This window comes from Myxosarcina sp. GI1(2024) (assembly GCF_053543375.1).
The window spans coordinates 1214887-1416107 of the sequence record NZ_JBKGTY010000001.1; the positions used below are offsets into that span (position 1 = coordinate 1214887).

Annotated in this window: 180 protein-coding genes, 3 tRNA genes and 13 pseudogenes (1 of these 196 running past the window's edge); 97 read left to right on the forward strand and 99 right to left on the reverse strand. The window is 41.2% G+C overall.

The features are described 5' to 3' along the window. Positions 1-476: the 3' portion of a transposase gene (locus tag ACLFKQ_RS05825; protein WP_448998907.1), read on the forward strand. 82 nt of this gene lie to the left of the window's left edge; 476 of the gene's 558 nt are visible here — the last part of the coding sequence; its start codon lies beyond the left edge, outside the window; it ends in the stop codon at positions 474-476. 132 nt (positions 477-608) lie between these two features. Here the strand turns inward: ACLFKQ_RS05825 and ACLFKQ_RS05830 are convergent, their stop codons facing one another. Beyond that, on the reverse strand, positions 609-1145 hold the full coding sequence (locus tag ACLFKQ_RS05830) for a hypothetical protein (protein WP_448998908.1): 537 nt from the start codon (positions 1143-1145) through the stop codon (positions 609-611). 477 nt (positions 1146-1622) lie between these two features. On the opposite strand from ACLFKQ_RS05830, the gene crtD reads away from it, so the two are divergent. The 4 genes from crtD (at position 1623) to ACLFKQ_RS05850 (ending at position 7481) form a co-directional block, all read left to right on the forward strand. Beyond that, entirely contained in the window at positions 1623-3200 is a 1578-nt protein-coding gene (crtD, locus tag ACLFKQ_RS05835; protein ID WP_448998909.1) for a C-3',4' desaturase CrtD, read from the forward strand. Positions 3201-3371: 171 nt separating this feature from the next. Further along, a complete protein-coding gene (locus ACLFKQ_RS05840; RefSeq protein ID WP_448998910.1) occupies positions 3372-5288 on the forward strand; it encodes an AMP-dependent synthetase/ligase in 1917 nt (638 codons plus the stop codon). Between the two features lie 456 nt (positions 5289-5744). Beyond that, positions 5745-6194, forward strand: a complete 450-nt coding sequence (locus tag ACLFKQ_RS05845) for a YlqD family protein (protein ID WP_448998911.1) — start codon at positions 5745-5747, stop codon at positions 6192-6194. Between the two features lie 279 nt (positions 6195-6473). Next, entirely contained in the window at positions 6474-7481 is a 1008-nt protein-coding gene (locus tag ACLFKQ_RS05850) for a carbohydrate kinase family protein (protein WP_448998912.1), read from the forward strand. 132 nt (positions 7482-7613) lie between these two features. Here ACLFKQ_RS05850 and ACLFKQ_RS05855 read toward each other — a convergent pair whose 3' ends face one another. Further along, positions 7614-8537: a hypothetical protein gene (locus ACLFKQ_RS05855; protein ID WP_448998913.1), complete on the reverse strand. Its 924-nt coding sequence runs from the start codon at positions 8535-8537 to the stop codon at positions 7614-7616. Positions 8538-8580: 43 nt separating this feature from the next. On the opposite strand from ACLFKQ_RS05855, the gene ACLFKQ_RS05860 reads away from it, so the two are divergent. Together ACLFKQ_RS05860 and fba are read left to right on the forward strand one after the other, a co-directional pair. Next, on the forward strand, positions 8581-9273 hold the full coding sequence (locus ACLFKQ_RS05860) for a Crp/Fnr family transcriptional regulator (RefSeq protein ID WP_448998914.1): 693 nt from the start codon (positions 8581-8583) through the stop codon (positions 9271-9273). 410 nt (positions 9274-9683) lie between these two features. Then, complete coding sequence (fba, locus tag ACLFKQ_RS05865) at positions 9684-10763, forward strand: class II fructose-bisphosphate aldolase (protein ID WP_448998915.1); 1080 nt, start codon at positions 9684-9686, stop codon at positions 10761-10763. Between the two features lie 23 nt (positions 10764-10786). Here fba and ACLFKQ_RS05870 read toward each other — a convergent pair whose 3' ends face one another. The 7 genes from ACLFKQ_RS05870 to ACLFKQ_RS05900 all read right to left on the reverse strand — a co-directional run bounded on the left by ACLFKQ_RS05870 (position 10787) and on the right by ACLFKQ_RS05900 (position 15566). Further along, a complete protein-coding gene (locus ACLFKQ_RS05870) occupies positions 10787-11272 on the reverse strand; it encodes a VOC family protein (RefSeq protein ID WP_448998916.1) in 486 nt (161 codons plus the stop codon). A 43-nt stretch (positions 11273-11315) separates the two neighbouring features. Beyond that, on the reverse strand, positions 11316-11579 hold the full coding sequence (locus tag ACLFKQ_RS05875) for a MoaD/ThiS family protein (RefSeq protein WP_448998917.1): 264 nt from the start codon (positions 11577-11579) through the stop codon (positions 11316-11318). Between the two features lie 3 nt (positions 11580-11582). After that, a complete protein-coding gene (era, locus tag ACLFKQ_RS05880; RefSeq protein ID WP_448998918.1) occupies positions 11583-12512 on the reverse strand; it encodes a GTPase Era in 930 nt (309 codons plus the stop codon). Positions 12513-12514: 2 nt separating this feature from the next. After that, the gene (locus ACLFKQ_RS05885; protein ID WP_448998919.1) at positions 12515-13636 is read right to left on the reverse strand and encodes a succinylglutamate desuccinylase/aspartoacylase family protein; all 1122 of its coding nucleotides are present in this window, start codon (positions 13634-13636) and stop codon (positions 12515-12517) included. A gap of 243 nt (positions 13637-13879) precedes the next feature. Beyond that, positions 13880-14680, reverse strand: a complete 801-nt coding sequence (locus ACLFKQ_RS05890; RefSeq protein ID WP_448998920.1) for a carbon dioxide-concentrating mechanism protein — start codon at positions 14678-14680, stop codon at positions 13880-13882. Between the two features lie 247 nt (positions 14681-14927). Next, a complete protein-coding gene (locus tag ACLFKQ_RS05895; RefSeq protein WP_448998921.1) occupies positions 14928-15194 on the reverse strand; it encodes a hypothetical protein in 267 nt (88 codons plus the stop codon). Positions 15195-15215: 21 nt separating this feature from the next. Further along, positions 15216-15566 (reverse strand): hypothetical protein, encoded by a 351-nt coding sequence (locus ACLFKQ_RS05900; protein WP_448998922.1) that lies wholly within the window; start codon positions 15564-15566, stop codon positions 15216-15218. 380 nt (positions 15567-15946) lie between these two features. On the opposite strand from ACLFKQ_RS05900, the gene ribBA reads away from it, so the two are divergent. Beyond that, entirely contained in the window at positions 15947-17617 is a 1671-nt protein-coding gene (ribBA, locus tag ACLFKQ_RS05905; protein WP_448998923.1) for a bifunctional 3,4-dihydroxy-2-butanone-4-phosphate synthase/GTP cyclohydrolase II, read from the forward strand. 47 nt (positions 17618-17664) lie between these two features. Here the strand turns inward: ribBA and ACLFKQ_RS05910 are convergent, their stop codons facing one another. The 3 genes from ACLFKQ_RS05910 to pds form a co-directional block, all read right to left on the reverse strand. Beyond that, entirely contained in the window at positions 17665-18183 is a 519-nt protein-coding gene (locus ACLFKQ_RS05910; protein ID WP_448998924.1) for a DNA topology modulation protein, read from the reverse strand. A 36-nt stretch (positions 18184-18219) separates the two neighbouring features. Next, positions 18220-19143, reverse strand: a complete 924-nt coding sequence (gene crtB, locus ACLFKQ_RS05915) for a 15-cis-phytoene synthase CrtB (RefSeq protein ID WP_448998925.1) — start codon at positions 19141-19143, stop codon at positions 18220-18222. Between the two features lie 105 nt (positions 19144-19248). Beyond that, on the reverse strand, positions 19249-20667 hold the full coding sequence (gene pds / locus ACLFKQ_RS05920) for a 15-cis-phytoene desaturase (RefSeq protein ID WP_448998926.1): 1419 nt from the start codon (positions 20665-20667) through the stop codon (positions 19249-19251). Positions 20668-20949: 282 nt separating this feature from the next. Between pds and ACLFKQ_RS05925 the strand changes: the two genes are divergently transcribed. Next, positions 20950-21159 carry a hypothetical protein gene (locus ACLFKQ_RS05925; protein WP_448998927.1) on the forward strand — a complete coding sequence of 70 codons (210 nt, stop codon included), beginning with the start codon at positions 20950-20952 and terminating at the stop codon, positions 21157-21159. A gap of 48 nt (positions 21160-21207) precedes the next feature. Here the strand turns inward: ACLFKQ_RS05925 and ACLFKQ_RS05930 are convergent, their stop codons facing one another. Together ACLFKQ_RS05930 and ACLFKQ_RS05935 are read right to left on the reverse strand one after the other, a co-directional pair. Further along, the gene (locus tag ACLFKQ_RS05930; protein WP_448998928.1) at positions 21208-22374 is read right to left on the reverse strand and encodes a 5-(carboxyamino)imidazole ribonucleotide synthase; all 1167 of its coding nucleotides are present in this window, start codon (positions 22372-22374) and stop codon (positions 21208-21210) included. A gap of 22 nt (positions 22375-22396) precedes the next feature. Further along, positions 22397-22714, reverse strand: a complete 318-nt coding sequence (locus ACLFKQ_RS05935; RefSeq protein ID WP_448999465.1) for a DUF3067 family protein — start codon at positions 22712-22714, stop codon at positions 22397-22399. Between the two features lie 302 nt (positions 22715-23016). Between ACLFKQ_RS05935 and petC the strand changes: the two genes are divergently transcribed. Then, entirely contained in the window at positions 23017-23559 is a 543-nt protein-coding gene (petC, locus tag ACLFKQ_RS05940; protein ID WP_448998929.1) for a cytochrome b6-f complex iron-sulfur subunit, read from the forward strand. A gap of 69 nt (positions 23560-23628) precedes the next feature. Then, complete coding sequence (gene petA / locus ACLFKQ_RS05945; RefSeq protein WP_448998930.1) at positions 23629-24636, forward strand: cytochrome f; 1008 nt, start codon at positions 23629-23631, stop codon at positions 24634-24636. Positions 24637-24735: 99 nt separating this feature from the next. On the opposite strand, the gene ACLFKQ_RS05950 is transcribed toward petA, so the two are convergent. From ACLFKQ_RS05950 to ACLFKQ_RS05965, 4 genes are all read right to left on the reverse strand, one after another. Beyond that, the gene (locus tag ACLFKQ_RS05950) at positions 24736-25308 is read right to left on the reverse strand and encodes a Uma2 family endonuclease (RefSeq protein WP_448998931.1); all 573 of its coding nucleotides are present in this window, start codon (positions 25306-25308) and stop codon (positions 24736-24738) included. Positions 25309-25335: 27 nt separating this feature from the next. After that, entirely contained in the window at positions 25336-25953 is a 618-nt protein-coding gene (locus ACLFKQ_RS05955; protein WP_448998932.1) for a Hint domain-containing protein, read from the reverse strand. Between the two features lie 109 nt (positions 25954-26062). Beyond that, a complete protein-coding gene (locus ACLFKQ_RS05960; protein ID WP_448998933.1) occupies positions 26063-28261 on the reverse strand; it encodes a phosphoketolase family protein in 2199 nt (732 codons plus the stop codon). Between the two features lie 265 nt (positions 28262-28526). Continuing rightward, positions 28527-28961 carry a peroxiredoxin gene (locus tag ACLFKQ_RS05965; RefSeq protein ID WP_448998934.1) on the reverse strand — a complete coding sequence of 145 codons (435 nt, stop codon included), beginning with the start codon at positions 28959-28961 and terminating at the stop codon, positions 28527-28529. A gap of 135 nt (positions 28962-29096) precedes the next feature. Here ACLFKQ_RS05965 and hisIE point away from each other — a divergent pair, with 135 nt between their 5' ends. Then, a complete protein-coding gene (hisIE, locus tag ACLFKQ_RS05970; RefSeq protein ID WP_448998935.1) occupies positions 29097-29729 on the forward strand; it encodes a bifunctional phosphoribosyl-AMP cyclohydrolase/phosphoribosyl-ATP diphosphatase HisIE in 633 nt (210 codons plus the stop codon). 142 nt (positions 29730-29871) lie between these two features. On the opposite strand, the gene ACLFKQ_RS05975 is transcribed toward hisIE, so the two are convergent. The 3 genes from ACLFKQ_RS05975 to ACLFKQ_RS05985 all read right to left on the reverse strand — a co-directional run bounded on the left by ACLFKQ_RS05975 (position 29872) and on the right by ACLFKQ_RS05985 (position 31598). Then, positions 29872-30672: a TPM domain-containing protein gene (locus ACLFKQ_RS05975; RefSeq protein ID WP_448998936.1), complete on the reverse strand. Its 801-nt coding sequence runs from the start codon at positions 30670-30672 to the stop codon at positions 29872-29874. A gap of 179 nt (positions 30673-30851) precedes the next feature. Beyond that, positions 30852-31226: a DUF948 domain-containing protein gene (locus ACLFKQ_RS05980; RefSeq protein WP_448998937.1), complete on the reverse strand. Its 375-nt coding sequence runs from the start codon at positions 31224-31226 to the stop codon at positions 30852-30854. An 18-nt stretch (positions 31227-31244) separates the two neighbouring features. Further along, on the reverse strand, positions 31245-31598 hold the full coding sequence (locus tag ACLFKQ_RS05985) for a YtxH domain-containing protein (RefSeq protein ID WP_448998938.1): 354 nt from the start codon (positions 31596-31598) through the stop codon (positions 31245-31247). A 104-nt stretch (positions 31599-31702) separates the two neighbouring features. On the opposite strand from ACLFKQ_RS05985, the gene fmt reads away from it, so the two are divergent. Next, complete coding sequence (fmt, locus tag ACLFKQ_RS05990; protein ID WP_448998939.1) at positions 31703-32704, forward strand: methionyl-tRNA formyltransferase; 1002 nt, start codon at positions 31703-31705, stop codon at positions 32702-32704. On the opposite strand, the gene ACLFKQ_RS05995 is transcribed toward fmt, so the two are convergent. The 4 genes from ACLFKQ_RS05995 to ACLFKQ_RS06010 all read right to left on the reverse strand — a co-directional run bounded on the left by ACLFKQ_RS05995 (position 32701) and on the right by ACLFKQ_RS06010 (position 35966). Then, on the reverse strand, positions 32701-33057 hold the full coding sequence (locus ACLFKQ_RS05995) for a DUF6464 family protein (protein ID WP_448998940.1): 357 nt from the start codon (positions 33055-33057) through the stop codon (positions 32701-32703). The two genes, fmt and ACLFKQ_RS05995, sit on opposite strands and share 4 nt — an antisense overlap. 294 nt (positions 33058-33351) lie before the next feature. Continuing rightward, entirely contained in the window at positions 33352-33936 is a 585-nt protein-coding gene (locus ACLFKQ_RS06000) for a PAP/fibrillin family protein (RefSeq protein WP_448998941.1), read from the reverse strand. 401 nt (positions 33937-34337) lie between these two features. Then, positions 34338-35072: a hypothetical protein gene (locus ACLFKQ_RS06005; protein ID WP_448998942.1), complete on the reverse strand. Its 735-nt coding sequence runs from the start codon at positions 35070-35072 to the stop codon at positions 34338-34340. A gap of 120 nt (positions 35073-35192) precedes the next feature. Next, positions 35193-35966, reverse strand: a complete 774-nt coding sequence (locus ACLFKQ_RS06010; RefSeq protein WP_448998943.1) for an RNA polymerase sigma factor SigF — start codon at positions 35964-35966, stop codon at positions 35193-35195. A gap of 345 nt (positions 35967-36311) precedes the next feature. Between ACLFKQ_RS06010 and folP the strand changes: the two genes are divergently transcribed. From folP to ACLFKQ_RS06040, 6 genes are all read left to right on the forward strand, one after another. Further along, complete coding sequence (folP, locus tag ACLFKQ_RS06015) at positions 36312-37145, forward strand: dihydropteroate synthase (protein ID WP_448998944.1); 834 nt, start codon at positions 36312-36314, stop codon at positions 37143-37145. Positions 37146-37286: 141 nt separating this feature from the next. Next, positions 37287-37739: a cupin domain-containing protein gene (locus tag ACLFKQ_RS06020; RefSeq protein ID WP_448998945.1), complete on the forward strand. Its 453-nt coding sequence runs from the start codon at positions 37287-37289 to the stop codon at positions 37737-37739. 234 nt (positions 37740-37973) lie between these two features. Beyond that, entirely contained in the window at positions 37974-39572 is a 1599-nt protein-coding gene (gene gpmI / locus ACLFKQ_RS06025) for a 2,3-bisphosphoglycerate-independent phosphoglycerate mutase (protein ID WP_448998946.1), read from the forward strand. 15 nt (positions 39573-39587) lie between these two features. After that, on the forward strand, positions 39588-39737 hold the full coding sequence (locus ACLFKQ_RS06030; RefSeq protein ID WP_448998947.1) for a hypothetical protein: 150 nt from the start codon (positions 39588-39590) through the stop codon (positions 39735-39737). Positions 39738-39769: 32 nt separating this feature from the next. Then, a complete protein-coding gene (secG, locus tag ACLFKQ_RS06035; protein ID WP_448998948.1) occupies positions 39770-40000 on the forward strand; it encodes a preprotein translocase subunit SecG in 231 nt (76 codons plus the stop codon). A 30-nt stretch (positions 40001-40030) separates the two neighbouring features. Further along, entirely contained in the window at positions 40031-40750 is a 720-nt protein-coding gene (locus tag ACLFKQ_RS06040) for a peptidase (RefSeq protein WP_448998949.1), read from the forward strand. Between the two features lie 66 nt (positions 40751-40816). Here the strand turns inward: ACLFKQ_RS06040 and ACLFKQ_RS06045 are convergent, their stop codons facing one another. After that, a complete protein-coding gene (locus ACLFKQ_RS06045) occupies positions 40817-42442 on the reverse strand; it encodes a DUF6930 domain-containing protein (protein WP_448998950.1) in 1626 nt (541 codons plus the stop codon). A 245-nt stretch (positions 42443-42687) separates the two neighbouring features. After that, positions 42688-44316 carry a citramalate synthase gene (gene cimA / locus ACLFKQ_RS06050; protein WP_448998951.1) on the reverse strand — a complete coding sequence of 543 codons (1629 nt, stop codon included), beginning with the start codon at positions 44314-44316 and terminating at the stop codon, positions 42688-42690. A 204-nt stretch (positions 44317-44520) separates the two neighbouring features. Between cimA and ACLFKQ_RS06055 the strand changes: the two genes are divergently transcribed. The 3 genes and pseudogenes from ACLFKQ_RS06055 (at position 44521) to ACLFKQ_RS06065 (ending at position 46013) form a co-directional block, all read left to right on the forward strand. Then, on the forward strand, positions 44521-44697 hold the full coding sequence (locus ACLFKQ_RS06055) for a hypothetical protein (RefSeq protein WP_448998952.1): 177 nt from the start codon (positions 44521-44523) through the stop codon (positions 44695-44697). A gap of 3 nt (positions 44698-44700) precedes the next feature. Then, positions 44701-45237 (forward strand): annotated as a pseudogene (locus ACLFKQ_RS06060) (hypothetical protein). A gap of 80 nt (positions 45238-45317) precedes the next feature. Beyond that, positions 45318-46013, forward strand: a complete 696-nt coding sequence (locus ACLFKQ_RS06065; protein ID WP_448998953.1) for a hypothetical protein — start codon at positions 45318-45320, stop codon at positions 46011-46013. Between the two features lie 427 nt (positions 46014-46440). Here ACLFKQ_RS06065 and ACLFKQ_RS06070 read toward each other — a convergent pair whose 3' ends face one another. After that, complete coding sequence (locus tag ACLFKQ_RS06070; RefSeq protein WP_448998954.1) at positions 46441-47178, reverse strand: 2-phosphosulfolactate phosphatase family protein; 738 nt, start codon at positions 47176-47178, stop codon at positions 46441-46443. Between the two features lie 103 nt (positions 47179-47281). Between ACLFKQ_RS06070 and ACLFKQ_RS06075 the strand changes: the two genes are divergently transcribed. Both ACLFKQ_RS06075 and ACLFKQ_RS06080 read left to right on the forward strand, forming a co-directional pair. Continuing rightward, entirely contained in the window at positions 47282-48874 is a 1593-nt protein-coding gene (locus ACLFKQ_RS06075) for a DUF1565 domain-containing protein (protein WP_448998955.1), read from the forward strand. Between the two features lie 191 nt (positions 48875-49065). Then, positions 49066-50336 (forward strand): annotated as a pseudogene (locus ACLFKQ_RS06080) (IS701 family transposase). Between the two features lie 108 nt (positions 50337-50444). Here the strand turns inward: ACLFKQ_RS06080 and ACLFKQ_RS06085 are convergent. Both ACLFKQ_RS06085 and sat read right to left on the reverse strand, forming a co-directional pair. After that, positions 50445-52772, reverse strand: a complete 2328-nt coding sequence (locus ACLFKQ_RS06085) for a caspase family protein (RefSeq protein WP_448998956.1) — start codon at positions 52770-52772, stop codon at positions 50445-50447. A 222-nt stretch (positions 52773-52994) separates the two neighbouring features. Beyond that, positions 52995-54161: a sulfate adenylyltransferase gene (gene sat / locus ACLFKQ_RS06090; protein WP_448998957.1), complete on the reverse strand. Its 1167-nt coding sequence runs from the start codon at positions 54159-54161 to the stop codon at positions 52995-52997. A 190-nt stretch (positions 54162-54351) separates the two neighbouring features. On the opposite strand from sat, the gene ACLFKQ_RS06095 reads away from it, so the two are divergent. Continuing rightward, positions 54352-54903 carry a peroxiredoxin gene (locus tag ACLFKQ_RS06095; RefSeq protein WP_448998958.1) on the forward strand — a complete coding sequence of 184 codons (552 nt, stop codon included), beginning with the start codon at positions 54352-54354 and terminating at the stop codon, positions 54901-54903. A gap of 301 nt (positions 54904-55204) precedes the next feature. Here the strand turns inward: ACLFKQ_RS06095 and ACLFKQ_RS06100 are convergent, their stop codons facing one another. Together ACLFKQ_RS06100 and ACLFKQ_RS06105 are read right to left on the reverse strand one after the other, a co-directional pair. Next, entirely contained in the window at positions 55205-55567 is a 363-nt protein-coding gene (locus tag ACLFKQ_RS06100) for a hypothetical protein (protein WP_448998959.1), read from the reverse strand. Between the two features lie 38 nt (positions 55568-55605). Further along, positions 55606-56360 (reverse strand): IS5 family transposase gene (locus ACLFKQ_RS06105; protein ID WP_448998612.1). Its coding sequence is split into 2 segments (ribosomal slippage): positions 55606-56037 and positions 56040-56360, totalling 753 coding nucleotides; the frame shifts between segments, so codons are not numbered across the junction. 265 nt (positions 56361-56625) lie between these two features. Here ACLFKQ_RS06105 and ACLFKQ_RS06110 point away from each other — a divergent pair. From ACLFKQ_RS06110 to ACLFKQ_RS06120, 3 genes are all read left to right on the forward strand, one after another. Next, a complete protein-coding gene (locus ACLFKQ_RS06110; RefSeq protein ID WP_448998960.1) occupies positions 56626-57234 on the forward strand; it encodes a hypothetical protein in 609 nt (202 codons plus the stop codon). A gap of 65 nt (positions 57235-57299) precedes the next feature. Further along, on the forward strand, positions 57300-57614 hold the full coding sequence (locus tag ACLFKQ_RS06115) for a carbon dioxide-concentrating mechanism protein CcmK (RefSeq protein ID WP_448998961.1): 315 nt from the start codon (positions 57300-57302) through the stop codon (positions 57612-57614). A 267-nt stretch (positions 57615-57881) separates the two neighbouring features. Then, a complete protein-coding gene (locus ACLFKQ_RS06120; protein WP_448998962.1) occupies positions 57882-58232 on the forward strand; it encodes a carbon dioxide-concentrating mechanism protein CcmK in 351 nt (116 codons plus the stop codon). An 81-nt stretch (positions 58233-58313) separates the two neighbouring features. On the opposite strand, the gene ACLFKQ_RS06125 is transcribed toward ACLFKQ_RS06120, so the two are convergent. From ACLFKQ_RS06125 to ACLFKQ_RS06135, 3 genes are all read right to left on the reverse strand, one after another. Then, positions 58314-58841 (reverse strand): hypothetical protein, encoded by a 528-nt coding sequence (locus ACLFKQ_RS06125; RefSeq protein ID WP_448999466.1) that lies wholly within the window; start codon positions 58839-58841, stop codon positions 58314-58316. 174 nt (positions 58842-59015) lie between these two features. Next, the gene (locus ACLFKQ_RS06130) at positions 59016-59477 is read right to left on the reverse strand and encodes a hypothetical protein (protein ID WP_448998963.1); all 462 of its coding nucleotides are present in this window, start codon (positions 59475-59477) and stop codon (positions 59016-59018) included. Positions 59478-59570: 93 nt separating this feature from the next. After that, the gene (locus ACLFKQ_RS06135) at positions 59571-61283 is read right to left on the reverse strand and encodes an ABC-F family ATP-binding cassette domain-containing protein (RefSeq protein WP_448998964.1); all 1713 of its coding nucleotides are present in this window, start codon (positions 61281-61283) and stop codon (positions 59571-59573) included. A 263-nt stretch (positions 61284-61546) separates the two neighbouring features. On the opposite strand from ACLFKQ_RS06135, the gene ACLFKQ_RS06140 reads away from it, so the two are divergent. The 3 genes from ACLFKQ_RS06140 to ACLFKQ_RS06150 all read left to right on the forward strand — a co-directional run bounded on the left by ACLFKQ_RS06140 (position 61547) and on the right by ACLFKQ_RS06150 (position 63925). Next, a complete protein-coding gene (locus ACLFKQ_RS06140) occupies positions 61547-61702 on the forward strand; it encodes a hypothetical protein (RefSeq protein ID WP_448998965.1) in 156 nt (51 codons plus the stop codon). Positions 61703-62156: 454 nt separating this feature from the next. Further along, a complete protein-coding gene (locus ACLFKQ_RS06145) occupies positions 62157-63221 on the forward strand; it encodes a TonB family protein (RefSeq protein ID WP_448998966.1) in 1065 nt (354 codons plus the stop codon). A gap of 44 nt (positions 63222-63265) precedes the next feature. Beyond that, positions 63266-63925 (forward strand): MotA/TolQ/ExbB proton channel family protein, encoded by a 660-nt coding sequence (locus tag ACLFKQ_RS06150; RefSeq protein WP_448998967.1) that lies wholly within the window; start codon positions 63266-63268, stop codon positions 63923-63925. 54 nt (positions 63926-63979) lie between these two features. On the opposite strand, the gene ACLFKQ_RS06155 is transcribed toward ACLFKQ_RS06150, so the two are convergent. The 3 genes from ACLFKQ_RS06155 to ACLFKQ_RS06165 form a co-directional block, all read right to left on the reverse strand. After that, the gene (locus tag ACLFKQ_RS06155; protein ID WP_448998968.1) at positions 63980-64987 is read right to left on the reverse strand and encodes an HD-GYP domain-containing protein; all 1008 of its coding nucleotides are present in this window, start codon (positions 64985-64987) and stop codon (positions 63980-63982) included. 352 nt (positions 64988-65339) lie between these two features. Further along, positions 65340-66218: a tRNA (5-methylaminomethyl-2-thiouridine)(34)-methyltransferase MnmD gene (locus ACLFKQ_RS06160; RefSeq protein WP_448998969.1), complete on the reverse strand. Its 879-nt coding sequence runs from the start codon at positions 66216-66218 to the stop codon at positions 65340-65342. A gap of 68 nt (positions 66219-66286) precedes the next feature. Next, a complete protein-coding gene (locus ACLFKQ_RS06165) occupies positions 66287-66988 on the reverse strand; it encodes a molybdenum cofactor guanylyltransferase (protein WP_448998970.1) in 702 nt (233 codons plus the stop codon). A 26-nt stretch (positions 66989-67014) separates the two neighbouring features. Between ACLFKQ_RS06165 and ACLFKQ_RS06170 the strand changes: the two genes are divergently transcribed. From ACLFKQ_RS06170 to recJ, 3 genes are all read left to right on the forward strand, one after another. Continuing rightward, a complete protein-coding gene (locus tag ACLFKQ_RS06170) occupies positions 67015-67383 on the forward strand; it encodes a hypothetical protein (RefSeq protein ID WP_448998971.1) in 369 nt (122 codons plus the stop codon). A gap of 179 nt (positions 67384-67562) precedes the next feature. Continuing rightward, the gene (locus tag ACLFKQ_RS06175; RefSeq protein ID WP_448998972.1) at positions 67563-69053 is read left to right on the forward strand and encodes an LCP family protein; all 1491 of its coding nucleotides are present in this window, start codon (positions 67563-67565) and stop codon (positions 69051-69053) included. A gap of 53 nt (positions 69054-69106) precedes the next feature. Next, positions 69107-71122, forward strand: coding sequence for a single-stranded-DNA-specific exonuclease RecJ (gene recJ / locus ACLFKQ_RS06180; RefSeq protein WP_448998973.1), 2016 nt, complete (start codon positions 69107-69109; stop codon positions 71120-71122). A 236-nt stretch (positions 71123-71358) separates the two neighbouring features. Here recJ and infC read toward each other — a convergent pair whose 3' ends face one another. Beyond that, positions 71359-71889: a translation initiation factor IF-3 gene (gene infC, locus ACLFKQ_RS06185; RefSeq protein ID WP_448998974.1), complete on the reverse strand. Its 531-nt coding sequence runs from the start codon at positions 71887-71889 to the stop codon at positions 71359-71361. A gap of 219 nt (positions 71890-72108) precedes the next feature. Between infC and ACLFKQ_RS06190 the strand changes: the two genes are divergently transcribed. Together ACLFKQ_RS06190 and ilvN are read left to right on the forward strand one after the other, a co-directional pair. Then, positions 72109-73011 (forward strand): alpha/beta fold hydrolase, encoded by a 903-nt coding sequence (locus ACLFKQ_RS06190; RefSeq protein WP_448998975.1) that lies wholly within the window; start codon positions 72109-72111, stop codon positions 73009-73011. A gap of 70 nt (positions 73012-73081) precedes the next feature. Then, positions 73082-73606 carry an acetolactate synthase small subunit gene (gene ilvN / locus ACLFKQ_RS06195; protein WP_448999467.1) on the forward strand — a complete coding sequence of 175 codons (525 nt, stop codon included), beginning with the start codon at positions 73082-73084 and terminating at the stop codon, positions 73604-73606. Between the two features lie 586 nt (positions 73607-74192). On the opposite strand, the gene ACLFKQ_RS06200 is transcribed toward ilvN, so the two are convergent. Continuing rightward, positions 74193-74630: a hypothetical protein gene (locus ACLFKQ_RS06200; protein ID WP_448998976.1), complete on the reverse strand. Its 438-nt coding sequence runs from the start codon at positions 74628-74630 to the stop codon at positions 74193-74195. Between the two features lie 686 nt (positions 74631-75316). Here ACLFKQ_RS06200 and ACLFKQ_RS06205 point away from each other — a divergent pair. The 7 genes and pseudogenes from ACLFKQ_RS06205 to ACLFKQ_RS06235 all read left to right on the forward strand — a co-directional run bounded on the left by ACLFKQ_RS06205 (position 75317) and on the right by ACLFKQ_RS06235 (position 82004). Next, positions 75317-76357: a hypothetical protein gene (locus ACLFKQ_RS06205; protein WP_448998977.1), complete on the forward strand. Its 1041-nt coding sequence runs from the start codon at positions 75317-75319 to the stop codon at positions 76355-76357. 152 nt (positions 76358-76509) lie between these two features. Then, positions 76510-76896, forward strand: a pseudogene (locus ACLFKQ_RS06210) (DUF3179 domain-containing (seleno)protein); the annotation flags it as partial. Next, positions 76877-77032, forward strand: coding sequence for a hypothetical protein (locus tag ACLFKQ_RS06215; protein WP_448998978.1), 156 nt, complete (start codon positions 76877-76879; stop codon positions 77030-77032). The pseudogene ACLFKQ_RS06210 and the gene ACLFKQ_RS06215, both read left to right, overlap by 20 nt. 113 nt (positions 77033-77145) lie before the next feature. Beyond that, positions 77146-78471 (forward strand): ISNCY family transposase, encoded by a 1326-nt coding sequence (locus ACLFKQ_RS06220; protein WP_448998433.1) that lies wholly within the window; start codon positions 77146-77148, stop codon positions 78469-78471. Positions 78472-78717: 246 nt separating this feature from the next. Continuing rightward, the gene (locus ACLFKQ_RS06225) at positions 78718-79929 is read left to right on the forward strand and encodes an IS256 family transposase (protein WP_448998010.1); all 1212 of its coding nucleotides are present in this window, start codon (positions 78718-78720) and stop codon (positions 79927-79929) included. A 49-nt stretch (positions 79930-79978) separates the two neighbouring features. Further along, positions 79979-80413: a hypothetical protein gene (locus tag ACLFKQ_RS06230; protein ID WP_448998979.1), complete on the forward strand. Its 435-nt coding sequence runs from the start codon at positions 79979-79981 to the stop codon at positions 80411-80413. A 250-nt stretch (positions 80414-80663) separates the two neighbouring features. Continuing rightward, the gene (locus tag ACLFKQ_RS06235) at positions 80664-82004 is read left to right on the forward strand and encodes a hypothetical protein (RefSeq protein WP_448998980.1); all 1341 of its coding nucleotides are present in this window, start codon (positions 80664-80666) and stop codon (positions 82002-82004) included. Positions 82005-82118: 114 nt separating this feature from the next. On the opposite strand, the gene ACLFKQ_RS06240 is transcribed toward ACLFKQ_RS06235, so the two are convergent. The 4 genes and pseudogenes from ACLFKQ_RS06240 to ACLFKQ_RS06255 all read right to left on the reverse strand — a co-directional run. After that, positions 82119-84032: a CHASE2 domain-containing protein gene (locus ACLFKQ_RS06240; RefSeq protein ID WP_448998981.1), complete on the reverse strand. Its 1914-nt coding sequence runs from the start codon at positions 84030-84032 to the stop codon at positions 82119-82121. A gap of 66 nt (positions 84033-84098) precedes the next feature. Further along, positions 84099-84773: a response regulator gene (locus ACLFKQ_RS06245; RefSeq protein WP_448998982.1), complete on the reverse strand. Its 675-nt coding sequence runs from the start codon at positions 84771-84773 to the stop codon at positions 84099-84101. Positions 84774-84921: 148 nt separating this feature from the next. Continuing rightward, positions 84922-85416, reverse strand: coding sequence for a hypothetical protein (locus tag ACLFKQ_RS06250; RefSeq protein WP_448998983.1), 495 nt, complete (start codon positions 85414-85416; stop codon positions 84922-84924). A 106-nt stretch (positions 85417-85522) separates the two neighbouring features. Further along, positions 85523-86512: pseudogene (locus tag ACLFKQ_RS06255) on the reverse strand (ISAs1 family transposase); the annotation flags it as partial. An 88-nt stretch (positions 86513-86600) separates the two neighbouring features. On the opposite strand from ACLFKQ_RS06255, the gene ACLFKQ_RS06260 reads away from it, so the two are divergent. Beyond that, complete coding sequence (locus tag ACLFKQ_RS06260) at positions 86601-87101, forward strand: GNAT family N-acetyltransferase (protein ID WP_448998984.1); 501 nt, start codon at positions 86601-86603, stop codon at positions 87099-87101. Between the two features lie 488 nt (positions 87102-87589). Here ACLFKQ_RS06260 and ACLFKQ_RS06265 read toward each other — a convergent pair whose 3' ends face one another. Together ACLFKQ_RS06265 and ACLFKQ_RS06270 are read right to left on the reverse strand one after the other, a co-directional pair. Further along, a complete protein-coding gene (locus ACLFKQ_RS06265) occupies positions 87590-87895 on the reverse strand; it encodes a hypothetical protein (RefSeq protein WP_448998985.1) in 306 nt (101 codons plus the stop codon). Positions 87896-88031: 136 nt separating this feature from the next. Then, complete coding sequence (locus ACLFKQ_RS06270; RefSeq protein WP_448998986.1) at positions 88032-88211, reverse strand: hypothetical protein; 180 nt, start codon at positions 88209-88211, stop codon at positions 88032-88034. 202 nt (positions 88212-88413) lie between these two features. Between ACLFKQ_RS06270 and ACLFKQ_RS06275 the strand changes: the two genes are divergently transcribed. The 15 genes and pseudogenes from ACLFKQ_RS06275 to ACLFKQ_RS06345 form a co-directional block, all read left to right on the forward strand. Then, positions 88414-88487: transfer RNA gene (locus tag ACLFKQ_RS06275), tRNA-Pro, on the forward strand. A gap of 254 nt (positions 88488-88741) precedes the next feature. Continuing rightward, positions 88742-89158 (forward strand): hypothetical protein, encoded by a 417-nt coding sequence (locus tag ACLFKQ_RS06280; RefSeq protein ID WP_448998987.1) that lies wholly within the window; start codon positions 88742-88744, stop codon positions 89156-89158. Positions 89159-89168: 10 nt separating this feature from the next. After that, the gene (locus tag ACLFKQ_RS06285; RefSeq protein WP_448998988.1) at positions 89169-90413 is read left to right on the forward strand and encodes a glutamate-5-semialdehyde dehydrogenase; all 1245 of its coding nucleotides are present in this window, start codon (positions 89169-89171) and stop codon (positions 90411-90413) included. A gap of 97 nt (positions 90414-90510) precedes the next feature. Next, entirely contained in the window at positions 90511-91014 is a 504-nt protein-coding gene (locus ACLFKQ_RS06290; RefSeq protein ID WP_448998989.1) for a DUF427 domain-containing protein, read from the forward strand. Continuing rightward, positions 90989-91327, forward strand: a complete 339-nt coding sequence (locus tag ACLFKQ_RS06295) for a hypothetical protein (RefSeq protein WP_448998990.1) — start codon at positions 90989-90991, stop codon at positions 91325-91327. Before ACLFKQ_RS06290 ends, ACLFKQ_RS06295 begins: the two co-directional genes overlap by 26 nt. A gap of 672 nt (positions 91328-91999) precedes the next feature. Continuing rightward, entirely contained in the window at positions 92000-92518 is a 519-nt protein-coding gene (locus ACLFKQ_RS06300; protein WP_448998991.1) for a phycocyanin subunit beta, read from the forward strand. An 82-nt stretch (positions 92519-92600) separates the two neighbouring features. Then, on the forward strand, positions 92601-93089 hold the full coding sequence (gene cpcA, locus ACLFKQ_RS06305; RefSeq protein ID WP_448998992.1) for a phycocyanin subunit alpha: 489 nt from the start codon (positions 92601-92603) through the stop codon (positions 93087-93089). Between the two features lie 121 nt (positions 93090-93210). Then, positions 93211-94035 carry a phycobilisome rod-core linker polypeptide gene (locus tag ACLFKQ_RS06310; RefSeq protein ID WP_448998993.1) on the forward strand — a complete coding sequence of 275 codons (825 nt, stop codon included), beginning with the start codon at positions 93211-93213 and terminating at the stop codon, positions 94033-94035. A 75-nt stretch (positions 94036-94110) separates the two neighbouring features. Then, positions 94111-94971, forward strand: coding sequence for a phycobilisome rod-core linker polypeptide (locus tag ACLFKQ_RS06315; protein WP_448998994.1), 861 nt, complete (start codon positions 94111-94113; stop codon positions 94969-94971). A 75-nt stretch (positions 94972-95046) separates the two neighbouring features. Next, complete coding sequence (locus tag ACLFKQ_RS06320) at positions 95047-95334, forward strand: phycobilisome linker polypeptide (protein WP_448998995.1); 288 nt, start codon at positions 95047-95049, stop codon at positions 95332-95334. 545 nt (positions 95335-95879) lie between these two features. Then, positions 95880-96017 carry a hypothetical protein gene (locus ACLFKQ_RS06325; protein WP_448998996.1) on the forward strand — a complete coding sequence of 46 codons (138 nt, stop codon included), beginning with the start codon at positions 95880-95882 and terminating at the stop codon, positions 96015-96017. Next, positions 96010-96390, forward strand: a complete 381-nt coding sequence (locus ACLFKQ_RS06330) for a response regulator (protein ID WP_448998997.1) — start codon at positions 96010-96012, stop codon at positions 96388-96390. The genes ACLFKQ_RS06325 and ACLFKQ_RS06330 overlap by 8 nt, the downstream gene beginning before the upstream one ends. 70 nt (positions 96391-96460) lie before the next feature. Beyond that, positions 96461-96787: pseudogene (locus ACLFKQ_RS06335) on the forward strand (response regulator transcription factor); the annotation flags it as partial. A 51-nt stretch (positions 96788-96838) separates the two neighbouring features. After that, positions 96839-97126, forward strand: a pseudogene (locus ACLFKQ_RS06340) (winged helix-turn-helix domain-containing protein); the annotation flags it as partial. A 153-nt stretch (positions 97127-97279) separates the two neighbouring features. Further along, positions 97280-98317: pseudogene (locus ACLFKQ_RS06345) on the forward strand (response regulator); the annotation flags it as partial. Between the two features lie 154 nt (positions 98318-98471). Here the strand turns inward: ACLFKQ_RS06345 and ACLFKQ_RS06350 are convergent. The 5 genes and pseudogenes from ACLFKQ_RS06350 to lgt all read right to left on the reverse strand — a co-directional run bounded on the left by ACLFKQ_RS06350 (position 98472) and on the right by lgt (position 101812). Further along, the gene (locus ACLFKQ_RS06350) at positions 98472-98774 is read right to left on the reverse strand and encodes a VTT domain-containing protein (RefSeq protein ID WP_448998998.1); all 303 of its coding nucleotides are present in this window, start codon (positions 98772-98774) and stop codon (positions 98472-98474) included. Between the two features lie 12 nt (positions 98775-98786). Then, entirely contained in the window at positions 98787-98927 is a 141-nt protein-coding gene (locus ACLFKQ_RS06355) for a hypothetical protein (RefSeq protein ID WP_448998999.1), read from the reverse strand. 628 nt (positions 98928-99555) lie between these two features. Further along, a pseudogene (locus ACLFKQ_RS06360) lies at positions 99556-99878 on the reverse strand (IS1634 family transposase); the annotation flags it as partial. Positions 99879-100059: 181 nt separating this feature from the next. Continuing rightward, on the reverse strand, positions 100060-100845 hold the full coding sequence (cobM, locus tag ACLFKQ_RS06365; RefSeq protein WP_448999000.1) for a precorrin-4 C(11)-methyltransferase: 786 nt from the start codon (positions 100843-100845) through the stop codon (positions 100060-100062). A 112-nt stretch (positions 100846-100957) separates the two neighbouring features. Next, on the reverse strand, positions 100958-101812 hold the full coding sequence (lgt, locus tag ACLFKQ_RS06370) for a prolipoprotein diacylglyceryl transferase (RefSeq protein WP_448999001.1): 855 nt from the start codon (positions 101810-101812) through the stop codon (positions 100958-100960). A gap of 105 nt (positions 101813-101917) precedes the next feature. Here lgt and rlmN point away from each other — a divergent pair, with 105 nt between their 5' ends. Continuing rightward, on the forward strand, positions 101918-102967 hold the full coding sequence (rlmN, locus tag ACLFKQ_RS06375; protein ID WP_448999002.1) for a 23S rRNA (adenine(2503)-C(2))-methyltransferase RlmN: 1050 nt from the start codon (positions 101918-101920) through the stop codon (positions 102965-102967). Here the strand turns inward: rlmN and ACLFKQ_RS06380 are convergent. The 5 genes from ACLFKQ_RS06380 to ACLFKQ_RS06400 all read right to left on the reverse strand — a co-directional run bounded on the left by ACLFKQ_RS06380 (position 102964) and on the right by ACLFKQ_RS06400 (position 108425). Continuing rightward, positions 102964-103149 (reverse strand): hypothetical protein, encoded by a 186-nt coding sequence (locus ACLFKQ_RS06380; RefSeq protein ID WP_448999003.1) that lies wholly within the window; start codon positions 103147-103149, stop codon positions 102964-102966. The two genes, rlmN and ACLFKQ_RS06380, sit on opposite strands and share 4 nt — an antisense overlap. A gap of 348 nt (positions 103150-103497) precedes the next feature. Next, on the reverse strand, positions 103498-105000 hold the full coding sequence (locus ACLFKQ_RS06385; protein WP_448999004.1) for a helicase C-terminal domain-containing protein: 1503 nt from the start codon (positions 104998-105000) through the stop codon (positions 103498-103500). 33 nt (positions 105001-105033) lie between these two features. Next, on the reverse strand, positions 105034-106236 hold the full coding sequence (locus tag ACLFKQ_RS06390) for an HhoA/HhoB/HtrA family serine endopeptidase (protein WP_448999005.1): 1203 nt from the start codon (positions 106234-106236) through the stop codon (positions 105034-105036). A gap of 307 nt (positions 106237-106543) precedes the next feature. Continuing rightward, positions 106544-107608, reverse strand: a complete 1065-nt coding sequence (gene psbA / locus ACLFKQ_RS06395; RefSeq protein ID WP_448999006.1) for a photosystem II q(b) protein — start codon at positions 107606-107608, stop codon at positions 106544-106546. 226 nt (positions 107609-107834) lie between these two features. Beyond that, positions 107835-108425 carry a pseudouridine synthase gene (locus tag ACLFKQ_RS06400; protein WP_448999007.1) on the reverse strand — a complete coding sequence of 197 codons (591 nt, stop codon included), beginning with the start codon at positions 108423-108425 and terminating at the stop codon, positions 107835-107837. A gap of 246 nt (positions 108426-108671) precedes the next feature. Between ACLFKQ_RS06400 and ACLFKQ_RS06405 the strand changes: the two genes are divergently transcribed. The 3 genes and pseudogenes from ACLFKQ_RS06405 to ACLFKQ_RS06415 all read left to right on the forward strand — a co-directional run. Beyond that, positions 108672-110009, forward strand: coding sequence for an ArsR family transcriptional regulator (locus ACLFKQ_RS06405; RefSeq protein ID WP_448999008.1), 1338 nt, complete (start codon positions 108672-108674; stop codon positions 110007-110009). A 6-nt stretch (positions 110010-110015) separates the two neighbouring features. Further along, positions 110016-110879 carry a mechanosensitive ion channel family protein gene (locus ACLFKQ_RS06410; protein WP_448999009.1) on the forward strand — a complete coding sequence of 288 codons (864 nt, stop codon included), beginning with the start codon at positions 110016-110018 and terminating at the stop codon, positions 110877-110879. Between the two features lie 97 nt (positions 110880-110976). Beyond that, positions 110977-111481 (forward strand): annotated as a pseudogene (locus ACLFKQ_RS06415) (cation transporter); the annotation flags it as partial. 4 nt (positions 111482-111485) lie between these two features. Here ACLFKQ_RS06415 and ACLFKQ_RS06420 read toward each other — a convergent pair. The 3 genes from ACLFKQ_RS06420 to ACLFKQ_RS06430 all read right to left on the reverse strand — a co-directional run bounded on the left by ACLFKQ_RS06420 (position 111486) and on the right by ACLFKQ_RS06430 (position 113685). After that, positions 111486-111893, reverse strand: a complete 408-nt coding sequence (locus ACLFKQ_RS06420; protein ID WP_448999468.1) for an MAPEG family protein — start codon at positions 111891-111893, stop codon at positions 111486-111488. A 3-nt stretch (positions 111894-111896) separates the two neighbouring features. Further along, on the reverse strand, positions 111897-112409 hold the full coding sequence (locus ACLFKQ_RS06425) for a DNA recombination-mediator protein A (protein ID WP_448999010.1): 513 nt from the start codon (positions 112407-112409) through the stop codon (positions 111897-111899). A gap of 79 nt (positions 112410-112488) precedes the next feature. Then, on the reverse strand, positions 112489-113685 hold the full coding sequence (locus ACLFKQ_RS06430; protein ID WP_448999011.1) for a DNA double-strand break repair nuclease NurA: 1197 nt from the start codon (positions 113683-113685) through the stop codon (positions 112489-112491). A 200-nt stretch (positions 113686-113885) separates the two neighbouring features. On the opposite strand from ACLFKQ_RS06430, the gene ACLFKQ_RS06435 reads away from it, so the two are divergent. The 6 genes from ACLFKQ_RS06435 to leuS all read left to right on the forward strand — a co-directional run bounded on the left by ACLFKQ_RS06435 (position 113886) and on the right by leuS (position 123810). Further along, complete coding sequence (locus ACLFKQ_RS06435) at positions 113886-115022, forward strand: VWA domain-containing protein (protein ID WP_448999012.1); 1137 nt, start codon at positions 113886-113888, stop codon at positions 115020-115022. A 14-nt stretch (positions 115023-115036) separates the two neighbouring features. Further along, positions 115037-115765 carry a tubulin-like doman-containing protein gene (locus tag ACLFKQ_RS06440; RefSeq protein WP_448999013.1) on the forward strand — a complete coding sequence of 243 codons (729 nt, stop codon included), beginning with the start codon at positions 115037-115039 and terminating at the stop codon, positions 115763-115765. Further along, complete coding sequence (locus ACLFKQ_RS06445; RefSeq protein WP_448999014.1) at positions 115648-118422, forward strand: tubulin-like doman-containing protein; 2775 nt, start codon at positions 115648-115650, stop codon at positions 118420-118422. The genes ACLFKQ_RS06440 and ACLFKQ_RS06445 overlap by 118 nt, the downstream gene beginning before the upstream one ends. An 80-nt stretch (positions 118423-118502) precedes the next feature. Next, complete coding sequence (locus tag ACLFKQ_RS06450) at positions 118503-120404, forward strand: methyl-accepting chemotaxis protein (RefSeq protein WP_448999015.1); 1902 nt, start codon at positions 118503-118505, stop codon at positions 120402-120404. 51 nt (positions 120405-120455) lie between these two features. Then, the gene (locus tag ACLFKQ_RS06455) at positions 120456-121100 is read left to right on the forward strand and encodes a hypothetical protein (protein ID WP_448999016.1); all 645 of its coding nucleotides are present in this window, start codon (positions 120456-120458) and stop codon (positions 121098-121100) included. Between the two features lie 133 nt (positions 121101-121233). Further along, on the forward strand, positions 121234-123810 hold the full coding sequence (leuS, locus tag ACLFKQ_RS06460; protein WP_448999017.1) for a leucine--tRNA ligase: 2577 nt from the start codon (positions 121234-121236) through the stop codon (positions 123808-123810). Positions 123811-124031: 221 nt separating this feature from the next. Here the strand turns inward: leuS and ACLFKQ_RS06465 are convergent, their stop codons facing one another. From ACLFKQ_RS06465 to ACLFKQ_RS06480, 4 genes are all read right to left on the reverse strand, one after another. After that, entirely contained in the window at positions 124032-124535 is a 504-nt protein-coding gene (locus ACLFKQ_RS06465; RefSeq protein ID WP_448999018.1) for a PD-(D/E)XK nuclease superfamily protein, read from the reverse strand. A gap of 68 nt (positions 124536-124603) precedes the next feature. Then, the gene (locus tag ACLFKQ_RS06470) at positions 124604-125458 is read right to left on the reverse strand and encodes a DNA adenine methylase (RefSeq protein WP_448999469.1); all 855 of its coding nucleotides are present in this window, start codon (positions 125456-125458) and stop codon (positions 124604-124606) included. A gap of 94 nt (positions 125459-125552) precedes the next feature. Beyond that, on the reverse strand, positions 125553-126746 hold the full coding sequence (locus ACLFKQ_RS06475; RefSeq protein WP_448999019.1) for a GNAT family N-acetyltransferase: 1194 nt from the start codon (positions 126744-126746) through the stop codon (positions 125553-125555). Between the two features lie 97 nt (positions 126747-126843). Continuing rightward, entirely contained in the window at positions 126844-127119 is a 276-nt protein-coding gene (locus ACLFKQ_RS06480; protein ID WP_448999020.1) for a hypothetical protein, read from the reverse strand. Positions 127120-127524: 405 nt separating this feature from the next. Here ACLFKQ_RS06480 and ACLFKQ_RS06485 point away from each other — a divergent pair, with 405 nt between their 5' ends. The 5 genes from ACLFKQ_RS06485 to opcA all read left to right on the forward strand — a co-directional run bounded on the left by ACLFKQ_RS06485 (position 127525) and on the right by opcA (position 133342). Continuing rightward, complete coding sequence (locus ACLFKQ_RS06485) at positions 127525-127731, forward strand: hypothetical protein (protein ID WP_448999021.1); 207 nt, start codon at positions 127525-127527, stop codon at positions 127729-127731. Between the two features lie 364 nt (positions 127732-128095). Further along, entirely contained in the window at positions 128096-129172 is a 1077-nt protein-coding gene (fbp, locus tag ACLFKQ_RS06490; protein ID WP_448999022.1) for a class 1 fructose-bisphosphatase, read from the forward strand. A 66-nt stretch (positions 129173-129238) separates the two neighbouring features. Next, a complete protein-coding gene (locus ACLFKQ_RS06495) occupies positions 129239-130150 on the forward strand; it encodes a transaldolase family protein (RefSeq protein WP_448999023.1) in 912 nt (303 codons plus the stop codon). A gap of 246 nt (positions 130151-130396) precedes the next feature. After that, positions 130397-131926, forward strand: a complete 1530-nt coding sequence (gene zwf, locus ACLFKQ_RS06500; RefSeq protein ID WP_448999024.1) for a glucose-6-phosphate dehydrogenase — start codon at positions 130397-130399, stop codon at positions 131924-131926. A 63-nt stretch (positions 131927-131989) separates the two neighbouring features. Further along, complete coding sequence (gene opcA, locus ACLFKQ_RS06505; RefSeq protein WP_448999025.1) at positions 131990-133342, forward strand: glucose-6-phosphate dehydrogenase assembly protein OpcA; 1353 nt, start codon at positions 131990-131992, stop codon at positions 133340-133342. Between the two features lie 117 nt (positions 133343-133459). On the opposite strand, the pseudogene ACLFKQ_RS06510 reads toward opcA, so the two are convergent. Both ACLFKQ_RS06510 and ACLFKQ_RS06515 read right to left on the reverse strand, forming a co-directional pair. Continuing rightward, positions 133460-134575 (reverse strand): annotated as a pseudogene (locus tag ACLFKQ_RS06510) (IS630 family transposase). Between the two features lie 201 nt (positions 134576-134776). Then, on the reverse strand, positions 134777-134929 hold the full coding sequence (locus ACLFKQ_RS06515; RefSeq protein WP_448999026.1) for a helix-turn-helix domain-containing protein: 153 nt from the start codon (positions 134927-134929) through the stop codon (positions 134777-134779). A gap of 424 nt (positions 134930-135353) precedes the next feature. Here ACLFKQ_RS06515 and ACLFKQ_RS06520 point away from each other — a divergent pair, with 424 nt between their 5' ends. Continuing rightward, a complete protein-coding gene (locus ACLFKQ_RS06520; protein ID WP_448999027.1) occupies positions 135354-135707 on the forward strand; it encodes a phenylpyruvate tautomerase MIF-related protein in 354 nt (117 codons plus the stop codon). After that, positions 135661-136749: a DUF6282 family protein gene (locus ACLFKQ_RS06525; RefSeq protein WP_448999028.1), complete on the forward strand. Its 1089-nt coding sequence runs from the start codon at positions 135661-135663 to the stop codon at positions 136747-136749. The genes ACLFKQ_RS06520 and ACLFKQ_RS06525 overlap by 47 nt, the downstream gene beginning before the upstream one ends. A gap of 687 nt (positions 136750-137436) precedes the next feature. Here the strand turns inward: ACLFKQ_RS06525 and ACLFKQ_RS06530 are convergent. Further along, a tRNA-Val gene (locus ACLFKQ_RS06530) sits at positions 137437-137508 on the reverse strand. A 967-nt stretch (positions 137509-138475) separates the two neighbouring features. Here ACLFKQ_RS06530 and ACLFKQ_RS06535 point away from each other — a divergent pair. Further along, positions 138476-138733 carry a helix-turn-helix domain-containing protein gene (locus tag ACLFKQ_RS06535; RefSeq protein WP_448999029.1) on the forward strand — a complete coding sequence of 86 codons (258 nt, stop codon included), beginning with the start codon at positions 138476-138478 and terminating at the stop codon, positions 138731-138733. A 107-nt stretch (positions 138734-138840) separates the two neighbouring features. On the opposite strand, the gene ACLFKQ_RS06540 is transcribed toward ACLFKQ_RS06535, so the two are convergent. Both ACLFKQ_RS06540 and ACLFKQ_RS06545 read right to left on the reverse strand, forming a co-directional pair. Beyond that, complete coding sequence (locus ACLFKQ_RS06540; protein ID WP_448999030.1) at positions 138841-139482, reverse strand: lysophospholipid acyltransferase family protein; 642 nt, start codon at positions 139480-139482, stop codon at positions 138841-138843. A gap of 6 nt (positions 139483-139488) precedes the next feature. Further along, on the reverse strand, positions 139489-140304 hold the full coding sequence (locus ACLFKQ_RS06545; protein ID WP_448999031.1) for a tetratricopeptide repeat protein: 816 nt from the start codon (positions 140302-140304) through the stop codon (positions 139489-139491). 230 nt (positions 140305-140534) lie between these two features. Here ACLFKQ_RS06545 and ACLFKQ_RS06550 point away from each other — a divergent pair, with 230 nt between their 5' ends. Continuing rightward, on the forward strand, positions 140535-141326 hold the full coding sequence (locus ACLFKQ_RS06550; RefSeq protein ID WP_448999032.1) for a hypothetical protein: 792 nt from the start codon (positions 140535-140537) through the stop codon (positions 141324-141326). A gap of 8 nt (positions 141327-141334) precedes the next feature. Here ACLFKQ_RS06550 and ACLFKQ_RS06555 read toward each other — a convergent pair whose 3' ends face one another. The 3 genes from ACLFKQ_RS06555 to ACLFKQ_RS06565 form a co-directional block, all read right to left on the reverse strand. After that, positions 141335-142540 (reverse strand): homocysteine biosynthesis protein, encoded by a 1206-nt coding sequence (locus ACLFKQ_RS06555; RefSeq protein ID WP_448999033.1) that lies wholly within the window; start codon positions 142538-142540, stop codon positions 141335-141337. A gap of 49 nt (positions 142541-142589) precedes the next feature. Then, complete coding sequence (locus ACLFKQ_RS06560; RefSeq protein ID WP_448999034.1) at positions 142590-143747, reverse strand: AI-2E family transporter; 1158 nt, start codon at positions 143745-143747, stop codon at positions 142590-142592. Between the two features lie 397 nt (positions 143748-144144). Beyond that, the gene (locus tag ACLFKQ_RS06565) at positions 144145-144705 is read right to left on the reverse strand and encodes a response regulator (protein WP_448999035.1); all 561 of its coding nucleotides are present in this window, start codon (positions 144703-144705) and stop codon (positions 144145-144147) included. 200 nt (positions 144706-144905) lie between these two features. On the opposite strand from ACLFKQ_RS06565, the gene lipA reads away from it, so the two are divergent. Continuing rightward, entirely contained in the window at positions 144906-145820 is a 915-nt protein-coding gene (gene lipA, locus ACLFKQ_RS06570) for a lipoyl synthase (RefSeq protein WP_448999036.1), read from the forward strand. 103 nt (positions 145821-145923) lie between these two features. Here lipA and ACLFKQ_RS06575 read toward each other — a convergent pair whose 3' ends face one another. The 6 genes from ACLFKQ_RS06575 to ACLFKQ_RS06600 all read right to left on the reverse strand — a co-directional run bounded on the left by ACLFKQ_RS06575 (position 145924) and on the right by ACLFKQ_RS06600 (position 151475). Then, entirely contained in the window at positions 145924-146781 is an 858-nt protein-coding gene (locus tag ACLFKQ_RS06575; protein ID WP_448999037.1) for a branched-chain amino acid ABC transporter permease, read from the reverse strand. 89 nt (positions 146782-146870) lie between these two features. Continuing rightward, positions 146871-147296 carry a tellurite resistance TerB family protein gene (locus tag ACLFKQ_RS06580; RefSeq protein WP_448999038.1) on the reverse strand — a complete coding sequence of 142 codons (426 nt, stop codon included), beginning with the start codon at positions 147294-147296 and terminating at the stop codon, positions 146871-146873. A gap of 288 nt (positions 147297-147584) precedes the next feature. Beyond that, entirely contained in the window at positions 147585-148547 is a 963-nt protein-coding gene (locus ACLFKQ_RS06585; RefSeq protein ID WP_448999039.1) for a DUF6208 family protein, read from the reverse strand. Between the two features lie 145 nt (positions 148548-148692). Beyond that, the gene (locus ACLFKQ_RS06590; RefSeq protein WP_448999040.1) at positions 148693-149295 is read right to left on the reverse strand and encodes a CpcT/CpeT family chromophore lyase; all 603 of its coding nucleotides are present in this window, start codon (positions 149293-149295) and stop codon (positions 148693-148695) included. 51 nt (positions 149296-149346) lie between these two features. Further along, positions 149347-150101, reverse strand: a protein-coding gene (locus tag ACLFKQ_RS06595; protein WP_448998612.1) for an IS5 family transposase whose coding sequence is annotated in 2 segments (ribosomal slippage) — positions 149347-149778 and positions 149781-150101 — 753 coding nt in all. Because the reading frame shifts where the segments join, the coding sequence is not laid out codon by codon here. Positions 150102-150248: 147 nt separating this feature from the next. After that, entirely contained in the window at positions 150249-151475 is a 1227-nt protein-coding gene (locus tag ACLFKQ_RS06600; RefSeq protein ID WP_448999041.1) for a glycosyltransferase family 4 protein, read from the reverse strand. Positions 151476-151945: 470 nt separating this feature from the next. Between ACLFKQ_RS06600 and ACLFKQ_RS06605 the strand changes: the two genes are divergently transcribed. Further along, entirely contained in the window at positions 151946-152755 is an 810-nt protein-coding gene (locus ACLFKQ_RS06605) for a hypothetical protein (RefSeq protein ID WP_448999042.1), read from the forward strand. A 102-nt stretch (positions 152756-152857) separates the two neighbouring features. Here the strand turns inward: ACLFKQ_RS06605 and ACLFKQ_RS06610 are convergent, their stop codons facing one another. The 3 genes from ACLFKQ_RS06610 to ACLFKQ_RS06620 are packed head-to-tail and all read right to left on the reverse strand — an operon-like array spanning position 152858 to position 155304. Further along, complete coding sequence (locus ACLFKQ_RS06610) at positions 152858-153640, reverse strand: hypothetical protein (protein WP_448999043.1); 783 nt, start codon at positions 153638-153640, stop codon at positions 152858-152860. Between the two features lie 12 nt (positions 153641-153652). Next, on the reverse strand, positions 153653-154261 hold the full coding sequence (locus ACLFKQ_RS06615) for a hypothetical protein (RefSeq protein WP_448999044.1): 609 nt from the start codon (positions 154259-154261) through the stop codon (positions 153653-153655). 32 nt (positions 154262-154293) lie between these two features. After that, a complete protein-coding gene (locus ACLFKQ_RS06620; protein WP_448999045.1) occupies positions 154294-155304 on the reverse strand; it encodes a hypothetical protein in 1011 nt (336 codons plus the stop codon). Between the two features lie 381 nt (positions 155305-155685). Here ACLFKQ_RS06620 and ACLFKQ_RS06625 point away from each other — a divergent pair. After that, positions 155686-156437, forward strand: a pseudogene (locus tag ACLFKQ_RS06625) (IS1 family transposase). Positions 156438-156550: 113 nt separating this feature from the next. Here the strand turns inward: ACLFKQ_RS06625 and ACLFKQ_RS06630 are convergent. Then, positions 156551-158437, reverse strand: coding sequence for a PP2C family protein-serine/threonine phosphatase (locus ACLFKQ_RS06630; protein WP_448999046.1), 1887 nt, complete (start codon positions 158435-158437; stop codon positions 156551-156553). A gap of 704 nt (positions 158438-159141) precedes the next feature. Continuing rightward, positions 159142-159852 carry a lysophospholipid acyltransferase family protein gene (locus tag ACLFKQ_RS06635; RefSeq protein WP_448999047.1) on the reverse strand — a complete coding sequence of 237 codons (711 nt, stop codon included), beginning with the start codon at positions 159850-159852 and terminating at the stop codon, positions 159142-159144. A gap of 383 nt (positions 159853-160235) precedes the next feature. Between ACLFKQ_RS06635 and ACLFKQ_RS06640 the strand changes: the two genes are divergently transcribed. From ACLFKQ_RS06640 to surE, 3 genes are all read left to right on the forward strand, one after another. Then, positions 160236-160583, forward strand: a complete 348-nt coding sequence (locus ACLFKQ_RS06640) for a CPBP family glutamic-type intramembrane protease (RefSeq protein ID WP_448999048.1) — start codon at positions 160236-160238, stop codon at positions 160581-160583. A 128-nt stretch (positions 160584-160711) separates the two neighbouring features. Continuing rightward, on the forward strand, positions 160712-161500 hold the full coding sequence (locus ACLFKQ_RS06645; protein ID WP_448999049.1) for an ABC transporter ATP-binding protein: 789 nt from the start codon (positions 160712-160714) through the stop codon (positions 161498-161500). Positions 161501-161571: 71 nt separating this feature from the next. Beyond that, a complete protein-coding gene (surE, locus tag ACLFKQ_RS06650; protein ID WP_448999050.1) occupies positions 161572-162255 on the forward strand; it encodes a 5'/3'-nucleotidase SurE in 684 nt (227 codons plus the stop codon). Positions 162256-162259: 4 nt separating this feature from the next. Here the strand turns inward: surE and ACLFKQ_RS06655 are convergent, their stop codons facing one another. The 3 genes and pseudogenes from ACLFKQ_RS06655 to ACLFKQ_RS06665 all read right to left on the reverse strand — a co-directional run. Beyond that, entirely contained in the window at positions 162260-162763 is a 504-nt protein-coding gene (locus ACLFKQ_RS06655; RefSeq protein WP_448999051.1) for an acyl-CoA thioesterase, read from the reverse strand. A gap of 124 nt (positions 162764-162887) precedes the next feature. After that, complete coding sequence (locus ACLFKQ_RS06660) at positions 162888-163130, reverse strand: hypothetical protein (protein ID WP_448999052.1); 243 nt, start codon at positions 163128-163130, stop codon at positions 162888-162890. Positions 163131-163153: 23 nt separating this feature from the next. Further along, positions 163154-163675, reverse strand: a pseudogene (locus ACLFKQ_RS06665) (LmeA family phospholipid-binding protein); the annotation flags it as partial. 391 nt (positions 163676-164066) lie between these two features. On the opposite strand from ACLFKQ_RS06665, the gene ACLFKQ_RS06670 reads away from it, so the two are divergent. Next, a complete protein-coding gene (locus tag ACLFKQ_RS06670) occupies positions 164067-164645 on the forward strand; it encodes a hemerythrin HHE cation-binding protein (RefSeq protein WP_448999053.1) in 579 nt (192 codons plus the stop codon). A gap of 50 nt (positions 164646-164695) precedes the next feature. Here ACLFKQ_RS06670 and ACLFKQ_RS06675 read toward each other — a convergent pair whose 3' ends face one another. Both ACLFKQ_RS06675 and gghA read right to left on the reverse strand, forming a co-directional pair. Then, positions 164696-165223, reverse strand: coding sequence for a gamma-glutamylcyclotransferase (locus ACLFKQ_RS06675; protein ID WP_448999054.1), 528 nt, complete (start codon positions 165221-165223; stop codon positions 164696-164698). A 298-nt stretch (positions 165224-165521) separates the two neighbouring features. Continuing rightward, the gene (gghA, locus tag ACLFKQ_RS06680) at positions 165522-167984 is read right to left on the reverse strand and encodes a glucosylglycerol hydrolase (RefSeq protein WP_448999055.1); all 2463 of its coding nucleotides are present in this window, start codon (positions 167982-167984) and stop codon (positions 165522-165524) included. Between the two features lie 531 nt (positions 167985-168515). Here gghA and ggpS point away from each other — a divergent pair. Beyond that, positions 168516-170039, forward strand: coding sequence for a glucosylglycerol-phosphate synthase (gene ggpS, locus ACLFKQ_RS06685; protein WP_448999056.1), 1524 nt, complete (start codon positions 168516-168518; stop codon positions 170037-170039). A 79-nt stretch (positions 170040-170118) separates the two neighbouring features. Here ggpS and hpf read toward each other — a convergent pair whose 3' ends face one another. Further along, the gene (gene hpf / locus ACLFKQ_RS06690) at positions 170119-170709 is read right to left on the reverse strand and encodes a ribosome hibernation-promoting factor, HPF/YfiA family (protein WP_448999057.1); all 591 of its coding nucleotides are present in this window, start codon (positions 170707-170709) and stop codon (positions 170119-170121) included. A gap of 460 nt (positions 170710-171169) precedes the next feature. Here hpf and lipB point away from each other — a divergent pair, with 460 nt between their 5' ends. Both lipB and ACLFKQ_RS06700 read left to right on the forward strand, forming a co-directional pair. After that, positions 171170-171829 (forward strand): lipoyl(octanoyl) transferase LipB, encoded by a 660-nt coding sequence (gene lipB / locus ACLFKQ_RS06695; RefSeq protein WP_448999058.1) that lies wholly within the window; start codon positions 171170-171172, stop codon positions 171827-171829. Beyond that, positions 171819-172598 carry an HAD family hydrolase gene (locus ACLFKQ_RS06700; protein ID WP_448999059.1) on the forward strand — a complete coding sequence of 260 codons (780 nt, stop codon included), beginning with the start codon at positions 171819-171821 and terminating at the stop codon, positions 172596-172598. The genes lipB and ACLFKQ_RS06700 overlap by 11 nt, the downstream gene beginning before the upstream one ends. Positions 172599-172657: 59 nt before the next feature. On the opposite strand, the gene ACLFKQ_RS06705 is transcribed toward ACLFKQ_RS06700, so the two are convergent. The 7 genes and pseudogenes from ACLFKQ_RS06705 to ACLFKQ_RS06735 all read right to left on the reverse strand — a co-directional run bounded on the left by ACLFKQ_RS06705 (position 172658) and on the right by ACLFKQ_RS06735 (position 180614). After that, positions 172658-174193: a bifunctional pantoate--beta-alanine ligase/(d)CMP kinase gene (locus tag ACLFKQ_RS06705; RefSeq protein ID WP_448999060.1), complete on the reverse strand. Its 1536-nt coding sequence runs from the start codon at positions 174191-174193 to the stop codon at positions 172658-172660. Positions 174194-174272: 79 nt separating this feature from the next. Next, positions 174273-174554, reverse strand: a pseudogene (locus ACLFKQ_RS06710) (septal ring lytic transglycosylase RlpA family protein); the annotation flags it as partial. A 705-nt stretch (positions 174555-175259) separates the two neighbouring features. Next, a tRNA-Arg gene (locus ACLFKQ_RS06715) sits at positions 175260-175332 on the reverse strand. 136 nt (positions 175333-175468) lie between these two features. Further along, positions 175469-176512 (reverse strand): hemolysin family protein, encoded by a 1044-nt coding sequence (locus ACLFKQ_RS06720; protein ID WP_448999061.1) that lies wholly within the window; start codon positions 176510-176512, stop codon positions 175469-175471. 230 nt (positions 176513-176742) lie between these two features. After that, a complete protein-coding gene (locus ACLFKQ_RS06725) occupies positions 176743-179811 on the reverse strand; it encodes a glycerol-3-phosphate acyltransferase (RefSeq protein WP_448999062.1) in 3069 nt (1022 codons plus the stop codon). A 214-nt stretch (positions 179812-180025) separates the two neighbouring features. Next, positions 180026-180424, reverse strand: coding sequence for a hypothetical protein (locus ACLFKQ_RS06730; protein ID WP_448999063.1), 399 nt, complete (start codon positions 180422-180424; stop codon positions 180026-180028). 10 nt (positions 180425-180434) lie between these two features. Then, positions 180435-180614, reverse strand: a complete 180-nt coding sequence (locus tag ACLFKQ_RS06735; RefSeq protein WP_448999064.1) for a DUF2949 domain-containing protein — start codon at positions 180612-180614, stop codon at positions 180435-180437. Positions 180615-181116: 502 nt separating this feature from the next. On the opposite strand from ACLFKQ_RS06735, the gene ACLFKQ_RS06740 reads away from it, so the two are divergent. The 4 genes from ACLFKQ_RS06740 to ttcA all read left to right on the forward strand — a co-directional run bounded on the left by ACLFKQ_RS06740 (position 181117) and on the right by ttcA (position 187882). Then, entirely contained in the window at positions 181117-185100 is a 3984-nt protein-coding gene (locus ACLFKQ_RS06740) for a PAS domain S-box protein (RefSeq protein WP_448999065.1), read from the forward strand. An 83-nt stretch (positions 185101-185183) separates the two neighbouring features. After that, entirely contained in the window at positions 185184-185558 is a 375-nt protein-coding gene (locus ACLFKQ_RS06745; RefSeq protein ID WP_448999066.1) for a response regulator, read from the forward strand. 186 nt (positions 185559-185744) lie between these two features. Continuing rightward, on the forward strand, positions 185745-186929 hold the full coding sequence (locus ACLFKQ_RS06750; RefSeq protein WP_448999067.1) for an NAD(P)H-quinone oxidoreductase subunit H: 1185 nt from the start codon (positions 185745-185747) through the stop codon (positions 186927-186929). Between the two features lie 146 nt (positions 186930-187075). Continuing rightward, on the forward strand, positions 187076-187882 hold the full coding sequence (ttcA, locus tag ACLFKQ_RS06755) for a tRNA 2-thiocytidine(32) synthetase TtcA (protein WP_448999068.1): 807 nt from the start codon (positions 187076-187078) through the stop codon (positions 187880-187882). A 32-nt stretch (positions 187883-187914) separates the two neighbouring features. Here the strand turns inward: ttcA and ACLFKQ_RS06760 are convergent, their stop codons facing one another. Then, positions 187915-188682: an SDR family oxidoreductase gene (locus tag ACLFKQ_RS06760; RefSeq protein WP_448999069.1), complete on the reverse strand. Its 768-nt coding sequence runs from the start codon at positions 188680-188682 to the stop codon at positions 187915-187917. A 510-nt stretch (positions 188683-189192) separates the two neighbouring features. On the opposite strand from ACLFKQ_RS06760, the gene ACLFKQ_RS06765 reads away from it, so the two are divergent. Next, positions 189193-189462, forward strand: coding sequence for a hypothetical protein (locus ACLFKQ_RS06765; RefSeq protein ID WP_448999070.1), 270 nt, complete (start codon positions 189193-189195; stop codon positions 189460-189462). A gap of 165 nt (positions 189463-189627) precedes the next feature. On the opposite strand, the gene ACLFKQ_RS06770 is transcribed toward ACLFKQ_RS06765, so the two are convergent. After that, entirely contained in the window at positions 189628-190485 is an 858-nt protein-coding gene (locus tag ACLFKQ_RS06770) for a prohibitin family protein (protein ID WP_448999071.1), read from the reverse strand. 192 nt (positions 190486-190677) lie between these two features. On the opposite strand from ACLFKQ_RS06770, the gene ACLFKQ_RS06775 reads away from it, so the two are divergent. The 3 genes from ACLFKQ_RS06775 to ACLFKQ_RS06785 all read left to right on the forward strand — a co-directional run bounded on the left by ACLFKQ_RS06775 (position 190678) and on the right by ACLFKQ_RS06785 (position 196101). Further along, a complete protein-coding gene (locus tag ACLFKQ_RS06775; RefSeq protein ID WP_448999072.1) occupies positions 190678-192093 on the forward strand; it encodes an amidase in 1416 nt (471 codons plus the stop codon). A gap of 261 nt (positions 192094-192354) precedes the next feature. After that, entirely contained in the window at positions 192355-194772 is a 2418-nt protein-coding gene (locus ACLFKQ_RS06780; protein WP_448999073.1) for a sucrose synthase, read from the forward strand. A gap of 198 nt (positions 194773-194970) precedes the next feature. Beyond that, entirely contained in the window at positions 194971-196101 is a 1131-nt protein-coding gene (locus ACLFKQ_RS06785) for a geranylgeranyl reductase family protein (RefSeq protein WP_448999074.1), read from the forward strand. A gap of 28 nt (positions 196102-196129) precedes the next feature. Here the strand turns inward: ACLFKQ_RS06785 and ACLFKQ_RS06790 are convergent, their stop codons facing one another. Next, the gene (locus tag ACLFKQ_RS06790) at positions 196130-197008 is read right to left on the reverse strand and encodes a shikimate dehydrogenase (RefSeq protein WP_448999075.1); all 879 of its coding nucleotides are present in this window, start codon (positions 197006-197008) and stop codon (positions 196130-196132) included. A 90-nt stretch (positions 197009-197098) separates the two neighbouring features. Then, positions 197099-198295 carry an RNA-guided endonuclease InsQ/TnpB family protein gene (locus ACLFKQ_RS06795; RefSeq protein WP_448999076.1) on the reverse strand — a complete coding sequence of 399 codons (1197 nt, stop codon included), beginning with the start codon at positions 198293-198295 and terminating at the stop codon, positions 197099-197101. Positions 198296-198567: 272 nt separating this feature from the next. Between ACLFKQ_RS06795 and ACLFKQ_RS06800 the strand changes: the two genes are divergently transcribed. After that, positions 198568-200817 carry a glycoside hydrolase gene (locus ACLFKQ_RS06800; RefSeq protein WP_448999077.1) on the forward strand — a complete coding sequence of 750 codons (2250 nt, stop codon included), beginning with the start codon at positions 198568-198570 and terminating at the stop codon, positions 200815-200817. Positions 200818-201221: the final 404 nt, after the last annotated feature.

Sequence of the window (201221 nt, forward strand, 5' to 3'; positions counted from 1 at the left end):
TTGAGTATCTTGAGGAGCAAATTCAAACTATCAAAAATCTAATTGGGCAACACATTCAAAAACACCCACTTTTGCTAGAGCAAAAAGAATTACTCCTCTCGATTCCTGGAATTGCAGAGATTACTGCTGCTAAACTTTTAGCAGAAATACCCAATCTCAAAAATTATAAAACTGCTCGTCAAGCTGCTGCCTATGCTGGATTAACTACTCAACAAAGAGTTTCTGGAACTTCAGTACAAGGTAAGTCCTGCTTGTCGAAAAAAGGTAATTCCCGAGTAGGTAAAGCTCTTTATATGCCAGCAGTTGTCGCTCAACGGCATAATCCTATTATTCAGCAGTTTCGCGATCGTCTACGTCAAAAAGGAAAACATCCAATGGCTATTTTAGGCGCACTCATGCGTAAATTACTTCATATTGCTTATGGAGTCATTAAAACTGGCAAGCCTTTCGATCCTAATTACTGTCAGATTGCTTGACCTTTAAGACGGTATCTGTACTTAGAACGTAGACTTCAATTAAGTAGCAAGTTCCTACAACTTACCAAAAAAATAGCAGAGCGATCGCCCTGCATTGATTAAATAAATTTAATTCTCTTTAAAATCTAAAACCTATGGTCGATCTTCCATAGCTCCCTGGAAGGCTTTAGAAGTCTCTTCGGGTAATCTTTCGACATTTTTCTTGAGATTAGCTGCTTTATCTTGAGTAGCATTGACTAGCTCATCTTTACGCTCTCCTAGCTTCTGAGGAATTTCCTTTTGAGCTCGTTTAACAGATTTGGTAGCGCCACTACCAATTTCCTCAGCATAATCACCTATATCATCTTGACTTTTTTGAGTTTGGCGTTTAGATTGATTAATCAACTCTTCAGCTCTTTCATTAACGGTTTTACCGCTAGATTTCAACGGTTGGTCGTAGCGACGATCGTCATTGTAATTGTTCATGCCGCCTTTGGCCGATTGGTTAGTATCGAGGGCATCATAACCGCGATCGCTTTGAGCAGTTATTTCTTCGGTGATAGTTTTATCCGAAGCAGTTCTAGGACCTTGATTACAAGCGGTACTAAAAAGTAATAAAGTACTAGCCAAAAAGACAATTAATAGATTGCGGAGTTGCAACGAACGAATTAGATTAATAATTCTTTTCATATTTTCAGTTCCTCTAAACAATGTTAAATTTTGAATTTCTAATTTCCACTTTACATTTCGCCGGAAGACGAGATGTGCAATGATAAACCGAATAGAAACGAGCCGAGTATGGCTGGAAAAAGTTGAATATTACTTGACAGTATTAAATATTCGACCTAATAAAGAAGGTATTTATTTATCTACCAACTCTAACAGTATAAATAAACGATTGATTATTACCTCTATCTAAAGTCAAGTTGTGGAAATGCTTTGAAAAAACACGATTTCCAACTATTAGTAGATAAATCTCTCGCCGGATGCTATTTACGCCTTCAATTCATACTTAAAAGTTAAGTAGTTTTAATTAAAAAGTAAACCATAGTTTAAAAAAAATTGAAATTCACCTAAGATAGTTCTTCGTCATCAGTAACCCCCTCGATCTGTTGCCTAAAAACTTGTCATAATCAATATATTAAGAAATGTAAAAAAGATTAATTCATGGCGATCGCTGCAAATCTAAAACACAAATCTTCTCTAGTTGTTATTGGCGCGGGAATAGGCGGTTTGACGGCTGGAGCTTTACTCGCTAAGGGTGGTTACCAGGTTACAATTTACGATGGAGCCTTCGTTCCTGGGGGCTGCGCCTCTACTTTCAATCGTCGCGGTTTTACTTTTGATGTCGGTGCGACTCAAGTAGCGGGTTTAGAACTAGGCGGTATTCACCATCGTATTTTTCAAGAGTTAGACATCGAACTTCCCCCAGCCAGCTACTGCGATCCTGCTTGTGCGGTATTTTTGCCTGGAGAAAGCCAACCAATCAACGTGTGGCGCGATGCCGCAAAATGGCGAAAAGAGAGAAACAAACAGTTTCCTGGTAGCGAACCGTTTTGGCAATTAATCAGCCGTTTGCTCGAGGCTAGTTGGCAGTTTCAAGCACGAGATCCAGTGTTGCCGCCTCGTAATCTCTGGGATTTGTGGCAGCTAGTTTCAGCAGTCAGATTAAATACTCTGATTACCGTACCTTTTACTCTGATGACCGTAGGAGATGCTCTCAAACTCTACGGCTTAGATGATGATAAACGCCTGAAGACTTTTCTCGATTTGCAACTCAAGCTCTACTCCCAGGTAAATGCCGATGAAACCGCACTGTTATACGCAGCTACGGCTTTAGCAGTGTCTCAATCTCCCCGAGGATTATTTCATCTTCAAGGTAGCATGCAGGTGTTGAGCGATCGCCTGGTAGTAGGTCTAGAAAAATATGGCGGTAAACTATTAATGCGCCACAGTGTCGAACGAATTCACACTCAAGCAGGTAAGGTAACTGGAGTAACGGTACGCAACCAAAAGACGGGCGAAACTCAAACTACACCAGCAGACAAAATTGTTGCTAACGTCACCGTTCAGAATTTAATGGAACTATTAGACACCAATAGTTTCTCTGGTTCGAGATGGAGAAGCCAGTTAGTCGAGAATTACCAACGCCGAGTCGACAAGTCACCGCAACCATCGGGAGCATTTGTAGTTTACCTCGGTGTCAAACGGGAAGCCATTCCCGATAATTGTCCCCCTCACCTCCAGTTTCTTTACGATCGAGAAGGCATTATTGGCGAAAATAATTCACTGTTTGTTTCGGTGAGCAAACCTGGAGACGGACGCGCCCCAGAAGGCTGTGCTACGATTATCGCCTCTACTTTTACCCATATCGATTTGTGGTGGAAGGGAACCGAAGCAGATTATCATCATCTCAAGGAACAGTATACTCAAGAAGCGATCGCCAGATTAGGGACTTATTTCGATCTTACTGACGACAAGATAATTCATGTCGAGGCTGCTACCCCTCGTACGTTTCAGAAATTCACCTTGAGAGCCAAAGGTATAGTGGGCGGTATGGGACAGCGAGTAGCGACTTTTGGACCTTTTGGTTTTGCCAACCGCACCCCGATTAAAAATTTGTGGTTGGTAGGAGACTCTACTCATCCTGGTGAAGGTACGGCAGGAGTAAGTTATTCAGCCTTAACGGTAGTCAGACAAATAACTCAATCGGTCGCTGGATGTAAAATCCAGCGCTGCGATTGAGCGTTGCTCAAGATTAATACGGTAATTAAATTATTCGGCTTTAGGGGATTACGTCTAAAATCAATGCTGCGATCGCCAGGAGCAATTTAAAAACTGTAACTAAAAACAGACAATTCTCTAAATTAAATATTAAAACTAACTTATCAAGCTAATTGTTTACAAGTTATTTTTATGAATCGCAAACTCATTGACTATAGTAAAATTCAGTCTCTATCAGAGATTACGCCAAAAACCGCAGAAAAGTTTGGCGATGTAGTTGCCCTGCACGACCCCCATAGTAAACCAGAAGTTAAAATAACTTACCAGCAATTAAATACTCAAGTCCGAGAACTTGCTGCTGGATTACAGGCATTGGAATTAAAACCCCAGGAGAAGATAGCATTATTTGCCGATAATAGTCCACGTTGGTTTGTTGCCGATCGCGCTACGATGACGGCAGGTGGAGTGAATGTAGTTCGTTCTTCTAGTGCCGACGAGCAAGAGTTAGCCTACATTCTCAAAAATAGCGAGAGCACCAGTTTAATCGTTGAAAATCTCAAAACTTTGGCTAAGTTGCGCTTCCGATTAGACGAGTTACCACTAAAATTTGTAATTTTACTATCTGACGAACATCCCCCCGAAAACGAATCTCTCAAAGTTCTTAACTACCAACAATTAAGCGAGCTGGGCAGAAAACATCAACTGCAACCAGTCGAACAACAGAAAGAAACTCTGGCAACTTTACTCTACACTTCGGGAACTACTGGCAAACCTAAAGGAGTAATGCTGTCTCACGGTAATTTACTGCATCAGATCGTTGCAATTGAAACTATATTTCAACCACAGGTAGGAGATACTTTACTATCGATTCTTCCCAGTTGGCACGCTTACGAACGGGCGGGAGAATACTTTTTCTTATCTCATGGCTGCACGCAGATTTATACTACGATTCGCTACTTTAAAAAGGATTTAACTGAATATAAACCAGTTTACATGGTAGGAGTTCCCCGGCTTTGGGAATCGTTGTATGATGGGATTCAAAAACAACTTAAAGAACAATCCCCAAAACAACAAAAATTAGTTAATTTCTTCCTCAAACAGTCCGAAAGCTATATCATTAACAAACGCATCGCTAACAATACTAGTTTAGAGCATTTTGAAGTTTCTGGTTTGGCAAGAGCCAATGCCAAACTAGAGGCAATGGTACTCGCACCTGTTCACGTCCTAGCAGATCGCTTAGTCTATCGTAAAATTCGCACTGCGGTGGGTAATATCCAAGCGGTTTGTAGTGGAGGTGGCTCTTTAGCCAAATATCTCGACGACTTTTACGAAGCAATTGGGATAGATGTTTTTGTCGGCTATGGTTTGACCGAAACTTCTCCAATTACTAATGCCCGTACTCCTAGTCATAATGTTAGGGGAACCGCAGGTCAACCCCTACTAGAAACCGAAATTAAAATTGTCGATCCCGAAACCCGCCAAACCTTACCCCCAGGTGAAACGGGGTTGGTATTGATTCGCGGTACCCAAGTGATGCAGGGTTACTATAATAACCCAGAAGCTACAGCTAAGGCGATCGACTCAGAAGGCTGGTTTGACAGTGGGGATCTCGGTTGGGTAACGCCAGAAAAAGATCTAGTTCTTACAGGTAGAGCTAAAGATACTATCGTTTTAAGCAATGGAGAAAACATCGAACCCCAACCCATAGAGGATGCTTGCGTTCGCAGTATTTACATCGATCAAATTATGTTAGTCGGACAAGACCAGCGATCGCTCGGTGCCTTAATCGTTCCCAATTTAGATAATCTGCGACAGTGGGCACGAGAACAACAGTTAGAGCTCGATCTACCCGAGGATAACAGTTCTCCAGAAGCAAGCCAATCTAGCAATCTCAAGCATCCTGCCGTAGAAAAACTATATCGTAATGAATTAAATCGGGAGGTTAAAAATCGTCCTGGTTATCGTGCTGAGGATATAATCAAAACTTTTCGTTTAATTCTAGAGCCATTTTCTCAAGAACGAGGCACCATGACCCAAACCTTTAAAATTAAACGTCCTGTAGTCACCGAACGCTATCAAAACTTAATCGACGAAATGTTTGCCGACTGATAACGCCAAGGTAGGAGAGAATGTAGAAAAGGCAAGAAGTTGTTTTAGGCTATAGGATCTAGGTTTTGGGCACTGGGAAAACAGCAAGTAAGTAAATGGACTAAATTAAAGTTAACTGTGAAGGTTAGGAGACAGGAGACAGGAGTAATAAAGGTTTTGGGCGATCTAATAACTCTTGTTATTTTGAATTTAATTCTGTTTACCTACTTAGCGAGTTAAAAATGTTTCTCTTTTTTACCTTTTCTCTCCTGCTATTTCCCCTCAAAAAAAAGGTGACAATCAAGCCAAATTCAGTTAAAAGTAAAAAGATTAAATACTCAGGAAGTAATCGATCTTTAATTAGAAACTACCTGTAATCTTTAAGCAGTGATTTACTAACGCTCAGAGATTACTACGGAAATAGATTCCGCAGTAATCTCTGACTCAACTTGAGAACTAACTAGAAATTTAACGACTATGGATTACGCTACTGCAAGCTTAATGTTAAAACGTCCCGTAACTATTAAAGCGATCGTTACGGCTAGATGGAAAGAAGAAGTGCAACAACAACTGCAAAATCAGTTAACTCAACTAGACAAACAAATGCAGCAGCTCGATATGCAGGGCAATAGAACTATCGAAGAAATTAATAAACAAGCCAAACAACCTGCAACTCCACAAATAAGCAAACAAATAGAAAATATTCAAACTCAAGTCAATCAGAAAAAAAGCGAGATTCTCACTAAGAAAAACCAGATTCTACAGCAATTACAGCAAATACAGCTTTTAGAATTAGACCAAGAAGTAGTTCAGGCTCAGATGGATAGCTTTTTTAGACTAGAAAAAGGAGATAACCTGATTAAGAAGATGAATGTGGAAGTGGTAATTAGAGACGGGGTAGTAGAAGAAATTCGGGGCGAGCTTTAAAACAATAAAAAGCCTGATGAAGTATTTTACTACATTGCTAGTTTGTTCGATCTAGCAGCAATCTGGCGATCGTCTAGGTTACAAGTAACCCGAATGGCAAAGCGATCGAGCTACTTTTTTCTCCAATCTTTGATTGAGAGATTAAATCTTGTAAACTCATGCAGTTTCTCTGAGAAAATAGAAAAATGGTAAATACTAATAAATAGTGTCACTCATTCCCCACCAAGTGAAGATGGGCGGACGAGCGACCAGTAGTCAATCTGTATCGAGGAGACAGGATTGAATAGTAACGAAAACGTCCCTAACGCTACCAGAGTCATTTGTTTGGGAGAAATCTTGTTCGATCGCCTTGCTGATGAATTGGGAAAGCCTTTGGAAGAGGTTAAATCTTGGACGGCATATCCAGGAGGCGCACCGGCTAACGTCGCCTGTGCTTTGGTGAAATTAGGTACTCCTGCGGCTTTTATTGGTTGTGTGGGTAAGGATGCCCCCGGTGACGCACTGGTAAAACTTTTAGAGACAGTGGGAGTAAATACTTTTGGAGTGCAACGTTCTGGACAGGCTCCTACTCGTCAAGTTTATGTCGTGCGCTCCACAACCGGCGATCGCACTTTTGCTGGGTTTGGCGAGCTTCGACCCGATGAATTTGCCGACGCTCACCTCCAAGCCGAAAAATTACCTCCCAAACTATTTCTAGATGCTGAATTTTTAGTTATCGGTACTTTAGAACTAGCATATCCTCAAACTAGAAAAGCAGTATTTCGCGCTTTAGAATTAGCTGAAGAATACCATCTGAAAGTGATTTTGGATGTTAACTGGCGCGGAATGTTTTGGCAAGACGAGTCTGAAGCTTTGCCGCTAATTAACGAACTTTGGGAATATGTGGATTTTCTCAAACTAGCTGAGGAAGAAGCACGTTGGCTGTTCGATACTGCCGATGCAGGAGCAATTTACTATCATCTCGATTCGGTAGAAGGAGTGTTAGTTAGTAATGGGGATGCTGATGTCAGCTATTGTGTGAGCGATAACGAAGGGTCGGTAACTCCGTTTAAAGTCCAAGTTGAAGACACTACAGGTGCGGGAGATGCTTTCTTGGCAGGCTTTATCCATCAATTATGTCAAAGAGGAATTGAAAGCTTGAGCGATCGCGTCACAGTCAAAGAAGTGGTTACTTATGCCTGTGCGGTTGGTGGCTTAACTACGACAAAATCGGGGGCAATCTCTGCCCAACCCACCCCTGCTGAGGTAGACACTTTTCTCCAAAAACATTCTACTAGCACCAGCTAAAGATTCAGAAAGAGAGCCAACGACTTGCCTAGTTTCGTCTTGGCTCTCTTAATCTGGTTCGCTCCTCACACGCCCAAGATATTAAACAAACATAGGCTCTTTGTCAAGCTGTTAAATTTAACTAGACTTGATTTAAAGCTCTGTAAAGGGCACTGAGCCAAGTTTAATTGTGAGTAATTTATGTAAAAAATACTGCACTAAAGCAATCGACCCCAAACGCGCGATCGCACGTTGCGGACAATTCTGCTTGACTGCACCAAAAATTCGACATTGGGCTTCAAAAACTAACATTGCCTTGCTGAGGTTAAAAGCTATTTTTCGCCAATTTTCGGTTTGGCTGTCTAATTTATCGACGACGGTTAATAATTGAAACAACAAGTTAGATTCTGCGGCATGGGTCAAATAAAATCTGCCTGCTGGATCTAACCAGACTATGGGATCGGGTTGGGCTATTGGCCAAATTAAACTAGTAAAAGCGCGATCGCGCAACTCGATTAAATTTTCTCGTTCCGCCAAACGCAACCAGGAACAGCAGCGAGTATGAACGTACTGAGGGAAAAATAAATCGGTCTGAGTTGATGGGTTGTTTTGGGGCAAAGAATCTAAACTTAATAACGGACAAGCGTTCAAATTGGCGATCGTCTCTTCTAACCAGGCAGCTAAAGTAAGCTCTTCCCAGTAAAAATCGATCCATGCTGAAAATATCGTTACTCTAAATTCTAAACCAGTCTCAGTTGGTTCGACACCAACTAAAGGCAATAAAGCCACTAATTCTCGAGCAATAATAGCTGGTGATAAACTAAAGTATTTAGCAAGCACAAAAGCAATAGCACAGCGATATATAATCTTAGAAGATTCAGCAAACAGCAAAACAATTTTACGATCGAGCGCAGCATCGATTAACTCTAAATCGATAGATATATCTTTAGTTTGCCGATATAAATCGATTACTTGTCTTAACTTTTTTGTTAATAAATTTCTGAGGGAATTTTGTTCTAGTTCTTGACGTTTAAGAAATTTAACAGAAAAAGTATTTATCGATACATTGTCGTTCATATAGAATTAATACTTATTTGAGCCACCATTTTGCCTGTTCGATATGCACTTCTTCGATTCACTGTCCGAGGCATCTCCCCGATTTTCAACCTGGCAAAGCATTATTGACTGGGCGCAAACACATTATCGAGATCGTATTTTTAACAAAGACGAACGCATTCCCACTCGCCCCAAACTGCTATATTTAGTGAGTCAAGGAGCAATTCGCTTGATTGGTACGCCCAAACACAAACTAACCAAAGTTGCTACAGAATTAGACGAAGAATTAATCCAAGAAGCATTTCTTGGTTTTATTAATGCCGGTCAACCTTTTGAAATTGTGGCGCAGGCATCAATTAGTCTTCAAGCATACGCTCATATAGATTGTACTAGGGTAATTTGGCTTTATTGGCATGACTTAGAAATTTGGCCTGACTTTCGCCAGGAAGTATACGAAGCATTTCGCTATCAACACCAGCGTAAATTGTTATGGTTGAGTGCCCTAGGTCAAAGAAAAACTATAGACAGGCTAGCGAGTTTTTTAACCCTCTTAGTCGAAGAGTATGGCAGTGCCGAGAGACAAGGTTATTGCCTGCCCTATACTTTAACTCACGCTCAAATTGGTAGTGCCATTGGCTCGACTCGCGTTACCGTAACTCGTTTGATGGGCAAGCTGCGTCGTCAAGGTTCGATCTATATCGACGAGGATAACTGTATCTGCATACCCAATACTCAACTCAGTCGGGACGGTTCCTAATCGCTCGCTCGTCAATTCTAATTGAGCAACGCTCAATCGCAGCGCTGGATTTTACATCCAGCGACCGATTGAGTTAACGGATTTAAAATATATCCAAATCCAGTATTCTAGAGGCGAAAAATAACTCGCCACAATAGCCACCCTGGGAAGAATCTGAGAATTTCTGGTTTTAAAATCTAAAAAATACCTTAAGATTAACAATTAAGAAATATAATTTTCTTAAACTACACCAACAAAATGATGCTTGGTGTGACTAACTAGCTAAAACAATCGCGATCGCGTTTGAATTGGTTAGAGTGAAAATCCTCGTTTAATAAAATTCGAGGTGCGTCAACTAATGGTGCGTTCCTATCCCAAGGAGATAGAGGAACGCCATTTATAAACAAAAAAATATATTTAGGAGGACATCTATGGCACTCGTACCAATGCGTTTGCTTTTAGACCACGCTGCTGAAAACAACTACGGCATCCCTGCATACAATGTTAATAACATGGAGCAAATTATCGCGATTATGCAGGCTGCTGACGAAGCTGATAGCCCAGTAATTTTACAGGCTTCTCGTGGCGCACGTAAATATGCAGGAGAAAACTTTCTTCGTCACTTAATCACCGCTGCAGTAGAAAGCTATCCTCATATTCCTATCGCTATGCACCAAGACCACGGTAACAGTCCTGCTACTTGTTACTCGGCAATGCGCAATGGTTTTACTAGCGTCATGATGGATGGCTCTTTACAAGAAGATGCTAAGACTCCCGCTAGTTTTGAATATAACGTTAACGTTACTGCAGAAGTTGTTAAGGTAGCTCACTCGATTGGTGTAAGTGTAGAAGGGGAACTCGGTTGTTTGGGTTCTCTAGAAACCGGTAAAGGTGACAAAGAAGACGGTCATGGTTTTGAAGGGACTCTTAGCAAAGAGCAACTCTTAACCGACCCCGACGAAGCAGTAGAATTTGTCGAACGTACTCAAGTAGACGCTTTGGCTGTAGCAATTGGTACCAGTCACGGTGCTTATAAGTTTACTCGTAAGCCTACTGGCGAAATTTTGGCTATTGGCAGAATTGAAGAAATTCACAGCCGCCTACCCAACACTCACCTAGTCATGCATGGTTCTTCTTCCGTACCTCAAGAGTGGATTGACATGATCAACCAGTACGGTGGTAATATTCCTGAAACCTACGGCGTACCTATCGAAGAAATTCAAAAAGGGATCGAGAGTGGCGTGCGTAAGGTAAATATCGACACCGATAACCGTTTGGCAATTACTGCCGCTATTCGCGAGGCTGCTGCTAAAGATCCTTCTAACTTTGACCCCCGTCACTTCCTCAAGCCTTCAATTAAGTACATGAAACAAGTGTGCTTAAAACGCTATGACGCTTTCGGAACTGCTGGCAATGCAAGCAAAATCAAACAAACTACTTTGGATGTCTTTGCTACTAAATATGCTTCCGGCGAACTATCTGCTAGTCCTAAAAAGGCTGTTACTGCCTAAATAGCGCGATCGCAGTTTAATTTTTAGCTACCCTGTAGGAAAGTTCCTTTGACTTTTTCTACAGGGTTTACCAATTGAAAAGTTATATGTCCTGAAAGGTTTAGCGATCCAATTTTAGTTTTACGCAGTTGGGTATTTATAGGTAATTTTAGAGGTTTTCTTGAGCTAATTCCTGCGTTTTGCCAGCCCAATGGAAAAGAAGTATTTATAGCACCAGCAATGTAACGGAAAGAAATGCCGAAGTGACATGCTTTGCTTTCCCGCCAGTGAAGACGTTCCCACAATCTTGTAGGACGAACAATTTTAGATTGCACTTCTTCCTGATTATGCAGTCCGAGTAACTCAAGGTAAGCATTATTGAAGAAAAAACACTTACTTGCTGTTCCTTGACCAGAGTGAATAAATGAACCACCCAGTTGTAAACCGAAAGCATTGAGAGCATTAGCATCTGCATCCAGCGAGGACGAACAGATGAAGACATGGTCGAGTTCTAATATCTTTTTCGCCATCTCTACTACAGAATTTAACCTAAATTCAAATTATTTTTAACGTTTAACCGCCACTGACGGGGGGAATTAATACTACCTCGTCTCTGTCTTCAAGCAGTGTATCAGACTCGACAAATTTTAAATTGACACCAAAACGAGTGACATCTCGCCACTGTGCTAGTTCTGGTTTTTGTTCGATTAAAGTTTCCAAAACCGAACCTACAGTAATTGGTTGAGAAAAGTTTAAATTTAGTTCTGGTTTGCCAAAAGCTTCTTGGTAAATGGCAAATAATTTAACCGTAACCGCTATTGATGAGTTGTCAGCCATAAATTATTCTTCTACCTGATAGCCAAATTCCGCCAAGCGCAGACGGGACTGTCGCCATTTTGGTTCTACCTTAACAAATAGCTCTAGATACACGTCGCCCGAAATTAGTTTTTGTATTTGCTGGCGTGCTTCAGAGCCAATAGCTTTGAGCATACTGCCTTTTTTGCCGATGATAATTCCTTTTTGAGAATTACGTTCGACGTTAATTGCCGCATAAACTTTGGTAATTTTAGGCGTTTCTTCCACCTTTTCGATCGCAATTGCTACCGAGTGGGGAATTTCTTGTTTGGTTTGTAATAAAATTTGTTCCCGAATCAATTCTGCCATGATAAAACGTTCTGGTTTATCCGTTACCAAATCGGGAGGATAATAATAAGGACCTGGTTCTAAATATTTAATTAATGAGTTTTGTAAATTTTCCGTTCTCTTACCAGTAAGTGCCGAAAACTTGACTAGTTCCCAGTTGCAATCGCCAATTAATTCGGCATAACTATCGTCGATCGATTCGCGATGGTTGGAGCGTAAATCGATTTTATTCAAGCCTAAGATTACCGGAAGCGAACTATGTTTTAAAATATCGGCGATAAAGCGATCGCCCGTTCCGGCGGCTACCGAACCATCAACTACAAATAAGACTAAATCGACAGATTCGATGGCTATTCTAGCGTTTTTAACTAATACTTTACCTAGTTCGTGGTGTGGCTTATGGATACCTGGTGTATCGACAAAAATTATTTGTGCCGTTTCTGTAGTTAAAATTCCCTGTAAACGATTCCGCGTAGTTTGGGCGACGGGAGAGGTTATGGCAATTTTTTGACCGACCAGATGATTCATTAAGGTAGACTTGCCTACATTTGGTCTGCCGACAATTGCCACAAAACCAGACTTAAAACCCTCGGGTGCAACGGGAATAGCTGTTAGAATTTCGTTCATTATTAATATTCTAAAATATCCAAAACATACTCGCCTTGATTGACACAATGATTGGTAGCAAGATCGAAAACTATTCCGTGAGATTCGGCATGAATATCGATTATTTCCGGTGGTTGCTGTTGTTTGTTGAAGCTTAAAAGCTGATAGAGGCGATCGCCAGAAGCCACCTTAGTACCCAAAGGCAATCTCGACTGAATCATTCCACCAGTAGGAGCATAGTAACTATTAATCTTATCTCTTTTAACTAACTTTATTTCTCTGGAGCGCGGCAATTCGCTTAACTGCAACATATTTTTGAAAGCCAAATAATTAATAATTCCTTTAACTCCTTGAGCGACAGAGTTAGGATTCATTGCCATTCCCGAACCTAGTTCTAAAGTCCAAGATTCAACCTCAAAGCGAATATTTTTACCCAACTTGGCTAATTGTCGTTCTAAAGCCAACCAAGGTTTCAAAAAAGCTTCATCAAAAGCATCGCCATCATATTCATCGAATAAGATAGCGTATTCTAATAATAAATATTTAGCGGCAGCTTCTCTTCCTGAAAAACAAAAAGTAAAGTCGATTCCCTGATTGCTCGAACTATGAAGATCGATAACGTAATTAGCATCTAGGCAAAGAGATTGTAGTTTAGCGCGAAATTGTTTGCTAAGTGACATACTACTGGGTTTTTGTAAGTCAGCTAACTCTTCTTGCCAAGCAGCTAAAATTTTGTGGAGATAGTTTCGCTGAATTTCTTCAGGTTTTTTATCTATTTGAGACTTAGCAAATTGTTCTAAGTCTTGACATTCTTTTTCGTAATCCCAGAAAATACGGTTCCAATTTTTACCATCGTAACTATTAAATCTACCACTAGAAAAAACGTGCGATCGCTGATTGACTCCCAGTGGATTACAGACGGGAACTAACCAGATTTCACCGTTTACTCGTTCTTCATCTAAATCGGATAGAAACTCAATTAGCTGATGAATAACAGCATTACCTACGATTTCCGCGCCGTGAACATTGGCTTGAATATAAGCCTTTTTTCCTGGCTGCTTGCCAATAAATTTATATACTTGTAACTCTAGATTATCGCCAGAAGCAAGTTTACAAAAGTCAATAGTGGAAATATTGGGAGTCATTTAATAGTTAACACTAACGTAAAAGCAAACTCGTCGATCTTACAATATTACGTAAGTCAACCACCTAGTTATAGTCATCATATGCCGGCGTATCTTGGGAGCAATACCAAGTTTTTTTCCTATTACTTATACTGGTAAAAATTTCGATGGTGAGGTAGCCTCTAACTTTGCGCGAGGAGATTTTGTCGTATCTGGTGAAATAAGATTCGCTTTATTTTAGTGCAAACAAGCTCGAAACTATTTCTAAAGTTCTTCTATTTCCATGATTCTTTTTTTGAGAGGAAGTGGTTTGGTATCTGCTTGGGGTAATTCCAGTGGCTGTTTTTCTTTCTCTTTGACTTTGTTGGGTAACAGAACTGGTAGAGGTTCTACTTCATCGATCCAGTAGCTGGCGACGGGGAGAGTATGTTCTAAATCTTCTAACAGTCTGGGAATAACCATTGCCGCATGAAGTTCGCCAATTCTTTCGGCTTCTTGCATTCCCGCATCGACAGCGATCGCTACATTGGCGATCGAACCCCGAATAATCGCCGTACACAAGCCATCACCAATCTTTTCGTAGGAAGCCAACTGAACTTCAGCCGACTTTAACATCGCATCAGCTGCTCCCACCATTGCCGGAAAGCCTCTAGTTTCTATCAAACCTATAGAACGGTTACTGAGGCGACTGTAACCCCGTCTACTTTGAGCGAGTTCGAGCAAATGACTACCGATAGGAAATACGGCTTCTAGATTAGGCATCGGACGTGCTAAGACTAGCTTGGAAACCAACCCACCAAACTTTTCGGCAGTTCTAGCACCTTCTTCTACGGCTAAACGCACATCGGCAATATTGCCCCTAACCACGGCAGTACAATAACCACTGCCAATTTTTTCATAACCAACCATCGTCACTTCTGCTGATTTGAGCATCATATCAGCTGTACCGACGATCGCTGGAAAACTTCTAGTGGATACCAATCCTAAGGCACTATCTTGAAATGGGTGTTCTTGTACAAATTGCCTGCGGGTCTTGTTTTGCCTCCGGTAATCTAGATTAGCCATTCAGTATTTTTTCCTTCTTTAAAAAATGCCCCTCATACTTAGTTTAAGTCAGAACAATAGATTAATGCTTATAGCGAATATAGAATTTAGCAATGGCAACTATAAATAATCTAATCCAAGTAGAGAATTCTATTGTAATCGAAGCCACCAGATTTCGACGGGCTGGTAAATCGTCACCAATTGAATAGTAAGGGACAATTTTTCCTTTTTTGTAGTTATTTGTAGTTACTACTTTAGATTCCTTACTTTATTTAAACAAAATTAACCACAAACTACAGTAAGTCGGACCAACCAAAGTAGGATCGATCGCCAAGCCAATAAATCCAGTATTGCCTAGCATAGAAGCTAAAACGAAGCTGGCTTTGCTGGCTCTAATAGCTTTATGGCGCTCGTTCTCCAAATCATCGATTTCGCTACCAAATGGCGCGATCGCCAGAGGATATTTACACCAAGGAGGCTGCGATAACCTCGACTCAGACGATAACAGCTTTCGTTCGACTGTTAGAGTGGGCAAAACGTGAGATGAGGATTCTTCTCATGGGGTTATGGGACGAGATTGCCTATCCACCTGTTTCCCTCCAGTTTCAGCATCGTAGTCGAGCAATCTCCGATCTTGCCAACGATCTTCGAAATTATTAAAAAAAGTTAGCGAACAGATCGATGCCACTACCATTCTTACTAAAAGTACGATAATTGCGGTCGAAGGAGGAAGTAAAGCCGCTCCTTGAAAATTAGAACGTTGGGCTAAAGCTAGAATTTGCAGGGGAATGCCTATCCAGTACAAAAGTAGTCCTAGCAACTTGGGAGTTTTCAAGGTGATGAAGTTTCCGCGCAATAAGAAAATTCCCAAACTCGTCCAAAAAATACTTTCAGCAATAATTAACATGTATGAAGATCGATTAATCGGTCAGTCAGTTTGCAAAGAGAAATATTAATGGCGAGTGACAATATACCACCTGCTCATATTTAAGTTAGCCATCGCTGGGCATAAGTTTTTTGATTACCCTGTCAACTTAGTACCTTTAGTAACAGCTTAAATTGATATTATTTAATCAAAAATTCAAAAATATTTCTATGAGGCTTGATTCACCCAACCGAGAATCACTTTAATAGAATTGACAACTACAAAATAATTTCAAGGCAACTCACCTATCGAACGTCAGATTTAATAAACTGTATTTATGTCGCCAGCAAAAAAAGCTACAATCAAAATAAAAGAGATAAAGAGATATTTAAGACTGCGTTGCTGTAAATTAAATTTTGGTAGTGAAAACGCCTCAAAACGCCCCCGTTATTTTCGATACAATAGATTCTGCCCTAGCTGATATTAAAGCAGGACGTTCGATAGTAGTAGTAGATGATGAAAACCGTGAAAATGAAGGCGACATTATATGTGCCGCTCAGTTTGCTACTCCTCAAACCATCAATTTCATGGCAGTACAAGCCAGAGGTCTAATTTGCTTGGCAATGACGGGAGAACGATTGGATGCTCTAGATCTGCCGTTAATGGTTAGTAAAAATACCGACAGCAATCAAACTGCCTTTACGGTTAGTATTGACGCTGCTCCCAAGCTGGGAGTGACTACGGGAATTTCTGCCGAAGATCGCGCTCGTACTATTCAAGTAGCGATTAATCCCGCTAGTCGCCCCGAAGATTTAGTGCGTCCGGGGCATATTTTTCCCCTAAGAGCCAGAAGAGGTGGAGTTCTAAAACGAGCGGGACATACGGAAGCGGCCGTGGATTTAGCAAGATTGGCGGGATTGTATCCTGCAGGAGTAATTTGCGAAATTCAAAATCCCGATGGTTCGATGGCGCGATTGACTCAGTTAGTCGAATATGCTCGTCGACACCAACTCAAGCTGATTAGTATTGCCGATTTAATCAGTTATCGCCTCAAAAACGATCGCTTCGTCTATCGAGAAACAGTCTGTAAGTTTCCCAGTCAATTTGGAGATTTTCAAATTTACGCTTACCGCAACACTCTCGACAATACCGAACATTTGGCGATTGTCAAAGGAGATCTTGCAGAACTTGCAGCTAAACCTGCCGTAGTCAGAATGCACTCTGAATGTCTTACGGGGGATGCCCTAGGTTCTCTACGCTGTGATTGCCGGATGCAGCTACAGTCGGCTTTAAAAATGATCGAGACCCATGGTTTGGGAGTTGTAGTTTATTTACGGCAAGAAGGTCGGGGTATTGGCTTGGTGAACAAGCTCAAAGCCTATACCTTGCAAGACATTGGTTTAGATACGGTAGAAGCTAACGAACGTCTGGGGTTTGCTCCAGATTTACGCGATTATGGCATGGGAGCGCAAATACTCAACGATCTCGGAATCAAACAGATTCGCCTGATTACTAACAATCCTCGTAAAATTGCGGGGTTAAAAGGCTACGGTTTGGAAATTGTCGATCGCCTGCCTTTATTGATCGAAGCTACCGATTATAACTCTCAATATTTGGCGACCAAAGCCAAGAAACTCGGTCATTTACTGCTACAAACCTATTTAATTACCATCGCCGTCTCTTGGAAACAAGAGTTAAATTCAGTTACTCTCCGCTATCAAAGACTGGATAAAATTCGCTACTTGGCTCAAACCTACGATTTTTTACTGCAAGAAGAAGCCAGACCAATTTCGATCGCCTTATTCAATCGTTCGTCGTTAATTTTCCATCTGGGATTCGACCAGTCAAACCTCGCTGCTTCAGATTGGTATCGAGACTGCAATCATCCTTATATGTCGGGGATAGCCGAAATATTAGATCTTCTGGCAAGCTGGAACGAAGTAGAAAGTATTGAATTTTTGCTCGCCCCTGGTGACGATCCAATGACGGGGTTGCAGGTAAACTTAGATCGACAAACTTATCCTAGAAGTCAAAAACCATCGGAACTCTGTGGTGAGTTGGCAGGTCAAACTATTTATAGTATTGGGCGGTGATAAAAAGTAGAAAGTAGTATGTAGCAAGTAATTATGGGAACTGGGCGTTAAGGCGATCGCTTTGATACTTGTTCGAGAAAGTCTGAGACGCGATGGGGATTTGGCAAAATTATTACTTGCTTAAAATTTCGATATTTTTCTAGTCTAGCTAAGATTTCGGCTCTCTTTCGAGCGGGAAAATTCCAGACGTACTGCAAAAATTCTAGGTTTAGTCTTTCTTCACAGCCCGCAGCCATATCTTGTCTAACTCGACCTCTGTACTTTAAATATCTAGTAATTACTCTCCACAAACACAACCCACGAGGAAAATCCAGCCAAATAATCGTATCGGCTGCTTTAAGGCGCATCTCTAAAGTGTTACTGTAGTTGCCATCTATAATCCAGCGATCGCCCTGAATCAAATGCTGCTGGATGTTTATCCAATCTGTTCGCTCCGTTTCTACCCATCCTTCCTGCCAGTAATATGAATCTAAATGAATAACTGGTAGGGAAAGTTTTACTCCCAAAATTCTTGCCAGTGTCGATTTACCAGCACCACAAGAACCGAGAATAGTTATACGCTGCATGATTCCAATGACGACAGGGCAATTAGCCAATCACCCTTACAGTACTTGTGCTCTCAACCAGGCAACGGGTAAAGCTAGCGTCTTTTTGTAGTTGGAGACGTAAGCTCTCTGATGGAAAACATCATAGTTATTACCTTCGATCGCATCTAAAATTCCCTGATAGAGCATTAAAGCAGACCAAACCGCCAAACGTGATTCCAAATAGCGAATTCCCGCCTCCGCTTGCTGATAATATTTTCTGGCTCGTGCGATTTGATAACGCATAACTTTTCGCCAGCGCTCGTCAATAACACCCGCCAGCAATTCCTCTTCGCTGTAGTTAAATGCGGCTAAATCTTCTAGAGGTAAATAAATGCGATCGCGTTTGGCATCTTCCCCAACATCGCGCAAGATATTGGTTAGCTGCATGGCTATGCCCAAACTTACCGCTTCTTCTGTAGGAATATAGGGTGATTTGTCTTTTTCCCATGGAACGGAATTAGAGCGATTTTTAATTCCCAACACGGCATTGGACATTAAACCCACCGTACCCGCTACCCGATAGCAGTAAAGCTTTAGTTCTTCAAAGGTCTGATAGCGATTGCGATTGAGATCCATCTGCTGTCCGGCGATCATATCTCGAAACGGTTGAATATCGAGGGGAAAACGTTCGATCGTATCTACTAAGGCAACATCCGTATCGTCAATTGGCTGTCCTGCAAACACCGATTCTAGCTGCCGTTCCCATTCTGCTAGAGTTTCTTTAGTTGTATATCTTGCTTTAACACCATCTACCAGTTCGTCGGTAAGACGACACCAAGCGTAAATTGCCCAAATTGCCCTACTTTTTTCTTTGGGCATCAATAGAGTACCGAGATAAAAAGTCTTGGCATATTCTGCCGTAACTTGGCGGCAGTATTCATAAGACTCGGCAGTTGAGACGAGATTTTTTTTCGGTTGTGATTTTGGTAGTTGCAACATTCACCAGCAAACAGAAATACTGTCTTTTGTTGGAGGGCAAGAAGTAGGATTACATTGTCGAGCATTGTCTAATATGACTGACTGCTTGAGACTAGCGATCGTCAATTAGATTTCTACAGCAGTTTTTTCGGGTTCCCTCGCTAGGATGACTGGATAATCATTAGCGATCGCTTTAGCTGCTAGTTTACCAGACAGAACCGCACCTTCCATACTTCCCAAATATTCTTGCATAGTATAGCTACCAGCGAGATAAAAGTTGTCAATCGGGGTCTTTTGAGTGGGGCGATAAGCCTGTCTACCTGGAATAGCTCGATATACCGAACGTGGAGTTTTTACTACTTTTGATTTCAAGAGTCGAGCGCGGTTTTCCCCTGTGAAATAATCGGGAAAAAGATTTTTGAGTTCTTCTATGGTTGCCGCGATGATTTCTTCATCGGATTTAGCGATCCAATCTTTGGCTGGTGCTAAAACTAACTCCAACATCGATTTATCCGGATCGGCATATCCTTTACAAGTGTTACTCATGTCGGCATAAACGCTGAGTAAGGACGAGCGAGAAAATAATAATTGATCGATATCCGATAGCTTGCGATCGAACCACAGATGTAGATTGATTACTTCTACACCTTCAATGTTTTGCAGTTTATTAAAAAATTCGATTTTTCGCCAAGACTCGGGCAGCATGGTTTTTAGCGGATCGACCGACATTGCCGAAACATAGATATCCGCTGTTAGAGTTTCATCACCAGCACCGTTTTTGCCTCTGAGTTTAAAACCGGTGACTTTCCCCTCTTCATCGGTCAAAATTTCTTTAAGTGGTGCGTTTAAGCGGACTTCTCCACCTCGTTCGACAATATAGTCTACCAGTGGCTGACACAATCGTTCGGTAGGGGAACCGTCTAGAAAAGCGACTTTGGAACCATAACGCTCTTTTAAAAAACGATTGAGTGCAGTAAGGGGAATGGTTGCCGAAACCTCATCGGGGTCGATAAAAGTTAGAGCTTTAGAGGCAGCGATAAAAATATCACTGTTGACGCGATCGCTAACTCCCTGCTTTTTCAGCCATTCTAAAAGGCTATATTTGTCCATACCTTCGACGTATTTTTGTCCCCTGACAATTGCTGGTAGCAACCCAATGGCAAAACGAATCTTTTGCTCCCAAGTCAACATATCGTTATTACGCAGAATGGAAACGATCACGTTAAAGGGGGCGGGAATGTCGGGAACGTCAAAGCGCGAATAAGTTCCTGGTTTTTCTGGCTGGTTGAAGATTAGGGTGTGTTCTTTCCACTGCAGTCGATCTTCAATGCCCAATTCTTTAAACAACTGCAGCATATTTGGGTACGCTCCGAAAAATACGTGCAGTCCCGTTTCATACCAATCTCCATCTTCATCTTGCCAAGCAGCCACCAAGCCACCAAGCACATCTCGACGTTCGAGGACAACTGGTCGATATCCTGCATCTACTAAGTATTTGGCACAAGCTAATCCTGCCAATCCTGCTCCGGCGATCGCAACACGCATCTGAAAATCTCAATCTGGTTTTTACTTAACTCAAATTATTATAGTTTGCATTTCGTTACATTTGCTCATTATTCGAGATTGAGCCGAACTTCAAAGGAATAATTCGGACTTAAAACTTAGATTATTTGCTAAACATACATTCATTTAATATTTTTGACCAGCTGCATTTCGTAGTCAAAAGTAAAGTATCGTTTGTTACAGATTATTGAAATAGTAGTCATTGTTACCAAAAGCCTTGATAAACTTAAATTTTGCTAGGCAATCTTTCGGAGGGTAAAAAACATGAGAACCGACCGCACTCATCACCACTTAGGTGTTAGAGAACGTCACGACAATCCGATTTATACCGTACTTCTCGTTGTTTGTAGCTCATTTGTCATTGGAGCGATACCGATAATTTATGGCTTCAGTCTAAATACCAACAGTCCCGAGAGCAATACTACTACCACAACACAACTTTCTCCCTGGAGTGTTTTAGGAGAGAGAGATTAAGCCGGCGAGCGAGATAGGGAGAGAAACAAGGGAAATTATCTTGACTTCCTACTTGGCTATTTTGGATCGCTCCTCAGCACCTTCGTCCAACTTGGTTTGATACCAAATTGATTCGATTTGTTTGGCGAGCGCTTTAGCATGAGGAAGGGTTTGTCGATCTAGTAATACGGTTGCATGACCTAATTTTCTGCCTGGATAAGAGGTTTTACCGTACCAGTATAGGTGAGCATTGGCAATAGCACCGATTTGCTCTCGCTGCTGCTGATAATCAGAATGAGAATTTTCGTATCCCAGTAAATTGACCATTACCGCACCAGCAGACTTTAGCCGAGGCGAACCCAAAGGTAAATCGGCGATCACCTGAAGCTGCATGGCAAACTGAGAAGTGTAACAAGCATCCAAACTATAGTGTCCTGAATTATGAGTACGCGGTGCAATTTCGTTAACCAACACTCGTTCGTCGCCGGTTAAAAATAATTCGATCCCAAATAACCCGACTACTTGAAGCCGCTCGAGTAGTTTTCGCGCGATCTCCTGACATTTCTCTTGTACTGTTTGAGAAATGTCGGCAGGTACCTTTACCCAATGACAGACGCGATTTTGCTGGTAAGTTTCTACTATGGGATAAATGACAGTTTCTCCAGATGCGCTACGAGCCGCAATTACCGCCAGTTCTTTAGTGAAGGGAACGAACTCCTCCGCCAACATCTGCAATTTGTTTCGTTCGAGGATCTCTGGGAGTGTGGCGCGATCGCGAACGATAAATGTCCCCTGTCCGTCATATCCATGACGACGAGCTTTGAGAACTAAAGGAAGCTCGAAACTCTCAAGCTCTACTGTAGTCGTCACGGGAGCAAACCGAGGTACGTCAAGTCCAATTTGCTCTAGATAGGTACGCTGTTGGTACTTATCTAGTAATGGCGCCAGAGTAGCTAGGTTGGGGCTAAAGCAAACTCCTTGCCGTTCCAAAGTTTTTAAAGCATCGAGATTAATAAATTCATTTTCAAATGTAATAATATCGCAGCGTTTAGCTAGCTCGGCTGTAGCAGCTACATCTTCAATCTCTGCTAGCACTACCCCTGCAGCTCTACTAACCGCAGGATCTTCTTGACTGGGAGTTTGAACGATTAATTCTAGCTCCAAATCTCGAGCGGCTTGTGCCATCATCCAAGCCAACTGCCCGCCACCGATAACACCAATTCGTTTCCCTTTCACGATCGCTCAATCCAAACACAACTCATACATCATCTATAATCCACTCAGAAGTACGTTCTCCCAAGTCTAGAGGAATACTAACAGCTTTTCCCAATCGGGGACGTTCGCGGGTTTGTTTGATGTGGTTTTGGATTTGTTCGTCTCCGCCCCAAGCATTAAGATAGCTAGCGATCGCATTTAAATGTTCTCGATATTCTCGTTCTGACATGGGAAAAGAAGCTTGTTCCAAATATTTCCACATCACTTGAACAAAAATTTTTCCCTTAACTTTTCTTAGCTGAATATCGTAGGAACAACCCCACTTTTCTAATAATAGTTCTCGTAACAGATCGCCTGTTATCATGCTCCTGTCTCTCTGAGGTAAAATCTTAACTCTGATTGTCAATGAGTACTCAATCTCTGTAATAATTTAATACATTGGTTGGTGTTGGGTGGAAAACTTCGTTTTCACCCCGTGCCTAATTGTTAATTTAAAGACAAGAAACTTCATAAAGAGAGGGCGGGTGAGGAAACCTCAGCCTCATGAGCTGTCCCTAATGTCTGGTATCTTGGCATCAACAAACCAGCTAAGAGACCCAAACACAAACTGCTGAATTTGTACTTGTCCTTGTTTTAGTTTACAAAAATTTACATCTTATCATTATGACTCAAATTTCTGGTTCCTCAGATGTTCCCGGTATGGGGCGCAGGCAATTTGTCAATTTGCTGACCTTTGGTTCAATTACAGGTGTAGCCTTAGGAGCGTTATATCCCGTAGTCAAATACTTTATTCCTCCTTCTAGCGGTGGTGCGGGCAGTGGTGTAACTGCCAAAGACGCATTGGGAAATGATGTCATCGTTAGCGAATTTTTAGCCGAACACAACGCAGGCGATCGCACTTTAGCTCAAGGACTCAAAGGCGACCCCACCTATATCGTTGTCAAGGGAGACGATACTATTGCCGACTATGGTATTAACGCTGTTTGTACTCATCTCGGTTGTGTCGTTCCTTGGAATGGTAGCGAAAACAAATTTATCTGCCCCTGTCACGGCTCTCAGTACAATGAGGCTGGCAAAGTTGTCAGAGGACCGGCACCTTTATCTCTAGCTTTAGCTCACGCTGAGGTTACCGAAGATGACAAACTAGTCTTTAGTGAGTGGACGGAAACCGATTTTCGTACTGGTGAAGACCCATGGTGGGCATAAAAGGTAAATTGCTTTTATCTTGAGTGAAACTGCAATCGTACCAGATACCGTAAGTAGAATTTAAAATTTTTGAGATTGTCAAACAACAAAATGACCATAAATAGACCATTGGCATGGTTGCCTACTGCCAAACGAATAATAATTAAAACAGTATTAGTAGCGATCGCCACAGTTGCTATTTTCTTGGCTAGCGATGTGGCTATTTCCCAATCGGCTGCGGCATATCCTTTTTGGGCGCAACAAACCGCACCCGATACTCCGAGAGAAGCAACGGGCAGAATTGTTTGTGCCAACTGCCATTTAGCTGAAAAAGCTGCCGAAGTGGAAATTCCTCAGTCGGTATTACCCGATACGGTATTTGAAGCCGTAGTCAAAATTCCTTACAATCTAGAAAGCCAACAGATATTAGGAGATGGATCTAAAAGCGGTTTAAACGTCGGTGCAGTTCTCATGTTACCGGAAGGATTTAAAATTGCCCCCGACGATCGCATTCCTGAAGAGATGAAGGAAAAAGTTGGCAGTATGTATTTTCAAGAATACAAAGAAGGGGATGACAACGTCATTTTAGTCGGACCCCTACCAGGAGAAGAATACCAAGAAATTACTTTTCCCGTACTCTCTCCCAACCCCAAAACTGACAAAAACATCAACTTTGGCAAATATGCGGTTCACTTGGGAGCAAATCGCGGACGCGGACAACTTTATCCCACGGGAGAGTTGAGCAATAACAATATGTTCAAAGCTTCTGCTGCCGGTACGATTACTGCAATTGCCCCTCAAGATGGCGGCGGTTACGAAGTAACCATCAATACCGGCGAAGACACCGTAGTCGATTCCATTCCTCCAGGTCCCGAACTTATGGTCACTGAAGGTCAACAAGTTGCGGCTGGTGACGCTTTAACCAATAACCCCAACGTCGGCGGTTTTGGACAAAAAGATACTGAGGTAGTCTTACAAAGTCCCGCTCGGATTGCTGGCTTGGTAGTTTTTGTAGCCGGCATTATGATCGCTCAGGTATTGCTGGTAATTAAGAAAAAACAAATTGAAAGAGTTCAAGCTGCGGAAATGAACTTCTAATTGGTTTTGAATCTTTTATTAAAGTTTAAGGACAGGCTAACAACCTGTCCTGTTTATTTGTAGCTCGTCATAATCAATGTCACTCCCATGAACTCGATCTTACAAAATAGGTTGCAAATCGAGGATAAACTCACGTAATATGTTTTCTCCTGATAGACTATTGGGCGCATTTAAAATCTCAACTTGTTTTCCCTGACGATAAATTTCTACTTGGTGTTTTTGAGGATCGATTAGCCAGCCCAATATCATGCCATTATCCAAATATTCGTGCATTTTTGCTTGAGTCTTAGCTAAGTCGTCACTGGGTGAAAGCAGTTCAATCGCAAAATCGGGACATAGAGGCAGAAATTTTTGTTTTTGTTCGTCAGTTAGAACATCCCATTTAGCTAAAGGTATCCAAGAAGCATCGGGAGATCGATTTGCACCGTTGGGTAATTTAAACCCTGTAGAAGAATCAAAAACTTTACCTAAATTAGTCCGATTATTCCAAACCCACAACTGAGCAATAATTTCCGCGTTTTTGTTTACCGTTTCACCGCCTGTTGGGGGCATAATCACTATATCTTCATCAGCATTCCTTTCAATGTGTAAATCGCGGTTATCGATACATAGTTGATAAAACTGTTCGTCGGTTAATTCGAGCGATCGCAAGTCGAGGGTTAAAGTATCCATTGCGTTGTTATTGAGCTAGTAGGTTTGCTATATAACTTGACTAATGTTTACTAAATAGTATTTTTGGGTTAGCGTTAACTTGACATCCCAATACTCACCAAAAGAACGATGATATGGTTTACCACTAAAAATGTATCCTGTGGGAGAAAGCTTAAAATTAATCATTTCTCCGTTAATTTGAACTCTAAAAAAACATTGATATTCTTCTAGTTCAATATCTATAGGTATTATCTGAGATAAACGGCAATCATAAATAATATCAAAATTATTACCAAAGTTACTTTTGAAAATTTCTTTTTGTTTTGTATAAAAATATTCGTTTATATAATCAGTCATTGATGAAAAATTTTTGGTCGTCCAATCACGCTGATATTGAATTAAATAGTAATCAGGAGAATTAATAATTTCGATTTTACCAACAGTTCCTCGCTCTTGATGATGAGTTGAGAAATGATAACTAATAACGCGATCGCCCGAACGTAATTGCTCGATTGGTTTGTCACCTTCTGGAGTTAAAATTAATGTTCCCGCACTAAAACATCCGCCACCGCCTCCACCACGACTATAAGCAGGTTCGATATTAAGAAAGCTAATTAATAAGCATAGGCTGAGAGTAATTGCTAATATCTTAAAAAACAAAGGCAAGATAGATAATACCCGCCTTATTACTAAATATTTTATTATCGCTAGGTCGAGTAGAAGAAGAAAACAGAGGCAAGAAATATAGTCTCACCTCTTATATTTCAGTTCCAATTTAACCGAGCAATTCTTGCGATCGCTTGACAAAATTCTCGGCAGTTAAACCGTTGTAGCTCATAATTTGACCCGCGCTGCTGGCAGTTTCCCCCTGCTTCCAGGCAAAAACATCTCGCTTGCAGTTGCTACGTAAGATAACGGGTTCTAACATGGCACTAGAGCCACCAGTAACTCCAATTAAAGCATCCCCACCAAATATCGTTTCAAATTCGCCATCACTGAGGAAGTTACCGTCTGATTGACTACATTCTTCCCAAGCTACATCCGTAGAACGATATAGGCGACGGGGGCTGATTACTGAAATAATTTTAGAACCGATGCCCTGAGACTCTAATTGTGCTGCGGCTTCAAAAACAGGAATCAAAGTCATATCGCCGACTACGGCAAAGACAACCGTTTTACTGCCCGAAGTTTCCTGTAGGACGACTGCACCTTTATTCAGAGCTTCGCTCGTCTGCTCGAAAGTAGTACGAACGGGCAGAGGAGATTTACTAGCAGTAATCGTAATCCCTTTATTTTTAGTTCCCAAAGCCCATTGATAACAAGCCTGAATACTATTAGCATCGCAAGGGAATAAGGGAAAGATATTACCATTACGCATCATGGCTGCAAAGTAATTTTCAATTTCAGGGCGTTGGTGAGTCCATCCATTACGCCCTTGTTCTAATGCACCTGCGGTAAATAAGGTAATAGTAGAAGGAGTGGCACGGCGTAATTCTGCCATCGCCTGAGTGACTGTCTGCCAAATAGGTAAACCGTTAACGGCAAAAGATTCGTAAGAACACCAGAGAGAACGCGCCCCGAATAGCGCCTGTGCCGCAGCCAAACCCGCACAGGCATCTTCACTGAGAGGTTCATAAACCTGTCCTTGAGGCTGTTGAAAGTAAGTTTCATCGGTAGTCGGGTGGATAATTCTTAAAGCGATGTTGATATTATTTATTCCCGAGGCGGCATTACCGTCAGCATTGGCGACGATAAAGTCAGAGTCTTGCTGTCCTACATGGGCTACGATCGCCCCCATCGCCGTGGTGGCGACTTTTTTCTCTCCTCCTACTTCATATTGTTCTAGCGGTAAGTCTTCCAACTCTGGTAGGGGATGTTCCCGTTCGGTAACTACAGTATCTACTGCCGCACCGCCACTAGCACGCAAATAGTTAGTTCTTACTAATTCCCAGGCAGCAGGAGTTAAAGCTCTTGCTTTCAAAGCATGAACGATATAGTCTTTTTCAACATGATCGCCGGGATACAGGTTATGTGATTGCGCGCCTCGTTTGTGTACTCCCGCGCCTTTTAGCTGCTTGATGATGAGAACGGTTAATTTACCAGCTAATGCTGACTTAGCAGCCTCGTCCGCACCCTCTAATATTGCCTGCGTAAATGCCAAGCGTTGTTCGAAAGAAAATAGGGTACTGTCGACATAATCGCTAACCTGGTTACTGTCGTCGTACTCTTTAGCATCTACCAAGATAATTTCGCTAAAACCATTACCCGCCCAATACTCAATCATCTCATCATTGGTTTTAGTCGATACCATGCTGTGATGTTCTTGAGAATAACCGTTCCACACTAGGATGGGTAAAAAGTTAGTTACTTGGGGATAGGCAGTATTAAAATGACCGAAGCTACTCATCACATAGGGTTCGCCAATACCGCCATCGCCGATGGTAACGGGAAATAATACCCCGGGATGGAGCTTGGCAGCCGCCATAGCAAAATGTTGTCCCTGCCCCAAAGGTCCTGCAGGGTTGAGCAGTCCTGGAATTTGCCCCGATAAGTGTCCTAAAAGCCCACGCATCTCTCGAAAGCGATCGCGCAGCTCTTGAACGGTATTAATGCCCATCGCTTCTAGGGAGGTATCTAAAAAGACATTGCTATAAAAGCCGGGAGCGTGATGTCCTACTTCGGTAATAATATTTTTGTAGCCCAACATTACCAAAGCGGCAATCGTGTCGGCAATACTGGCAAACCCCCCGGGATGACCAGACTGTTTGCTCGCCGTAATCTGAAGAGTTAGATAGCGTAACGCCTCTGCTGCTAGCATAGTTTGATAGACGGCGGCTTTATCTGTGGGTGAAGCGATCGCCTTTTGTCCTTGGCTGATGGCTGGTTCTTTGCCATATTCATCAAAACCAGGTATAGTCTCTCTAAAATGTTGAATCCCCTGACAAAAAGCAGGAACATTAGTTGCAACGGTCATAAATCTAGTTGCCTCATTAAAATAACTGCAAGTGTTAAGTAAATCTTACAGTTTTGCGAGGTCATAAAGCGATCGGGTATTGCTATCAATCCCATTGAAACGACTAATATATAGTAATTTTCAGTTATATGAGCTTCACCATTAAAGCTTTCAAGCAATTAGCTAGCTTTAGGCTTAAAAAAAGTAGCAAGCAGCCAAGAGCGAACCGTTACTCTACTCGCTACTCGCTAAATAAAATAAACTTATGTGAATCGAAAAGCCGCCTTTAGCTCATGCTTGCTAGAATATCTCCCGCATGAGTGCTAGTGTTGACATTACTATCGACATGAACGATTTTGCCTTCACCATCGATAATATAGGTGACACGCTTAGCATATCCACCGCCATCAACATCGTAGGCTTTGATAATCGAGCCATCGCTGTCTGATAATAAGGTAAAGGGCAAACCATATTTTTCCTTAAACATTTTGTGAGATGCTTGGTCATCTCGGCTCACCCCGAGAACTACCATGTCTTTATCTTGATACTGACTGAAGCTATCACGAAAGCTTTGAGCCTGTTTGGTACAACCCGGAGTATCGTCTTTGGGATAAAAGTAAAGCACTACTGTTTTACCTTTAAAATCAGATAGAGAAACGCTGTTGCCTTCCTCGTCGGTAGTGATAAAAGAAGGTGCAGTGGTTCCAACTTCTAAAGCCATAAATCCTATGTCCTATTGAAATTGAGTTTACGCTTTTTAATATAAGTCATTTAGCCCGACAAACAGATCTCTACAACCAAATTCGCTCTGCTTAATGTGAGAAAATAATTTCCAAGTCAACTATTATTTAACACCATGTCATTTCAGTCCAGCATTCCCCTAGAGCTCATACGCTTCGACGCTCGCGGTTTAGTCCCAGCGATCGCCCAAGATTATTTAGACGGTACGGTATTGATGATGGCATGGATGAACCGCGAATCTTTGCAAAAAACTATTGAGACTGGCGAAACTTGGTATTGGAGTCGTTCGCGACAAGAATTATGGCACAAAGGCGCTACTTCGGGACACATTCAAAAAGTGCGCTCGCTGCGCTACGATTGCGACGGTGATACTTTATTGATTACGGTCGAACAAATTGGCGATCTTGCTTGTCACACGGGAGAACGTAGCTGTTTCCATCGGATAGATAGTACTAAAGCCGCGCCTCCTGCCGATACTCTTTCCGAAATCTATCGCACGATAAGCGATCGCGCCGCTAATCCTTTACCAAGTTCTTATACCTGTAAACTATTTGCTGGGGGAGATAATAAAATTCTCAAAAAAATTGGGGAAGAAAGCGCGGAAGTAGTGATGGCTTGTAAAGACGATAAACCAGAGGCGATCGCTTCTGAAGTTGCCGACTTGTTCTATCATGTTCTGGTAGCTTTAGCTTACCATCAAGTAGATCTTCGTGAAGTTTATCGCCAGCTACAGGCGAGAAGAAAGTAGAACGACGAATAAAATAATTTTTAAACCGCGTCCATATAGAGAACTAGAGTTTTAGCCAAATTCCTTTGCCCTTTGCCCCTTGCCCTTTAACCACTCTACATCATTCAATTTTCAAAACTTATCGAACTCAGGTTTTTACTGTCTATGTTTCCTCAGTAGGATTTTGATTGAATGTAGGAGATAGAAAAGCTACTACCGCACCCAGTAAAAAGCCAATAATGTTACGAAACAAAGGTAGTAATTCAGGAGTCCGAGTCACCACCGGACCCATACCAAAAGCAATAAATAAAATTCCCCACAGTGGCGACATAATTAATGCCCATTGCCATGCTATTCCTTGACCTTGCTTACGGGGTATGGCAGCTATACCCAAAATCACACCACCGACAGTAGAACTAATTAGAGTTAAAATCCACTGTTCTCTGGGAAGACCCGGAACCACATTACAGCCTCCCTGTAGCAAACAAACTTTAACCGTTTCCATCGCTTCAACGATCGCGTTATTTTCGCCATATTCTCTGACGTAATACATATTACCGAAGCGAGTTTGTAGCTCGATCCAAAAAGTTCGAGGTAAAAGATTATAGACATCATCGCCAATGCTAAAAGCCAGAAGATTGCCACCTCTACCATCGGCTACTAGCAAGATACTTTTATCGTCTAGTCCCCAAAATTCTTTTACAGCCCGACCCGGAGAACGTTCGTATTGAGTTAAAACTCTCATTTTCCAACCGGTTTCGGCTTCAAATTTATTTAAATTTTCAATTAAAGACTTTTCTTGAAGAGTAGGTATAAAGTTAGCCAAATCTACTACAGGAGTTTCTTCGGCAGGCAGTAGTTCTGGATTATTCACTGCCAGAGCAGGAGAAATAAAACAAGTAGATAAAATTAATATACAAGCTCCCCAAATTGTTAAGAAACGCTGCGTAAAATTGTTTTGCATGGTGTATTAACTAAAAAAACCTCCGTCTGCGATCGCTAGTGTTAAGACTGATTTAATTTTGTTGTAATTATTTACTTTATCTAATTATTCTAAGCTTTACAGAGTACGGAGTGTTACCCGGAAAAATTATTAACTTTGCAGCTGGCTTAGCTCGATCTTTCTTGCCTATTATGACTATTTCAGCGCTCGCGCCAGACCCGCCAAGCGGTTTTTACTCCCGTTACTAAACTGCGAGTATTAGTTTGGGCTTGTCGAACTCCTTTCCTAGCATTTACCAAACTGCGATCGACTTGTTTGACTACTTGGGAAGCACTTTCTACACTTTGATTGATTTCATCGGTCAACTCACCAACTTCTGTTCCTGTCAGACGAATTGCTTCTAGAGTAGGAGGAAATTCCCGATTGAGAGTATCAAAAAGTTTTTCGGCACTACGAGCGGCACGAGCTACTTCTTGCAGCGTGGGAATCGCGACAATTAATACGGCAACGAGGCTAAATCCTACTAAAAATAATGACAGTCCTAACCAAAATATAGGATCGAGCGAATAATTCATGAGGGCGACCGCGCTTTTTTAAGTTCGAGGAGATTGTTCTGGAGGATAAGACCTCTTTTGCGGTAGGTTGGAAGCTTTTTCTCGCTCCATTTCTTGTTGGCTGGCTGCTACTCCTGCTGCGACGGCTTCTCGCAGTTTGATTAGAGTTGCTTGCCAGTTGCGTGTAGTCGATTCTCCCAGACGGTCTGCTTGCAATTGAATAGTGCTAGCCAAATCTTCAGTCAACTCCGGTAGAGCAGCAGCAGATTTTTTTAAGATCTTTCTAGTTTCTTTGCCGGTACGCGGTGCGATTAACAATCCCAGTAGAGCACCGACAGCCCCCCCAATCGCCATTCCACTGACAAATGTATTAGCCCGAACTGATTTTGACATTACTTTAATCTCAATTTATAATCTCAAATTTTTATTCCAGCTTATCAGTTTGACGAAAATTAATTAAATTGGAAACACAATCGCGATGGTTTTTTTATCATAATATGCAAATAGTTTTTTTTGGTACTCCTCAATTTGCCGTCCCGACTCTCAAAAATCTCCTAGGTCATCCAAACTTTGATGTCGTTGGGGTAGTTACGCAACCCGACAAGCGAAGAGGCAGAGGCAACAAGACTCTACCCTCAGCAGTTAAACGATTGGCACTAGAACACGATTTACCAGTTTGGCAACCCCAAAAAATTAAACGAGATCGAGAAACAATAGAACGACTCCGAAGTAGTGCTGCCGATGCTTTTGTAGTTGTTGCTTACGGACAAATTCTCTCTTCCGAAATTCTTCAGATTCCGAAATTGGGCTGTATTAACGTTCACGGCTCTTTACTACCACAATATCGCGGTGCTGCGCCCATTCAATGGAGTATCGTTCGCGGTGAAACTAAAACGGGTATTACTACGATGCTCATGGATCGAGGTATGGACACGGGCGATATGCTACTGAAAAGCGAAACTCCCATCGCACTTTTAGATAATGCCGAGGATTTAGCTGCAACTCTGGCTCGTCAGGGAGCAAATCTATTAATTGAAACTCTATTGAAACTAAAACATCAAGCAATCAAGCCAATTCCTCAAGACGACTCTGCCGCAACTTATGCCCCCTTAATTAGTAAATCGGACTTGGCGGTCGATTGGTCGCTAGAGGCAATTGCAATCCACAATCGAATTAGAGGTTTTTATCCTAGTTGTGTGGCTACCTATGAAGAGCGAAAATTAAAAGTTTTGGCTACGGTACCAGTAACTAAAACTCATTTAGATCTGCTTCCTCCTAAATATGACACTCTAAAACAGCAGTGGTCAGATTTAGACTTACTTCAAGGAAATCCAGGGGAAATCGTCCGCAGTATTAAAAATTTCGGACCGATAGTGCAAACGGGAGCGGGCTTATTATTACTCGAACGAGTACAGCCTACCGGAAAACGTCAGCAGTCTGGTTGGGATTTTGTCAATGGAATGCGTCTATCAATAGGTACTAAACTTGGAAATGGTTAAGTTTCGTAATGATGACAATCTTGACAAGGGCCTTCAGGATTAACGGCACAGCGCATAATTTCCGAACGAGCATTATAACGACAGGTAGCATCTCCTATCACCCAGCGGTCTTCGAGCAAGCTTTGTTCGTCAGTTGGTTTTAATTCTTGAACGTGCACGGAAACATTTTGCAGGCGATAACCACCTATTCTATATTGGTAGTGATGGTGTCGTTCCAAAATAGCATAAGTTTTTCCTGCTAACTCTAGATAATTACCAGGTTGGGGCGTAGAGTCGAGATGTATTTTACCGAGAGAGCGTCGAGAATTGGCAAGAATAATTTCTGTTGGTAATGAATCTGACTGTAATGACATCAACTAAATAGGTAGAATCAATTAGAAAAAAGTAGTTAAAGTAGGAATAAGCAAAGCAATTAAATAGGTAGAATCAATTAGAAAAAAGTAGTTAAAGTAGGAATAAGCAAAGCAATATAGATTAGAAAATAGTTCGCGATCGATCTCTAATTCAGACTCTGCGGGCTTTACATTAAATTTAAATATTTCAGGTATGAGTTACCTACTCGTGCCCGATTTTTATGCCCTAGACGAGACTAACGCTTCTCCTCTGCTAGTTTGGAAAACTTTTGAGATTTTATTTAGGTTGCTAGCTCACTTTTTAGCCAAGACGAATACACTTCCTTGATTTCCCCTACCAACACGCATATCTTCATCTAAATAAGTTATGTCCAGCCATCCTTTTTGTTGGCGACGGTCGAGGCCGAAATCTAAAGGAAAAAACTTTTTACCTGATTCTATTTGCTGAATAAATTTGCTCGGTGAACTATAGGCGAAAAAACGCTGCAAACAGATTATGGAACGCTCGAACATAACATTGACTCGGCGATTGTTAACTGGTTCAAAGGTAGCGACAACACTCACTAAACCTTCCAATAAAGGCAAACCGACAATTTCGGCAATGTTATAAATTTTGGCTTCTGAAGTCCGAATACATTGATAAATTTGCCCCAACTTAAGTAGGGGAAAGCGGTCTAAACCGAGTATACCTTTGCTGGTCGTGTAGAGTAATCGCCAATCGCCTTCTAATAGCTCTTGGGATTTGATTGGTTGAGGATTGGGGTTACAATCTTCTAGCTGTTGAATCGCTGAAAGGACGCGGACGTTATCAACTTCACTGGCTAATAAACCGCGATTTTTTCCAGCAATTGCTTCTAATAATTCTGCTTTCTTACTCATAGGTCTTATTTTGGCTGTAGTAATAAATGACATCAGCCTGTTCGGATAACGGATACAATAGACTTCTTGCATGAATCATCATTAACTACTCAAGCTAGGGGAAAAGGGGAAAGGTCAAAGGAAAAAAGGTTTGATTATTTATTCATGCAAGAGATCTAATCTATTCTATAAAGCCCGAGTGGATTAATTTCCTTTCTATCTATTTCCCATCTCTATAGCTATCATATAAGCTTATCGTACTTAATAAGACTTAATAAAAAAACGCCAGGCGATCGCAATTCCGAGAGTTTCGGTCGGTCACAGATTGCTGGCGCAATTTCCTAATCGAGGTCGCTCTTCAATTTAGCCTTGGGAAAATCGGATTTTTGCTAACGACATGGTATAATAGTTCGCCCGTCAAACTAACTGTTCGGAAGCTTGTTAGAAGCCGATTGCGAAATGAATTCTGTTTCTTCTGAGTCTGCTGATTCTCCAACTTCCCGAGCAACTTCGACGCCAAATTGTTCCAAAATTACTAAAGGAGTGGGAAAATTATTGAAGTCAATGCTTTTAACTAAAATTTGACCGTTAGATATATATTGTCCTACTTCTACGTAGCGACTTGTAGATTCTTCTGGAGCATTGATAATTATTTTATCTTTACCATCGACTTTGACTACTCCTGTGATTACCACTTTTTTTGCTAAAGTTGGTTCCGAAAATTCATCATCTTCTTCTAAAGATGATTCTAACAATTCGTCGTCTGAAGGTTCAAACGTAGGCGTGCTAGTAACCTTTGGAGGCAGTTCTGTGTTAGTTTCGGTTGAGTCATCTTCTTCAATTTCGATTTGTGGTTGGACGTTAATCGCTGAAAAGGGATCTTGTCTTCCCGTGGCAATACTTCTGACTCTAGTATTGGGGTTAGTTACTGGAATTAAACCAACGATTTTTTGATTATCTGATAATTCTGCTGCTTCGCCTTCTAAAACTTGAGTTTCTGGGACGGCAGAATCGGCGGTAGTATTAACTGAGATGCCGTTAGGTTCGATTTTATTTTCAGCTTCATTTCGGAGTCCCATAAAATCGGACAAATACGAGCAACCCCCTGTGGATAAAGATAGAATACTTGCTAATAACAATATTGCAGTTTTATTCATACTAATTATTTTATTAATTAATCTAAGATTTTTATTTAAGTCGAGGGGTTTGCTAATAAATCGCTCTGTGCCATCGATTGTTCTACATTCATTTATTATTTTTTAAACTCGAGAATATTATCATTTTTCTGTCATCATAGATTGTTTGAGTATGTTCAAACCTTTTTTAAGCTGACGAGAAACAGTTACGACACTAATACCTAATAATTTAGCGGTTTCTTTCTGAGTTAAATCTTGTAAAAAGACAAATTCTAAAACATTTCTAGTACGTTCTTCTAATTCGCCTAAGGCTTGTTGCAGGCGTATTCTATCTTCGCAAACTAGTTGAAAACTACGATACTTGGGATCGGCAACTAAATCGCATAAACTAGTTTGATTATCGCGACCGTGGTCAACAGAAACATCTAAGCTGATCGGCTTTCTATTTTGATAAGCTAGTCGAATATCCTGCCATTCTTTAAGAGAGAGTTCTAAGTACTGAGCAATTTCCGAATCTGTAGGTTGGCGATGATAAGTTTCACGAAACTGATTGACAAAAGCCACCGACTGTCTTCTTAATTCTAACCAACGGCGGGGAATACGAAGGGTGCAGCTTTTATCTCTCAAATAGTGTTGAATTTCACCTCTAATATAAGGAATTGCAAAAGAACTAAAAGCATTACCCTTTTCGATACTAAAACGTTCGATTGCTCGGATTAAACCAATCGAACCAACCTGTAACAAGTCTTCGTAGCTTTCATTGCATTGATTCATCCAGTGATGTGCTTCTTTTTTGACCAGACCAAAATTCAATTCCACGATTTGATTGCGAATAGTGGTATTTTGAGAAGTTTGATATTGCTGAAGCAAATATAAACTATCTATTTTGATACTTTTATTTAAACAGGCTGTCATTTTATAAAATTTAGTTTTCCAAATAAAAGATAGGTAATTGGTCTATCTCACTCAGTAAAAAACGATTATTTATGGATCTAAATTCAGCTTATTCTTAGCTTGTTATCTAAACAACAGCATTTATACTATTTTTCTTCTATCAAATTTTGATAAACCCCCAAATTTCACTGATAAGTCAGTAAATATACGTAAAAATTTGAGGTGTTTGCTAGATGGCTACGAAGCGACAGTTACTATGGCGATCGCTTTAATATTTTGCAGGTACAGAGATAGTTAAAACCTATTTGGTTAAAATAAATTAAGTTTGTTTTAGCCGCTATAGATGCAAGAATAAATAATTTCTCAATGTTAAAAATTAGAAACCATTTGTTTGATTGGGGTCGTAAAACTTATTTAATGGGAATTCTCAATGTAACTCCCGATAGCTTTAGCGATGGTGGCATGTTTAATAATCTCGAATCTGCCATACTGCAAGCCAAAAAGGCAATTGCTGCAGGTGCCGATTTGATTGATATTGGGGGAGAATCTACTCGACCTCAGGCTCAGCAAGTATCGTTGGCAACCGAATTAGAGCGAGTTATTCCCATAATTAAAAAGCTGCGTCAAGAAAGCTCGATTCCAATTTCAATTGACACCACTAAAGCCGCAGTAGCCGAAGCGGCGATCGCCGCAGGCGCAGATCTAATTAACGATATCTCTGGCGGTACTTTCGATCGCCAGATACTGCCAACGGCAGGTAAATTAAACGTGCCTATTATCTTAATGCACATTCGTGGCACTCCGAAAACAATGCAAACAATGACCGATTATCAAGATTTGTTAGCAGAGATCGCGGAATTTCTGAAATCACAAGTCGAACTAGCGCTCGACTGTGGTATCGAGCGATCCAACCTGATTATCGATCCCGGAATCGGCTTTGCTAAAAATTATCAACAAAATATTGAAATATTGAAGCGATTAACGGAATTTAGAAGTTTGAAGTTGCCCTTAGCCATTGGAGTATCTCGCAAAAGCTTTATCGGTCATATTCTTGCTAAAGATAATCCCCAAGAGAGAATTTGGGGAACGGCGGCAGCTTGCTGTGCGGCGATCGCTAATGGAGCAGATATTTTGAGAGTTCATGATGTAGCTGAAATGCATGATGTTCGTCTGATGGCAGATGCAATCTGGCGTAAATAATTAAAAATTGAAAGTTTAATTTCGCCCTAGATTAAGTAAAAATAAGTAAAAACATTTTAAATTAAAACTGGCATCGACATTTAAGCTACTATTCAAAATAATATGATGTAATCAGTAAGCAACTGAGGGCAGGGAGCAATAATGAACCAACGTTGTATGATTCCAGTCATCAAAACCGCCAAAGATTATCAAACTTATCGTATTAAACCAGAAGATACTAACCGCGTGGCGATTGTTTTCGATCCCGATAGTGCTAACGATTCTTTGACTGTCTGTGTAGAAATTTTCGATCCAGAGGGGGCAACTCCTCCCCATCGTCATAACTTTGCAGTTGAGATCTTTTTTATCCTTAAAGGAGAAGGCATGGCAATCTGTGATGGCAAAGAAGTTCCACTTCATAGTGGTGATAGTGTATTAATGCCAAAAACGGGAACTCATTATTTGAAGAATACTGGAGCAGAGCGTTTATACGTTCTCAGCATTATGGTACCAAACGAAGAGTTTTCAGAATTGATTCGCAGTGGCATCCCCGCAGAGTTGGATGCAGAAGATCTGCAAATTTTATCGCGTTTAGACTCATTAATTCCCTGCTAAAGTCATAATATTTTGACAAAGCGAACGCACAGGGAAAAAACTTAGGTTTTGCCTAAATTGGACATAAAACATAATTTATTTTGTAGATATCGTACTAAGTTTGTAAATAAAAATTAATAGATATTTGTATTCGTTGACTTAAAAAAGTAAAAATCAAGATAAATACGATCGAACTAAAGCGAATGCAGTGCTATTATCAATGTGCATAGCAGTCATATTTATCGGGTAACAATTATGGTTCAAGCACCTATATCTCCAGTGGTGCTAGCTATCTTGGATGGCTGGGGTCATCGCCAAGCAACAGAAGCTAATGCGATCGCCACTGCAGAAACACCAGTATTTGATAGCCTACTAACAACTTATCCCAATAAGCTAATTAAAACCTCGGGTAAAGATGTGGGTCTGCCAGAGGGACAAATGGGTAACTCGGAAGTAGGACATTTAAATTTGGGTGCAGGAAGAATTGTTCCTCAAGAATTAGTCAGAATATCTGATGCAGTAGAAGACGGTTCGATCTTTCGTAATCCAGTTTTAGTCGATGTGTGCGATAAAGTCAAGGATTCTGGAGGAAAGCTCCACCTCGTCGGTTTGTGTTCGGAAGGAGGAGTACACTCACATTTAAGCCATCTCTTAGGATTGCTAGATCTGGCTAAATTGAACGGCATCTCTCAGGTTTGCATTCATGCAATTACCGATGGTCGAGATACCAATACCACCGAAGGCATTAATGCACTAGGAAAAATTCAGGAATATATAGATAAAACTGGGGTTGGTAGTATTGTTACCGTAAGCGGTCGTTACTTTACTATGGATCGCGATCGCCGTTGGGATCGGGTTCAAAAAGCCTATAATGTTATGACTCAAGACAGTTTAGGCAATGGTCGCTCGGCGATTGAAACTCTCAAAGATTTTTACTCGCAAGACATCACCGATGAATTTATTCCCCCTACTAGAATCGCGCCAGGAGCGGTTAAAGCGGGAGATGGAGTAATTTTCTTCAATTTTCGTCCAGACAGAGCTAGGCAGCTAACCTATGCTTTTGTTCGACCGGATTTTAACGGATTCGAACGTAAGTACATTAATCCCTTACATTTTGTTACTTTTACTCAATACGACTCTACCTTACCGGTAGAATTAGTCTTTAAACCGCAAAATTTAACTAAAATTTTGGGTGAAGTTGTTGCCGATGCAGGATTGCAGCAGTTTCGTACTGCAGAGACTGAAAAATATCCCCACGTAACTTACTTTTTTAATGGGGGAATTGAACAACCTTTTGAAGGAGAAGCTAGAGAACTAGTCCAAAGCCCAATGGTACCAACCTACGATCGCGCTCCGGCGATGTCGGCAGATGAAGTAACTGAGGTAGTGTGTCAAGCAGTAAATAAGGGCATTTACTCTCTCATTGTAGTCAACTACGCCAACCCTGATATGGTCGGACATACGGGAAATATGGAGGCGGCTGTCGAGGCAATCGAAACAGTAGACCGCTGTTTGGGGAGAGTTATTGAAACTGTTAATAAAGCCGGCGGAACCCTGTTAATTACTGCCGACCATGGCAATGCCGAATATATGCGGGATAAGGATGGTAATCCCTGGACGGCACATACGACCAATCCCGTACCTTTGATTTTCATCGAAGGAGAGGGACGCAAAATTCCCGGACACGGTGGTAAGGTCTTCTTAAGGGAAGATGGTCGGTTGGCAGACGTAGCACCAACTATTTTAGAAATATTGCAGCTACCTCAACCTGAAGAAATGACCGGTAAATCCTTAATTCAACCAGCCGAATACGAAGTGAGGAAAAATCGCACTCCAATCCGTATTTCAATCTAATGCCGTTGATGGTTAATGGCGTTGGTTTATCATTTATCCATCGGACTTTGGCAATTAATTGGTTCGTTGTCGATGGGTTCGGGTAACCCAATCGACCATCAACCATCAAAACTCAATACCAAGCCACTGATGTGTGAGATGAAATTAAGACGTACAATAGTATAATTGGCGGTAAATTTCAATTTAAATTTTTAACCATGAAACCATATCAATTAGCTCAAATTATCTGGGCAGCTTCGGCTTTACTATTAATTGTTTTTATTCTGTTACATAGTCCTAAAGGTGACGGACTTGGCGGTATTGGCGGACAAGCACAACTATTTACCAGTAGCAAAAGTGCTGAAAAAAGTTTAAATCGAATTACTTGGGGTTTGAGTATTACTTTTATGGCGTTGACGGTAATTTTAAGTGCGGGTTGGTTGAGATAATTCGAGCGTCAATTGATGAAGAGTTGGCGAATGAAATGGTGGCAACAAACTTTGGTGGGGATCGCTGTTATTTTATTAGTTCATTCGCAGTTTTCGGCTAATCCCCTACCGGATCTTAAGCCCCATCCCTTACCAGGATCTTTAGCCAGTTGGGAAGATAGAGAACGAGCTGGAGATTACTTCGACCGAATTGAGTCTACTCAGATGGGGTACCTAATTTGGTCGGAATTTCCCATTAAGGTATATATAGATCGGTCTTCTTATGCTCAAAATACCGCTAGTCATAATCGTTTCGAGCAATGGTTGGCAACGGTAAGAGAAGCAATCGGCGAATGGAATGTATATTTACCTTTGGTAGAGATAGACAATCCCAGACTCGCAGATATTACCATAGTGCGATTGCTACCCAAGAGAGAAATCAAATTAGATCCTGAAACTGGATTATACGATATTCCCAGAGCGGTCGCAGCTAAAACCGATTATCGCTTTTTGCTTCGAGAAGAGACAGCAACTGTCGCCCACAAAATGACCGTCACCATCAGCCCTAGTTTTCTAGGCGAATCTCTACTCGCTACCGTACGCCACGAGTTGGGTCATGCTTTAGGTATTTGGGGACATAGTTTAGAACTAACCGATGCCCTCTATTACTCGCAAGTCCGCGAGCCCGTGCCCATTTCCTCAAGAGATATCAATACTCTCAGAAAAATTTATCAACAGCCTACTAGACTGGGTTGGAAAAGCGAGAAATAAGCGACTTAGCAAACTTTGAATTAAATTTTCCAGCCAACAATATTACTCTGAACCAGGAGTTTTGTCCTAGAACTCAAAATTAGGCATTAGCTCGAGGGTGCCCATGCCTAAGTCTTCTCCATCTACCGCTTTAGTTTCAAACAGTCCCAGCATATCTTTTAATTGAGGATTACCGCGACTGTTGCCCTTCGCTCCCATAGAAACAATCAATCCACAATAACCTTGAGTTTTTTGACATCCTCGATGCCAGCGGCGCATCGCTTGAAGCTCTTGGGGAACATTCCGGTCATACTCGGCAAAGATATATAGTTCGCCGTCTTGAGTTTGTAAGATACCGAGATCGAAAATATCTCCACTGTAAGGATCTTTTCCCGGATTGAAGCAAATTGCTCGCAACCCTCCTGCGGATTTAATGCGTTCGATGGTAGCTTTAGCTTTGGGACGGGTAGTTTGGATTAAAATTATCGGTAATCCTTCTTCTCTTGGAGGAACTAAATCTAAACACTGACAGTAAGTTCTGGATTCTTGTTTGAGTTGTTCGACGAGTTTCCAAGGAATGCTATCTATGGTTACCAGCGAATCATCGGGAACGAGATTGTCTTGCAGGAGAAGATTGACTTGAGTATCTCGAGCGTCATCTGGAACTCGAACGCTAGTAGCGATCACTAACAGTTCGGCGGTTACTTCGGGTAAAGTAGAAATTGTGGTAGAAATCCTCGGTTTGACCTCGATATTTTTTGAGGGTAGTTCAATTTGATAGGTTTCAGAAATTCTTGCTAAAGGTTTTGGCAGAGGATGGTGGCAGTGGCGATCGCAAAAACAAAGCAGTGTTTCTAAAGCCACGTAGACTATTTTAGCTTCCTCTTCATCCAAAAAAGCTCTTATTCCCTCATAAGGATGCAGACTGCCAAACATGGGGGCGAACTCGCTAGATTCACTCTCGATGTCGGTTTCTACTTCATCGTATTCATCGTAATTAAGAAACCAACAATCTTGCGCTAAAAATGCCTTTTCCAATTGTGTTTCCGATCTCCTCTCACTTAGAACTGCACAGCGAAACTGCTTGAGAGATTCCAAAGAACGATAAAATAGTACTCCATATTCGCTGGACAGCATACCGATGATACACAAATAAATTGTATCGATCCCACAATTTGTAAGTTTTACTTCTAAGATATCGCTATCGGCTAACAATTCCCAGGGCGAGTATTGCCAAACTCGTAGTGCGGCGTTTTCCAACGGGGTTTGATATAAAGGGGGTAGTGCAGGTGGTCGTTGGGTGCCCATGCGCTCGAATCCTTCAAATAGGCGGTCGATTAAAGGTAAACTAGCGGCATATTCAACCTCAATTTCTAGTTCTTGTAATGCACCTCTCAAAAAAAACTGAATTTCGCGATCGCGCACAATAATTTTTTGAGGACGCGCTGGTATTGTAGGATGTTGAGGGGATTCGATCGCTCGCAATAAAGTCCGCACTATGGCTTCTATTCCCATACTAGAAGGCACGACATCCATCGCTCTGACCGAACCTTCCATACCGTCTACCCAAATAATGCATTCTCCGCCAGCTTCAAAGTCTGGTTCTAATTGAGATGCGATATTTTCCAGGGGACGGCGGTCGCCTTCCCAGATGCTGGCAGTTTGAGGAATATTTTTCAGCCTACTTCTAGTTGTTTGAGGAAGAGCAGTCATAGAATTGAGTTTTGTTAATCGGTTTAACTCGTACGTCTCGTTTGCGTCCGATCCTTAAGTCAGAGATTACTGCGGAGACAGGCAAATCCTTCGGACTGGCTGAGTCTACGACTTACTGCGCAAGCGCAACCCGCGTGCAGTGCGGGCGACCGTTGGTCAATTTGAGGAAGCGGTGCGACCCCGAGTAAAGGTTTTCCGCAGTGATAGACAGCCCAAAGCTTTATTGTTAACGGCAGGGCTTGTGTTTACTTCGTCAGTTTGGTTTTCTCAGCGGTTTCTAGAAGTAAACCGTATTCGATGCCTTCAACTACTGCTTGATAGGAAGCATCGAGAATGTTGGTGGATACCCCTACTGTAGTCCAACGCTCGACACCATTACTCGATTCTACTAGTACGCGAGTTTTAGCTTCCGTTCCTGCTCCTCCATCTAAAATTCTTACTTTATAATCAGTCAGTTGAAACTTAGCAATTTGAGGATAAAACTTAACTAAAGCTCTGCGTAAAGCACGGTCTAGTGCCGATACAGGTCCATTGCCCTCCGCTACTTCGAGCAGATTTTTTCCGTCTACTTCCACCTTAATCGTAGCTAATGCATTGCTGCCCGAACGAGCTACTTCTCGCTCGAGATCGCAGTGAACTTGAAATCCCCGCAGTTGAAACATTGGCTGACGCTGATTTAAAGCCGAGCGCATTAATAATTCAAAACTAGCTTCGGCGGCTTCAAATTGATACCCCTCATTTTCTAAAGTTTTCAATTTTTCTAAGATTTTTCTACAGGTAGGGTCTTGTTTATCTAAACTAATACCAAACTTTTCGGCATAATGAAAAACATTGCTCAATCCCGACTGGTCAGAGATCACAATTCGCCGTTGATTGCCAATGACTCGAGGTTCTATATGCTCGTAGGTTAAAGGATTGCGTTGGACTGCCGAAACGTGAATGCCTCCTTTATGAGCAAAAGCCGAACGTCCGACAAACGGGGCATGGTCTTCAGGAGCTAAGTTGACAATTTCACTAATCGCTCTACTAGTTTGAGTTAATTGAGCTAATTGTTCTTCTTGCAAACACTGGTAACCGAGTTTTAGCTGTAGGTTGGGAATTAGAGTACACAAATTGACATTACCACATCTTTCTCCATAGCCGTTAATCGTCCCCTGTACCATAGTCGCTCCTGCCATCACTGCCGCGAGCGCGTTACCTACTGCCGTTCCCGAATCATTATGAGTATGAATGCCCAGCTTACCACTAGAGCGCTCGGAGTTCAACTCTGGCATGACCGTTCCCATTTCAATAACGATCTGAGTGATTTCGTGGGGCAAAGTACCGCCATTGGTATCGCATAGTACTAGCCATTCCGCACCAGCTTCCAGTGCGGCTTTGAGAGTTTTTAGAGCATAATTGGGGTTATGCTTGTAGCCATCGAACCAGTGTTCGGCATCATAAATTACTTTTCTACCGCGAGCGCGTAAATATTCAATCGTATCGCGAATCATCGCCAAATTCTCTTCTAGGCTAGTCTTTAAACCTTCTGTTACGTGCAAATCCCAAGATTTGCCGAAAATAGTCACCCAGCGCGTTCCCGCTGCTAAGATTCCCTGTACCATTCGGTCTTCGGCTGCAGCTTGATGAGGGCGACGGGTAGAACAAAAAGCTACGATTTCTGCCTGCTTTAATGGCTGTTCCTGCAGCTGCCAAAAAAACTGTACGTCTTTGGGATTGGCACCCGGCCATCCTCCTTCTATAAACGGAATCCCCATAGAATCTAATTTACGGGCAATTTTTAGCTTGTCATCTAAAGATAGAGCTATTCCCTCTTTTTGTGAGCCATCTCTTAGAGTGGTATCGTAAAGCCAAATTGTCCGAGCTTGAGTCATGAGTTTAACAATCTTACTACAATTAAGTTAACAAATGTTAATATGTTTGAAAACAAATAGCTACTTTATCCTATATCTTTTTAGAGCGAGTAATGCCTCCTGTAACAGTTCGAGACCAAACTTTTAGCTGGTAATTTGGCGGGGACTTATCTGAGATTCGATCGAACCAAGAGTTAGATTGCCATCAAGGTAGTTCGAATATGTTTGACTAAAGCAGTTTTTTCCCTAACTGATAAAGATAAATTAAAGCGATCGCTCGTTCTTCAGTTTATAAGTAAAAACTGCGGTCTAGCTTACCAGATAAAAATTTTAGGAGATATTGGTGCTACTGAATCTAAAGGCCGTTGGAGAGAGGGATATAGCGTAGTCGCTCGGGCATAATTTATGAATATTTTTAGAATTTCACCAATTATACGAATTACTCTATCCTCTTTATATCTCGGGCTGACCGTTCCTTTACCTTTTTTAGCTAAGTTTACCAATGCTCCCATACCGCCTTGGCTGTTGTAGCTGGGAATTTTGTTAGGGGCAATCTCTCTGAATGCAGCTTTGAGCCAACGGGTAATCCTCGATTCTGAAAAAATACAGGTAACTTATCCGAATTGGGTACCGCAGTTCTTCCGCAAAGGTTGGTCTTTACATTGGAACGAAGTCCGAGGTTTAAAAATGCGCACTACAGGACAGGGAGGATTAGTCTATTACTTTACCACTAAAAGCGCAGACCGTGCCTACTTATTACCGATGCGAGTAGTGGGGTTTGCCCAAATGGTGAAGTTAGTTGAAACTAAAATCGAGATTGATACTACCGATATTCGTCCCCTCGCTCAACCCTGGATATATTCGATCTTATTTATCTGTACTATCTTTCTCTGGCTAATCGATGGTTGGACAATTTGGACGGCAATGCAAGTAGGAAGTTAAGCAATAATGTTTTGTTTTATTATATTGTAAAGATAAATAAATATATCTTTAGTTTAATAAACTTTTTTAATTAGCTGTGTATGGTTTTATTTAACCCAACGGAACCAATTATTCGTCGCAAACAAGAAGCACTAGATTTTCAAGACCTTCAGGGATTGTGGCAGATTAAACTAGCAATCCACAATAAAACTTTATTGTCTAAATTTTATACGAGAATTGACCAGGTCTTTGTTATCTGGGGGTTGATTTCGGCAACTATTTTTTTTACAGCTCAGTTTGCACCGATTAACTGGACAATTCAATCCCTCTTTTGGTCAGTACTGACGATTGTCGGCACGGTTAGTATGACTATACTGACTCATTTTTGGGTCAAAGTCGAACGATTGCGCTGGGTGCTTTATGCTTGGGTAATATTAATGTTAGGTGGAGTTTTTATTACCGATCTGGGTATTTTTCTAGGATTGGGAATAATTTTGATGTATCTCTGCCACATCTGGTTGGGTTTGAGTGCCCTCGGTTATTTAATTACTGGATGGGGTTTGCGGTCGCGTGCGTTAATAATTGCCGGTGGAATTCACTTACTAGGTATGTTAGTCTTACCATACTGTATTGGCTGGCAGTTTTTAGCGACGGGAACCATTACTGCAGTTAGCCTATTAGTATTTGCCGAAACACAGTGGGATATGCGTTCTCCAATTGATAATTACGATTTTTTAACCGAAGCCCAACGAGAATTCAATCGAAAACAATATTTAATTCGTCAAACTGGATGTTAGAGAAAACGAACGATCTCTCGTAAGATTTATTGACGATCTCAAGTGTCAACTCATCTCTCTCGATATTAATTGTTATGGTTCAAAATTTGTTGGTTTGGGGTTAGTAATTAATTAGTGCTGTGTCAACATTATTTTGATGAGTATTTTTCCAAAGTCAAAATAAATTCCTTTGACCTTTCTCCCTTTCCCTTTACCCGCCACTCGGTCGTTGGATGTCAACGGTACACCGAAATTGAATTCCGGTGCCTGCGTTGACTTCGCAAAATCCAGCGCGTGCGAGTGACCATTGGTCAATTTTTAATTGACAAAACATTAGTTAGTTGTCCCTCAAAGTAATTTCTCAATTGACGAAGGATCTGCCCTTGCTAGCGATCGACACCAATTTTCAGATCGTTAATTAGAGCCTGTCGCCTAGGATGTGGCTATCCTAATGATACTTAACTAGAACACCAGGCTCACGTTGAATGGGAAGAACATCCAAAAAATCAGTTCTAGCACAGTATTTTAAATCCTCATCGCCGTCTAAGTGTAATAAACGCTGTCCGTGGCTGCATTGACGAAAAACATTGAGTAGATTATTGCGCCACTGACTGTAAAGCGCGATCGCGCCGATAGTTTCATCATTACCGATCAGATCTATTTGAGGTAGGTCGCTATTTTGCAAAATTAACTGGGCGATCGCGCCAGCGCAAGCAGTATCTTCAACAGAATAAGCACCCTGCCATCCCGATCCTAACAACCACAAAACTTTTGGCTGTTTTTCTAATAAAAAGTTAACTGCCGCTTGGCGATTGACTTGGGCGGCAGTGATTACCGTAGTAGCCGCTTCAACTCTTCTTAAAGCACGAGTACCGTTAGTAGTAGATAAAAATAGGCGTTTGTCTTTTACTACCTCTGATTTACACTCGAGGGGAGAATTACCCAAATCAAAACCATCTACTTTTTTTCCTCCTCGTTCTCCTACTCGCAACAGTTTTTCCGGCTGCCACAAATTTGATTGTTCGGTTAATTCGTCTAGATCGCTAAAAACTCGAACTGCTTCTGCACCAGCGTTTAAAGCAGTGGCAATGGTAGTAGTCGCCCTTAAAACGTCAATAACTACAGCACAGTCAGGAAGATAGTCCTTAGGAGTTTCTTCAGGGGTATGGTAGACGAATATTTTCACTTGGTTATACTTAGTTAAATGAATCGAAACTTACGCAATTATACGTTATTTGTCATCAGTTGCAGCTTGTCTATAAATCGTTCAAAAATAGATGTTGTTACTGATGGGGAGAAAGATTATGAACTTGGGCGATCGCCATATCTCAGTCATAGCTAAAATTCATGGTAAATATTTTATCGGTCTATCACTAGCTGCAATCTTACCTTTACCGTTGAGTTTGCTGGCGCAAGCACAAACAGTTAACCTAAGAGATAGTGTTACTCAATTAGCTCCAGAACAAAGCATTATTTACGTCGATCCCCAAACTGGAGATGATGCTGAAGGAAATGGAAGCCGGCAACTGCCATTAAAAACGATTACTCAGGCTTTAAAATTAGCCCAACCGAATACCACTATCGATTTAGCTTCGGGAACTTATAGCGAGGCGACAGGAGAAACTTTTCCTATAGTCGTTCGAGAAAACGTCTCCCTTGAAGGAACTGCCGGAGGTAAAGGACATAACGTAATTATTCGCGGCAACGGTTACTTTATCAGTCCTACAGGTGCGGGTCAAAATGTGACGATCGCCGCGATCGAAGATGCTGCGGGCATTATTGGGGTAACTGTAACTAATCCCAATAATCGAGGACATGGCTTGTGGATCGAGTCGGCTAGCCCCATCGTATCGAGTAATACTTTTAGTGGTAATGGTAATACAGGAGTATCGGTAAACGGCGATAGTTCTCCCTTGATTGAAAATAACCTGTTTTACAACAATGCCGGAAATGGTCTTTTAGTGTACGGAACCTCCCAACCCCAAGTCAACAGCAATATCTTTGAAAAAACTGGTTTTGGAGTTAGCGTAGTTCAAAGTGCCGCTCCTACTCTGACAGATAATAATTTTACTGGTAATCGTATTGGAATTATTTTAGAAGGCAACTCTCAAGCGATCTTACGTAACAATCAAATTGAGAACTCTTTAGAAACTGGTTTAACCGCGATTTCCCAAGCTCGCGTCAATCTCGGCACTATCGACCGACCGGGTAATAATATCTTTCGCGGTAACCGAAAACTCGATATTCAAAACGCTAGCAGTAATTCGATACCTGCAGTAGGTACGGAAATTAACGGTAATACCGCGGGAAATATCGATTTTCGCGGCGATAGTAACCCTAGCATTGCCAAAACTTCTGATAACTTACCATTGCCCAGCGATCGCCCGCCTCTAAAACTTCGAACCCAACCATTACCAGTCTCTCGCTCACTTCCTACAACTACCAGACCGCCACAAGCCGTAGAGGATAGTTCCGACAAACTTTCGTCTCCTCCCACGCTACCTTCTCCACCGCCACTTGCTTCAGCTGATAGTGAAGAGCGAGAGTTAGTGTTTAACGCACCCGAACCAACATCTCAACAAGTACCTTTCCCTCCTCAACCTAATACACCATCTCCCTTAAATAGCAATCACACAGAAATAAATAGCCTATCTGATGTTTTAGGGTCGTCTAATGCGACGGACGTTCGATATAAAGTATTAGTAGAAACCACCAATAACAGCCAACAAACAACGGTGCGATCGCTCTATCCAGAAGCCTTCGCTACTGTATATCAAGGTAAGTCCATGCTGCAAGTAGGGGCATTTAGCAATAAAAGCAAAGCCGAAAATGCTTCACGTTCTCTCCAGAACCTGGGCTTAAATACTTACATTTTGGAATAATTTTGTAATTTTGCCAGAGCTTTAATGGTGCTTCTACTCGAACCGACTTACTTCTTACCTAAACATGGGTTCGGGTGGGAACTGAAACCCCGATCTTAACGGTACTTAAACAATTTAAACAGACAAAATAAGATAGAATACCTTTGCTGATTAACTTTAACATTATTCTAAAGCCCGATCGCACTTACTTTATGAAAGAAACTACTCCCGCAGCCATGCCTCCCTGTTTCGATAGATGAGATGGTGTCAAAAGTTTGATGATTTACTGAGAACTAAAGCGCAAAAAAGGGAATTCAGACATTATTTAGGAGGATTATTAGGGGAAAGTGAGCGAAAAAATGTATCTCAAATGGCTAAAGACGCAGTAGAGGTCACATACCACAAATTACACCATTTCTTAACTGAAGCAACTTGGTCAGCGAACAAGATAAATGAACGTCGCTTAGAAGTGATGAACAAGTGTAATCAAACGAGAATCAGTAAGGGATTTAGTCTAATTGTTGATGACTCTGGGCATAGAAAAAGTGGTAACTTTACCGCAGCAGTAGGTCGTCAATATATTGGGGAAATTGGGAAAACAGATAATGGCAATGTTGTAGTAACAACTCATCTATATGATGGCCAAAAAAGCTTACCTTTAGACATAGAACTATATCAACATGGTAATTCGTTGCCCGAAGGAAAGAAAGACAGAGAATTCAAGAAAAAACCCACCTTAGCCTTAGAATTAATCGATAAAAGTTTGAAGAGGGGATATCGACCAGGACTAGTATTAATAGATTCGTCCTATGGTAACAACACAACTGTTTTACTCGAACTGGAAAAAAAGAAATTAAAGTATATAGGAGGAATCGCTAAAAATCGTAATATTTTGGTTAAAACTCCATCAAATCAATTAGAAAAAATCAGAGTAGATGAATATGCTCAATGGTTATCTGATGAGGAATTTAAGGAGATTCAAATCCAGGGTGAAAAACCTAGAACCGTCTGGGTAGCAATAATAGAAGCAGAAATATCAAGGCTAGAAGGAATCAGAAAAATAGCTATCGTCATGAGTGCACCAATCTTTGAAGATGCTGAAGATATTGACTACTTACTCACAAATGTTGAGGGAGAAATAGTAACCGAGCAATGGATAGTTCAAACTTATGCTCAGAGAAACTGGATAGAAGTTTTCTATCGAGAAGCCAAGGGATGGTTAGGATTAAAAGAGTATCAAGTTAGAGATAAGAAGAGTTTGGAAAGACATTTTATTCTAGTTTTTTGTGCCTATACTTTTATCCTTTGGCATAAGCTTACTGGAGGTTTAAGAAGACGTTGGGCGAACAAACCTTTGGAGACATTTCCTGAAGCATTAGAAGCTTTTCGTACAGGTATATCTTATCGTTTTGTCCAATGGTTGAACCAAAATCGCGACGTATTCGTAGCTTATAAAGCTAGTTTGGGCTTTGTTTGGGCTTGATTTTTGTTTAAGTACCGTTAATCTTTAGCTATATTCCGCATTCTTTCGTAAGATAATTGGCAAAATAATCTTAACCCGAACTGACGTTACTTAAGTCCGACGCTCCTTCTAGACTGCTGAAGGGATGGAGCGGTCGGTAACTACTTCATAAACAAAACTGAGAGTCGCCCAATTGTTAACATTTAAAGCATAAACATTACTGCTAGTACTGAGGATTTCCGCCGATACCGAACTAGCTACATGCAAATCTTCTAACAACGCTTCGATTACCTCTAGAGGATTGGGAACGTTTAATACCTGTTCGCGGTCTAGTTTGAGATTGGGCTGTGAAGCTAGAGCAGCTAGGGTGCGATCGAAAGGTTGAGTAGCAAAAATAGCATATACTTCAGCGATACCAGCCGAGATTGAAACCTTCCATTTCCAAGAGTCTTCTGATTCTGGAACGAGTAATTGAGTTTGAGGCGGGATCGACAGATTTTGCAGTTTGATTTTTTTGGCATCAGTTTCTTCAGAGGTATATAAAGCGAAAAGATTACGGTCGGAGTCGATACCAAGTAGAATGCCGTACAGGGGAAAATCACATTCATTAGTCAGACAAAATCTGATGTGAGAACCCTGAGCTAGAACGGGAATCGAAGTTGAAGCTTCTGACGTTAAGAGAAATTCTTTAAAGTTTTCTCGACCGCTTTGTGCTACGCTAGTAGCACGCTCTAAACAAGAAATTTTATTGTTTTCAATTAATTCTAAAGTAGAAGCAACTTTTAAATTAGAAGAAAAATCATTAATAATTAGCTCTAGCCATTTAGCTGCAAGTATATTGTTAAACTGAGGACTCAAGCGACTAACCGCAGATTTAACTGCTTCATTAACCGTCCCCGCAGTACGGTGAATCAGTACGCCGCCACTAGAAGACAAACCATAACCCACAAAAGTCGATTCTCCTTGAGTTTTCGAGGCGGTCTCAGTTGGCGATGGACTCGAATCGGACATGACTTTACCCACGAGACAGTCGGCGTTTTGTTCTCCTGCTGCCACTACCGAAGACACTGCTTTGATATTAGCTAGGGCACTAGTAGCATCTACTCTTTCGATTCTTTGAAGATTGGGATCTAAAGCCACAGTCAAACCCAAATCCCGTGACAATACCCGAATTGACTCTCTAACTAGCATTTTTTCTTTGATACTTTGAATTGCTTCGAGATCTTTACTCACGGGTTTGATGGTGACAATTAATCCCTCTCGGGATTTTACCTGAAGCAAATTTGGCTCGTCACTGTCAGAATTGACCAAACTCAGACAAGAGTCGTTGCCGTAACTATCTAAGATAGTGGCTGGCAAACCGATTAGTTTGACTTCTATATTGCCGTTAGTTTCGACCGCACTCACTACACCTTCTGCACTTACATAATTGCTGTCGTTTAAATAATAAGCAATTGAAGGTTTGACTATATTATTCACAGTTGGCTGCTGCTGTTTGCCCATAACTCTTTCAACGGTTTCGGCACTACGTCCGACCACCGTCGAAATTTTACTACTGGGTGTCATTTGCCACAGAGATTGGCTTAAAGCATAGGTAAATAAGCCCGCGCTAAATCCACTCCACTGTCCTTCAGCAGCTACCTGATTTCGATTGGCGGCGGCAAACACGAGCCCGGGAACGGAAAATAATCTTTTATATGGTTTTAATCCTTTAGCAGCTAGTTGATTTTGGAGCTGTTCTTGAAATACTAACTCTTCAGAATTAATTCGTTCGGCAACCTGGGCGTTAGAACGAACTCGAAAATTGCCTCGCAATAACTGTTCGCTGTTGCCAAAACTAGTATCTAAAACCAGAGTGAGTTTATCTGTAGGGAGAGATTGGGCTAAGAGTAATAGGGTGTCTTGAAGTATCACATTAACAGCAGATGCTGTTTTAGTCGGCAACACTCCATCTACTGGAATTAGAGTATTAACCAATTTGTAAGAAGTATCTCTTTCTACTGATGGCTCTGGGTTGGAGTTGACCCCAGACAAGGGCATTTTTACCCGACCGCCGTAGCCGCTAAAGTGAAAGAAAACGATGTCGTCAGCTTGAGCTTGTCGAATGAGATGTTCGACAAAGGTAGTTTCGATATTCTCTCTAGTTGCCTGGCGATCGCTTAAAATAACGATGTCTTTGGGATGGAAGCCAAAGCGATCGACCAATAGCTCTCGTTGAAGTTCGGTGTCGGTCAAACAACCATTGAGCCGATCGCCTTTATACTGATTGATGCCGATGAGTAAAGCTAGTTTGCGCTTGCTGGTTGCCGCTAAAGCCTGAGTGGAGCTTTCGACCAAAGAGGCAACTAGCTGGTTTTTTTCTAAAGGAGCAATTCCCCCGTCGGTTATTCCGAGAGCAAACAAAGATAATCCAGCCCGTTGTAAAAAAATTCGGCGATCGAGTCCCATATCAACCATTAGCTGTTAAAGATCGGCTATCAGCGTATCAGGAATAGCTGGTAGTTGTCGGTTAATACCAAAAAAGTTTATAGAATATATCCCGATGTTAAATTTTGAAAGTTATAAATTTCTGCTACCCTAGTAGAGCTAATTTTACTAGCACGTAACTAATTATACCACTGTGACTTTGAGAAGAAGGAAGTAGCCTTAATTCCTTCTTCGATGTGATAGTTTTTTGAATTAGGATTTAGCCTGCATGGCTTTTGCCAATTCCGAAGCCACTTCGGGTCGAGAAAATTCTGGTGGTGGTAATTTACCTTCACGCAACATTCCTCTAACTTTAGTTCCCGATAAGTGAATTCGCTCTTCTTTGTTACTGGGACTAGTTTTGGCGGTAGCCATTTGTTTGGTACGAACGCAGTAAAAAGCGTGCTCGAACTTTAAAGGAGTAATGCCTAATTCTTCTGCCTCGAATTCTTCGAAGATTTTTTGGGCATCATAAGTTCCGTAATAGTCTCCAACTCCTGCGTGATCGCGACCGACGATAAAGTGAGTACAGCCGTAGTTTTTGCGAATTAAAGCGTGAAAAATTGCTTCTCTAGGACCGGCATAGCGCATTGCTGAAGGGTTTATTGCCAAGATAACGCGATCGCTGGGAAAATAATGCTCCATCATAATTTCGTAGCAACGCATCCGTACTTCTGCAGGGATATCGTCGCTTTTAGTCGCTCCTACCAAGGGGTGTAAAAACAAACCGTCAACTATCTCTAGAGCACACTTGATGATATATTCGTGAGCCCGGTGAATGGGATTGCGAGTTTGAAATCCCACTACTGTTTTCCAGCCTTTCTTGGCGAATAAGGCTCTCGATGAGGCAGGATCGATTTGATATTCGGGAAACAAAAGATGGGGAAGGCGCTCTAGCAACCAAATCGGACCGGCTAAGTTAACCGAACCTTGATCGTAGATAACTTTTACTCCAGGATGTTTATCTTCATCAGTGCGATAAACTTTTACCGCCTCGTGTTTCTTATCGTAACTATACTTTTGAGTTAGTTTTAAGACCCCAACAAATTTACCATTGGGATCGTCTAAACGTACCAGCTCTCCTTCTTTAAGAGAATTTGCTTCTTCTTCGTTGACTGAGAGGGTTACTGGTATCGACCAAGGAATACCAGTTGCAAGACGCATATTATCGACAACACTTTGATAGTCTTGTCGCTCCATGAACCCGCTGATGGGGCTAAAGCCACCAATAGCAATCATTACTAGGTCTGAAGTGGCTCTTTTGTCTAACCGAACTTTCGGTAAAGATTCGGCTTGAGCTAAAAATTCCGCTCTTTCGGCTGCGGTAGCAAGGCGGTCGATTAATTTACCGCCGTGAGGGGCAATTGTGTCTGTACTCATGTGTTTATTTGTCTAGCTACGATCGACAATTCTAATCAACTATAGCAGGGCATGACGAAGGTTAACTACGCGATCGCTGCTGCGATTTTAGAGTTGAGTTTCTCGAATTTCATCCTACACGATCGATTATTTGTTATGGTGCGAGCAATACTTGTAAACTCATGTTAAGTAAATCATATTTTTACAGATTATGAAACGTTCTACTATAATTCGATGGTTTGCGGCGATCGCGCTATTTGGATTACTATCATTGCAGTTCTCACCCAGTGCTCTAGCTTTGGGTGGCAAGCAACCTCCTTTAAAACAACCCGCACCAGAATTTACTCTTTTTACCAATAGTGGAGATGCAGAAGTAAATCTTACAGACTATCGCGGTCAATGGGTCGTACTATATTTTTATCCTCAAGATTTTACTTCGGGTTGTACTCTTGAAGCTCGTCGTTTTCAACGAGATTTACCAGAATTTTTGGCGAGAAACGCTCGAGTTTTAGGTGTGAGCGTAGACGATGTAGATTCTCATGCCAAATTTTGCGATGCCGAAGGACTTAAGTTGCCGCTCCTAGCAGATACTGATGGCAGCGTTAGTAAAGCTTATGGTTCCTGGTTGAGCGGTAGATCCCTACGGCATACCTATCTAATCGACCCAGAAGGAATTTTACAAGAAATTTTTTTGGGAGTCAGACCCAGTATTCACAGTCAAGAAGTTCTAGCGCGTTTGGATGAATTGAAATCTAATAGTTAAAAGTCAAAAGGCATCGAGTCAGATATTATTCTCGAGCCTTGACTATCCTTTCGATCGAGAACCTATCTTTGTAAGTAACTTTTTATGCCTCAACCTTACAATCTCTCTTTCCTTTAACTTATCTATGAGTCTATTTTCTTAAGGGGTTATATATTTATTTCAATCCCTCACAAGTTTTGCTACCAGGGGTCGAGACTGAAAAAATTTTTATTTAGAATGGATGTTAGCTTCACCAGAACTGAGGTTAATCGATCGAGTTAAAGCCCATTTCTCGATAAAGAAAAGGGCACTTGCTTTTTAATTAAGGACGAGTTTCATTTTCTATAGGTTCTTCTCGTTCGATCTGCTTGAAGAATTTTTTAGTACTTTGAGGTACTGGTTCGTTCAAGTTTAGCTTTTCAGATACGCTTTCTGAGTCATCATTTTTCTCGGCTTCCTGGGACATTTGGGCTTGCATCGCTCTACGATTTGCTTTAGCTGCTTCATATTCTGCTTTTCTGTCTGCCGATTCTTCTCTGGGAAGGTTAACTGCATCGCGCTTTAAAACTTCGGCACGAGCACGATTGAAGTTACCTGGGGTCAAAGCCGAACTCACCAATAGAGCGAACCCCAATAAACAGGCAATCGCGATACGACGTAAGTTACTTTTTAGAAATGTCAACATTTTTACTATTAATAATTTGCTAGGTTCTGTTGACACAATTAACGCAACCAAATTAAAGCCGAAGCAAATTCGGCAAATCCCAAATAACATTCGTCAGTTTTGTCAAAACGGCTGAAAACGCGACGATAGTATTTAAGTTTGTTAAAAAAGCACTCAACTAGATGTCGCTCCTTGTACAGATGTGAATCGTAATCTCTAGGGTTGAGGCGACCAGAACGAGGCGGAATCACGCCTTGAGCACCAGTTTCCTCAATCAAGACCACAAAAGCATCACAATCATAGCCTTTATCGGCAATTACCTGTTGAGCTCGATAACCAGCCACCAATGCCTCTCCTTGACTGATATCGGCGGTTTGCCCTGGAGTCAGAAGCAACCGCAGCGGATTGCCCAACGCATCTACCACAGCATGTAACTTGGTACTAAATCCGCCACAAGAACCTCCTAAAGAGTGTTTTTCTGACCCCCTTTTGCTCCTGCTGCACAGGGATGAGCACGAATCATGGTGCTATCGGGAATTAAACTTTCTAAGTCAGCAGAGTGGGACATTTCTTGCAAGAGACGATGCCAAACTCCCTTCTGACACCAACGCCGATATCGTTTGTAGAGGCTGTTCCAGTTGCCAAAACGTTTGGGTAATTCACGCCATTGAGCACCTGTGCGAGTAATCCAGAGAACCGCATTCAGAAAACGACGACAAGCTTTGGGGTCTTTGATACGGATGTCTTGTTGGTGGCTCAGAACAACGAAAATTTGCTGCCAAGCAGAATCGTCCAACTTAACACGAGATTTCATGAAGAATTTTTTGACTAAAATCAGCAACTTCAGGTACTTTCTCATCTTTGCCTCTTTACGTCAACAGAACCTAAGACTTCAAATTATTTATTCTTCTAGCTTCAGATATTTTTTGCCATCCTACTTAAGATTGAGCTTTCGCCATATACAGCTAAAACTAATGAAATGACAATTAATATCGCGATCGAGCCGTATTCTAGTCTGAGTTGCAGCCAGTAAGGTTACAATTCAAATAAGGTATAGAAATAATGTCGTACCTCGATTGATGACTTATACAACCCAAGAACTAATTAGAATACTCGATCGCGAACTCAAGGAAAATTGGAAAGGACAGCGTATTGTCCTCTCATCAGACAAACGGCTGGGCGATCCCGTCGTCGCCAAAGCCTTAAATATGGATCGAGTGAGTAAAGTCTTTGCCTATCAAGATTTTCGTCGTCAAATCCACGAGTATCAGCAACAGCACCGAGTATCTGCCATTACCTGGCGTAGCTGCAGCTTTAAAGAACGCACGGTTCGCTATCCAGAAACTCACAATCAATTGATTCCCATTCCTGGAGATAAGGAAATTTTAATTAGAGCCAAAAACTCGATCTTAAATTTTTGGCAAGAAGTAACTGTAGGAATGAACTTTTGGTTGGTTAATGCCCCAGGTAGTAGCTCGAAAAATCGCCATCAAAAAATTACTGCCGATTATGTCCGCAAGCTGACACAACAGACGGAGTGGGCTGAGATTGACGCGACACGTACGGAAATTTACCTGGGTTTGTGCTGGGGCGATCCTGCTGAATATCGCTATCAGTGGGCTAAACCTAAGTCGGGATGCGATCGCATCGTCGCTTCTCTAACCCAACCCAGCACGATTAAAATTTAATTTAGTTTTTCACCCAAGTACTTAGAGACCGCGATATAGTAGTTATCAACTATAGAAGAAAATTTATGTCTCAACAAGAAGCAGTAGGAGTAATTCAAACTTTAGGTTTTCCTGCAGTTTTGGCTGCTGCTGATGCTATGCTCAAAGGCGGTCGCACTACTTTAGTTTATTTTGACAAAGGTGAAAGCGGTACTTTTGTAATTGCCATTCGTGGCGGCATTTCAGAAGTAAAACCGGCTATGGAAGCAGGATTGGCAGCCGCTGAAAATACTTTTGGTGGCAAAGTAACTACTCACTACACCGTACCCAATCCACCAGACAATGTGGTTGCGGTTTTACCAATTGACTATAGTGAAACAGTAGAACAGTTTCGATTTTAAAGCGATAGCCTAGTTGAATTTACGGTGGAGCCAATTCGCTCGACAAGGAGAGAGAAAAGTAGGTTAGTTCGGTCGAACTTTGAACGAAGCAAAGTCAATCGTACATCTTTCTATTGAGTTCTTGCTGCGAGTCAAACGAGTTAAACAGCCTATGTTCAAAAGCTCTAAAACCAGCTAAAATTATGATTTGTAAATATATAGTTAATAGTTATTTACTTTTAATAGTTATTTACTTTTATTAGTAACTAATAGATAAGGAGAAAACATATGCCCGCTCAATCTGCGGTAGGTTCGATTGAAACCAAAGGCTTTCCAGGTATACTAGCAGCCGCCGATGCCATGGTAAAAGCAGGAAGAGTTACCCTGGTTGGTTATATTCGAGTAGGTAGTGCCCGTTTTACCGTTAATATTCGCGGCGATGTTTCAGAAGTAAAGACTGCGATGGCAGCTGGAATTGACGCAGTCGAAAAAGCAGAAGGGGCGACTTTAGAGTCTTGGGTAATTATTCCTCGCCCTCATGAGAATGTATGCGCCGTACTTCCGATTGATTACACCGAAGCGGTACAGCCTTATCGCGATCGAGTTGAAGGTAGAGCCTTGCCAATAGGACGCAGTTAAAAACCATAGAATAGAAAGAATTTATTTGCTTGGGGAGTGGACAACTTCCCTTTTTAGTTCATAATCAAGCGAAGCACTAATCTAACTCAAAAAACTCATAGCTAACAATCTTCTCTTGATCGCCCCGACATAGAGAAAAATTGGAAACTGATAGTATTCTATTACCAGCCAAATCAAACAAAATAAGTGAGTTAAAAAAGTCAGTACGGTCCAAAATAAGGGCAGCCAAGACAACGGACTATCTGGTAAGGGAGGAAATAAATAAGTACCCAAACCAACAATCGAAGTAGGAAAAATTACAAAACTCAGTCCGAAAACTAAGTAACCCCAGCCAACTTCAGCACCTTCTCGATGGATTCCTTTCCAATTTTTACCATTCCAATACCAGGTTAAAGGTAGTTGGCTGTCAGCCATTTTTAAGAGCTGCTTGTCAAAATTGGCAGTGAAAATGTGCTGACAAAAGTTACACGCAAAGGTTTCCATTAGTGGCATTGCCGAAATTTTTCCGTGGCGACAAACTGGACAAGAGTATTCTCCTTGAGAATAGAAGCGATCGGATTCAACCCATAGTCCTTTAGAGCGATCGCGAAAATTTGGCGCTTTATACATATACCTTATAGTTAGAGCGACACTACAATACCAATGATGAGAATTTTGGGTACTCAAAATTTTATTATAGTTAATAAAATTTGCCCCGCGAGGAGTTCGCCGCCGATTTGATATAAATATCAATATTTACACGGTCAGCTTAGATCGAGTGCCATTAATTACTATTGACTATGCCTAAGCAAGATTGGGGGGAGTTCGATCTAGTTGCTGGAGTTGCTGTTGAATTAGCCTAGATAGGCGCTCGCGCTGTATTTCGATTCCGGAATTGAGCTCTCCAGGCTTATCTAAAAAAATAATACTATCTACTTGTTGGAGAGAAAATAGCCGAAACAACAAATGGGTGACGGGAATAACCGCAGCAATCGTACTAGGGTCGGGATTATGTTGAAAACTTGCAGCATCTCTAACGCTGCTAAAAGCATAAATAACTTTTTTCTGCTGTTGCAGTTTCGGATTGCTAATAGTGGTCAGAATCCAATTTTCATCTAAGTTTTGTAAGATGTAATATTCTAAATGCTGCAATTGTTCGGCAAATAAACGCAGTACGGGAGCGATCACTTGTTGAATCACTATTGAAGAAACGCCATATTGCGGAGCATCATCTATTAGAGTTTTAAGCTGTTGTTCTAATTTCATTATTCAAGAGACAACTACGGGTAAAAAGAATCGGCTACTCAAAAGATGGGCAATGGATAATCGCTTGCGGACAATTATCCATTAGGATCGTAACTACACTTTAGATTTTTTCTGCTTTTTCTTAGCAGTTTGCTTGGCTCTTTTGGCAGCTTGTTTGGCGGCTTTTTGTTCTGCTGCTAGCTTTTGTCTGGCTCGTTCTTTCTCTTCAGCAGTTTTATCTAAGTAGTAGTGATAATCTCCCAAGTAAACAACTAATTCTCCATCGCGAATTTCGACAATTTTATTAGCGGCTTTAGAGATAAAATAGCGGTCGTGAGAAACGATAATCGCCGTTCCATCATAGTGTTGTAAGGCTTCTTCGAGCATTTCCTTGGCAGGAATATCTAAGTGATTGGTCGGCTCGTCTAAAATTAGTAAATTCGCGGGAGAAAGTAACATTTTAGCTAGAGCCAAGCGAGCTTTTTCACCACCGCTTAAAGCTTTAACTGGTTTGAATACCGTGTCACCGCTAAATAAGAACTGACCCAGTAAAGTACGAACTTCTTCATTTTTCCAGTCTGGTACTTCATCGTGAATAGTATCCATTACCGTCTTCTCAAGTTCTAAAGCTTCAGCTTGGTTTTGCTCGAAGTAACTGGGAATCACGTTATGTTTGCCTAGAGCAACCGTTCCCTCATTGTATTTTTCTATCCCCATAATCAGGCGCAGCAAAGTCGATTTTCCCGCACCATTAGCACCTAAAATCGCGATGCGATCGCCTCGTTCGATAGTTAGTTCCGCTCCTAAAAATAAAATATTGTTGTCATAGGTATGAACCAAATCTTCGATAACTACTACCTCTCTACCGCTACGAGGAGAAGGGGGAAAACGAAACTTGAGACCGCGAAGGTTAGTGGTTGGTGCTTCGACCAACTCAACTTTTGCCAACTGTTTTTCGCGACTTTTAGCTTGAGTACTGCGAGTAGCACTAGCGCGAAATTTTTCAATAAACTCTTGTTGCTTGGCAATTTCTTTTTGTTGGCGGTCGAAAGTAGCTTCTTGTGCCGCTCTATTTTCGATTTTTTGTCGTACGTATGCCGAGTAATTACCAAGATAAGTAGTAGAAACTCCCCGTTCAGTTTCCACGATTTTAGTGCAGAGGCGGTCTAAAAATTCCCGGTCGTGAGAGACGATAACCATCGGGGTATTAATGCCTTTGAGATAATTTTCCAACCACTCAATGGTTTCCAAATCTAGATGGTTGGTCGGTTCGTCTAAAAGTAATAGATCTGGTTCTTGCAGTAAAATTTTGCCCAAACTCATGCGCATTTGCCAACCACCGCTAAACGAACTTACCAGGCGATCGCCATCTTCCGCACTAAATCCCATTTCTGGCAGAATTTTCTCGATCTGCGCATCTAATGTGTATCCATCGAGAGCTTCAAATTTTCGTTGTAACTTATCTAGTCGCTCGATTAATCGCTCGAGTTCTTCAGGTGCTACAATCTCCATTTCCTGCTGCACCCTGTGTAATCCCTGCTGTACTTTATTGGCTTCAGCAAAAACCGTCCAAAATTCTTCTTTTACCGTCCGCGTTGGCTCAACTTCAAATTCTTGAGTTAAATAAGCAATACGTAAACTGGCAGGACGAATGACTTCTCCCGAAGTCGGTTCAATTTCACCATTAATAATTTTCAGTTGCGTAGATTTCCCCGCACCGTTAACTCCTACTAAACCTACTTTTTCCCCTGCCTTGACTTCCCAGGTGACATCTTTGAGAACTTCTCCCGTAGGATAAATTTTACTTATATTTTCGAGTCTCAGCATCCAAAGTCTCCTGAAGCAATTAAATTTTTTATCGAGCAATTGTTTAATAAACTAGTTTTGCTCTTTACTACTACACTAACTATAGTAATAATTTTTTGTTTTCTATCTATTAGCTACCTAAAATTCTGGCATTCATCCATGATATCTAACATAGCTTAGTTAAACTACACTAAAATTTAGTATGATACGCAACACGTATATCAATCTAAATTTCATTAATAAAATAAACATACAACTCTATTCTCAACTGAGTGATTTATTAAATGATTAAATTTGTCGTAGGTGGCGACCAAGAAAGTATTAGAGAATTTTTAAGAATTAATTTTGAGCGCATACCAGATATTCAAGCGATAGAGCTTGCTAGTAATGGTAAAGAGCCAATTAATGCTGTAGAAAATATCAATCATATCTGGTTATAATGGACATCGAAATGCCTATTATAAATGGTATTGAAGCTACGGGAATCATATCAGAACGGTTTGCTGAAATGATGTCGTGTTGTTTACCACTAGTGATGATAAGTTTTACAATCGTATTAATTTTACTCGTGTTTACGAGCGTAAAAGCTTTGTGATGTATTAACCAGATGTTAACCAGATGTTCTTTGTGGTGCCAACAGACAACCAATTAACGGAAAAATTGCTAACGATCGCTTCAAACTTGAAAACTCAAATAATAATACTTTATTCTCCCTTAGCTCGAGTATAAAAAGTAATAAATCTATTGTATATTGGATACATTTGACTAGTACTACTAAAAGATAGCTGTTAATTGAGATTTTATTTTTGGGAATTAAAAAAATAGTTTTTTAGATTGCAAATTTGTTAAGCTTAAATTCACGCAATCAAGCGATTGTTTTCACCATTTTCAGCAATGATAACTGTGGAATCAGAAAGACATTCTTCTCTCTATAATCGCCGTTTACCATTAGCCGTCTTTATCTTGAGTTCGGTGTTGGTTCATAGTGCGGGATTGCTCGTCTTGATGTTTTTAGAGCGATCGCCATCAGTTACCAAACAGGAAATAGAGTCTACTCCAATTGAGTTTGTAGTCGTTCCTCCAGAAGCAGCAACCGAAGAACCTCCACCAGAAACTCAGCGTCAAGCTGCTAACAATTCTGTAGCGCGGGGAAAGGTAGAACCGAAAACACCCACTGCTACTAATAATCTTGGTGAAGAGTCCACAAGTAAACCCTCTCTGCCACCAAAAACCGAATCTTCCCCACCTCAACCAAAAACATCACCGACAACTCCTCAACCGGCTACACCGCCTCAAACCCAACAGCATACAGCAGTACCATCAAAGTCCACTCAACCCCCTGCCAAAATTGCTAAACCCAAAAAACCCTTGGTTACTGCCAAAGAGCCTTTACCCCCTGAAACTCCCCTACCAGAACAGACCGTCCCAGAGCCAACTAAACCCAACCGAGATCTTAACCAAGAAACGACACCTCCAGTCTCGCGGTCAGAAACATCTGCTAATATCGTTCCTAGCCAACCCGTTCCTTCAAATTCGGAAAGTTCTGGAGCGGCAAGTTTACTAGGTGGAAGTTACGAACGTTCTTTAGCAGATGATGGTGGAGACTCGTTTTTCAACCCACAGGCGATCGCCAGCAGAGCGGCAGATAATCCTCAAGGATTAGATGCTCGCCAAAATCTCGATCTCGCTCCTTACCTCGAGGAGATTAGGCGACGGGTAAAACGCAACTGGAATCCTAGTGTTTCGAGAGACGAACGTCATGCCGTGCTTACTTTTTCTATTCAAAAAAATGGACAAATCACCGGACTAAAAGTAGCACGAACATCTGGTTCGGAAGTAGTCGATCGCGAATCTTTAGAAGCAGTTCGACGCTCGGCTCCCTTTAATGCTTTGCCTGAAAGCTATCCTTTAAATGCTTTGGATATTGAATTTAACTTCAATATTTATATTTACCGATAAAATGCAAAGGGTAGCTGTTTAGCAGATATTCTTCATCAGGTTTTATGGAAACTGCAGCTCAATTTTTTAACGATGGTGGAGTGGTGATGTGGCCGCTCCTAGTGCTTTCGATTCTTTCTCTAGCAATGATTTTAGAGCGAGCATTATTTTGGTTTCGTTTATCGCGTCAGCAAAAAAAATTGCTCGCGCGAATCCTCACTCTTTACAGTGAAGATGTAGAAACGGCTAAGCTAATGCTCGAACGCAATCGACAATTACCTATAGCGCGAATTTTTTTAGTTGCTGTTTCTCTCAAGCGTCCGACACCACAAAAATTTAAATTGGCTTTAGATAGTGCGGCGCAAGCTGAAGTTCCAGTGTTGAAAAGATTTAGTAACGCTTTTGAAACGATTATTAGTATCGCTCCCCTTTTGGGATTGTTAGGTACGGTTTTAGGTTTGATTACTTCACTAGCCTCGTTGCGAATTGGAGATTTCCAACAATCTCAGGCTACTGGGGTAACTTCTGGCATTGGAGAAGCTTTGACTTCTACTGCTGCAGGTTTAGTGATTGCAATTTTTACCCTGTTTTTTGCCAGTACCTTTAGAGGTTTATATTTAAAAGAACTGGCTACGATTCAGGAGTATGGCGGACAGCTAGAATTATTACATCTTGAAAAATACGAACGGGAAGAAGAAGTTTACGACCCGATCGCCAACTTTTAACTTTATCCTAATTAATTTGGGTTTTAACCCCAATTACTTTAGTAAAACAACTGCTTAACTCTCGTGAACAAAGGCGGCAAATTTGGCAATTAAAGTAGGATTACGCCAGCCTTTTCTAGTTTCATCGGCAATGATTTCTAGAGCTTCTTCAGGACTGTAAGCCTGTTTGTGGGGACGCTCGCTAATTAGAGCATCGTAAATATCGATAATTTGAAATATTTGAGCTAGATAGGGAATTTTATCCCCTGCTAAACCATCGGGATAACCCGTTCCATCCCAACGCTCGTGATGATGGCGAATAATCGGCAATACGCCCCTGCGATTGCGCAATGGCTGACAAATTTTTTCACCAATTAAAACGTGCTGTCGAATTAATTCCTGCTCTTCGGAAGTTAATTTTCCCTTCTTCAAGATTACTGCATCGGGAATGGCAATGGTACCGATATCGTGAAGATGGGCGGCAAACACTAGATGGTCGATATCTTCGGGGGCAAGTTGTAAATACTCGCCAAAAGTCTGTGCTAGAACTGTTGTTCTAGCAGAACTATCGCCATTGGAAGAGCGACTTTCAACCGCTTTGGCAATTGAAAATAAAACCTGCTCTGTTTGGTACAGCCCTTCGTTGAGGCGTTTGCGATCGATTAGAGACTTTACTCTAGATAATAGTTCGATACGGTCTATAGGCTTAACTAAAAACTCATCTACACCAGCCTGTATTCCTTGGAGACGGTATTCGCGGCGATCGGTCAAAGTCATTAACACGACAGGGATATCGCTAGTAATAGAAGTTTGCTTCAACTGTTGACAAATTTCAAAAGCGTCTAATCCTTTAGTCATTACATCAAGCAAAATTATGTCTGGCTCGTTTTCGACTATAAAATCAAAAGTTGACGAGTCGCCATCTAGTTCTAATACCTCATAACCATCTAATGATAGTAAATCTGCTATCGTCATGCGACTAAGACGACTGTCGTCAATAATTAAGATTTTAGCTGAAGCAATAATATTAAGATTGTTTACCACTGGAGAATTAACTTGAGCCGACGAAGAAAATCGGAACATTTTTTATAAATTATATTTGTTTATATTTGTAAACAGTAATTAATAAATTGAGCCATTTATTTCGCAGGAAAATCATGCTAAAACTCGTAATCTCAGGAGCAAACGCAGGGAAAATAATTTGTTGGCAATCTGATACTTTAATTTTATAAGAAAAACAATTTAAATTTCCGTACCCAATGGTACTCATACCCCTACGATCGGCTCTTGGTAATTATTTCTCTTGTGTTTTAGTAATCATATTATTATCATCCTCGGAGAATTTGAAATCAGTTATTTTACGGAGATTTGCGCGTTAAATTGAATTATTTGGCTGATTTAAGAAAAATTACTTAGATAAATATACTTATCTAGCTTATTGGTGACGTAACGACAGCCAGCGTTTTTTCCACTGAGATGTCGGTTCTAGTTGACTTTGTTTTTGTTCTTGGAGGCGATGCTCTTTAATCCGAGCGGCAGAATTATTCAAACTAGGATCGCGATAAGGAATGGCGGCACGAGTATGGAGATGTTCTCGTTCTTGAAGGGATAACAAAGGTAAATTGTCACCCACAAAACTGGCAACCGTACCTGGAGAGCTATTAGCAACGTAAATTGAACCAAACTTGAGTCCAGCTAAGGATAGAGCCCTTCGCACTGCTGCCGCGCAGGAATAGGTTGCCAGTCTACCCGTCGGCTTGAGACATTTAGCCACCATAGCGATGAATTCTACCGTCCAAAGTTGGGGGCACTTCGGTGGCGAAAAAGGATCGAGAAAAATTGCATCAGCTTGCCATCCCTGACAGTAAATTTGCTGGAGCGTCTGTCTGGCATCTCCGAAACATAATTTTGCCGACAGATATTTATTTCTTACTTGAGAGTTCGAGGCTAATTCATCTAACAATTGAGGAATTGGTTGTCGCCACTGACATAATAGTCCTTCTGCACTAGCCTGACGGGGAACGGCAGCATTGAGTTCCAAGGCGATCGCTTCAATTTGACACTGAGGATTAATCGACCAAATCGCTTCTATAGCTGCCGCGCTATCATAACCCAAACCATAACAAATATCAAGGAGGTAAATTTTAGAGTATCGCCGAGCTTTTTCTCTAATCATGGTGGGTTGGACGTACTTGATTTCAGCTTCTTGTTTGGCACCACGATAAGAATGAAAAGCCTCATCAAACTCGGCTGAAAAAAAGGTTAGAGAACCGTCATCAGTAGGTTGAGCAATAAATCGTTCGTAGTCGTTCATGGCGTGAGTCAAATCAAAGCTAAACCCCGAGAACTTATCAGTTCTTTAAGTCTAAATTTCCGTAGAACCTATGGGAAAAAATCATCATCTGTATTTCGCACCTCATTGCTTGCTTCTGGGGATGGCAAGTACTCCGAACTCAAGTTTTTATCGCTCATTAGTTCATCGCTAACTAGTCGCCAATCTCTAGGAGTATTGCAATTAAATAAAACTCGCTCGTTCTCGACCGGTAATTCTCTTACTGGATGTCTTGCCAGCCAATCTTGAAACGATCTACCACCCCGATCGATATAATTTTCGAGTAGGGGTAGACAACTACGACGATAAAATCCGCACAAAGGTTCCCAACCTTTAGGATGGCGCGGTAAAAGGGCAATTTCTGTGGATAATACTGTTGCCAAATAGGGTATCCACTGTTTAATTTGAGACGAAGACAGTAGGGGCAGATCGCAAGGAAGTAGTAATACCCACTCAGTAGTGACCTGTCTTAGTCCCTGGCTAAAACCAATTATAGGTGAATTGGATTTAAGGTTGGGTGAAACTAGTTTTTCTTCGATTAACTGACAACCTAATGGTAGAATATCGCGATATTTATAACTCCAAGGAGATACTACATAAACCAACAAGGAACATTCAGCGGCAACCAGGTACATTCGAGCTAGCAAAGTCTGATTCCCTATAGTTAACAGAGCTTTATCTGTTCCCATCCGAGAACTTTGCCCTCCAGCTAACACTATAGCTGTAATTGATTTTTGCAACTCATTTGTCATTAATTTAGCGATCGCAGTATAGAGCGATGAATAATCACAACCTAGTTCGAGAGCGAAAAGAACGATATCTGCAACTCTGGATTTATTTACTGCCAGTAGTAGGCATTATTCCGGCTCTTTGGACTTTAGCCAGAAAACAAGGTAGTACTCAACAGCAAAAAGTTAGCCGTCTTTCAATTAGTTTACTCCTGAGTTGGGCGATCGCGTATATTTTATTGTTTTTGGGTGCAGATCGTGCTTCTGAACTATTGGCTTTTCGTCTACTGTATATTAATGCTTTATTAACTACTGGCTATTTTTTGACCTGCTTCTGGTTAATCGTCAACCTCAAAGCTGGAAAATCTCACTTATCTATATCTATATTTAGTATGCTGCGTAAAACTATCGATAGTTAGTTAAAGAGTGTAAATACTTATGGCACAATTTAGCAATTAATGCTGTCATTAAAAAGCCAAACTCCAAAATGTAACTCATGTGTAGCTAAAATTAAACTAGAGGTTGATAGTTTATACCTACGTATACCTAAATTTAATTAACAAAGCTTATTTTTCTATAGATAGTGTGAGGATATTAAGTGCCACTGAAAAAAGTCTATCGATCTAGTCCTTCGGGAAAAAAATTAAAGTCAAGTATCAATCGCCGTCGTCAAATGTCCTCTGCCAGTAAACGCGGAGGAAGAACTGTTTTAATTGGACTGGGATTAGGAACTATTTCTTTAGTTTCGGCAGCAGTCGGCGCATTTCTAGCAGCGATCTTTTCGGTATCTTCTCCCCTACAACAGGCAGAATTGTCAGTAGAAGAGGCAGAGGTTTTTAGCCAAGAAGAAACAGTAGCACCAACCCTAAAAGTTCCAGAATTATCTCGTCCAGTTAACATTTTAGTTTTGGGAATAAAAGTTCTCACCTCGGACTTAAAAAGAGATTTAGAACCGTCACAACAAGTAGCTGGCTATCATCAACTAGTTAATTCTTTTGAGGGTCTGAGCGATACCATGTTATTGCTCAGATTCGATCCCCAATCGGAAAAACTTTCTATTTTATCTATTCCCAGAGATACTCGCGTAGATTTAGACGGATATGGAATTGAAAAAATTAATCGTGCTAATGAATATGGCGGTCCAGCTTTAACTGCTGCTACAGTCAGCGAGTTATTGGGTGGAGTAAGTGTAGACCGCTATGTAAGAGTAAATGTCCAGGGAATCGAAAAATTGATCGATGCTTTAGGAGGCGTTACGGTCAACGTCCCTAAAGACATGAAATACAATGATTTTAGTCAACATCTGTATATCGATCTTAAAAAAGGCGTACAACATTTAGACGGCGACAAAGCAGTACAGTTTTTACGCTTTCGCTACGATGCTTTTGGCGATATTTCTCGAGTACAACGACAGCAGATGCTGATTCGTTCTGTAGTCGAGCAAAGTCTCAAGCCTTCAACTATAGTCAAAATTCCCAAAATTTTGTCGGTGATTCAATCTCATATCGATACTAATTTAACTGTAAAAGAACTAATGGCTTTAGCTAATTTTGCTGCTAATACCGAACGTTCGGAAGTCAATATGATGATGTTACCGGGTAGTTTTAGTGGAGATGGACGTACGGAAGTGAGCTACTGGCTACCGGATAGCGATGGCATCGACAGATTGATGGCTCAACATTTCGAGTTCTCATCTTACCGACCTGAAAATCTCGAAGATCCATATGTCTCTTGGGAAGAAAAAGCTCACGATCGCGCTGCTAAATTAAATATCTACCTTCAAAACAGTACGGAAAATCCTGAGGCAGCAAGTGTGGCACTGGAGACTTTAACAGAAGCTGGCTATCGAAGAATCTCGATCGGTTACGACGAGCCAGAAACCCTGGCAGAAACCAAAATTATCGCTCAGTCAGGTGATGCTGAGGCGGCAAAACAACTGCGTTCGGTGTTGGGCTTAGGAGAAGTGTTGATCGAAAGTACCGGGGTTTTAGGTTCCGATCTCACTATCCAAATTGGTGAAGATTGGCTACAAAAAATAAGTTCAGATTCACCAAACTCGACCGAAGTTCCTCAGGATTATTCTTACTAGAGAAAGCTGGAGAATTTCGATATCTTAAGATAGATGTCTTTCGATTGCGATTGATGAGCGATAAATCTTCGGTATCTGCCGTCCCCAACCACCGTTTACCCGAGCGAAGATGGCAAATTGCCCCAGTTAAGCCCGATTTGGTAAAACAATTAAGTATTAGCACTGGGTTACTCCCCCTGGTCGCTCAAGTAATCGTCAATCGCGGCATTGAAACCTTAGAATTAGCCGAGATCTACATCGAACCAGAATCTCAGCATTTACCCTCACCTCTGACAGAATTCCCCGATTTGGCTAAGGCATGCCATCAATTAGAAACAGCGATCGCTGATGGAGAAAAGATTGCTATCTGTGGTGATTACGATGCCGATGGTATGACTAGTACCGCTTTACTATTGAGAGCTTTAAATCATCTGAGGGCAAATGTGGATTATGCTATTCCCAGCCGCATGAAGGATGGTTATGGCATTAACAATCGGATTGTCGAAGAATTTGCTGCAGCGGGAGTAGGTTTAATTTTAACCGTCGATAATGGGATCTCCGCTTACGAGCCAATTACCCTGGCAGTGGAATTGGGTCTGAGCGTAATTATTACCGATCACCACGATCTACCACCCAAATTACCCCCTGCCGATGCCATTCTCAATCCCAAGCTACTTGCCGATACTTCCCCTTATAAGGGATTGGCAGGAGTGGGAGTGGCGTATATTTTGGCAGTAACTACTGCCCGGAGTTTGGGGAAATTAAAGGGCTTGACCGAACAACTTTTAGAACTTTTTACTCTGGGGACAATTGCCGATCTCGCACCTTTAGTTGGAGTAAATCGCCGTTGGTTAAAACGGGGTTTGCGTGCCTTACCTAATTCCAAGCTCAAAGGAATCCAGGCATTGATGCAGGTAGCGGGAGTTAGAGAAGAACAAAAGCAGCTTCAGCCAGATGATATTGGTTTTAAGTTAGGTCCGAGAATCAACGCTGTTGGGCGAATTGGCGATCCCCAGTTAGTAATCGAATTACTGACTACTGACGATCCTGGACTGGCTTTAGAAAGGGCGATGCAGTGCGAACAAATTAATCTCAAACGGCGGCAACTATGCGAACAAATCGAAAGAGAAGCGATCGCGCTGGTTAGAGAAACTCCGATTCCCTGGAAGGAACGGCGAGTATTGCTAGTAATAGCGGACAATTGGCATCACGGCGTAATTGGTATTGTGGCTTCTCGCCTAGTAGAACGTTACGGGGTTCCGGTTTTTATCGGTACCTATGAAGAAGATCGCAAAACGATTCGCGGTTCGGCAAGAGGCATTGAGGAATTTAATGTTTTTGAGGCGTTAAATTATTGTCGAGATTTTTTGGGTAAGTTTGGCGGACATAAAGCTGCGGGTGGTTTCAGTTTTCCGGCTGCCAAACTAGAAATAATTAAACAAAAACTCAGTGAGTTTGCCCATAAGTCTTTAGAAGTAGAACATCTCAAGCCTTTGGTCAAAATAGATGCTCTAGCTAGTCTCAATCGAATTAACCTCGAGCTTTACCAACAGATAGAAAGTTTACAACCTTGGGGCATTGGCAATCCTACTCCGGTGTTTTGGACTCCCAAGGTAATTATTAAAGAGCAACAAACTGTCGGTAAAAATCACTTAAAACTAGTCGTGCAAGAAGATAATACTTCACCTGGAATTAAAGCGATCGCCTGGCGGTGGCGAGAGTATTTTCCTTTACCGAGTCTCGTAGATATTGCTTACAAACTTAGAGAAAATCACTGGCAGGGGGTTACCAATATCGAATTAGAACTGGTAGACGTTCGCCCGCACCACCACAAACCAGAGCACTTCAAACCGAGGAAACACCAGGCTAAAACAGCGGTTTTTACCTACAGCGGTAAAATCTATACCTGTAGCTTATTGCAATCTAAACGAGAATTGAGAATTAGAAACGATCGCGGTAAAGTCTTAGTAGTCAATCGGGGCGAACGTTTGGGTTTATTAGGTAACAACCGCGATAATGCTATAGAAGTTGAGGTTACTAAACCGCCCTATTTTCAGTTAATCAAAGCAGCATTAGCGGCATTAAACTAAAATTTAAATTTAAGTTTTACGGAGCGCGATCGCTATATTTAAACTATAAATCGACTCCAGTTCGGGTTAAGAAAATCTAATAAATAATTACCATAGCTAAAGAAGAAAAAACCAAACAGGAATAAGAGGAAATAATCTTTCTTCCCGATTGCTTAAAACTTACTTAATTATTTCGGAGCTCCTTCTTTGGTCAATTTTCTTCCTTCTCTCTAACCAAGCCGAAGCCCGAGCGAATCCTATTTTTTAGGAGACAGCATCATCATCATATTACGACCTTCTCGCTTGGGAGATTGCTGAATTTCGGCAACATCTTCTAGATCCGATGCCATACGGTGCAGTAACTGTTCGGCTAAGTTAGAGTGCTGAATTTCTCGACCCCGAAAACTTACGGTAGCCTTGACCTTGTCTCCTGACTTGAGAAAACGTTGGGCATTCTTGACGCGCACATTATAATCGTGTTCTTCAATCTTGTAGCGCATCTTGACTTCCTTAACGTCAGCATTATGCTGTTTCTTTTTCGCTTCCTTTTGCTTTTTATCTTGTTCGTATTTATATTTACCATAGTCCATGATTTTGCAGACGGGGGGATCTGCTGTCTCACTCACCAACACTAGGTCGAGATTTTTTTCTCTGGCTATGGCTAGAGCTTCTTTGGGCGTAATAATTCCTAACTGTTGACCTTCCGAATCGATAACACGAATTTTGGGAAAACGAATTCTTTCGTTAGTTTTGGTTAGATCGCGATTATTGCGTCTTTTATCTCTCACAGGCGTATCTGAGTATTCCTTTGTAATCTGAATATAATTAAAGCGAGTAGTAAGATATTTTATTTACCTGCTATTTTACCGATCTAGATTTGAATAGAGCGTTAAGTTAACTTTTATTTTTTAATTTAGTCGACGGATAATTTAAGGTTCGAGCCAGAACTGAATAGAGTTTGAGGCTCAAAATTAACTTAATGTAAATAATTTTTAAGCAGACAAATTTTGACACACAATCTTTCCTGGCAACAGCGTATCGGCAACCAACGGGACTGGGTTTGGCGAGGATGGCAAACTCGCTATACTTACATTCGAAATCGAACTGCACGCCGACAGACTCCGCCGTTAATTTTTATTCACGGTTTTGGTGCGAGTATCGAGCATTGGCGCAATAATTTATCGTTCTTCAGTAAACACCATACCGTGTATGCGATCGATCTCTTAGGATTTGGGGCATCGCGAAAAGCCAGCGTCGATTATACTGCAGATTTGTGGCGAGAACAGATTAAGGATTTTTGGCAGACTTTTATCGGTCAGCAGGCGATCTTAATCGGTAACTCGATTGGTTCTCTGGTATGCTTGAGCGTTGCGGATAAATATCCCGATCTGGTTGCTGGTTTGGTTATGTTAAGCTTACCTGACGTTTCGGTGCGGCAGGAAATGCTGCCTCGTTTGATTCGTCCCCTAGTCACCCAATTAGAAAACTTGGTCGCATCCCCTTTACTAATCCAAAATTTATTAAAATTACTTAGAAAGCGAACAATAATTCGTCGCTGGGCGGGAATAGCATATTACGATAAAACTGCTATTACTGAAGAACTGGTAGAGATTTTAGCCAACCCCGCTTACGATCGCGGCTCGGAAAAAACTCTATACGCCCTCTCTCAAAGCATCAGAAAAGTAGGATTTGCCGCACCAGTAAAAGAAACCATATCTCGACTTAAAATACCCATGCTGTTAATTTGGGGACTGCAAGATCGGATGGTTCCTCCCCATCAAGCTAGGGCGATCGCGGCATTAAATCCCCAAATCGACCTAGTCGAACTAGAAAATGTCGGTCATTGTCCCCATGATGAATGTCCCGACCGCTTTAATTCTCTGTTATTAAATTGGCTAGAAAAGCTTTAATTTTTAACAAGCTCCAAGCTTCGGTTAAATTATTAAATTAGTAAGGTCTATATATAATTTTTTATTAATGATGAAACATACAATTTCTGTTTTAGTAGAAGACGAAGCCGGAGTTTTAACTCGGATTGCTGGTTTATTTGCCCGTCGCGGTTTTAATATTGAAAGTCTGGCTGTGGGTCCTGCCGAACAAATGGGCATATCTCGGATCACGATGGTAGTGCCTGGAGATGACCGGATTATCGAACAACTAATCAAGCAGCTTTACAAATTGGTTAGCGTGCTCAAGGTACAGGATATTACTGAAAAGCCCTGTGTAGAAAGAGAATTAATGCTAGTCAAAATCAATGCTACGGCTTCTAATCGTGCCGAGGCAATTCAGGTGGCTCAAATATTTCGCGCTCGCATCGTAGATATGTCTGAAGAAACTTTAACCATCGAGGTGGTGGGCGATCCCGGTAAAATGGTGGCAATTATTCAAATGTTAAATAAATTTGGCATCCGCGAAATTGCCCGGACTGGTAAAATCGCTCTAATTCGAGAATCCAAAGTCAATACAGAATATTTGAAGTCTTTAGAGGCTAAAGTTGGATTGTAAAACTCGATTCAGAAGGTTCTTATTAGTAGAATTTTAGAATTCGTTTCTCAAGCACCTTGGTTTAACGTCAGTTCGACCAAAGATTTTCCAGAGCAATTGGAAGAAATCGAGCAATTGTGAGAACGAAAAATATACTTTTTTCCCTTCCCCTTTACCCTTGTATCTTGAATTTACAGCAGTTTTCGTTTGGGTAGACTACATCTTGGTATTAGGCAGGAGTCAGGAGTCAGGAGTCAGGAGTAATAAAGGTTTTGGGCGAGCTACTAACTCTTGTTATTTTGCATTTAATTCTGTCTACCTACTTATAGGGTGATATTTTCCCGTTATTGACTAGGTAATCAATCGGATCGAGCTCTTGCATAGTGCAAAATTGTAATGTATCCTCTCAACTTCAGTCAGCGATCGCAGGTCGCGGTTGAGAATTACTCTTTTGATAGCTGCTTGTGTGGTATTGCGCTCGGTTAGAGCCTGGGGGGGTCTAAGCTCGTCGTCCAGAGATTTCGCTAGTTTGCCATTTTCCATCACGGGTAATTTTTTCTGCTACTTTAGTACAAAGTTACTATATTAGATAAAGAGCGAGTTACCTTCAAGATGTACTTAGAATTTGTATAAAGCCGACTGCTAATTGAATTAAAGTCCAGCCTACCAAACAGATCGTGACAGCACGAGAAGTACTAATAGCCAATCCTTCTCGAACGGCAACAATCACTGCCAAGAAACTCCAAACAGCTAAGATCGAGACAATCGGTCGTCCCAATAATGGAATTAAAGTCAAAAAATTTAATGTTTGAGGTGCATAGGCAAAGCCAATGGGAATTGATAAATCTGCGTAGGTTGGAGCGTTTGCCTTTAACCTATGACCGACCTTCCAAATCATCCAAGTCCACAAATAGTATCCTCCCACTATGCTAAAAGTAATAATGAAAAGAGCTATTAGCAGATTGGGAAGTGCCACTCGATTGAGCACTAAAATGACTGCAGTACCCAAGGCATGAGATAAAGCTGCCAAAATTACAATCATCAAAGCTATTCGTTTAGCTCTGGGGCAAGCGCGAGCATTTTCATAAAATTCAGCTTTTAAACTAAGTGCTTTGCAAAGCGTTTTCCGTAACCCCCTTTTTTTGAGCTTGAGCCACTGAGCTGGATTCTCCTAATGCTTGCGATAGATCGCAAATTTGCTATGAGATGATTTTATACAAAAGCTAGAGTAATAGATAAACTTCATAGTTTGACAAATTGGTTCAAAATTTAAAGTATTCCGAGCGAGAATTCCCGTTTAGCCTTTAGACAACGGGATGAAAGCGAGGTCGGGGTTTACAAATAAGCAATAGAATCTTCATAAAATAAAGCTTTTGTTCGTTGTACCATAAGGAGAATACGCACCTTGAACCTTGAATAGTAATTAGCTGGTTCTACTGAAAAGTCCTCCAGTTGCAGTCCGTTCAGTAGGTAAAAATTACTGCGGTGGAGATAGTTAGCTAAACAATTTCAAATTGTTAGCACATGTAGTAAACGTATCTACAACTAAGCTAGTTTCTAGTTTAGAAGTAGTAGATGGCTCGGACACGGCTCAAAGTAGTCTAAGTTAGTTAGTAGGTCAAGCACTCTTAGAGGGAGTTTCTGACTCCAAGCCTAAACTACTAATGTTGCTTAGAAGCCCACTCCCTTCTAGGGAGTGAGGAGTGTCACTAAATTCGCCATCATGCTTAAATGTTTCGGTTATTCAGACGTATATTATCCTGGTTTCAAGATGAAACTTTAAAGCTATTATTTCTAGCAGGAGCATTGTTGTTGATCTGGGGAACTCTTGCGCCTGTTGGAACGCTGTTTTGGTGGATAAGTCAAGAGTCTAAAAGTTTTAACGGTCAAAAAAATCGTTTCAAAAATTTGCCGTCTAACGAAGCTCCAAATTCCGCTACTAATTCATCAGCGCTCGATTGTTACATCGTTTTTTTTACCGGAGTTGGAGATTATTCTGCAAATCAATTAGCATCTGGAGAAGAAGTATTTGTAGATCGTTTAGTAGAAAAACATCCTAACTGCGTAGCTGTCCGAGACGTTTTTCCCTACTCAGCAACTAACGAAAGTTTGGGAGGCGATCGCTTATTATCTCCCCTGTGGCGTTTTGCCCAGAAGGCAGATGGTTGGCTAGAAAATGTTGATGTACTCATCAAAATTCGCAATCTTTGGCGATTTGCTATTTCGATAGACGATCGCTATGGACCTGTCTATAACCGCGGAATTGCTAGCGCAGTTATCAATCGTATGGATGCAGCACATTCGATTCCACGTTCGTCATCTCGTTCCTTAAAGTTGATTCTCATTGGAACGAGTGGTGGTGCTCAAATTGCTCTTGGTGCAGCGGATTATCTCAATCAATGGCTTGAAGCTCGGCTTATTGTTATCTCTGTTGGCGGTGATTTTTCTGGAGCTGAAGGTTTTAATGCAGTCGAACACGTCTATCATTTAAAAGGCAAAAAAGATTGGATTACAAATCTTAGCGGTATTATCTTTCCATCGCGCTGGTATTGGACGATTGGTTCACCGTTTAACCGAGCTAAACAACAGGGACGATATACCTCTTACATCAGCGGTCCTCACGCTCATCACGGAGCTAGAGGTTATTTTGGACAAAAAACCGTGCCGGGAGAGAACTATACTTATTTAGATTTAACGCTACAAATCGTCAATCAACTTCCAATTTGGTCTAATTCTGAAGCTAACCAAAACAATAAAACTTTTCGCCAATAAGAGATTGTTTGTAAAAAGAAAATAAAGAAGGCTGTAAAAATCAAAATCTGGTCATAAAAAAGAAGTAAGCAGAACTGAAAGCTAAAAATGACTCGTAAATCTTATCCCTCAGACTTAAGCGATTCGGATAAAATTGTTTGAGTACTGATAGGGAAGCCAAAGCTTATCCTTTCGGAAGTATGAATTGGCACGAGATTGTTAACGATACTATAGGTGGCAAAAATCTTACAGTTTCTTATTGTCCTTTGAGCGACACCATTGTTGCCTTCGAACGCAACAATACTACTTTTGGCGTGTCGGGCAAGGTGTATCAAAGCTGTTTGGTGATGTAAGATCGCGCCGATGAGACTCTTTATTCTCAGCCTTGGGCAATGGGCATAGTAGGTCGAGCTGTCAATCGAAATCTAGTTAGAATTCCCGCAGTCAAGTCAACTCTGGGAAGTTGGTTACAACAATACCCCAACAGTCAAGTTCTCTCAACAGACACGGGTTACAATCGCAACTATCAACGCTATTCTTATGGAACTTACTATACCGATAGTTAAACAGAAATTGGAGCAACATCCCAAAAAGATTATTAGCAGAGTTCCGCTCTACCATAACCAAGGAAGAGAAGGAATGATCGGCATGAGTAATGCAGCAATTCTCATTTTAAAAATTCCCAGAGAAAAATAGACGAGCAATGAACATTTGTTAGCGAAAGTTATTTGCTAACAAAAACCACTCTGATTAAGATTCGGGTGAATTAGATTAAAGTAAAAGGCATTAAATTCTCACAGAGTAGCAACATGGGTCTAGCAATAGGAATGCCTGAATTACTATCGATGCTGAGTGCCGAGTTAAATAATCTTCCCGAGGAACGAAAACCAAGCAATAATACTAAATATACGGTTGAAGAAGCTCACTTAAGTGCATTTTCTGTATTTTTTATGCAATCTCCTTCTTTTTTAGACCATCAACGTTTGATGAAAAGTCAGAAAGGGAAAAATAATGCCCAGAGTTTGTTTGGCATCGAGAACATCCCCTGTGATCCTCAGATTCGCACCCTGCTCAATTTGGTGCCAGCTTCGACGGTATTTGGCGTTTTTCGCTCAGTCTATAATGGTTTGTCCAAGACAGGGAACCTATCGCCCTATCGTTGCTTCGGTGGAGGATTTTTGCTGACACTTGATGGAACTGAATATTTCTCCTCCAAGAAGATTCACTGTTGTCATTGTTGCCATCGGACTCATAAAAACGGCAGTACTACCTATTTTCATGCTGCGGTTACTCCGGTACTGGTGGCTCCAGGACGACCACAGCTCATCAGTTTAGAACCAGAATTCATCACTTCCCAAGATGGTCATGATAAACAAGACTGGGAGAACGCTGCCGCTAAGCGTTGGATTGCTGCTCATCCCCGCGACCCAGAAGACCTCCCTGTAACTTTACTTGGGGATGACCTCTACTGCAATCAACCCATCTGTGAAACGGCTTTGGCTCATGGTTATCATTTTATCTTTGTCTGTAAGCGTACATCTCATTCAGAACTTTATGAGTGGGTGGATTACCTCGAACGAGTCGGGGAGGTGAAAACTCTAACCCAGTTGGAGATTCGAGGACGAAAATGTTTGTCTTACTACTACCGCTTTGTGAATAAAATTCCCCTCAGAGCTACCCAACCAGCCCTGGACGTAAACTGGTGTGAGGTAACGGTTACAGATACCAGCGACGAGAAAACCTTGTATTACAATGCCTTTGCTACTTGCCATGAAATCGAGCGACAGAATGCGATCGAGATTGTCACTGCTGCTCGTGCGCGCTCGAAGCTCGAAAATGAAGGGAATAATATTCTCAAAACTAAAGGCTATCATCTCGAACACAACTTGGGTCACGGTGAAAACCACCAGGCGGAACTTCTATTCTGCCTTAATTGGTTAGCTTATCTCTTCCACACCAGTTGGGATTTAGTCCACATCACTTATCGTGCCGTTCGCTCGATGTTAGTTACTCGCCAAACTTTCTTCAATGATGTTCGGGCACTAACCAGATATTTATGGTTTGAGAGTTGGCAGACTTTGTGGGAGTTTATGCTGAGGGAGGGAAAAGCAACTGACAGGGTTAATTCTAGCTAAATTTCGCGACTGTTGAACCAGAACCAATTCGCGCCCTTTATAGCTCTACAGAGTAATAGGTAGTCGTTCCAAGTATTACTCGGCTTTTTCATGGCTCAAAATGAACTTCCTCGGAAATGATGGCTGCTTCTAAGCTTACTTTAGCTCACAACTAATTAACTCTTCGCTTTGTGGGGTATGTAAAATAAATTGTGTCAAAGGTCAAAACACACTCTAATAAATAGAATTAATGTGAGGAATGAGACTATGACCTTTCGACCAGAGTTAATTGATGAACTGCTCAAAGACTATGAAAAACCAGAAGACCTTATTGGAGAAGGAGGAATCCTCAAACAACTGACCAAAAAACTCGTAGAGCGTTGTTTAGAAGCTGAAATAGACGTACATCTAGAGACTCAGAAGGCAGAGCGGGGCAAAAAAGAGCGACAAAATCGACGCAACGGACACAGCCGTAAAACCATTAAGGGGGAGTTTGGCGAAGCGGAACTTGCCGTGCCTCGCGATCGCGATCGCCAATTCGAGCCTCAGATGGTCAAAAAAGGACAAACTCGTTTTACAGGCTTCGATGACAAGATTCTCGCCCTGTATGCGAGAGGAATGACCACTCGTGATATCCAAGCCCAACTACAAGACCTTTATGGAGTAGAAGTATCGCCAGCCCTGGTATCTCAAGTAACCAATGCGGTTCATGAAGAGCGACTCCAGTGGCAAAATCGCAGCCTAGAGGCAGTGTATCCAATTATCTTTTTTGATGCTTTGGTCGTCAAAGTCAGACAGGAGGGAAGAGTCATCAACAAAGCCGTCCATCTAGCTCTGGGAATCAACATCGAAGGCGATAAGGAGTTATTGGGGCTGTGGATGACCCAGACAGAAACGGCAAAATTCTGGCTGTCGGTGTTAACTGAGTTAAAGAATCGTGGAGTCAAGGATATCTTTATTGCTTGTATCGATGGTCTGACGGGCTTCGCCGAAGCGATTGAAACGGTATTTACGCAAACCCGCGTACAGTTATGTATGGTACACATGGTCAGGAACTCCCTACGCTATGTCTCCTACAAACACCGTAAAGCTGTTGCCGCTGACCTCAAACGAGTGTACACTGCCGCTACTGAAGCTGAAGCCGAACAGGCACTAATAACTTTTGCTGACAAGTGGGACTCCACTTATGCCCCAATTAGTAGGTCTTGGCTGGCTCACTGGCAGCACGTGATTCCGTTTTTCCAGTTTCCTCCAGAAATCCGTCGCATTATTTACACCACTAATGCGATCGAGTCGATGAATATGACTCTTAGAAAAGTGTTGAAGAATCATCGGATTTTTCCAACAGATGAAGCTGCGCTCAAAGTTATTTATCTTGCGATTAATAACTTATCTCAGAGATGGACTAGACCTTTACGGGATTGGAAAGCTGCTTTAAATCGATTTGCCATCGAGTTTGAAGGACGGCTTCCACTTTAACTTTCTTTGACACAAACTTATTGACAGATCCCCTTCTGGGCAAAATCTATTGGGAAATGACAATTTTGGTCTTCGTGTTTCAGATGGTAAAAATTTTTCATTATTAGGCGGTAATGTAAATATCAGTGGCAATATATATGCTTTCGGAGGCAGAATCAATATAGGTGGATTGACAGAAAGGGGAAAAGTCGATATTGCTCCTAATGGTAATTTAATATTTCCTCAAAATATTGCTAGAGCAGATATGTTATTAACTAATGGAACTTTAATTGATACTACTAATCAAACAGGAGGTACGGTTCGACTTTCAGGAAGTAGAATTTCTTTGAGGGACGAATCTAATATTTTTTCTCTTACTTTAGGTTCTCAAAAAGGTGGAAACATTATACTGGACGCGACAGAGTTAGTGGGAATTAGAAGGAAATGGTTTTCCGTCTCGTGCGGGTTTATTCAACGCCAGTGCAAGCAGTGGCAAGGCTGGTGATATAGAAATTACAACCAACAATTTAATCGTTCGGAACGGTGCGAGAATTTCCACCATTGCTCTAAATCGAGGACAAGGAGGAGATATAAAGATTGATGCTACTGAATCAGTCCTTCTTCTTGGAGACGAAGCAGGTAGATTACCTGATACTGGAATATTAACTGGTGGTGGATTAATTGCAGAATCTAGGGGAAGTGGAATTGCTGGCAATATAGAAATCGCTACGGGAAATCTTGTTCTCAAAGACAAGATGGCAATATCGGTAGACTCTTTTGATGTTGGAATCGGTGGCGATTTAAATATTCAAGCCGAAAATATATCGATTCAGACGGGTTCAACTATATCAGCCTCTACTTTCGGTTTGGCAGATGCTGGCAATGTAACTATTAGAGCCAAGGAAATAGAAATAGATGGAATAATCAACGATGATGACTCCAGTAGCAGTATAACTACACAGACTGGCGGTTTTATTCTACCAAATATTGACTTTAGAACGGTTCGAAATCTAACTGGAAATGCTGGAGATTTGACGATCGATGCAGAGCGTTTAATCCTACAAAATGGAGCGCGAATAAAGTCTTTAACTTTCAACGCAGGTACGGCAGGAAATCTAAAGATTAAAGCTTTGGAATCAATTGAGTTAATAGGAGCGGGACTATCTGAGAGTGGTTTAACTTCTAGTGGTCTATTTGCCGACACCGAAGTTGACAGCAGTGGAAATGCGGGACAATTGATTATTGAAACCAAAAGTTTATCTGTTATAGATGGCGCACAGATAGGTGCTGGTAGTCGTGGCAACGGACGAGGTGGTAAATTAGATATAACTGCTTTTGATTCGGTAAAAATTGAGGGTCAGTCGGCTGACGGAACTGCTAGTGGTTTGTTTACAAGCTCAGATACTCTTTTGGGTGAGGCTGGAGATATTAGTTTGTCTACTACCAGCTTGGATATGCAAAATGGTGGTAGGATGTCTTCTCGTAGTCTTGGCATGGGCAGAGCGGGAAATCTTTCTCTTGATGTAAGAGGAGACATCAATATTTCCGATGGTGAAATTTCAACAGTTTCACTTATGTCATCTGGTGGAAATATCAATATAAATACCCAAGATATGTTACTTAAAAATACCAACGTTGCTTCATCAGTTTTTTTAGGTGCAAACAATGGTGGCAATATTCAGATAACTGCTGATTCAATTATTGCTTTCGATGACAGCGATATCTTGGCTTTTGCAGCAGATGGACAAGGCGGAAACATTACTCTCGATACTCCTGCTTTCTTTGCCGAAAACTTTACTCTCAATTCCCTGACTGGCGATCCCGACGATTTAATTAATAATCAACGCGCCGATATCAACGCTACGGGTGCAGTGTCTGGTTTTGTCGCTATTCCCGATGTCAGCTTTATTCAAAACAGCTTGACTGAACTGCCAGATAATGCGATCGATACAGATAGTTTAGTGGCTAACAGTTGCGTAGTTCGCAGTCGGCAAAATAACGGTAGATTTATTATTACGGGTGGTGAGGGTTTACCCATTCGTCCGGGCAATGCAGAAATCTCCGAATATCCTACAGTCCGAATATCCTACAGGTAGAGTGCGTAATGTTGCAGATAATAATAGCAGTTGGCAACCTGGAGAACCAATTATCGAACCACAAGGAGCGTATCGTTTGAATAATGGTAAGTTGGTTTTGAGTCGCAAGTGTTCTTAAAAATTCCAGAACCAACTGCGATCGCTCGACCAAGTTAATTCACATACCGTACCTTTAGACTGACGGGGAAAGCGGCGGAAATTCCCTCCCAACTGTTTGGCTAAGTCTCTGGCTTGTTTGGTTCCTCCGCCACAAACTCGATGATCCATATTGCCGTAGTGTTCCAAACCAATGCCGTTATCCTCGACTCGAATAATATTGGTAGTTTTTTCTTGAGTACAGGTAACTTTTAATCTAGTAGCTTCTTTTGCATACTTACCGACATTAATTAAGGCTTCTTCGAGAAATCTACACAAGCTACGTTTTTGCTCTACGGTCAAGTTTTTACCATTCATGTCTTCAAACTTGACTATTTTAAATTTAATTGCTGCCAAACAGGGTAACTGCTGGATAATAGTATTGCTATAAACTTGATAGAGTATTTCTTTTAATGGACACTGCAAATCTATTTTGGCGTTGCCGACATAGATACTATTGCCGTCGATAATCGTTTCTTTTTCTACCAACTCTCCCACGCTGCGTAGTTCGTTGTCGAGTACTTGCAATTCTTTAATTAGGCGATCGCCATCTAATTGTCGCTCTTGAATATTTCTGAGAATTTGCTTGAGGGTTTGTATCGGTCGATTGTGAATTGTCGATGACATATACTCGATCGCGTATTGTCGTTCTTTGAGCTTAAATTTTAAATCTTGGCGATCGCGATAGAATAGCGAAGCGGTCAAACCCAAACCATTAATTAATAACACCAGTAGTGAGGGAACGACTGGTAGCCACAGGGCAAATTCTAATAACAGTAAATAGCAAATTGCCACCACTATAAGGCTACTGAGGATAATAGTAATCAGCAATTTCCAGGGAGATTGACTCAGCAGTCTCGCCAAACCGATACCGAGAAATCCCCAGGCTAAAATCCAGAGATATTCCCAAATATCGCTCCAGACAGTTAATAGGGGTCTATCGTCTAAAACCGCACCGATAATTTGACTGATGGCATGTGCCTGAATTTCTACCCCGTAAACCAAACTAGGATTATCTGACTGTAGCCCACGGACACTAAAATCATCTCTCACGCTCAAGGCGGTAACGCCGATCAAGACGAGGCGATCGCGTATCCACTCTGGATTTACTTTTCCTGCCGTAACATCTGTTAGGGAAACAATACGAAAAGGCTGTTTGCCGCGACGAAAGTTTAGTAAGATTTGATTGCCCCCCGCATCGACATTAACATAGCCGCCAGTATTGGGAGTAACTCTATTTAGTTTGACTCCTGCCAACTGCATCACTTCTGGCTCATCGGGAGCATTTTCTAGAGTAATGCCTCGATCGCTTAAATACTTTTCTGCCAGTCTAATGGTGAAAGAAAATTTTAATTCGTTGTCTTTGACCAAACTCAGCAAACTACGACGTAAATTGCCATCTCGATCCAAGACTGCATCGGCAAATCCTACTTTGTCTGGTGGTAGTGCGGGAGATGGGGCGATCGCCTCAATACGTCCATCTTCTAAGCTAGATAATACCTTTTCAATTCCGAAAACATTATCTTGCTGGCTGAAAATCGTGGTTAACTCGGCAGTACCTGGAGGCTGCGGTTTGTCTCTTACCAGATCGACTCCGATCGCTAGGGGATCGTACTTCTCTAGGATTGTAATTAAACTAGCTAATTCTCTGTCGCTGATGGGATAACTTTCTAGACCGCGAATATCTCGTTCGTTGATGCCGACAATTAAAATTCTGTCATCGATTGGTTCTGGCGATCGCCAGCGCAAAAAGTTATCTAAAGCAACTAACTCTAAAAACTCTAATCCCCCTAATAAGCGCACCAAAACCACTAAGCCAATTACTGCAATGCCAGGCATTGCACCAGCACGCCAAATACTAAGTTCCCGTCTGATTTTCGACCAGATGCACATTTATCTTGCCAATTCCTCTGTATTTCTCGTTTATAGCTCTGGCTTAAAGCTTAAAACTATCGAATTTTAATCGATTAAACCTACTTCTCTCGCCCTATTCTCAGTTTGGATGCGCATATTTTTGTCTTCTTCTGGGTAAACCTCCAGCAAATCCTGAACTTTAGTCCAGTAATGTCTTACAGTTCGTTCGGCAATATTCATTTTTTTGGCTATCTCTTTATCTTTCAAACTTTGATTAAAAGCCAACTCTAGCAAACTCAACCATTCTTCTTTTAATTCCAAACCAGTCCGCATCTCCTTCGGCGTACAGTTTACCCCATTTAACGACCAATCGACTTTAGTTAACATTTTTTGTAATGGTTCGCCTTTGTCGGCTACGGTAAAACCACCTTCATGTTCGTAAATATTGGGACGCAATCGAATTAAAGCTCTAGCATCGGCAGTTTGAACTACGATATTCAAAGACGAGTAGTTATCCATCATACTTCTCAACAGATCGATTCCTACTTCTGGTTTGGGACGCTCGCCTGCTAATTCGGGAATCGAAAGATCTGTAATTACCAGATTATACGTGAAACTGTGCAGCTTTTCTTTGGCTTCTCTGGCATTTTTGGCTAACTGAATATCTGCTTCTGGATATTCACTGGCGATCGCGTCCATCGTACCGCCTATTACCGCCTCATGGTCGTCGATAATCAAGATTTTTAGGGATTTAGCCGACTGGTCTATCATATCTATCATAATTTTTCTCTATAAATAAACTGTGTCCATTTTGAAACCAATAGTTTTTATTGTTGTTAAGAATTAAATTCTCTTGCCTCTTGCCTGCCTCAAAACTTTACTTATCACGCCTTGACGAAGTTTTTATTAATACTTAGTTTAATTTGCTCTACCAACTCAGATGGGAGGTAGCGAGAGATTTTTGTGTTTGAGCGATCCATCTCCCCGATGTCAAAATCCGAAAAGATTGGCTGAGATATTCCAATTCTCGGCATTTGTCAGAAGATAGAGCTGAGTGTGATGCATGACGTTCGAGTGTAATCTTTAGCTGATTATCTCTTGCGTTTTGCTGAAGCTCGATACCAATTAAAACTTTTTTAAGATCTGATAATTTTAGCTCTAAAATCCCATCTACAGCAGTTAAAACGATGCGATTGCGATCGGATGAATTCTGTCGCCATTGAGAAGTTAATTTTAATTGAAATTTACAATTAGGTTTTGCTAACTGCCACTTTTGCACCAAACATTCTATAGCCAAGGGCAAACCTTCCTCTAAATACGGAGGAGAGAGGCGATCGCTTAGCTCTTTTAAATAAGCGTGGAAAATTTGAAACTGCTCGATCCAGTTAAGATCTGGATGAATTGCTGATTTATGTGACCTCAACAGAGAAAGTTCCAAACTGCGACGAACCGCAAACGATTCTTGTAAGAGACAATCCCGAATTCGCTCTGCTTCCCAAGTTAATTGTTTCGACTGGCGGTTTTGCCACTAGAGAACAGAGATAAAATTGAACTTCATAAGTAACTTTGTTCCATAAAAGACGGGTTCTTTCTACCATTACAATACTCTCAAGTCCTAACCATTGTTCTTGTTTGTAAAGACCGCCAAACTCAGACAGAGGCACAGCCCAAACCAGCCGTTTTTCGGTGCGATGATGTCCTTCTTGCTCCGTCTTTACGCTGAGGAGACCTCAGCGCAGGCGGTGCGCTTTTTCTATCCTGCGGTCATGAGAAACTTTAATAGCTTCAAAGTCTGAGGCGTGAGCTTTGTCGAACCAATTTTTGACCTGGGCGTGAAGGGTCGGATGATTAGTTTTGAGTGCTAAAACATAATCAGCTTTTTTAGCGCGAATTAAACGAACAATCTCAGTTTGTGTTCCCATTGCATCAATAGTAATAATCGCGCCCTGAATATCGATTAATTCTAATAGAGCAGGAATGGCGGTTATTTCATTAGAATGATCTTCAACTTTTATTTGCCCTAGAGTCAAATTTTGCTCTGCAACCCAGGCTGTGACTAGATGTAAAGCTTTAATGCCTCGCTCTCGCTCATAAGAACTCTTCAAACACTTACCATCAATTGGCACGATTTTTTGCTCTAATGAAGGGATTAATTGTTGCACCCATTTAGTAAAACCGTTTTCAATAGCTGATGGGTCGAGCCTCTCAAAAACTCGACGAAATGTATCATCACTAGGAATTCCATTGGGTAATTCCAAGAATTCTGTTAACCACTCTTGCTTAGAGATACCGTAATTTTCGATATCTTCCCAACCTTCCGCTCCAGCAATCACGGCTAAAATAGCTATGACTAAAATATCTTTTAACAAATGCTTTTTGGTTCTGGTAACTCTAGGGTCTTTAATCTCAGAAAAATAGCTTGACAAATTGGCTTGGATTTCAGCAATTGGGGTCAATTTTACTTGTTTGGCTGATTGTTTAGCTGGTTCGGCTTGTGCGCTTGCAAATCCTAATGCCATTAATTCTTTCCTCTAATCGTCTTAAACGTAAAACTATATTAGAGCGATATTCAAGTCATAATGTGTCACAGCTTTAAGGATAGTTAACATGAGACTATTATTTAGACCACTTATTGAGGAAGATGCACTCGCCATCCTAAAGTGGCAGTATATTCCCCCGTATGACTACTATAATTTTAAGGCTAATACTACCCAAGAAGACTTGCGTTATCTACTGGATAAGAAAAACGCCTTTTTTGCTCTCTTGAATCTACGAGGGCAACTTGAAGGCTCTTGCTCTTTCGGCTCAGATGGTCAAGTGCTAGGTGGTTGTTACACTACTCAAGCTCTTGACATCGGTATGGGAATAAAACCAGATTTAGTTGGTCAGGGACGCGGTAAGTTGTATGCTCTAGCTGTAGCTAGGTACGGAATAAATCAATATGAGGTAGAACAGTTGCGGGTAACGGTCGCCCAGTTCAATAAGCGGGCGCAACGAGTATGGCAGCAGTTAGGATTTGAGCAGGTAGAGAGATTTGTCAAAGTTGGAACTAAAGAAGAGTTTGTGATTATGACTTGTGCAGTTTTTTCTTTACCCATCAAGTTTTGAAAGCCATTTGTTTTTGTCAAGTACATTTTATACAAAATTAGATGAGCTTACCCTGCAACTAATCCATACAAATAATAATAGTTATAATGCCATGGTAAAATCTGTTGTGGCTTTACTCCTTTGAGAGTAATTTTTTTGCCTGATTCTGTTCTAAATCCTAATCTTGTTTCATCTTGAAACCAGTCGATGATATCGCGATTGTCTTCCTGTTTGTCTCTAATGTCATTAATTAAACCTTTGATTCTATCAGGTAAATGAGCTTTGAATACTTCAATTACTCCTGGTTGTTGTTTCTCATGTCTGGGTCGAGTAACTTTGAGTTTACTTTGTAATTCATATCGAACGACTCGATGTATAGTTGCATAACTTATTTCAATATCTTCACAACTAAACAGCGCGGACAGCTTTGCTGTCCTAGTCGTCGTTAGACGACGAGCTGCGCATACGCGCTGCGTTGTACTTCTTGATAACTGTTAAAACCTTCGGGGTCAGATAACTCTTTTTGAAGCTTGGCTACTGTTTCTATCTCTAGTTTTTTTTGGTCTTCCTGTTTTTAGTGGTTCTTCTAGGAGTAAAGATAATCCTCCTGTTTTATACAATTGTAACCAGCGATGAATCGTTGACTCTCCTCTACCTATAATTACTGCTAAATAATTGACATTTTCTACTACCTTAATTTTTAGCAGATATAGGCTTTGTACTTTAGCATATCCTAATCCCGTTTTTTGCCGCTTCATCAGTAACTTTAACTCTTCTACTGATTCGGCTATTTCTATTTTAGGTACTCCAGACATTCGCTAGCATTTTATCTTTTTGTTATTTTACCAAGTCTCTCATTATTTTTGAAAATTGGTATAACAAGGAATCTGCCATGAATGAACTTTCAAGATCGAACTACTTGCTATCTTCCCTTATCCTTTCCTTTTTAGACTACCTAGTTTGAGCAATTCTGAGGGCATTTACCCAACCTTCTTCTGTGTTAGTCGCTACATTAATATCGTTTCTTTTCTTCTTTGGGTAAGTAAAACGCAGATTGATTTTATCGTATCGGCTGACAGAAATTTTTACTATTCCTATTTTGGCTTTTCTCTCTTCGTTGTTGATATACATGACTTTCAGCAGTGAATTTAATTCACACCAAATTCACACCATTTTTACAAAGAGATTCCAAAAGACTACACGAATTATCTACTATTAACTGCTTTAAATAAGCAATCAACTAATTTCTACAATTACTTCTATATCGTCCACAACCTTTGCCCAGTCTGTAATTTGCACCCTAACCCTAAAAAGGTTTATGATGTGTTTGATTCGGGATGTGGCGCAGTTTGGTAGCGCACCGCTTTCGGGAAGCGGGGGTCGTGGGTTCAAATCCCGCTATCCCGATCGCTTACTCGATATATAATTACCAACTTTATCGCTAGACTGGGATCTAGAGCTGCGAATCTTGGTCTTTTGTTCTCCCCAGTATGGTAAATGTTAAGAGAAGTTGATTAAATTTGTTTAGAGTAAGATACATTTGTTGATTAAATTTGTTTAGAGTAAGATACATTTAAGGGATGATAAAAGTAAGTAGTAATATATGTTTATAAATAGTTGTAGAATTTATCGTCTTAACATATTACTTTTACTGAGTCAGCGTGCGACCCTATCAGAAAACCCAAAAAATAGATTTTAACAGCGATTATCCCTGTCCTTGTCGGCGACGTGGCAATCTCAAACCGATAGTCCTAACCGAGGCGTTGGGGTGCGACCGCTGTCAGCAAATTTTTGTTTTAAAAGAAAACGGTCGAGTAATCGAACAGCTATCGTCGATATATCACAAAAAAGCCTGGCGATGGACGGGATATCGCTGGGTCAATGCTTACAGTTGTTGGACGCAAAACTATTTATCGGCAATATTGGGAACTACTATTTTCTTAGCCGTAGCTGCCGCAGTGATTTTACCCATGTTGTTGCACTGGCTTTCGGCTCAAAGTATTATTTTTTTGGCAATAGTTCTGTTAATATCAGTATTCTTGCTAACAATAATGCTCTGGGTAATTTATCGGCATTAATTTAAGACAAATGCAAACTTCATCGAACAAAAAGCTAGCTATAGTCGAGCGCTCGCGACGAGCCGCAGAACAATTAGCCTGGACTTCGGGATTGATGCGTCGTCAAGCAGTAGCAATCTTAGCAGAAGCATTAGCTAGCAGCTTTGATGAAATTTTAGAAGCAAATACTCTCGACCTGGAAATTAGCCGCGAAATGGTCGTACCAGAAATAATTGTCGACTGGTTAAAGCTTACGCCAGAAAGATTAGAAATGGCAGTAAAAACCTTAAAGCAGTTGGCGAAATTGCCCGATCCGACGCGGAGATTAATTAATGCTCCCTATCAGTTAGAACCCTGTCAAACCTACTGTCAACTAATGCCTTTGGGAGCTATTGCGTTTGTCTACGAAGCTTTTCCCGAATTAGCAGCGATCGCCGCTGGAATGTGTCTCAAATCGGGCAATAGTATTATTTTGAGAGGTTGTAGTACTACCAGCAACACCAATCAAACGATCGCCAAAATTTTGCAGAATGCTCTAGGAGGAACAAATCTCCCTCCAGGTTGCTTAGAAGCAATTTTTTCCGATTCGGGAACTTCAATTCAAGAGTTAGTCACCCAAGATCAGTATTTAAATTTAATTATTCCCTATGGTCGTCCCAGTCTAATTCAGCAGGTTGCCGAACAAGCTACGGCACCGGTATTAAAAACCGCGATGGGGAATTGCTACTCCTATTGGTCTGAAAGCGGCGATTTAGAGTTGTTACGCCATGCGATCGTCGATAGCCATGCCAGCGAACCAGATGCAGTTAACGCTATCGAAAAAGTTTTGATTCATCGAGACAAGAAAGCTTCTTCGATACAATCTTTATTCAACAGTTTGCAAGAACAGGGTTTTACTCTCAAAGGAGATAAAACTCTAGTAAATCAATTTCCCGAATATTTAAAGCCAACCGCAGCATCAGAATGGCAACAGCCTTATTTAAATAAATCCGTGGCTTTTCGCTATGTTGACAATTTAACTCAGAGTATTTCTTGGATTAGTCGCTACAGTAGCCATCATGCCGATTGTATTTTTACCGAATCCTATCAAGAAAGCCGTCAATTCGTTCAAGGTGTAGATACGGCTTTGGTTTATATCAACGCTTCACCCAAATTTAACCGCAATCCCGATAATGGTGAAAGCGTATTTTTGGGAATGTCCAATCAAAAAGGATATCGTCAGGGATTGATTGGTTTGGAGACTTTTACTACTGTCAAGCAAGTCGTTCAGGGTTAACGGAGCGATCGCCATTGAATTCGAACCACGATTAACGAGAGTTTTTAGTTAATCTAAAACAGTAATAGTAGCTCGAACTTATCCCTCGATTTCTAAAATGGCAGCTTATCCTCAACCTATAGAACCACAACCCGGTCAAGAATCAGTCTGGGATTATCCCCGTCCACCACGCTTGGAGCGATCGCCGAAACGGATTAGAGTAGTACTTAATGGCGTAACCATTGCCGATAGTTGCAATACCTATCGGGTATTAGAAACCAGCCATCCTCCTACCTACTATATTCCGCCAGAGGATATTCAGCAGGAATACTTTCAAAAGACGACTGACAAACGTTCTTTTTGTGAATGGAAAGGATTTGCCAACTATTACACAATTATCGTCGGCGACACACAGGTATCCGAAGCTGCCTGGTATTATCCCCAACCCAATGAGGCTTTTGCCCAAATTAAAAATTACGTAGCTGTTTATCCGAGTAAAATGGATGCTTGTTATGTTGATGAAGAGCTAGTTAAATCTCAACCGGGAGATTTTTACGGTGGCTGGATTACTAGCGATATCGTCGGACCTTTTAAAGGTGGAATGGGTACTTGGGGATGGTGAAATGATTGAATTTTGGTTGGTTTGCGTAGGTATTTTATTTGTCTTGGCAGAATTTGTCTTGTGGATTAAAGATTTTATTCTGCCTCTTCCAATCTATATTTTAGCGGGGGCATTTCTGGCGATCACTTCTAACTATCAAGGGGGAATGATGTCTTTGTTTCGGCAACCCAATGCTTCTCCTCCAGATGCTATTTCCCAAACTTCTACGACAATTGAAGAGCGCCAAACGCTCGAATCGAATAATACTATACAGTCGCCGCTCCTTCCTGCTCCATCAACCGAACCTAAAGAGAGGCGAGCGCCTGGTAGATGATAATTTTTCTACATCTACGTAATAAACAAGGGGCTGACTCTGGAGGAATACAGAGCTTGTACGCCCCGTGCCTGGGGTTTCTCCAGGCGACGCGCCCTCCAGAGGGCAGAAGGGTATATTTTTCGTAACCACAGTAAATGAAATTCAGCTTCAGATTCTAGAACAATCTCAAAAATATTTTTCGTCGAACTGACGTTAAATTAAGGCAAAAATTATTAATTTCAAACTTTTGGCAGCAAAATTTACCTTAGAAAAATCAAACTATGGGCTAATTTGGCTAGATTTCAAGCAAGCAATACGTATTAAAAAATTAGTGGTACTGTAAACTTTTTTAGCACGACCCAAGCTTTGGAGTTGAGATTAATCGCCAAAAGCAATTAGACCATACGAAGATAAATTTTAAAATAAAGTTATCGTTACAAATAATAACAAAACTTTATTTTAAAAGATGGTAATTGCACGAAGATTGCACAAAAGCTTTGGTTGAATAAGCTTAGTCCAAAAGCCACTGAATCTCTTAACTTATAAACTTGTAATATCAATCGACTAAGTTATTTAGGAAAACAAAGCATTGAGCTTTCTATTTAACTTTGGTTCGGCTGAGTCAGTAAGTTAGGATTCAGTTTTCTAATTAATTCATTTTGTGCAAATAAATATTTAGGAGAAACATTAATGTTTGATGCATTTACACGGGTAATTTCCCAGGCTGATGCGAGAGGAGACTATCTCAACAACAGTCAATTTGATGCTCTCAAAAACATGGTGGCAGAAAGCAACAAACGGATGGATGTTGTCAATCGCATTACTGGTAATTCTTCAGCTATTGTCGCTAACGCCGCTCGTGTTTTGTTCGCCGAACAACCTCAGTTAATCGCGCCAGGAGGTAATGCTTACACCAATCGCCGCATGGCTGCTTGTTTGCGAGATATGGAAATTATCTTACGCTATGTTACCTACGCCATGTTCAGTGGTGATGGCAGCGTTTTAGAAGATCGTTGTTTGAACGGTTTGCGAGAAACTTATGTAGCTCTAGGAGTTCCAGGCGGTTCTGTAGCTCAAGCTGTCAACAAAATGAAAGCTGCTGCTATTGAAATTGCTAACGACAGAAACAATATTACTCAAGGAGATTGCAGTTCCTTGATGTCAGAATTATCCAGTTATTTCGATCGCGCTGCCGCCTCGGTAGGCTAGATGTCTGTTCGCTCTCAGAACATCTTTAAATTATTTTCGATTAACAACATAGTAAAAATTTATTTCAAGAGGTATTTTGCCAATGAAGACTCCCATTACCGAAGCAGTATCTACTGCAGATTCTCAAGGTCGTTTCTTGAGCAGTAGCGAAATCCAAATTGCTTTTGGTCGTTTTCGTCAAGCCAACGCTAGTTTGGAAGCCGCTCAAGCATTGACTAGCAAGAGTGATAGTTTAGTTGAAGGTGCGGCTAAAGCGGTTTATAACAAGTTTCCCTACACTACTCAAATGCAGGGACCAAACTATGCTTCTACTCCCGAAGGTAAAGCTAAATGCTCTCGTGACATCGGCTACTACTTACGGATGATCACCTACTGTTTAGTTGCTGGTGGTACGGGACCTATGGATGAATATCTAATTGCAGGAGTTGCAGAAATCAACTCTACTTTTGAGTTGTCTCCTAGCTGGTATATTGAAGCTCTCAAATATATCAAAGACAACCATGGTTTAAGTGGCGATCCTGCCGTCGAAGCCAATTCCTATATTGACTACGCGATTAACGCTCTCAGCTAAAAGTTTACCTAGTAGCTCGGAATTGCAGATGACTATTGAGCTTGTCTTTGAGTTTAATGGTTGGCTGTAATTCCGAGCAGTTTTTTTAACCAACACAATAGTAAATTTAGGAGAATAACCAGTGGCAATTACAGCAGCATCTCGCTTGGGAATCTCTGCCTTTGAAGAGAACAATATCGTGGAACTGCGACTCAACTGGAATAAAGAAGATGCCAAAATTGCGATCGCCGCAGTCTACCGACAAGTCTTAGGCAACGACCATCTGATGAACTCGGAGCGTCTGACTAGTGCTGAATCGTTGTTGGAAGATGGTTCGATTTCTGTTCGTGAATTCGTTAGAGCAGTCGCCAAATCAGAACTATATAAATCAAAATTCTTTTATAACAACTATCATCCCCGTACTATAGAGTTAAACTTCAAACACCTACTCGGTCGCGCTCCTTACGACGAAGCCGAAATTGTCGCCCATCTAGATCTCTATCAAAAACAAGGCTTTGAAGCAGATATCGATTCCTACATCGACTCAGAAGAATACGTAGAGAACTTTGGCGACAATATCGTTCCTTACTATCGGGGTTTTACGACTCAAAGAGGTCAGAAAACCGTAGGTTTTACGCGAATGTTCCAACTCTATCGCGGTTATGCCAACAGCGATCGCGCTCAAGGTAATACGGGTAGCCCTCGTTTGACTTACGATCTGGCTCGCAATATCCCAACTCCCGTGCGCAGTCCCGGCGGAAAGGGAAAAGATTCTCTCTCGGGTACCACGGCAAGCGAAAGGGGCGGTTTGTATAGACTGCGGTTTACTACTAGCGCTTCCCCAGGAAGCACTCCCCAATTACGTCGTAGTTTAAAAGAGTATGTCGTACCTTACGAAAGACTTTCGTCAACTCTGCAAAAACTCAACAAACAAGGCAGTCGAATTCTCAGCATTACCAACGCTTAAGTTTGGTTGGTTATCGTTACAAGGTACACTAGTTAAAAAATAAAAACTATAACAAACAGAACAGGAGAATAGTAAGTGGCAATTACAACAGCAGCATCTCGTTTGGGTGTTTCTGCTTATCAAGATTCCGAGCCTTTAGAATTACGTCCCAACTGGTCTAAAGATGAAGCTATGGCGGCAGTTAATGCCGTTTATCGGCAAGTTTTAGGCAACGATTATATTATGCAGTCCGAGCGTCTCACAGCTACAGAATCTTTACTATGTAATGGTTCGATTACAGTAAGAGATTTCGTCCGGGCAGTGGCTAAGTCCGAACTGTATAAGAAAAAATTCTTATACGGCAACTTTCAAACCAGAGTTATCGAACTAAACTTCAAGCATCTTTTGGGTCGCGCCCCCTATGATGAATCTGAAGTAATTTATCATTTAGATCTGTATCAAAATAAAGGTTTTGAGGCAGATATCGATTCTTATATTGATTCTGAGGAATACGTACGGAACTTTGGCGATAATATCGTTCCTTACTACAGGGGTTTTGCTACCCAAACCCAACAAAAAACTGTAGGGTTTACCCGTATGTTCCAGCTATATCGAGGTTATGCCAACAGCGATCGCTCTCAAGTAGCTGGAAAACCGTCTCGTCTGGCTAGAGAGTTAGCGGCTAACAATGCTTCGGCAGTAGTTGCCCCATCTGGTAGTACTGAAGGTTGGGCTTATCAAGAACCCGAACGAGGCGTTACACCCAAACGCGCCTTTAGAAATGCTAATCGGGAAGGTCGTATTTATCGTATAGAAATAGCGGGTATTAATTTGCCTGGTTATCCGAAAGTACGACGTTCCAGTAGAGCATTATTAGTTCCCTACGACCGCTTATCACCAACCCTCCAAAAAATCAACAAAATGGGCGGCAAGGTCGCCAGCATTAGTTTGGCATAAGAATTAGAAACTAATAAGGGATCGAGGACGAGGAATCGTTCTTTAAATCCCTAAATCATACAGGAGATAAACATCATGTTAGGTAATTATTTAGTTGGAGGTCGCTCTAATTCTCCAGCCAAAAATCGAGTTTTTGTCTATGAAGTTAAGGGATTAAAACAAGGGGACGAAAACGAAAGCAAAAACAACTATCCTTTACGCACCAGTAGCAATGTTTTCATGCGTGTTCCTTACAACCGTATGAATGAAGAAATGCAGCGCATTAGCAAAATGGGTGGCACGATCGTTAACATTCAACCCCTCGATAGCTTTAAAATGCCAAGCAAAGTTAACCAGCGTGGTACTGAAGAGGCTAAAGAGTGATTGCTTTACCATTTTTCATTTATCCTTAGTCATTAGTTGCCAGGATACGAGTTTTGAGGTTTCCTCAGGACTCTCGACTCCTCTTGAAGTTGTCTTAAGTCGGGTCGACAGTAAGCACCAGAACAAATGCCCTGAGGAAGCTTCGCTATGGTTTCAATAGTGTGGGTTGTCCATTTCGCAGCAGTCCATTATATAATCGCGCTGCTTTGACTGGAGAGTTAGGACTGATTCGATCTAGATTCAAATCATATTAAATTGAGAAAGTTTATTAGTTGTAATTATCTCATCCTCAAAACGCAACGAATTTTATCAAAGTCTTTCGGTCGAGTTTGGACTGAGCGCTACATCAGCCAAATACTGTTTAATTGTCCTTAGTTCTCCCTGGTTAGTGGTTATTGTTTATAACTTCGAGCGATTTTTTTTGACTCATTTTTATTACTTATTGTTTTTGAATTAATTTTAGTAACACCTTAAATTAATCAACTTTAATTCGAGTTAAGCTTGGTGTCGATTCTTCCGATTCTCGGAAAAAAGGAGGTACTGGTTTGAGTTTGGCTATTTATCGTCAAATTATTGAAGGAGACGGAGGGCAAATTTGGGCGAAAAGTTGCTTGGCAATAGGTAGCACCCTTTATCGTACTCTTTCCAAACTCATACAGTCAGAGGAAAATCGTCATGAATAACAAACGAATTTTATTGATTGAAGATGAAGAGACGATTCAAGAAGTGGTGCAGGTAGGCATCGAAATTGAAGTTGGTTGGCAAGTGGTAATTGCTTCTTCGGGTTCCGAAGGGATTAATTTAGCACGAACTCAGCAACCTGATGCGATTCTTCTCGATGTCATGATGCCCGATATGGATGGTATTTCTACTTTGTCTAACCTCAAAGCTAATGCCAAAACTCGCTCTATTCCAGTAATTTTTCTAACTGCCAAAACTCAAGCTGCAGAAAAAGACCAGTTACAAAGTTTGGGCGTTGTGGATGTAATTACCAAACCTTTTAATTCGATGACTCTAGCCAGTCAAATAACCAAAATTCTACACTGGGAACTGTAGTTATCAGCGATTAACAACTAAACTAACTCTTTAATACTTGCAAATTTCCCGTATCATAGCGCGATCGAGCATGAGGATTTTACTAGTTGATGATGACGAAGCCTTAGTAGATATACTTACCAGAACTCTGGCAGAACGAAGTTATGCGATCGATGTTGTTACTGATGGGGAACAGGGTTGGATTTATGGTTCTACTTATACCTATGATTTAATTATTCTTGATTGGTCGTTGCCCAAACTCGATGGCATTAGCCTATGTCGACGTTTTCGCGCTCGCGGTTACAATACTCCGATAATTTTACTTACCTCGCGTCAGGGCAGCCAAAATAAAATTAAGGGACTGGATGCTGGTGCAGATGATTATATCTGCAAGCCTTTCGATCTTGAAGAATTAACTGCTCGCATTCGAGCATTACTACGTCGCTTAAACTGCGACTTTCTTCCCGTATTGAGTTGGGGGGCGCTACAACTCGATCCCTGTAGTTGTCAAGTTACCTATGAAGGCAAAATATTATCTTTAGCAGCCAAAGAATATCGGCTACTAGAGTTATTTTTGCGGCACCACCACGAAGTTTTGAGTATCGAAGATATTATTGAAAGTCTCTGGTCGTCGATGGAATATCCTGCTGGGGCAACGGTTCGTTCTCACATCAGACACTTGCGGGAAAAATTAAAATTAGCTGGTTTACCAGAAGACATTATTACCACTGTCAGAGGACGGGGATATTGTTTGAAGTCCTTACCTCAAGCCGATAATTTTGCTGAGAATATAGGTTTGACTCCTAGAAAAGAAAAACCAAACAAACGAGCCCAACATTTAGCCGCTTTAACTTCGATTTGGGAAAAAAATCAACCCAAACGACAACGACAGTTAACTATTTTAGAGCAGGCGATCGCCGCTTTACACCAAGATAATCTCGAACTGAGCGATCGCCTTTCGGCAATCGTTGCCGCCCATAGTTTGGCGGGAAATTTGGGACAATTTGGTTTAAATCGAGGCTCTCAACTAGCCAGAGAACTGGAAAATTTATTGCAAAATAATTCTGACCGAGAACGATGGGGAGAATTATCAACTAAATTAGCTGCCTTGAGTAAAGAAATAGCTACAGATCGAGATATTTCCAGTTACATCAACCGAAAAATTTCCGAAAATTCACCTCTATTGTTAATCGTCGGGGACGACCTTAACTTAGCTCCTCAGTTAACCCAAGAGGCGGAAAACAAGGGAATTCAGACTAAAATTTTATCCGACCCAGAATCAGTAAAAATTTGGCTCGAAGAGCAAGAATATCTCTACGAAAAACTCCCTCATGCAGTATTGTTACCTATATCCTTTGCTAATTCTGAGCTTGACTCCCGACAAGAATATCTCACCTTAATTGCCGAGTTAAAGTTGCTCGAACCATCAATACCAGTTATCGTTATTGCCGATCGCGATCGTTTTCGCGATCGTCTACAAGTAGCACGTCATGGAGGCAGTTTTTACCTCACTCAACCAATAAACTCGAGCCAGATTATTGCCGTTTGTCAGCAAGCTTTACGACGTTCTTCTAGCGGCAAAAAAATTATGATTGTCGATGATGATGCTGAACTGTTACAAACACTACCTTCTCTGCTACAACCCTGGGGTTTTCAAATTACTACTCTCAACGATCCTCGACAGTTTTGGGAGGTACTGCAAGCCGTAAACCCCGATTTAGTAATTTTAGATATCGAAATGCCCCATCTAAGCGGCATTGAATTGTGTAAAGTGCTGCGGACTCATCCTTATTGGTGTAAGCTACCAGTTTTATTTCTCAGCGTTCATCACGATGCGGCGATCGCCAGGGAGGCATTCGCCAGCGGTGCTAGCGACTCGATCGCCAAACCAGTTGTCGCCCGAGAACTAGCTCATCGCATTCTCAATCACTTGGCTCTACGTAATTAAATTACAGCAGTTTTCTATGGAGTAGACCACATCTTGGTATTAGACCGGAGGCAGGAGGTAGAAGAAAAAAGTCGCTCGGTTGTATTCTATTCAACTGAAAAGCGCAGTAAATTTCAAAATAGCGACGCGACGCTTGATTTTGTTGTGGCTCGCCTTATCTTGGCGAATCTAATTTGTTTTGTAACTGATAGCGAGCAACACGGGAAACCGTAAGCAGCAGGGTAACTAACAAACCGAATATAGAGAAAAACCATCGAATCGCAGGATGGGAGTCGTCGGACATTCCTATTGCCAGCATGGTGAAGTCTCCTACTAGAGAGCCACAAAAGGTATAGAGTATAACTCCCGGTAAAATGCCTACTACAGTAGCCATAGTAAAGTCTTTAAAGGCAATTTTAGAAACCCCCAAAATGTAGTTGAGCAGATTAAAAGGAATTATTGGGGACAGGTGCAGCAAACAGGCAATTTTCTACCCTTCAGTAGCGATCGCTCGGTCGATTGCTTGTAGATAGCGATTTTTAGTTAACCGTTGCATTACCCAGTCTCTTAGCAAGAATCTTTCCGTCCAGAAAGCACTTACCGCTCCTAAAACTCCCCCAATAAACACCACAATCGCTCCCAAAAAGTGCCAAACAGGCCCCGCCTCCTAAAGCCAAAATAGAGCCTGGTATGCAGAATAACGTGACAGTGGTGTAGAACGAAATAAAAGCGATCGTGCTCCAAGTTCCTAAAGAATCGATCCACAGCAAGATTGAGGATAAATACTCGTCTAATTCGAGATAACTGGCGATCGAGATTAGTAAAATACCCAAGCCAAACCACAGTAACCATTGGTAATTAAACTTTAGCTGCTTCATGCCTTCATGTCTAGTTTGCTTAGTGACTCATCGTTCGCTCATTTTGAGATCGACTCAGTTGCTCAACACTCATGTTGGTGACGTAAATGCGCCAACCAGCAAGTTGCTCAGCCTCATCGAACGCCTCTGCTTGGCGTTCAAATGTGAGCTGGAATTGGGTTTTAGACCGTTTACGTGAAGGGTCTTTGCCACTCGGACGTCCACGCGCCCTACATAGATAAGTCACCGTTTGCGCATCGATTTGAGTGGCAAAGTAAGCACTGACCCGATAGCGTTTGAGAATAGCCTGCAACTTGTTTTTGAGCTGACAGTGGTCTGGGGGAGGGTCGAGAGTGCCCAATAGTTGAGGATATTGGCGCAAGTCAAGACGGTGGTCTTTACACCTATTACCTCTATTACCGAAGCCAAGCGGTCGTCGGTGGCATCTTTGGCATCTATCTATGGTCCACCCCTGTCGCTAGTGCTAGGGTATGTCGGTGCTGAGTTACCCAAGATTCTATGCACATAGATGATGGTCTGATTGAGTCATGATGTAGCTCAGTAACAGCACACTCAGTTGTCCATAACTCAACCCTCGGCGATTTCCGTGTGGTGATGGCAGGGCTGCATCTAGAATGTCGGACAGGTTCAACTGGAGTAACCAGTATAATTACAGGAATCTCGTCACTGCGTTCTGAGGTGGTGCGTGGCTGGGGTGAGGACATAGTTACTGGATGGCTTCATGTGATGATGTTCCTCAAACCTAATGCCAACAAAAGACTCAGGTCAAATTCTCATGGGCTAAACAATGCGCTCGCCTTGGACAAATATTTATTCTACACTCTGACCAAAAATCAGCGAACTGGCAGTAAAGTAATAAGTTATCTCTCACCGATTTACACCATACTAACTCTTAGCGGTACGAAACAGATGAGAATGTTCGGGGTGATATAAGCGCGATCGCGCTATTTTAGCTTGTTTTAAAGCAGGACTAATTAAATACATCACGGTTCTAATGAGCTTGTTTTCTCGTGTAACCTGCGCCATTTTTGATAGTGGTACGACCCAAATTTTTTCGTCTTGCCAACCCAAACGAAAACAAATAGCAACGGGGGTATCGGCAGGATAATGCTGCAACAGCTTAGCTTGAGACTCTTCGGCGTGACGCGCTGCTAAATAAAGGCATAAGCTAGCTCGATGAGCCGCTAAAGAAGCTAATTCTTCGGCTTCTGGTACGGATGATGCCTTACCGCTAATTCTAGTTAAAATAATTGTCTGGACTAATTCAGGTACGGTTAACTCTGTCCCTAGAGTTGCGGCAGCAGCCTGAAAGGTACTAATACCAGGAACTAGTTCAAAGGGAATATTAGCGGCAGCAAAAGCGCGAATTTGTTCGCCGATCGCGCTATAAAGACTGAGATCTCCTGAATGTAGGCGCACTACGGCAAGATTAGCTCTAACTCTGGCGATCGCTAGAGGAATAATTTGTTCTAGGGTTTTATTACCAGTGGTAATTAGTTCGGTATCGGAGCGAACATGCTGCAAGATTTGTTTGGGAACTAAGGAGTCTGCATAGAGAATTACATCGGCTTGACTGAGAATTTTGTGAGCTTTAATAGTCAGTAGTTCGGGATCGCCAGGACCAGCACCGATTATATATACAGCAGGTTTGAGAGGAAATTTGTCGGACATGAAAGAAAAATTAAGAGGTAAGAGAGCAGAGGAAGCAGAGGAGAATGAGATTCAGAGAATTAGGGATTTGCGGACTCGGGAAAATGTTCCTACTTCCCTATTTTTCATTTCCCTACTGCCTAGTGCCTTCTTGATTATTCGCTACTTTATTGACAACATCGGGTAGGGGACGTTTGAACCAATACAGCCAAGCGAGACCGAGCAATCCTATGGCGATCGCACCTAGACTGATTAACTGTGCTACTCTGATCGAGCCAAACATTAAGCTATCAGTACGTAAACCTTCAATCCAGATCCTACCGCTGCTGTAGGCAATTAAATAAACAAAAGTCAGCGTTCCTAGTTTTAAACGATTTTTGTGCCTCAATCCCCAAAAAAACAGCCAGAGGAGTAAGATAAATACGCCCAGATTCCATAAAGATTCATATAAAAAAGTAGGATGGAAATACTCGTAGTTTATATATTCTGGTGGACGATTGGCAGGAGGAATATACAGTTTCCAAGGTAAATCTGTCGGTGCGCCAAAAGCCTCGGAATTAAAAAAATTACCCCAACGACCGATCGCCTGTCCTAAAATTAAAGAAGGTACCACGAGATCCCATAGCTGCCACACAGAAACTTTATTTATCCGAGCAAAAATAATAGTGGCAATGGTTCCGCCAATAATTGCCCCGTGAATCGCAATACCTCCCTGCCAAATGGCGATAATGTCTTGAGGACGCTGGGCGTAATCAGACCATTTAAATAAAACATAATATAATCTGGCGCAGGGAATGGCGGCAATGACTAACCAGATTGCCAAATCTGCTAGTAAATCTGGATTAACTCCCCGTCGCTTGGCTAGATACTGCGATAAACTAACACCAATTAATACTGCAATCGCGATTAGTAAACCGTACCAACGCAAGGTCAAAGGACCAATTTCAACAATTATTGGACCTGGAGACTGAAATTGAATCAGTAACATAAAGTAAATTGATAAATCGTGAATGGTGAATCTAAAAGCAACACATTCACATTTACTCTACCTTGAATTAATCTATTAAAACTCAACTACTTATAAAATTATTTCATGACGCTACAAACCGCCAATCTAGATACTCAGCCAGCATCAGAAGTTCTATTAGGTAAAACTCTATTGGAGTTAACCGAATGGGTTCAGCAGCAAGGACAACCTGCCTATCGTGGCAAACAACTCTACCAATGGCTATATCAAAAAGGAGCGCGATCGCTCGAGGAAATTTCCGTTTTTCCCAAACGGTGGCGCGAAGAACTAGCGGACTACCCTCTAGGGCGTTCTACGATTCACTATCGTAGTGTTGCTACCGATGCTACCCGTAAGTATTTATTAAAACTAGCCGACGGTGCCATAGTAGAAACTGTAGGTATTCCTACTGCCAAACGCCTGACGGTTTGCGTTTCTTCTCAGGTTGGTTGTCCGATGGCTTGTGATTTTTGTGCCACTGGTAAAGGTGGTTTCATCCGTAACCTCCAGCCTTACGAAATTGTCGATCAGGTGTTAACAGTAGGGGAAGATTTTCAGCAACGAGTTAGCAATGTGGTGTTTATGGGTATGGGAGAACCTCTGATGAACCTCTCAGCAACCGTAGCTGCGGTAAAATCTCTCAATCGGGATGTCGGTATCGGACAGCGATCGCTTACTGTTTCTACAGTGGGTATTCCGGGTAAAATTCGCGCCTTAGCCGCCTATAAGTTACAAATTGTCTTCGCCGTCAGTCTCCACGCTGCTAACCAGCAATTGCGCCAGCAGTTGATTCCCAGTGCAAAATACTATCCTTTAGATGCTTTACTAGCTGATTGTCGAGGATATGCAGCGACTACCGGCAGAAGGGTAACTTTTGAATACATTTTATTATCAGGAGTTAACGATCTGCCAGAACACGCTACAGAATTAGCCAATCTACTTAGAGGTTTTCAAACTCATGTCAATCTGATCCCTTATAATCCAATTTCAGAGGTGGATTATCAAAGACCAGATAGACATAAGATAGAAGAATTCCAGCGAATCTTGCAGGAGCAAAAAATTGCTGTCAGCGTACGCTATTCAAGAGGTTTATCTGCCGATGCGGCTTGCGGACAGTTACGTGCTTCTTGCAGTTAAGTAGAAACAGCGCAAGCATCAACCCCTGGGGCATAGGCTTCAATGACTTTAGCAGTTTTATAACATTGAACTAACAAATAGTCGCAACTAGGACAGGAAGTACGCACTATAGAATTATCTACTATATGTTTTTTAGCTAGTTCGCCACAGTTGGGACAGCGAACGGTTTGTGATTTGGTCATGATCTCGTAAAGATTTAAACTTAGATTTGGTTAAAAGTATTAAAATTGTAAGTCAACAAAACTTGACAATGTTAACTCATCTTTATCTATCATATTTTCTTTTTCAGTAAATAAAACCTTTCTTTATATAGATTTCACTTTGCTTTAACACGATCCCCGCATTCTCTGTCAGAGTCGAACGGCAAAGTCGATGTCCGTGTTACAATGAGTTTCTTCGATTAAGGTAATCTGAAAATATGGCGATCGCAGCTCGAACTAAACTTTAAAAAATGTAGCAACTTTGATTGCTGTTGCTAATTTTTATCGCTCCAACCCCTGAGTAAACTGCAACTCACTGATACTATCGAACTAAGATCCGAGATAACCAAACCAAGATGGGTCGATGTAATTAATCCGAGCGCAAGGTTCTAAAGCCGATAATATAGTCTTGCCATAGCTGCGAAAATTAACGCGATTGTCTAACAAAGCTACGATTCCCTGAGTTTCTCTCAAGGGAACTATTGCTTGCTGTAACTTACGGAGGGCAGTAGGTAACAAATAAAAACGAAACCAGTCTTGACGCTGACTTTTATAGTAGGCAACGCGACTGGCAACTAAGGGATTTTCTAGGGAAGGAAGGGGTAAAGTAACGATTACCAGTAACTGCGGTACGGGTAGCTTATCTTGATGCAGTTTCCAAAAAGACCAGCCACAAACCAAAATACTGCGCTCGCTTAAATCTCGAGCTTCAACTCGCACCCGAGAACCAAATTCTGAGGCTAAAACCGAGCCTACCTGAGCCTTGAGCGGAACATCTTCTACCAAGATTACCACTGGTCGATCGATATTATTACTCAGACCCACCAAGAGAGTTACCTGTTGAAAAATCGCCTGGCGAAATTGAGGTGTATTGGGCATCGGCAAGCGATCTGGTACGTATAATTGAACTGGTTCGTTTTGGCGATCGGGAGAAAATTTTAAACACAGTATGTCTTCAATACCTAATTCTTGACGATAAATTGGTGCTGAAGGGTCGAGATCGAGAAAGCTACCGGTAATAACTACTGGCTGTTGTTGCCAAATAGGTTTTAAAGCTGTAGCCACTTCCACAGGAGCGAGATAAATCTTAAATAATCCTCTTTCTCTATCTCTAGACGACCACATAATATTAGGTCGCTCCTGCCATAATTGCCAAAAATAACTGAATTTTGGAGTTAGCAGGGATTCTGATGCCAATTTGTCGCATAACTCTTCTAATAAATCTGACTCGGATCCAGTTAATAAATAATGTTGGTAGGGATTATGAGGTCGGTTAAAAATCGCCTTGGTTAATTTAACTTTGATATTGCGGATTGATTCACCGTACTGAGGTGCATGGAGCATCAATTCATTCCAGTCAGACAGGGATAAATTTACGGTAAGCTGCTTTCTGGCATTTTCCTCTAAATCTTCGGCGCGATCGATTATGGCAGGAATTTCTGGAGGAAAGCGACGGTGAAGATGGAGGCGATCGCTCAACCAGCTTTCTGGAGTAGTTAACAGCAGCTCATCGGTGGATTTCCAGCGCTCGCCAATTCTGACTGGTTTGTCAGTGGTCAACCAGTCCTGTAGTCGAGGAATTTCTTCTGTGAATAAATATTGTAAAATCGGTGACGGAGCAACGATCAGTGCCGCTCTATCTCCACATAAAACTGGCATTAAATAGCTCAAACAATACTTGCTAACGCTACTACCAGTTTGTAGTAAAGCCGAACGCTCCAAACGCAATGCTCTGGCGACCAACCTCGCCATAGTCAAATGATGAGCCCAATTGCGATCGCCTCTTTCTCTGATATAATCTCGCAGAACAGAATGAACTTCTACTTCAAACACATTTAACTATCTAACAGCAGCCAACTGAGCTAATTACTCAGCCTTAGTATCGGGAAAAATTCCCGGTCTAACTTCAATGATTTTTACTTTACCTTCTCGGATCGTTTCTAAAATTAGAGTTTCCCCAATTTTACTGTTTTCCACCTGTTCTTGAACTTGTAAAGAAGTTGCTACGGAGCGATCGCCAACTCGAGCGATCACATCTCCGGGCATTAGACCAGCCCGTTCTGCGGGGGAATCAGGGATAACTCTAACAATCAACACTCCTTTGTTTTCATTGACCTTAAATTCAAACTGGCTATAAGAGTTGATTTCTGCTTTCGAGCGGTCATTGAGAGTGACCATATGAATTCCCAGGTAGGGATGCTCGGCTCTTCCTTTGGCAAATAATTGAGTGGCAATGCGTTGTGCGGTTTCGATCGGAATAGCAAAGCCCAAGCCTTGAGCGTCGGCACGAATAGCGGTATTAATCCCAATTACTTCTCCCTGAGCATTAAGCAGCGGTCCTCCAGAATTACCAGGATTGATCGCCGCGTCGGTTTGAATAAATCTCACTCGTTTATCGGGAACTCCTACTTGGGAACTAGAACGATCGATCGCGCTGATAATTCCTACAGTAACTGTATTGTCTAAGCCCAGGGGATTGCCAATGGCGATCGCCCACTCTCCTGGAGTTAAATTTTCTGTATTGCCCAAAGTTACTGTTGGTAAGTCGACGGCATTAATTTTAACCACAGCTACATCAGTAATCGAGTCGGTACCCAATACTATTCCTTGATAAACCTGACCGTCTTTTAGAGTGACCTGAACTCGATCTGTACCGTCAACTACGTGAGCGTTAGTAATCAAACGTCCATCAGAACTAATAATAAATCCCGAACCAGTTCCTCGTTCTACTTTTTCTGGTACGGATGGGTCGGCATTGTCAAAGAATCTTCGTAGAAACGGTTCGTTGGGTAAAATATCGGGTACGGCAGAAGAAATTTGACGAGAAGCATCGATCCGAACTACGGCAGGTCCCACTCTTTCGACGGCCGTAGCGATAAAGTTAACATTTTCACTAGGGTCAAAAGTATTTGTTGAATTTGATAAAGTCGGAATTGCCTTGGGATATATTGGAGACTGTTCGGTCGCGGTTTGCTCCCGCTCGAGATAACGGCTGCCCCATAATCCCACACAACCGCCTAATGCCAATATACCGAAATAAACACCCAGCTTGTTCGAGGAAAATTTCATATTAGTTAGCTTACGCTTGGGTTCTCCCTATTTCAAATTATTACAGGCACAAATTGAGAAGGTTTCTCTCATCCGACTTTATCGACGGTCACCCACCGTCTCTGCTGACCTGTAAATAATCTAAATTAATAGTCAGAGATTGAATAAAAATTTATATCACTCTCGTCTAATATTCTATTTTACTGTCGAAGAATAAATCTCCAATAATTCCGATCGCGATTGCAGATGTGCAAAAAAAATGCCCTTCCGTAGAAGAGCAATGGTTAATTGGATCCTAAAACCTAGCAACTATTACATTGACTAACTATTAACTGTTAATTACAGGTGCAGCCTCACCAGCAGCCAAGTCTAAGGGGAAGTTGTGAGCGTTGCGCTCGTGCATGACCTCAAATCCAAGGTTAGCTCGGTTGAGTACGTCTGCCCAAGTGTTGACGACACGTCCTTGAGAATCCAAGATCGACTGGTTGAAGTTAAATCCGTTGAGGTTGAACGCCATGGTGGAAATTCCCATTGCGGTGAACCAGATTCCAATTACCGGCCATGCTCCTAAGAAGAAGTGCAAGGAACGGCTGTTGTTGAAAGACGCGTATTGGAAGATCAAACGACCGAAGTAACCGTGTGCGGCTACGATGTTGTAAGTTTCTTCCTCTTGTCCGAATTTGTAACCGTAGTTTTGAGATTCGGTTTCAGTGGTTTCACGGACTAAGCTAGAAGTTACCAAGCTTCCGTGCATAGCGCTGAATAGTGCGCCCCCGAATACACCTGCTACACCCAACATGTGGAAGGGATGCATTAAGATGTTGTGCTCGGCTTGGAAGACGAACATGAAGTTGAACGTACCGCTAATTCCTAAGGGCATTCCGTCGGAGAAGCTTCCTTGTCCTAAGGGATAGATTAAGAAGACTGCAGTCGCTGCAGATACTGGTGCCGAGTAGGCTACACAGATCCAGGGACGCATTCCCAAGCGGAAGCTCAGTTCCCACTGACGACCGAGATAAGTAAATACCCCAATTAAGAAATGGAAGACGATCAGCTGATAAGGACCACCGTTGTAGAGCCACTCATCTAAGGATGCTGCCTCCCAAATGGGATAAAAGTGCAGCCCGATGGCGTTAGAGCTCGGTACTACTGCCCCAGAAACGATGTTATTGCCGTAAAGCAAAGAACCCGATACGGGTTCGCGAATGCCGTCAATGTCTACAGGAGGTGCGGCGATAAAGGCAATGATAAAACATATAGTGGCGGCCAGGAGAGTCGGAATCATTAACACACCAAACCAACCAATATAAAGGCGGTTGTTAGTGTTAGTAATCCAGCGACAAAATCTTTCCCATAAACCGTAACCGTCACCTTCACGGATGATAGTTGTCATAATGTATGTATGGCTGAATTAATTCTACAATTTTGGCAAGCTTTTGTTGCCTACTACTTAAATATAATATTTACACTTTATTTTTATTAAGCTGAACGATCGGGCAAATTTATTTATATTTGTTTAGATTTTTGTTTTACATTTATTAATAATTATTGGTTTGAGGTGATTGTTTTTATACTCTTGTTGGCGATCGTTAATTAATTTTAAAAAGTAGCAAGCAAACTTATAGTAGCTGATGTAAGGTTGTTTTTTCAGCTAAAGTTAATTCTCGCCACTCACCGGGGTTTAAACTCTTCAAAGTTAAACCGCGATCGCCCCCAATGGCAACTCTGACTAATCTAAGAGTTGGAAAACCCACCGCTGCGGTCATTCTTCTTACTTGGCGGTTGCGTCCTTCCGTCAAAGTTATTTTTAACCAGGAAGTAGGAACGCTTTTACGGTAGCGAATGGGAGGATTTCGGGGTGGAAGATTGGGTTGGTCGGATAACATTTCTACTCTGGCTTGACGAGTGGTATAATCTTTGATTTTTACACCCTGTCGCAGAGTATTAAGGGCGACTTCATCGGGAATCCGTTCTACCTGGACGAGATAAGTGCGAGGATGGGCAAACTGTCGATGGGCAAGGCGATGTTGTAGCTTGCCATTATCGGTTAACAATAATAAACCTTCACTATCCAAATCCAATCTACCTACGGGATAAACTGAAGGTATGGGAATATAATTTTTTAAAGTTTGACGCTGGTTTTTTCCATCGCTGTTATCGGTAAATTGGCACAAAACTCCATAAGGTTTGTAAAACAAAATCGATTTCATTTTTGTAATATAGCGATCGCTATTAAATATCGATAATTGGGAGTCAAAATAGGATCGATTGAAGGTAAATTAATGTGTTTTTGCCAAGTTATTAAAGATTACTTCAATTTTCAATCGATGATAGGATTAAATTGCTACCTAGTCTTCTATTAGCCATAATTATTGTAGTTATTTTTTTGATTATTTTTAGTACGGCGATCGCCATTAACATTAAAGCGCGCTCGCCAAACCGCAACCCCGACGGTAATGGCTCAAGTATTATTTGATCGCTTTAAAACTTGGCTGGTCAAACAGCGAGATTTTTTATATTCCTGGACTACTAGAGACTATAAGGAAATCCAAGAACCAGAAAGCTCGTTAGAAGAACTGCCCCCTAAACTAAGAGAAAAGTTGGTTGCTGCTACCAGAAACTTGCCTTTACCACCTGCAGATCGAAAGAGTGTAATCTCGGCTATAGACGAAAAGTTCGAGCAATGGCGAACCGAGCCCGAAAATGCAGATAACTCTGTAATAATTGTCAGTTCTCCCGTAACTCCGGTGTCGCGAGTTATGGTTGAAGGGTTGAGAGACTGGGCAGAAAAGGGACAAATCCCCCTCAAGCTTCTAACGTGGACTGCTCGACCAGACAATGTAGAAGCAATTGCTACAAAATTACGCCAAGCTCTAAAATTAGGAATTACTAAAGCTAGTTCGGAATCTTTAGAAATTATAGTTATTCCTAACTTAGGCTGGTGTTTTTTACGCAGCCTTGAAGGCTTAGAAGGAATTGACTATTTGCGCTCGATGCTGCTGCGCGATCGCTCTCGTTTTTGGATAATTGGTGCGGGTTTGGTGTGTTGGGATTATCTCGATTCAGTGACTAATCTTGGTGCTTATTGTGGCGAAGTTTTTCCCTTACCTCGGCTAAAAGGAAAATCTTTAAAAGCATGGCTGAATCCTCTTTTCTCAGAATTCAACATTTCTTTTGCCAAATCCAAGCTCAATTCTAATTTACTCGACGGCGATAAGAGCGTGGAAGATAAATATTTTGACAAATTAGCCTCGGTTTCGGCGGGGGTGAGCGTAGTTGCCGTGCAGGCGTTTTTGCATTCTCTTGGCTATAAAACTTCCGAACAGATCGCTAAAGATCGTAACGCTCACGATAACAGTCGTCAAAATCTTCTTGCAGAAGGTAGGTTAGAAAAAATAATTCCCGAGGGATTAAAACAAAAAGCTGATGAGCTGAAAAGCAGTGCAAAAGCTGCTATGAGGGACGATCGGGAGTCTGGGCGAACGAAAACTGAAACTAATGAGAATAACAAAATTCTCTTAGTAGAAAATCCCGAGTTGCCAAAATTACCCAATTTAAGCTCTGAAGACCACTATATCTTATACTCGTTGTTGCTCCACGGAGATATCTCTTTATCTGCTCTAACAGAGACTTTGGGAGATGAGGAATATAAAGTCAGAGCACAGGTACAAATGTTGCGCCGTGCGGGAATAGTTGAAGAAAGAAACCAGATTTTACAAGTCAATCCAATTTACTATCCAAAACTCAAACAAGAACTGGCTAGCAACAATTTTGTAATCGATAAAATCGACTAAAGACTAATGTTAAATTACTCTAAGTTAGCCCTCTTAGCTCAGTCTGCTGGAGATGCAGTAGAAGATACGGCTAGAGAAACCAGAGAACTTGTCAGCAAGATTACTACTTGGAAAATCACCCAGGCTTTGATTGTCATTTTACTGGCTTTTGTAGTTATCAAGTTAATTGATAAATCAATTATTTGGCTCTCCGAGAGAACGGCTAAGGAATGGAGACTGCGCATCAAACAATCCTTACCTCTTTTGAGAACCGTGGTCTTGGTATTTACCGTTGTAACCTTAATGAACTTATTTCTCAATTTATCGAGAGATAATATCTTGGCGATAACGGGAACGATAGCAGTAGCCTTGGGTTTTGCTTTTAAGGACTATGCCAGTTCAATTATTGCCGGCATTGTCGGTTTGTTCGAAGCTCCCTATCGTGTAGGCGATCGCGTAAAAATTGGCGAGCATTACGGTGAAGTAGTTAGCTACGGTTTGAGAAGTATTCGGCTCAAAACCCCCGATGATAATTTAATTACTATTCCCCACAATAAAATCTGGACTGAAGCTATTGCTAATGCCAATACTGGAGAGCTAGAAGCACAAGTAGTAACTGAGTTTTTCTTCGCTCATGAAGTTGACGTTCAATTGATTAAAAAAATTCTCTATCGAGTCGCTCAGACTAGTAAATACACCGCTCTTAAAATGCCAATTGTGGTAATTATGGCAGCTAAACCATGGGGAGTTCAATTCAAGCTTAAATGCTATCCTCTCGATGCGCGAGACGAATTCATTTACATTACCGATTTAACTACTAGAGCTAAAAAAGCCTTCGCCAAACATCACCTTGCCTACCCTCAAACTGTGGCAATGAACGACGAGCAGTAAAGCGTAAGATAATTAGGACCATATCTCAACCAAAGTCTGACAGTAGCTGTTTATGATAACGTTTAAACAAAGTTAAAATATTCGAGCAAAATAAACTGTGAGTGACAATTGCTGCCACAATAAAGGTCGTGAACTATCCCAATTAAAAAACAGCAAGCAAAGGTACTGTGGGCAGTTCTAATTATTAACCTAGTAATGTTCGTTATTGAATTCGGTGCGGGAATTAGAGCCGATTCCCTGTCTTTGACTGGAGACTCACTCGATATGCTGGGGGAAGCTTTGGTTTACACGACTAGTTTGTATGTTATTAACAAGGGCAGTAAATTCAGGCTGGCGCGGCTTTTTTCAAAGGAATGATTATGTTTTTGTTCGCGACCGCCGTGTTTGCTAGAGCGACTTATCAACTGTTAGTAGGTGTAACCCCAGAAGCAAGAGTGATGAGTATGGTTGGAGTTGTTGCCTTACTTGCCAATCTCTTATGTCTGTTTCTATTGACTAAACACCGAAGAGATAATTTAAATATGTCTTCTGTTTGGTTGTGTTCTCGCAATGACATTATTGCCAATACCTCTGTCCTGGTAGCGGCAGGTTTGGTGTTTGTTCCAATTAAGTAACTTTTAGCAAACTCAAAATAAATAAAGTCCAAGCGCAAACAGAGCCAAGGGCAAACATTAAAGAGCGCAATAAGGGAATATCGAGAATATAAAAAACCGAATAAAGCAAACGGACGATAAGAAAAGCGATCGCGGCAATTTGTGCCCAACTAGAAGTCACTCCCGTAGCATAAGCCATCAACGCTGCCAACCCGTATATTGTTAGAGCTTCAAAAGAGTTTTGATGCGACCATGTCGCTCTTTGGGCATAGGGCGGCAATTTGTCAAACATCGCCCGAGGTGCAGAGCTATTGTATCCGATGTTGAAGCGAGCAAAACCAACCAGCAGAAACGGTGCATAAACCAAAATTACCGCTCCCGCGATTGAATAGAGTAAACTTGCGCTAACGGATAGGTCAATCATTTAATCAAAATAGAATAAAGTAACTATTTTATGTAGCTCCTCTGCTTCTTTACAGGTTTGTAGTAAAGTATGGCTGTCGTGAAAAGCAAAACAAATTAGCTGCTGACAACGAGTAATAATTTCACGATTGCATAAGGCACTTGCTTCAGCTAGTGAGAGATTGTCGTTTTCAGGACTTTCGACTAAATGAATTACCTTTTCTAACTGTTTGCGTGACTCTTTCGGTTGACGGGATAAACTCTGAGGCAAAATAACCGTCAGTAAATTAGACTCGGCTCGCATCGCACCCTTAATAGCAGCAGAATTGGTACCAGTAGCCCCAGAGGTGACTAGGCGATTTCCTCCCAAAACCAAGGCATAGCTCATCATTTCAATTAGCTGCTGGTGCATGATGGGCACATGACGAGAACCCAGTAAGGCAATTCGTTTGGAACTGGTTTGCTGAATTGCAGACAGTTCTTGAGTTAATGTATCGAGGGTAGTAGTAGGTGTGTCTAAAGATTGTTGGCTCAAAGAATCTCAGTTTATCTAGGTCGATCGGAGTAATTGTAACATTAGAAATTAAAAACCATAAAATATTATTTGAGATTCATTAAGCAATACTGCCTCGTTTGCGAGCTTCTTTATAAGAAGTACCGATATTATGCAAACCAGAACGAATCAACTGATGTTCTAGCAATGCAAAAAAGCGAGCGCGATCGCTACCTCGAACTACAGCTTGATTGTGTGCTTCGGCGAGAGCGACGGGATAACCATAACCCTTCTGTACCTGTGCCAGCATGATACTTAGAGAGCGATCGAGTAACTCCGAATCTTCTGCTACCCACGCAGGTATTTCTACACGCGCTATTTCCGTACCAACGTTGATGTAACAAAAGTAAACTCTCTGAGACTCCTCATAAAGCTCTAAAATTCGCAAACTACTGCGATACAGAGGGCTTCTTTCTCCAGGCTGTAGCTGACTTGCCCAAAAGGTAGCATCGCGCAGTGAATCAATTTTTTGACAGGGATATTTATGGGTAACACCCCCACAGTGAGCCACACAGTTAGGATGTTGGTGAACGCAGTTGTCAATTCTCAAAAAATTAAGCCCTTCTAAACTACGGGAGGCACTAACATAACCTATTAAAGGAATTTTGGTAGCTCTCAAGCGTTCCCAAGCCGCTAAAATTGGTGGTAGAATGCGCTCTCTAGCTTCTACGGGCAATCCGTCTAAGAACCAATAGATTAAAGAACCATCTAACATTGCTAAATTGGGAATATCTTGATGGGAACCTGGAGGCAATACCCAATTACAAGCTATATCCGCCAGCATTTCCACTTCAGAAACGGTTCTACGGTAGCTCATCCATTCTTCTAAACGAATGCCCCACTGCTTGGCAATATATAAATCTTCGGTTTTGTAAAATACCTCTGGCAAGCTATCTAAAAGGGGATGTAAACTCTGTCCGTAGTGCAGCATAATCTGACCGACATTGATTAGATAGCAATACGCGATTTCATGATGAGAAGGGGAAATCTGCGAACCGTCGGTAGCAAAGACGCTATGACTATAGGGTGGTGCGGCGATCGCTATGCGGCTATCTAACGGTTCTACAGGAGTAGCCGCTGCAAACAACAGGCGATCGCGCCACTGTTCTAAAATGGTGACTAACTCTGCTTGTCGGCTTTTGGCTTGCTGTTGTAGAGTTTGTGCTAATTCCAGTCTCTGACGGGAGATAATAGTTTCCTGACGCAAATGCTGGCTGATACCCGGAAGTTGTTCTGCTAATTTCGCTAGATCGAGCATTTCAAATCCCTATGAAACAAAGCGGGTTAAAGCCATTTTAAATCTAAATTTAACTACTGAGGAATCTTTAGCTAATAGTTAATCTTAAAACCAAAACATAAATCGGATTTAGGTGAATTTCCTGTAACAGCTAAATAAATTCACGAGTACGATCGAAAAACATTCACACAAAATTAAGAATTTAGATCGAGCATTTTTTTGTGGCTAACTGCACGGAAATATCACCAGGACAACCACTCAAACCCTGGCAACAATTTGGGCTAAAGTTAGTATCTCGTATTTATGGTGGTAGAGATGTAGTAGTTGCTGTCGATCTTACTGAAAGTGTTGGTTTGAATGCTGAAGGACGCTTACGTCTGACTCAAATTATAAATGACAGTTTGCAGTCTGGAGATTTAGTTTATGTCCTTCTCTTTGCTTCTAAAGTAAATCCCCTACAAAGCGATCGCAATCCCATTAACTTAGATAGCGGCATCAAATTTAGGCACAAGCCAGAAGTTATCAAACAAATTGTTAATACTCTGCCATTCAATTCAGAAATACAATTCAACAATACCGATATCCAAAACGCTGAGTTATTTACTTATCGCGAACTAGCACGTCTCAATCACTGTCGTCTAGTCGGAAGTATCCCACTCAAACCTCAGTCTGTAGTTTGGTTGACCGATGCACCGCTACTAACTGAACCTGGAATTGATTCGGCTACTTGGATAGAGACACCTGCAAACAGTCCTTTTCGCAAATCTAATTCTCAACTCAGTCAAGAAAGACAAAGCTGGTTACGAACTTTACCACTAAACAAGCGATCGCAGACAATTACTACTGACAACAATCGTACCTATCAGCTTTCTGTAGTCGATCTCCCAGCTACCGTTCAAGAATTTTGTACCCCCGCACCAGTAGGGAAAGAAACCTGTTTGGTAACTCCCTACATAGTGAAAATGCTGTGGCTTCCAACCTTGGTTTTAGCTGCGATATTAATTGCGGGGGGTTTATATAGTAGGTATTTATTTAGTCTCAATAAAAAATGGAAGCTCAAAATTAGTTTTGATTCCGATGGCAATATAGAACCGAGAACTTGCTATCTAAAACACGGTCAAAAGATTGCGCTCGGCAGTAATAATTTAAAAGACATTTATTGTCCTGGTGAGGATATCAGAGGATATCTACACAGAAAAGGTAACAAACTTTATTTAAAGCCTACTAAAAATGCTCCACCAATTTTGTATCGCGATCGCGAGTTGACTAAAGAAGAATTGATAAATAGCGGTCGCTTCAAAATTAATTGTCCCGAACGAGGAAAAGATTTTGATATCTCAATAAAAGTAGTTAAGTAAAAGAGAATAAAATTATGAAATTTGAAGAAAAACAATCCCGTAACATTAATCGTACCGTTTGTATTGGTTTAGGTGGAACTGGTCGCGAAGTTTTGATGCGTATCCGTCGTTTAATTGTAGACCGCTACGGGGATTTTAAACAGCTTCCTATTATCAGTTTTGTTCATATCGATACTGATAGTGCCAACAACAATACAACAGGTTTGCGAACGGGAAACACCTATCATGGTGTAGACTTGCGGTTTAGCGATGCTGAAAAAGTATCGGCTACGATGACTCGTTCCGAAGTGGACAACATGGTTAAAGAACTATCAAGAACGGCGAGAAATTATGATGGTTCACCTGGTGTTTTTAGTAATATTTCTAGCTGGTTTCCACCGCAGTTATTAAAGAATTTGAAAGCGATCGATGAAGGCGCACAGGCGATACGTCCTGTAGGCAGATTGGCGTTTTTTCATAATTATAGAAAAATCAAAGCCGTTATTGAATCAGCAGAACGGAGAACGCTGGAACATGAAGCTTTTATGATTCGCAATAACTGGAATGTAGAAAATAGGTTAAATGTTTTTGTAGTAGGTTCATTATGTGGTGGTACTGGTAGCGGCATTTTTTTAGATGTGGCTTATTGTTTGCGGCAAATGTACGGGGGAATGATGGCGCACAAATCGTTGGCTATTTTGTTATTAGTCCCGAACTCTATGGTGATGCACCAGATAAACACGCCAACGCTTACGCCGCTTTAAAAGAATTAAATTATTACGCTACTGCGGGAACGACTTTTAAAGCAGAATACGATCTACATACTTTAGACTCTGTAGAAGAATCACTTCCGCCATTTGAATATGTTTATTTAGTTTCCAACCGCACGGCTAGAGATTATCGTATTTTGGAAAAAAGCAAGCTGTGTAATATTATCGCTCATAAGATTACGCTGGACTTTGCAGGAGAACTAGCGTCTCTAATTACGGAACAACGAGATGATTTTTTAAAACATTTAATTCAAACAGATTTGCATCCTCGTCCCAACGTACAGCGTTATTTAAGTTTCAGTTTAGCCGAGATTTATTTTCCCCGCGACATCGCCGTACAGGTATCTCTTAACCGTATCAAAATTAAATTAGTTGACTACTGGCTACACGGTGAAGGACAAAGTGCCGATTCAAATAACTTACTAACTAATTTCATAGATCGCTGGTACGATCGCGACAAAAACGAAAACGGTTTTGTTAATAAGTTACAGCAAGCTACTACTGACGGTAGTAAAACTTTTACCAATGCTTTAACTAGTTGGAAAAATCAATTAGAAAATAATATCTTAGAAATTCAAAACCGCGACGAAAGACAAGAAATAGTTTCCCCACTGGGTAAAAAAATTCATAGTGAGTTCCTCAAAGTACAGCCAGGAGAAACCGAAAGCAGCAGGGGAATGTGGTTGACAAACTTACAAAAGCAGCGCGATCGCCTGACTTCTGAATATATTAGAGATATTGACAAATACTTAACTGAGTTACTCAACCCGAATAGCTATAACTTCTCCCTAACCAATACTCGCGCTTGGCTAGAAGCATTAACTACAGAACTAAATAAATCTTATCGAGAGTTAGAAGATCGCATTAACAGTATGGGATCTCTTCATAGTCTTGAAACCGTCGATAGAAAATGGCAAGATGCGCGACAAACTATAGAAGATATTGAAAGTAAAACAGGACTTTTCTTTAGAGACAAACAGAAAACTAGCCAAGTTCAAGATGAAGCTAAAAGAATAGTCGGACAGGTTAGTAAACTTATTAAAGATAATTATGAAATTTCTTTGGTACGGGAAGCATTAACCATAGTCAAAGCCTTACAACACCACGTAAGCGAATTAACTACTAAAGCTAGTGCCTTTAATAATCTTTTGAGTAACGTCAAACTCGCTTATCAAAAAATCGAAGACGAACTCAAACAGCAAGACGTTGATGACATGAGTAGTGAAGCTATCTTTGCCGATGTCGATACCGATGACTGTTATAGGAATCTTTTACCAGAAACAGATCGCGCCACTCAATTGGGAATGGTTAGTAGCAAAATTACCGAAAAGGTAGGCTTAGGAGAATCTTTAGCAAAGTGTTTGGAACGCGGAATAGTAGACGAACACAGTTTACAGTCAGAAATAAACTTAATAGTAGATCGCGAATATGGTACGAGGAGTCTTTCTACAGTGCAGTCTGCGGTGAAACGATTCTTAGAGAGTTATCCGTTAAGCGATCGCGCCATACGTCTAAAACAAATCATACGAGAATCTGAACCACTTTTACCCCTCAATCTTACCGATCCCTATTTTTTTAGCGCAGATACTAGCAAAAGACTTAAAATCATTGGCTTTAAAGATACCGACAAATTAGAAGTAACCCAATTTAAAAACATCCTTTCCAATGACATAGAAGATATCAACGCCAGTAATTTAAAACCCATCCAGGCTGAAGACGAAATTATCTTAATTAATGAATATGCAGGATTTCCTTTGCGAATAATTATGGGTATGGAAAAAATGCGGCAACAATATGAACGTTATAAGTCTTACGGCAACTTCTTGCATAACGACTATCGAACCCAATTTATCGATCCCATTCCTCCCGATGGTTGGGAAATGAAGCAACTACAAGATATCTTTTATCCTGCCATTGCTTTAGAACTGCTTACCAAAGTTGATAACACTAAACTGTTGCCTTCAGCCGACAGAGACACCAATCAGGAAGAATTGCAATGCTATGAATTTCGATACTTCGATCGCTTCCGCGATACCTATCAAACTGTTCATCTAAGTTATATCTGGGACGAAGCCTTAGAACAACTCGCCAGTCGTAGAGATATGGTAGATGAGTTAGACAAAAGACTAGAAGATGTACTCACCGATCTAGTTGGGAATCCACATAAATTAGATAGCTACTATTTACCCAAGTTAAAGCAGTTTATTACTATAGTTGATAGTTTACCAGAAAGCGACCCCAATTATCTTTACAAAGAAACAGTTGTTGGTAGTCCAGCCACTATTGATCGCCATAGACAAGAAGGTATTATCAATCGTTTCTGGAAAAAATTGCAGGATATTTTCGCTCGAAAAGTTAGAGAACAAGAGCAACAACAAAATTCTAAAAAATTAACGGCTGAATCTACAAGCGATCTTAGATTGACAGGCTCAAATACTTCAGCAAGTGACGCGACAACAGCGGATATAAATCCCAAGCTAGTTGAGGCAGAAATAGAAGATACAAACAATACCGAATCTATAGGCAATATAAATAATTCTTCAGTAGAAAGTAAAGACGAAAAGCTTAAGGAGTACAAAGATTATCTAGAGAGAGGAGTAATAACAAAAGAAAAATATGACGAGGCTGTTAATAAAATACTGGGTATATAAGATCTAAATTTAATTCAAAATGACATATTTATATTAGTTTTAACGGCTATTTGTCACTACTGTTATCTAATTTTTTTAAAATGCTTAACGCCTTAAAAATTTTTCCTCCTTTATTAATTCTGTTAACTGTAATCTTGATAATTTTACTAACTATAGTTGCTATTTTATTAAGATATTCTTTATATCACCATCTAATAGATTCGGCAAATAAAGTATCCAGACTATTATTCCGAGAAAGTAGAGGAAAACAACCAGAACTAATTACTAAGCTAGAAGCCAGATTTAAAGCTGCCAGCCAAAAATTAGAACAGGTAAATACTATTGCTCTTATTGATGGCTTGTATAGTCGGGAAAAACTAAAGTTTTTAGGTATAAACTTACGATGCGAACAGTGGGATTATTTTTGTCAAACTTTACCTAATTTATTACTCGCTTTTGGTTTACTCGGAACTTTTATCGGCATTAGCTCTAATTTATATAATCTCAGTCAAACTATTAGTGAAGGCGCGGCAGATGTAGATAACCTCATTGCCCAATTGCAGACACCGTTACAAAATATGGGCATTGCTTTTTTTACTAGTTTAGTTGCGATCGCCTGTAGCTCGATTTTGATTATGGTTAATCTACGCTGCAATACTAACTTTGCTAAATCTCTATTAATTAGTTCTCTAGAAGACTATCTCGATAATATTTTTAAGATCGATATCGATGGTTATGGCCGTTTGGATAAAGCCGTCGATCGCATGGTCAAACAGCAAGAAGAATTTCTCATTCGCTTTCACGATAAAGTCGGACAGGTGCTAGAAACCACTATTGGCAATGCAGCTAATCAAATGGTGGCGGCTAATCAAGGTTTTCAAAATAATGTCGATAGTATGGTTAGTAGATTTAATGACATATCTAGTTCTATAGCTGCTAGTACCAATAGCTTTCACGGTTCGGTATTTGACTTAAAAGAACAAATTCAAACAGTAAACGAAATAGTACCCAAGTTTGAAACTGCAACTAAAAAAATTGAATTTGGTTCTCAGCTATACTTACAAGGTGCAGAAAAAATAGAAGCCAGCAAGTTTTCTGACAACCTAGAAAACCTGACACGAGATTTAGCTACTACGCAAAAATCATTTTCTCAGTCTACAAAATTCTTAGGCGATCGCGTCAAACAGTTTGCTCAAAGTCAGCAACAAGTAACAGAACTGGCACAACAGGTTTATACTCAACTGCAAACAGCTTCTAGTAAATTACAAGACAGTCCCGTAGGTTTTATTGAAGCCGCAGAGACATTTCAAAAAAGCGACTTCGCCGATAAACTAACAACTGCTACTAATGAACTTACCACTATTCCGCAGCAGTTTAACGAGTCTACCGCCATTTTACACCAGTCAACTAACACTTTGAGTAATGCGATCGAGAAAATCGATACTGTTTCTCAAGAAACTAATAATTTAATTCAACAACTTACCGATCTCAATCAACATTCAATTAAATTATTAGAAACAAGCGATCGCAACATTCAAGAAGAAGTTACCAGTTTCAGTAATATTAACGCCGAACTCAATCGTATAGTCAATACACTCGATAAACATAAAGAACAAATTAATTTAGGTTTAACTGACTTTGCAGGCAGAATACTTAAAAGCTTTGAAAAACAAACAGATAATAACGCTATCCAACTTCAAAAACCAACTTCTGAAATAAATAATAGTCATGATTCTCTACAACAAAATCAAATAGAAACAACAAAATTTTTAACCATATTACAAGATTGTATAAATAGTTTAAATACTACTAATTTTACATTAACTAACATAGTTGATTTGTCGAAAAGACAAGGAGAACAAATTAGTCAGAGCTTTAATAATCTGGCAAATAATAGCTATCGACTATTAACTAGTTTTGAACGGCGATCGCAAAATAATATTCAAGAAATCCAAAATTTAATTGTAGAATTCAAGCAATTTATGAATAAAATATCAGATTAATAAGAAAAGCCAAAAAAATAATTATTTTAGAATTTATCTTTGGATATATTTATGTCTAGGCGGTCGCTATATATAAATAATCATAAATTGGCATCTCACAAGATTTTTCAATCTTTTACAGATTTAATCTCTAATGCTTTTATGATTCTTAGTTTATTATTGTTGTTAGTTCTATTTCAATCTCAAAAACTCAATCAAAATCTTATAGAAGCTAATAAACGTTTGCAGTCAGCTTCTCCAATCGTAATTGATGAAAGTTCTGGTAAATTTAAATTTAAGTCGGGAAGTGCCGAACTCAATTCCCAACTGAAAAACTATATTTCGACTAAAATAAGTCTCGAAATTAAGGCGATCTTACAAGAAAGAGAAATTGATTTTATTCAGGTTATCGGACATACAGACGGAGAAGGAATAAGACGCAATAGCAATCTCGATAATACTTTAGAAATAGTCGCAAACGGACAGCAACCAGTCAGTGTTTTGTCACCTGGTTCTAATGTTGACTTAGGATTGATGAGAGCTTTGGCAGTAGTTCGAGAACTAGAAAGAACGGGCTTACAAAACGTAGAGTTCCGTTCTTATTCAGCTGCTCAACTGTATTTACCCGATGGTAATTTAGCACCGGTAGATCGACAACCAGATGAAACACGACGTAGAATCGAAATTCATTTCATTCCTCCTGGTAAATTTAATTAATATTGACGATTTGAGATTGCTATAGTCTCAAATTCAATCGAGCTCCAGTCGTGTAAGTTGCCAAACAGAATTGATACAATAGCTAGGTCAACATACAATACAAACAAGACCAAGCGGAGCTAAAGATTTAATTGTGGAGTCGCGATACAACGCAGCAGAAATAGAACCAAAGTGGCGGCAAATTTGGGCAGAATCCCATCTCGATCGCACCAAAGAAGAGCGAGACTTACCTAAATATTATGCTCTCTCGATGTTTCCCTATCCATCGGGTAACCTACACATGGGTCACGTCCGCAACTATGTCATCACCGATGTCATTGCCCGCTATCAGAGAATGCAGGGCTATCGCGTGCTACATCCGATGGGTTGGGATGCCTTTGGTTTACCTGCCGAAAACGCGGCGATCGATCGCGGAGTTCCTCCTGCTGAGTGGACTTATCGAAATATAGCCCAAATGCGGCAGCAGCTAAAGCAGTTGGGGCTTTCTATCGACTGGGAGAGAGAAGTCGCTACTTGCTCGCCAGATTATTACAAATGGACGCAATATTTATTTTTGCAGTTTTTAGACGCAGGATTAGCCTATCAACGAGAAGCTGCGGTTAACTGGGATCCCATCGACCAAACCGTTTTAGCTAACGAACAGGTAGACAATGAAGGACGTTCTTGGCGTTCTGGTGCAATTGTAGAACGCAAACTACTCAAACAGTGGTTTTTTAAAATTACCGACTATGCCGAACAATTATTACAGGATTTAGATAAACTTTCGGGATGGCCCGAACGGGTAAAATCGATGCAGGCTAACTGGATCGGTAAATCTATCGGAGCGTATCTAGAATTTCCCATCGTAGATAGAGATGAAAAGATTGGCGTATTTACCACTCGTCCCGACACAGTATACGGTGTAACTTATGTGGTTCTGGCTCCCGAACATCATTTAACTTTGCAGGTTACTACTGCTGAAAATCGCGCTGCCGTAGAAACATTTATCGAGGAAGTTAAAAATACTAGCGAAATCGAACGCACTGCCGAAGATAGACCCAAGCGGGGTATTATAACGGGCGGTATGGCAATTAATCCCTTTAATGGGGAAGAAATTCCGATTTTAGTTGCCGACTACGTTCTCTATGAATACGGTACGGGGGCAGTTATGGGAGTACCCGCCCACGACACCAGAGATTTTAAATTTGCTAGCGAAAAAAATCTACCGATAAAAACCGTTGTCGTTCCAAAAAATGATGACACGGCAGGGCAAGAACCTTTAAATGAGGCATATGTCGAACCAGGCATCACGATCAATTCTGGGCAGTTTGACGGTATACCTTCTACGGAAGGAAAAACCAAAATTATCGAATACGCCGAACAACAAGGCTATGGCAAAGCTAGAATTCAGTACCGCCTAAGAGATTGGCTAATTTCCCGTCAGAGATATTGGGGCTGTCCCATTCCCGTAATTCACTGTCCTAGTTGCGGCATCGTTCCCGTACCAGAATCCGATTTACCCGTTTGCTTGCCAGAGAAAGTAGAGTTTTCCGGTAGAGGTCCCTCACCATTAGCCAAAATAGACGAGTGGATTAATGTAACCTGTCCCAGTTGTGGCGAAGCCGCCCGACGAGAAACCGATACTATGGACACCTTTATCGATTCTTCTTGGTACTTCCTGCGCTATACCGATGCCAATAATGATAATGCGGTGTTTGACTCGGATAAGGCAAATGACTGGATGCCTGTAAATCAGTACGTCGGCGGAATCGAACACGCAATTTTGCACTTACTTTATTCTCGCTTCTTTACCAAGGTTTTGCGCGATCGCGGTCTACTCAATTTTGACGAACCATTTCAGCGTCTACTAACTCAAGGGATGGTGCAAAATGTAACTTATAAAAATCCCCAAACTGGAAAATACATACCTCTCGAGCGAGTTAAAGCTGGTGCAGAGGAAGGTGTATATTTAGACCCAGATACGGGAGATAAATTAGAAGTCTCCTATGAAAAAATGTCCAAGTCTAAATACAACGGCGTTAATTTAGAACAGGGTTTGGGCAAGTACGGTACGGATACCGCACGAATGTTTATTTTGTTTAAAGCTCCCCCCGAAAAGGACTTAGAATGGGATGATGCCGATGTAGAAGGACAGTTTCGCTTTCTCAATCGCGTTTGGACTTTGGTTGGAGAGTACGCTTCTTCTCAGAGTCCTGCTACTGAATCAAAAGAATTAACCAAAGCCGAAAAAGATCTCAGAAGGGCGATTCATACCGCGATTAAAGAAGTTTCTGAAGATCTATCAGGAGATTATCAGTTTAATACTGCGGTTTCAGAACTGATGAAGTTAAGTAACGCCATCAGAGATGCTAACTGCATTGATTCTCCAGTATATCGAGAGGGAATTGAAACTTTAATTTTGCTTTTAGCACCATTTGCACCCCATATTGCAGAAGAATTATGGCATCAACTAGGAAATAGCGAATCAGTACATCGTCAACAGTGGCCTCAATTAGACCGAGCGGCTTTAACCATAGACGAAATTACTCTGGTGATTCAAATTATGGGTAAAGTTCGCGGTACGATTACCGTTCCTGCTAATTCTGACAAAGCCACTTTAGAAAAGTATGCCAGAGATTCAGAAATCGCCCAACGTTATATAGGAGGAAAAGAAATTAAAAAAGTAATTGTCGTACCCAATAAACTAGTAAATTTTGTAATTGCTAAATAATCTACAGCGTTTTTCAGTTGAATAGAACACAATCAATAAACTTTTTTTTTCGGGCTCAAAAGAGGGTGGGGGAGTGAAGCAAAAACCTTTTTCATCTTTGGTGATGAAGCTTATTTAATTGAGACTAGCTCCTGCCTCTTAGAGGGGCTATCCTCAGAACTCTACAGGCACGAATGCGCCACAGCCTCACTGACGTGACTTGCGGCAATAGGTCACCAGCCTTATTTCAGAGTCTGATTTGCCCAAAGAATAAACTCTTCAATTGAAAAAACTTGAATATTTTTATTTGCCGCTCCATCAGGCAAATAAGGTCGTTCCAATACTACTCTTTTTAACCAAGGAATTGCACCTTCTTTCATACCTCCACGGCCAGCAATGATAATGATATTCGGTTCGGGCATTGCTTCAATGCAGTTGAGATAAAGGTAGGGAAATTTTTCGTCAACTGACCCGCTAGACTGCTGCCATTTACATTCAATTCGATGGTTAAGAGAATATTGTTGGGACTGAGCTAAAAACTCAGTATATCCCTGATGTCCGTAGATAGTTGTATAAGGGACGTGCTTTAAAAGAATTTCGGAGCTATATGTGTCTCGCTTTTTCTTCCAATCACTATATTTAACTATTTCAAATCCTCTAGCTTCAAAGGTAGGAATAATGGTTCTTTCAAGAACTTTTCCCTGTCGATTTGCTGTACCTCCCTGAGTTGGAGTTGGTTCAGTCATCAATAATAAATATAAAAATATAAGATTCAAGAGCTTTTGTAAGCGTGTTATACTACTATCTTTCCCTTTTAATAGTTAGTAATTATCACTTCGGGAATTTTGCCTCGCTTGTGTGCTTTGGAATTAACTGCGCGGTTGGCATAAACAAATTCGATCTTAAAATCCTGATAGAGATCGAGAATTAATGCTGCATTGGAATTAGATACCATAAATCGAACTCCTCGGCGATTTAAACGAAAACAAAGATCGCGCAGACTTAACTGCATTTGTACATTAAAACCCTGTTGACTATACCCCGTAAAGTTAGAAGTAGGGTTTAATGGTGCATAGGGAGGATCGAAATAGACAAAATCTCGATCGCCGACTAATTCTTCAATTCTAAGAAACGAACCAGTAATAATTTCTGCTTTTTGCAGTGCTTGACTACAGGCTCGTAAATTAATCTCATCGACAATTTTGGGGTTTTTGTACCTTCCCATAGGGGTGTTAAATTCACCTTTTGAGTTGACGCGGTACAATCCATTAAAACAAGTTTTATTTAAATAAATTAATCTGCTAGCTTGTCGAACGTCAGACCAAGATTGGTATTCATGGGTGCGATCGCTGTTGCGAATTTGATAATAGTAATCTTTTTGGTAAACGTGTTGTTTCAGATCGGCAATTAGTTCTTCAGTTTGCTCTTTAATTACTTTGTAAGTATTAGTTAGCTCTTGATTAATATCGATTAGAATAGCCTGCCGAGGTTGCAGATGAAAAAATAATGCTCCACCACCAACAAAAGGTTCCAAGTATCTGTCGAAATCTTCAGGTATTCGCGAGATTAGTTCTGGCAGCAGTTGAGTTTTGCCGCCAACCCATTTAACAAACGGTTTAGGTTTAATCTCTGTATCTTTGTCTGGAATTTTTGATTGATGCGATCGCATTCCCATACATAATTTGCCAAGAATCGCCTGAGTAATTTTAGCACTCTAGTTTTTTAATTTAAGGCGATCGCTTTTCCCCTAGATCCTCAATTAGCTAATCTAATTTAAAATTAATTTCTCGCTTATTAAACGGCAGATCGTTATTAATTGCTTCAATTTCTGCATTTTCCATTCGATTCACCTCATCGATATAGTTGCGCAGAATTTGACTCATGCGGCGATTATAAAAACGGTGCAGGCTATGATTGGCAGTGGCAGGAAAACCCCGTCTTTTCTTATGTCTGCCACCGGCACCAGGATCGTACATTTCGATCCCGTTGGCGATCGCCCACTTGATCGGTTTATAGTAACAAGCTTCAAAATGCAAACAGTCGTACTCTTCTAAGCAACCCCAATAACGTCCGTACAAGTTTTTTCCTTTGTGCAAACAAAAAGACATTCCTACTGGTTTGTTGTCGTCGTCTTCAGTGTAAGCTGCCACTAATAAAATGCGATCGCTGTAGTTGGGATAAAGCTGCTCGAAAAACTTACGGGTTAAATATTTACTGCCCCAATAAAACTTATCACAGGTGCTACTATAAAAACGATAAATATAGGGATACAGATAACGGGGAATTTCTTTGCCGTTAAAGACTTCGACCTGCAAACCTGCTTTAGCAACGGCTTTTCGTTCCTGCTTGATGTTTTTGCGTTGCTTGGTATTAAACATCTTCAGGTAATCGTCAAAACTATTAAAATCTCGATTCGACCAAATATAACTGTGATGTAGCCAACTAGTAAAGCCGTGAAGTTCCATTACTTCTCGCCATCGAGGAGCGACAAAAAGAAAGTTACAGCTTGAAATACAGTTGCGATCGCAAAAATGGTCGATCGCGGCTATCATAATGTCGGTAATCTCGTCTTCATTTTCTCCTGGTGCGATTAAAAATCTGTAGCCCACAGCAGGGGTAAAAGGAGTCATACCCAACATTTTGGGATAGTATGGCACTCCCAGGCGATGGGATAAATCTGCCCATTGATGGTCGAAGACAAACTCACCGTAACTATGTCCTTTAATATAAAGTGGTGCGGCACCAATTAGAGTGCGCTCGCGCCAGACGGCTAGATGACAGGGTTGCCAACCAGTGCGCGGTATGGCACTTTTAGAAGTTTCAATATTATTGAGCCATTCCCATTCTAAAAATGGTGTTGCCAGAGGTAGAGCGAGAGCATCCCATTCGGGCTGTGGAATTTCGGCGATTTTAGTAATCCAAGAGACAGAATATTGCGGCTTAACTTGTTCTACCATAGTGGCGTGTTTGGAAGTCGAAGATTACAAATTGAACTAATATTTAGCCTAATTAATATTCGCTCTGACTGCACTAAAAACTTTTTGACACCTGGTATTAGATATTTTTTTCTTGAATTATTTGCCTCAAGAGATCTCTAAAAATCTCATCATCTAAGCGCCGAGCCGCTTCTAGCAATAATTCAGCATTCATTCCTTGTTCTGTAGCCCTATGGCGCGATCGCGGCATCAGTAAAGCCAGATGAGTAACTAAGCAGTCTAAATCGTCGCGAATGCGTGCTTGCTTTGCCTGTAGTAATTTAGCGGTGCGACGTATAGCACGTTCGTTTTCTAATTCTCTCGACAAAACATACCTTGAGGGTGGTTCGTTCATCGCCCTACTCCGAAACTTAATGAGCAAAATCTCGAGTATTGGTTAGTCAATTAAATCGCTCGAGATTTATGTCTGCATTAAAGCTAATTTAAACCGTTGCGAAAACCACTATTTAAACTTAGTTTAGATATATCTAAAAAGAATAACTAAACTATAATTTGACTTAAACTTAATTAATTAAATCTAATTTAACTTTAAATATCTCAATATCTCTGGCGAGTGGTACATATTAAAAACCCGTACCGAGTCAGTTGCAATTTTAAGGCGATCGCTATCCAACCAATCTGAACAAAATTTCTTCCAGTTCCAAGATTTTTTTATGAGTATAACTACTCAGTCTGAAGTCACGCTAAAATTTTTAATAATATATTTAGAAATTTAAACTCAAATAAATTTAAAGACACCATGTTTCTTAGCGAATTGTTTTCAATTATTCAAAAATTTGGACAGCAACCTCTAGCCTTCACCGGGGGATTCTTTTCAGGAGTATTTCAACTAAAACTAACCGAACCTCCTCTATCAGAGTGGTTGGATAAACAAGGATATACTCCTACACGGGTCGATAACGATAGCAACAACAAGGAGCGACCACAATCAATTACGATCGATTAACATAAATTTATTTATTTTATTTATTAAGAGCGATCGCTTGATTTGAGGGTGAGTAAAAATTAGCTATAACCTGAAGCTAGTCTTAAGCTTCTAATCTCAATCTGATATTCCTCTCTAAGATAAATAGATAGAGTATAGCAGAAGCAAAAAGTAAGCAGTAGTCGCTAGTATACTATCGTTCGACGGAATCGACAGCGATACAGCACGGAGGCGATTGCCCCAAACCAACCCCAGGCGATCGCAACTTGCTTCAAATAGCTTTACTCTACTGCCAACAATATAAAGCTAACGCCACCGAATCGTTATCCGTTCTCGAACAGAAACTAAATTGCTTGGCAAATGCTTAGAGAGGTTAATAATTAATATGGCAAATCCAGGGCAAAATATAGTCCCAGAACACAGCTTAGATCGAGATTGTACTACATTATCGCGGCACGTACTGCAACAATTTTCTAGTTTCACCGCAGAAGCCCAAGATATTAGTGCGATTATGAGTCGTCTTGCCCTAGCAGCTAAACTAGTCTCTCGCCGTCTCAGTCGGGCGGGATTATTAGCAGGAGCGTTGGGTTTTACGGGAGAAACCAACGTTCAAGGCGAATCAGTAAAAAAAATGGATATTTATGCCAACGAGGTATTCATCTCGGTATTTAAGCAAAGTGGGCTGGTATGTCGCTTGGCGTCAGAAGAGATGGAAAAGCCTTATTATATTCCCGAAAATTGCCCTATAGGAAAATATACGCTGCTTTACGATCCGATTGATGGTTCTTCTAATGTCGATATCAACCTGAACGTAGGGTCAATTTTTTGCTTACGTCAGCAGCAAGGTGACGATATCGACCAAACCGCAGCAGATCTCCTGCAAAATGGTCACCAACAAATTGCCGCAGGTTACGTTCTTTATGGACCATCTACGATCTTGGTTTATTCTTTAGGCAAGGGAGTACATTCATTTATTCTCGACCCTAGTTTGGGAGAATTCATTTTAGCAGAAGAAAACATCAAAATTCCCTCACACGGTCCAGTTTATAGCGTCAATGAAGGTAACTACTGGCAGTGGGAAGAATCAATTCGGGAATATATTCGTTACGTCCATCGTCATGAAGGCTATACCGCACGTTACAGTGGTGCCTTAGTGGGTGATTTCCATCGGATTCTCTTACAAGGCGGTGTATTTTTATACCCGGGAACGATCGACAAACCCGCAGGAAAATTGAGATTGCTTTATGAATCGGCACCGCTAGCATTTTTGACCGAGCAAGCGGGGGGAAAAGCTAGTACGGGCACGGAAAGTATCTTAGATGTCGTACCAGAAAAAATCCACCAACGATCGCCACTGGTGATTGGTAGTACCGAAGATGTCAACTTAGTAGAGTCTTTTATCCAAGATTGGACTCGTCGCGAATCTGAGTCGGGTAAAGTCCGAGAAACCTCAAAGAAATAACAATTAATAGTACAAAAGTAGCTGGTGCGTAACTTCGATCGATTACAGGAGCAAAAATAAAATATTATGGCTACAGTTAACAATCCAATTTTAGAAATTGGCAATCAGTACGGACAAAGTATCTGGATGGACAACCTCAGCCGCGACATTATCGATTCGGGAGAATTAGAACGGCTAAAGCGCGATCGCGGCATTCGTGGCATTACCTCTAACCCTGACATTTTTGAAAAAGCGATCGCTCGCCCCAACCTGATGATTAAAATTCCCGGTACGCCAGAAGGTTTACCCGCAGTAGAACGAGCGATCGCTGAAGGGATGAGTATCAACGTTACCCTACTGTTTTCCGTACAGAGTTATATCGATACGGCATGGGCTTATATTCGTGGGTTAGAAGCCAGAGGAGCTCAGGGAGAAGATATTAGTAAAATTTCCTCGGTGGCTAGTTTTTCCCTCAGTCGCATCGACAGCAGGATCGATGACTGTATTGACAGTAAATTAGCCGAGGCTAGCGAAGAGGCAAAAACCAAACTTAAAAGCGTTAAAGGAAAAGTTGCGATCGCCAATGCCAAAATTGCCTATCAGAAATACCAAGAAATTTTTGGTAGCGACAGATGGCAAGCTTTAGCGGCAAAAGGAGCAAACGTACAGCGATTGTTGTGGGCGAGCACCAGCACCAAAAATCCCGAATACAGTGATGTCATGTATGTTGACGAGTTAGTGGGAGCAAACACAGTTAACACCCTACCCCCTCAAACTATCGAAGCCTGCGCGGATCATTGCGATCCTGCTAACCGCGTTGAAACCAATCTTGATGAAGCCCATCGAGTTATAGAAACTCTCAAAGATCCCGATGTTAACATCGATCTCGATAAAGTAATGGACGAACTATTAGCAGAAGGTATCGATAAATTCATCAAGCCTTTTGAATCTCTGATGTCTGCTTTAGAATCAAAAGTCAAGCAACTAGCTGCAGTTTAGCATTTACAAAGCTACTAGCAGTTAGTTCTTTGTTAAAAAGCTATAGCAAAAAAATAATTATAATTCGAGGGCTTCAAACTTAACTAGTCAAAAGCCAAAAACAACAAGATAAGCGTTTAGGGGACTGGGAAACAGAAATTGGATACTAGCAAAGTATTCTAATTGAAACTTTTATTACTCGACCTTGTCCCCTAATGAGGGAGAGTTTCGATCGAACAGCAAGAGTTTTAGTAAACATAATCGACAATGGTAGCAATCTTAGAAAATCCCTTAAGAGTAGGACTGCAACTGCAAAGAACTACAGAACCCTCAATTATAGTCATCTTTGGCGCATCGGGCGACTTGACCCAAAGAAAATTAATTCCTGCCATCTATCAACTAAAACAGGAAAATAGTTTAGCCCCAGAGATGACTATTGTCGGAGTAGCTCGCAGAGATTGGAGTCACGACTATTTCCGCGAACATCTACGTCAGGGAATCGACGAATTTAGTGACGGGATCCAAAATGAAGAATTATGGAAAAGTTTTGCAGAAGGCATATTTTACTGTTCGGGCAACATGGACGAACCCGAAAGCTATGAAAAGTTAAAAGCTTTCTTGGCAGAACTCGATGGTAGAAGAGGAACCCGGGGAAATCGGATATTTTATTTAGCAGTATCGCCCAAATTCTTCAAACCAGCCCTAAAACATCTGGGTGAGGCGGGAATGCTTGCCGATCCGTTAAAGCAGCGAATTGTTATCGAAAAACCCTTCGGTAAAGATTTGACTTCGGCACAATCTTTGAACCGTGCCGTTAGAAGAGTTTGCCAAGAAGAACAGGTTTATCGCATCGACCACTATCTGGGTAAAGAAACCGTTCAAAATATTTTGGTTTTCCGTTTTGGTAACGCCATTTTTGAACCTCTGTGGAATCGTCAGTTTGTCGATCACGTCCAGATTACCGTAGCTGAAACTGTCGGGGTGGAAGAACGGGCAGGTTACTACGAAACGTCTGGCGCAATGCGAGATATGTTGCAAAACCACCTCATGCAACTATTTGCCATTACTGCGATGGAACCCCCCAATTCCCTCGATGCCGACAGCATTCGCAACGAAAAAAACAAAGTCTTACAGGCAACTCGCATTGCCGATATTAATAATTTAGAACGGGCAGCAATTCGCGCCCAGTATTCTGAAGGCTGGATGAAAGGGAAGCCGGTTAAAGGCTATCGTCAAGAAGAGGGAGTCAGTCCCGAATCGACTACGCCTACCTTTGTAGCCTTAAAGATGATGGTGGATAACTGGCGGTGGCAAGGAGTACCTTTTTATCTGCGTACTGGCAAACGGATGCCCAAAAAAGTCAGCGAAATTTCGATTCACTTTCGTGAAGTTCCCTTTTTGATTTTTCAATCGGCAGCACAGCAGGCAAGTCCCAACATTCTCAGTATGAGAATTCAACCCAATGAGGGTATAAGCTTAAAGTTTGAAGCCAAAATGCCCGGTCCCGAATTACGGACGCGGACGGTAAATATGGACTTTAGCTATGGTACTTCTTTTGGCATGGCCACTGCCGATGCTTACCACCGCCTGTTACTAGACTGTATGTTAGGCGATCAAACTCTCTTTACCCGCGCCGACGAAGTAGAAGCCGCTTGGCGCATTGTCACGCCAGTACTTAATGCTTGGGAGACCCCCAGCGACCCCAATTTAATGCCTCAGTACGAAGCAGGAACCTGGCAACCACCAGAAGCCGAATTTTTAATCAACCGCGATGGTCGTCGCTGGCGTAGACTTTAAGAAGGAGGGATTAATCCGAGCGCGAGCGACAATTGACAATAAACACTTAACAGTTTACCAATTATGGTTTCTCCAATAGTATCTTTACAAGCACCAAAAGACATATCCATCCAAGAAATTGAAGCCGAACTGCAATCCCTTTGGCAGAGCCAAGGTTTGGATGAAGACGCGAATGCAGTTACTAGAGCCGCAACTTTTAGCCTCATCGTCTACGAACCCGATGGCACGCAACAGTTTCTCGCTTCTCTCGGTTTCTATAGCGGTCCGATCGACGGAATTTCTGGACCTAAAACCAAAGTTGCCATCAAAGCGGCTCAACAGCAATATGGCATGGAAACTACGGGCAAATCTAGCCAGGAACTACTGGAAAGATTACAATCAGAGTTTCAAAAAGTTAAGACTGAAGATAAGCTAACTTCTGAAAATAAAACGGCGGCAATTAACTACAGTCCCGACTCAAGTGTAAATGTTGCCGATGCGATCGCCGCTTCTAATCCTTGTCGTATTATTACTCTGTGTCCGATTTTAGGAGAAGATACGGGAGTTAAAGCTCAGGTGTCTGCCTACTGTCCCGTGAACAAGCGGAGCAGCAATACTCTAGTTTGTTGCGAATATATTACATTAAGTGGTACTACCGAAGCCCTAGAGCGCATCGGTGGCATTATTGAAGCTTTAGCGATCGCTGATTTACCAAAATATCTCTGGTGGAAAGCCGCAGCAACTCCCGATTTACCTCTATTCAAACGCCTAGTTGGCAGCAGCGATACGGTTATTTTTGACTCTAGTGGCTTTATTCATCCCGAAACCGATTTAAAATTATTAGCAGAATTACAAAAGCAAGAAGCTACTCTAGCAGACTTAAACTGGCGCAGGCTAGCACCCTGGCAAGAATTAACTGCTGCAGCTTTCGATCCTCCAGAAAGAAGAGCGGCTATTTATGAAGTAGATAAAGTAACGATCGATTACGAGCTGGGCAATCAAGCACAGGCATTAATGTTCTTGGGTTGGGTTGCCAGTCGCCTTAAGTGGACTCCTGTAGAATATCAGTTAGAAGGAGGAGACTACGATATTCGTCGAGTCAAATTTAGCGACAGCAAACAAAGAGAAATTGAAGCCGAACTTGCGGGAATACCTACTGCCGACTGGGGCGAGATTCCAGGAGATTTAATTAGCTTGCGCCTTAGTTCCAAAAATCTCGATGCTGACTGTTGTACCGTACTCTGTTCAAGCACCACAGGCTGTATGAGAATGGAGGCTGGGGGCGGTGCCCAATCTTGTTATATCGAACAAGTCACTCCCCTGTCCGAACAAAAAACTGAAGCATTACTCGGTCAACAATTACAGCGCACTGGCAGAGAAGTGCTTTATGAAGAAAGTATGTCTGTTACCGCTCAAATACTACAACTAGCTCGTTAGATAGTTAAGTATTCGGCATGAAAGATAACCACAGCGGAGATATAGTTCTTCGCTGTTTTCAGCGTTATATATATAATTGACTAATTTCTTATTGATAATACCAATTCTCAAAAGTAGCTAGAGAGATAGAGCATTTAAAATATATTGCCAACCAGTCAAAGAATGAACAATATTTTCTGATAGAGAGTTTAAAATATTAGCTACTTTAAGCTTGACATCATCTAAAGTATTAAACCATAAATTTTTCAACTGTTGCTTGATGTAGTGCCAAACTCTTTCTATAGGATTAAGTTCAGGGCAATAGGGAGGTTGAAATAATAAGAGCACATTTTCAGGTACTATTAGTTTGTTGGTCGTGTGACAAGAAGCATTATCTAACTGAATAATATGTATTTCCTTACTATACTCTTGAGCAAATTTTTCTAAAAATACTCCCAAACAATTAGAATTAAAATGTGAAAACTCGTAGAAAAAACTTCTCCCTCCAACTGGTTCAACTAATCCATACAAATAATAATAGTTATAATGCCATGGTAAAATCTGTTGTGGCTTTACTCCTTTGAGAGTAATTTTTTTGCCTGATTCTGTTCTAAATCCTAATCTTGTTTCATCTTGAAACCAGTCGATGATATCGCGATTGTCTTCCTGTTTGTCTCTAATGTCATTAATTAAACCTTTGATTCTATCAGGTAAATGAGCTTTGAATACTTCAATTACTCCTGGTTGTTGTTTCTCATGTCTGGGTCGAGTAACTTTGAGTTTACTTTGTAATTCATATCGAACGACTCGATGTATAGTTGCATAACTTATTTCAATATCTTCACAACTAAACAGCGCGGACAGCTTTGCTGTCCTAGTCGTCGTTAGACGACGAGCTGCGCATACGCGCTGCGTTGTACTTCTTGATAACTGTTAAAACCTTCGGGGTCAGATAACTCTTTTTGAAGCTTGGCTACTGTTTCTATCTCTAGTTTTTTTTGGTCTTCCTGTTTTTAGTGGTTCTTCTAGGAGTAAAGATAATCCTCCTGTTTTATACAATTGTAACCAGCGATGAATCGTTGACTCTCCTCTACCTATAATTACTGCTAAATAATTGACATTTTCTACTACCTTAATTTTTAGCAGATATAGGCTTTGTACTTTAGCATATCCTAATCCCGTTTTTTGCCGCTTCATCAGTAACTTTAACTCTTCTACTGATTCGGCTATTTCTATTTTAGGTACTCCAGACATTCGCTAGCATTTTATCTTTTTGTTATTTTACCAAGTCTCTCATTATTTTTGAAAATTGGTATGATAAGCGAACGTAAAAATGGTGGAAGCCAAGGAATCTAGCTTTTAATTACACTAAAAACTCCTTTAACTGGAAGAATAAGGATACACAGAAAAATACTGTAGCGAGCGTTAAGTTATCGAAAAGTTCCAGAAAAAGAATTACCCCGATTCAATCTTGCCTAAACTTAGAGAGTTAATACCTACCTTCTGAGCCAGTTGTTCTTGACTTATTTTTAGACCAATTCTTCTTCGCCTTAGATACTGAGCTAGAGTTTCTCCGCTGTGAGGTAAATGTTCACCATCAATAGTCATTGCCAAAGACTGTACAAATATTTAGGTAAAAGTATTGAAGGGGGTATTAACAAAGGGTTTAGTTCAAGCTGTTGAGGTATAGCTCTAGCTGCTGTCGTGTTAAAGATGCGATCCCACATTGTCCGTGTCTTTGTAATAGCGGTAGTAAGGTCGATTCGTAAAACGCACCGTACTCTTACTTAAATCGGTACGCTCCAAAAATTGTGTAGCTAAACCTGCCAGAGTAATGCTCACGATCTTGTCTGCTTTAGAGTTGAACACAGTTTACTATAAGTTAGTCAGAGTACCTACTTTTACTGTTTCTTAGGAGAGGGCTAAACTAAGGGTGTCAATCTATTAAAATCTCACTTCTTGGTATAATCACTACAATTCAAGCGCGATGATAACTATCGCTCAACGATATCGATCTCAACCTTTTGTTCAAATGCCATTAATTAAAGTTCAGTCATCCGTTTCCCAACCAGAAAAAAGCACTGTAGAAAGTCTGCTCAAGAGTCTTTCTGCCGATTTAGCCAAGCATACGGGGAAACCCGAATCATACATTATGACTGCCTTTGAAGCAGAAGTACCCATGACTTTTGCCGGTAGTTTCGATCCCGTCTGTTACATCGAAATTAAAAGCGTAGGGAAGATGACTTCGGAGCAAACTTCGGCGATGAGTCAGGATTTCTGTCAGAAAATTAGCCAGACTCTGGGAGTACCGACTAAAAGAATTTATATTGAATTTGCCGATGCGCAAGGCTATATGTGGGGTTGGGATAGTTCGACTTTCGGTTAAAAATCTACTGAAAACTTCGACGTTTCGCATTAAGCAACTAGTTGCAACCATCACGATCGCTGTTATTATTGCCTCGAGCTTGGTTCATCTGCCTGTGAGGGCGATAGAAAAAACTAAAAGCATAGGGCAAGCACTAAACACTCGACAATTAGAGGAAACCTCTAACTTATATCGGCTCGAGGGCGCGATCGACTTTCACGTTCATTCAGCACCAGATATTACTCCCCGCAGCGTTGACGATTTCGAGCTAGCTAAGAGAGCTGCAGATGAGGGCATGAAAGCGATCGTCTTAAAAAATCACGTTACTCCCACCGCAGATCGGGCAGTACTAGCGAATAAAATCGTACCTAATATCGAACTGTTTGGAGGAGTGGTACTCAACTATGCCGTTGGTGGCTTGAATCCCGATGCGGTTGAGGTAATGTACGAAATCGGTAAAGGCAAAGGAAAAGTCGTCTGGCTGCCGACTATCGATGCTGATTATCACCGACAGGTGTTCGGTCGACAGCAGCCAGGGATTAAAGTTGCCAGTGCAGGAAAACTCTTACCAGAGACGTTAAAAATTTTAGAATTAGTTGCCAAATACGATTTGGTTTTAGAGACTGGTCATATTTCTCCCGACGAAGTACGACTAGTAGTCCAGCAAGCTCGAGATTTAGGCATTAAGAAGATTTTAATCACTCATGCGATCGCCGATGTTCCTGGTTTATCTCTAGAGCAAATGCAGGAAATGGCAGATTGGGGAGCTTTTTTAGAATTAACCTATGTCAATCATTTAATGGGTAAAGATTCCCCAATTGAAGCACATCGAAACTGGGAACGGGTGTCGATCTCCCAAATGACAGATACAATTAAACTCATCGGTGCAGAACATTTTGTTTTAAGTACGGATTTAGGACGCAGTCTCGATCCCGATCCTGTTGAAGGCTATAAAAAATTTATTAGTGAGTTAAGAGCACGAGGAATATCTGAGGCGGCAATTGAGACTATGAGTCGAACCAATCCAGGAAATCTGCTGGACATAATCAAAGCTTCATACTGACTCTCAGGCATATTAAAACTTGCGATCGCCTCTTGATTATTCTTCACTGATTGTGTAAACCTTCAACTGCCTAGAATCAAGCCAGCCAAAGCTTTCAGTACATAAATACTCACCAAGTCTCAATACAAAATTACTAAGACGTGGCTACAGCTATAGATAAGAATGGAAACAAGTTCACTCCACTCATCAGCTTTTCCTTAGATTATTTCCTCCTGTTTATTTGTAGCGTTCTTTTTTGTATTTCATATTAGTCCAATCGAAAGATTGCGATCGCTCTATTTCTTGGTTAACTGGAAAATCTCAAGTTGGCTTTTGTCCAAAATGCGGTCGCTGGTGTGGTGTAAAGCCATATCAGCTAAATATCCTAGTTATCAACAACAACAAACAGCAAAACGGATACAAAAATGTTGCCAAGAAGTAAAACAAGCTGTACGCAGTCTTCATCAAGCGGGAGAATATCCTAGCGAGGTTCGCGTATCGCAATTAATCTCTCAACCTGGATATTTTAGATATAAGGAAGTCAGAAGATTTTTAAATCAAGCTATACTAGACTACTTGAGAATTTGAAATTCTATTCTAGAGTGGAAGGATAAAATTGCCCAGAGTCAGAGGAAGCATAAAGCTTCCAAAGCGGCAAAGTTATGATTCCTGTCACAAAAACTCTGAAACCTAAATTTTAAAAGTAAATGGGCGATACTGGATTTGAACCAGTGGCATCCTGCTTGTAAGGCAGGCGCTCTACCGCTGAGCTAATCGCCCGAAAAGTATAAACTTAAATTTTATAGTTTATTTGTACCCTGGGGTTTGCATACATATTTGCATACATATTAGTATCTTACATCAAGTTGGCGTTAAAAGCTAGCATTCTAATAGCGGAGAGCAAAAAATTGTCTCCCAGATTTCTAAGACTTTAGTTAGTAGGATTTTTTCCAGCCAGTTACTTACAACCATAAATTAGTTATGGTATGCTATGCGCATAAATTTTAATTTTCAGCTGGTTCAGTTTGAATTATTGCTTAACTTGGAAAGCAGATTGGCTGATAAGAACTGGTAATCTTCAAAATTTAATTCAGTTCACTAGTGATTTTAAGCAAATGAGCTAGCGATCGCCACTTTGAATTGAGTGTTCGATCCGAGCAAAGGTAAAGTTTTGCTTTAAAAATTCAAATAGCTTTATCTAAAATTGAACATTAATCAATGTATTTGGTACTTTGCCTGCTTAATATAAATAGCCTACTAAATTGCAATTTTGTTGCAGTATTTTTATATTATTTTGGGTTTTTAAATTGAAAAAACAGACAGTGAAAAAATTAGCATCGCCTACGATTGTTTGATTTTTAGTTAAATCTGTGAATACGAAAAGAATAAGCATTCAATTTGAAATTATAATTTGCTCTTGAAAAGAATTAAGCTCAAATATTTAAAACATAAATTTGTTGCGCTCTTTATAATTATCTAAATTGTATATTTCAAATGAAGTTGCTTTGGTTTTTTAGGTGTTTTTGCGTATACTACTCTTTTATTGCTATGATATTAATAGTAATATGCAAACAACAAAATCGTAGTAACGTTTTTAGCTACTTTTTTATATATATTTATATATATATTTTTTGATATAAAAACTTATTGAGATTTTGACAATCTTGTAATTGTTGAAATTATATCAATTAGTCGTTTTATCTCTAAAAAACTATTTTATTTAAGCGCTCATTAAAAATCTTAGACTATGACCCGACCTAAGAAGTCTCAACCTCAAACGACAAATTCTCCATTTAAAAAATTTAGATTGGCTGCAAAACTATCTCAAGAACAATTAGCTAGGGAAATAGGGGTAGCAGTTTCGACTATTCGCCGCTGGGAAAAAGGACAGGCCGAACCAACAATGACGGTGGCTCAAATGAGAGCTTTTTGCCAAGCGATAAATCGCAATTTTGAGGAACTACCTAATTCTCTTTTGCCCACAACAGATCGAGTAGATACATAGTTACAGTGAGTTCTAGAGCCAATAAAAGATAATTTAACTCAAGTTAATATTTATTTCTTATAGTTAATCATCTAGGTAAAATTACTGCTCGATAATTTTAGCAAGCCTTATCTTCCCAAACTATGCAGGGAATTAATTACCGTCGCACAGCGGGTAGTTACGAGTTGTAGTTCGTCTTTTTGAGTGGATTGAGGAGGGGCGATCGCATCGCCGATCCGAACCGTAACTGCTACGGGATTAGGTATTGGCGAGTTAGAGTCCAAAATTTTTTCAGTTCCCCACAGACTTACGGGAATTAGAGGAACCCCTGCTTTAGCCGCAATTAACGCCGCTCCTAGCTTAGGATTGACGATGCTAGCATCTTTAGTGCGCGTACCTTGTAAAAAAATTCCTGCAAGCCAACCATTTTCAATTGCCTCGATCGTCATGCGAATCGTGCGGCGATCGCTAGTAGCTCGATTGACCGGATAAGCACCATAAAGTTTAATTAACTGTTTGAGTACGGGTACTTTAAACAACTCTTCTTTTGCCATAAAAGCGACGGGACGACCCATACAGTTAGCAATAATTGGCGGATCGAAATAACTGGCGTGGTTACTGACCACAATTAGTCCTCCCGAACGAGGAATTTTTTCCGCTCCGTAAATTTTTCCCCGAAAATAAGTATTTAACAGCGGACTAACAATCGACCATTTTAAGAGGTGATATAGTACTCTGCTCGAAACAGGTTCTCGTTGTTTGGTTTCCACAACTAATTATTCTTTGGGAGCAGTTTGGTCTAATCGTTTCATTTCTGCACTGATTCGATCTTTATATCGTGCGGGTGCGAGAGTATAAGCAGTTTTTAACATCGGTTTGGCGGCATCAGTTTGCCCCTGTCTTTTAAATACCAAAGCTTTAGCTAGTACGGGGCGAAAATCATTGTCATTATCATTGGCGATTTTATCGTAAATGGAGAGCGCCTCATCGTATCTTTCCCGAGTAGCATATAGTTCTCCTAGAAGTAATTCTACCGAGGTAACGTCGATGGAATCCTTTTTGGTATCACTAGATGCCAATTGGATCGTATCTTGAAGTAAAGCGATCGCTCTTTCTGGTAGATTCTGACTGAGAAATAGATTTGCCATGCCTCTTAATGCCAAAATATCCCCAGGATCGGAAGCTAAAATCTCACGATAAGCCGCCGCTGCACCTTCATTATCGCCAATCTGCTGTTTGGCTTGAGCTAGAAGAACGGAATATTCGCTCTGTTGTGGATGTAGTCGAGCTAATTTTTCTAGAGGTGCGATGGCGTTTTTGAGATCTTTTTGTTCGAGCCTGATATTTATTAGACCTCTTAACGCCGTTTCATTATCGGATTCTCGCTGTAGAACTTTTTCATAGCCGGCAGCTTCAGCTTCTAGTCTGGCTAAATCTATTTCAGAAAATGTAGCAATTTGGCGCTCGCTGGTAGAGTCAAATTTTTCTCCTTCGACAACGCTACCAACGATAGGTAGCGCCGAAAAAATTACTAAAGACAATAACATCAAACCCAAAACCGCATAAAGCCAACTTTTTTGTTTGCCCTGCATAATTTTAACGATCGAATATATTCATATAATTCATATAATAAGCAGATTAGATTAAACTTGTGTTGCATCTTTACTCGACCGACTTTGCTATCGTTTATCCTAAACATGGAAGCTATTTCTGCTTCAATTTTTATCTAGCTATCTGCCTGCGGGCTATTGTAACCTCTATCAGAGTCTGATGTCAGATCTCTTTTACACTCAGCTTAGTAAATCTGCTCTAAGGTTTCCTTATGAATTTGGCTAAAAAAAACTCTCCCAAAAAAATTTCTGCTCCTTCAGATCGAAGCCGAGAATCTCTCGACTCTACCACTCAAGTTAATTTGGAGTCGGAAAATCGGGAACGAAAGCAGCCAATTCCACCTCCTTCTCATCCCAGACAGTATCGGGCAATTGGATTGATTAAGGGTAAATATCAACAAGGCGAACAAATGACCCAGGGAGTCATCGTTACTTCTGAAGGCACAAAAATTGAAGCTGTAGTTTTGGGTCGCGTGATCAGCCTGCTCAAAAATCATCTCGATTTAGAAACCGATCATGTTTGGGTAGTCTATCCTCGAACTAAAGCAGAAGAAGAACGCTTGCACGTCCAGATTGTAGGAGTATGGGAACCTGAAACTTTAGATAAAACTTCGGATTCGGACCATCAAACTAGTCAAGATGCTGATGATGGTTATTTTTCGATTCGAGGAGAGGTAATTTTTTTCTCTAATGAAGAAAAAGTAACTGTGGTAAAAATCAAGCAGTTTCCCCGTAAAGAAGGAGACAAACCAAAATTTTTCAAATTGAAACTCAAGGGAGTTTTAGGAGACAAACCTTTAAAGCGTTTTTGGGATATCAAAGTCCATTTAGAAGGCGAAACTCTAGTAATTGATGAAGGCACGGATTTGGGTTTTGCTCAGAAACGGAAACCCAATAAATACAAGAAAAACCGCAAACAAATTCCCAACAAACCTTTTAAACCTCGTAAACCCAACACTGCCGCGACTAGTCGTCCCATACTGCAAAAAAAACCTAAAAGCTAGATTAAGGATTACTCTAGAGAAATCGATGATTTGCGGAGGTCTTGAGCCACAAACGAGCGATTTTTAGGCAGCGGGGAGATCGGTTCTGTGAGAGTAAATTCTCCTGTTTCAACCCACTGTTTTAACAATTCGGCTATCTGTCGAGAAAGAGCAATACTAGCTAAAGGGGCGACTCTTACTTTCCTGCCTTCGATGGTAATGCGTCCTTGTTTTAGCTCTTCGTAGGTAACTAGACCAAAAGTGGGACGAACCCGCCTGGGAATTGAGAAATCGATTACGGGAGCGACGATATCGCGATCGCTTACCGCACATAGGCGAAGAGTTTCCTTTGATAAGACCGGTATGGGTATTCCTACGCCCAACATCAATGAGGAACCGTAATTTTTGAAATAGCATCCTCTAACCCACCTGGGAGCCATTTGTTTGGCATCGCCAATTAAAGCGACGGTAGCAGCAGGTCCAATAGGAGTGCCATTAGACAAGCGTTTTTGCAGGGGGAAATGCTGCGTTCCTTCCCAAGCAACATAGCCAATACCTCCCCCCAAAAAAACTTTGCTGCCAATTCCCACATGGTTTAAATCGGGATCGTTGAGTAAGGGAGAAATTGCTCCAGGGCAAGAGTAGACCGCATTTCCCAGACGAGGCTGCAAAGGACCGAGATAGGTAAATAGGGGGCGATCGCCGCCATTGACGCCGACAATAAAATTTTGGTATAAGTTGCGGGGATTAAATAAGTAAAACTGATTTACAGTTTCTTTGGTAATAATATTTTCAAATTTAGCTCTGGGATAGCAATCGGTTTGTTGTCCGAGCGCCTTGAGTTGAATTGGCTTACCGGCGACTAAATCCTCAATCACGTGTCCTCCTCCCCGTTGACAAACCGATCTGTTAGAAGAATTGACCTCTATAAGATCGCGATCGAGATCCGGGGTTGCCGTCGCTCCTAGATAGAGATCTACCGCACCAAAGCCGGCATAAGCTGGAACTCCATCGAGCCAACACTGACGAATTTTGATTGGCGGATCCGTATGACCGATATTGATTACCGCTCCCGAAGACTCCATCGGTTCAAAAGTGCCGGTACAGATGACATCCACTTGTTTGTAGACCTGAGATATTCCTCGTTCCCTAACTTTTGCTTTGAGTTCTTCTACCGTCCAGGCTACTGCTTGACGACGGCGAATTTTGTCATTAATTTCGGCGATGGTGACCATGATGATATTAAGTAAAATAAAAATAGTTAATATAAAAATAGTTAATATATTATCTCACTTCACCAGTCTCGCCTGTTCCCGTGCTCCTTTGCTCCCTGGGTTGGCGTTGCTCTCTGTCGTCTGTGGAAATCGGTGACGCTTCTCCAACCATTTGAGAAGAAAAATTAGTCTTGGGTTTGTGTTCGGGAGAATCCCAGCGGTCGAGAATATCGATAATAATCACTTCTCGAAACCAAATTTGACCGACGACGGTAAGTGGAAGTGATAAAAATAAACCTAAAAAACCAAAGAAAGTAGCAAAAAATATCTGAGACAATAAAGTAACTGCAGGTAGTAATGAGACCTGCTGGGCCATTACTAAGGGAGTTAGAATATTACTCTCTAACTGTTGAATAACGATATAAAGAATCAAAACCGCTAGAGATTTCCAAGGAGCCTCAATCAAAGCGATCGCCATCGGTGACAAAACGCTTAAAGTTGGACCGACATTGGGGATAAAGGTTAAAATTCCAGCCAACATAGCTTGGGATAAAGCCAGAGGAATTCTTAAAATTAACAGTCCGATAAAGCTGAGTACCCCGATAACCAGCATATTGAAAAGAATACCTACCAGCCACCCTTGCAAAGCTATACTACAAAGATCGATGATTTCATCTACCCGTCGCCGATAAAATGAAGGAAAGAGACGAACGATCATTTTGCGATAGGGAGTCGGATCGGCAAGTAACATTAAAGTTATTGCTACCAGCAGCAAAATGCTCAATAAAACGCCCAAAGAATTATAAAAAATACTCAAGCCACCGCCTAAAAACTGCTGAATTATTGGCTGTAGCTGTCTGTATAGTTGCTCAGTATCGGGTAATAAAGCAATTAATCTCGGATCGAGGCGTTCCGAGATCGAATCGATCCAGCTACCTAATTTTTCAATACCGATGGGAACTAGTAAAGCTAACTGCTGGAATTGCTCGATAAAAGGCGGAACGATAATCCAGAAAAAACCAAGGGCAACTACTAGGACCGACAACACCGCTAATAAAACCGCATAGCCGCGTTTAATTCCTAGCTCTTGGAATTTTTTGACCAAAATATTTAACGAGGTAGCTAAGACAACTGCTGTAAATAGCAATAGCAGTAGCTGTTTGATTTGCCACAGTACGTACAAACAAATAAAAAAGACAACAAAACCAATCCAAGTTCCAAAATTCACTTTTAGCCAACTCCCACAAACTACCTCGCTACTGCTTGTTGTATTGCCAATAAAGAGTCAATGCCACAACTACAGACGGCAAGAAAACAATAACTAAAGCTATACTAGTCGTAGGATATAAAGAGATAAATCGACCACTATATTTAATAAATACTGAGATTATTGCCGAGAAAAGCAGAATTTTAGTAATAAAAGCTGCCTGAGAATTCATCATGTATTGGTAATTTAGAGACCGTATATACTTATGAATAACTCTAGCAGTAGCTTTTAGAGCGAAGATTATTAATTATAATTAAATATGTTAAAGATCGATCGACCCCAGCGCAGCATAATTTGCCAGGGGAAAGAAAAAGCTGGAGGCGCGATCGCCAACTCTAAGAAAAATTGGTTTGATAATTTATTTTAATTTTTGCTTGATAAATTTAACTAGCTGAGAGAACTGTTTTTTCAACTGTTCGGTTTCTCGTTCCATTTTGACAACCTTAGCTTTTAACGATTGAACCTCAGCACCCAAGGCTGAAACCTCGTCAGATTCAATGTCGGCAACGCTACCGGGCAAAGAAGTTTTACTTTGGGATAGTTTTTTAGCTTTCGTCATCGCTTCTCGAATCGCCTCTACTAACTGTTGGCGATCGAAAGGCTTTTCCACGAAAGCAAAATGTTCGAAAGGCTCGCTAATTTTATCAGTCACTTCTTCTTTGCGACCAGACATTACCACTAAAGGTATTACTCTAAATTGCTGCTGCTTTTGAATCTCTTGATAGACTTCCCAACCACTCATTTTGGGCAATAAAAAATCGAGCATGATTAGGTTAGGATTTTCGGTTCGGATTAGATTAAATCCCTCAAGACCGTCTTTAGCTTCTACTACATCAAAGTTACCCTCTGGTAACATATCTTTAACTCGCATTCTAATGACTTTACTGTCGTCGATAACCAGAATCTTATGGGTCTGCACGATTATCTCCTTAATGGCTGAATTCTGACTCTAGAGGTTTGCTAAATTTGTTCTAGATTGTCACAGTTGGGTTTACAAAGTATAGGATTCCCCTTCTGAGCGTCAAAATAACAGCCAGAAAATATTTATCTTGGTATACCGACTACTATCTACTATCTATAAACTCGGTCGCGCTGACGATCGCCAAACTAAAATAAATTATGAATAAATCTCAACAGCTTGAGTCGATAAAACACCAGTGGCGCCAGGAAATTACTTCTTTACCATCATGGCTAAAGGGTTCGATCGGAAAAGCTAGTGATATTTCTACCGTACAACGAATTATCAAGCAAAAGAATATTTATACCATTTGTGAAGAAGGAAGATGTCCCAATCGCGGTGAGTGTTATGCCAATAAAACAGCTACTTTTTTGCTCATGGGGCAAACTTGTACCCGTGCCTGCGCTTTTTGTCAGGTAGAAAAAGGTCGTGCGCCGATGATTTTAGATCCAGAAGAACCCCAAAAAGTAGCCGATGCTGTCACTATGATGGATTTGAAATACGTAGTGCTTACTTCTGTTGCTAGAGACGATCTCAGCGACGGCGGGGCAGAGTGGTTTGTCAGAGTAATGCAGGCGATTCGTCAACAAAATCCTCAGACTCAGATCGAAGTTCTGACCCCCGATTTTTGGAGTGGCAAAGCAGGATTACCAAATCAGAGAGCTAGAGTGGCTACGGTAGTATCGGCTAGACCTGCTTGCTACAATCATAATTTGGAAACCGTCAAACGACTGCAAGCACCCGTGAGAAGAGGTGCTAAATACGATCGCTCGTTAAATGTTTTACGATTTGTCAAAGAAATAGATCCCAGTATTCCCACTAAATCTGGTTTGATGTTGGGCTTGGGAGAAACCGAAGCCGAAGTTATCGAAACCATGGAGGACTTAAGAAAAATAAACTGCGATCGCCTGACCATCGGTCAGTATCTGCGTCCTTCTCTAGAGCATTTACCAGTACAAAAATATTGGACTCCTGCAGAATTCGAGCGCCTAGGAGAAATTGCACGCTCATTAGGCTTTGCTCGCGTTCGTTCTGGTCCTTTAGTTCGTAGTTCCTATCACGCTGGGGAAGGGTAAGAAGGTAAGAGGTAAGAGAGTATAGGTAGTGGGTGGTGGGTAAAACTTACTCCCGACTGATGTCGTTACGTTCTCCTACTGACCACTCACTACTAACTATTCGCTACGCCGTACCTCTAAATAAACCCTGGGGACGCACTAACAAAATAAGCACCATGATAAATAGAGCTACTCCTAGCTTGTATTGTGAACCCAGAAAGGGAACACTCAACTCCTGTGCCAGTCCAATAACCAATGCTCCCAAAATTGCGCCGTAAGGGTTGCCAATGCCACCTAGAATAACCGAAGCAAACATCGGCAAAATTAAAAACCAGCCCATATTCGGTCGCACTGCCGTAATCAAGCCGTACATTCCTCCCGCTAAAGCAGTTAAAATTCCTGTAATTACCCAAGTCCAAATTACTACTCGTTCGACATTAATTCCCGAGACTCTGGCAAGATCGATGTTATCGGCAACTGCCCGCATCGCTTTACCGATCTTGCTATTTTGCAATAAAAAATGCAGTCCGATAATAACTAACAAAACTAGTCCGATAACTACCAAACGATAGTAGGCAACTCTAATACCGGCAAATTCTAACGCTCGCACCACTGGTAAGGCATAAGACTGGTTGCTGCTGCCCCAAATTAGTAAAATGGCACTGCGAATAAATAATGCCAAACCAATAGAAATAATAATTAAGGTGGTCGTGCTAGCGCGGCAATCGCGCATCGGCTTCCACAGTAAATATTCAGAGATCAGCATGGCAATTATCGTTCCTATTGCTCCGAACAACATTGCCAACCAAATATTAATGCCGTTAGTATTTGCCAACCAAGTTAAGTAAGCTCCCAGAGTCATAAAGTCTCCATGAGCGAAATTAGAAAGATTTAAAATACCGTAGGTAAGAGTTAAACCGACTGCTGCCAGAGCCAGTACGCTACCAAGGGCAAGACCATTAAAAATAAGTTGGGGATCCATCTTTGTCTACTTGCTGACTAAATGGCAATATCTTATCGGTTTTGTCTTCATCAGCCAATGGCAATGTGGCGATCGCCTAAAAAACTCGTTCAAACAGATTTTAAACCCCGTCGATAGAGTTTTTGAATTCTAGCTTGAATTTTATCGAGTACGGATTTTGAAGTCAAACTACTAGGGTCTAAGTTTTGCATTTGAGTTAGAAGTTCTGCTTCCTCTGTAGCAATATCTCCATCGCTGTAAACTATGGTGCTAATAGCAGAGAGTAAATCTTGATAGTTGTCTACTGAAGGAGAAGAACCCAAATATTCTCTTAGTAGCTGATGGCATCGAGTAGGTGGTATCGGTTTGTTACTCGTCAGTAATTCCTGTATTTCAGCTTCTCCTGCTAGACCCTGCTCTTGAGCTATTTTGAGCAAATATTCTCGCTCTTGAGGCTGAATTTCCCCATCAATCCAGGCAACTGCAACCAAAATCTTAAATGCTTTTTTGCTATTATTAATTGGCGATCGCGCCATAATTTTACCTCAACTCTAACTAAAATTTAACCTTGTCAAACCTAAATATCTATCAATATCCATGCTTATAAATTTTAGGAAATGCTGTTGCTTACAAATACAATTTATTAATTTTTAACTAAAATTAAAACAAATTTAGAAAAATATTAGTTTCTTGATTTTTTGCTCATGCCAATTTTCAAAAATAATCAAAGTCTCGAGTAAATGATAGAAACTAGGGTATAGATCGGCTTGCGATCGGTTAAGTCAGGGATTAGAATTTTTCGCTTCTACTTTCGATAAATGGTATCAGCTGCTTATTTGCCAATGTTGGATTGAATCGTTTTCTTCGATCGATTGAGAGTCGAAGCACTCCGACACAGCTATTGTCTGGGAATTCTCCGGTTTGGGTCGAATTCTCAATAAATAAAAACCATCGACTGCTTGAGGCGGTAAGAGATATTGCTCTTCGGTAATTTTGCACCAAGTTAGAGGTAGACTAGAGCGATCGTATAAAGTAAAGTAGAGGTCAAAATTATTAATAATTATCGGCGTAAAATCTAGCTTTAGAGCTTGCTGCTTTGCCAGATAATTATAATGAAAATAAGTATCCGGTGCACCTACAGGCAAATATTCTTTTCTAACAAAAGCTTCTGGCAACCATTTCCTATATTTAAGAATGACGTATATATAATAATGCAAGCTAATATAAAACCAATTTTTATACTGAATTAAATTGTGATAATAGTCATTAACCTTACTAGAAACAGTATAAGTTTCGGTCAATTGTTTGCCGTCTATTTTGACCGCAGGATAGCAAATTTTATCTAAGTAATTATAATATCTAACTCCCAAAGAATATTTTTCAGATTTCAGCTTAATTAAATGCCAACTATTATCTTGGGATATCTCACTAGAGTCTATACTGGTAATGGTTTTATAATCAGGAAAACTGTAAACTACTGCAATCCAAGACCGAGATGAATTGTTAGCCGAATCTATATTCATAGCAATCTCATTTTGTACTTGGAAAGGACCCAAAGTTCCGATGACTGCGTGGGTATTCCAACGAGGACCTTTAGTCATTAAGACTGGTAAACTAAGAGGAGTATCGATAGTTTCCTGAGACAAGATTCGCCATTGAGAAGCCTTATCTTTAGCGATCGCCAAATAAACTACAAACAAATTGCCAACAACGAACTTAGTGACTTTATAAAATATAAAAGACAATAAAGCCAAAGGAATTTCCCACAACCAAGATATACTTTTCATAAATTACTAAATAGTAGATTAAGTAGGTAGACAGAATTAAATGCGAAATAACAAGAGTTAGTAGCTCGCCCAAAACCTTTATTACTCCTGTCTCCTGTCTCCTGTCTTCTAACCTTCACAGTTAACTTTAATTTAGTCCATTTACTTAAATATACAATTCGCCAGCAAAATCTCGGCGTTTTTTAAAACGATAGGAATCGAGTATTGCTCCCCAAGTAGCTTTTCCCGTAGCTGGATCGATTCCCTTATCGTAAGTTTGCAACTCGTCACCAGTGGTTTCAAACCCGACAAAAACTTGGTAGGTATTTCCCTGATAATTGAAGCTACAGGGAGTATTTTTAATTGGTGAGGTTTGAAAGTGATACCGATTGTTATTAAGGCAATTGACTGCAACTTTTAAACTACAGTCGGGCAAAAAATAAATTTGTTCGGAAGTTATTTGCTGCAGTAGATTTTTATCTAGACTCGCACCGCTAAACGCCGTCATGTTCTCAAACATATAGTACTCTACCTCTATAGTTTCTCTTTCCCTGAGACGTAGTATCCGAGAACGATAGGGTCGATCTAATTTGACGATGTTTGCTTGTTCGGCGAATAGAGTAATGCTGTCTTTGGTAAAAATTGGAACTGGACGCATCCAGAGACGAAGATGCACGAACCATGCAGGCTGTTCTAGTGCCTGGTGTTGATTATCAAATTCTCCAGCAAGATATTTGCCCAAGGTAATAAGACGATCTGAAAGAGCCATATAAAATTTAAAATAGCGATCGCGCGATTTATTTAGGTTCTGTTGACACAATTAACGCAACCAAATTAAAGCCGAAGCAAATTCGGCAAATCCCAAATAACATTCGTCAGTTTTGTCAAAACGGCTGAAAACGCGACGATAGTATTTAAGTTTGTTAAAAAAGCACTCAACTAGATGTCGCTCCTTGTACAGATGTGAATCGTAATCTCTAGGGTTGAGGCGACCAGAACGAGGCGGAATCACGCCTTGAGCACCAGTTTCCTCAATCAAGACCACAAAAGCATCACAATCATAGCCTTTATCGGCAATTACCTGTTGAGCTCGATAACCAGCCACCAATGCCTCTCCTTGACTGATATCGGCGGTTTGCCCTGGAGTCAGAAGCAACCGCAGCGGATTGCCCAACGCATCTACCACAGCATGTAACTTGGTACTAAATCCGCCACAAGAACCTCCTAAAGAGTGTTTTTCTGACCCCCTTTTGCTCCTGCTGCACAGGGATGAGCACGAATCATGGTGCTATCGGGAATTAAACTTTCTAAGTCAGCAGAGTGGGACATTTCTTGCAAGAGACGATGCCAAACTCCCTTCTGACACCAACGCCGATATCGTTTGTAGAGGCTGTTCCAGTTGCCAAAACGTTTGGGTAATTCACGCCATTGAGCACCTGTGCGAGTAATCCAGAGAACCGCATTCAGAAAACGACGACAAGCTTTGGGGTCTTTGATACGGATGTCTTGTTGGTGGCTCAGAACAACGAAAATTTGCTGCCAAGCAGAATCGTCCAACTTAACACGAGATTTCATGAAGAATTTTTTGACTAAAATCAGCAACTTCAGGTACTTTCTCATCTTTGCCTCTTTACGTCAACAGAACCTAATGAATATGGCAATAAAGTACCAATATTAAACTGCGATCGCAAGCTACTCTGGCAGATTCAGATCGCTCGTTTTTTATTCGATAGCAAGAGCAGACTTAGCCTTAGGTGCGAGAACTTCACTATACTGTCTGGCAATAATTTTAGGGGTAAAATATAATTCCATATATTCGCGTCCCGCATTCCCTAATTCGAGTGCTTTAGTCGGATTTTTGGCTAAAGTTAAAATAAATTCAGCCAAACTCTCGCTATGATTATTATTAAAGCAAGCACCACAATTAGCATTAGTTATTAACTCTCTTAAGTAAGAATGAGGTTCGCAAATTGCCGCGATCGCTCTTCCTGCTGCCATAATTCCATATAGTTTGCTTGGTGCAACTACTCCTTCTAAACCAGGAGCGATACTAACTAAAGCCAAGTCACAAGCAGTTAAAGAAAAAGGCAAGTTTTCACGGTCTTGATACGGCAAAAACCTGCAATTTAATAAGTTAAGCTCTTTTGCCGTTTGACGGCACATTTCATGTTTGGCTCCTGCACCAATAAATACAAATTGGATCGGTCTCTCTCTAAGTATTTTAATCGCACCCAAAATTGTTTCTAAGTCGTGACATCGTCCTAAATTACCAGAATATAAAACTGTAAATTGCCGATCGATCTCGTATTGTCGTGCAAACCAGTTTTTTTGCTTAGCTAAAGGTTTAATCCAATCAGCATTTGCCCAATTATGAATTACCGAAATTTTGTCAGCAATTTCTGGATGCTTATTTATAATTCGTTCTTTCATAGTTTCACTAAGAACGACAATTTTTTTACTTCTTTGCCAGACTAAACTATTAAATTTATGCCATAGCTTAGCTATAGGATGTTGGGGTGAAATCACGTCTAATTCGATTGCCACATCGGGATAAAGATCGTACACCAAACAAACATAATCGAGTTTAAATAACAAATTATTCAGGTAACCGACTAGTGACAAAAATGGTGGTGCTGTTGTTAACAACACGATATCATTTTTTCGAGCCGCTCGTAGTAAATGTAATAGAGCCCGGATACAAAAAACAATACCATTAATAGTTTTACCACGGACTCGCTGCGACCAAAATCGCGCCGACCGCGATCGCTTGATTTTTAGCAATCCATCTTCTTCCGACGCTGGTGCCAGTTCTTGTTTGAAAGCATATCCCGGCTGACCTGTAAATACATTTACTTGGATATTTTCTTGACTTAATTGAGTTGATAATTCTTGAATAAGCTGTCCCGTAGCGGCATAGTCTGGCGGAAAGAATTGAGTAATAATTAACAAGCGAAAATTAGCAACTTTATATCGGAGCTTTTTTCGATCTTTTTGTATGGTTTGCCTAAAAAAGCTTTGGAGTTCAACTCCCCAAAAATCTGACAATTTAAACACTTTATATTTTCACCCAAGTATTTAGCTGTAAACTAGAAAACTGACTTACTAAGTGTTCCCAAAAAAACTAAAATTTGATTCAGTATTTTTTCTAGTTTGTTAGGATGACTTAAAGTAAATAGAATATTTTGTTAGTAAATACTTAAGTAGTTTTAAACTTGAGGTTGCTAAGTTAATCGATCGAAACTTAGTTGGGAAGATTGTCTACAAAGCGATTCTGATACTCCGATACACAATTGAGATACTTCGCGGCGAGCTCAGCTAGTTTGATAAAGAATTGATGAATTGCCTAGTAGTGTAATAACTTAGGGAAAAGTACGTAGTAATATACCTATATTCATATTTATAAGAATAATTAATATAGGATGCTAGTTTTAAATAAACTAACTATTAGTAGTTTTATCGTGCTGAGTTTGCTGGGTTTACCAGTTAGATCTAATGGATCGGAATCTACTTGTCAGCGTAAATTTAAAAAACCTCTATCTCTAAAATCCGCTCTCACCTTTAATACAATTAATTCAATTATCATTGCCAAATTTGCACCCAAAGATAGCCAGGGAAAACCAATCGAACTAAATAAACTGGCATCGAGGTTGGGATACGATCACTTTAACTGGGTCAGTTATGTCGAACACGATCCTTATGGAATGGCTAATAAAGCTGGTTCTTTGCTTTCTACGCCCTACAACGATCCACCACCAGGTGGATATCAGTATGAAACAGCCGACGAACTTCCTTTTTATTGGGATTTGGAAGAATGCGATCGCTGTCAGCAACACTATCACTATCGACATCCCCGAATTACTAGGAAGTTTGAGTTAATTTTTGAAGACTTTCCTTCAGACCATAGATTACAGCCTGGTGAAGCGGTTAAGTTCGTCACTCATTTAGTAGGAGTCAAAAACTACGATCTCCGATCGCAACAGGCAAAGTGGAATGTTATTACTACTTTTAGATGGAAGCTAACTAATTCTGTTCGAGGTAAGGGCAAGGTATCACTCATAGAAAAAGACGTTGCATTAACTGAGTTATCACCATCTCTACTGACTGCAATGCAGACAGAAGGAGGAATATTGCCCGCCCAAGTTTATGCTTTAGTTCCTCAGCTAAAATTACCCGAAACGGTAGCGATCGCTAAAAATCCCGATCGAACACAGTCAAGCTGCAGTATGTAGATAAAATTCATTTATATTCGATCTATTTGATTACAAAAAGTTGGGTTTGGCGATCGCGCTACGTGACTCGCTTAAGAATTCTGCTTGCCTAGTCAGTCATAGTTATTCCATTTCGGGGTAAAGACATTCCAGACTACCACCGACACCAACGACGAAATCATCAAAGTCAGCATCGAGATCGCTTTCTTTAACCAAAGTGGCACCAGTATCCTCAAAATTGATTAGTAAACCGCCATCGACTAAATTAGCAAATCTATTACTAGAAGGACTATTTCTACGAGTAGCTACTTCAGTGGTAGAGAGTATTTCATTTTCAAACAGAGCCTGTCGATTGTTTTCCGAGTTAAATAAATCAGTAGAATAAACTACACCAGAAGGTTGACCTTCAAACTGAGATTCTAAATAGAAAGCATATCTTTTCCCTGCTTCAAACAAAAATTCCGCTTTAGGTTGAGGAACGGTATTACCGGGGGTTCCAATAAAATCCTCTGAATCTGCCTTTCCCAGGTCGGTTTCATAGCTAGAGTTGCTATAGACCTTTTCGTATTCATAGTTATCAGCAGGCTTGACTTCTTGAAATAAAGGAGTTTTGTCGCAAGAATCAAAGATAATTGCCCCTGAAGTATCGGTTTGACAAGAATCTAAGTCGATCGCGCCAAAAGTAGATTGATAGGCTCCATGAGATTCAATAAATTCAAATTCAACGATGGTATCGCGATCGAAGCTAATACCCTGATTACCGATATAGTCTTCTGCTGCTGCGGGTAAAATTAAGGTATTAAATAATCCGAAGGTTCCCATGGCAACAGCTACATTAGGCAGGCTAATTAGATCGACTTCTGTTAATTTGGGAAACAATTTCTGCATTTGCTGTTTGAGCTTCATCTTTTTTCCTCACTACCAAAGACTGTTTTCTGGTCTAATCGGATCGACTCGTTCGATAAACTCTCTCGACTGCTCTAATTTGCGATCGACTTCATCGCGAGCTCTAATGTAAGGATTTACACACTCGCTTTGAGTTTCCCTTCTCACAATGCGTCTTGGCTCTAAAGCAGCTTTTTTTACCGCATCTTCAGCCGTTGCTAGCTCTTCCAAAGAGCGATTGAGATCGATTTCTAAAAGCTCGGCTATTTCATTTAGAGTAATTTTTTGGGTTTCACCAGCTGCTGTCTCTTGGCATAATTCACCAGTACACGAAGTAGAGCCATAAGCACCGTCATCGCCTTCTGCCGAACTAGCACCACTGTTAAATTTAATTCCAGGGTCGATAGTCAATCCTTCACTAAGCCAAGAAAAATCTATCCTGCCCGTTTCCGGGTTATAAACACCCCGACTGCCACCAAAAAAATTAGGATTATTTCCACCGCCACCAATATTAACGAAGGGTGCACTAAAATTTTGATATTCGGAGGTATCAGACTGATTTTGCGCAGCGACTGAATTTGTTACAACCACTCCTAAGAGCACAGCAATTGAGCCTTGCCAAAGCCATTGTTTATATTTCATAATTCAATTCTTATAGATTGAGTTTGACTAAATTAAAATGCGGTTCCAACTCCCGCTACAAAACGCGCTCCATCACCCGCACCTGCAAGGTCTCGCACACCCAGGTTGATGGTCACGGGAATATTTCTAAACGGCGATGCAGACAAACCTAATGCCAAATCCTGTCCCGTCCATTCAGTAACAAAACTAACAGGGGGGGCAACTCGAAAAGCTAAACTCCCAAAGACATTGAATTGTTCATCGTCGTTTTCAATCGCTTCTTCAGAACGAAATTGCCCGTTACCAATTCCTACTGTTGCTGCTACCCGACTAAAAGCAGAATCTAAATTTTCTCGCGTTTTAAAAATTCTGGTAGTTACCAAATACAAAGAATCCTGTAAATCGTTATCGTCCCCCACAGCAAGAAAACTGTTCCAACCTGCAGCAACACCCCAACCTTCTCCTAACTGACGATGAATTTTGGCATTAAAACCACCCGTACCAAAATCTCGGTTACTACCAAAGCTAGCTAGAGTGTAGCTTAGTTCTGCACCTACAGCTTTGCGGGAATCTCCAATCCCAAAACCGAATCCCATGGTTGCATCATCTTGGTTTTCGTCTTCACTACCAAAGCGAGTATCGTTTTGATAGCCAAAACTAGAGTAAAATCCACGATCTGTACCGAAACCATAGGGATTGGCTATGGTTAGGGCTGGCGCACCTCGGTTAGGAGTAAAATTACGGTTACTAAGCTCTTGTAATTTAAATCTTACTTCTTCTGCTTCACTACTCTTAGCATCTGAATCACTCCAAGAACTATCAGCAAGAGCTTCTTCTTCCCCTTGAGCTATCTGTTCTAGGGATGCAGAATCCGTCGTCCAGTGGTTTTGCGCTAAATAATCTTGCTTGACAATTGGAGTGCTATGGCGATCGCCGTTCGAGGTTTGAGTATTCAAAGATACCAGTTTTTGGGGCGATTTGTCGGTAGTATTTGCTAACGCGCTTAGTTCTGAAATTGGCAAAAATACTACGGTGCAACAAACAGAAGTAATAAATATACGCATACACTTTCAGCAATAATTATTGCAATTGACAGCAAATCTAAGTCGAACGAATAAGGAGCAATGTTTATGTTTATCATTAGCTTGCTAATAAATAAACCAATGCAGTTACGATTAGTAAAATCGAGCGACTGCATTTTTTATAATACTTCTGCCGTTATACTCTGCCTTAAACAAAAGCTCAAGATAATCTTTGATTTTTAGTTGTATTTACTTAAATAATTAAGAGTTTATACGGAATAAAAAATTTAAAAACTCAATACTCTACTTGTTTTTACCAATACAATTTTAAATTACAAATTATTAGGGTAAAAGTATTAAAGGTAGTCCTAAAAAGGAAAAATAAGGGAAGATAGCAAGTAGTTCGATCTTGAAAGTTCATTCATGGCAGATTCCTTGTTATCTTGTCCAACTTGTGGTTCTCAGGCGAGCGTTAAGAATGGTCAAACCCGCCATGGAAAACAAAATTACAAGTGTAATGATTGTGGTCGTCAATTTGTGGAAAATCCACAATGGAGAAGTATTCCAGAAGAGACTAAAGTTCTGATTGACCGATTACTGACCGATTACTATTAGAGAAAATTCCCTTAGCTGGTATTGCCCGTGTGCTCAAGATTTCTGAACCTTGGTTGCCAAACTATGTCAACGATAAATATGATGCGGTTCCTCGACAAGTGACAGTACAATCAAAACCACAGGGGCGTCTCACTGTTCAAATGGATGAGCTATGGTCATTGGTAAATGAGAAGGGCAATGAACAATGGGTTTGGCTAGCTGTTGATGTCGTTACTCGTGAACTTGTTGGTTGTTATATTGGCGAGCGCTCTGGAGAATCAGCTCAGGCTCTGTGGCGAGCGCTACCTGCGGTTTATCGACAATGTGCCGTATTTTACAGTGATTTCTGGGTTTCATATCCAGTGGCTTTCCCCAGTAATCGTCATCGAGCAGTAGGGAAAGAAACAGGTCTAACAAGCTATATAGAACGATTTAACGGTACTTTACGGCAAAGACTATCACGACTGGTTAGAAAAACACTATCTTTCTCTAAAAAGTTAGAACATCACATCAGCGCAATTTGGTATTTTATTCATCATTACAATGCTTCTTTACCAGTGCATTCATCTTTTCCTTTTTAGCACTACCCCAAACCATCTAGTAAAGGTTTTCAAAAAGAACTATTTGCCAATAAATTTAAATAATAATCTGATGTTCGTGAATTGCTGTAAGTGCGAGATGAGTTTGTTTTGGCTTAATTATTTTCGTTTACTTCTGTTTCGGAGTCTTCGGGTGCAGTTTGCGAGCCATTAGGGTCAACGTAGAAAACTTCCAAAAATAAATAAAACAAAGCTACTGCTGCCACTATAGTAGTCAAGATTAAAGCGACCGATTTTAGCAACTGTGAGGAATTAGCCTTAGCTGTTGCTTTTACTGTTGTTTCTAAAGTTACTGAAGCATCTACTGATTTGGTGTCGGGTAAAGGCTCGATTTCTGGGGTGATTTCCGAGCACTCAATAGATTCATCATTAATACCAGATTCGATCTCAGACCAAGAAATACGAACTTCTGAAGAGTTCGGTTTAGGTCTCACCCGACAATGAACTAAAGCCACTGTAGCATTGTCATGACCGTTTCTTTCGTTGGCAATTCTGATTAAGGTTTTGACTGCGCTAGAAATGTCTATTTTATTCTGTAAGACTGGTAAAATCGTTTTTTTCCAATATTGCTCTACTCGGTCGAAATCGCTCAATCCATCAGTGCATAATAGAAAAACACAGTCGCGATCGATAAAATGACGCTGAATGTTGGGGTGCAGTGCTACTGAATTTCGCATACCTATCGCCTGGATCAACGCTCCTGCAGAAGGATACTGAAGCGAATCACGATAGACGGCATACCCCAATCGTACTTCTCGCGATGCCAAATCGTCGTCAACAGTAAGTTGATGACAACTTGTAGGAGTAATCCAATAGATGCGAGAATCTCCTACGTGGGCGAGATAAATTTCGTGAGCGCGAGCCAGGGACATAACCAAGGTAGTTCCCATCCGCTGCCTTTCATGTCGGTGTTCGTTATCGTTACGTTTGCTGATGGCATCATTCGTAACATTGATAAACTTAGTGAGTTTTTCGACGATTGCTGCAGATGTGAAATTTCGATCTTCCAAAGGTAGTTCGGAGATGCGCGATCGCAAGTGCTCGATTGTTTCTCTAGCCGCAATCTCTCCTCCTTCATGTCCTCCCACCCCATCACAGACAATTGCTAGAGCTTGTTTTGACTGGTCGACATTTACCAAAAAGCCTTGAGTGGGAAAAACTGCATCCTGATTTTTTTGACGGCTAGGACCGGCATCAGTAAAGGAATAAATTTGATAAGAATATTCGTACGCTCGCCGAGCTAAATCGACGGCTCGATCTAAGGCTACTACTAATTGTCTTGCTGTCTTTATCGAACCTATTTCTACACGTTCGCACAACTGCTCTAAGGCATCTCTAATTTCAGGAGCACAGGATTTTATCCACTGCCTCCAAGATCGGCCTAAATCCTGCAAACTGAGGTGGCGATTGCCATCTGATTGGAGCTGTAGCAATTGAATAAACGAACCATTTACTCCAATCGATTGGGGAACGAGCAAACTAGAAGCAACCTGTTTTTCAGCCAAAGGTTGCCACAATTTCGCCAGTTGCTGCAGCCAAATAAGCTGCTGCAAAGTTGTGGCTTTTTGCCACAGGCTCGTTATTTCGGGAATTATTGGAGAGATTAATTTACCCGTGTTGCTCGTAGGTATCGTGCCGTAATCTAACAGCCAGACATCGGTTCCTTCTAGTTGTCCGTAAACCTGAGGTATATGGGGATAGAGGGGAAAAAGCTGCAGATAAGTTACAATTTCTGGGGGAATATCTTCTGGAATCTGAGGGGATAATCTTGGTTTGGTATCGAGAAAAATCCTGCTACTCAGCGCAAAGTAACGATCGCCAATTAACTGATTTGTTTGCTCAGGAGATATTGCTTCTCTAATTGCCCACAGATAGCGTTTAGTGGTTGGAGTTTTGCATACATGACAAAAATTAGCCTCTAGATGGTTAGATGCTACACAAAGGTGATTAGAGCATTGAATTCTAGGCTCAGAATTTGGCATAGATGTTTTAGGCTTAAAAGCGCGCTCCATACTTTTTTGCGCTGAGTAGGTTTTGCTGGACTACAGTTTATACCGCTTCTGTAATTTAAAAAGGGAATCTCAATTAAATTTGAGCAAGCTCCTGAGTATACTGGGCAATAGGTTAAAGTTGACTTACCCAAACTGAATGTGCCTGTAAGCCGAAGCTTGCTGCTAAGGCACATTTCTAGAAACCCAAACAACATAAAGTAAACTAGTGTCGCTCGCGCATAGAAGTTAGGCTTTAAATCTTATTTCTAGTTTATTACGCCAAGAATTATAGCGTCTAGCATTGGCTTGAGAATATCTAAAAGAAGTTTTAGGATTCGAGCCTTTACCAAGTCAAATTCCAGTAATCAACGATTGTAAATTCTACTATAGCAATCCTAAATCATTCAAAAAAATCGCTCATACCCTAATCAAACTGCGTCCATATAGAAAACTGGAATTTTAGCCAAATTCCTTTTGCCTTTGCCCCTTGCTCTTTAACCTCGGAATGTGGTCATCGCAGGCACCGCCGTTGAACGGCTGTGTACCGATGACTTAAAAGTAGAAAAATCAAGAAGTTTCAAAGTAGACGCGGTTTATCCTGACTTCTGACTTACCTTTTGTTTGATTTTTATCACTCCAACACGATTGCTCCAGGCTAACAATGCCCTCGCTTCACAGTCTGGATCGCTAACTATTTAAGTTTGATGCAATTTATGCAAACTTGTTTGTAAAGATTGTGTTAATTTTTGTGAACTAGACCGCAAAGATTCTCCTGCAGCAGTTTCTACAATTAACGGCGAACCAATATTCACTTTTACCCTACTACCCCAACTAGGATATCGCTCGCTATAGCGTACGCTTATAGGTAATATATTTACTATGTGCTGGGGTTTTTTTAGTTTGGCTTCTAGAGCAATTGAGGCTACTCCTCTTTTTAAGGGATGAATTATGTCGTCACGAAAAATGTCTCCTTCCGGGAAAATTACCAACATATTATTCTTTTGCTGTAATAATTCAATACTGTGACGTACACTATCGATTTGAGGATGTTTGGTATCGACAGGAAACCCACCCATACGACGAATAAACCAACCTTGTATTCCTTTTAATTCGTTGTTAGTGACCATAAAATGTAAATCTCGTCCACTAACGGTTTTACCTACTGCGGTAGGAACTATCAAAGCATCCCAACGAGAACGATGCGTCGGTGCGACAATTATCGCACCAGTTTGAGGAATGTTTTCTCTGCCGTTTATTTCAATTTCTTTGAAAAACAAAGGCAGAACTAAATAACGACCGAGAGGATAGAGTATTCGTGCTAACCAAGGGGATATGCGAGAATTTAGCGAATCTAATTTTTCTGTGTCTATATTATTTTTTACTCGGTCTTGTTTGAGGTTGGTCATTAACGAACTAAATTTTTATACAAGTCTATTTTTAACTTATGATTGAATCGATTTTTTGTCTTTTCTTGAGAGGACACTTGTTAGGTTGTCACCAATTAAATCGAGAATAGAGAAATTTTAAACATAAAGTTTTCTCAAGTTTAAATAAACTATAAACCCGGACAAAAATATCTCGATAAAGAATGTATTTAACACTAATTAATGTAGCAAATACTTTAAAATACAGAGCAATTGCGGCCAGCTCAACTATACCAAGCTTCGAGGCTTTATGCTATTTATTGGTAGCGTTATTTATCTATGCTTTTTTGGCTGTGTTCCTTGGATTTGGAACTAAGTTCTTAGAGTTTAAAGTCGAACGTAACTTGTTATTAATTGCACGAGTAATGCTTATGGCGTTATTTGCTCCAGCGATTTTCGAAGAATTTTTTTTTCGCGTTTTGCTTTTACCTCATCCTTCAGAAAATAGTTCGTTCGGTTTTCTATTGAGCTGGATAATAATTAGCTTATTCTCGTTTGTAGTCTATCATCCTCTTAATGGTTTACTTTTTTCTACCTCGGAACAAAAAATCTTTATCGATCCAACTTTTTTAATTCTAGCTACTGGATTGGGAATATTTTGTACCTCGCTATATTTAAACAGCGGTTCGTTGTGGACTCCTGTAGTTTTTCACTGGACAGTCGTGGTCGTTTGGCTTTTGTGTTTGGGTGGTAACACCAAACTGACAAGATAACCAAAGAAACAAAATTTTGGCAATGGTACTACTGAGATCGAAATATTGCCCAGATCGGGCGATCGCTATGTTGCCCAAGTTACGGTAATCTAGAGGTAATTTAAAATTATTTTAAAGTTTATTGGCATATGGATAAGATCGTGACTCAAAATCCCGACTCCACTTTTATCTTAGAAGCAAGACAATTAACCAAAAGCTTTGGTGGGATCAAAGCTGTCAACAATGCCAAGATTGCAGTAACCACCGGAAGTATTACTGGTTTAATCGGTCCTAATGGTGCGGGTAAGACTACCTTATTTAACTTACTATCCAATTTTATCAAACCAGATAGCGGCAGCATAATTTTTGACGACAACCCAATTCACCACCTGCCATCTCACGAAATCGCTATAAAAGGCGTAGTTCGAACTTTCCAGGTAGCCAGAGTTTTATCTAGATTATCCGTACTAGAAAATATGTTACTGGCAACACCCAGACAGACTGGAGAAAACTTTTTTAAAGTCTGGTTTCAGCAACAAAAATTAAGAGCGGAAGAACGAGAAAATAAACGACGAGCAATGGATATTTTAGAATCTGTAGGCTTAGTAGAAAAAGCCTATGATTACGCTGGCGCATTGTCTGGAGGACAGAGAAAGTTGTTAGAAATAGCGCGGACCCTGATAACTAACCCTAAACTAATATTACTGGACGAGCCTGCGGCAGGAGTCAATCCAGCTTTAATCGAACAAATTTGCCAACATATTGAGAGGTGGAATAAGCAGGGAATTTCCTTTTTGATTATCGAACATAATATGGACGTAATTATGAGTTTGTGCGATCGCGTGTGGGTACTAGCTGAAGGAACTAATTTAGCAGAAGGTACCCCTACAGAAATTCAAAATAATGATAAGGTCTTAGAAGCCTATTTAGGTCAATAAGACACGCCCTCAATTTTATCGACTATCGCCAACGCGCGAAGTCAGTTCTCAAATTAAGCTATAGCTAGAGCATGACCGTAATTTTGACTAATGATGATGGCATTGATGCTCCAGGCATTGAAGCCTTACAGCAAGCAGTGGCAGATAAAACGATTATCGTTGCGCCCAAAAACCCCCTGTCTGGTTGCGGACATCGAGTAACGACCAATAGACCGATTCAACTTATAGCGCGATCGCCTGTAGAATATGCAGTAGATGGCACTCCTGCTGACTGTAGCCGCATGGCAATTACCCAAATTGCTAGAGATAGAAATATACATTGGGTACTTTCAGGGATTAATGCCGGCGGCAACTTGGGTACGGATATCTATATTTCGGGAACCGTAGCTGCGGTTAGAGAAGCCGCCATTCACGGTATTCCCGGTATAGCAATCTCCCACTGGATTAAACGACCGTTAACTATTGATTGGCAACTAGCTACTCGCTGGACGGATAAGGTTTTAGAAACTTTATTCGCTCGCTCTCTGCCACCGTACAGCTTTTGGAACGTTAATTTACCCCATCTCGAACCAGATGCACCAGAACCAGAAATCGTGTTTTGCGATCTCAGTATCGATCCGTTGCCAGTAGACTTTGAAGTTGAAGGAGATTTATATTACTATCGGGGAGAATACGCTAAGCGGGAACGTACACCCGGAACCGATGTCGATGTTTGTTTTTCTGGAAATATTGCGGTAACCTTAATCGAGCTATAGAAAACTAAGCCTGAGAAACTCTAACCAAAGCATCTTGGACGGTAGTAGGTAGTTGACGCATAACTTTGCCTTTTTCGCGATCGACTCCCACCAAAGTCACTCTTCCGCTAACGTGTAGTTCTTCACCATCTAGAGACTGAATGCGATAATCCCAATGGATGCGTACTCCTTCAGTTTCTATCAGGCGTGTTTTAACCATTACCGAGGCTCCCAACCGAACGGGACGATGATAGCGTAACGAGAGTTCTACTACTGGTAAATCGCACCCCATAGCTACTAAGTCGGAAAAATCAATGCCAATCGAGCGTAAATATTCTACTCTGGCAGACTCCATCCAAGTTAAATATGTTCCGTGCCAAACTATCCCCGCATAGTCTGTATGGTGGGGTTGGGCTTTTACAGGATACTCAAACCAGCGTTGAGTTGTTGCCTGTAGTCCTCGATCTGGTTCGATTTCCGAAGTTGGTAGTTTTGGTAGCTGCGGCTTACCTATTTGTTTATCAGTCAATTTACTTAATTTCCTCTAATTCGTCAGTAAACTATCTTCAATCGAGATAGTATTGCTTGTGAATTTCTAACAATCGCTATCTTGGGATGTGAATTTTTTTTCGATCGCGACTGCAAGATCTAGTTTAGTTTATCTCTATTGCAGTAGTTTTAAGCGGGCTTTCTATCGAGCGGGGAAGCTGATAAATGGTCGCCTTAACCCAAAGTATTAATTGTTTTGCTTCGATTCGAATTGCCTCGATTTCAAAGCTAAAGTCTGAAGAAGTGAACTGGCGAAAATAAAGCAGATCTTGGATTTTGCTGATAATTGCTATGGTTGCTTCCAATGATAAAGCTCGATGTTTTTGATATTTTCCTTTTTCAAACATAATTTTTTTACCATCTTCTGTCACTAATAAATCGATTTCGAACTCCGTTTTTTACTTTCGATGCTCGAAGGCAAAAGTTCTCTGCCTTCTGCAGAAACATAGTCTTGCTGCTGTCCATTGATTAGAACTAACTCGGCAATTAAGGTTAATCGAGCTCGCTCTTTTAAATTGCATCGTACGTGTTGAATTTCAAAAGTAAATAAGCTCTGGTTAATTTCTACCGGTAACCTTTTTAGCAGTGTGTTTAAATATTTTGAGTTAAGTAAGCGATCGCAATCTGCTGAATTTAAAGTAATTTTGGTATTCAACTTGCCCGGTCTTTCTAGTTTAAACTTGCCTGAAATAATTTCAATTAGATTTAAAGCTAGATCGTCCAACTTAAGCTTAACTTCTTCTATAGTAATATTTTTAATTACTAAACCTTTGCCAATTAAATTTATAGCATCAATTTCACCTTTGACAATTTTTTCGGGTTTGCTATCAATGCTAATTTCTAGGTTTTGAGATTTTTTTATCTGGTTAGATAGATATACTTCTGCCATTTTGTTTAATACAGCTTCGTCAAACTAAAATCATTTGGAATTTTCACATTCATTATTAATAATAATAACAAATAAATAGATGTATAAAATTATACTAATTTAATTTAAATTAGCTTAGAAATAGACTGCTCTAAATCTTTTAAGAGTTATCTGATTACGACAATATAGTAATTTTTATCTATCTAGAGAAATATATCATACTAGATGAATGTGGATTGGCGAGAGATATATACACTTTAATGGAGATTTTTTTTTATTCTGACTAATGCCTAGATAAAGATAGACAAAAGTAAACTCTAGGTTAATCATTCGTAAGTACGATGTTTCTAGATTTTATTAAAGTAAAACTAAAAATATAGCTCGAATTTGTAGTATTTTTAGGTAAAGATTAATAATGGCAGCAACATTAGAAACAACTAAGAAAAATGCGATCGCTAGAAAACTAGCGGACATGAAAACCCTGCAAAATCTGATGATTTCTAACGAAGAGAAGTTATTAGTAGCTTGCGCTGGCGAGAACAAAGTCACCGAAAAGCTAAATAACATGCTCGAAGACGATCGCAAAAGTTTAACCGCAATTACCGAAGCGATCGTCGAATTAGAAATGACTTCCGATCCTAGTGAAACCGTTCAAAGTATGGTGGAAACTATTGAAAACATGATGACGGAAAATAAGCTAGCTCTGTATGAAAAAATTATGCAGCATGAAGGCTTAAAACACCAGCTAGTGATGACCGGTCTATTGGTACACAAAGCCGCACAAGCTACAGATGGGATTTTACAAAAACTAATCGACCCAATTAACAAAGTTAATTTTAAAAACCGCGCGCATCAAGAACAACTTAAAGGCGCGATCTATCTATACGGTACTCGTCAGTTAGTCGGAGAAGATCCAGAAGATAGTATTTGGTCGGCAGCAGAAGATGCGATCGCCGCACTTAAAGGTACATTTGGCGGTCTAACAGAAGTGTAGAAGTGTGAATTAAAGCAATCGGGGGCGAATAACCGTCCCCAGCTAAATTCCTATACATAGCGATATTGCTGCTGCAATCGATACATATGATGGAATAGTTTCCAGCAGTACTCTTCAGACAAACCGCAGGTGTAAGCTCCTCGTAGTACAATTTGAAAATACCAGTCATCAGGTGCTAATTCGCGGTCGAGTTTATCGACGACCACGTAAGTACGGACTCGGATATATTTTCGAGCGTCACTCTCAACGTCGATAAATTCGTGTCGGTAACCATTGCGGGGAATTTCTTCGCGCTCGTCTAGCAATTGACTCAATCGCCAGGGAAGATAATATAGTACTCCTTCTATATGAGAATGGGGATCGGGAACGATGTCCAATACGCCACTGTTGCGAAGTCGCGAGCGTCGATTAAATCCGAGACGGTACCCTTGGAGTGAAGCTTTACCGACAACATAGCTATAGGTGTTTTCTCCTAGCGATCGCTGTAAATCTACGGGGCACATACAAGAACCATAGGCAAAATAATAGAAGCGCGGTTCTCGGTTAGTCGTTGAGATATTCTTAGTTATTCGTTGCAAGTTGTCTGACAGAAAAATTATAAAGATTACAGTAGCTTCAATTGTCCGATAACAGAACAATTTCAATCTGTAACTAATTAAACCAATATAGCAAACTACAGCTTGGCTTTAAATTAAAGTAAATAAGCGATCGCGACTGTAGACAACAGCATCGTAGACAGCCAATACAAAAACATTGGCATCGACATCTGTCTCTGTCCAAGATTTGGTAGTGGTTGTAATGCCAAGCTTTCTGTTTGCGACAAGATTCGGCTATTCTCCAAAAATTTGGCGCCTTACTTGGGTAAAGTTTATTGTCTCATCTACCAGCTTTTCTATTCGAACTCGAACCACTGGTCAATAGTATACTCTGACTGTTAGCTAAAGTCAGAGAACTAAGATTGTCAGTCATCAAGCCTGTAGTAGCCAGTGCCACCTGCCAGTTATCGAGCTTAATGCCTAATAACTCTTCGACATTAAGAGTTGTGGGTTCGCCTTCCCAGTTCCCCACCATCGCTACCGTCGGTTTTTCAGTTTCGGGATTAGAGCGCACTCCGTAAACAATCGTGGCATCTCCCTCGCTAAGCTTATCGAACGTGTCGGTCGGCAAAATGTTCTTTTGCAGCCAGGGATGTTGGTGGCGAAATTGTCTCAAAGATAAGTTGAAAACAGTTTGTGCCGGATCGAGAAAATCTTGATAGTGAGCGACATTGCAAATTTGATAGCAATCTTCCATAAACAATAAAGCAAAGCTTTTGAGTCTGTCTTCATCGAGCTTTTTCAGAAAGCGCACCATAGTTCCGCGTTTCAATTCTCTAAGTGGTGCAATTGATTTAATGCAGTTGCCCTCACAACAAGAACGCAATACTTCTACTACTTCTGCTAAATTGTAGTCTTGTTCGATCATAGCCAGCTGCAAAGCTTTACCAAATTCTTGTAGCTGAGACAATTGTTTGAAACCCAAAGATTTTAAACGGGGAAAACAATAAGATTGCTTGTACATTTGGGGAGTAATTTGCCAATCTAAAAACCCAAATTCTTCCGAGACGACTTTAACTCCGTACTGTTCGTCGGTATTGCGGAAAAACAGCCAGGGGGCGTGCATCGTCGCATTGATAAAGTCCATAGGTAATCCGGGACTAAGACCATATACCCACATAGTAATTGCAGGATGGTCGTAGGCATGGTGCAACACCTGACTGAGAATTTTACCCAAATGCCAGTTAATTGGTTTATCGAGCGGAATTTGATTGCCCCGTCGGACGGTATCGTGATTGGCGCAACCGGTAATCCAGCGTTCCCCGTTTTCCATGACTTCTCTGACTCTACCCCATTTGCGTTCCCAAAATCCCTGAAGAGTGGGTGTATTATGAGCAAAAATCAAAGGTCCCCACTGATAGGATTCGGGCTGAAGTTCAATTAGTTCGCGATAGCGTGATTTTTCTTCCCACCCTTCTTCAGGCCAAGGACGACCATCCTCAAAAATAGTGACTAAAAGTCTTTGATTGCTCTCAATTTCTTGCACGACGTTGCTCATTGCCAATAAGTAAGCATCGTCATATTCAACTCTGCCCGAAAGAGGATTGAAAAAGCGAAAATCTTGACCACCATCGATTCTAATTCCATCGGCACCAGTATTGATTTTCCGCCGCTGCATTTCGAGCAAAATTGCCCTCACCATCGGTAATTGATGATTGAGATCCTGACCGTACATATTAGGACCTTTGAGATACTGACGAGAGATGAGCAATTCGCTTTGATTATCGGCGTGTCCGTAGACTAAATCGTAAATTAGCTGAATCGGACCCGTAGGAAAATTGTGCAGCGTCGCGATAAAATCTACCACTTCGTCAGGACGCAAACTTTCTAGGAGAGCGGGATTAGTGGTACTAGAACCTAAAATCGGTACGTCATAACCCCAATCTTGAGTATTGGGTTTGGTTAGTTCTACTTCAACGATGTCGTCATCTTCGGCGATAAACGAGAAAAACTCACTTTCAGGACTATACTGGTCGCGAAATTCTATTGTTGGTTCGGTAGGCAGTAGCTCTATGGCATCATAACCGAAATAATTTTGTTCTGCCGGAGTTAAAGGTAATTGCGCTTCAATTTTTTTAGCGATATTTTGATAGATCCTAGTCAATCCTGCTAGAGTGCCTTCGGCAGAAGCTGTACCGACATGAAGCTGCAAAATGTTTCTGGGATCGCTAACTCTGGGAATTAAATTTTTCTTAGTAGGTACTGCCGTACGCTGGAAATAGGCTACATCGGCTCGACTTGCCTGCAGGCTTGCCATGTCGTAAAGTTCGGCAGGAGCGAAAACACCATATGGTAGAGAGTAGGGCACTATATCGCGAATAGTTCGTAATTGTTGAGCGCGATCTACGTAGCGCAACCAGTAGAAAGAACCAGCCCGTTCGCGGTTACCAGCCTGCATTCCCGACACTACACCCCAGATAAATTCTCCCTGCTGTTCTAAATGCAGGCGATCGCGTCGGAACCTAATTCTCTGTTCCTTATTTTGCCAGTCAATCTCGTCTAGAGGAGTAAAGACTTCTAAGTAGACTTCTCGTTCGTGCAAGACATCTCCCATCAATCTCGGCACCCAAAAACCGATTTCCGTCAGTCCATCGGCACGATAATGGGCACCCAATTTTTGCGCTAAGGCTCTGACTTGGTCTAAATAATTATTGGTGGATGATTCTAGCCCTGTTGCCCAAGCTAGTAATTGTCCTGTTGCTTCTTCAACTAATGAGATCGATTTATTTACTTCAACTTTCACGCCATTATCTCTAGTAGTTAGACTGCTTTATTTCTCGGACATATTTCGAGCTATGCCCAGGAATTAGCGCACCTTTATCATCAAAAATATTAACAAAAATGTCTGACCCCGATCGCCCTGCTATAATTTTCGAGCGTTTCTTTAAGGATAAATAAACTTGGGTTATGAGCGGCAATAGTGTACGATTCTACTATATTGGTATTTTCGGTCATCGTAAATTCAAACTCAACAGTTATTTGTTTACTCTAGCAGCAGAGATTTTGAGTCTCCAGACAAAAAAAAATAACCCTGGAAATATAAATTGGTTTTTCTAGAATAATAAATAATGTCACCGACTGCTGAATTAAGTCTAACAAATTCAAATCTAGAAAAAGGCATCTATACTGGACTTTTCAGGTTAAGCTTGAAATTAAATGTGTCTGAGTAAATTTACTACAGTTAGCTAAAGTTAGCAGTAATTGCGATTTTCTAACCAAATCTAGCTAGCAATCGCCGAAAGCCAAAATAGTTAATAACATTCTCTAAAAAACTATGAAATCTTCTTTAGTAATCCTCTACCACCGAGAACCTTACGACGAAGTAGTTAAAGATGGCAAAACTCATTACCTACCTAAAAAAAGCCCTAATGGTATCGTTCCCACTCTAAAAAGCTTCTTTGCCGATGTCAATCAAGGAACTTGGATTGCTTGGAAACAGATAACTGCCAAACAAAAAGCTAACTTTCAACAGCGAGTTAATATTGAAGGAGAAGGTAACTATAACGTACGACGCATTCCGCTAAATGCCAACCAGGTAAAACACTTCTATCACATTACCTCAAAAGAAGCTTTTTGGCCGATCCTCCACTCTTTTCCCTATCACTTCACCTCTGAAACTGCCGACTGGGAAAATTTTCAGCAAATCAATCGTCTGTTTGCCGAAGCTGCTTGTGAAGAGGCTGCCGATGATGCGCTAATTTGGATTCACGATTACAATCTCTGGCTCGCACCCCAGTATATTCGCCAGCAAAAACCCGATGCGCGTATCGCCTTCTTTCATCACACTCCCTTTCCTTCGGTAGATGTATTTAACATTCTGCCCTGGCGAGATGCGATCGTTGAAAGTCTACTCTGTTGCGATATCGTCGGTTTTCACGTTCCTCGCTATTCAGAGAACTTCGTTAATGTCGCTCGCAGTCTCAAGCCCGTGAAAATCTTGCAACAAGAAGCAGTTTCAGAAGGACACATGACTTCTGTGGGAGTTGCTCTGGCAGAACCGGAAGTTACGACCCAACTGAGTTACAAAGACCAGGTAGTAAATATCGATGCTTTCCCCGTAGGGACCAATCCTAAATACATTCTTTCGATGTTAGAAAAGCCAGAAACCCAACAGCAACTAGCTGACATTAAAGCAGAATTGCAGGGACGCAAATTAATCATTGCTGCAGGCAGAGTAGATTATGTTAAGGGCAATCGAGAAAAATTAGAAGCCTACGAACGTTTGCTAGAACGCCGTCCCGATTTACACGGCAAAATTAACTTTGTGATGACTTGCGTGCAGGCTGCTTCAGGGATGCGAGTCTATAAAGATGCTCAAAGTACCATCGAGCAGTTGGCGGGTAGAATCAACGGTCGCTACGGTAAATTAGACTGGATGCCCATTAGGTTATTTACCCAACCCCTACCTTTTTCTCAACTTATTGCTTATTACAAAGCAGCAGATATCTGTTGGACGACTCCTTTACGAGATGGCTTGAATTTGGTAGCTAAAGAATATGTCGTCGCTCATCAAGGAAATGACGGCGTTTTAGTCTTATCGGAGTTTGTCGGTGCCGCAGTAGAGCTACCAGAGGCAATTTTAACCAATCCCTACTCTATTGATGGTATGGATCGGGCGATCGAGCGTGCTTTGGAGATGTCGACATCCGAACAGCAAGAAAGAATGTCAAACATGTATCAAACTGTTACTACTTACGATGTTAAGTATTGGGCCGATCGCCTGCTAGATAAATTCAGAAATCTCAAACACGAAACGGTCGAGGAAAGAGAAGCTGCCCTCTCAGCAGCTAAAAATTAAATTTGTTTTTTTCTTTTTCAGGCAGCGTACCGATAAGTCGCGGTTAAAAAAGGTGGGTAGTGCCCACCTTCGCTCGTTCTTAGCTATATTCGGCTTGGCTAGCACGGGGCTGAATTACACCATAACCACCATGATTGCGAGCGTAAATCACGTTGATTTCGTGAGTTTCACTGTTGCGGAACATATAGAAATCGTGATCTACTAACTGTAGTTGTTCTAATGCCTGCTCTATGGTCATTGGTGACATAGCAAAGTATTTCTTTCTGACAATTTCGGCTGGTAATTCGGCAGTGCGATCGCCAATTAAATTAGATTCTACTGTTGTGGCTTCAATCATATCTCCCGTTCTAACTTGAGCGTGGTTTTTTTTAGCGAGATGTTTTTCTTTATACTTGCGTAACTGACGATAAATCTTATCTGCTACCATATCGATACTGGCATAGAGATTGCCACTTCCTTCTTGGGCTCTAATTATCGTACCGTTAGCATATACAGTGACCTCCGCCTTATGTTTACTTTCAATCCGAGAATTGCGTGCAACCGACAAATGAACGTCGATTTTGCTGGTAATATTTTCAAAATGCTTAACTGCTTTGGCTAATTTCTCGCTGACATATTCATGAATTGAATCTGTTACCGCAATATTGTTACCTTGGATTAAAAGTTTCATATTTTTACAATTACTCCATGCTGCGTGTTCGGTTTGAAACAGCTAATCGAACGCAGAAAAAATTTTTATCTACTTGAGATTAGCTAAATTTGGATGAGTTTTCCAAACAGGAAATCTATATTTTTTGAAATTACTGTTGATGCCTCTTTGAATTAAAATCTTTAGCTTTTTTACTCCAATATCTTGGGTTTTAGAAGAATAAAGATTACTTCAGTAAAATTATTTTTAGTTGAGTTAAATTATTCGCTAGCAATAATTCGCTTGTCTGGGAGCTGGGAAAAAATTATTTTAAGTAATCCTTGAAATCTTCATCCTGTTTTATATTTTTATTTTAACAGGTTAGCATTTTGTATTTTCCAAAACATCATCTCTGCAATTTCTTTTGATTTTCTGTTACATTGATTGACATTTGTTTAAACTAGGTGTGGCTATATTAATTTATTAGTAGCGGCTACAAGGTATGAAAACTCGCAGATCCTGTATCTTGAAAAACAGAGGAATAGTCCCCTATTTAGAAGCATGGCAAGAGCAGCGATCGCTGGTCGACGAACGTCTTGACAACCCCCAGCTCGAGGATGTTTTGCTGCTGCTAGAACATCCGCCGGTTTACACTCTAGGTACGGGTGCGAAAACAAAATTTCTCAAATTCGATCCCCAGCAAACTAGTTATGAGTTGCATCGTATAGAAAGAGGAGGTGAAGTAACCTATCATTGTCCCAATCAATTAGTAGCTTATCCCATTCTCAATCTGCGCTATTATCAACAGGATTTGCACTGGTACTTGAGGCAATTAGAAGCCGTAATTATCCGCGTGGTAGCCAACTACGGTTTAACAGCTTATCGTCTAGCAGGTTTAACTGGAGTTTGGCTGGAGGGCAAAAAAATTGCGGCAGTTGGGATCAAAGTTCGCCGTTGGATCTCCATGCACGGTTTTGCCCTCAATGTCTGTCCCGATCTTAGTGGTTTTCAGCAGATCGTTCCCTGCGGTATTGCCGATAAGCCAGTGGGAAGTTTAGTCGAATTTATTCCCGATATTACAGTAGAGCGAATTAGGCTAGATGTAGCAGTAGCTTTTGCCGAAGTATTTCAAGTAGAGTTAGTACAGTATAATGGACAGTAAACCAATTTTAAAATCGATTGTCGAGGGTCGTCTGGGTAACATTCGTTTATTGGCAACGGATCTCGATGGTACTTTAACCCAACACGGTAAGTTTACCAGCGATTTATTGCTGACCCTAGAAAAATTGGCGGCGGCAAAAGTTAGCGTTCTAATCGTAACGGGACGTTCGGCGGGATGGGTGGATGCGATCGCCGCTTATTTGCCTATCGTGGGGGCGATCGCCGAGAATGGCGGTTTAATCTTATGGAGTCATTTGCGCCGCAGTCAATTGATCACCGAAATCTCCGATCTTCCTCGCCATCGACAGCAGCTAAAAACCGTTTTTCAAGCAATCCAAACCAAATTTCCTCAAGCCAAAGAATCAGAAGATAATCGTTTCCGCATTACAGATTGGACGTTCGATCTCGACAATTTTACCTCCGAAGAATTAGAGGAAATCGCAACTATATGTCAATCTAAAGGTTGGGATTTTACCTATAGTACGGTACAGTGCCACATCAAACCTTTTCAACAAAATAAAGCCAGTGCTCTGAAACAGATTTTACAGCAATATTTTCCCGATGTAACAGCAGAAAATATTATCGCCGTCGGCGACAGTCCGAATGATGAAACTTTATTTAATCCCCAACAATTTCCTTTTTCTGTAGGGGTTGCCAATGTCTTAAACTACGGAGAACGCCTGCAATATTCACCTGCATATGTAACTAGTAAAGCTGAGAGCGAAGGCTTCTGTGAATTAGCCGAGTTGATCGTCAATACCAATAAATAGTCCAATCTACGCGATCGCCTGAAGTTATAAGTTGTTTTATATACTTCCAAACTCCGAACTTATGCCATCTTTTCTCGGTAAAGATCGACGATGAATTGAGTCACCTCTTCAATACTTAAGTCATCCGTAACTAATTCGATCGCATCAGGAGCTTTGGTTAACGGCGCAAGAGTACGATTGCTGTCTCGTTCGTCCCGCTGCTGAATTTCTTTGGTCAATCGTTCGAGATCGATCTTTTGCTGTCCTTGCTTTTCTAGATCTTTACTGCGTCTTCTCGCTCTTTCTGCTGCAGAAGCAGTTAGAAAAATCTTCAATTCGGCATCGGGAAAAACGTTAGTACCAATATCTCTGCCTTCGGCGATGATACCTCCTTTGACCCCCCAGTTTTGCTGTAAAGATACCAAGGCATCGCGCACGGCAGCTTGAGCGGCAATAGTAGAGACATTAGCCGTCACTTCTGGGGAGCGGATACTTTGAGTAACGTCTTGTCCGTTAATGTATACACTCGTTGGCAAATCGATCGCCTGAGGAGAAATCAATTCAATCTCTACTTCTCTAACCAAGCTGGCGATCGCTGCTTCATCCTCTAAGGCAAGATTGGACTGCATTACCAACCAGGTTACCGCCCGATACATCGCTCCCGTATCTAAATACAGCAGTCCTAATTCTCGAGCGACACGGCGAGTCACGGTAGATTTTCCCGCTCCTGCAGGACCATCAATGGCAATAATCGGCTGACGTTTTTCTAGCAAGATATTATCGATTAAACGAGTAGAACCAACATAAGCAGCGATCGCTAGTAACCCCCATTGCTCGATGATTTCTATAGGCTGGAGTGTTTGGGGATCGACTAACTCGACGTATTGAATTGTAACTCCCGGTAGCAGGTCTAATTCTCGTCGGACCAAATTAACTAAGTTCTGAGTATGACTTACTCCTCGTTTAAAGGCAATTTCAGCTTGCTGTAAACTTCGATAGATTCGAGCGGCAGAGACTTTTTCTGCAGGAGTTAAATACTGATTGCGAGAACTTAATGCTAATCCCGATGCTTCTCTGATAATTGGACAAGGGACAATTTCTACAGGTAGATTCAAATCTTTTACCAGTCGGCGGACGATCGCCAGTTGCTGAGCGTCTTTTTGTCCGAAGTAGGCGCGATCGCATCTGACAATGTTTAACAGTTTGGTAACGATAGTGGCGACTCCTTCAAAGTGACCGAGGCGAAATTTACCGCACAGTACTGAAGTCAGATTGTCGGGAGGAACGACTGTAGTGGTTCGGGCTTGAACGGTAGAGCTGGCTAGTTTCATTTCCTCTGGGGTTGGAGCAAACAAAACATCTACTCCTAAATCTCGACAAATTTCTGCATCTGTTTCTAGCTGACGGGGATATTGCTGTAAGTCTTCTGTATGGCTAAATTGTAAGGGATTGACAAAAATACTGACTACTACCAACTCGGTTTCAGCCAGTGCCCGTTCGATCAGACTGAAATGTCCTCGATGCAAAGCTCCCATTGTCGGTACCAAGCCAATTGTACTGGAATGACGACTGGCGAGATAGGAACGTAACTCGGCAATTGTTTTGGCTAACAGCAATTTTCTAACGGCGATCGATACTATACTTAATATAGTTACTAATTATCTATCAATTGCCGATCGCCTTGAGGTAATTAATTTACTTTCCTAAGATTTGCAATCTTACTGGTGCTACTCCACTTTGGACTAAACCGAGAGTGCGAGCTGCAGCCGCCGATAGGTCGATTATTCTTCCTGCTACAAAGGGACCGCGATCGTTAATCCTGACCACGACAGAACGACCGTTGTTGACATTGGTCACTTTGACTTGCGTACCGAATGGTAAGCTGCGATGAGCAGCAGTAAGTGCATTTTGATTGAATTTTTCGCCACTTGCAGTCGTCCGACCGTGAAATTTCGGTCCGTACCAAGATGCTTTACCGCTAGCGGCTTGAGCTAGGTGAAATTCTTGGAAAACTGGTATTAGTTCTTGTGTTTTGGCTAATGAATTAGAGTATTTAAGATTTAAGTTAACAGAATTTCGATCTAATAAGTTTTTTGTTAATAATAAGTTTACCCGTTCGGTGTTAGGTTGGGGATATTTAAGTTTAACTTTAGCTTGTTTTTGTTTGGAAGATAAGTTTCTTTTTTCTACTGTAGCAGCTTTTACAGAATTGACTCCAAATAGAGAAAAAGCGAAAACAGCAGCTACGCTTAATAATTTTAGCCGCTGTTTAAAACTGTTGTCGTTCAACTTTCTCACTCCTAAAATCACGATTTTTAATCAAATCGATTGTTAACAATCGAGCTAATTTATCAAAGACCAATATCTTTTAATTAATGGCGAATTTCCTTCAGGAATGAAATTAACAATAAATTGTAAAAATAACGAATAGGTAATTTTAAAATAGTTAAATAACTATTCAAATTATTTTTTCGAATTGTTTGCGGTGAAATTGAGCTATAGAACCTAGGTGTCGCTCAAGTTAGACCAAGCTCACCTTTTTGAGCAAAGTCTCGCTGACCTGGTAAAAAACTACAGTTGAAAGCCTAACAAAATGTGAGTTCGACAGAGGCTTAAAGCCTGATTATTTCGTAAGCTAAAACCATTATGTTTTCGTTAAGAGTTACATATAAATTAAATTTACGGGTGCAGAAGGACTCGAACCTTCAACCTACGCCTTAGAAGGGCGGTGCTCTATCCATTGAGCTATGCACCCATGAAGCTGTCGATCTTACTAAAGTAGAGGTAATTATTTTCTACCTATAGCTTTGAGAGACCTCGGAAACGCAATACTTATTATACCTAAAAGCCGAATTTTTGGGGTTTATCCACTGAGAGAGAAATTTTGACAATTATTCGTTGATAATACCTCTAGACTGTAGCAAGCGTTTGCGCTTTTTACGGGCGATTTCTTGCAGATCGACATTGCGGTCGGTTTCATCAACAATTTCACCAGTCAATACTTCCAAGACATCCTCTAGAGTTACTACTCCAGCAACACCACCGTATTCATCCAAAACCACTGCTAGATGTTCTCTGGTTTGTTGAAACACCTTGAGTAGTTTATCGGCTCTAATGGTTTCGGGAACGAAGTGAATTGGGCGAGCTAAATCGGCAATTTTACGCTCGCTATCCCCCGTAACTATGGCGGTTAATAATCGATCTTTTAGGACTAATCCAATAGTGCGATCGATAGAATCTTCAATTACGAGAATCCTAGTGTGTTGCGATTGAATAATCTCTTGTTGACATTCGGCTAGAGTCCAATCTCCTTTAAGATAGGTAACGATAATTCTAGGAGACATCACATCTGCAGCGGTTAAATCGTTTAATTGAAACACGCGCTGAATCATTTCTGCTTCATCGTCTTCGATTACCCCTTCTTGATAACCGATATTAGCTAAAAACTTAATTTCTGCCTCGTTAGTCGTGGGAATTTTGTTGGTTTGAGTAAAAGGTGCGGTTACTCTTTCTACTAACCAGACTAACGGCGTAAACAGAACCGTTAATAATCTTATCGGTATGGCGATCGCTACAGAAATAGATTCAGCATACCTTTGGCTCAATGTCTTGGGAACGATTTCGCCAAATACAATTACTAAAAACGTTAAAGCTCCTGAAAATACACCCAATAGAGCATCGCCTAATACTCTCGTCGCTAGACTACCAACCACAATACTGCCGACGATATTGAAAATATTATTAAGGATTACAACTGTAGCGATAGGACGGTTGATTTTACTACGAATCTTAAGCAGTGCTAGAGTTGCTGGTTTTTTAGATTGAGCCAGTTGTTTGGCTCTAATGAGAGATACTGACAAGATAGCAGTTTCGGAACCGGAACAAATTGCCGAACCGATAACAACCACAACCACTGCAATGATTAAGGCGAGCATACAATTTTTTTAGAGTGAGCTAATAAGATTATTTTTTGCTGTCATCGTCATACATATTCAATAAATTTTTTAAAGTTTTACGTGTTAGTCCTTCGAAGATTCAAAAGAAGGGAATTTTCAAGTTCGGGGGCGTAATCTTAAAATTTTTTGCAGCTTGCATGCAGAAGGCAAATTAAACATCGCTTACTCATCTCCTACTGTAAAACTTGGGGCTTGCAGGTAAACGTCGCTCAACTTAAAATTTCTACTATGCCAGTTTGACCATCTATCCTCACTCGTTGACCATCTTTTAATATTTGAGTCGCATTAGGAATGTCCATCACTGCAGGAATATGGTATTCTCTAGCAACGATCGCGCCATGGGATAGACGACCTCCCACTTCGGAAATCAACCCTCCGGCACGAGCCAATAAAGGAGACCAGCCAGCATCGGTGTGGGGAACGACAATAATAGTCTGGCGATCGATGTTTGATGCCGACCATAAATTAGATATGACTCTAACAGTTCCTTCTATTTGACCCGAACTCGTTCCAATACCCTCGAGTTGCTCTCGAACATCTAGAGTAGATGGAGCGAACTGAGATAGCGAATTAGGCTGACCATAGACTAGATAGGGAACGGAAGTTAATTCTCGTTCCTGTTGCCATCGTGCTTTTCGTCGCGCGATTTGTTGGTGTAGCTGAGGTTTGAATTCTCGGTCTTTTTCTGTTGCAATCTGCTTAATTTCTTCAAAACTCAGAAAAAAAATGTCTTCAGAAGTCTCGATAACTTCTGAGTTTTGCCAGTAGGTTCCTAAAGCTAAAAAACTCCAACGTAAATATGCCAGCAGTCGATTATATACTTCGCTGACTTTACCCTTAAGTCTCAATCGAGTTTGAACTATTTTAGTTTTTCTAGAAGAAGTAGTTTTCTCGGGTATGGATTTGGCTTGTTTTCTTTTTTCTCGGTCGAAGAAAAACTGTGACAACATTTCTCTGGGTATACTTGGCTTATCTCGCCAACGAGGTACGGAAATATCGGTAGCTGCTTCGCTTAAATAACCGTAATTATCTAACCAACGATTGAATCTTTCCAGAATATTTTCTCCCTCTGAATTTTCGGCAATATGAGCGAACAAGGAAGCGGAAGAGTCCATGGTAATTTTTTCTGAAGCCAATAATTTGCGAATATCGGCAGACAAGTCGGCAAGCTCTCGCACTGCGGCAATTTCTGGAGTTTGACTGTTGTCTAGGTTGGTTTCTGGTACTTGAAGAATTGCCTGTCTTAATGCCAAACTCAATGGTGCCAGAATGCTATAGTAAGTCGCTTTATTAAGTAATTCTAAAATTGTCTCGATTCTAGAAAGTATTTCTGCGGGAGATAATTCTCGAATCTCTTGTGCTTCTAGTTCCCGTAATATAGGTTCGAAGAGCTTTTGGCGATCGCGCTCGAAATCGCTAACTAAGTTTAACTCTCGTCGCCAGAGCCGCCACAAACCAGGAAGATTTCTAATCGTAGACATTAGTGGTGGTTTACTAAATTTTGCCCCTCTAGTCAAAAACTCTAAACTTTCTGGGGGTAAACCCATGCGGCGAAAGATCTTACCTAACAGGGTGGCATTGAAATAGGCGCTGGCAAAATGCAAAGTTGCAGTCTGATTAAAATCTAAATCTCGCGCTTTCTTGGCTAAAACCAAAGTGAACAATTGTCCCCATACACCACAAGTTAGAGGTTGATTGATCGACCAAGTTAGAGGACGAATTTTCCCCGGAATGACTTCTGCCGCAATGCGACGAGTCCAAATAGGTTGAAGATTAGTGATGGGACGAACTTGCAACAGCCAGAGCTTTTCACCATCATAAGTCCATTCTAGATCTTGGGGAATACCTTCAAACAGGTCTTCCATTTCTCTAGCGAGTACAGCTATCGACTCGAGTAAGTGTTGGGGAATAATAGCTTCAGAATTATTAGTGCTAGCTTCTGTAATGGTAATTTCTGCCTGAGAAGAACTACTGGGGATAGTAACGCAGTATCTTTGAGGAGTAAATTTTCCCGATACGACTTTATTCGCTTCTCCTGGTAAAGCTTCGATCGCTACTCCATCATTGAGCCGATCTACGGGATCGCGACTGAAAGCTACACCGCTAAACTCTCCTTTAACTTGCTTTTGGATTAAGATGACTAGGGATTCAACTCTCTCAGAGCGGTTTTCAGGTTCGCTCGCAGACGGTAAGGTGTTGTCTCTGGAGAAGTCGTCTAGGGATCTTGTTTCGAATCCCAGTACGGCTTTAGTTTCTGGGTTTGTCGCTGCCGAATTAATTGCGGCAGCTGGCGAACTCGGCTCCCGTTGCAGTAATCTTTGACGGTATTCCACCGCGTTGCTTTGAAAATATGAAGCCTGACACTCTAAAATTGCTCGTTCTAAAGCTTGAGAACTCGTAACATTGGCTACACTGAGATATTGTCCTGCTGCTGAAGCAGTTTCAGTGTCTTCTCCGATGGCAGAAGAGCGTACGATTAAAGGTTCGGCTTCAGAAGGAGCTATATGCTCGATTAAAGGTTGCCAATCTTCACCGGCAGCTAAAACCCAGCCTTCAGGTACGGGATAACCCAATCGTTTTAATCGAGAGAGATTAGCGGCTTTGTTCCCTACTTTATTGGCATCTAATTTACTATCTAAAGTAACTATATTTTTGTTGCCCCGAAAAAAACGAAACACCGATTGAGTATGTGTTTGTCCTCCACTGGTGGATAAGTTGAGGTCATCTGGTATTTGAGTGTAAATCCAGGCTAATAGACCCCCTAAAGCGGCAGCGGCGATCGCAAATTCCGGTTCTTGGGGATGTTGCAAACCAATGACAATTGCCAACAAGATTAAAGCACCAAATTTTCCCACTTGGCGATCGCGAAAAATTGTAAAGCTAACTAGAGTGATTAAAAATATTAATCCAGCTGCTAGAGGATCGTGAATTACTATTCCCCACGCTGCATTAGTCGTTCCCGCACTTTTGCCGAGCCAATATCTTCCCGCAACCAGAGCAATTATGGCGATTATTTCCCAAACCGAACCACTGGGAAAAAAAGCCCGCGCTAACAATACTGCAATAATTCCTTTAGCCGCTTCGGAGATTACTGCCAAAATTCCTACTAGTTTGCCGCCATGATAGAAGGCTGCGGATACGGAGACATTGCCCGTGCCTAATTTAGTCAACTGACGACCAGTAATCGCATAGGTTATCCAGTCGATGAGGGGTAATCCACCCAGAAGGGGACAGACTATAAAGATGACTAGAGAACCCCAAATTGGTGTGAGGTTCATTTGTCTGAATCCATACTTATAATAGAGTCTTCAACGATTCTAAAGAAATTTTCTTTAGTACATATTTTCGATTCTATTGTAACTTAGCACTTTAGAAGACAATCAACTGCCACCTAATACCTCGATTCCTCAAAAATTTAGTTTGCTTCTTGTGATATCTTACCCTGCATCGAGTAGCCTTGACCCAGACGAAACTGACACTCAATTTTTGGCATCAAGCTAGATGTTGCGGACAATAGCCCAATCTCTCAACTATTTGTGCGCAAAAAATTTCAATTTCTTTTTTATCCGGCTCGCCATGAGCCACTATGACAACTTGATAGCGATTCATTACTGAGGTTGGCGACTCTCCTGCGTCCAATTTTTGTAAAGCCATCGCCAAGCGTGGTGATGGTTGATGGATAGTTCCTAGTTCGCCGAATACGGCTCGAAGATCTTTACTCGAGCGAACCGCAAGAGGATATTTCATCTTTACCTTAACTAGCCAACGATCTACCAGATTAATTACCGCTACCGAATCTATCGGTAACTTTACTTGCCTTAGATATTCAATTACTCTAATAGTTAGACTGGCGTTGGCAAAGGAGTATAGGTATTCTGTACAAACATTCATAATTTTCTAATTACACTGTTTCTAGCCAATCAAATACACGATCTAGTTCTTCTGTACTAATAAAGCCATACTGCCAGAGAATTATCGGTAGTAAATTGGGCTCTACTATTGGACTTTTTTGCGCCAAAGATATGGCTGCTGTAGAAATCCCCAACTCCGACTGTAAAAAATTGGTAATTTTTTTTAACATTTTTAATATTTGGAATCCTCGTTCGAACGACTTCAAAATTTATATTTTTAAAACTTAAGAAAACAATTTGAGGAATTTGTGAGGAACGAGCTAAATTGACAGCCAAAAGTATTAGTTTAGTTCCTAGGAAATTTACGAAGTTAGAGCGAGTCAAGAGACACATCGGCAAGAGCAAACCTCGAATATTTCTAAGCTTCCATCGCTAAATTTAAGACAGAATTGTGCCGTGCTTCTTAACAAAATATTTCAAAAAAAGCGGGTTGGTTTTCAGAAACAGAGCAATGTGGATCGTCTCGCTCTAACTACTCAGATGACTTTCTGGCAACCAAGAAGATTCGGGTTAAATTAAAATTAAATAATATTAGGTAAAAATCGCTATCGCTAATGAAAAAATTAGAAAAGTTTGATACTTGGTTGTTTTAATTTAAAAGATATCGAGCGGTTTTAAAATTCGTAGAATTGGCTGAAAAATTATTATATTTGGTGTTTAACTCTAGTTATCATGCAGCAGCTGCGGCGATCGCCCAATCTACCTACCCTGGCAGAAGTTTGGGAATCTAATCCTCTAATTTTTAAGTCTCAAAGTCTCTTGTCAGAGGTAGTTGGAGCGATGAATGTGGCTCGACAGAGCTATGCTTTAGTCATCGAAGGAGAAGAGCTAGCAGGCATTTTTACTGAGTCAGATTTAGTTGGCTTGGTAGCCAGGGAAATTAATTTTGCTGCTACTACCATCGGTGAAGTGATGACCGGGCAGGTCATCACCCTAGCAAGCTCCCAATGCCAGGATATTTTCACTGTCTGGTCTTTGTTCGAGCAACACGATCTCCGCTACCTCCCCGTAATCGGCGATCGCCAAGAAGTACTCGGGGTAATTACTTTAGAGCGACTATTATCAACAGTCAGTCCGACAGATTTAGACTGCTCTACTTCGCTAGATCGGCCAGAAAAACCGCCAGAAATTCTCGAAAATACAGAAGATGTGAGAGATTTACTGGAAAATGGAGTAGTAGGATTACACTGGGTAGGAGAAGATGGCAGGATTTTATGGGCAAATCAAGCTGAATTAAATTTATTGGGATACAGTCGCGAGGAATATATCGGTCATCATATTGCCGAATTTCATGTCGATGCCGAGGTAATTGCCGACATTTTACGCAGGCTAATCGATAAAGAAACTTTATATAATTACGAAGCCAGGCTTCGATGTAAAGACGGCTCAATTCGTTACATTCTCATTAGCTCCAACCTACTGTGGAAAAATGGCCAATTCGTTCATACTCGCTGTTTTACCCAGGATATTACCGAATGTAAACGAGCAGAAAGCGAATTAGAAGGCTTTTTTGCCGTTACTCCTACTTTATTTTGCCTTGCAGGACTAGATGGCTATTTCAAACGTCTCAACCCGATCTTTAACCAGACTCTTGGTTTTACCGAGCGAGAATTATTAGCCGAACCATTCATTAACTTCGTTCATCCTGAAGATCGCGCCGCAACCTTAGCTGAATTTGAAAAAATCAAACAGGATCAAACGATAACTGCTTTTGAAAACCGCTATCTTACTAAAGAAGGTTCCTATTGTTGGCTGTTGTGGACGGCTAAGCTGTATCGAGAAGAAAAAATTATCTACGCCGCCGCCCAAGATATTAGCGATCGCCAACAGGCAGAATTATTACTCCAACAAGAACGAGACTTTAGTACGGCTGTCTTAGATACCGTGGGTTCCTTGGTAGCAGTAATCGACCGTCAGGGAAGAATTATTAGATTCAATCGTACCTGCGAACGTGTCACTGGGTATACCTTTTCAGAAGTAAAAGGCAGACGAGTCTGGGAATTACTAGTGTTGCCCAGCGAGCAACAAATTTTTCAAGCAGTTTTTCAGCGGTTGCTAGCAGGACAACTGCGCGACCGTTATGAAGCTTACTGGTTGGCAAAAGACGGTAGTACCCATTTAATTTCCTGGTCGGATACTGCTTTATTCGATTCTCAGGGAACGATTGAATTTATTATTGCCACGGGAATAGAAATTACCGAACAACGTCAGATTCAAAATCGGTTAGAACACCAATATCGTCAGACTCAACTACTTGCAGAGATAACTCGCAAGATTCGGATGTCCATCGAACTAGATAAAATCTTGCAGACTACCGTCACTGAAGTACGCCAGTTACTAGCTTGCGATCGCGTCTTAATCGTCAAACTAAGTTCTCATCATACGGCAGTAACTATTAGTGAGTCAGTTCTGCCCGAGCTACCTTCTATGTTGGGTTACGAGTTAGCCGATCCGCTGCTTGTCGGCAAATATTCTGCTAGATATCATCAGGGCAAAACTCTAGCTATCAGTGATGTCAGCACTGCAGCGCTCGCTCCTGAGATCGAACAACTCTGGCAACAGTTTGAAATTAAAGCCAAGTTGGTGGTTCCCATTTTGAGCCCAAATCATTTACAGGGTTTGTTAGTTGCCCACCAGTGTCACAGCGGTCGTCAGTGGCAGAGTAGCGAGATCGAACTATTACAGCAGTTAGCCGACCAAATTGGGGTAGCACTTTCTCAGGCTCAGTTACTCAACAATTTAGAAGAGTTAGTAGAAGAACGCACTAACGAGTTGATAACAACCAATCAATTGCTACAAGCAGAAATTGCCGAACGTCAACAAACCGAAATTGCTTTAAGAGAAAACCAACAAAAACTAGCGGGGATCTTGGATAATGCTGACGAAGCTATTATTTCGATTGACGAACGACAATATATTCAACTATTCAACCAGGGTGCAGAGAAAGTTTTTGGTTATAGGGCAGATGAAGTCGTGGGCAAATCTCTAGATATTTTAATGCCAGAAGCCTTCCGTCAGATACATCGCCAGCATGTTCGAGAATTCGGGAATTCAGTTAAAACAACTCGAATCATGTCAGAGCGCGATAATAACGTTCGCGGTAGGCGCAAAAATGGCGAAGAGTTTTCCGCCGAAGCCTCGATTTCTAAACTGCAGACGCGAGATGGATTGTTGTTCACCGTCATACTTAAAGATATTACCGAACGCCAGCAAGCAGCAGCCAAACTGCTGGCTTCTGAAACCTTACTCGCCAAAGCTGAAAACATTGCCAAAATCGGTAGTTGGCAATACGATCTGGCTAACGAGGAGTTAACTTGGTCGCAAGAACTATTTCGAATTTTAGGTTTTGCCCCAACTCAAGCAATACCAGATTGGGAGCAAATCTTTAACTTGATTCATCCCAACGATCGTTTTTTGGTTAAAAAAGCTTTCTGGCAAGCATACAGAGAGGGTAAATCGTGGCAATTTAACTATCGTTTGCTCAGTACTGATGGCTCGATTAAATACTTAGAAAGTAGAGGAGAGCCTACTGTCAATTCTCAAGGCAAAATGCTCAAGGTGTGGGGGACGATCGTCGATATTACCGAGCGCAAACGAGCAGAAATATCTCTTCATCGCAGCAAGGAGCAACTGCAATTAATTACTGATTCTTTACCGGTGCTGATTTCATACGTAGATTGTCAGCAGCGTTATCGTTATAACAATAGAACCTATGAAACCTGGTTTAATAAGTCTCGCCAAGAAATGCTCGGACTACACATGAGCGAAGTAATAGGTAACAAATACTATCAGCAAGCTTTACCTTATATTAAACAAGCTTTATCGGGAAAGTCGGTTAGTTTTGAAATGGAACTAACTGACGAGTGGGGAAATCATCGCTGGGTAAATGCAACTTATATTACCGATTGCAGTTGCGGTCGTAAAGTCGAGGGTTTCTTTGCCATGATTGAAGATATTACCGAACGCAAGACCATCGAGCAGATGAAAAGCGAGTTCGTTTCGGTTACCAGTCATGAAATGCGTACCCCTCTCACTTCAATTTACGGAGTTTTAAAACTACTTTGTGCCGAACGCTTGGGTAAGCTCACTTCCGGAGGAGAGGAAATGGCTCAAATTGCTTTAAAAAATACAGACCGGTTGATTCGCCTGGTTAATGACGTGCTCGACCTGGAAAAATTGCAATTAGGACGAGAAACCTTGGAAAAACAGTGGTGTAATAGTTTCGAGCTAATTCAGCAGGCAGTAGATACGCTCGCAACTATGGCTCAACAGCATCAGATAACTATCGAAACAGATGCTAGGGCGATCGAACTAGAAGTAGATCGCGATCGCATTGTCCAAACTCTCAGCAATCTGCTTAGCAATGCGATTAAGTTTTCTGCTGCCAATAGTAAAGTCTGGGTAAGCTGTCAGCAACGAAATGATGAAGTTTTATTTGCCGTCAGAGATCGAGGCAGGGGAATCCCCTCCGACAAGCTAGACACTATTTTCGAACGCTTCCAGCAAGTAGATGCTTCCGACTCCCGTAACAAAGACGGTACTGGTTTGGGTTTGGCTATTTGCCGTCATATCGTCGAGCAACATGGAGGAAAAATTTGGGTAGAGAGCGTTTTCGGTCGAGGCAGTACATTTTTCTTTACGCTGCCGCAACAATAAAGACTTAGTATAAAGTCTATAGTTGAGTAAAGTAGTTGCGATCGATAGCTTTTTCAATACCTGAAACTAAGCTTTCACCAATCATGAACGCCAAACGTATTTTGTTGATTGATGACGAAGAAGATATTCAAACCCTAGCTAGTTTGTGCATCGAACTAGAAAGTGGTTGGGAATTGATAACTGCCTCATCTGGTAAAGAAGGTGTCGCCATCGCCGAAACCGAACAGCCAGATGCCATTTTGTTAGATGTGATGATGCCCGAACTCGATGGTTTACAAACTCTAAAAAAGCTGCAAATTAACCCCAAAACCCAACATATTCCGACAATTTTCCTCACGGCAAAATCCCAAGCTGCCGACAGAAGGCGTTTTTATGCTGCAGGAGCCAAAGGAGTAATTAATAAACCCTTCGACTCTCTGACTCTAGCCAGTCAAATTGCCGGATTTTTGAAGTGGTAGATGACTACAAACAAAATAACCCCCAAATCAACCAAGCCTTTAAACTATGGGTGTAAAGCTTACCAGCGATCGCTCAGCAGCTGCGAAGCTCGATCTCCATCAGTACAAATCCTGCAATTGTAGCGCGAGAAACTCGATAAGATATATTAAGCACAGCATTTTAATTGAGACAAGATCGCTTAATTTATGGCACAAATACAAACTAGAACCGAACCCATGGTAATCAACATGGGACCCCATCACCCTTCTATGCACGGGGTTTTGCGGTTAATTGTTACTCTAGATGGTGAAGATGTTGTCGATTGCGAACCCGTAATTGGCTATCTGCACCGAGGCATGGAAAAAATTGCTGAAAATCGCACCAATATCATGTTCGTTCCCTACGTCAGTCGTTGGGACTATGCAGAAGGTATGTTTAACGAGGCAATTACCGTTAACGCACCAGAAAAACTAGCGGGAATCGAAGTCCCCAAACGCGCTCAGTATATCAGAGTGATTATGCTGGAGCTAAATCGCATTGCCAACCATTTACTGTGGTTGGGACCATTCATGGCAGATGTAGGCGCGCAAACACCCTTTTTCTACATCTTCCGCGAACGGGAAATGATCTACGACCTTTGGGAAGCCGCCTCGGGACAGCGACTAATTAATAATAACTACTTCCGTATCGGTGGGGTTGCGGTAGACTTGCCCTACGGCTGGATCGATAAATGTGAAGATTTTTGCGACTACTTCGATCCCAAAGTAGATGAATACGAAAAGTTAATTACCAATAATCCTATCTTTCGCCGACGAGTAGAAGGCGTAGGTACGATTAATCGCGACGAAGCGATTAACTGGGGACTTTCAGGTCCAATGTTAAGGGCTTCTGGGGTCAAGTGGGACTTGCGTAAGGTAGACCACTATGAATGTTATGACGACTTTGACTGGGAAGTTCATTGGGAAACCGCCGGCGACTGCTTCGCTCGCTATTTGGTCAGAGTTAGAGAGATGCGCGAATCAGTTAAAATTATTCGCCAAGCACTTAAAGGAATTCCTGGCGGTCCTTTTGAAAACCTAGAAGCCAGACAAATGGCGGAAGGCAAAAAATCTAAATGGAATGATTTTGACTATCAGTACATTGCCAAGAGAGTTGCACCTACTTTTAAGATTCCCGAAGGAGAACACTATGTTCGCTGCGAAAGTGGCAAAGGCGAATTAGGTATCTTTATTGTCGGTAACAATAATGTTTTCCCCTGGCGGTGGAAAATTCGCTCTGCCGATTTTAATAATTTGCAGATTTTACCTCATCTATTAAAAGGCGTTAAACTAGCCGATATTATGCCAATTTTGGGTAGCATCGACATCATCATGGGTTCGGTAGACCGCTAGAGCCAAACAATAGGCTCTCTATTTTCTTAGGTAAGATTGGTTAAAGGTATAAAAGGTAAAGGAGAAAAGGAAATATTTTTGTCCTCTATCCTTTAACCATTCTGCTTCACCGAAACAATCATGCTGAGTATCCTAATCATCGAAGTATGCAACAGCTACAGACAAAAATTCGTACCTCAAAAAACTTTAAAAAACTACAAGCGCGGTTGCGGGGTTTAGTAGGTAAAGCGATCGCCGATTACCAAATGCTCGAAGATGGCGATCGCGTCATGGTCTGTCTGTCTGGGGGTAAAGATTCTTACACCATGCTCGATCTGTTGCTCAGTCTGCAACGCAAGGCTCCAGTACACTTTGAACTATTAGCAGTTAATTTAGATCAAAAGCAGCCAGGGTTTCCCACTCACATCCTACCCGAATATCTCACCTCTTTGGGCGTACCCTATCACATTGTCGAACAAGATACCTACAGTGTTGTCAAACGCCTGATCCCTGAAGGCAAAACCATGTGTGGCTTATGTTCCCGTTTGCGCCGCGGAGTTCTCTATCGGGTAGCCGCAGCAGAAGGTGCAACTAAAATCGCTTTGGGTCATCATCGCGATGATATTATCGAGACATTATTTTTAAATATGTTTCATGGCGGACAGCTAAAAGCCATGCCGCCCAAGTTACTTAGTGATGACGGTAAAAATATTGTAATTCGTCCGTTAGCTTATTGTTCGGAAAAAGAAATTATTCGCTACGCTAATGCTAGAAAATTTCCCATAATTCCTTGTAATCTTTGTGGTTCCCAAGAAAATTTACAGCGGCTTCAAATCAAACAGATGCTACAGGCGTGGGAACGTGAATCTCCTGGTAGGAGCGATCGCATTTTTCGCAGTCTACAGAATGTCGCTCCTTCCCAGTTAGCAGATACTCAACTTTTCGATTTTGCCAGTTTGATTTCTTCCCATTAACGGCAAGTTGTATTTTTTAACGCTCGAATCATCTAAATTCCCGCCGTAGTTTGTTCGAATAAGCCAGCAAAATCAGTTGTCACTACGGCATCGTCCGCTTCTTCTGGTTTGGAGATGAGATCGAAGGCTTTATTGCGAGCGTTGGGTTCGGTTAGAGCTTTAACTACTACAGAGGCTACATCGGCTCTGGGAATTGAAGTAGGAATCCCGTCGGGTGGATTATTTAACACCGCGTCATCTTTGCCTACTAGTAGTTGTCTGACTCCGCCCTGTTTATCTAACAAACCACCAGCGCGAATAATGGTGTAGTCGATACCCGAATCGATTAAATACTGTTCGGCTTTGCGCTTCCAAATTAAAATATTACCATTACCAATGCGGTTGAGAGGATGATTGGGATTAGTACCGCCCATCGAACCGACTAGAACGATGTGTTTGACTCCTGCTTGTTTGGCTGCATCGATCTGATTTTTTTGTCCCAGCCAGTCTACCTCTTCGGGAAGTCCACCTGGTTCGAATTCAAATTCTGGTCTTTGTCCTTCTGAGGGTGGTGCAATCATTTTAGGAACGGCGCTGGTAAGAATGACCAGAGCATCGCAGCCTTCCATTGCCGAGTTTAAGCTAGATTTATCTTTGATATCTCCAATAACAAAACCTTCTGTCGAGCCGAATAGTTCTTCAACTTTGTTTGGCGATCGCGCCAAACCAATTGCCTCAAATTTATCTGGTTCGTCTCGTAGTTTTTGTAAGACTAGCGAACCAGTTCTTCCCGTCGCTCCCGTAACCAATACTCGTCTCATCCTTTTTCTCAAATCTCGAATCAAAGCTGTTTTCTCGATTATCTAACAGATGTCGAGTTTCGATCTACAAGAATATCCATAGGAGAAGAACTAGTCTGAGATTATGCAATGTATAGCTAAAAAAGAGATCGCGATAGAAGTAGAGTTGGGAAAGAGTAAGCAGAATATTCTCTTAATTTCAAATTCGGTCTGGTTTATCAGACCCTATTAATCATAAATAAAATAAGTCCTGACGTTATTGCCAGGACTATTGTTGAATATGGAGATTTATAGACGCTTATCTAGATTAATTATCGGTTTTAAAATATTAATCATCTGTGACCGCGATCGAGATTAGTTGGAGATAAACTCATGCTAAGAATGCCAACCACATCCTTAATCTCATTTATCAGCTACAGTGGGGTAGCACTTGGGTTTACATTATTTGGCTCGATCTACCTGATTAAAAAGCAGTTTATGCCCTATCACAGCAAGGCTAACGGCTCATCATGATCTGAATTGGAAGAAAATATGCAGGTATTGATTGTCGCTTTGATGAGAGCTACAGGTGAAGGATTTCTCGCTACGGGATTGGCTATATTTCTTTTGCTAATTATTCCTTGGAGGGCTGGCGATACCTGGTCGCTCTATGCGATTCCTGCCGTTAGTCTTTGTATGTCTTTGGGAACTTTATCTGCCACTTTATTAGTGAAAACTAGAACTCCAGGAACACCGCCAGTAGTACTGAGCGCGAGCGCGGTAGGATTGATGATTGTCGGATTCATTCTCTCTATAATCTGAAATAAACCTCGACACCAAACTTGAAATTAAGAGTTTTTGCAAAAATACGTTATCTTGCGCGTAGCCTGCCAAGCGCGTCCTATTCAAGGAAGAAAGGGGGTAAGGGTGCGAGGGTAGGGAGAGACTATTGTCTCTTTTACCTTTAACCTCTTACCTCTTACCTTCCTACTGCGTAGTGTCCGAACTACTAATTTCCCCTAGGTTAAACAAAAAAGGAACCCTGCCGTTAGATTCGCCACCCATCACTAGAACTTTGGGCATTTGGGAACCTCCCTGTCGCCAAGCTTCGATCGCCTCTTTTTGCAGCACCAGTTCCCCACCCTGAGCTTTGAGGGTTTCGGCAAGTAGTCTTTGGGCTTCGGCTCGCCCTTTAGCACGGTTAATATCTGCTTGCGCCTGTTGTTCGGCTTCTCTGGCAATATATACCGCTCTTCTAGCTTTTTGTTCGGCAATTTGTTTTTCTTCTACGGCTCTGGCAAATTCAGGAGAGAAACTCAAATCGACTACGCTGGTGTCGAGAACGGCAATGCCGTACTTATCCAAGCGCGTACCGAGGGCAATATCGAAATCCTCTTTGAGTTCGCTACGTTTGGTAATTGCTTCTTCTACCGTTCTTCTGGCTGCGGCAATCTTAAATGATTCTTGAGTTTGGGGGGCAATAATTTTGGAGACGATATTTTGTAAAGTCCCTTGTTTTCTTCTAATTTCCACAATTTGAATCGGATCGAGACGGAAATTAATTGCAAAGCGAGCTTTCAGGTCTTGTAAATCTTTAGTAGAGCTTTCGGCAGGGACTTCAAATTTTTGGACGGTTACATCGTAAACATCCACGTTAGAAACTAGGGGTGGTCTAAAATGAAGTCCTTCGAGCAATGCTCCATCTTGAGCTTTACCTAAGATGCTGAGAACCCCTGCTTCACCAGGATTGATAATTACGAAAGAATTAAACGCCACGAGGATAACTAAGGCGGCGATAATACCTCCTGCTAATGGCTGCCAACTATTAGAAGACTGATTTTTCATTTTAAATATAGCTAACAAAGTTTTTCTTAATGTGCAGTTTGCGTACGATCTCGCTCTCCATCATAAAATAACGGAGTATGTGACCTTGAAAGTTTATCGTATTTCAGGAATTTAAAGCAGGTGTGATTAACCTGAAACTTTTTTACTGAAGTGGTACAAAAATAAGAGTTGACTCAAACCCGGTAGAGCGTAATGTCATTTAGTAATGAGGATTTAGCCTTTCTTCCCGCTTTGGAACAAGCCCGCTTAATTCGCGATCGCGCCATTTCGCCTTTGGAATTAACCGAGCTGTATCTAGATAGAATCGACCGATATAACTCCCAGCTAAACTGTTTTTACTACGTAGCAGTAGAATCAGCGATTGCCGATGCTCGGCAAAAAACCGAATTATTGGCAAGGAGTAGCAATAATGACGATTTGCCCCCTTTTTTTGGCGTACCGACAGCGATCAAAGACCTAACTTCGGTAGTGGGAATGCCAATTTCTTATGGAGTAAGGGCAATCGAAAATAATCTGGCTAATTATGACGATAATATTGCCTTTAAGCTCAAACAGGCAGGGACGATTATTTTGGGTAAAACTGCTACCTCCCAGGTTGGCTCGCTGCCCTACACCGAACCAGAAGGATTTGCCCCGACTCGCAACCCTTGGAATTTAGCCTATACTCCAGGGGGCTCTAGCGGTGGTGCGGCAGCAGCAGTAGCGGCTGGTTTATGTGCCATAGCTCAGGGAGGAGATGCGGGAGGCTCGATTAGGGGACCTGCCTTTTGCTGTCATTTAGTCGGACTCAAACCCAGTCGGGGCAGAGTTTCCTATGCACCCAGCGGCGATCGCCAAAACGGAATTGCCAGTAGCGGAATGCTGGTTCGCACCGTAGCCGATGCCGCAGCCCTATTGGATATTATCTCTGGTTATGTAATAGGAGATCCCTATTGGTTGCCCACTCCTGAGATTACCTTTTTAGATGCAGCTAAGCAACAACTGCCCCAGTTAAAAATCGGTTATGCTACGGAGATTTTGCCCTTTGGGGAAGCTACGGACGAGTGTCAGCAAAGTGTCATGGCAACAGTGAATTTAGCTACTAAAATAGGTCACAATCTCGAACCCATATCTTTGGATTTTGACGAGTTAATCGCACCTTTTAAAAGAATTTGGGCGGCAGGAGTAGCGGCGACAGGTATTCCCTTAGAAATGCTGAGTCCGGTCAACCGCTGGATTATGAAGCAGTCTGGCACCGCAGCAGAATACTTACAGGCAGTGGCTCAGATGCAAGCAATCGCTCGTAAGCTCGTCAGTTTTTGCGATCGCTACGACGTTTTGATCCTTCCTACCTACATGCACTCGGCGATTAAAATTGGTGAGTGGGTGAGTCTCAGTCCGGAAGTAACTTTTGATAAGGTTGCTAGCTGGGTTTTACCCTGTCCGCCCTTCAACGCTACGGGACAACCGGCAATCAATCTTCCTACTGGTTTCGATCGTAACGGCGTACCATTAGGCGTACAGTTAGTAGGAAAACCCGCTGCTGAAGGTACGATTCTCTCCCTAGCATCTCAGCTAGAAGCGTCTGAACTCTGGAGCCTAGTTTATCCGGCAGAATTTAAAAATTAGCCGTAAAATTAGAGGCAATGATTCGATTCGACTTAAAATTCATAGGCAAAAGGAAATTAGCATCGAGCTTCTAGAATAGGCACTGACCGACTCTAACTTTATGCTCTGCTGCGTCTATCGAAACGTCGAGGTCTTAGACCTAGGGATTAGGCAACGGGAACTGGTAAGGTTAGATCTCGTCTCTTGTCTGAAAACTTTTGCTTGAGAGAGGCGGTTGCCTCCGACAACTAACTAATAGCTATCTGGAGAGTCCACAATTATATGTCCGATCTGATTGAGGCAATACTAAATTCGACAGAAAAAAGCGATCTGCGCGAATTTATTAGCGAAATAGAAGCTTCTGACCAGAGGTATTTATTGCGTAACGATATTCTCAATACTTTTCACCAATTTTGTCAGCAAAAAGACGACCTAAAATTTGAGGCTACTTCTCGTCTGGGTAAATTAATTTACTACACCCAAGAAATTATTTTAGAGGAAGAAAGCATCTGCCTGATTATCAGACCCAAAATTGCGCGACAGGAAGCCTATCGCTTGTTTGACGATCTTACTGTAGAAGCGATCTCTACCTCCCAGTTATTAGACATACGCGATCGCTTCGTCAACCGCTATCATCCCGAAGAGGGAGATGTGTTTGAAATTGACTTTCAGCCTTTCTATGACTACTCGCCGATCATTCGCGATCCGAAAAACATTGGCAAAGGTCTACAGTTTCTCAATCGTTACTTATCTAGTAAACTGTTTCAGGCACCCAATCAGTGGTTAGAAGCTCTCTATAATTTTCTCAATCTTCATAGCTACAATGGCATTACTCTGCTAATTAATGGTAGAATCGCTAACCGACATCAACTTTCCGACTCTGTCAAACAGGCTTTAAGCTTCGTCGGCGACCTACCCAAAGATAAACCCTATGAAGAGTTTCACTTCGACCTGCAAAATTTGGGTTTCGAACCAGGTTGGGGAAACACTGCAGGACGAGTTAAAGAAACCCTCGAAATTCTAGACGAACTGATCGACTCTCCCGACGATCGAGTTTTAGAAGCTTTTCTCTCCCGCATTCCGATGATTTTCCGCATCGTTTTAGTATCGGTTCACGGCTGGTTTGCTCAAGAAGGGGTGTTGGGTCGTCCCGATACGGGAGGACAGGTAGTATACGTTTTAGACCAAGCTAGAAGTTTGGAAAAGCAGCTACAGGAAGATATTACCCTGGCTGGTTTGGACAACTTTAAAGTTACTCCCAAGGTGATTATTCTCACCCGGTTGATTCCCAATAATGACGGTACTCGCTGTAACGAAAGACTAGAAAAAGTACACGGTACTGATAATGCCTGGATTTTAAGGGTTACCTTCCGCGAATTCAATCCCCAGGTAACTCAAAATTGGATTTCGCGCTTTGAAATCTGGCCCTATCTAGAAACCTATGCGATCGATGCCGAAAAAGAACTTTTCGCCGAGTTTCAAGGCAGACCAGATTTAATTGTAGGCAACTATTCCGATGGTAATTTGGTAGCATTTTTGTTGTCGAGACGCTTAAAAATTACCCAGTTTAATGTCGCCCATGCATTAGAAAAATCCAAATATCTATTTAGTAACCTTTACTGGCAGGATTTAGAAAGCGCCTATCATTTTTCGCTCCAGTTTACGGCAGATATTATCGCCATGAATGCGGCTAACTGTATTATCAGCAGTACCTATCAAGAGATTGTCGGTAGACCCGATAGCGTCGGTCAATACGAATCTTATGAAAATTTGACCATGCCCGACCTCTATCATGTGGTCAATGGGATCGAACTATTTTCCCCCAAGTTTAATGTGGTTCCTCCCGGAGTCAACGAAAGCGTATATTTCCCCTATATTCGCCACGAAGACCGCATCGATTACAAAATCGAAAAGTTGGAAGAATTACTGTTTACGGCTGAAGATCCAGAATTTATTTTTGGACGATTAGAACATCCCAACAAACGTCCTCTATTTTCCATGGCGCGACTCGATCGCATCAAAAATCTTACGGGTCTGACCGAATGTTTTGGGCGATCGCCAGAACTTCAAGAACGCTGTAATTTGATTTTGGTTGCTGGTAAGATTAGCGTCGAAGGTGCAACGGATAATGAGGAACGAGAAGAAGTAGAAAAGATGTATCGGCTGATCGACCAGTACGAACTTCATGGCAAAATTCGCTGGTTGGGTATTCGCTTGCCCAAAGTAGATTCTGGTGAAATCTATCGCATCATTGCCGACCGCCAGGGAATTTTCGTCCAGCCTGCATTGTTTGAAGCTTTTGGCTTAACCATTCTCGAAGCAATGATTTCGGGTTTACCTACCTTCGGTACCCAATTTGGCGGACCTTTAGAAATTATTCAAGACACGGTTAACGGATTCTATATCAACCCCACTAACCTAAAAGAAACCGCTCAGAAACTACTCGATTTTATCGCCCAATGCGAGCGCGATCCTAACTATTGGCATCAGATTTCAGAGAAAGCAATAGACAGAGTTTATAGTACCTATACCTGGAAAATCCATACCAGCCGTTTACTCTCATTGGCTCGGATCTATGGTTTTTGGAACTTTACTTCCCAAGAACAGCGCGAAGATTTGTTGCGTTATATCGAGTCGTTATTCTATCTAATCTATAAGCCCAGAGCTAAGGCTTTATTAGAAGAGCATCAACGGCGATAAAAAAAGAAGAAAGTAGAGACTAGGAAATAGAAGAGTAAGAGATAGACAGTTTCTTTTCCTGCCAAGCTTAAGGGAAAACTAAACTCCTCAATTCTTTTTTCTTTCGGCAAATAAAACGAGTTAAACTGTTGCTCGATCTAGCGATCGGACAATAGGGCAGAATAAAAGCAGTTTTTTTTGAAGAGGTATTATTGTAATATGTATGACTGTATTATCGTTGGTGCCGGACCCGCAGGAACGAGCGCAGCTTACCATTTGGGCAAAAAAGGTCATTCGGTTTTAGTAATTGACAAAGCTGTTTTTCCGCGTCATAAATCCTGTGGTGGTGGAGTTTCTCCCGCGATCGCCAAGCTATTCGATTTCGACTTTACCCCGGTTATCGAGTGCACTGTGTCTCAAGTGAAATATACCTGGAAAATGGAAGATCCCAAAGAGATCCGCTTAAGAGGCATCACGCCAATGTGGATGGTGCGGCGCGATAAGTTCGATAACTTTTTAATCGAACGGGCAGTAGAACGAGGAGTTGAGTTTAAAGACAATTTAGTAGTAACTGGAATCAAGTTGCAGGCAGATAGTTGGCAAGTAAATACCGATAATGGAAACTTTGCTGCTAAATATTTAATTGCTGCCGACGGTGCCAATAGTCAAGTTGCTGAGTGGTTGGGTTATTCTCCAGCCCAAAAAATTCTTGCCGCTAGTTTGGAAATCCCAGGGGAGGTAAGCGATCGCCGCGCCAATATGGCTTTTTTTGATTTTGGCTCTCTTAAAAACGGTTTTATGTGGTGTTTTCCCAAAGCCGATGGCTATTCTTTGAGCGCGGCATTCGTGCGCGATCGCCAGGGCAAACCGGAAGAACTCAAACAGCAGCTATTTAACTATGCTGCCAAATTCGATTTAGACCACACTCAAGGCGAATATCGAGAGCACCAACTCAATCTCTGGCAGGAAAATCGTCCTTTACATGGCGATCGGGCTTTAATTATTGGTGAAGCCGCAGGCATTGTCGATCCTTTAATTGGTGAAGGAATTCGCCCCGCGATGTCTACAGGAGTTGCCGCTGCCGAGGTGATTGATAAAGCCCTAGCTGGCGATGCTGAGGCTTTAGCACACTACAGCGAAACTATTAAGCAAGAATGGGGGTCAGATCTCGCTAAAGCCCAATTTTTAGCCAATATCTTCTATAAAGCCCCCAAGCTGGCATACAAATTAGGATTGAAACGCTCTAGTGCGGGGCAATTAATGGGTAGAATTCTTTGTGGTGAATTAACCTATTCTGAAGTAGCTGCTATGGCGACTAAAAAACTGAGATTTATTCCTGGTTTGGGGTAAATAATAGAGTGCCAACTGTAGTTTGCCCCTATCGATAAATCGCTGCTCTAAGTGTTTGACGCATCACATCTACTGGTACGGGTTGCTGTAGCCAAATTTCTAAAGCTGCTGCTCCCTGCCTTACCAGCATTTCTAAACCATCGATCGCCGTCGCGCCTTTTGCCATTGCTAGCTTTAAAAACTTGGTGGGACTGGGGGTATAAATTAGGTCGTAGGCGATCGCTCCTAGTTGAAGTTGGTTCATTATTGCTGCATCTACAGGGGAACGATTGACATTTGGGGACATACCTACTGGGGTAGTGTTGACTAGCAGATCGGCGGCAGAAATTAACATATTTAAATCTTCAGCGTAGTGAATTTTTAAAATCGAACTAATCTCTGGTATATCTGCCCAACTTTGATAAAATTCGGTCAGTTTTTGGCGATTACGTCCGACGATATGAATTTCCGAACAACCAAGTTCTACCAATCCTGCTACTACCGCTCTCGCCGCACCGCCATTACCTAAGACTACAGGCCGAACTTTACTCCAATGGCGCGACATAGCTTTTAAAGGAGCAATAAAGCCAATAACGTCGGTATTAGTACCACTCCACCCTGCTTCAGTGCGCCAGACGGTATTAACTGCCCCTACTTGCTGGGCGACAGGGGAAATTTCTGAAAGCAAGGGCATCACCGCTCTTTTGTGGGGAATAGTGATATTGAACCCGACGAGGTCGATCGCGGCAAATCCTGCCAGTGCAGTCTTGAGATCTGTTGGTTTGACTGGTAGGGGTAAATAAACGTAATCCATGCCTAAACTAGCGAGCGCCGCATTATGCATCGCTGGGGACAGGGAATGTTTGACCGGATCCCCAATTACCCCTAGCAGTTTGGTGGTTCCCGCGATCGACTGTTTTAAACTCATGTAACTTATAAGCCGTGAAAATACAGTATTGACACTCGCCCAGAATCAAGCAACGCTTCGCTGGGGGATTCTTGCTTCACTGACACATAGCTAGAGACAACAAATCTGTCTCTCCACCAGAGGTATCTCCACAAGCTGTAAATACGGTCTGCCCTGCCCGACCGCCAAAATATTCTTAGCTGCATTAACATCCCTCAAGTGAGTAGTACGGCAGCTATCATTAGGGCAAGTCCACTTACGAACTGATAGCGGTAATTTGTCTAAGATATAGCCACATGAGCTACACCGTTTACTCGACGGAAACCACCTGTCAATTGCCGTTAACGTTCGTTGGTGCCATTTGCACTTATACGCCAACTGTCTCAAGGCTTCGCCCCAACCACAGTCGGCTATTGCTTTGGCTAACTTGTGATTAGCCATCATGTTTTTTACGGCTAACGTTTCAACATACAGGCTTTGGTTTTCAGCAACTAATCGAGTCGTCAGCTTATGCAAAAAATCTCTCCGACAGTCGGCTATCTTGGCGTGTAGCTTGGCCACTCTAGCCCTTGCTTTGTATCTATTGTTAGAACCCTTTTGTTTTTTGGCTAGCCTTCTTTGTAACGTTTTAAGTCTCGCTTGGTACTTAGAGAAATATTTGGGATTACCCGAAGCCAAACCTTTTGATGTGACCATCACGTCCTTGACACCTAAGTCAATCCCAATGCTTAAGGACACGTCGTCTGGGGTTTCCCCAGACGCTTGAGATGTCCGCTCTGTGGCTGGCTCTAACTGTTGTAGTTCTTCATCTACTAAAAACGAGACAGAATATCTACCGTGCCGTTCTTTGCTGACTGTCACCGTCTTTGGTTCACCTTGAAAACTTCTACTCCATTTAATCTTTAGTGGTTGCTTCATCTTGGCTAGAGTTAGTTTTACGTCCTTCCAAGTAAAAGCGTTAGTAGCATAGGTAGCCGATTGCTTACCGCTCTTTTTCTTAAATCTTGGGTACTTAGTTCGACCTTTGAAAAATGACTCAAATGCTTTGTTTAAATTTCTCAATCCTTGCTGTAACGGTACGGAGGAAACTTGTTTTAGCCAGCTTTTCTCTGGGTCTTTCTTCAGCTTAGTTAGTGCATTAGATGTATCGGTATATGACAGCGACTTTTGTTGTTCATAGTAGCTATTGGTTCTGAGAGTTAAAGCCCAGTTGTAAACAAATCTCGCACAGCCAAACGTCTGCGCTAGCTCTAATCGTTGAGCCGAGTTGGGGTAAAATCGATATTTAAATCCTCGAAGCTGTTGCATGAGGGCGCGTCGCCTGAATTCATTTCAGGCGTTTATGCCGCCCGTGGCATTATTTTACCACGAACTGCACTTTGCTGTAAATCGCTGTTACTTACAGCTTGATTTTTCATCCCACGCTTTCAAAGCGTGGGTTTTCGTGTTTCTATAAAACTAAAATCTTGGTAATATTTTTTAAGCAATGAGACTGAGGCAATGACCGATCGGTTTCATTTTTTCAATCATAACAACGATCGCCATTACTAACTGACGATTTACAGCTCATATTTTGATTAATGTCCCATCCTCTTTACGTCGCTTTCATTTGGCATCAACATCAACCTCTCTATAAATCCCGTGAAGGAGTAGGTTCTGACTCTTGGGGACAATATCGTTTGCCATGGGTACGATTGCACGGCACCAAAGATTATCTCGATTTGGTCTTAATGCTGGAGCGCTATCCCAAGCTTCATCAGACGGTAAATCTGGTTCCTTCTCTAATTTTGCAGTTAGAAGACTATGCCGCAGGGGAAGCGATCGATCCTTATTTAGCTTTGGCACTAACTCCAGAGTCGCAGTTAACTATCGCGCAAAAACAGTATATCATCGAGCATTTTTTTGATGGCTATTATCATACTTTGATAGACCCCCATCCTCGCTATAGCCAACTCTATCATCAGCGACAGGACAAAGGTAGGCTTTGGTGTTTGGAAAACTGGCAAGAGGGAGATTACAGTGACTTACTCGCCTGGCACAATCTAGCTTGGATCGATCCCTTGTTTTGGGACGATCCCGACATTGCCGCTTGGTTAGAACGGGGCAAAAATTTTACTTTGAGCGATCGCCAACGAATTTATTCCAAGCAAAAAGAAATTATCCGCCGCATCGTACCCCAACACAAACAGATGCAGGATGCCGGACGGCTAGAAGTTACCACCACTCCCTACACCCATCCAATTTTGCCCCTGCTTGCCGATACCAACTCGGGAAGAGTAGCAGTACCTAAAATGGCTTTGCCTCAACTGCGTTTTCAGTGGGAAGAAGATATTCCCCGTCATCTCAGTAAGGCCTGGGATATGTACTTAGAAAGATTCAATCGCGAACCGAGGGGACTATGGCCTTCAGAACAGTCGGTCAGTCCGACAATTTTACCCTACATAAGCAAACAGGGCTTTAAATGGATTTGTTCGGACGAGGCAGTACTCGGCTGGAGTATCAAGCATTTTTTCCATCGCGATGAAGTGGGCAATGTTTACGAACCAGAACTACTCTACCGTCCCTACCGTCTGGAAACCGAACACGGAGATTTAGCGATCGTTTTCCGCGACCATCGTCTTTCGGATTTAGTTGGCTTTACCTATGGCGGTATGAACCCCCGTCAAGCGGCAGCTGACTTAATCGGACATTTAGATGCAATCGCTCGTTGTCTCAAATCCCGTCAAGATAATCCCGAAGATGCCTTAGAACAGCCTTGGCTGGTGACTATTGCTCTCGATGGCGAAAACTGTTGGGAATACTATCAGCGCGATGGCATTCCTTTTTTAGAGGCTCTCTACGAACGTTTGAGTAAGGATGAAGATATCAAACTAGTAACGGTCAACGAGTTTATCGAACAGTTTCCCCCTACTGCAACTATTCCCGCAGCGCAATTACACAGTGGTTCTTGGGTTGACGGTAACTTCACCACTTGGATCGGCGATCCGGTTAAAAACCGCGCTTGGGACTTGTTAACTGCCGCTAGAGAAGTATTAGCCCAACATCCTGAAGCGACTGAGGAAAATAACCCCGAAGTCTGGGAAGCTCTATATGCTGCCGAGGGTTCTGACTGGTTTTGGTGGTTTGGTGAAGGACATTCTTCCAATCAAGATGCCATGTTCGATCGCCTGTTCCGCGAACATATCTGTGCGATTTATCGGGCATTAAACGAACCAGTTCCTCAAAATATCTATCAAGCGGTAGACACTCATGAAGCAAGAGGCGATCGCACTCCCCTCAGCTACATTCATCCGATTATCAACGGTATTGGCGAAGAGCAAGATTGGGACAAGGCAGGTAGAATTGAAATCGGTGGAGCTAGAGGCACCATGCACCGCAGTAGCACCGTACAGCGGTTGTTTTACGGTTTGGATCATCGTAATTTTTATTTTCGCTTCGATTTTAAAGCAGGAGTCAAACCAGGAGAAGATTTACCAGGAGAATTACATTTGTTTTGGTACTACCCCAATGTAATTACCCACAACAGTCCCGCAACTCTATCTAAATTGCCCGACGAAGCCCCGTTGAATTACTATTTTCACCATCATCTCGGCATCAATCTCGTTACCGAATCTGTCTGGCTAGAAGAAGCTGAGGAACACTTTCGCTGGCACACCCGTGCTTGTCGTGCCGAGGCGGTTTTTGATAAATGCTTAGAAATAGCCGTTCCCTGGGCAGATTTACACATCGAACCGGATTATTGTTTGGACGTTATTGCTATTTTTGCCGATCGCGGTGAGTATCGCAGTTACGTACCAGAAAACAAACTAGTTAGCTTGCAAGCTCCCTAATTCTGTTTGAGCCGAGCGAGAGACAAAAAATTAGATATTTAGTTAATTTAAGCCTCCTAACTTCCTAAAATTGGGTAATTTAGAGGGCTAGTTTCATTCTTTCATCGAACAGATCCGGTAAGAAATAGGTATTTAGAAAGAGCAAACTAGTTTGTAAAAACAACTACTCCCGAACGAGGTTTATACCTCAATCGCCAATGAATGTATTAACGGTAATTAAACAATTTAAACAGACAAAATAAGATAGAATACCTTTGCTGATTAACTTTAACATTATTCTAAAGCCCGATCGCACTTACTTTATGAAAGAAACTACTCCCGCAGCCATGCCTCCCTGTTTCGATAGATGAGATGGTGTCAAAAGTTTGATGATTTACTGAGAACTAAAGCGCAAAAAAGGGAAT

Excerpts from the sequence above, each read along its gene's own strand:
- ACLFKQ_RS05830 (WP_448998908.1), bottom strand. The coding sequence starts at position 1,145 with ATGAAAAGAATTATTAATCTAATTCGTTCGTTGCAACTCCGCAATCTA.
- crtD (WP_448998909.1), top strand. The coding sequence starts at position 1,623 with ATGGCGATCGCTGCAAATCTAAAACACAAATCTTCTCTAGTTGTTATT.
- ACLFKQ_RS05840 (WP_448998910.1), top strand. The coding sequence starts at position 3,372 with ATGAATCGCAAACTCATTGACTATAGTAAAATTCAGTCTCTATCAGAG.
- ACLFKQ_RS05845 (WP_448998911.1), top strand. The coding sequence starts at position 5,745 with ATGGATTACGCTACTGCAAGCTTAATGTTAAAACGTCCCGTAACTATT.
- ACLFKQ_RS05855 (WP_448998913.1), bottom strand. The coding sequence starts at position 8,537 with ATGAACGACAATGTATCGATAAATACTTTTTCTGTTAAATTTCTTAAA.
- ACLFKQ_RS05860 (WP_448998914.1), top strand. The coding sequence starts at position 8,581 with ATGCACTTCTTCGATTCACTGTCCGAGGCATCTCCCCGATTTTCAACC.
- fba (WP_448998915.1), top strand. The coding sequence starts at position 9,684 with ATGGCACTCGTACCAATGCGTTTGCTTTTAGACCACGCTGCTGAAAAC.
- ACLFKQ_RS05870 (WP_448998916.1), bottom strand. The coding sequence starts at position 11,272 with ATGGCGAAAAAGATATTAGAACTCGACCATGTCTTCATCTGTTCGTCC.
- ACLFKQ_RS05875 (WP_448998917.1), bottom strand. The coding sequence starts at position 11,579 with ATGGCTGACAACTCATCAATAGCGGTTACGGTTAAATTATTTGCCATT.
- era (WP_448998918.1), bottom strand. The coding sequence starts at position 12,512 with ATGAACGAAATTCTAACAGCTATTCCCGTTGCACCCGAGGGTTTTAAG.
- ACLFKQ_RS05885 (WP_448998919.1), bottom strand. The coding sequence starts at position 13,636 with ATGACTCCCAATATTTCCACTATTGACTTTTGTAAACTTGCTTCTGGC.
- ACLFKQ_RS05890 (WP_448998920.1), bottom strand. The coding sequence starts at position 14,680 with ATGGCTAATCTAGATTACCGGAGGCAAAACAAGACCCGCAGGCAATTT.
- ACLFKQ_RS05900 (WP_448998922.1), bottom strand. The coding sequence starts at position 15,566 with ATGTTAATTATTGCTGAAAGTATTTTTTGGACGAGTTTGGGAATTTTC.
- ACLFKQ_RS05910 (WP_448998924.1), bottom strand. The coding sequence starts at position 18,183 with ATGCAGCGTATAACTATTCTCGGTTCTTGTGGTGCTGGTAAATCGACA.
- crtB (WP_448998925.1), bottom strand. The coding sequence starts at position 19,143 with ATGTTGCAACTACCAAAATCACAACCGAAAAAAAATCTCGTCTCAACT.
- pds (WP_448998926.1), bottom strand. The coding sequence starts at position 20,667 with ATGCGTGTTGCGATCGCCGGAGCAGGATTGGCAGGATTAGCTTGTGCC.
- ACLFKQ_RS05925 (WP_448998927.1), top strand. The coding sequence starts at position 20,950 with ATGAGAACCGACCGCACTCATCACCACTTAGGTGTTAGAGAACGTCAC.
- petC (WP_448998929.1), top strand. The coding sequence starts at position 23,017 with ATGACTCAAATTTCTGGTTCCTCAGATGTTCCCGGTATGGGGCGCAGG.
- ACLFKQ_RS05950 (WP_448998931.1), bottom strand. The coding sequence starts at position 25,308 with ATGGATACTTTAACCCTCGACTTGCGATCGCTCGAATTAACCGACGAA.
- ACLFKQ_RS05960 (WP_448998933.1), bottom strand. The coding sequence starts at position 28,261 with ATGACCGTTGCAACTAATGTTCCTGCTTTTTGTCAGGGGATTCAACAT.
- ACLFKQ_RS05965 (WP_448998934.1), bottom strand. The coding sequence starts at position 28,961 with ATGGCTTTAGAAGTTGGAACCACTGCACCTTCTTTTATCACTACCGAC.
- hisIE (WP_448998935.1), top strand. The coding sequence starts at position 29,097 with ATGTCATTTCAGTCCAGCATTCCCCTAGAGCTCATACGCTTCGACGCT.
- ACLFKQ_RS05975 (WP_448998936.1), bottom strand. The coding sequence starts at position 30,672 with ATGCAAAACAATTTTACGCAGCGTTTCTTAACAATTTGGGGAGCTTGT.
- ACLFKQ_RS05980 (WP_448998937.1), bottom strand. The coding sequence starts at position 31,226 with ATGAATTATTCGCTCGATCCTATATTTTGGTTAGGACTGTCATTATTT.
- ACLFKQ_RS05985 (WP_448998938.1), bottom strand. The coding sequence starts at position 31,598 with ATGTCAAAATCAGTTCGGGCTAATACATTTGTCAGTGGAATGGCGATT.
- fmt (WP_448998939.1), top strand. The coding sequence starts at position 31,703 with ATGCAAATAGTTTTTTTTGGTACTCCTCAATTTGCCGTCCCGACTCTC.
- ACLFKQ_RS05995 (WP_448998940.1), bottom strand. The coding sequence starts at position 33,057 with ATGTCATTACAGTCAGATTCATTACCAACAGAAATTATTCTTGCCAAT.
- ACLFKQ_RS06000 (WP_448998941.1), bottom strand. The coding sequence starts at position 33,936 with ATGAGTAAGAAAGCAGAATTATTAGAAGCAATTGCTGGAAAAAATCGC.
- ACLFKQ_RS06005 (WP_448998942.1), bottom strand. The coding sequence starts at position 35,072 with ATGAATAAAACTGCAATATTGTTATTAGCAAGTATTCTATCTTTATCC.
- ACLFKQ_RS06010 (WP_448998943.1), bottom strand. The coding sequence starts at position 35,966 with ATGACAGCCTGTTTAAATAAAAGTATCAAAATAGATAGTTTATATTTG.
- folP (WP_448998944.1), top strand. The coding sequence starts at position 36,312 with ATGTTAAAAATTAGAAACCATTTGTTTGATTGGGGTCGTAAAACTTAT.
- ACLFKQ_RS06020 (WP_448998945.1), top strand. The coding sequence starts at position 37,287 with ATGAACCAACGTTGTATGATTCCAGTCATCAAAACCGCCAAAGATTAT.
- gpmI (WP_448998946.1), top strand. The coding sequence starts at position 37,974 with ATGGTTCAAGCACCTATATCTCCAGTGGTGCTAGCTATCTTGGATGGC.
- ACLFKQ_RS06030 (WP_448998947.1), top strand. The coding sequence starts at position 39,588 with ATGGCGTTGGTTTATCATTTATCCATCGGACTTTGGCAATTAATTGGT.
- secG (WP_448998948.1), top strand. The coding sequence starts at position 39,770 with ATGAAACCATATCAATTAGCTCAAATTATCTGGGCAGCTTCGGCTTTA.
- ACLFKQ_RS06040 (WP_448998949.1), top strand. The coding sequence starts at position 40,031 with ATGAAATGGTGGCAACAAACTTTGGTGGGGATCGCTGTTATTTTATTA.
- ACLFKQ_RS06045 (WP_448998950.1), bottom strand. The coding sequence starts at position 42,442 with ATGACTGCTCTTCCTCAAACAACTAGAAGTAGGCTGAAAAATATTCCT.
- cimA (WP_448998951.1), bottom strand. The coding sequence starts at position 44,316 with ATGACTCAAGCTCGGACAATTTGGCTTTACGATACCACTCTAAGAGAT.
- ACLFKQ_RS06065 (WP_448998953.1), top strand. The coding sequence starts at position 45,318 with ATGGTTTTATTTAACCCAACGGAACCAATTATTCGTCGCAAACAAGAA.
- ACLFKQ_RS06075 (WP_448998955.1), top strand. The coding sequence starts at position 47,282 with ATGGGGAGAAAGATTATGAACTTGGGCGATCGCCATATCTCAGTCATA.
- ACLFKQ_RS06085 (WP_448998956.1), bottom strand. The coding sequence starts at position 52,772 with ATGGTTGATATGGGACTCGATCGCCGAATTTTTTTACAACGGGCTGGA.
- sat (WP_448998957.1), bottom strand. The coding sequence starts at position 54,161 with ATGAGTACAGACACAATTGCCCCTCACGGCGGTAAATTAATCGACCGC.
- ACLFKQ_RS06095 (WP_448998958.1), top strand. The coding sequence starts at position 54,352 with ATGAAACGTTCTACTATAATTCGATGGTTTGCGGCGATCGCGCTATTT.
- ACLFKQ_RS06100 (WP_448998959.1), bottom strand. The coding sequence starts at position 55,567 with ATGTTGACATTTCTAAAAAGTAACTTACGTCGTATCGCGATTGCCTGT.
- ACLFKQ_RS06110 (WP_448998960.1), top strand. The coding sequence starts at position 56,626 with ATGACTTATACAACCCAAGAACTAATTAGAATACTCGATCGCGAACTC.
- ACLFKQ_RS06115 (WP_448998961.1), top strand. The coding sequence starts at position 57,300 with ATGTCTCAACAAGAAGCAGTAGGAGTAATTCAAACTTTAGGTTTTCCT.
- ACLFKQ_RS06120 (WP_448998962.1), top strand. The coding sequence starts at position 57,882 with ATGCCCGCTCAATCTGCGGTAGGTTCGATTGAAACCAAAGGCTTTCCA.
- ACLFKQ_RS06125 (WP_448999466.1), bottom strand. The coding sequence starts at position 58,841 with ATGTATAAAGCGCCAAATTTTCGCGATCGCTCTAAAGGACTATGGGTT.
- ACLFKQ_RS06130 (WP_448998963.1), bottom strand. The coding sequence starts at position 59,477 with ATGAAATTAGAACAACAGCTTAAAACTCTAATAGATGATGCTCCGCAA.
- ACLFKQ_RS06135 (WP_448998964.1), bottom strand. The coding sequence starts at position 61,283 with ATGCTGAGACTCGAAAATATAAGTAAAATTTATCCTACGGGAGAAGTT.
- ACLFKQ_RS06140 (WP_448998965.1), top strand. The coding sequence starts at position 61,547 with ATGATTAAATTTGTCGTAGGTGGCGACCAAGAAAGTATTAGAGAATTT.
- ACLFKQ_RS06145 (WP_448998966.1), top strand. The coding sequence starts at position 62,157 with ATGATAACTGTGGAATCAGAAAGACATTCTTCTCTCTATAATCGCCGT.
- ACLFKQ_RS06150 (WP_448998967.1), top strand. The coding sequence starts at position 63,266 with ATGGAAACTGCAGCTCAATTTTTTAACGATGGTGGAGTGGTGATGTGG.
- ACLFKQ_RS06155 (WP_448998968.1), bottom strand. The coding sequence starts at position 64,987 with ATGTTCCGATTTTCTTCGTCGGCTCAAGTTAATTCTCCAGTGGTAAAC.
- ACLFKQ_RS06160 (WP_448998969.1), bottom strand. The coding sequence starts at position 66,218 with ATGAACGACTACGAACGATTTATTGCTCAACCTACTGATGACGGTTCT.
- ACLFKQ_RS06165 (WP_448998970.1), bottom strand. The coding sequence starts at position 66,988 with ATGACAAATGAGTTGCAAAAATCAATTACAGCTATAGTGTTAGCTGGA.
- ACLFKQ_RS06170 (WP_448998971.1), top strand. The coding sequence starts at position 67,015 with ATGAATAATCACAACCTAGTTCGAGAGCGAAAAGAACGATATCTGCAA.
- recJ (WP_448998973.1), top strand. The coding sequence starts at position 69,107 with ATGAGCGATAAATCTTCGGTATCTGCCGTCCCCAACCACCGTTTACCC.
- ilvN (WP_448999467.1), top strand. The coding sequence starts at position 73,082 with ATGAAACATACAATTTCTGTTTTAGTAGAAGACGAAGCCGGAGTTTTA.
- ACLFKQ_RS06205 (WP_448998977.1), top strand. The coding sequence starts at position 75,317 with ATGTTTCGGTTATTCAGACGTATATTATCCTGGTTTCAAGATGAAACT.
- ACLFKQ_RS06215 (WP_448998978.1), top strand. The coding sequence starts at position 76,877 with ATGGAACTTACTATACCGATAGTTAAACAGAAATTGGAGCAACATCCC.
- ACLFKQ_RS06220 (WP_448998433.1), top strand. The coding sequence starts at position 77,146 with ATGGGTCTAGCAATAGGAATGCCTGAATTACTATCGATGCTGAGTGCC.
- ACLFKQ_RS06225 (WP_448998010.1), top strand. The coding sequence starts at position 78,718 with ATGACCTTTCGACCAGAGTTAATTGATGAACTGCTCAAAGACTATGAA.
- ACLFKQ_RS06235 (WP_448998980.1), top strand. The coding sequence starts at position 80,664 with ATGGCAATATCGGTAGACTCTTTTGATGTTGGAATCGGTGGCGATTTA.
- ACLFKQ_RS06240 (WP_448998981.1), bottom strand. The coding sequence starts at position 84,032 with ATGTGCATCTGGTCGAAAATCAGACGGGAACTTAGTATTTGGCGTGCT.
- ACLFKQ_RS06245 (WP_448998982.1), bottom strand. The coding sequence starts at position 84,773 with ATGATAGATATGATAGACCAGTCGGCTAAATCCCTAAAAATCTTGATT.
- ACLFKQ_RS06260 (WP_448998984.1), top strand. The coding sequence starts at position 86,601 with ATGAGACTATTATTTAGACCACTTATTGAGGAAGATGCACTCGCCATC.
- ACLFKQ_RS06265 (WP_448998985.1), bottom strand. The coding sequence starts at position 87,895 with ATGTCTGGAGTACCTAAAATAGAAATAGCCGAATCAGTAGAAGAGTTA.
- ACLFKQ_RS06270 (WP_448998986.1), bottom strand. The coding sequence starts at position 88,211 with ATGTATATCAACAACGAAGAGAGAAAAGCCAAAATAGGAATAGTAAAA.
- ACLFKQ_RS06285 (WP_448998988.1), top strand. The coding sequence starts at position 89,169 with ATGCAAACTTCATCGAACAAAAAGCTAGCTATAGTCGAGCGCTCGCGA.
- ACLFKQ_RS06290 (WP_448998989.1), top strand. The coding sequence starts at position 90,511 with ATGGCAGCTTATCCTCAACCTATAGAACCACAACCCGGTCAAGAATCA.
- ACLFKQ_RS06300 (WP_448998991.1), top strand. The coding sequence starts at position 92,000 with ATGTTTGATGCATTTACACGGGTAATTTCCCAGGCTGATGCGAGAGGA.
- cpcA (WP_448998992.1), top strand. The coding sequence starts at position 92,601 with ATGAAGACTCCCATTACCGAAGCAGTATCTACTGCAGATTCTCAAGGT.
- ACLFKQ_RS06320 (WP_448998995.1), top strand. The coding sequence starts at position 95,047 with ATGTTAGGTAATTATTTAGTTGGAGGTCGCTCTAATTCTCCAGCCAAA.
- ACLFKQ_RS06330 (WP_448998997.1), top strand. The coding sequence starts at position 96,010 with ATGAATAACAAACGAATTTTATTGATTGAAGATGAAGAGACGATTCAA.
- cobM (WP_448999000.1), bottom strand. The coding sequence starts at position 100,845 with ATGTCCGACAAATTTCCTCTCAAACCTGCTGTATATATAATCGGTGCT.
- lgt (WP_448999001.1), bottom strand. The coding sequence starts at position 101,812 with ATGTTACTGATTCAATTTCAGTCTCCAGGTCCAATAATTGTTGAAATT.
- rlmN (WP_448999002.1), top strand. The coding sequence starts at position 101,918 with ATGACGCTACAAACCGCCAATCTAGATACTCAGCCAGCATCAGAAGTT.
- ACLFKQ_RS06380 (WP_448999003.1), bottom strand. The coding sequence starts at position 103,149 with ATGACCAAATCACAAACCGTTCGCTGTCCCAACTGTGGCGAACTAGCT.
- ACLFKQ_RS06390 (WP_448999005.1), bottom strand. The coding sequence starts at position 106,236 with ATGAAATTTTCCTCGAACAAGCTGGGTGTTTATTTCGGTATATTGGCA.
- psbA (WP_448999006.1), bottom strand. The coding sequence starts at position 107,608 with ATGACAACTATCATCCGTGAAGGTGACGGTTACGGTTTATGGGAAAGA.
- ACLFKQ_RS06400 (WP_448999007.1), bottom strand. The coding sequence starts at position 108,425 with ATGAAATCGATTTTGTTTTACAAACCTTATGGAGTTTTGTGCCAATTT.
- ACLFKQ_RS06405 (WP_448999008.1), top strand. The coding sequence starts at position 108,672 with ATGGCTCAAGTATTATTTGATCGCTTTAAAACTTGGCTGGTCAAACAG.
- ACLFKQ_RS06410 (WP_448999009.1), top strand. The coding sequence starts at position 110,016 with ATGTTAAATTACTCTAAGTTAGCCCTCTTAGCTCAGTCTGCTGGAGAT.
- ACLFKQ_RS06430 (WP_448999011.1), bottom strand. The coding sequence starts at position 113,685 with ATGCTCGATCTAGCGAAATTAGCAGAACAACTTCCGGGTATCAGCCAG.
- ACLFKQ_RS06440 (WP_448999013.1), top strand. The coding sequence starts at position 115,037 with ATGAAATTTGAAGAAAAACAATCCCGTAACATTAATCGTACCGTTTGT.
- ACLFKQ_RS06450 (WP_448999015.1), top strand. The coding sequence starts at position 118,503 with ATGCTTAACGCCTTAAAAATTTTTCCTCCTTTATTAATTCTGTTAACT.
- ACLFKQ_RS06455 (WP_448999016.1), top strand. The coding sequence starts at position 120,456 with ATGTCTAGGCGGTCGCTATATATAAATAATCATAAATTGGCATCTCAC.
- ACLFKQ_RS06465 (WP_448999018.1), bottom strand. The coding sequence starts at position 124,535 with ATGACTGAACCAACTCCAACTCAGGGAGGTACAGCAAATCGACAGGGA.
- ACLFKQ_RS06470 (WP_448999469.1), bottom strand. The coding sequence starts at position 125,458 with ATGCGATCGCATCAATCAAAAATTCCAGACAAAGATACAGAGATTAAA.
- ACLFKQ_RS06475 (WP_448999019.1), bottom strand. The coding sequence starts at position 126,746 with ATGGTAGAACAAGTTAAGCCGCAATATTCTGTCTCTTGGATTACTAAA.
- ACLFKQ_RS06480 (WP_448999020.1), bottom strand. The coding sequence starts at position 127,119 with ATGAACGAACCACCCTCAAGGTATGTTTTGTCGAGAGAATTAGAAAAC.
- ACLFKQ_RS06485 (WP_448999021.1), top strand. The coding sequence starts at position 127,525 with ATGTTTCTTAGCGAATTGTTTTCAATTATTCAAAAATTTGGACAGCAA.
- fbp (WP_448999022.1), top strand. The coding sequence starts at position 128,096 with ATGGCAAATCCAGGGCAAAATATAGTCCCAGAACACAGCTTAGATCGA.
- ACLFKQ_RS06495 (WP_448999023.1), top strand. The coding sequence starts at position 129,239 with ATGGCTACAGTTAACAATCCAATTTTAGAAATTGGCAATCAGTACGGA.
- zwf (WP_448999024.1), top strand. The coding sequence starts at position 130,397 with ATGGTAGCAATCTTAGAAAATCCCTTAAGAGTAGGACTGCAACTGCAA.
- opcA (WP_448999025.1), top strand. The coding sequence starts at position 131,990 with ATGGTTTCTCCAATAGTATCTTTACAAGCACCAAAAGACATATCCATC.
- ACLFKQ_RS06515 (WP_448999026.1), bottom strand. The coding sequence starts at position 134,929 with ATGACTATTGATGGTGAACATTTACCTCACAGCGGAGAAACTCTAGCT.
- ACLFKQ_RS06520 (WP_448999027.1), top strand. The coding sequence starts at position 135,354 with ATGCCATTAATTAAAGTTCAGTCATCCGTTTCCCAACCAGAAAAAAGC.
- ACLFKQ_RS06525 (WP_448999028.1), top strand. The coding sequence starts at position 135,661 with ATGCGCAAGGCTATATGTGGGGTTGGGATAGTTCGACTTTCGGTTAAA.
- ACLFKQ_RS06535 (WP_448999029.1), top strand. The coding sequence starts at position 138,476 with ATGACCCGACCTAAGAAGTCTCAACCTCAAACGACAAATTCTCCATTT.
- ACLFKQ_RS06545 (WP_448999031.1), bottom strand. The coding sequence starts at position 140,304 with ATGCAGGGCAAACAAAAAAGTTGGCTTTATGCGGTTTTGGGTTTGATG.
- ACLFKQ_RS06550 (WP_448999032.1), top strand. The coding sequence starts at position 140,535 with ATGAATTTGGCTAAAAAAAACTCTCCCAAAAAAATTTCTGCTCCTTCA.
- ACLFKQ_RS06555 (WP_448999033.1), bottom strand. The coding sequence starts at position 142,540 with ATGGTCACCATCGCCGAAATTAATGACAAAATTCGCCGTCGTCAAGCA.
- lipA (WP_448999036.1), top strand. The coding sequence starts at position 144,906 with ATGAATAAATCTCAACAGCTTGAGTCGATAAAACACCAGTGGCGCCAG.
- ACLFKQ_RS06575 (WP_448999037.1), bottom strand. The coding sequence starts at position 146,781 with ATGGATCCCCAACTTATTTTTAATGGTCTTGCCCTTGGTAGCGTACTG.
- ACLFKQ_RS06580 (WP_448999038.1), bottom strand. The coding sequence starts at position 147,296 with ATGGCGCGATCGCCAATTAATAATAGCAAAAAAGCATTTAAGATTTTG.
- ACLFKQ_RS06585 (WP_448999039.1), bottom strand. The coding sequence starts at position 148,547 with ATGAAAAGTATATCTTGGTTGTGGGAAATTCCTTTGGCTTTATTGTCT.
- ACLFKQ_RS06590 (WP_448999040.1), bottom strand. The coding sequence starts at position 149,295 with ATGGCTCTTTCAGATCGTCTTATTACCTTGGGCAAATATCTTGCTGGA.
- ACLFKQ_RS06605 (WP_448999042.1), top strand. The coding sequence starts at position 151,946 with ATGCTAGTTTTAAATAAACTAACTATTAGTAGTTTTATCGTGCTGAGT.
- ACLFKQ_RS06610 (WP_448999043.1), bottom strand. The coding sequence starts at position 153,640 with ATGAAGCTCAAACAGCAAATGCAGAAATTGTTTCCCAAATTAACAGAA.
- ACLFKQ_RS06615 (WP_448999044.1), bottom strand. The coding sequence starts at position 154,261 with ATGAAATATAAACAATGGCTTTGGCAAGGCTCAATTGCTGTGCTCTTA.
- ACLFKQ_RS06620 (WP_448999045.1), bottom strand. The coding sequence starts at position 155,304 with ATGCGTATATTTATTACTTCTGTTTGTTGCACCGTAGTATTTTTGCCA.
- ACLFKQ_RS06630 (WP_448999046.1), bottom strand. The coding sequence starts at position 158,437 with ATGCCAAATTCTGAGCCTAGAATTCAATGCTCTAATCACCTTTGTGTA.
- ACLFKQ_RS06635 (WP_448999047.1), bottom strand. The coding sequence starts at position 159,852 with ATGACCAACCTCAAACAAGACCGAGTAAAAAATAATATAGACACAGAA.
- ACLFKQ_RS06640 (WP_448999048.1), top strand. The coding sequence starts at position 160,236 with ATGCTTATGGCGTTATTTGCTCCAGCGATTTTCGAAGAATTTTTTTTT.
- ACLFKQ_RS06645 (WP_448999049.1), top strand. The coding sequence starts at position 160,712 with ATGGATAAGATCGTGACTCAAAATCCCGACTCCACTTTTATCTTAGAA.
- surE (WP_448999050.1), top strand. The coding sequence starts at position 161,572 with ATGACCGTAATTTTGACTAATGATGATGGCATTGATGCTCCAGGCATT.
- ACLFKQ_RS06660 (WP_448999052.1), bottom strand. The coding sequence starts at position 163,130 with ATGTTTGAAAAAGGAAAATATCAAAAACATCGAGCTTTATCATTGGAA.
- ACLFKQ_RS06670 (WP_448999053.1), top strand. The coding sequence starts at position 164,067 with ATGGCAGCAACATTAGAAACAACTAAGAAAAATGCGATCGCTAGAAAA.
- ggpS (WP_448999056.1), top strand. The coding sequence starts at position 168,516 with ATGAAATCTTCTTTAGTAATCCTCTACCACCGAGAACCTTACGACGAA.
- hpf (WP_448999057.1), bottom strand. The coding sequence starts at position 170,709 with ATGAAACTTTTAATCCAAGGTAACAATATTGCGGTAACAGATTCAATT.
- lipB (WP_448999058.1), top strand. The coding sequence starts at position 171,170 with ATGAAAACTCGCAGATCCTGTATCTTGAAAAACAGAGGAATAGTCCCC.
- ACLFKQ_RS06700 (WP_448999059.1), top strand. The coding sequence starts at position 171,819 with ATGGACAGTAAACCAATTTTAAAATCGATTGTCGAGGGTCGTCTGGGT.
- ACLFKQ_RS06720 (WP_448999061.1), bottom strand. The coding sequence starts at position 176,512 with ATGCTCGCCTTAATCATTGCAGTGGTTGTGGTTGTTATCGGTTCGGCA.
- ACLFKQ_RS06725 (WP_448999062.1), bottom strand. The coding sequence starts at position 179,811 with ATGAACCTCACACCAATTTGGGGTTCTCTAGTCATCTTTATAGTCTGT.
- ACLFKQ_RS06730 (WP_448999063.1), bottom strand. The coding sequence starts at position 180,424 with ATGAATGTTTGTACAGAATACCTATACTCCTTTGCCAACGCCAGTCTA.
- ACLFKQ_RS06735 (WP_448999064.1), bottom strand. The coding sequence starts at position 180,614 with ATGTTAAAAAAAATTACCAATTTTTTACAGTCGGAGTTGGGGATTTCT.
- ACLFKQ_RS06740 (WP_448999065.1), top strand. The coding sequence starts at position 181,117 with ATGCAGCAGCTGCGGCGATCGCCCAATCTACCTACCCTGGCAGAAGTT.
- ACLFKQ_RS06745 (WP_448999066.1), top strand. The coding sequence starts at position 185,184 with ATGAACGCCAAACGTATTTTGTTGATTGATGACGAAGAAGATATTCAA.
- ACLFKQ_RS06750 (WP_448999067.1), top strand. The coding sequence starts at position 185,745 with ATGGCACAAATACAAACTAGAACCGAACCCATGGTAATCAACATGGGA.
- ttcA (WP_448999068.1), top strand. The coding sequence starts at position 187,076 with ATGCAACAGCTACAGACAAAAATTCGTACCTCAAAAAACTTTAAAAAA.
- ACLFKQ_RS06760 (WP_448999069.1), bottom strand. The coding sequence starts at position 188,682 with ATGAGACGAGTATTGGTTACGGGAGCGACGGGAAGAACTGGTTCGCTA.
- ACLFKQ_RS06765 (WP_448999070.1), top strand. The coding sequence starts at position 189,193 with ATGCAGGTATTGATTGTCGCTTTGATGAGAGCTACAGGTGAAGGATTT.
- ACLFKQ_RS06770 (WP_448999071.1), bottom strand. The coding sequence starts at position 190,485 with ATGAAAAATCAGTCTTCTAATAGTTGGCAGCCATTAGCAGGAGGTATT.
- ACLFKQ_RS06775 (WP_448999072.1), top strand. The coding sequence starts at position 190,678 with ATGTCATTTAGTAATGAGGATTTAGCCTTTCTTCCCGCTTTGGAACAA.
- ACLFKQ_RS06780 (WP_448999073.1), top strand. The coding sequence starts at position 192,355 with ATGTCCGATCTGATTGAGGCAATACTAAATTCGACAGAAAAAAGCGAT.
- ACLFKQ_RS06785 (WP_448999074.1), top strand. The coding sequence starts at position 194,971 with ATGTATGACTGTATTATCGTTGGTGCCGGACCCGCAGGAACGAGCGCA.
- ACLFKQ_RS06790 (WP_448999075.1), bottom strand. The coding sequence starts at position 197,008 with ATGAGTTTAAAACAGTCGATCGCGGGAACCACCAAACTGCTAGGGGTA.
- ACLFKQ_RS06795 (WP_448999076.1), bottom strand. The coding sequence starts at position 198,295 with ATGCAACAGCTTCGAGGATTTAAATATCGATTTTACCCCAACTCGGCT.
- ACLFKQ_RS06800 (WP_448999077.1), top strand. The coding sequence starts at position 198,568 with ATGTCCCATCCTCTTTACGTCGCTTTCATTTGGCATCAACATCAACCT.